Genomic DNA, 223,499 nt, shown 5'->3' with positions numbered 1-223,499 from the left:
TCTGAAGAGGTGGTCCAGCGTCAGTTGCAGCACTTCTTCAAGGCCGATCCGGCCTATGGCGAAGGGATTGCCAAGGCTTTGGGCATAAATCTCGCCTAAGTCGAAGTGATAAGAAGAACCGCCCTCATTTGGGCGGTTTTTCAATGAATATCACTACCGTTTACCCGCTTTTTTGCACTTTTTTGCCCAATTCTCAGTGACCTTCCGGTCATCCTGGTTCAAACTATGACTTTCACACAGGGAGAGGCAGGGCGATGCAAGGTCACCCGGACGTAATCGATTATCTCAACACGTTGCTGACGGGCGAACTGGCGGCACGTGACCAATATTTCATCCACTCGCGGATGTACGAGGACTGGGGCTTGAGCAAGCTCTACGAGCGTATCAACCACGAAATGGAAGAAGAGGCGCAACACGCCGATGCCCTGATGCGTCGTATCCTCATGCTCGAAGGCACCCCGCGCATGCGTCCTGATGACCTGGACGTCGGCACCACCGTGCCGGACATGATCGCCGCCGACCTGCGCCTGGAGTACAAGGTGCGCGCGGCACTGTGCAAAGGCATCGAGCTGTGCGAACTGCACAAGGACTACATCAGCCGCGACATCCTGCGCCTGCAGCTGGCCGATACCGAAGAAGATCACACCTACTGGCTGGAAAAACAGCAGGGCCTGATCAAGTCGATCGGTCTGGAGAACTACCTGCAATCGCAGATGTAATTTTCCGGAGCAAAAAAAGCCCCGCCAGTGCGGGGCTTTTTCATGTGCGAGCGGGCCGAATCAGGCGCGGTCACGTTCCAGCAGCGGCTTGAGGTAGTAGCCGGTATACGACTGCTTCATCTCGGCCACTTGTTCCGGTGTACCGAAGCCGATGATCTGTCCGCCTTTGGAACCGCCCTCGGGGCCGAGGTCGACGATCCAGTCGGCAGTCTTGATCACGTCCAGGTTGTGCTCGATCACCACTACGGTGTTGCCGTGATCGCGCAGGCGGTGCAGCACATCGAGCAACTGCTGGATATCGGCAAAGTGCAGGCCGGTAGTCGGTTCGTCGAGGATGTACAGGGTCTTGCCGGTGTCACGCTTGGACAGCTCGCGTGACAGCTTGACCCGCTGCGCTTCGCCACCGGAGAGGGTTGTCGCCGACTGGCCGAGCTTGATGTAGGACAGGCCGACATCCATCAGTGTCTGCAGCTTGCGCGCCAGCGCCGGTACCGCGTCGAAGAACTCGCGGGCTTCCTCGATGGTCATTTCCAGGACCTCGTGGATGTTCTTGCCCTTGTACTTGATCTCCAGGGTTTCGCGGTTGTAGCGCTTGCTCTTGCACACATCGCACGGCACGTAGATGTCCGGCAAAAAGTGCATCTCGACCTTGATCAGGCCGTCGCCCTGGCACGCTTCGCAGCGCCCACCCTTGACGTTGAACGAGAAACGACCCGGGCCGTAGCCGCGCGAGCGCGACTCCGGCACGCCGGAGAACAGCTCGCGAATTGGCGTGAACAGTCCGGTGTAGGTCGCCGGGTTCGAGCGCGGGGTACGGCCGATCGGGCTCTGGTCGATGTCGACCACCTTGTCCAGGTGCTGCAGGCCATCGCAGCTGTCGTGCGGCGCCGCTTCCAGGGTGCTGGCACCGTTGAGGGCGGTGGCGCTGAGCGGGAACAAGGTGTTGTTGATCAGGGTCGATTTGCCGGAGCCGGACACGCCAGTCACGCACGTCAGCAGGCCGATCGGAATTTCCAGGTCGACGTTCTGCAGGTTGTTGCCGCGCGCGCCCTTGAGCTTGATCGAGAGCTTCTTGTTACGTGGCGTACGCTTGGCCGGTACGGCAATCTTCACTCGGCCAGACAAGTACTTGCCGGTCAGCGAGTCGGGATGGGCCATGACCTCGGCCGGGGTGCCTTCGGCGACGATCTGGCCGCCATGCACGCCGGCGCCCGGGCCAATGTCGACGACGTAGTCGGCCAGGCGAATGGCGTCCTCGTCATGCTCGACCACGATCACCGTGTTGCCGATGTCGCGCAGGTGATTGAGGGTGCCGAGCAAGCGGTCGTTGTCGCGCTGGTGCAGGCCGATGGACGGCTCGTCGAGGATGTACATGACCCCGACCAGGCCGGCGCCGATCTGGCTGGCCAGGCGGATACGCTGGGCTTCACCGCCGGAGAGGGTATCGGCGCTGCGATCGAGGGTCAGGTAGTCGAGACCGACGTTGACCAGAAACTGCAGGCGCTCGCAGATTTCCTTGAGGATCTTGTCGGCAATTTCGCCCCGGCGACCGGTCAGCTTGAGGCCACCGAAGTAACCGCTGGCATCGCCGATCGGCAGGCAAGTGACTGCCGGCAGGGTCTTCTCGCCGACCCACACGTGCCGCGCTTCACGGCGCAGGCGCGTGCCACGGCAATCCGGGCAGGGCTGGGTGCTGAGGAACTTGGCCAGCTCTTCGCGCACGGTCGCCGACTCAGTCTCGCGGTAGCGGCGCTCCAGGTTCGGCACGATGCCTTCGAACGGGTGCGAGCGCTTGACGATGTCGCCGCGGTCGTTGAGGTATTTGAAATCAACGTTCTGCTTGCCGCTGCCGTGGAGGATGACTTTCTGCTGCTCGGCCGGTAGTTCGCCGAAGGGGATCTCGAGGCTGAAGTCATAATGCGCGGCCAGCGAGCCGAGCATCTGGAAGTAATAGACGTTGCGCCGGTCCCAGCCGCGAATCGCACCTTCAGCCAGGGTCAGCTCGCTATTGACCAGGCGCTTGATGTCGAAGAACTGCTTGACCCCCAGGCCGTCGCAGGTCGGGCAGGCGCCGGCCGGGTTGTTGAAGGAGAACAGCTTGGGCTCCAGCTCGCTGATCGCATGGCCGCAGATCGGGCAGGCGAAGCGGGCGGAGAAGATCATTTCTTCGAACGGTTGGTCGTCCATCGAAGCGACCAGGGCGATGCCGTCGGCCAGTTTCAGCGCGGTTTCGAACGACTCGGCCAGGCGCTGCTGCAGGTCATCACGCACCTTGAAGCGGTCGACGACTACTTCGATGGTGTGCTTTTTCTGCTTGTCGAGCTTGGGCAGTTCATCGAGCTCGAACAGCTTGCCGTTGACCCGCGCGCGGACGAAGCCCTGGGCGCGCAGCTCTTCGAATACCGCCAGGTGTTCACCCTTGCGCTCGCGAATCACCGGCGCCAGCAGCATCAGCTTGCTGCCTTCGGGCTGGGCCAGGACCAGGTCGACCATCTGGCTGACGGTCTGCGCTTCCAGCGGGATGTCGTGGTCCGGGCAGCGCGGGGTACCGACGCGGGCGTAGAGCAGGCGCAGGTAGTCGTAGATTTCGGTGATGGTGCCGACGGTCGAACGCGGGTTGTGCGAGGTCGACTTTTGCTCGATGGAGATCGCTGGCGACAGGCCTTCGATGGTATCGACGTCGGGCTTTTCCATCATCGACAGGAACTGCCGGGCGTACGCCGACAGGGATTCGACATAACGGCGCTGGCCTTCGGCGTACAGGGTATCGAAGGCCAGGGACGACTTGCCGGAACCGGACAGGCCGGTGATGACGATCAACTTGTCCCGGGGCAGGGTCAGGTCGATGTTCTTCAGGTTGTGGGTACGTGCCCCACGAATCAGGATCTTGTCCACTGCGGCCTCGCTCGGCGGGCATAAACGGTTGAGTATACGGCTCCATGCCATTACGCGGCAAAGCGTCGCGTATATGCCGTTATGCGATGGGACTGGTAGAATCGCCGCCGGTTCACACGAGGTTTATCCATGCACGATCCCCACAGCGAACGCATGAGTGGCAGCGAGACCCGCGCCGCAGGCGGCCTGGCCCTGGTGTTCGCCTTCCGTATGCTGGGCATGTTCATGGTCCTGCCGGTACTGGCGACCTATGGCATGGACCTGGCCGGTGCCACCCCGGCACTGATCGGCCTGGCCATTGGTGCCTACGGCCTGACCCAGGCTTTCCTGCAGATCCCGTTCGGGGTGATTTCCGATCGCATCGGCCGTCGCCCGGTGATTTACCTGGGCCTGGTGATCTTTGCCCTGGGCAGCGTGCTGGCGGCCCAGGCCGACTCGATCTGGGGGGTGATTGCCGGACGCATCCTGCAAGGCGCCGGGGCGATTTCTGCCGCGGTCATGGCCTTGCTCTCGGACCTGACCCGCGAACAGCACCGCACCAAGGCCATGGCCATGATCGGCATGAGCATCGGCCTGTCGTTTGCCGTGGCCATGGTCGTCGGCCCGCTGGTCACCCGTGCCTTTGGCCTCTCGGGGTTGTTCCTGGCCACCGCGGCCATGGCCGTAGTCGGTATTGCGATCATTGCCTTTGTCGTGCCGCCGTCCCACGGCGCGTTGCAGCATCGTGAGTCCGGGGTCGCCAAGCAGGCGCTAATGCCGACCCTGCGCCACCCGGACCTGCTGCGCCTGGACGTGGGCATCTTCGTCTTGCATGCCATTCTGATGGCCAGTTTCATCGCTTTGCCGCTGGCTTTCGTCGAGCGCGGCGGCCTGCCGAAAGAAGAGCACTGGTGGGTGTACCTGACCGCCTTGCTGATTTCATTCTTTGCAATGATCCCGTTCATCATCTACGGCGAAAAAAAGCGCAAGATGAAACGTGTCCTGCTGGGCGCGGTCAGTGTGTTGATGCTCACCGAGCTATTCTTCTGGCTGTCAGCAGACAACTTGCACGAACTGGTGATCGGCACCGTGATATTCTTCACCGCCTTCAACCTGCTGGAGGCATCCTTGCCTTCACTGGTAAGCAAGGTGTCGCCCGCCGGCGGCAAGGGCACGGCCATGGGGGTATATTCCACCAGCCAGTTCCTTGGTGCCGCGTTGGGAGGAATTCTCGGTGGCTGGTTGTTCCAGCACGGTGGCCTGAGCACGGTGTTCCTTGGCTGCGCAGCGTTGTGTGCCCTGTGGTGGGTCGTGGCGCTGAGCATGCGTGAACCGCCGTACGTGACCAGCCTGCGCATGCCGTTATCGGCCGAGGCGGTACGGGAAGCGGGGCTGACCGAGCGGCTGATGGCCGTCCCGGGTGTGACCGACGCAGTGGTGGTGGCCGATGAAGCCGCCATCTATATCAAACTTGATACACAAATTTTGGATCGCACGACCCTGGAACGCCTGGTAAACCCGGCTTCCTCCGCGTGCGAAGCCTAGGAGAACGTTATGGCCCGTGGGGTTAACAAAGTCATTCTGGTCGGTACCTGCGGCCAGGATCCCGAAGTCCGCTACCTGCCCAACGGTAACGCCGTGACCAACCTGAGCCTGGCTACCAGCGAGCAGTGGACCGACAAGCAGACCGGCCAGAAGGTCGAGCGCACCGAATGGCACCGCGTATCGATGTTCGGCAAAGTTGCCGAAATCGCCGGTGAATACCTGCGCAAAGGCTCGCAAGTCTACATCGAAGGCAAGCTGCAGACCCGCGAGTGGGAAAAGGACGGCATCAAGCGTTACACCACCGAGATCGTCGTCGACATGCAGGGCACCATGCAACTGCTCGGTGGCCGCCCGCAGAACCAGGACGGCGCCCCGCAAGGCGGCAACAACTACAACCAGGCGCCACGCCAACAGGCTCCGCGTCCACAGCAGTCCGCGCCGCAACAGCGCCCGGCGCCTCAGCAGGCCGCACCGCAGCCGGCTCCGGACTTCGACAGCTTCGATGACGATATTCCGTTCTGATTCGCCACGCTGACCGCAATACCCTCAAAACGCCCGGTGCATCGCATCGGGCGTTTTGCTTTTTGTCGACCGACAATCCGTTTTCATCCCGTTCCCGGGAATCTTGACTAGAGTGACAGTTGGCAGCCATCAATCTGCCGCCACCGTGATCGTTTCAAGAGACGCCGGCAACGTCCCGCGCGTCCACCACCTGATCAGGAGTGCACGATGGATCTCAACCGTCGGCAGTTCTTCAAGGTCGCAGCAGTTGGCCTTGGAGGCTCGAGCCTGGCAGCGTTGGGCATGGCCCCGACACCTGCCTTCGCCGAGCAGGTGCGCCACTTCAAGCTGGCGCACACTAAGGAAACGCGCAACACCTGCCCCTATTGCTCGGTCGGCTGTGGCCTGATCCTGTACAGCCAGGGGGACGGCGGCAAGAACGTTGCGCAGAACATCATCCATATCGAAGGCGACGCCGACCATCCGGTGAACCGCGGTACGCTGTGCCCGAAAGGCGCCGGCCTGCTCGACTTTATCCACAGCCCCAGCCGCCTGCAGTACCCGCAAGTGCGCAAGCCCGGCAGCAGCGAGTGGACGCGGGTGTCCTGGGATGAGGCGCTGGACCGTATCGCCGATCTGGTCAAGACCGACCGCGACGCCAACTTCATCGAGAAGAACGCCCAGGGGCAGACGGTCAACCGTTGGCTGACCACGGGTTTTTTGGCGGCATCGGCGGCGTCCAGCGAAGCCGGTTACCTGACCCACAAGGTCATTCGCAGCCTGGGCATGCTGGGGTTCGATAACCAAGCGCGTGTCTGACATGGTCCGACGGTGGCAAGTCTTGCCCCGACGTACGGCCGTGGTGCCATGACCAACCACTGGACCGATATCGCCAACGCGAATCTGATCCTGGTGATGGGCGGCAACGCAGCAGAAGCGCACCCGTGCGGCTTCAAATGGGTGACCGAAGCCAAGGCCCATAACAAGGCCCGGCTGATCGTGGTCGACCCGCGGTTTACCCGTACCGCGTCGGTGGCCGATTACTACGCGCCGATTCGCACCGGTAGCGATATCGCCTTCATGGGGGGCCTGATCAATTACCTGCTGAGTAACGACAAGATCCAGCACGAGTACGTGCGCAACTACACCGACGTGTCGTTTATCGTCAAAGCCGGCTTTGGCTTCGAGGATGGCCTGTTCAGTGGCTATGACTCGGCCAAGCGCAGCTACACCGACAAGTCCGGCTGGGGTTACGAGCTGGGCGAGGACGGCTTTGCCAAGGTCGACCCGACCCTGCAGGACCCGCGCTGCGTCTACCAGCTGATGAAGCTGCACTACAGCCGCTACACCGCGGAACTGGCGAGCATGACCTGCGGCATGCCGCAAGACCGCATGCTGAAGATCTGGGAAGAGATCGCCACCTGCTCGCAACCGGGCAAGACCATGACGATCCTCTATGCCCTGGGCTGGACCCAGCACTCGATCGGTGCGCAGATCATTCGCAGTGCGGCGATGGTGCAACTGCTGCTGGGTAACGTCGGCATGCCCGGTGGCGGTGTCAATGCCCTGCGCGGGCACTCCAACATCCAGGGCCTGACCGACCTCGGCCTGCTGTCCAACTCGCTGCCGGGCTACTTGACCCTGCCGGGCGATGCCGAGCAGGACTACGACGCCTACATCGCCAAGCGGGCGCTCAAACCGTTGCGGCCGGGGCAGCTGTCGTACTGGCAGAACTACGGCAAGTTCCACGTCAGCCTGATGAAGGCCTGGTATGGCGCCAATGCCAGCGCAGAGAACCATTGGGGCTACGACTGGCTGCCGAAGCTGGATATTCCCGGTTACGACGTGCTGAAGATGTTCGACCTGATGGGCCAGGGCAAGGTCAACGGCTACATGTGCCAGGGCTTTAACCCGATTGCCGCGTTGCCGGACAAAAACCGCGTGACTGCGGCCCTGAGCAAGCTCAAGTGGCTGGTGGTGATGGACCCGCTGGCCACCGAGACCTCGGAGTTCTGGCGCAACGTCGGGCCCTATAACGACGTGCAGAGCGAGGCTATCCAGACCGAAGTCATCCGCCTGCCCACCACCTGCTTTGCCGAAGAGGACGGCTCGCTGGTCAACAGCAGCCGCTGGTTGCAATGGCACTGGAAGGGCGCCGACGGCCCGGGGGAAACCCGCACCGACGTGCGCATCATGAGTGAGCTGTTCCTGCGCCTGCGCAAACGCTACCAGACCGAAGGCGGCGCCTTTGCCGAGCCGCTGTTGAACCTCAGCTGGCCCTACAAGGTAGCCGATGAACCGTCGCCCGAAGAACTGGCCAGGGAGCTCAACGGCAACGCCGTCAGCGACCTCACTGATGCCACTGGCGCTACCCTCAAGGCCGGCCAGCAGTTGTCCGGTTTTGCCCAGCTCAAGGATGACGGCAGTACTGCTTCTGGCTGCTGGATCTTCTGCGGCAGCTGGACCGAGCAGGGTAACCAGATGGCCCGGCGCGACAACAGCGACCCATTCGGCATGAAGCAGAACCTCGGCTGGGCCTGGGCCTGGCCGGCCAACCGGCGGATCCTCTACAACCGCGCCTCGGCCGATCCGCAAGGCAAGCCGTGGGACCCGAACAAGCGCCTGGTGTGGTGGAACGGCAAAGCCTGGGGCGGCACCGATACCCCGGACTACAAGGCCGACGTGCCGCCAGAGGCCGGCATGAACCCGTTCATCATGAACCCTGAAGGGGTGGCGCGCTTCTTTGCCGTCGACAAGATGAACGAAGGCCCGTTCCCCGAGCATTACGAGCCTTTCGAAACGCCGATCGGCATCAACCCGCTGCACCCGAACAACAAGCAGGCGACCAGCAACCCGGCCGGGCGCATCTTCGATTCGGTGTGGGACACCCTTGGCCAGGCCAAGGATTTCCCTTACGCGGCGACCAGTTACCGGCTGACCGAGCATTTCCACTTCTGGAGCAAGCACTGCAAGCTCAACGCCATTGCCCAGCCCGAGCAGTTTGTCGAGATCGGCGAAGTGCTGGCGCAAGAGAAGGGCATCGTCGCCGGCGACCGCGTGCGGGTCACCTGCAAGCGCGGGCATATCGAAGCGGTAGCGGTGGTCACCAAGCGCATCCGGCCGTTGCAGGTCAACAACCAGACCGTGCACCAGATCGGCATTCCGCTGCACTGGGGCTTCACCGGCAGTACCCGCCACGGCTACCTGACCAACACCCTGGTGCCGTTCCTCGGTGATGGTAATACGCAGACGCCGGAATCGAAGTCGTTCCTGGTCAACGTGGAGAAAATCTGATGGCTAGCCAAGACATCATCGCCCGTTCGGCCACCACCACGCCGCCCTCGTCGATCCGCCAGCTGGAGGAGGTGGCCAAGCTGATCGACACCACCAAGTGCATCGGTTGCAAGGCCTGCCAGGTGGCCTGTTCGGAGTGGAACGAGCTGCGAGACGAGGTCGGTCACAACCATGGCACCTACGACAACCCCCAGGACCTGAGCGCCGAAACCTGGACGCTGATGCGCTTTACCGAGCACGAAACCGGCGACGGCAACCTGGAGTGGCTGATCCGCAAGGACGGTTGCATGCACTGCGCCGATCCCGGTTGCCTGAAGGCCTGTCCGAGCCCGGGGGCAATCATCAAGCATGCCAACGGCATCGTCGATTTCAACCAGGACCACTGCATTGGCTGCGGCTACTGCATCACCGGCTGCCCGTTCAACATCCCGCGAATCTCGCAGAAGGACCACAAGGCCTACAAGTGCACCCTGTGTTCCGACCGGGTGTCGGTGGGGCTGGAGCCGGCCTGTGTGAAAACCTGTCCGACCGGCGCCATTGTCTTCGGCAGCAAGCAGGACATGAAGGAGCACGCCGCCGAGCGCATCGTCGACCTCAAGTCGCGGGGTTTCGACAACGCCGGCCTGTACGATCCCGATGGTGTCGGCGGTACCCACGTGATGTACGTGCTGCACCATGCCGATACCCCGCGTTTGTACGCGGGCCTGCCGGACCAGCCGATCATCAGCCCGCTGGTAGGCCTGTGGAAAGGCGTGACCAAGCCGCTGGCGCTGCTGGCCATGGGCGCGGCGGTGCTCGCCGGGTTCTTCCACTATGTGCGCGTCGGCCCGCAGCGGGTCGAAGAGGACGAGCACCCGAGCCCTGCGGATACCAGTGTGCAGGTGGTCGACCCGGCGGTGCATGTCTATGACCCGAACCGGCCGGGCGGGCAAGGGGAGGAACGACCATGAACGACAAACCTATCCTGCGCTACAACGCCAACGAACGGACCAATCACTGGCTGGTGGCGATCCTGTTCATCATGGCCGGGTTGTCGGGGCTGGCACTGTTTCACCCGGCACTGTTCTGGCTCAGCCATCTGTTCGGCGGCGGGCCGTGGACACGGATTTTGCATCCGTTCATGGGCGTGTTGATGTTCGTGTTTTTTGTTGGCCTGGTGCTGCGTTTCTGGCGGGCGAACTACTTCATCGCCAACGACCGCCTATGGCTCAAGCGTATCGACCGGGTGATGCGCAACGAAGAGGAGGGCGTACCGCCAATCGGCAAGTACAACCCCGGGCAGAAGCTGCTGTTCTGGACCTTGCTGCTGTGCATGCTGGTGCTGTTGATCAGCGGCGTGGTGATCTGGCGGGCCTACTTCAGCAGTTATTTCGGTATCGGTTCGATTCGCCTGGCGACCCTGGCGCACGCCCTGGCGGCGTTCGTGCTGGTGCTGAGCATCATCGTCCATATTTACGCCGGGATCTGGATCAAGGGTTCGGTCAGCGCCATGCTGCATGGGTGGGTCAGCCGCGCCTGGGCGAAAAAACACCATGAGCTGTGGTATCGGGAAGTGACCGGCGACAAACAGCCGCCACCGCCGATCAATAAAAAAGGATGAGCGCTTGAGTACTCTTCTGGAACCCGGGCAGATCGAAGCGGCGGCCAGCACGCCGCCGTTTCTCTACCTGCCGCCGAAGAACCTGTTCGCCCTGCGTGCGCAGCGCCTGGAGCAACTGGCCGAGGGCAACCCGCTGGCGGATTACCTGCGTCTGCTGGCCGGCCTCTGCCATGTGCAACAGAGCCTGCTCGACCAGCCGCCTGCCGCAGCTCCTAGCGACAGCGAACGCCAGCGCCTGTGTGTCGAGCATGGCTTGCCGCCGCTGGCTGCCGACAGCCTGGTGCGCGACGGACACTGGCTGGCTTATCTACAGGCGTTGTTGCAGCGCTATCCGGCTTCGAGTGGCGCCGTGGCCGATGCCGTGTCTGTGCTGCAATGCGCCGCCGATGAGCAGCGCAAGCTGTGGGCCATCGCCTTGCTCACAGGTTCATACAGCCTGGTGCCGGCGGCGCTGGTGCCGTTCCTGGGCGCTGCACTGCAGGCGGCCTGGAGCCATTGGCTGCTGAGCCTGCAGGGGGGCGAACTGAAAGCGGCGGACAGCCTCTGCCAATGCCCGGCCTGTGGCTCGCCGGCCATGGCCGGGGTCATCCGCCATCGCGGCAAGTACAGCGGCCTACGTTACCTGGTGTGTTCGCTGTGTGCCTGCGAATGGCATGTGGTGCGGGTCAAATGCGTGTACTGCGAACAGAGCAAGGGCCTCAAGTACTTCAGCTTCGAGGATGACCGTTACGCCAGCGCCAAGGCGCCGCTGCAGGCCGAATGCTGCCCGGGCTGCAACACCTACCTCAAGCATATCTACCTGGAAAACGACGCCGATGCCGAAGCACTGTCGGCCGACCTTGCCAGCCTGGCGCTGGACCTGCGCCTGGATCAGGAAGGCTTCCAGCGCCTGGCGCCGAACCTTTTGCTGGCGCCGGGAGGGGAGTGAGATCGGGTCTACACTGAGGTTTTGCCCATGGCCAGCGCCCACTGAAGTTGAGAACCGTCTGCATGCCGTCCAACCTCGCCAAGCTCCCGATCCGCCTGCCCTCCATCGACACTCTGTTGCGTCACCCCGCCAGCCAGCCGCTGACCGAGCGTTACGGTCGCGACGCGCTGCTGGCGACCTTGCGCCAGTTGCTCGACGACCTGCGCGAGGACGCCCGGCTCGGCCAACTGGACGCCGCCGAACTGGCCGCGCCGGTGCTGCTCGGCCGCGCCGGCGAGCGCCTGGTGGTTCGCCACCGCAGCCAGGTGCGGCGGGTCTTCAACCTCACCGGCACGGTGCTGCACACCAACCTGGGCCGGGCCTTGCTGCCCGAGGAAGCTATCGATGCGGTGCAACTGGCGGCCCGCTATCCGCTCAACCTCGAGTTCGACCTGGCCAGCGGCAAGCGCGGCGATCGCGATGACCTGATTGAAGGCTTGATCCGCGAGCTCACCGGCGCCGAAGCCGTCACTGTGGTCAACAACAACGCCGCTGCCGTACTGCTGGCGCTCAATAGCCTCGGTGCGCGCAAAGAGGGGATCATCTCGCGCGGTGAGTTGATCGAGATCGGTGGCGCTTTTCGCATTCCCGACATCATGGCCCGCGCCGGGGTCAAGCTGCATGAGGTGGGCACCACCAATCGCACCCATGCCCGCGATTACGAGGCGGCCATCGGCCCGCGCAGCGGCCTGTTGATGCGCGTGCATTGCAGCAATTACAGCATTCAAGGCTTCACCACCCAGGTGCCGACCGCAGAACTGGCGCGCTTGGCTCATCGCCATGATTTGCCCCTGCTCGAAGACCTCGGCAGCGGCAGCCTGCTCGACTTGAGCCGCTGGGGCCTGCCGGCCGAGCCGACTGTGCGCCAGGCCCTGGCCGATGGCGCCGATCTTGTCACCTTCAGCGGCGACAAGCTGTTGGGCGGGCCACAGGCTGGCATCATTGTCGGGCGCAAGGACTTGATCGCGCGGATCAAAAAGAACCCGCTCAAGCGCGCCTTGCGGGTCGACAAGCTCACCCTCGCAGCGCTTGAGGCGGTGCTGGGCTTGTACCGTAATCCTGATCAACTGGCCGAGCGCCTGCCCAGCCTGCGCCTGCTGACCCGGCCGCAGGCCGAGATCCACCAGCAGGCCGAGCGCTTGCAGCCAGCGTTGGCGCAACAGCTGGGCGAGCAGTGGACGGTCAGCGCAGAGCTTGCACTGGGCATGATCGGCAGTGGCAGCCAGCCGGTGGCGCGCTTGCCCAGTGCGGCCTTGTGTGTGCGCCCGCAGGTGTCCAAGCGCCTGCGCGGTCGCGCCTTGCATGGCCTGGAACGCGCGCTGCGGGCCTTGCCGATTCCAGTGCTCGGGCGCATCGATGACGATGCCCTGTGGCTGGACCTGCGCCAGCTCGATGACGAAACCGCGTGGCTGGCGCAACTGGCGCAGGTGCAGGCGTGATTATCGGTACCGCCGGGCATATCGACCACGGCAAGACCGCTTTGCTCGAGGCCCTGACCGGCCAGGCGGGCGACCAGCGCCGGGAAGAGCGCGAGCGCGGCATGACCATCGACCTCGGTTATCGTTATGCCGCCCTCAGCCCTGGCGCAGCTCTAACCGGCTTTATCGACGTGCCCGGTCACGAGCGGTTTATCCACAACATGCTCGCTGGCGCCCAGGGCATCGACCTGGTGCTGCTGGTCGTGGCCGCCGATGACGGGGTGATGCCGCAGACCCGCGAGCACCTGGCGATCGTCGAGCTGCTGGGCATTCCCCAGGCCTTGGTGGTGATCAGCAAATGCGACCGGGTCGAGCCGCAGCGGCTGCAGGAAGTGCAAGCCCAGGTCAGCGTGCTGCTGGCTGCCGGGCCGTATGCGGGGGCATTGCAGTTTGCAGTTTCCAGCGTCACTGGCGAGGGCATCGAGGCGCTGCGCCAGGCCTTGCTGGCGGCTCAGGCTGAGGTTAGCCAGCGCAGCAGCCAGGGCAGTTTTCGCCTGGCCATTGACCGCGCTTTTGCGGTTGCCGGTGCCGGCATCGTGGTCACCGGCACGGCGCTGGACGGGCGTGTGCAACTGGGTGACAGCTTGCTGCTCGGCAAAGCCGGCAAGCCGGTGCGGGTGCGTGGCCTGCATGCGCAGAACCAGGCCGCCGTCGAGGCCCAAGCTGGGCAGCGGGTGGCCTTGAACATCAGTGCCGAGCGCCTGGCCCTTGAGCAGATTCACCGCGGTGACTGGCTGCTTGCCGAGTGGCTGCATGCGCCGACCCAGCGCGTGGACATCGAGCTGCAACTGCTGGCCAGCGAACTGCGCGCCTTCGAGCACTTCAGCCCGGTGCATGTGCACCTGGGCACCCAGGATGTCACCGCCCGGGTAGCGTTGTTGCAGGGCGAGCATGTGCTACCGGGCAAGCGCATGTTCGCCCAACTGCTCACCAATGCACCGGTACAGGCGGTGCACGGTGATCGCTTGGTGTTGCGTGACCAGCGTGCGCAACGTACCCTCGGTGGCGGCCGGGTGCTCGATCCCTTTGCACCTGCGCGCCAGCGCCGCAGCGAGGCGCGCATTGCCCAGTTGCAGGCCCTGGCTGGCGCCGACAGCCTTGAGCAGGCCTTGCCGGCGCTGCTGGCCAGTGATGACCTGGGCCTCGACCCGCAACGCCTGGAGCGCCAGTTCAATCGCCTGCGCAGCCGCTGGCAACTGCCGGCCAATGTCCGGGTAATCGCCACTCGCCAAGGCCCGCTGCTGTTCACCGATGAGCATTGGCAAACATTGCAAACGGCGTTGCTGGAGGGGCTGGCGCGGTTTCATGAACAGGAGCCGGACCAGCTCGGTCCTGATCGTGATCGCTTGCGCCGTTTTGTTGGCCTGACCCTTGAGCGCCCGGCCTTCATCAGCCTGGTGGATGAACTGCTCGCCAGCGGCAGGTTGGTCAGCAGCGGGCCCTGGCTGCACCTGCCCGAGCACCAGATACGCTTGAGCGATGCTGACTCGCAGCTGTGGAGCCAGGTGCAGCCATTGCTGGTCGAGGGGCTGTTCGACCCGCCCTGGGTACGCGACCTGGCCAGGTCACTACAAGTCGATGAAGCCGAGGTGCGCCTGTTGCTGCGCAAGCTTGGGCGTTTGGGCCAGGTGCACCAGGTGGTGCGCGATCTGTTCTATCCTGAGGCCACGATCCGGCAAATGGCGGCTATGCTCTTGCAGCTGGCCAGCGACGATCCGGTGGTGCAGGTGGCGGCGTTTCGCGATGTGCTGGGGATCGGGCGCAAGCGCAGTGTGCAGATACTCGAGTACTTCGACCGCATCGGCCTGACCCGGCGTGTCGGTGACCGACGCCAGGTTCGCGCCGACAATGCCCTGGCCCAGGCGCCGGGGCAGTAACCCGTTCAAGGAAGGCAATCGCGCCCGGTGGCGCGGCCGGGCTTCAAACCCGGTTGGGGACGGCAGCCGTTCCCGGGCAGGTTCGACTCCCGCTGCCTTCCGCCATTTCTACTGGGCGCGCTCGCCGCACAGGTCCTGGGCGAACCAGTGTTCCGCCGCTTGCACATCGAGCCCGGCACCGAGCAATGCGAACATCTTGCCCAGCGCCGCTTCGCGGGTCATGCCGCCGGCGCTGACCAGGCCGGTATCGCGCAGGCGGCTGCCGGCCGCATAGGTGTCGAAGTGCACCGCGCCTTCCGGACACTGGCTGATGGCCGCAATCAACACCCCGCCTTGGCGGGCGTCGTGCAGCGCATCGAGCAGGTCCTGATCGTCCGATGGCCCGGTGCCGCTGCCGTAGCACTCCAGCAGCAAGCCCTGCACGCCGCTAGAGAGCAGGCCGCGCAGATGGCCGACCTGCAGCCCGGGGAACACCGGCAGCACCATCAGGTTTACCGGTTGGCGTGGCTGGCGGTAATCCAGGCAGGCCGGGAGCGACTCGGCGCGTTGTCCATCGCGCTCACGCGGCAGCGCGGCGAAGGCATCGAAGGCTTCGCTGCGCAGCTTCGACGTGCGCGCGCCGTGCAGCAGCTGGCCGTGGAAATACAGCTGCACGCCATTGTCGATACCGGATGCCATCACCCGCAGGGCGCCGCAAAGGTTGTCCCAGGCGTCGCTGTCGGCGGTGCCGGCCGGCAACATCGAGCCGGTCAGCAGTACCGGTACTGGCAGGCCGAGCAGCAAAAACGACAGCGCCGCTGCGGTGTAGGCCAGGGTGTCGGTGCCGTGCAGCAGCAGGATACCGTCGTGGCCATCGCGCTCCACCGCTTCGACAATCGCCTCGCGCATGGCCAGCCAGTTGCTTTGCTGCATGTTGGCGCTGTCGATCAATGGCCGCAGTTCGCGCAGCCGCCAGCTCAGTAGCGGTGCATCGGCCAGTTGTTCCAGGTGCTCGCGCATACGCGCTTCAAAGCCGCCGGCAGGCGCCAGGCCCTGCGGGGTTTGCAGCATGCCGATGGTGCCGCCGGTGTACAGCACCAGAAGGTTGTTGACGGCGCGCATGTCAGCTCTGCGTCTGTGCGTTGGCGACGTTGACGTCGGTCCGGGTCTCGACCTGCGGATTCACTGGCCAGGCAGCCGGGTCCAGGTCCAGGTCGGAAAACTTCGACGCGTCGAACACTGGCTGGGCGATACCGGCGCGGCGCTGTTCGTCGTAGTCGCGCATCACCCGCAGGCCGACCTTGAACAGCAGGGCCAGGGCTACCAGGTTGACGAACGCCAGGCAGGTCATGGTGATGTCGGCGAAAGCGAACACGGTCGACAGGTTTTGCACCGAACCCCAGAGAATCAGCAGCAGTACCAGGCCGCGGTAGCCCAGCAGCACCAGGCGGTTGCGGGTGAAGAACTGCAGGCTGGTTTCGCCCAGGTAGTAGTTGTAGAGGATGCAGGTGAAGACGAACAGCGACAGCGCGACACTGACGAAAATCCGTCCCCAGTCACCGACTACCGCAGCCAGGGAGTTCTGGGTCAGGGCGATGCCGTCACCTTCAAAGCCTGGGGTGTAGAAGCCCGACAGCAGGATCAGCAGTGCGGTGCAGGTGCAGATCACGAAGGTGTCGAGGAACACGCTGAACGCCTGGACCACACCTTGGGCGGCCGGGTGTTTCACCGCGGCCACGGCGGCGACGTTCGGTGCACTGCCAAGGCCGGCTTCGTTGGCGAACACGCCACGTTTGACGCCCATGACGATAGCGCTGCCGAGCAGGCCGGCAAAGGCCGGATCAAGGCCGAAAGCGCTCTTGACGATGGTTTCGAGCATGGCCGGCACGTGTTCGATCTGGGTGAAGATCACGTACAGGGTCACGCCGATGTAGGCCAGGGTCTTGACCGGGACCAGCAGGTCGGACACCGAGGCGATACGCTTGATACCGCCGATGAACACCAGGCCGAGCAGGGCGGCGAGGGCGATACCGGTGTATTTCGGCTCGAAGCCGAAGGCGTTCTGCAGCGAGTGGGTCACGGTGTAGGACTGCAGGCCATTGAAGGTAAAGCCGTAGGTCACCAGCAGCAGAATCGCGAACACCATCGCCATCCAGCGCAGCTTCAGGCCGTGCTGGATGTAGTAGGCCGGGCCGCCACGGTACAGGCCGTCGCCGTCGCTACGTTTGTAGACCTGGGCCAGGGTGCACTCGAAAAAGCTGCTGGACATGCCCACCAGCGCGGTCACCCACATCCAGAACACCGCGCCCGGGCCGCCGAGGGTCACGGCGATGCCGACACCGGCGATGTTACCGGCACCGACGCGGCCGGCCAGGCTCAGCATCAGCGCCTGGAACGAGCTCAGCTGGCCTGCCTGGCCGCGTAGGGATTCCTTGAAGACGCTGAACATGTGGCCGAAATGGCGGAACTGGACGAAACGGGAGCGCAGGGTGAAGTAGCTGCCGAGTCCGACGATAAGCACGATGAGGAGTTTCCCCGAGAGGAAATCGTTGAGCGCTTCGAGCATGAAATGACCTCGATTCTTATTCTTCGCATGAAAGACGACAGGTCGGCGTCGATGCGCCGTGTCCGTGGGGCGCATGGTTGGTCATGACAAGACTGGTTACAATTTCGCGGGTTGCTCTCAGTTGATGCGACTTGATGCTAAACTGGCGCCTGTCGCATCACCTGGAACAGCTCACATGAGCGAACATCTCGGCGCCAATCTCAAGCTCGCCTGCAGCCACTACCGCTCTATCTCGGAAGTTTGCCGGCAGCTGTCGATCAATCGTGCACAGTTCAACAAGTACCTGAGCGGGCAAAGCCAGCCGACGGCGTACAACCTCAAGCGCATCGGCGATTTCTTCGGTGTCGAGGATTACGAACTGGGTTTGCCGCCGGAGCAGTTCGCGCGCCTGATTGGTGCGCGCAGTACCGCCAACCAGGCGCTCAGCCACAACGATCCGCTGGCCGAGCTGCTGCGGCCGTTGCGCGAACACGCCGGCAACCTGTCGCGCTATTGCGGTTACTACTTCGAATACTCCAACTGCATGTCGGTACCCGGCTCCATCCTGCTGTCGCTGGTGCACCTGCGCGAAGAGCGCGGCAGTTTTCTGTTCGAGCGCCAGGAGCGTCAGGAGCGCTCCAGCAGTACCGATGTGCAGGCCGAAGACTGGGTGCGCTGCCGTTACCTGGGCGCGGCGTTCCAGTTGCAGGACCGCCTGTTTCTGCTCGATTACGAGTCGTTGACGGTCAACGAGATGAGCCAGACCATCCTCATTCCCAGCTTCAAGAGCCGCATCACCCGCCTCAACGGTCTCAAGACCGGGGTTTCCAGTGGTGACCGGCGTACCCCGGCCTGCACCCGGGTGGTGTGGGAGTTCCTCGGCACCGAGATCAACCGCATCAGCGCCTACCGCCAGGTCAAGCTGTACCGCCCGGACGATCCACGGATCGACGACGACGTGCGTGAACGCCTGAGCGCCGGGCCGATCCGCAACGGCCTGTTCGAGATTGAATAACCCGCTTAGCCGAGAATGAACTCGGCCACCACCTGCGCCACCTGATTGGCCACCGCCGGCTTGTCGCGCAGGTGTGCGGCAATGCCGTGATCGCAGTCGGTCAGCAGCAGGCATTCCAGGTGCGGTGCCGGCACGGCGCGCAGCAGGGCCTGGGTGACTTCTTCAGGGATCGGGCTATAGCGCTGGGCGCCGGCCAGCCACAAGGTGCCGGCCGAGGTGCCTTCGGCTTGCCCGTAGGCTTTGGAGTTGAGCCCGTCGAATTCGCCGATCACCAGCAGCACCCGGCCCGCAAACGAGCGCAGAAACTCGTAGCTGTCGCAGTCGAGAAAGCCGTAGGGCTGGCGGATCGCTGCGCTGAAGGCCGGGCCGAACGGCGCCTGGTGGGCGGCGTCCGGGTAAACCGCCGGGCAGATCAGCACCAGTTTGTCGATGGCCGGCGTTTGCGCTGCCAGTTTCAACGCGATGGCGCCGCCCAGGCTGTGGCCGAGCAGGGTCTGGCAGCGCTCGGCGATATGCCGGTGAAAGCGCTGCGCTTCTTCCAGGTTGGTGGTCAGCGACGGCTGCGGCGCGCCGGGCTCGGCGGCCAGGCTGTGGCCGGAGAGGTTGCCGGTCAGCGAGCCGATCCCCTGCTGCTGCAGGCGATACAGCAGCGGGTTGAGGCGAGTGAAGTCCGAGCGCGCGCCACCGATTACGAACATCGGCGCAGCGCGCTCCTGGTCAGGTATAAGCAGCCGCGCCTGTTGCTGGAAACCGTCGAAGGTTTCGCTGATGAAGCGCTCGGTAGCTGGCGCGGGTTCGTCGTACTGCCAGGTGGAACGTTGGGTCGAAATTGCTTCCAGGTGCATGGACACCGCCTATAGAAGCTGATGTTGCAGCCATTCGCCAAGGGGGTTGCCGGCGCTGAGCAGCAGCTTGAGGGCCATGATGCAGCACACGCAGACCAGCAGCGGCTTGATCAGTTTAGGACCGAAATGCACCGCGCAGCGAGCCCCCAGTTGCGCGCCGACGAAGGCCGCGCAAGCCATCGCCAGGGCCAGCGGCCAGACGATCGCGCCGCTCAGGGAAAACACCGACAGCGCCCCGAGGTTGCAGGCGGCGTTGAGCAGTTTGCTGTTGCACACCGCGCGCAGCATCGGCTGGCCGAGCAGAACCACGCACGCCACCATGTAGAACGAGCCAACGCCGGGGCCGAACACCCCGTCGTAGAAGCCGATCACTGGCGCCACCGCCAGGCAGAACAGGCTGATCGAGATCCTCGCCTTGCGCTGCTGCTCGTCCGGCTTGGGGCTGAAGGCAAAGTAGGCGGCCACCAGGATCAGCAGCACCGGTACGCAGGCCTGGAGGAAACTCTTGGGCACCAGGCTCACCGACAGCGCCCCGAGGGCGCCACCGGCAAAAGCCATGGCCGCCATGGGCAGGCCGCGCTTCCAGTCGATCATGCCCTTGCGGGCAAAGGCAAAGGTGGCCGAGACCGTCGCCGAGGCGGCCTGGAACTTGTTGGTGGCGATCGCTGCCAGCGGGTCGATGCCGGCAACGAACAGCACCGGCAGGGTGATCAGCCCGCCGCCGCCGGCGATGGCATCGAAAAATCCGGCCATCAGCGCTACCGACGCCAGGGTCAGCAGCAGGGTGATATCAATTTCCATCATCGGGGGGTTCCCTTGTTCAGCCACGTACCAGCAGCGGGTCATCATTGAGGACTATCGGGCGCGCGAATCGCGAGTAGCCGAACAGGCGCACCAGCAGGCGCCGGTTGTCCTGGAGAATGTCGCGCCCGTGTAGGGCGCGGCAGTTATTGATCAGCAAGGCGCTATCGGGTTGGAGCACGAACGGCAAGGGCTGGGCGTCCCGGACCAGCGCCTGGAAGGCGTCGAAGGCACGGGCTGCGGCGTCGCTGGCGTGATCGTTCAACGAGAAACGATACGAGTTGTAGCGCAGGCTGAAACCGCCGTCGGGATCGAACTGCAGCATCGACGTGGCCTGGCCGGCCTCGCCTTGACCGGCGACAAAGCACTCGCTGCGGGTGAAGTCGAAGGAGGCCGAGGTCAACGCCAGCGCATGCAGGCTGCCCAGTTGCTCGATGATGGCGCGCAGCGGGATGATCCGGGTCGGTTCGCCCGCCGGGTTCCAGCGCGCGGAAAGGATCAGCGCTGACGGCGCAGGTGAGCGGCCCTCGCTGGCGGCAACCGAACAGTTGTAGGGCGCTTCGGTATGCGGGCCCAGGCGCAACCCGGCGTGAGAGCTGAGTTCGACTTCGGTGTGCTGGTGTTCGTCGGGGCGGGGCACGCTGCCGCCGCCTTTGAAGTTGCCGACCAGCCGCATGATCTGGCCTTCGTTGTCGATATCGAAGGCAAAGGCCCGGTAGTTCACCAGCTCCAGCAGCAACTGGTTGCGCGAGGCCAGGTACAGGCAGCGCTCGCTCTGAGCCAGGGTGGCCAGCTCAGGCAGATGCTCGGGCAGCGGATCGCTGCCGAGGCAGGCCATCTGCGAGCACATCAGGGCGGACAACTGGCCATCGGCAAAGCGTTGCAACACGGCCTTCTGGCTGGCGTCGAGGGTAGGGTGCAGGCGTTGTGCCCACTGGCGCGCCTGGTTGGCGACTCCGCGGGCCTGAGGGCCGCCGAGTTCGGCGAGGTGCTGGCTGGCAGCTGCCAGCGTACGGGCCTGGTCTTGGTCGAAACTCAGGTACGCGACTTCCGAATCCTGCATGGGAAACATTCCTTTGTTATTGGTTTTATCTGGCAATCCGTGCCGGCCAGGGTGCAGAAAGTGCTGCTGCGCCCCGGCGAACGAATAAGCTAACTATTCTCCTGGTTAATCCATTCAGGCGAGTCAGCTCATTCCGGGCGCAGTATAGGCAGTTTCCGGATTTGTGTAAGCACAGGAAAAACCTTGCCTTCAGCGCCGCGCCGGGCAGGACGGGCGCCCCTGTGTTGGACTTCCCCTGCCGGAAACCGCAAAATGAAGGCTTTCTTCCAATAATCTGATCGGACCTGCTGACTCTATGCGAATGCGCCTGATGCTGTTGGGTGGTGGAAGTGCCCTCGGGCAAGCGCTGATTCGACTCGGGGCCGAGGAAGATATCGGCTTTCTGGCACCGCGCCCGCCGGACAGCGGCTGGGATCCGGCGAGCCTGACCCAGTTGCTCGACGACACCCGCCCTGATGCGCTGATCAACCTGGCTTACTACTTCGACTGGTTCCAGGCCGAAGCGGTCAGCGAGCAGCGCCTGGCCCAGCAGGAGCGCGCCGTCGAGCGCCTGGCCGAGCTGTGTCAGCACCACAACATCATTCTTGTCCAGCCGTCCAGCTACCGGGTCTTCGATGGCTCGCGGGCGACCGCCTACAGCGAAAAGGACGAGCCAGTGCCGCTGGGCCTGCGTGGCCAGGCCCTGTGGCGCATCGAGCAGAGCGTGCGCGCCACCTGCCCGCAGCATGTGTTGCTGCGCTTTGGCTGGGTGCTCGACGAGAGTATCGATGGCGTCCTCGGCCGCTTCCTGACCCGCGCCGAGCAACCGCAGGAACTGCTGCTGGCCGATGACCGGCGCGGCAACCCGACGCCGGTGGACGACGCTGCGCGGGTAATCCTCTCGGTGCTCAAGCAGCTCGATTGCGCCGCGCCCCTGTGGGGCACCTATCACTACGCCGGGAACGAGGCGACCACGCCGCTGGCGCTGGGGCAGGCTATCCTCACGGAAGCGGCCCAGTTGCATAAGCTGGCGGTACAGGCCCCGACCGCGCAGGCCCACGCCGCGCGCCCGGACGCCAGCGAAGAACCGCAGCATGCGGTGCTGGCCTGCAAGAAAATCCTCCACACCTTCGGCATCAAGCCCCGCGCCTGGCGCGCCGGTTTGCCGCCCTTACTGGATCGCTTCTATCGTCATGGCTGATGCCCCTATTCTGATCACCGGTGGCGCCGGCTTCATCGGTTCCCACCTCAGCGATGCGTTGCTGGAAAAAGGCTATAGCGTGCGTATCCTCGACGACCTGTCGACGGGCAAGCGCAGCAACCTGCAGATCGACAACCCCCGGCTGCAACTGGTCGAAGGTGATGTCGCCGACGCCGAACTGGTCAAGCGCGCCGCGGCCGGTTGCCAGGCGGTGGTGCACCTGGCCGCGGTCGCCTCGGTACAGGCCTCGGTGGACGACCCGGTGAAAACCCACCAGAGCAACTTCATCGGCACCCTCAACGTGTGCGAGGCCATGCGCCTGAACGGCATCAAGCGCGTGCTGTTTGCCTCCAGCGCGGCGGTGTACGGCAACAATGGCGAAGGCCAGTCGATTGTCGAAGACACGCCCAAGGCGCCGTTGACGCCTTACGCGGTGGATAAACTGGCCAGCGAGCAGTATCTGGACTTCTACCGCCGCCAGCATGGCCTGGAGCCGGTGGTGTTCCGCTTTTTCAATATCTTCGGCCCGCGCCAGGATCCTTCCTCGCCGTATTCCGGGGTTATCAGCATCTTCTGCGAGCGCGCCCTGAACGGCACGCCGATCACCCTGTTTGGCGACGGTGAGCAGACCCGCGATTTTCTCTATGTTGGCGATCTGGTCACGGTAATGGTCCAGGCGCTGGAGTTGGCACAGGTCGAGGAGGGCGCGGTGAACATCGGCCTGAACCAGGCCACTTCGCTGAACCAGTTGCTGGCGGCATTGAAGTCGGTGGTTGGCGATTTGCCGGCGATCAGCCATGGGCCGGCGCGCTCGGGCGATATCCGCCATTCGCGGGCGAACAACCAGCGCTTGCTGGCGCGTTTTGATTTCCCTGAGCCGACGCCGCTGGTGGTGGGGCTGGCGCGACTTTTAGGACGCTGAAAAGCAGCGCGGGGCAAGCCCGCTCCTACATCACGTTGTAGGAGCGGGCTTGCCCCGCGATGTGCGTTTGAAGACGCTTAGAACTTGTAACCCACGCCAACCATGTAGACCCATGGATCGACATCGACGTCGACCTTGGTCTTGCCAACGCCCAGGGCGCTCGGGCCGTCGATGGTGGCCTTGGTGTCGATGTCGACGTACCAGACCGCGGCGTTGATCAGGAAGTTGTCGTTGATCATGTAGTCCATGCCCAACTGACCGGCCAGGCCGACCGAATCCTTCAACTTCATGTTGCTGAAGCCTTGAGCCTTGCGGTTGCTGCTCAGGTCTTCGTCAAAGAACATGGTGTAGTTCAGACCGATACCGGCGTAAGGCTGGAACTTCGACGAAGCTTCCATCGGGTAGTACTGCAGCGACAGGGTCGGTGGCAGTTGCTTGATGTCGCCCAGCTTGCCATCCAGGCCAGCGCCCAGGCCCTTGACGCCCACGGTGTGCTGGAACGGAGTGGCGGCCAGCAGCTCGAGGCCGATGTGGTCGGTCAGCATGTAGGCAAACGCCAGGCCCAGCTGGGTGTCGCTGTCCAGAGTAGCCTTGGTGCCGGACATCTTGGTGCCGTCGAGCTTGATGTCGCCGCTGTTCTCGTTGGGAGCGGTAGTGATCGCACCGGCACGCAGGATGAAGTCGCCAGCCTGGTGGGCGTGGGCAACAGGGGCTGCAAGCGCCAGAGCAACGAGCGAGGCGCCAAGCAAGGACTTGTTCATGGAAGCTCCCAAAGGACGTTTAGAATTTAATGAGTCCAATGGTAAGGAGCTGACGGACGGCGACTTTTGACGCAGCTCAATGAAATCGTCAAAGGCTGACAAGCGGCCATTCATTCTAGCTCGTATGCGTAGATTTTCTCGGCTTCCATTTGATATCCGGCATCGGCCAGCTCGCTGCTGGAGGCTTTGACCTGCATCTGGCCTTCAATCCAGTACGGTTGGTAGAGGTCTTCGACCTTGACGCCGATCTCGCTGAAGATGTGAACGATCTGGTTCGACGGCGGTGGCGGTACATGAATGCAGGCGCCGTAGTAAGGCACCAGCAGGAACTCGGTGGTGCGGCCTTCTTCGCTGACCTCCAGCGGCACGATATACCCCGGCAGTTTGACCTGCTGGCCATCCAGGGCCTTGACCACCGGGGCATTGGGTGCGGTTTGCCGCGCAGCGGGTGCCGATTCGGCAGCCAGGGCGTCGCTCAGTTGCGAAAGGTCGTGCAGCGGCGCCAGTTGCGGCTGGATCACCGGCGCCCCGGCCGGGATCAGTTGCTGCCACTCCAGGGTGCGCGGTTCAGCGGCCCACAGGGGCGAGGCAATCAACAGCAGCAACAGCAGCAAGGCGCGGTTCATCGAGTTACTCACAGGTGAATGGACAGGCCGTCGGCCAGCGACTGGCGATAGGCGCGCCAGGCCGGCACGCTGCCCATCAGCAAGGCGGCGCCAAGGATGATGCCCAGCAGGGTCCATTCATGGGCGCTGGGCCAGGCCAGCGGCAGCAACAGGCCGTAATTGGCCTGCACGTAACCCTGGGCCAGGGCGATGCAGGCGTACAACAAAGCCACCCCGGCGATGATGCCGGCCACCGCCAGGGCCAGTGCTTCGAGCACCAGCAGCCCGGCAATGTGCCAGGGACGCGCGCCGACCGAGCGCAGGATGGCCATTTCCCGGCGCCGTTCGTTGAGGCTGGTGAGGATCGCCGTGAGCATGCCAATCAGGCCGGTCAGCACCACGAACAGCGAGACCACGAACAGCGCCTGCTCGGCCGTGCCCATCAGGCTCCAGAGTTCTTGCAGGGCCACGCCCGGGAGGATCGCCAGCAGCGGCTCGTTGCGGTACTCGTTGATCTCCCGTTGCAGGCTGAAGGTGGCCACCTTGTTGTTCAGGCCGAGCATGAAGGCGGTGATGGCGGCGGGCTTGAGGTCCATGTTGCGCGCCTGATCGGCGCTGATACGCCCGGCGCCGCGGGCCGGCATGCCGTTGTGCCAGTCGATGTGGATGGCTTCCATACCGCCCAGGCTGATGTGCAGGGTGCGGTCGACCGGGGTGCCGGTGCGTTGCAGCACGCCGACCACGGTGAACGGTTTGTCATCGTGTTTGACCAGGCTGATGGCCGCCACGCCATGGGCCAGAACCAGCTTGTCGCCCAGCTTGTAGTGCAGGGCATCGGCCACCTCGGCACCAAGCACCACCTCGAACGGGTCGCTGGCGAAAGCGCGGCCCTCGGCCAGTTGCAGGTTCTGCTTGCGGCCGTACTGGTAGTGCTCGAAATAGCGCGCGTCGGTGCCCATCACCCGGTAGCCGCGATGGGAATCGCCCAGGGAGATGGGAATGGCCCATTTCACCCGTTTGTCGCTGGCGTAGTGTTCGAAGCTCTCCCAGCGGATGTTGTTGGTGGCGTTGCCGATGCGAAACACCGAGTACAGCAGCAGGTTCACCGAGCCCGAGCGGGCGCCGACGATCAGGTCGGTGCCGCTGATGGTGCTGGCAAAGCTGGCGCGGGCTTCGGTGCGCACCCGCTCGACCGCCAGCAGCAGGCACACCGACAGGGCGATGGCGAAGGCGGTCAAAAATGCAGTAAAGCGGCGGTTGGCCAGGCTGGCCAGGGCAAGGCGGAGCAGGTACATCAGGCCTCCAGGTCGTTGGCCGGGCGGGCCGCGCGGTTGAGTTCGGCAAGGGACAGCTGGCGGTCAAACAACGGTGCCAGGCTCTGGTCGTGGCTGACGAACAGCAGGCTCGAGCCGGCCGCACGGCATTCGGCGAACAACAGGCGGATGAAGGCTTCGCGGGTGTCGGCGTCGAGGGCTGATGTTGGCTCGTCGGCGATTACCAGCTCCGGCTGGCCGATCAAGGCCCGGGCGGCGGCAACGCGCTGTTGCTGGCCGATCGACAGGCTGCCCGCGCGGCGGGCAAGCAACGCCGGGTCTTTCAGGCCCAGGTGGGCGAGCAGGCTGGCGGCGGCCTGGTCGATGCTGCCATGGCGCTCGGCGGCGCGTTGCGCGCGGCTGCGCGAGAAGCGGCAGGGCAGTTCGACGTTCTCCCGTACCGAGAGAAACGGCAGCAGGTTGAACTGCTGGAAGATGTAGCCGGTGTGATCGACGCGAAAACGGTCGCGGGCGGCCAGCTTCAGTTCGCTCAAGTCCTGGCCGAGCAGGCGGATGCTGCCGCGATCGGGCTTTTGCACTCCGCCCAAAAGGCCCAGCAGGGTGGTCTTGCCGCTGCCGCTGGGGCCTTTGAGAAACAACGATTCGCCGGCTTCCAGGCGCAGGGCGGGAATCTCCAGCAGGGGGGCTTGGCCCGGCCAGGCGAAGCCCAGGTCGGTCAGTTCAATCAGTGCCTGGCTCATAAATGAACGCCCGGGTTACCCCGGGCGTTTCGCTGCAAAAGGGCTATCAGAAGTTGATCGTGGCCTTGGCCGGGGTCGCTTCGACACCTTGCTGGCCGTTGGGCCCGATCAGTTGCAGGGTAATTTTCTGGGTGGCGGGGAAGGCCTTGAACAACGGAGTCAGGTCGAGGCTCTTGAGCTCAGCGGGCTTGTCGCAGGTCAGCCGGTAATGGGCATGGACCTCACTGTGCTCATGGCCTTCGTGCTCGTCGCCGTCATCATCGACTGCCGGCTTGTCGCCGAACAGCGGGCTTTCCAGCTCCTGGTCACTTTCGCTGCAGTTGGCCGCCTTGGCCAGGCCGAACAGCGCCAATGGTTTTTCCAATTGTGAACGCACGGCAGCAACCTTGGCTTTGTCGGCGGCGCTGGTGGCCGGGTGTTCGAAGCCGACCAGGTTCATCGCCGGGCTGTCCAGTTCCAGTTCCAGGGACTTGTCGTCGAGCACCACATTCAAGCGCGCGACGCCGTGTTCATGGGCGCCGAGGCTGCCATGGGCGTGGTCATGATCGTGGTCGTGGCCTTCATGGGCGTGGGCGACGGCCAGGGGCAACAAGGCAAACGGCAAGGCGAGCAACAGACGACGCATGGGCTGACTCCGCGGAGGCACTGGAATGATTTGGTAATGTTATAACAACTTGTTCGGCGTGCGCCAGTGTGCTTGGCGATGAAGCGTTGGCGTGGGAGCATGGGCCCATTGACTGCGCACAAGGACACCCCCATGCGAATTCGCGGACACATCGGCGACTGGCCGGTAGACCTGACCCTGGAACTGGACCCGGCGGAATGGGCGCAACTGGGCGGCCAGCTGGCCGCTGTGACGCCAGCGCCTGCAGCAGCGGCGAGTGCGGTTGCGGCGGTGCGACCGGATGATGCGCTCTGGCAGGCGGCGCGCGAGGTACTGCGCATGGCCGGGCAGCTCAACGGGCCGGAGTTGCTTGAACACTTGGAAGGGCTGGCGGGCAATACCGCGGCGGGCAAGCGACTGCTGGTGCGCCTGCGCCACAGTGCCGAGGTGAAGGTGCAAAGCGGGGCGGATGCGCCGGTTTATCACTGGGTGGGGTAATGAGGGTATCGCGGGCCAAGCTCGCTCCTACAAGATCAGTAGGAGCGGGCTTGGCCCGCGATCAATTCAATACAAGGCAGCAAACAACTTGCGACGGTAGTTGCCAACTAGCGGGTGGTCGTTGCCCAGCAGGTCAAACACCTGCAGCAAGGTCTTGTGTGCCACCCCGCCGTCATAGCCGCGATTGCGCTTGAACAGCTTGAGCAAGCCTTCCAGCGCCGCTTCGTACTGCTGACGCGACAACTGCTGGATACACAGCTGGTACGCGGCCTCGTCATCTTCAGCATTCTGCGCCAGGCGCGCTTTAAGGTCGGCGACTTCCGGCAGGCTGGCGGCCAGGCCGAGAAAGGTCAGCTGCGCCTTGGCACCGGCCAGGGCAGCCTTGTGCTCGTCGCTCTTGACCGCGTCGAGCACGCTCTGGGCTTCACCCAGTTCGCCGCGCTCAGCCAGGCAGCGGGCGTAGAGGATCAGCGCGCCGGCATTGCTGTTGTCTTCGCTGAGCAGCGCCTTGAGGGTGCTTTCGGCTTCGCTGAAACGGCCTTCGGCAAACAGCGCCTGGGCTTGCTCCAGCGGGTCGGCGGCAGCCGGTGGCGGCAGTTGTACATGGGGTTCGAGCAGGGCGCGAATCGCCGACTCGGGTTGGGCACCGGCAAAGCCGTCGACCGGCTGGCCATCCTTGAACAGCACTACGGTGGGCAGGCTGCGGATGCCGAAGCGGGCGACGATGTCCTGCTCGATATCGCAGTTGACCTTGGCCAGCAGCAGTTCGCCCTGGTAGCTCTCGGTGATCTGCGCCAGCAGCGGCATCAGTGCCTTGCACGGCGCGCACCACTCGGCCCAGAAGTCGACCAGTACCGGTTTATGGAAAGAGTTCTGGATCACCAACTGATCGAAGTCGGCGCCAGTGGCATCGAAAATGTACGGGGTAGCAGGGTTCATCGCGACTCTCGAAAATCCGTGAATGGCATCACTATAAAGGCTGGCGGCTGGCGTGGTACAGGCTGACCCGGCGGAATTCGTGGGGCTCGGCCAGGTCCGGCAGGGTCAGGGCATCGAGCACGCCCAGCGACCGGTACAGCGGGTGGCGGAAATCCCGTACCCGCGAATCGGCGACCAGGGCCTGCTGGCCACGGCTGAGAAACTCGTCCAGCAACGGTAGGTTGGCGCGGTCGTAGAGCACGTCGGCGACCAGGATCAGGTCGAAACGGTCGGCCTCCTGGAAAAAATCGCTGGAATAACTCAGTTCCACCTCATTGAGCTCGGCATTCGCCCGGCAGGCCTGCAGCGCCAGCGGGTCAAGGTCGCAAGCCACCACTTCCAGCGCGCCGGCCTTGGCTGCCGCGATACCGGCAATCCCGGAGCCTGCGCCAAAGTCCAGCACGCGCTTGCCTTCGACCCAATGCCGATGCTCATCCAGGTAGCGGGCCATGGCCAGGCCGCTGGCCCAGCAGAAGCTCCAGTACGGCGGCTCGTGAAGGATGCGCCGGGTTTCTTCGGAGCTGAAGGCGCGGTCCATGTTCTGCGCATCGATCAGCCACAACTTGAGCGCGCACTCGGGCAGGTCGCTGACCACCAGTTGCGCATCCCCAAGCAACTCGCTCAAGGCCTGTTGCAGTGGAGCGGGCGCCATCATGGCGCCTTTTCGAAGCGCAGCGGGCCGGTGGCCTGGGTTTGCGCCTGGGCGATGCGCAGGGGCGGCAGGTGCAGGATCAACTGGCCGGACTTGCTCGCGCGACCGCGCAGCTCGACCCGCGCCCCGGCGGGAAAGGCCTCGGGGTTGAAGCGCAGGCGAAACGGCAGGTCCAGGCCATTGCCGCTGAACGTGCTGCTGGCTAGCAAGCCTTGCGGCCGCCCGCGTTCATCGATCACTAGCAGGGCCAGTTCGACTTCGGCGCCGGCCGGAATGTTCTGCAAGGTGCCGCTCAATTCGCGTTGATAGGCCGGCAGCGGCCCGAGCTCCTTGGCCGGTTTGCTGGCTACCGGGGCTTTGGGCGCCGGCACAGGCTGGGGTTTATCGCTGCTGCACGCGCTCAGCACGGCAGCAAAACTGAGCACGACAAGCGCTCTTGATGGCATGGGGAATTCCTTCGCGGCGTATTTCCTCACTGGATGGTAACCCCTTTGGCTTGTCTTGCCAGTGGGATGCGCTACCATGGCCCTCCCTTTTTTTGTTGCCTGCCACCATGCACTGTCCCTTCTGCGGTGCCAACGACACCAAGGTCATCGACTCGCGACTGGTTGCCGAGGGCGAGCAAGTGCGCCGTCGGCGCGAATGCGTAGCCTGCGGTGAGCGCTTCACCACCTTCGAAACCGCCGAACTGGTTCTGCCCCGGCTGATCAAGCAGGACGGCAGCCGCCAGCCTTTCGACGAAGAAAAACTGCGTGCCGGTATGCAGCGTGCTCTGGAAAAACGTCCGGTCAGCGTCGAGCGCCTGGAAGCGGCGCTGGCGCATATCAAGCACAAGCTGCGGGCTACCGGTGAGCGCGAGATCAAGTCGCTGGTGGTCGGCGAGCTGGTGATGGCCGAGCTGCAAAAGCTCGATGAAGTCGCCTATATCCGCTTCGCCTCGGTGTACCGGCGTTTCCAGGACCTCAACGAGTTCCGTGAAGAAATCGACCGCCTGGCCCGTGTGCCGGCTAAAGAGTGAGCATGTCCAGCGAACGCGCGGTGCTTGATGCGCACTACATGGCCCGGGCCGTCGAGTTGGCCCGCAAAGGCTTGTACTCCACTCACCCGAACCCTCGCGTGGGCTGCGTGATCGTCCGTGACGGCCAGGTGGTTGGCGAAGGCTGGCACGTGCGCGCCGGCGAGCCGCATGCCGAGGTGCATGCCTTGCGCCAGGCCGGCGAGCTGGCCCGCGGCGCTTGCGCCTACGTCACCCTTGAGCCGTGCAGCCACCATGGGCGCACGCCGCCGTGTGCCGAGGCGCTGGTCAAGGCCGGTGTGGCGCGGGTGGTCGCGGCCATGCAGGACCCCAATCCGCAAGTCGCCGGCAACGGCCTCAAGCGCCTGGCCGATGCGGGTATCGAGGTTGCCAGCGGTGTGCTGGAGGCCGAGGCCCGAGCCCTGAACCCGGGCTTTCTCAAGCGTATGGAACACGGCCTGCCGTTCGTCCGGGCCAAGCTGGCGATGAGCCTGGACGGCCGCACGGCCATGGCCAGCGGCGAGAGCCAGTGGATTACCGGCCCGGCGGCGCGCTCGGCAGTGCAGCGTTTGCGCGCCCGCTCCAGCGTGGTGCTGACCAGTGCCGAAAGCGTATTGGCCGACAACGCGCGGATGACCGTGCGCGCCGAAGAACTGGGCCTGGACCCGGCAACCACCGCGCTGGCCCTGGCGCGTCCGCCCTTGCGGGTGTTGATCGATGGTCGCTTGCGTGTGCCGCTCGATGCGCCGTTCTTTACCGCCGGCCCGGCCCTGGTGGTCACCGCCGCTGAAGCCGACGCACGTTATGCCCAGGCCGGTCATGAGCTGCTGAGCCTGCCCGGCAGTGCTGGCCGCGTCGACCTGCCGGCGCTGATGCTTGAGCTGGCCGCGCGTGGCGTCAACGAAGTGCTGGTCGAAGCCGGTGCCGGCCTGGTCGGCGCCTTTGCCCGGCAGGGACTGATCGACGAGTACCAGATTTTTGTCGCCGGACGCATCCTTGGCTCCAGTGCCCGGCCGTTGCTCGACTGGCCCCTGGATAAAATGAGCCAGGCGCCCCATTTGCAGATCACCGAAATGCGCGCAGTAGGCGATGACTGGCGAGTCACTGCAGTACCCAAGCCTGCGCCCGGCGTATAATTTGCGGCTAGCGCCATGCGCAGCCCTGTTCTCGAGGAGGACTTCATGTTCACCGGCATCATCGAATCGATTGGCAGCATCCGTTCCCTGACCCCAAAAGGCGGTGACGTGCGGGTGTATGTCGAAACCGGCAAGCTCGACCTGGGCGACGTCAAGCTGGGCGACAGCATCGCCGTCAACGGCGTGTGCCTGACCGCGGTCGAGCTGCCTGGCGATGGCTTCTGGGCCGACGTCAGCCGCGAAACCCTCGACTGCACCGCCTTCAACGAGCTCAAAAGCGGCAGCCGGGTCAACCTCGAAAAAGCCCTGACGCCGACCACCCGCCTGGGCGGTCACCTGGTCAGCGGCCATGTCGACGGCGTCGGCGAAGTGGTCTCGCGCAGCGATAACGCCCGCGCCATCCAGTTCCGCATCCGTGCACCCAAGGAGCTGGCCAAGTACATTGCCCACAAGGGCTCGATCACCGTCGACGGCACCAGCCTGACGGTGAACGTCGTCGATGGCGCCGAGTTCGAGCTGACCATCGTCCCGCACACCCTGGCCGAAACCATCATGGCCGACTACCGTCCAGGTCGTCGGGTGAACCTTGAGGTCGACCTGCTGGCACGTTACCTGGAGCGTCTGCTGCTGGGTGACAAGGCCGCCGAGCCAAGCAAAGGCAGCGGCATCACCGAAAGTTTCCTGGCCGCCAACGGCTACCTGAAATCCTGATTTGAAAGGGGGTGCCGAGTGGCGCTCAACAGCATCGAAGAACTGGTCGAAGACATCCGCCAAGGCAAAATGGTCATCCTCATGGATGACGAAGACCGCGAGAACGAAGGCGACCTGATCATGGCCGCCGAGTGCTGCAAGGCCGAGCACATCAACTTCATGGCCAAGCACGCCCGCGGCCTGATCTGCATGCCGATGTCGCGCGAGCGCTGCGAAACGCTCAAGCTGCCGCTGATGGCGCCACGCAATGGCTCGGGTTTCGGCACCAAGTTCACCGTGTCGATCGAAGCCGCCACCGGCGTCACCACCGGCATTTCCGCCGCCGACCGCGCGCGCACCGTGCAGGCTGCCGCCGCCCGTGATGCCAAGGCCGAAGACATTGTCAGCCCCGGTCACATTTTCCCGCTGATGGCCCAGCCTGGCGGTACCCTGGCCCGTGCCGGCCACACCGAAGCTGCCTGCGACCTGGCGCGCATGGCCGGTTTCGAGCCGAGCGGGGTGATTTGCGAGGTGATGAACGACGACGGCACCATGTCGCGTCGCGCCGAACTCGAGACTTTTGCCGCCGAACACAACATCAAGATCGGCACCATTGCCGACCTGATCCACTACCGGATGATCCACGAACGTACCGTTCAGCGGGTTTCCGAGCAGCCGCTGGACAGCGAGCTGGGCCATTTCAACCTGGTCACCTACCGTGATTCGGTCGAAGGCGATGTGCACATGGCGCTGACCCTGGGTAACATTTGCGCCGAAGAACCGACCCTGGTGCGGGTGCACAACATGGACCCGCTGCGCGACCTGCTGATGGTCAAACAACCGGGCCGCTGGAGCCTGCGCGCGGCCATGAGCGCCGTTGCAGACGCCGGCAGCGGCGTGGTGCTGCTGCTCGGCCACCCGCTCGATGGCGACGTGCTGCTGGCGCACATTCGCGAAAGCGCCGACGCTGGCGTCCAGGCGAAAACCCCGACCACCTACAGCACCGTCGGTGCCGGTTCGCAGATCCTGCGCGACCTGGGCGTGCGCAAAATGCGCCTGATGAGTTCGCCAATGAAGTTCAATGCGATATCCGGATTCGATCTGGAAGTTGTAGAATACGTGCCCTCCGAATAAAGCAGGCGGTTTTTCGCGCTGCCATTCGTGTCCCAAACACCCACAGGCCGCCTGTTTGCGGCCTGGCTCTTTAAGATGAGAACTCCGCAATGACCCTGAAGACCATCGAAGGTACCTTCATTGCCCCCAAAGGTCGCTATGCTTTGGTGGTTGGCCGCTTCAACAGCTTCGTCGTCGAAAGCCTGGTGAGCGGTGCCGTTGATGCCCTGGTTCGCCACGGTGTGAACGAAAGCGACATCACCATCATCCGTGCCCCGGGTGCCTTCGAAATCCCGCTGGTGGCGCAGAAAGTCGCCCAGCAAAGCGAATATGCCGCGATCATCGCCCTGGGCGCCGTGATCCGTGGCGGTACCCCGCACTTCGAATACGTTGCGGGCGAATGCACCAAGGGCCTGGCCCAGGTGTCCATGGAGTTCGGCGTGCCGGTCTCCTTCGGTGTCCTGACCGTCGATTCGATCGAACAGGCCATTGAGCGTTCCGGCACCAAGGCCGGCAACAAGGGCGCCGAAGCTGCCCTGTCCGCTCTGGAAATGGTCAGCCTGCTGGCGCAGTTGGAGGCCAAGTGATTAGCGACGAAAGCGATCGTTTCAACCCGCGCGATCCAAAACCTGCGGATGCTGGCAAGCCATCGAAAAGCGCCAAGCGTCGCGAAGCCCGTCAGCTCGCGACCCAGGCCCTGTACCAATGGCATATGGCCAAGCAGTCGCTGAACGAGATCGAAGCGCAGTTCCGGGTCGATAACGATTTCACCGATGTCGACGGTGCCTACTTCCGCGAAATCCTCCATGGGGTTCCGGCGAAGAAAGTCGAAATCGACGAAGCACTCAAGCCGTGCCTTGACCTGACTATTGAAGAGCTCGATCCGGTTGAACTGGCGGTGCTGCGCCTGTCCACCTGGGAGTTCATGATGCGCGTTGATGTTCCGTACCGCGTTGTGATCAACGAAGGTATCGAACTGGCCAAGGTGTTCGGTTCGACCGACGGCCACAAGTTCGTCAACGGCGTGCTCGACAAGCTGGCACCACGCCTGCGTGAAGCCGAAGTCAAGGCGTTCAAGCGCTGATTCCGGCGCTCTGTGCCAATGGGTGAGTTCGAGCTGATCCGTCATTACTTCGCCGCCGCGTCCTGTGCGCAAGGCGGCGAAGGTGTGGCCCTGGGCATTGGCGATGATTGCGCCTTGCTCAGCGTGCCAGCCGGCGAACAGCTGGCGATCTCTACCGATACGCTGGTGGCCGGGGTGCATTTCCCGGCTGTCTGCGACCCTTTTCTGCTCGGTCAGCGTTCGCTGGCCGTCGCTGCCAGTGACCTGGCTGCCATGGGCGCCACGCCCATCGGCTTTACCCTTGCCCTGACCCTGCCCGAGGTTCGCGCCGACTGGCTGCAGGCTTATGCCCGCGGTTTGAACCAGATGGCCGAAAGCTGCCAGCTGAGCTTGATCGGCGGCGACACCACCCGTGGCCCGCTGAGCCTGACCATGACCGTGTTCGGCCGCGTACCCGGCGGCCAGGCCCTGACCCGCAGCGGTGCCCGCGCCGGCGACCTGCTGTGCGTCGGCGGCGAACTGGGCAATGCCGCCGGCGCCTTGCCGCTGGTGCTGGGCGAGCGCATGGCCGAGGCGGCCCAGGCCGAACCATTGCTGGCCCATTACTGGTCGCCGCAACCGCAACTGGCGCTGGGCCAGGTGCTGCGCGGCAAGGCAACCTCGGCGCTGGATATCTCCGACGGCCTGCTCGCCGATTGCGGACATATCGCCAAGGCGTCGCAGGTGGCATTGCAGGTCGAGCTGGAGCGGCTACCGTTGTCGGCGGCGCTGCTGGCCTTTTTCGGTCGCGCAGGCGCGCAACAGGCGGCATTGGCCGGCGGCGACGATTACGTCCTGGCCTTCACCTTGCCCGAAGCTGAGCTTGCACCGTTGCTGGCGGCCGGCTGGCCGGTCCATGTGGTCGGGCGGGTGAGTGCCGGCAGCGGCGTGCGCCTGCTTGATGGCAGTGGCCAGGACATCACCCCGCACACCCGGGGCTATCAACATTTTAAGGAGACACCGTGACCGATCACCCCAAACAGGTGCCTGCGGAGTTCGTTCCGCCGTCGGTCTGGCGCAATCCCTGGCATTTCCTGGCATTCGGCTTTGGCTCCGGAACCCTGCCCAAGGCGCCGGGAACCTGGGGCTCGCTGGTGGCTCTACCGTTTATCCCGTTGTGGCAGATGCTGCCCGATTGGGGCTACTGGCTGATGCTCGGGTTGACCATGCTGTTCGGCTTCTGGCTGTGCGGCAAGGTCGCGGATGACCTCAAGGTCCACGACCATGAGGGCATCGTCTGGGACGAAATGGTCGGCATGTGGATAACCCTGTGGCTGGTGCCGGAGGGCTGGATGTGGCTGCTGGCGGGCTTTTTGATGTTCCGTTTCTTCGACATCCTCAAGCCCTGGCCGATCCGCTGGATTGATCGTCATGTGCATGGCGGGGTCGGGATCATGCTCGACGATGTTCTGGCCGGGGTGTTTGCCTGGCTGGGCATGCAGGTTCTGGTATGGAGTTTCACCTAAGGAGCGGGGCGATGACGGGATGGCGGCTGTTGCTGGTGTTGCTGGTCCTGGCGGCAGGTGTGGTCAAGGCGGCGGACGCGCCGTCGGCGACACCTGGCCAGGTTCGTCTGGTCAGTGAAGAGTGGCTCGACTACACCAACGCCGACGGCAGCGGCCTGGCCTGGGACGTGCTGCGCAAGGTGTTCGAGCCGGCCGGCGTCAAGGTTCGCACCCAGAGTGCGCCGTACAGCCGCGCGGTAGGCCTGGTCAAACGCGGTGAGGCCGATGCCTGGGTCGGTTCCTATCACGAAGAGAACGCCGACAACCTCTATCCGCGCTGGCATTTCGATATGGACCATATCTATGCCCTGGGCCTGGCCACCAGCCCTGTGCCGACCCAGCAGACCCTCGGCCAGTATCGCCTGGCCTGGGTGCGCGGCTATGACTACAAAAGCTATCTGCCCAATGTCGGTCACTTTCGCGAAATCCAGCGCCGCGAGGGGATCTTGCCGATGCTTGAACATGATCGCGTCGACTACTACATCGATGCCCTGACCGAAGTCGACTATGTGCTCGGCCAGGCCCCCGATCCCAAGCTGTTTCGCCGCAGCCACCTGGCGGAGCTGCCGCTGTACCTGGCCTTTGGCCGCACCGCCGAGGGCAAGGCGTTGCGCGCGCTGTTCGACCAGCGCATGGACAAGCTGGTGGCCAGTGGCGAGTTGCAGGCGATCTTCGAGCACTGGAAGCAGCCCTATCCGTTCGACGGCGAGGGCAAGCGGCCGTAGCTGATATCGAACTTGTCGATCTGTTTGCCCAATAATTCAGCCTAAGCAGCGGCGCCACGCTGCTGATACAATCGGCCCACGTCAATTTTCAAGTTACTGATCAGGAGCACAACGTGCCCGTCGTTTTTGTTGCCGCTTCCAAGCTGCCTACCCCGTTTGCGACCTTCACCATGCATGGTTTTCTCGATGAAGCCACCGGCCGCGAGCACGTCGTGCTCAGCCTGGGTGATGTGGCCGATGGGCAGCCGGTGCTGGGGCGCCTGCATTCCGAATGCCTGACCGGCGACGCCTTGTTCAGCCAGCGCTGCGACTGCGGTTCGCAACTCGAAGCGGCCCTGCAGGCGATCGCCCGCGAAGGCCGCGGCGTGCTGCTGTACCTGCGTCAGGAAGGCCGTGGCATTGGCCTGTTGAACAAGATCCGCGCCTACGAGCTGCAAGATGGCGGCGCCGACACCGTCGAAGCCAACGAACGCCTGGGCTTTGCCGCCGACCAGCGTGACTACGGCATGTGCCAGCCGATGCTCGAGCACCTGGGTGTCAAGTCGCTGCGGCTGATGACCAACAATCCGCGCAAGGTCAAGGCACTGACCGGCATGGGCATTCCGGTTGCCGAGCGGGTGCCGCTGCACACCGGCCACAACCCGCATAACAAACACTACCTGGCGACCAAAGCCGGCAAGCTCGGCCACATGATGGGCAACGAGCACCAGGGCGAGGCCGGTCGGGCGTGACCCGCGCCCAGGTTCGCCGTCGCCTGGAGCTGGCCTGGTGGCAGTACCTGGCGGTGGCGCTGGCGCCGTTGCTGGTGTTTGCCTGGGCCTTCGGTGGCGTGCAGGCGTTGATTCCGATCCTGGCCATGCCGATGTTTATCGCCGGCGTGGCCTCGATGTTTCTCAGCCTGCCGCGCTTTGGCGCCTACAAGCACGGGCTGATCGCCACCCAGAAAGCCCTGAACAGCGACGATGAACCTGCGGCCTGGATCGAGCTGGCACGTATCCGCCGCCTGGGCATGTTGTTCGCCTGCCTGCCGGCCTGGGTCGCCGCGTTGTCGGTATTCGTTGGCCTTGAGGCGGTGCCGCAGATCCTCCTGGCAATCTCCAGCGTGGTCCTGCTCTACCTCTATCGCATTCCTCGCCAGCTCGGCTGATGCGTCGCTACCTGTGGCTGTTGCTGCTGGCCTTCGGTATGCCGCTGGCCGCGGCGCCGCGGGTGGTCAGCCTGGCGCCCTCGATCACTGAAATCATCCTCGAGCTGCAAGCCGGCGACCTGCTGGTGGGCATGGCCGAGTGGCACGAACGGCCGACGCAGTTAAGCACCGTACCGTTGGTGGGCCGTTATGGCCAACTGGACATGGAGCGCCTGCTCAGCGTGCGCCCGGACCTGGTGCTGTACTGGCCGGGCAGCGTGCCGGCGGCCCAGCGCGACCAGCTCGAACGCCTGGGTATCCCGCTATACAGCGTCGATGTGCACGAGCTGGATGACCTGGTGTCGCAGGTGGACGAAATTGGCCTGCGGATCGGGCGCAAGGCGCAGGGCGGGCAGTTATCCACAGCCTTGCGCCAGCGCCTTGCCGCGTTGCGCCAGCAGTACCATCGCGAGCAGGCGCTGACGGTGTTCTACCAGGTCTGGGACAAGCCGCTGTATACGGTTGGTGGTTACCAGATCATCTCCGATGCGCTGAGTGTCTGCGGCGCGCGCAATGTGTTTGCCGACCTCCCCCAGCCGGCGCCGCAGGTTAACCTGGAGACCGTGCTGGCGCGCAACCCGCAGGTGATCCTTGCCCCTGATCAGCTCCAGCTCGAGGCCTGGAAGGCCTGGCCGCACGTCGCTGCCGTGCGTGATGGCCTGTTGCTGCAGGTGCCGGACAAAGGCCTGGAGCGCCCCAGCGGGCAGATGATCGAAGCGACGGCCAAGCTGTGCGAACTGCTGCTGGCTAAAGCGCCGGTGTCCAGGTGACGCCAAGCAGCCAGGTGCGGCCCTCTTCGCGGTAGCCGTAGCTTGCACCCTCGTAGTTGTACAGGGCGCGTGAGTAGGCCTTGTCGAAGAGGTTATCCAGCTTGAAGTCCAGCTTGATCTCGCGGTTTAACGCCCAACTGCCACGCAGTCCGAGCAGGCCGTAGCCGCCGAGCTTGCTGCTGTTGGCTTCATCGTCGTAACTGCTGCTCACTGCTTGCCAGCTGGCGCCCACGCCCCATTTATCGTATTGCCGGTCAAGGTCCAGGCTCAGTGTTCTGCGGGCTCGTCGTGCCAGGGTGTGACCGCTGTCGCGGTCACGGGGGTCGATCAACGCCAGGCCCAGATTGCTTTGCCAGCCAAACCATTGCTGATGCAATGCAGCCTCGAAGCCGCTCACTCGCGCGGAGGCGACGTTTCTTGGGATCGAACCTTCACCGAAAATGATCGCATCGCGCAGCTCTGTACGATAAATCGACGTTTCCAGTCGGCTGTCTTCACTCAGCTGGCTGCGCCATTGTAATTCGTAGCTTTTCGAGCGCTCAGGCTTTAGGTTCGGGTTGCTGTACTGGGGGTAGTACAGGTCATTGAACGTGGGTGCACGAAAGCCTTCGCTGTAGGAGAGCAGCAGGTCATTGTTGGCGTTGACCGGCAAGGTCAGGCTGCCACTCCAGGTATTATTCCCGCCGAATTGCTGGTTCTGATCGCGGCGCAAGCCGATTTCGGTGGCGAACCATTGGCCTTTGAAGCGGTGCTGAACGAAGGCTGCGCGATTCCAGCGGCTATCTTCGTCGAAGTTGGTACTGCCATGTACGCGGTCCTGGTACCAGTCGGCGCCCAGCATCACGCTGTTCTGGTCATCGAAAGCCAGGTCGTTCTGCCAGCTGGCGGAGTCGCGATAGGTATTGAACTCGCTGGCGTCTGCGCTGAGTTTGTCTCGTTTCTTGTCGCGGTTTTCGCTATGGCCGAGTTCCAGGCGCGAGTACCAGCGATCATTGAGCTGGGCGCCTAAATACGTCCCCAGGCTGCTGACGTTGAAATCGGTGTAAGGGGCCTGGCCGAAGCTCTGGAAAGTGTCCATGTCGAAGCGCCCGTACGGGTTGTCGTACTCGCTGCGGCCATGGCTGTCGAGCAGGTTCAGACCGGCCTCGATGTTGTCGTTGAAACTATGGCTCAGGCTCAGGTTGAACGACTTGTTACGGTAGGCGTCGTGGTCGCCATCGCTGGGGTAGGAGGTGTGGGTCCAATTGATACCGGCGCTTTCATCGAGGCTGGCGCCAAGATTGAAGCGGGTATTCTGATCACCGCCTGAAACACCGAGGCTGCGCTGCCAGGTCTGTTCACTGCCGGCGGCCAGGCGCAGGCGTGGTTGCAGGCCCTGTTGTGCACTGCGGCGAGTGAAGATCTGAATGACGCCACCAATGGCGTCGCTGCCATAGACCGCCGAGCGTGAACCGCGCAGTACCTCGACACGTTCGATCTGGTCAATACTGAGAAACTGCAAGCCACTGTCACCGGAGGTGGCATTGGCAATGCGCACACCGTCCACCAGTACCAGGCTTTGTGCTGTCTTGCTGCCACGGATGTAAATGCCTGGAACGCTGCCGCGCCCGCCTGTAGGTGCCACCTGAACCCCCGGCACCCGAGTCAGCAGGTCAGTAACACTGGAAGGCTGCAGGCGGTCGATGTCGTCGCGGGTGAACACCGTATTGGCGGCGCTGGTTTGCGTGCGGTCTTCAACCTGGCGGTTGGCACTGATCAGTGTGTTGGGCAGTTTCAGGGCGCTTTCGCGGTCGATCGGGTCGGCCAGCAGGGTGGTTGGCAGGCATAGCAGGAGGGGAGCAAGGCGCAGGGATTTCATGGGCAGTTCCATTGCAATCGCGGGGCAAGCCCGCTCCCACAAAACCTGTAGGAGCGGGCTTGACCCGCGATGCGGTCTCAAAGACCGAGCAGTTGCATCCGCTGACGCACCGAAGCCTCGATGCCGGCGGCATCCAGGCCGCACTCGGCGAGCATCTGCGCAGGCTTGGCATGCTCGACATACACATCCGGCAGGCCCAGGTGCAGCACTGGCTTGAGCACCGCTTCGCGGGCGAGGAACTCGCTCACTGCCGCACCGGCGCCGCCCATGATGGCGTTTTCTTCGATGGTCACCAGCAGTTCGTGGCTACCGGCAATCTCGCGCACCAGGGCTTCATCCAGCGGTTTGACGAAACGCATGTCGACCACGGTGGCATCGATCTGCTCGGCAACCTTGAGGGCTTCGCTCAGCTGCACGCCGAATACCAGCAAGGCGACCTTGCTGCCCTGGCGGCGGACGATGCCCTTGCCGATTTCCAGTGGCTCAAGGTTGCTCTCGATGGTTGCGTTCGGGCCGCTGCCACGTGGGTAACGCACGGCGGCCGGGCCGTTGTACAGGTGGCCGGTGCTGAGCATCTTGCGCAGTTCGTTCTCGTCGCTCGGGGTCATCACCAGCATGCCGGGGATGCAGCGCAGGAACGACAGGTCGAAGCTGCCCGCGTGGGTCGGGCCGTCTTCGCCGACCAGGCCGGCGCGGTCGATGGCGAACAGCACGTCGAGATTCTGTACCGCGACGTCATGGATCAACTGGTCGTAGGCGCGCTGAAGGAAGGTCGAATAGATCGCCACCACCGGCTTGGCGCCTTCGCAGGCCATGCCCGCAGCCAGGGTGACCGCGTGCTGCTCGGCGATGGCGACATCGAAGTAGCGATCCGGATAGCGCTCGCTGAAGGCCACCAGGTCGGAGCCTTCCTTCATGGCCGGGGTAATGCCGACCAGGCGCTGGTCAGCAGCCGCCATGTCGCACAGCCATTGGCCGAACACTGCGGAGTACTTCGGTCCGGCAGCCTGTTTCGGCGCGGCGGCGGGTTTGTCCACAGGCTCAAGCTTGGTGATCGCGTGGTAGCCGATCGGGTCGACTTCGGCCGGGGCGAAACCCTTGCCCTTTTTGGTGACCACGTGCAGGAACTGCGGGCCCTTGAGGTCACGCATGTTGCGCAGGGTGGTGACCAGGGTCGGCAGGTCGTGGCCATCGATCGGGCCGATGTAGTTCCAGCCCAGCTCTTCGAACAGGGTGCCGGGTACCAGCATGCCCTTGGCGTACTCTTCGGTGCGGCGGGCGATTTCCCAGGCGCCGGGCAGGCGCGAGAGGACCTTCTTGCTGCCCTCGCGCATGCTCGAGTAGGTGCGGCTGGAAAGAATCTTGGCCAGGTAGTTGGACAGGCCGCCGACATTGCGCGAAATCGACATGTCGTTGTCGTTGAGGATCACCAGCATGTCGGCGTCGACTTCCTGGGCGTGGTTCAACGCCTCGAAGGCCATGCCGGCGGTCAGCGCGCCGTCACCGATCACGGCAATCGACTTGCGCGGATCGTTCTGCAGACGGGCGGCGATGGCCATGCCCAGGGCCGCACTGATCGAGGTGCTGGAGTGACCGACGCCAAAGGTGTCGTACTCGCTCTCGGCGCGGCGCGGGAAGGCGGCCAGGCCGTCCTTCTGGCGCAGGGTGTGCATGCGCTGGCGGCGACCGGTGAGGATCTTGTGCGGATAGGCCTGATGACCGACGTCCCACACCAGACGGTCGTCCGGGGTGTCGAAGACGTAGTGCAGGGCGATCGTCAGCTCGATGACGCCCAGGCCGGCACCGAAATGCCCGCCGGTCTGACCAACGGTATAGAGCAATTCCTGGCGCAACTCGTCGGCCAGGTTCTCCAGGTCGGCTTCAGCCAGGCGGCGCAGGCCGGCAGGCGTATCGGCACGGTCAAGCAGCGGCGTGACCGGGCGTTCGCGGGGGATCTCTTGAAACGTCGTGGGCATCAGGCGAATCGTTATAGATATGAAGTGGCGGCAGTTTACCTTATTGCGGTGTTGGCTGCCCATTTGAGCTAATCGCGGGGCAAGCCCGCTCCTACAGTGATCGCTGTGGGAGCGGGCTTGCCCCGCGATACCCGCGCTGCTTAGTTACGGCGCTCAACGATGTACCGCGCAAGTTCGCGCAGCGGCTCGGCTGCCGCGTCAAACGGACGCAGGGCATGCAGGGCCTGGTCGCGCAGTTCCAGGGCATAGGCCTTGGCTGCTTCGAGGCCGAGCAGGGCCGGGTAGGTCGGCTTGTCGCGGGCGATGTCGGCGCCCTGGCGCTTGCCCAGGGTGGCGGTGTCGCTCTCGACGTCGAGGATATCGTCCTGAACCTGGAAGGCCAGGCCGATGGCCTGTGCATAGGTTTGCAGGGCCTTGAGTTGGGTCTGGTCGGCGCGGGCGCTGGCCAGGGCGCCGAGCTTGACGCTGGCTTCGATCAGCGCGCCGGTCTTGTGCCGGTGCATGAACTCCAGCGCCGTCTGGTCGAGCTTGAGGCCCACCGAGCCCAGGTCGATGGCCTGGCCGCCGACCATGCCGGCAGGCCCTGCAGCCAGCGCCAGGGTCTGGACCATGGCCAGGCGGATGCTGTCTTGCTGCGGGCTCAATTGCGGGTCGAGCAGGGCGCTGAAGGCCAGGCTCTGCAAACCGTCGCCAGCGAGGATCGCGCAGGCTTCATCGAAGGCCTTGTGGGTGGTCGGCTGGCCGCGGCGCAGGTCGTCATCGTCCATCGCCGGCAGGTCGTCGTGCACCAGCGAGTAGGCGTGAATCAATTCGACCGCGCAGGCCGCGCCGTTGGCCTGCTCCGGTGCAGCACCGAGGGCCTGGCAGGCGGCATAGGCGAGCAGCGGGCGTACCCGTTTGCCGCCATTCATGACGCTGTAGCGCATGGCCTCATAGAGGCGGCTGAGCTCAACCGAGGGGGCGATGAACAGGTGTTCGAGGGCGGCGTCGACCCGCGCCTGGCAACTGGCCTGGTAGGCGGCGATCATTCCGGCTGTTCCGCATCGAAAGGCTCGGCCGCCAGTTCGCCATCGCGCTCGAGCAGCACTTGGACCTTCTGTTCGGCCTGGGCCAGCGCGCTCTGGCAGTCGCGGGTCAGGCTGATGCCTTGCTCGAAGGCAGTCAGCGAGTCTTCCAGCGACAGCTCGCCGTTCTCCAGGCGCTCGACCAGGACCTGCAGGTCGGCGAGGGATTGCTCGAAATCAATGGAGGCTTTTTTTCGGGCCATGGCGGCTGTCTCGGTGGCAGTATAAACGGCGCGACACTAGCAGAGCGGGGCGGGGGGAGCAAATCGATAGGGTCGATCTTTCGTCGCATTCTGTTGCACAAAGGCCGACGGTGAAGTCTTGATTTTTCTACAGGGCTCGCATTGTGAGGGCTTGTGGCTCTCTGCCATAATCGCGCCCGCTTTGCCCCGCGGCTCTGCGGCGGTAACGCCTCCTATTTCTGTTGTCACGTAATGGACTACGTTGTGAGCTTCCTTTCGATCGAGTTCGGCCTCTGCTTCACACTGTTTTTCATCGTTTACTGGAGCCTGTGCTGGAGCGTTCGCTTGCAGAACGTCCTGCTGCTGGCCGCCAGTTACGGCCTGGTGGCCAGTTTCAGCTTCAACTCCCTGTACATCCTGCTGGGCTACAGCGCCCTGGTGTATCTGCTCGGCCTGGTCGGTGAGCGTTATCCCGGGCGGCGCTTCAGCTATTTGTTGGTGTTGCTGCTGGTGCTGGGCTGTTTCTACCTGTTCAAGTACCAGGAGTTCTTTGTCGGCGGCGTGCAGGGCGCCCTGGCCAGTGCCGGGCTGGACGTGTCGCTGCCGGTGCTGGAAGTGCTGGTGCCGATCGGCCTGTCGTTCTACGCCTTTCACTCGGTCAGCTACCTGGTGTCGATCAACCGCCGCGAGGTGCCCTCGGCTTCGCCGTTCGACCTGGCCCTGTACCTGGCGTTCTTCCCCAGCCTGATCGCCGGCCCGGTCAACCGCGCCAGCCATATGCTGCCGCAAATTCGCACGAGTACTATCCGTGAAGTGCTGGAGCCGCAACGGGCCCTGGGGTTGATTGCCCTGGCGGTGGTCAAGCTGTTCTTCTGCAGTGCCTGGCTGGCCAGTGAGTGGGTTGACCCGGTGTTCGAGACGCCGGGCAGCTATTCGCCCGAGCAGATACTGCTGAGCGTGTATGGCTACAGCTTTCTGATTTATTTCAACTTCAGCGGTTACACCAACCTGGTCACCGGCATTGCCTTGCTGCTGGGCTTTCGCCTGCCCGACAACTTCAATGCGCCTTATGCCGCGCACAACCTCAAGGAGTTCTGGGGCCGCTGGCACATCAGCCTGTCGCTGTTCATTCGCGACTATGTCTACATTCCGCTGGGCGGCAATCGCCAGGGGGTGTGGCGCGGCAACCTGAACATGCTGCTGGCGATGCTGATTTCCGGCCTGTGGCACGGGGCGAGCATCAACTTCATCATCTGGGGGGCGCTGCATGGTATTGGCCTGGCGCTGTACAAGGCTTCGACCTACATCCTGCCGCAGCCGATGCGCTGGCCGGGCGCCGGCCTGGCGGCGCGCCTGCTGACCTTCCACTACGTGGCCTTCGCCTGGATCTTCTTCCGTAGCGCCAGCCTTGATGAAGCCATGGACATGCTCGCCGGTATCGGCGGCTTGAGCCTGGATGGATTGTTCTCCAGTACCGGCCTGCTGTTGCTGGCGAGCGTGTTGTATGTCGCCGTCTACCCGCAGTTGCTGGTGCTGCTGCGCCAGTTCTTTGCTACCACCACGCGCTTGCCCTGGCAGCTGTATCCAATACCGCTGGGGTTGTTCATTTCCTTGGTCATTTTTGCTTCGCAATCGGGCGTACCGGGGTTCATCTATGCAAGCTTCTAATGCCGGTCGTTTGCTGTCGTCGCAACTGGGCGCGGCCAAGGCTTTCTACGCCGTTGTCATCACCACGCTGTTGCTGTTCTGGCTGAACCAGGATTCGATCAGCCTGTATTGCCAGCAGAAGTATCACCAGAGCTGCGAGCTGCCGGTACTTGGCCAGAGCCCGGCCTGGCGCATGGGTGGCAACCTCACCCATGCCCTGGGCGATGCTCGCGACAGCTTTATCGACAGCCTGGAAAAACGCAGCGAGCAGGTGCTGGTGGCCAAGGTTGAGACCAACGACACCGTGGAGCTGCCAGCGCCGATTCCTGTGGTCCCGGTGCACCTGGACAAGCCGCCCGTTCCGGCTCACCCGGTGCCAGTCAAGGTTGCGACAACGTCTGCGCCTGTGCCGGCAACAGTGGCTACGCCAGTGCCGCAACCCGCAGCGCAAGTTGCCCAGGCACCTTTGCAAGCCGGCACCGTGGTGTCCCTGGCGGCGGGTGACGAAGTCTTCCTGGTCGGCGACTCACTGATGCAGGGCGTCGCTCCGCACCTGGCCAACAGCCTGCGCAAGCGTTACCAGATCAAGAGCGTCAACCTCAGCAAGCAGAGCACCGGCCTTGCCTATCCCGGTTTCTTCAACTGGCCGCAGACCGTGGCCAAGACCCTGGAAAGCGAGCCGAACATCCGCCTGATGGTGATCTTCCTCGGCCCCAACGACCCCTGGGACATGCCCCAGGGCAAGGGCAAGCCGTTTTTGCGCTTCAAGTCGCCGGAGTGGGAAGTCACCTATCGCCAGCGTATCGACTCGATCCTCGACCAGGCCCGTGAGCACAATGTGCAGGTGATCTGGGTCGGGCCGCCGAACATGCAAAAGCCCAAGCTGTCTACGGCCATGGCTTACCTGAGCGGGCTGTACGAGCAACAGACCGGCCTGTATCAGCAGCATTACGTTTCGGCCAACCCGGTCCTGGGTTACAACGACGACAGTTTCTCCTATACCTTGCAGAACGCTCAGGGCAAACGGATCAAGACCCGGGTCGATGACGGCATCCATTTCACTACCACCGGACAGAAGCTGATCTCGGAACGGATTCTCTCGTTGATCGCCTTTCCCGGCCTCACTGTAACGGGACACTGATGCCTCGACTGCACAACATTCTGGGGTTGGCCCTGCTGATCTGCGCGTTGCCGGGCTGTAGCCCGGTGGCGGCGGTCAACACCTCGGCCAAGCCTGCCAATACGGCGGCCAAGGCCCCGGCCAGCCGCGTCGACGGCAACCTGGCGGTACTGGCGGGCAAGTTCAAAAACGCCAACCGCGCACCGGTCAACATCATCCAGTTTGGCGATTCGCACACCGCTGCCGACCTGTTCAGCGGCGAGATGCGCCGCCTGCTGCAGGCGCGTTATGGCGATGGCGGTATCGGCCTGATTGCCGCCACGCCGGTGCCCGGCACCCGCTACGACCAGGTGATCCTGAAAACCGCCAAGCGCCAGTGGGAGCTGGTGTCGGCGCGCAACCAGCAGAGCACGCAATTCCCGCTTGGCGGTTACCTGTCGGTGCCGATGGCGGCCAACCCCAGCGTGCGCATCGAAGCCCGCGAGCCTACGGCGCAACGCTATCGGGTGCAGGCGCTGTACCAGGCGCGGGAAAACAGCACCCTGGTGCTGCGCGATGGCCGTGGGCGCAACCAGCGCCTGCTGGCGGCCACCGGCGGGCAGTGGCGCTTCGGCCCGCAAGTCAGCAACCTGGCTCTGCCGCTGGACCTGAGCGTCAGCAACCGCCCCGGCACGCTGCTGGGTGGCTGGTATATCCAGGGCCAGAAGAATGCCGGGGTGATCTACTCGGCGCTGGGCATCAATGGCGCTCGCCTGGAAGTGCAGGACAAATGGCAGGCCGGCTGGCAGGACAACCTCAAGACCCTGCGCCCGGACCTGGTGATTCTCGCCTACGGCACCAACGAAGCCTTCGATGACACCCTCGATCTTGGCCTGTACCAGACGCAACTGCGCAACACCCTCAAGCGCCTGCGCCAGGATCTGCCGCGCGCGGTGATATTGCTGGTCGGCCCGCCGGACTCGATCAAGCAGCGCAAGGCTCGTAGCTGCAGTGCGCGCCAGCCGCAGCAACTGGCCCAGGTGATCCGCATCCAGCGCCAGGCGGCCAAGCAGGCCAATGCGCTGTTCTGGGACTGGCAGGCGTACATGGGCGGGCAGTGCTCGATTGTCGGCTGGCAGGCGTCGGGCCTGGCCCGTGGTGATCTGGTGCACCTGACGGCTGATGGCTACAAGAAAAGCGCGGCCGGCCTGCACGAGTTTTTGCGCAACCAGCTGGGCTTGAAGTAGGGCAGAAAAAAGTAGAGGCGGGGACGACTCAGGGTTGGCTTGCGGCGCCCCATGAAGTCGTCTTCCCGCCCCTTAACAGAGGCAAACCCGGGGGCGTGCAACCGCCCCCGCTCAGCACGATGCGACTGCCTTGAATCAGTCGCGGTTCATTCCTCTGCATTCACCTTAGTAGCTGTGTGCGGGGCTGTAAATTTTCTCGAACAGATTATTTCTCAGGTGCTTTCCGGGGCTGCCTGGCGCGCACTCAAAGGCCCAGGGCGTAGTCCAGGTAGCCTGGGTAGGCCTTGCGCCAGTCGTCCTGGAAGGTGTGGCCTTCAGGGTGTTCGTGGCTCTGCACCTTGTTGTTGCTGGCGAAGGCTTTTTCGGTGGTGGCGGTCAGTTGCAGGTTGCTTTCATGCTCCTGGGCGCCGTGGACCACGACCAGGCGCTTGTCCTTGGCCTTCTGCACGGTGAACGGGATCTTGAAGCCGCCCGGCGACAGCAGCACCGCGCCGCTGTAGTTCTGCGGGTACTGGGCGATCAGGTGGGCGGCGTGTTCAGCACCCTGGGAGAAGCCGATCAGGGCGACTTTCGAGCGGTCGATGCGGGTGTCTTTTTCCAGCTTCTTCAGCGCTGCGGCCACCGCTTGTTCGGTCGGCTCGACCGACTGTTGCTGCCACATGAACTGATGCTCGTCGCGCTTGAGGGTACCGTTCAGGGCCACCAGCACGGCCTTGTCGCCGACCAGGTCGGCGCGCATGTTGGTGCCCTTGACGCCTTCGGTGCCAAAGCCTGCCAGCCACACCACCACCGGCCAGCCGCCAGCCGGGGCCTTGCCTTCAGGGATGCTGAAGGCGGCGAGGCCGGCGTCCTTGGCCTGGGTCGGGTAGTTCTTCTCGGCCGCTTGCAGCAGCTTCTGGTAGGCCGGGTCGTTTTTCATCGGCTCCAGTTCGTCGTCTTCCTTGAGGATCACCGCTTGCCAGAAGCCGCGCTCGCGGGCCTCGTCGAGGTATTGCGCGGCCAGTTCCGGGCTGTCCATGGACGACAGCGCGGCAGCGGCCTGGTACGCGGCGAAGGCGTTCTTCGGGTCGAGGCGGGCGGCGGTCAGGTAGAAGGCCAGGGCGCCGGCATAATTGTCGTGCTCGCTCTTCTCTTTGTCACCGGCATCCATGAACTCGGCCGGGGTGGCGTCGTTGAGGTACAGGTTGGCCATGGCGGCCATGCCTTGCCAGCGGCCTTTGTGCAGGGCCTGGTCGGTGGCCTCGTCGGCGAAAGCAGTGGTTGCGGTGAGGCTGAGGCCGGCCAGCAGGCCGAAGGAGCAGAGGTGCAGGCGGGTCGCTGTCAGCAATGACATAGCCGAGAGTCCTTTTTCGGTAGTGCTCGGCCAGGTGCGGCCGAAGAGGGCGCGGATTCTAGCACCCTGTTCAGCCCTTGAGTTGATTCCAGTCCAGGCCAAAGCGTGCCAGGTATTTGCGCAAACGGTCGGCGTCATTGGGCTTTTCTTTTTCCAGGCGCGAGACATCGAACAACTGGCGCCCGGCCTCGGACAGTGTGCGGGCGTTGCCGCACACCTTGAGTACCGCCTGCAGTTGCAGACGGTCGAACTGGTCAAGGGCCTGGTCGCCGAGCAAGGCGTCGAGTGGGTCGGCACCTTGCTCCAGGCCCCAGGCGTGTTGCAGGCGCTCGATTTCTTCCAGTACCAGCGGCTCGTCGATACGGCCGCTGTCGGCGAGGGTGGCCATGCGCGTGATCGACGCCGACAGCTCGCGAAAGTTACCGGTCCAGCGCGCTTGCGGCGAGTTGGCAAAGGCCAGGTAGCGGCGCTTGGCTTCGAGGTTGAAGCGCACCTGGCGGTTCTGTTCGCGGGCATGGCGCTGCAGTTCGAAATCGATGTTCGGCTCGATGTCTTCGCGGCGCCCTGCCAGGCCTGGCAGGGCGAAGGTCCAGAGGTTGATGCGCGCGTACAGGTCTTCGCGAAACAGCCCTTCGGCGACCCGGCTGCGCAGGTCGCGGTGGGTGCCGGCGATCAGCTGGAAGTCGCTCTCTACCTCACGGTCCGAGCCCAGCGGGAAGAAGCGTTTTTCTTCGATGGCCTTGAGCAGCATGGCTTGTTCATCAGCGCCCAGTTCGCCGATTTCATCAAGGAACAACATGCCGCCATCGGCGGCGCGCAGTAGACCTTCGCGGGCGTTCTGGGCGCCGGTGAAGGCGCCTTTGCTATGGCCAAACAGTGTCGACATGGCGCCGTCGCCGCGCAGGGTGGCGCAGTTCACTTCAACGAAGCGTCCCTCCAGCTGATGGCGGCCGCGCTTGAGCTCATAGATGCGCCGAGCCAGGAACGACTTGCCAGCGCCGGTCGGGCCGACCAGCAGCATCGGTGCCCGTGAGCGCAGCGCCACCCGCTCGATCTGCTCGATGGAGCGGTTGAAGGCGGCGTTGCGGGTAGCGATGCCGGCCTTGAGAAAATTCAGGCTGTCGGCCTGTTCGCGCTGAAAGCGCGATGCGATGTGGTCATAGCGCGACAGGTCGAGGTCAATCAGCGTGCTGGTGCCGGCCGGGTCGGCGATGTCTTCCTTGCCGCGCGCTGGCGAGGTCTGGATCAGCCGCGCCGGCAGGTAGCGCGCCTCGGTCAGCAGGAACCAGCAGATCTGCGCCACGTGGGTACCGGTGGTGATATGCACCAGGTAGTCCTCGTGCTCGGTATCGAAGGGGTAGGCGCTGGCAAAGTCGTGCAGCGCGCCATAGACCTCCTCGAAGTCCCAAGGGTTACGCAGAACCATCGGCTGCAAACGCACCTCGGTGTGCGGCGAGATGCTCTGGATATCTTCGCGAATGCGCTCGGCCAGGCCCAGGTCGCGAGCGCTGGTGCCGTGGATCAGCTCCAGGCGGTCGATGGGGGTTTGTGCCTGCTGGCACAGGCTGATGGTCGGCCGCCAGCGCTGCCAGCGCGCCGCGCCTTTGCCGTTGCGATCCAGGGTGGTGCCGAGAAAGCCGATGGCGACGCTGCGCTTGCTCATTGCTGTTTAGCTCAATAGATAAATGTGTATCCAATAATATATAAAAATCTTGTCTGGTGTGGGCTGAGAAAACTCATGGTTTTTTGTTGGTAAAAATAAAAACCTTATAAATCAATATGATAAGAATTAATTTTGGACTTTATTCAAAACCTGGCACGCCCCTCGCAATCTCTTCCCCGACCGCATCGCCAAGCTGGCCAACGGGACGGGGTTTATGTCCCCGCCGGTGCACGAGCCCACCCCTGGTGTAGGTGTCGTGCATGCCGCCGCCGCAACGTGCAGTCGATAGCGTGGCTCCTCACGGAGACGCTGGTCTCGAGGCCTGACTCGAACCTTACATACCCTCCAAGGTATTCGAATGTTGTACCCGCCGGTGGGGCGTAGCCAGGCAAGGCTGCAAGGTGCGCACGGAGCGCACACGCCCACCGCCGATTTGCCCGGCTTGCCGGCCGGGCCCGGAGCAAGGCAGTTGCCGCACCGCAGGATGCGGTCAGTGGACAGGAAGTCCCGGCAACTGCCTCCTCCGGGCCACGCCCGCAACGCTCGGCGCTTTGGCAACACCGGCACCAAGGACTTAATTGCACAGGATGATCAAGATGAAACTGTTGAAACGCTTTATCGTGAAAAAGAACGAACGCGGCCTGCTGTTCTGCGAAGGCGACTTTGTGTCGATCCTCGAACCTGGCGTGCACAAGCGTTTCGACCTGCACAACCGGCTGACGGTAGAAACCTTCAGCCTCAATACTTCGCTGTTCGAACATCGCCTGGCGGGCTACCTGCGTCAGAGCGAGCCGGCCTTGGTCGAGCAGTATTTCGAGCGCATGGACCTGGCGGAAAACGAAGCCGGCCTGCGTTTTGAGGACGGTGCCCTGGTCGAATTGCTGGCTCCGGGCAGCCGCCAGCTGTACTGGAAGGGCCAGAGCGCGCAGACCCTGCAGCGCATCGACCTGAGCCAGGCCTATCGCCTGGATAGCGCCCTGGTAGCCCAGCTCAACCAGCCTAAACTGCGCGGTCGCAGCCTGGCCGGGCTGGATGCGGTTCTGCTGGCGGCGGTGCCGGCGTTCCATGTCGGTGTGTTGAAGGTCGATGGCGTGGTGGAAGAGTTGCTGGGTGCCGGGCAGTACGGCTTCTGGCGCTTCAACCGTCAGGTGAGTGTCGAGTTGGTCGACATGCGGATCCAGGCCATGGAAATCAGCGGGCAGGAAATTCTCACCCGCGACAAGGTCAGCCTGCGCCTGAATCTTGCGGCCAACTGGCGCTACAGCGATGTGCTCGGTGCGTTCGCGCAGTTGAGCAAACCGCTGGAGCATCTGTACCGCGAGGTGCAGTTCGGCCTGCGGGCGGCGGTGGGTACCCGCACCCTCGATGAGCTGTTGGAAAACAAGCAGTTGATCGACGATTCGGTCAGCCAGTACCTGCAGGAAAAACTCGCTGGCAGCGGCATCGAAGTCAGCGGCCTGGGGGTGCGCGACATCATCCTCCCAGGCGAGATGAAAACCCTGCTGGCGCAGGTGGTGGAGGCAGAGAAAGCGGCGCAAGCCAACGTCATCCGCCGCCGTGAAGAGACCTCGGCGACCCGATCGCTGCTCAACACCGCCAAAGTCATGGAAGACAACCCGACGGCCCTGCGCCTGAAGGAGCTGGAGACCCTGGAGCGGGTGGCCGAGCGCATCGACCGGATTTCGGTGTTCGGCGGCCTGGATCAGGTGTTGAATGGACTGGTCAGCATCAAGGCCGGATGAGTTTTGCCGGGCTCAAGCAGCCCGGCAGCAACAGATAAAAATGGAAGTACCGACATGAACATACTCGAAGTGGCCGGCGGCAAGCCGATCAAGCTCTGGACCGACGGCGTCCCGGTGGACGAGGGCGCCCGTGAGCAACTGCTGAACACCGCGAAGATGCCGTTCATCTTCAAGCACCTGGCGGTGATGCCCGATGTGCACCTGGGCAAGGGCTCGACCATCGGCAGCGTGATCCCGACCCTGGGCGCGATCATCCCGGCGGCGGTTGGCGTCGACATCGGCTGCGGCATGATTGCCGCGCGCACCTCGCTGACCGCCAGCGACCTGCCGGACAACCTGCACGGCCTGCGCTCGGCGATCGAAAAGGCTGTGCCCCATGGCAAGACCTTCGGCCGCCGCGACCAGGGCGCCTGGGACAGCGTGCCGGCCATGGCCGACCGTGCCTGGCACGACCTGGCGGCGCGATTCAAGGCGATCACCGACAAGTACCCGAAGCTTGAGAAAACCAACAACCGCCAGCACCTGGGCACCCTCGGCGGCGGCAATCATTTCATCGAGGTTTGCCTGGATGAAGCCAACCGCGTCTGGTTCATGTTGCACAGCGGTTCACGCGGGGTCGGCAATGCCATCGGCAACCTGTTCATTGAACTGGCCCAGGCCGACATGCGCCAGCACATCGCCAACCTGCCGGACCGCAACCTGGCCTATTTCGAAGAAGGCAGCCGGCACTTTGCCGACTACGTCGAGGCGGTGGAGTGGGCTCAGGATTTCGCCCGGCAGAACCGTGCGCTGATGATGCACGCGGTGATCGCCGCTACACGCAAGGTGCTCGGCAAACCCTTTGAGGCCAACCTCGAAGCGGTCAACTGCCACCACAACTATGTGCAGCGCGAGCATCACTTTGGCCACGACGTGCTGGTCACCCGCAAGGGCGCAGTGTCGGCGCAAAAGGGCGAGCTGGGGATTATTCCCGGCTCCATGGGCGCCAAGAGTTTCATCGTTCGTGGCCTGGGCAACGAAGAGGCGTTCTGCTCCTGCAGCCATGGCGCCGGGCGGGTGATGAGCCGTACCCGGGCCAAGCAGGCGTTCACCGTTGAGGATCAGCGCCGCGCCACTGCCCATGTCGAATGCCGCAAGGACAAGGACGTGATCGACGAGATCCCCATGGCCTACAAGGACATCGACGCGGTGATGCAGGCCCAGCGCGAACTGGTGGAAGTAGTGCACACCCTGCGTCAGGTGGTGTGCGTAAAGGGATAGGAAGGGATACACCATGAACAAGGAAGACCGTCACCCACTGCCGGGCGCCATGCGCGAGTGGGTGCTTGAAGAATTGCGCCGGGTCGAGCTTGAACACGATGTGCGCGTGCTCTACGCCTGCGAATCCGGCAGCCGTGCCTGGGGCTTTGCCTCCACCGACAGCGATTTCGACGTGCGCTTCATCTACGTCCCGCGCCAGGACTGGTACCTGCGTGTCGATGAGCCGCGCGACGTGATCGAACGGCCGCTGACCGACGAGCTGGACATCAGCGGTTGGGAGTTGCGCAAGACCCTGAAGCTGCTGCGCAACTCCAACCCGACCCTGCTCGAATGGCTCGGCTCGCCGCTGGTGTATCGCGCCGAGCCCGGTGCGGTCGAGTCGCTGCGGGCGCTGGCGCTGAACTTCTACAGCGCCCGGGCGGCGCGGCATCACTACTTGTCGATGGCGAAAAAGAACCACCGCGACTTTCTCCAGGGCGAGCAGGTGCGCTTCAAGAAGTACCTTTACGTGCTGCGTTCGCTGTTGGCGGTGCGCTGGATCGACCTGGGCCTGGGCCTGCCGCCGACGGCCTTTGCCGACCTCTTGGCAGGCACCTTGAACGAGCCACAGATGCTTGCCGAGATCGATGAATTGCTGCGCATCAAGCGCCGGGCGGTCGAGGCCGATTACGGGCCGCGACGGGTGGTGCTGCAGCAGTTCATCGACAGTGAGCTGCTGCGTGCAGAAACTTCACCAGCCTTGCCGCGGCTGCGCGGTGATACGCAACAGCTGGATGACTATTTGCGCGATACTGTGCGGCGTTATTCATAGGAGGCGCGCCTTGGCGTGCCTTCCTTGTCGAAAGGACTCGGACCGTTTTCATGCCTGACAGTAAGTACCAACGCCTGCCCCATGCCGGAGACTTCGAGCAAGTCTCTGGCACCGAGATTGTCTACCTGTCGCCCAAACCCTTGCCCACGGGCGTCGAGGCCTACAGCTACCAGCTCCTGCACCGTGATGCCAACGAGGTCTACCTGGACTTCGGCATCGGCCGGGGCAACTTCGAGTTCATGGCCCGCTGCGGCATTGCCGCGGTCATGGGCGTGATCACCAGCTTTGTGATGACGGCGCTGCTCGCGGGCTGGGCACGGCGCAAGTACGAGCCGTTCTGGTCGGGTGTTCTCGACTTTCTCGCCTCGCCGCCGATCTGGGGCTTTATCGGCGCGTTGGCGCTGATGTACGTGTTCATTTTCTGCAAGACCGTGCGCGAGCTCAGAGTCCAGCCGCCGATCCGTTTCAACCGCCAGCGACGCGAAGTGGCGATGGTGCCGAAGAAAGGTGCAGCCCCCCATTATGTGCCGTGGGAAGAGGTTATCGCCTGTGTCTCGGCCGGCAAACTGGTCACCGAATACGCGGTGCTGCCCGAGTTCAAACTGATGATCGGCCTGCGTGACGCCGCCAGCGGTAACGTCCTCTGGCTGACTGTGGCCTGCGGCAGCCTGCGCGCTGCAGTGGCCGAGTGGGAGGCGATTCGCGCCTACATGGAAGAGGGCCCGGCAGCCTTGCCGGCGCCACCGTCAGAAGAATTCGAAGAGGGCACGGTGGCGTTTTTCCACATGGCCCGCCTCGGCTATCGGGAAAATTTCCCGTGGCTGCAGTACGTGTTCGGCTTTCTGTTCGTCCAGGCGTTCGGTGGCTGGACCTTGCCGTGCCATATCTCCAACTGGGTCAACAATCGCCCCAGGGCCCTGTTCCCCAAAGCGGTGCAGGAGTGGTCCCGGCCCTTGCCGGCAGATCAGCATGCGCTCCCCAGTGAGGCGCTGCTCAAAGAAAGTGCCGAGGTACGCGAGGTTTTTTACCGGGGCAAAACCCTGCTGGATTACTTCAAGGTGAAATTTGCCGAGGCGGCCTGACGGTGCGCCGTTACGCAAAGGAGTTGAGCATGAACAAGGACGTGATTCAGAGCGCGGCATGCTGAAGCTGCGCGTGAGAGAACGCTGGCGACGGTTGCAGATAAGCGGCAGCGATCAGGTGGTGATGCTGCTGCTTTCAGTGATGGTCGGCTTGTGCATCGCGGCGGCGTACTGGACGGCCCACCCCAAGTCCGGGTGTATCCGCCTTGGGCGCGGTAATAGCGGGCCGATCAGTTGCGATCCGCAGGTCATTGCCGGTGAAGCGATGAACATCGTGCTGTTCAGCCTGCTGTTCGCGGTACCACTGCTCTACATACTTGGCCGGCTATTGGTGCAACTGTTCAGGCCGTTGAATGCGCCGCCGTGATGGAATGTTCAAGGCCAGCACACTGATCAACACGACCACCGCTGCGACTATCACCATCAGCGAAGGCTGCTCGCCGAGCAGCGAGGCCGCGATCAGCATGGCGCAGGGCGGGATCAGGTACAGCGCCATGGTTGCCCGGCTGACCTGCGTGTGGCTCAGTACAAAGGCCCAGCCCAGGTAGGCCAGGGCGCTGGGAAATACGCCCAGCATCAACACCGCCAGGTCTGCCTGCAGTGGCGCGGCCTTCACGGCGCCGGCCAGGCCCGGCAGATACACCAGCAGCAAGGCGGTGCCGGCCCAGATGGTGTAGCAGACCATGGTCAGGCCGTCGTACCGATGGCCATGAAGTTTCTGCAGGGTGAAGTAGATACTCCACGACAGCGCGGCCAACAGCACCAGCAGGCCGTGGGCGTTCAGTGCGCCTGGCCCGTGATCCCCGGCAACCACCATCGCCGCGCCAAGCATGCCCAGCACCAGGCAGCCCCAGTGCCAGGCGCTGGCCTTCTGACGCAGAACAAAACAGCCGATCAACAGGCTGAACAACGGTGTGGATTGCGCCAGCACACTGGATGCCCCGGCACTGATCCCGCGCTGGCCGAAGTTGATCGCCACATGGTGAGCAAACACTGCGAAAAAACCGAGCAGCATCAACAGCGGCAAGTCCTTGAGCCGGGGCAGGCTGATCCCTCGCCACAGTGCGACAAAGGCCATGAATACCGACGCCACGATAAACCGCGCCAAGGCCAGATGGCCCGGTTCGTAGCCTTGCAGGGCGATATGGATGCCCGTGGGTGAGTAGGCCCAGCACAGCACCACGAACAGGGTCGCCAGGACGATTTTCAGGGATTGGGCGCGTGGCATCGCAAGAGGCTCCGGGGGGGGCTGGGAGCTTCAGTATCAGAAAGGCCTATGCTCACCACAATCGACTTATACTGAGCGTATCGTTCACTTTGGGTGATGTATGGAGCTGATGCAGATTCGCATGTTCAAGACGGTCTACGACACCGGCAGCATCGCCCGTGCGGCCGAGGTGTTGCACTACGTGCCGTCGAACATCACTGCGCGGATCAAGGCGCTTGAACAAGAGCTGGGCGTGGCGCTGTTCTTTCGCCATGGTCGCGGTTTGAAGATCAGCCCGGCAGGCGAAACCTTCCTTGAATACGCCACCCAGATGCTCGCCCTGGTCGAAGCCTCGAAGGCCGCTCTGAGCCCGCAAGCCATGCCCAGCGGGCGCCTGCGTATCGGCGCCATCGAGTCCTCGGCCAGTGGCCGGCTTCCGCGGCTACTGGCCGAATACCATGCGCGCTTCCCGCAGGTATCACTGGAATTGAGCACGAGCACCTGGTCGCAACTGCTCGATGACGTGCTCAACCATCGCCTCGACGGGGCGATTGTCGCAGTGGAGGTCGAGCGGCCGTTGCTCAAGCGCACGCCCATGTACCAGGAAGACCTGGTGCTGATCGCGCCTGAATCGCTGGGGCCGATTCGCAGCGCTGAAGACCTGCAGGGCAAGGCTATCTTCATGTGGCCGGAAGGTTGCCCATACCGCGCGGCTCTGGAGCACTGGTTGCTCGAACAGGGGCAAAGACTGCCGATTGTCGGCATTGCCAGCTATGGCGCCATCGTCAGTTGCGTCAGTGCTGGCGCCGGAGTGTCGCTGGTGCCCAGGGGCATCTTCGAGCAATACCGCAAGGGCGCCGGCTGGAGCGGCCATGAGTTCGCCGAACTCAAGGCCATCAGCAACGCCTTCTACTGGCATGCCCAGGCAGCAAGGCATCCGGCCCGGGATGCCTTCGTGCAGATGCTGCGCGAGGGGTTGGCGCCGGACGCTATTCGATCGGGTACTTGAGCATCGCCGGATGCCCTTCGATCTTCTGCGCCAGACGCTGCACATGCGCATAGTCGCTGGCCGCAACCACCTCGGCGCATACGTACTGGGTGAACGACCAGGCCACCGCCGTGCTGATTTCTGCCTGGCTCAAGGGCAGGGTGGGGCACTTGCTCGGCTGTTCGGCGAGCAAGCCGTCGAGCCGCGCATACGCCGCCTGCAACTGCCCGGTCACCCGCTCCAGCCAGGGCGTGTGCAGCTTCTCTTGCGGGCGCAGGTTGTGCTCGTAGTAGATCTGCACCGACTTCTCACTGGCCGCCAGCGCCAGGCCGATCACCTGCAAATCGCTGGCGCGGGCCAGCGGGTCTTGTGGCAATAACTTTTTGGCGGGTACGGCCAGGGCTTCGAAGTAATCCAGAATCAGCGTCGAATCCATCAGCAGCGTGCCGTCGTCCAGCACCAGGCTCGGCGCCTTGACCACCGGATTGATCGCGGCGAACTCGGCAAAATTGCGAAACACCGACAGCGCCTGGTGTTCGAAGCTGATGCCGTACAGCTCCAGCGACACCGCGACGCGGCGCACGTAGGGGGAATCGAGCATGCCGATGAGTTTCATGACCACTCCAGTGAGAACAGGTTACGACCGAGTAAAAGTAGTCGAGTTTTTCCCGGTGTGGTTCGAAGTGTGGGCTTGGCAGCTCAGGTGTGCGCAGGGGAATGTTTCAGGCATTAAAAAGCCGGCTTGTGGCCGGCTTCCGGGGACGGGCTTGGCTAATTTTTGGTAAGCCGCAACCGCCTTAAAATCGTTGCTCCGGCGCTAGGGCCGGGAGGTGGCGGGCAAGCTGTGGGGTGCCGCGCCAGGGCCGCGGACGGGCTGGGCCGTCGGGCTAAATGTGCGGCGTAGCATACTGGGATTGGCCGGCGATGCCCAGCAAAAAATCACTGGCCGGTGCTCAGCCCGGGCGGCTGTCGCGCAGGTGGCCCCACCAGAATACCCAGCCCAGTACTTCCAGACGCTGGGTTTTCAGTTGTGCCGGGCTGTAGGTTTCGGTGGGGTATTCGTCGCTGTCCTGGCTGTGCAGGCGCAAGGCGCCGTTGGCGCGGCGGCTGAGGCTGTTGATGCGCAGGCGGCCGTTGTGCAGCAAGGCATAGATTTCGCCTTCGACCACCCGGGTCAGGCTGCGGTCGACGGCCAGGGTGGTGCCGCGTGGCAGCAGCGGGCTCATGTTGTGCCCGGGCATGCTCAGGCACAGGGCATCGCCCGGGTCGACGCCGACGGCGTCGAGGGCACGCAGCGGCAGGCGCAGGTAACGGTCTTCGACCGGTTTTAGCTGGCGGGTCTGGATGCTGTAGAACGGCACCTGGATGTCGTTGTAGCTGTGTGCCGCCAGCGCGCTGGCATCGGGGCCTTCGACGCCTGGGCGGGCGGCCTGGCTGTTGAGGCGCGGCAAGGGGTTGGGGTGCTTGGGGCCTTCGCCGTTGCGCAGCCAGCGGCTGCGCACGCACAGCAGTTCGGCGATTTCATCCAGCCGGGCCAGGGGCACGCCGCGCTTGAACCAGTTGTTGACGTGCTGCGGCGTAACCTTGCGCTGCGCGGCAAAGTCGGAAGGGGACAGGTTGCACTCGCTCAGGAGCGCTTTGAGACGATCACCGGATGTATTCATGAGGCCCGAGTTTAGTGGGCTTATCGGCTGCGGGAAATAAACGCAAAGTTCTTCTTTTGCCGGGGAATGTGATCGGTTTACAGGCGTTGGCTTAGGATGCTGTAGGAAATTTTTCAGCCAGACATAAAAAAACCCCGCGTGTGCGGGGCTTTTTGCTCAAGCGCTTGCTTAGCCTTTGTAAGCGGCAACCGACTTGGTGATCGCAGCGCGGGCGGCGTCAGCGCCATCCCAGCCTTCGATCTTGACCCACTTGCCTTTCTCGAGATCTTTGTAGTTCGCGAAGAAGTGCTCGATCTGCTGGATCAGCAGGGCTGGCAGGTCGGTGTATTCTTTGACGTCGACGTACAGTTGCGACAGTTTGTCGTGCGGTACGGCGATGACTTTGGCGTCGCCACCGCCGTCGTCGGTCATGTTCAGGATGCCGACCGGACGGGCGCGGATTACCGAGCCTGGCGCTACCGGGTACGGGGTAACAACCAGCACGTCGAGGGGGTCACCGTCGTCGGCCAGGGTGTTGGGGATGTAGCCGTAGTTGGCCGGGTAGAACATCGGGGTAGCCATGAAACGGTCAACGAACAGGCAGTCGCTGTCCTTGTCGATCTCGTATTTGATCGGCGCGTGGTTGGCTGGAATCTCGATGGCGACGTAGATGTCGTTCGGCAGGTCTTTGCCAGCCGGAATCTTGCTGTAGCTCATTGGGCAGTGCCCCCATGTTTGGCCAAAAATTGGTCGCGATTATAGGCACATTCCAGCGCGCTTGCCACGCCCGGGCGGATGTCCGGCAGGCTCAGTCCTGCGCGTCCTGGTAATGCGGGTGGTGGCGCTGCAACTGCTGCAGGCGGGCCAGCGGGTCCTGGCGGTAGAAGCCGCGCAATTGCTGGTACACCGCGGGGTAGGCGTCGTTGAGCAGGTCCGGGGCGCTGAAGAAGTATTCGCAGGTGACGGCGAAGAATTCTGCCGGGTTTTCCGCGGCATAGGGGTCGATGGCGGTTTCGGCGTCGGGGTTGCGGTCGAGCTGGGCGTTGAGGTCGTCAAAGGCCGCTTGCATGACCTGGGCCCAGTCGCTGACGCGCAGGTCACTGTGCAGCGGCGGCAGGCCGTTGGCATCGCCATTGAGCATGTCGAGCTTGTGCGCCAGTTCGTGGATCACCAGGTTGTAGCCTTCCCAGCCGCCACTGGCCAGCACGCCAGGCCAGGCCAGGATCACCGGGCCCTGCTGCCAGGCTTCGCCGCTGTGCTCGCCGTCCCATTCGTGCTCGATGCCGCTGGCGTCGCGATGGCGCTGGGGGCTTACGAAGTCGTCGGGGTAGAGGATGATTTCGTGAAAACCCTGGTACCAGTTCAGCTCGCCCAGGTGCAGCAGCGGCAGTTGCGCCTGGGCGGCAAGAAACAGCCGCTGCTCGCCGTCCAGCTCTACCCCGGGCAGGGCGGTCAGGTGCTTGTGATCGAGGAACAATACGCAGGCTTCACGCAGCCATTGGTCTTCTTCTTCACTCAGGCCATCGAGCATCGGCAGGCGCTCGCGCACCCGCTGCCAGCGCTGCGGGTCGAGCGGGTGTCGGGCCAGGGTGCGGCGACGGCGCCAGGCGCTCAGCGACCACATAAACCGGGCTTAGTGAACCTTGGCTTCGTTGCGGCCCATGCGGCTGCGCACGATGCCGATGATCATCGGCACCAGCGACAGCAGGATGATGGCGACGATCATCAGCGACAGGTTCTGCTTGATGAACGGCACGTTGCCGAAGAAGTAGCCGAGGGTGACCAGGCCGCCTACCCAGAGCACGGTGCCGGCGACGCTGAAACCGAGGAAACGCGGGTAGTGCATTTTGGCGATGCCGGCGACGAACGGCGCAAAGGTGCGCAGGATCGGCAGGAAGCGCGCCAGGGTCACGGTCTTGCCGCCATGACGCTCATAAAAGTCGTGGGTCTGCTGCAGGTAGTCGCGGCGGAAGATCTTCGAGTTGGGGTTGCGGAACAAGCGTTCGCCTGCTGTTCGGCCAATCACGTAATTGGTGCTGTCGCCCAGGATTGCCGCCGCCATCAGCAGGCCGCCGAGCAGCACCGGGTCCATACCGCCGCCTGCGGCCACGGCGCCGGCGATGAACAGCAGGGAGTCACCCGGCAGGAACGGCATGACCACCAGACCGGTCTCGCAAAAGATCACCAGGAACAGGATCGCGTAGATCCACGGGCCGTAGTTGTTGACCAACAGGTCCAGGTAAGCGTCGAGATGCAGAATAAGGTCCAGCGGGTTGAAATCCATGTACAGCACCTTGTGTTCTTGACCCGGGCGACGGGCTTGCGATGACTGGCAGTGCGAATGCGGACGGTCGCTACCCGGAAGATGGGTAAAGTTTCACACACAATGAAGAGGCGCATTATACGGCCACGAACAGATTGTGCCTGCGCAGTTTGTAGCGGCGGATGTCGAATGAATGTGAACGGCAGGCGTCGCGCCTGCCGTTGCGCCCGGATCAGTCCGAGTTGATAGGCAGGATGTAGCTCTTGAACTCGGTGTCTTCGTGAAAACCGATGGATTCGTAGGTTTTCATCGCCACTTCGTTGTCGCTGCTGGTCGATACCCGCAGGCGCACGGCGTTGGTTTCCTTGGCCAGCTTCTTGGCTTCGCGCATCAGGTGGTCGGCCACCAGCATGCGCCGGGAGTCTTCGGCGACGTAGATGTCGTTGAGGATCCACACGCGCTTGAGCGACAGCGACGAGAAGCTCGGGTAGAGCTGGCAAAAGCCCATCAGTTTGCTGTCGTCATCGTCCGGCAGGGCCAGGTAGATGGTCGACTCGCCACGTTCCAGGCGTTTTTTCAGGAACGAGCGCGAGGAATCCGGGTAGGGCAGCTGGCCGTAGAACTCGCGGTATTTGACGAACAGCGGGGCAAGCAGGTCCAGATGTTCCAGGGTTGCTTTGATGATTCGCATAAGCAGGCCTCAGGGTCCATGGGAGTTTGCGGCGAATCGCCGGCAGCCTTGGCAGATGCTGCCTGAAAGCAATTAGAAAGCGCAATCTACGATCTCAAGGTTTACTCAACAGGAAATTTCCGCTTTTCGGCGTATCGGTGTCTGACTCAAGGGTTTGCACCTGGGCTTCATCCTTCAGATTGACCCCCGACAACTGCCGCCGACAGGCCTCGCGCATCAGGTACAGCAGGCGGTGGGCGGCCATGCCGTAGCTCAGGCCTTCCAGGCGCACGTTGGAGATGCAGTTGCGGTAGGCGTCGGTGAGGCCGACCTTGGGGTTGTAGGTGAAGTACAGCCCGAGGCTGTCCGGCGAGCTCAAGCCCGGGCGTTCGCCGATCAGGATCACGGTCATTTTCGCCCCGAGCAGCTCGCCCACTTCATCGGCCACCGCCACCCGGCCTTGTTCGACCAACACCACCGGAGAGGTCGACCAGCCGTCGGCGGCGCTCTGTTCTTCCAGGCGGGCGAGAAACGGCAGGGTATGGCGATGCACGGCCAGGGCCGAGAGGCCGTCGGCAACGACGATGGCCAAATCGACGCCGCCGGGGTTGGCCTGGGCGTGTTCGCGCAGCCGTTGTGCTGAATCTTCGTGCAGGCGGCGCCCCAGATCGGGGCGTTGCAGGTAGCTGTGACGATCGGCGGCGGCGCTGTGCAGCAGCAGGCTTTCACGTCCGCGCTCGCTCAATTGCTGGCGCAGGCCTGCATGGTCGAAGGCCAGGTGCACGGCGTCGCGGGCCTGGGCGTGGGCGAACTGAAAGTCCAGCTGGGCGCCGGTCGGCAGGCTGGTGCCGGTGCGGCCCAGGGCGATGCGCGCCGGGGTCAGGCGGCGCAGTTCCAGCCAGGGATTGGCGCTGTTGTCGTGTTGGGGAGTATTGGCCATAGTCGACTCGCTTATCCCAGTTGCGCCAGGGCCTGGCGGAAGGCCGGTGGCAGGTTGTCACCGAAACGCACCCGGCCGTCGGCCTGGGTGAAGATGCCCATGCGCGCCAGCCAGCTTTCGAACTCCGGCGCAGGCTTGAGGCCCAGGGTCTGGCGGGCGTAGAGCGCATCATGGAATGAAGTGGTCTGGTAGTTGAGCATGATGTCGTCGGAGCCGGGGATGCCCATGATGAAGTTGATACCGGCCACACCCAGCAGGGTCAGGAGCATGTCCATGTCGTCCTGGTCGGCTTCGGCATGGTTGGTGTAGCAGATGTCGCAGCCCATGGGCACGCCCAGCAACTTGCCGCAGAAGTGGTCTTCAAGCCCGGCGCGAATGATCTGCTTGCCGTTGTACAGGTACTCCGGGCCGATGAAGCCGACCACGGTGTTGACCAGAAACGGCTTGAAGTGACGGGCCACGGCGTAGGCGCGGGTTTCGCAGGTCTGCTGGTCGACGCCATGGTGGGCGTTGGCCGAGAGGGCGCTGCCCTGGCCGGTCTCGAAGTACATCAGGTTCTGCCCGAGGGTGCCGCGGTTGAGGCTCAGACCTGCGTCGTAACCCTCCTTGAGCACATTGAGGTTGATGCCGAAGCTGGCGTTGGCCGCTTCGGTGCCGGCAATCGACTGGAACACCAGGTCCAGCGGCACGCCGCGGTTGATCGCCTCGATCGAGGTGGTCACGTGGGTCAGCACACAGGCCTGGGTGGGGATGTCATAGCGCTGGATGATGGCGTCGAGCATCTCCAGCAGGGCGCAGATCGAGGCAATGCTGTCGGTGGCCGGGTTGATGCCGATCATCGCATCGCCATTGCCGTAGAGCAGGCCGTCGAGAATGCTCGCGGCAATCCCGGCCGGCTCGTCGGTCGGGTGGTTGGGCTGCAGGCGGGTCGACAGGCGCCCGCGCAGGCCCATGGTGCCGCGAAAGCGGGTGACCACGCGGATCTTCTGCGCCACCAGCACCAGGTCCTGCACGCGCATGATTTTCGACACGGCCGCAGCCATTTCCGGGGTCAGCCCCGGGGCCAGGGCACGCATGCTGTCTTCATCGGCGGCTTCGCTGAGTAGCCAGTCACGCAGCCCGCCGACGGTCAGGTGGCTGACGGCGGCAAAGGCATTGGCATCATGGGTGTCGATGATCAGCCGGGTGACTTCATCGTCTTCGTAGGGGATCAGCGCTTCAGTCAGAAAATGCTTGAGCGGGATGTCGGCCAGGGCCATCTGCGCCGCCACCCGTTCGCCGTCGTTGCTGGCGGCGACACCGGCGAGAAAGTCACCCGAACGCGCCGGGCTGGCCTTGGCCATGACTTCCTTGAGGCTGTCGAAACGGTAGGTCTGGTTGCCTGCCGTGTGAACAAAACTTGCCATACAGACTCTCCAGAACGCCGCAGGGCTGGCCTGCGGCGTAGGTGGCGTTGATCAGTGCAGGGCCTCTTCGGCCTTCTGGATCGCGGCGAATTCTTCTTCCGGGGTCCCGGCGACCAGGTGGTGCGGCTGTAGAAAGCAAAGTAGGCAATCAATACCGCATAAATCGCCGCGGCGCCAATCACTACCCGTGGGTCGACCAGAAAGCCGGCCACCACCGCGATGCAGGCCAGCACCAGGGCCACGCCCGAAGTGAAGATGCCGCCCGGGGTGCGATACGGCCGCTCCATTTTCGGCCGGCGGATGCGCAGGGTGATGTGCGCGGCCATCATCAGTACATAAGACAGCGTAGCGCCGAACACCGCGACCAGGATCAGCAGGTCGCCCTGGCCGGTCAGCGACAGGCCAAAGCCGATGATCCCGGGGATCACCAGGGCCAGTACCGGCGCTTTGCTCTTATTGGTTTCCGAGAGCTTGCGTGGCAAGTAGCCGGCACGCGACAAAGCAAAAATCTGCCGCGAATAGGCGTAGATAATCGAGAAAAAGCTGGCGATCAGGCCGGCCAGGCCCACCAGGTTGACGAAACCGCCCATCCAGGTCGAACCGCCGTAGGCTTTCGACAGCGCCTCCACCAACGGGTTACCGGAGGCTTTGAGCGCCTCGGCACCGGCACCACCCGGTCCGACCACCAGGATCAGCAGGGCAAAGGCCAGCAGCACCAGCATGGCGCCGATCAGGCCGCGGGGCAGGTCGCGCTTGGGGTTCTTGGTTTCTTCGGCAGCCAGCGGCACACCTTCGACGGCGAGGAAGAACCAGATCGCGTAAGGGATCGCCGCCCATACCCCGACATAGCCGAACGGCAGGAAGCTGCTGGCGCCGACGGCGTCGGTCTGGGCAATATCGAACAGGTTGTTGACGTCGAAGTGCGGCACCATCGCCACCAGGAACACGCCCAGGGCAATGGCGGCCACGGCGGTGATGATGAACATCAGCTTGAGCGCTTCACCGACCCCAAAAATGTGGATGCCGATGAAGATGATGTAGAAGGCCAGGTAGATCATCCAGCCGCCGATGCCGAACAGCGACTGGCAGTAGGCGCCGATGAACACGGCAATGGCCGCCGGGGCAATCGCGTATTCGATGAGGATCGCCGTGCCGGTGAGAAACCCGCCCCAGGGCCCGAAGGCGCTGCGGGCAAAACCGTAGCCACCACCGGCGGTAGGGATCATCGACGACAGCTCGGCCAGCGAGAAGCACATGCACAGGTACATGGTCGCCATCAGCAAGGTGGCGAGGAACATGCCGCCCCAGCCACCCTGGGCCAGGCCGAAGTTCCAGCCGGCATAGTCGCCGGAAATCACGTAGGCAACGCCCAGGCCCACCAGCAATACCCAGCCGGCGGCGCCCTTTTTCAGTTCACGTTGTTGGAAATAGTCGGAGCCGACCTTTTCGAAGTCGACAGAAGAGCCTGCCGGCACGCTGCCGGTATGATCGCTTGGCATAGGATTCACCTGTTGTTTTTATCAATACCGGCGGGTGCCGGTTTGTCTGGTGATGGTCTTGCAGGAAGCGAGCCAGCGCGGCCCGGGTTCGAAGCCGCGCTGTATCTCGTTTAGAAGAAGCCCAGCGGGTTGATGTCGTAGCTGACCAGCAGGTTTTTGGTTTGCTGGTAGTGATCGAGCATCATCTTGTGGGTTTCACGGCCGACGCCGGACTTTTTGTAGCCACCGAACGCGGCGTGGGCCGGGTACAGGTGGTAGCAGTTGGTCCAGACGCGACCGGCCTTGATGCCGCGGCCCATGCGGTAGGCGCGGTTGATGTCGCGGGTCCAGACTCCGGCGCCGAGGCCGAACTCGGTGTCGTTGGCAATCGCCAGGGCTTCGGCTTCGTCCTTGAAGGTGGTGATGCTCACCACCGGGCCAAAGATTTCTTCCTGGAACACGCGCATCTGGTTGGTGCCCTTGAGCAGGGTCGGCTGGATGTAATAGCCGGTCGACAGGCTGCCTTCGAGTTTTTCCACCTTGCCGCCGGTGAGCAGTTCGGCGCCTTCCTTCTCGGCGATTTCCAGGTACGAGAGGATCTTGTCGAACTGTTGCTCGGAGGCCTGGGCGCCGACCATGGTGTCGGTGTCCAGCGGGTCGCCGCGCTTGATCTGCTTGATCTTCTTCATCACCTCTTGCATGAACGCCGGGTAGATCGACTCCTGCACCAGTGCTCGCGATGGGCAGGTGCACACTTCGCCCTGGTTGAAGAATGCCAGCACCAGGCCTTCGGCGGCTTTCTCGATGAAGCTCTGCTCGGCCTGCATGATGTCTTCGAAGAAGATGTTCGGCGACTTGCCGCCCAGTTCGACGGTCGACGGAATAATGTTTTCGGCGGCGCATTTCATGATGTGCGAACCGACCGGGGTAGAGCCGGTAAAGGCGATCTTGGCGATGCGCTTGCTGGTGGCCAGGGCTTCACCGGCTTCGCGGCCATAGCCTTGCACCACGTTGAGCACGCCAGGCGGCAGCAGGTCGCCGATCACCTCCAGCAGTACGCTGATGCCCAGCGGGGTTTGCTCGGCCGGCTTGAGTACCACGCAGTTGCCGGCGGCCAGGGCCGGGGCGAGTTTCCACGCGGCCATCAGGATCGGGAAGTTCCACGGGATGATCTGGCCGACCACACCCAGTGGTTCATGGATGTGGTAGGCAACGGTGTTGCCGTCGATTTCGGCGGCGCTGCCTTCCTGGGCGCGCAGGCAACCGGCGAAGTAGCGGAAATGGTCGGCAGCCAGCGGGATGTCAGCGTTGAGGGTTTCGCGGATGGCCTTGCCGTTGTCCCAGGTTTCGGTGATGGCCAGCAGTTCGAGGTTCTGTTCGATACGGTCGGCGATTTTCAGCAGGATCAGCGAACGTGCCTGCACCGAGGTTGTGCCCCAGGCATCAGCGGCGGCGTGGGCGGCATCCAGGGCTTTTTCGATGTCTTCGGCAGTCGAGCGGGGGAATTCGGCGATCAGCTGGCCGTTCACCGGCGAGGTGTTTTCGAAGTACTGGCCTTTGACTGGGGCAACGAACTCGCCACCGATGTAGTTCCCGTAACGGCTCTTGAAGGAAACCTTGGCGCCTTCGGTACCGGGATGTGCATAACGCATGATGTTTCTCCTGGCTATTGTGCTTGTTGGGGAGGATGTAAAGCATAGAGCAAGGGTTGGGCCAGTGTGGCCGACCCCAGTTAAATCAAGGGCTTGGCAGGTTTTTACGCAGGTGCAGGAAGGGCGCTGTAGCAGCGCCGGTACAGCCTGGGTGACACTTTGTACCGTTGCTGACACAAAGCGTGACCCGGCGGTCAAGCCAGCATTGCATTGCGCCGACGGGTGGAGGATGCTGGGCTTATCTCGTCTGCGGAGAACAATAAAAAGTGCAGAGCAATCACCTTAGCCGGCATGCCCGGCAAGTCCTCACCGTGACCCAGGGTAAGGCCCTGGCACAGGGCCCCGGCAGCGATCCGTCGATTGCCCGTTCCTGGCTGCGTTGCCTTGAGGACTATCACCTGGATCCGGCCCAGAGCATGGCCCCGACCGTGCTCGAGCACGGCCGCGTGCTGGAAAGCCGCGAGCGCTTGCAGCAGGTACTGCAGATCGCCGGCAACGAGATGAACAGCCTGCACCAGCAGCTGTCCGGTGCCGGCCATGCGGTGCTGCTCACCGATGCCCGCGGGGTCATCCTCAATTGCGTCACCGCGCCTACCGAACGGCGCATCTTCGAGCGCGCCGGGCTGTGGCTGGGTGCCGACTGGAGCGAGGCACGTGAAGGTACCAACGGCATCGGCACCTGCCTGGTCGAGCGCCAGGCGGTAACCATCCACCAGGATGAGCACTTTCGTGGCCGTCATACCGGCCTGACCTGCTCGGCCAGCCCGGTGTTCGACCCGCACGGCGAGTTGCTGGCGGTGCTCGATGTATCGTCTGCCCGCGCTGATGTTTCGCGCCAGAGCCAGTTTCACACCATGGCGCTGGTCAACCTCTCGGCGAAGATGATCGAGAGCAGCTACTTTTTGCGCTATTTCGATAACCAGTTCCTCCTGCGCTTTCATCTGCAGGCCGAATCGGTAGGGATGTTCAGCGAAGGGCTGCTGGCCTTTGATGGCGACGGGCGGATCTGCGCGGTCAACCAGAGCGCCTTGAACCTGCTGGGCACCATCCGTGGCGGTGTGCTCGGCAAGCCTGTGGATATGTTCTTCGATTGTGCGCAGGATGAGTTGTTCAGCCGCGCCACTGCCCAGGCCAACACCAGTTGGCCATTACGCACCCGCGATGGCCGGGTATTGTTCGCCAGTCTGCGCGGCCAGGTGCGTTCGCTGCCGCCGGCAGCGGCGCCGTTTGTTGCCCCGGCGAAAACCTCGCAGCCCGGTGGTATCTGCCTGGTCGATCCGGCCCTGCAGAACGATTTTCGCCGGGCCGTTCGTGTGTTCGAACGCGATGTGCCATTGCTGCTGCGCGGCGAGACCGGCTGCGGCAAGGAGGCCTTCGCCAAAGCCGTGCACCAGGCCAGCCAACGCAGCAGCAAGGCGTTTGTTGCGCTTAACTGTGCGTCGATCCCCGAGAGCCTGATCGAGAGCGAGTTGTTCGGCTATCGCGGCGGCAGTTTTACCGGGGCGCGCAAAGAGGGCATGCGCGGCAAGCTGCAGCAGGCCGACGGTGGCACGCTATTGCTCGACGAGATCGGCGACATGCCGCTGGCCCTGCAGACCCGTTTGCTCCGGGTGCTGGAAGACCGCATGGTGGTGCCCATCGGCGGCGAACCGCAGGCCGTCAACGTGCGCATCATCAGCGCCAGCCACCGCAACTTGCTCGAGCGGGTCGAGGATGGCAGTTTCCGCGAAGACCTTTACTACCGTCTCAACGGCCTGGAAATCGATCTGCCGGCCTTGCGCGAGCGCAGCGACAAGTCGCAGTTGCTCGACTTCATCCTGGCCGAAGAGGCCGGTGAGCAAAGCGTAAGCCTGGACCCTGCGGCGCGCCGGGCGTTGCTCGATTTCGCCTGGCCGGGCAACGTGCGCCAGCTGCGCAACGTCCTGCGTACCTTGGTGGCGCTGAGCGAAGAGGGGCACATCGAGTTTGCCGACCTGCCGGCGGTCGTTCGCCAGCCGCCGGCACTTATCAAAAGCTCCTCACCTGTGGATAACCCCGCGTCGCTGCTGGACAGCGCCGAGCGCAACGCCTTGCTGGCAGTGCTGGAGCAGCAGCGCTGGCACATGACCCATGTCGCCGCGCAGTTGGGGGTTAGCCGTAATACCTTGTATCGAAAACTTCGCAAACACGGCATCGCCCGGGACGCCTGAGCGAAACACAGGATGCGATTTGTCGCGCCCTAGGCTACCCTGCCTCGACGTTTTGCGAGGTCGATCATGCACATTCATATTCTCGGTATTTGCGGCACTTTCATGGGTTCGCTGGCCGTGCTGGCCAAGGAGCTTGGCCATCGGGTCACCGGCTCCGATGCCAACGTCTACCCACCGATGAGCACCCAGCTTGAAGCCCAGGGCATCGAACTGACCCAGGGCTATGACGCCGCCCAACTGGACCCGGCGCCCGACCTGGTGGTGATCGGCAACGCCCTGTCGCGGGGCAACCCGGCAGTCGAGTACGTACTGAACAAGGGCCTGCCCTACGTGTCGGGCCCGCAGTGGCTGGCCGACCACGTGCTGCAAGGCCGCTGGGTGCTGGCGGTTGCCGGAACCCATGGCAAGACCACCACCAGCAGCATGCTTGCCTGGGTGCTGGAGCACGCCGGCATGAGCCCGGGCTTCCTGATCGGCGGCGTGCCGCAGAATTTCTCGGTCTCGGCGCGCCTGGGCGGCACGCCGTTCTTCGTGGTCGAGGCCGACGAATATGACAGCGCCTTCTTCGACAAGCGCTCGAAGTTCGTGCACTACCGTCCCCGTACCGCGATCCTCAATAACCTTGAGTTCGATCATGCGGATATCTTCCCTGACCTGGCCGCCATCGAGCGACAGTTCCACCACTTGGTGCGAACCATTCCAAGCGAAGGCCTGGTGATCCATCCGACCACCGAGCCGGCCCTTGAGCGCGTGATCAAGATGGGCTGCTGGACGCCGGTGCAGACCACCGGTGAAGGCGGGCAGTGGCAGGTCAAACTGCTCAGCGCCGACGGTTCGCGTTTCGAAGTCAGCTTCGAAGGCGCAACCCAGGGCGTGGTCGAGTGGGAGCTGACCGGCCAGCACAACGTCGCCAACGCCCTGGCTACTTTGGCGGCTGCACGTCATGTCGGCGTGGTACCGGCCATGGGTATTGCCGCATTGAGCGCGTTCAAGAGCGTCAAGCGGCGGATGGAAAAGGTCGCTGAAGTACAGGGCGTGACCATCTATGACGACTTCGCTCACCACCCGACCGCTATCGCCACCACCCTCGACGGCTTGCGCAAACGCATCGGCGATGCTCCGCTGATTGCCGTGATCGAGCCGCGCTCCAACTCGATGAAGCTCGGCGCCCACCGCGATGGCCTGCCCGAGAGCGTCAACGATGCCGACCAGGTGATCTGGTACGCACCGCCGAACCTGGGCTGGGACCTGGCCGCCACCGCCGCCGAATGCAAGGTGCCGGCTGTGGTGGCCGACAGCCTTGAAGCGATCATCGAACGGGTCAAGAGCCAGGCCAAGCCCGGCACCCAGGTGGTGATCATGAGCAATGGCGGCTTCGGCGGCCTGCACGGCAAGCTGGCCGAGGCGCTGAAATGAGCGGGCCGGAACGCATCACCCTGGCCATGACCGGGGCTTCGGGGGCGCAGTATGGGCTGCGCCTGCTCGATTGCCTGGTGCGCGAAGACCGCGAGGTGCATTTTCTGATCTCCAAGGCCGCGCAACTGGTGATGGCCACCGAGACTGATGTGTTGCTGCCGGCCAAACCGCAAGCCATGCAAGCCTTCCTCACCGAGTACACCGGCGCTGCCGCCGGGCAGATCCGCGTGTATGGCAAGGAAGACTGGATGTCGCCGGTCGCCTCGGGCTCCGGCGCGCCGGCGGCGATGGTGGTGGTGCCATGCTCGACCGGGACCTTGTCGGCGATTGCCACCGGCGCCTGCAACAATCTGATCGAGCGGGCTGCAGACGTTACCCTGAAGGAGCGTCGGCAGTTGATCCTGGTGCCGCGTGAGGCACCGTTCTCGACCATCCACCTGGAGAACATGCTCAAGCTGTCGAACCTGGGCGCGGTGATCCTGCCGGCGGCGCCGGGCTTTTATCATCAGCCGCAAACCATCGACGACCTGATCGACTTTGTTGTCGCACGGATCCTCAACCTGCTGAACATTCCCCAGGACATGCTGCCGCGTTGGGGCGAGCATCATCTGGGCGCGGATGAATGAAGCGCCTGCTGGGCGTGATGCTGCTGTGCGTGATGGCTAGCGGTTGCGCCAGCGTGCGCACCCTGGATGCGGCCAAACCGGGGGCGCCGGTGGTATATGCCGGTACGCGCCTGGATCTGTATGCGTTGCAGGGCGGTTGTTGCGCCATTGACCGCTTTGGCGCCGAGGCGCCGAAGTATCCCGGGCTGGACCTGCCGGGCAGTGCCTTGCTTGATACCGTGCTGCTACCGCTGTCGGTATTGACCGCGCTGGGGATTGGCTTTCAGGCGACGGGCGGGTTGTAGCGGCTGGCCTGATCGCGGGGCAAGCCCGCTCCCACACACTCTGTGGGAGCGGGCTTGCCCCGCGATTGCTACTTGCCCAACCGGCGCAATTCATCCGACTCGACAATCCGGATCCCGTCCTGCTCTTCCAGCGCCAAACGCCACAGCGCCCTGGCCAGTTGGCAGGCCTCGATGCCCCGGTACTTGCCCGGGATCAGCTTCGACAGCGGCCCGGCCAAGCGTTCCGACATCCGCGGTTCGATGCGGTCACCCAGCAGCAGCGAAGGCCGGGCGATGGTCAGTTGCGGCCAGTCCTGGGCCTTCAATGCGGCCTCCATTTCGCCTTTGACCCGGTTGTAGAAGATCGGCGATCTGCGGTCGGCGCCCAGGGCGCTGACCACCAGCAGGTGCCGCGCGCCCATCTCCCGGGCGCGTTTGCCGAAGGCGACGACCATGTCCAGGTCGACCGCGCGAAAGGCCGGCTCTGACCCTGCCTGCTTGATCGTGGTGCCCAGGCAGCAGAAGGCGATGTCGACGCGACCTGCCAGTTGCGGGAGGAACACCGCCGGGTCACCCACCGGGTTTTCCAGGTGCGGGTGTTCGGCCAGTGGGCGACGGGTGGGGGCCAATACGCGGCTGACGGTGGGCTCGTTGAGCAGCCGATCAAGTAAGTGTTCACCGGTAAGACCGGTGGCTCCGGCAAGCAGGATGTGCTGAGGCGTCAAGTACATGATGTCTCTCCCTTGATACAGTCAGCTTAGTGGTTGCCAGCATTTTTTGCATGCTCGGCCTGTTGCTTGCCCGCATCACTTTGCAAGGCTTTGCGCGCTTGTTGCTGGCGCAGGCGCTGCCAGTGATCGAGTACGCCCTTGGGTGCCCAGATCTGCGGCTCGGAGGCATCGAAGCCTTCAATGGCCTCGCGCTCGGAGACGCTGGCGCTGGCCCGCTCGAAGGCCTGCTGCAGGTCGTCGGTCTGGTTCAGGGCCTGGGCGAACAGGGCGTCGCCAAAGTAGGTGAAGTCGGCTTCTTCGGAGCAGCCGAACGACACCCGGTCGGCGCGCGAGGCGGTCATGATCAGAGTCCGCTCGTCTTTGAGCGGGGCGATATAGCCGCCTGAATAACAGGCCGAGATGACAATGATCTTGTCGCGGTCTTTCAAGGGCGCCAGGGTCGTGGCCAGGGCATCGGCGGGCAGGTCTGCCAGTTGCAGGCGCGGCTGGTCGAGTACCAGTTCGTGCTCGTGGCTGCCGTGGCTGGTCAGGTAGATGAACACCAGGTCTTCCGGGCCGCTGCGTTCGGCCAGGGTGCGCACGGCGCGGGCAAGGTTCTCGCGGGTGGCCATGGGCCGGTCGCTGAGGTGGTCGCGGTGGTTGACCAGGCTGATCTGGCCGACCGCGCCAAAGCGGCTCTTGAGCATGTTGCTGACGTAATCGGCCTCGCGCAGGAACACGCTCTGTTTGCCATCGCCCCCCAGGGCCAGGCTGTAGAGTTCGATGTCCGGGGTCGAGGCCGGCACCTTGGCCAGCGCTTGGTCGAGCAGGCCGCCCTGGTTGAGCAGCGCCAGTTCCAGCGGGTCGGGCAGCAGTTTGCCGTGCTCGTCGCGCACGCGCTGGCCATTGAGCCACTGGCCGCTTTCATTGCGCCCGTCGAGCAGGGTCAGGCGGCCGTTGCCCTGGTAGGTGTCGTTCTCGAAGCCGCCGACATAGACACTGCCGTCCGGCAACTGTAGGCGCCCGTTACCGGAAAACCGCCAGTCGCGAAAATAACCCTTGTAGTGGCTGCCGTCGCTGCCGATCAGCTCGCCCTTGCCGCTGAGCGAGCCGTCCTTGAACTGGCCGATCCACACGTCACCATCAGTGTTTTCGTAACGGCCGCGGCCTTCCAGGCGGTTGTCATGGAAGGCACCGATGTACTGGTCGCCTTCGGCGCTGTTGAAGGTACCGCTGCCTTCGAGCTGGCCGTTGACGAAACGGCCGCTGAACTGGTTGCCGCTGGCGTCGCTGCGGATGCCTTCGCCATTGGGTTTGCCGCGGGCGAACAGGCCCTGGTACTGGCTGCCGTCAGCCAGTTCGAGATGGCCGGCGCCGTGGTACTGGTCGTCCTTGAACTGGCCACGGTAAAGCAGGCCGGGTTCCTTGAGGGTGCCTTCGCCGTCGCGGCGGCCGAGCTTGAACCCACCGGTGTAGCTGCTGCCCGGTGTTTTCAGGGTGCCCAGGCCGTGGAACAGGCCCTGCTGGAACCCGCCGCGGTAGACCTCGCCATTGCTACCATGCCATTCACCCTGGCCATGCCACTGGCCATTGAGGAAGTTGCCCTTGTACCAACTGCCGTTGGGGTAGTCGATGCGCCCGGCACCTTGCAGCAGGCCGTCGACCACCTCGCCCCGATAGCGGCCGCCATCGGGCAGGCGCGCATCGGGCGGCGACAGGGGTTCGCCGTCACCGCAAGCGGCCAGTAGCAGGGTCAGGGCAAGGGGAACGAGTGGGCGCATGGCGGGGTCCGGACAAGTGAGGCCCCGAGTATGCCGTAGAACGCGGGGGGTGAAACAGTCGCCAGGACGGTTTCACCCAGTGCCTGGCTCAGATGAAGCAGAGCGACAGCGGTTCGGCGATATAGGCAGGTTTTTCCTGGCCTTCGATTTCCAGGGTGGCGGTGACCTTGAGCAGCCACTGTCCGGGTTTCTTCTCGGTCACCTCGGCCAGATCGACCTTGAGCCGCACCTTGCTGTCGACTTTCACCGGCTGGATGAAACGCACGCTGTCCAGGCCATAGTTGACGGCCATTTTCAGGCCTTCAGGCACAACCAGAATGCCTTCCATCAACTTGGGGATCAGCGACAGGGTGAGAAAGCCGTGAGCGATGGTACTGCCAAATGGCGTTTTTGCCGCCTTGTCCGGGTCGACATGGATGAACTGAAAGTCGCCTGTCGCCTCGGCAAACAGGTTGATGCGCTGTTGATCGATGGTCAGCCATTCGGAACGTCCCAGTTCCTTTCCAACGTACTGCGAAAGCTCTGCAACAGGTACATAGGGCATTGTGACTCTCCAGATTGTCTTTGGTTTTGTTATGACTTCGGCAGATTCGAAAGTCTAAGATCAGCACGCCTGCAGGAAGTGGTCAAGTCGGCGAAGATCGGCTTATAGCCCGGTCGTTAGCGTGCTTATAATGGCCGCCAGGCCTCAAGGAGATGCTTATGCTGTTGCGTGGTTTGACCTGGCTGGTGCTGTTCCAGTTGCTCGGAACGGCGATCAATCACCTGGTGGTGCCGATCCTCCCCGGGCCGATCATCGGCCTGCTGTTGCTGCTGGTGTACCTGATGCTGCGTGGCGAGGTGGGCGCGCCCCTGAGCGAGGCGGCCAACAGCCTGCTGCGCTACTTGCCACTGCTGCTGGTGCCGCCGGCGGTGGGGGTAATGGTCTATGCCGCGGATATCGCCGCCGACTTCTGGGCCATCGTCGGCGCCCTGGTGCTGTCGGCGCTGCTCACCCTGGTGTTCGTCGGCGTGCTGATGCACAAGCTGATGGCCCGCCAGGGCAGCCATGAGGAGCAGCCATGAGCCTGGACTGGAGCGGCGCCGTCAACGCCGTCATTCACCATCCGCTGTTTGGCATCGGCATCACCCTGGGCGCCTACCAGCTGGTGCTGGCGGCCTACGAGAAAACCCGCTGGATCTTCCTGCAGCCGGTGCTGGTGTCGATGCTGGTAGTCATTGGCGTACTGCTGGGCTGTGGCCTGACTTACAGCGAATATCGCAAAAGCACCGAGATCATGAACATCCTCCTGGGCCCGGCGACCGTGGCCCTGGCGGTGCCGCTCTATCTCAACCTGCGGCGCATTCGCCAGCTGTTCTGGCCGACCTTTACTACGCTGGTAATCGGAGGGGTGTTCGCCACCGGCGCCTGCCTGTTGCTGGGCTGGTGGTTTGGCGCCGAGCACATGATCCTGATGACCATGGCGCCAAAATCGGTGACCTCGCCGATTGCCATGCTGGTGGCCGAGCAGATTGGCGGCGTGGCCGCGCTGGCGGCGGTGTTCGTGTTGATCACCGGGGTGATCGGGGCGATTTTCGGCCCGGCGCTGCTGTCGCGTTGTGGTGTGCACAGCCCTGAAGCGCGCGGCATGGCTTTAGGCGTGACTGCGCATGCGGTTGGTACTTCGGTAGCGCTGCAGGAAAGTGAAGAATGCGGGGCCTTCGCGGCCCTGGCGATGAGCCTGATGGGGGTTGCCACGGCGGTATTCCTGCCACTGGCGGTTAGCCTGGTTGCTTGAGGAGTTGCAATGACGTTACCCCTGTTTCCGCTCAATACCGTGCTGTTCCCGGGCTGCTTTCTCGATCTGCAGATATTCGAGGCGCGTTACCTGGACATGATTGGTCGCATCATGAAGCAGGGCGGCGGTTTTGGCGTGGTGTGCATCCTTGAGGGCGAGCAGGTTGGCGCTGCGCCCAGCGGTTTCTCGCAGGTTGGCTGCGAGGCGCTGATTCGCGATTTTCAGCAGCAGGACAACGGCCTGCTGGGGATTCGGGTCGAAGGCACCCGGCGCTTTCGTGTCGGGCCGTTCGAGGTGCAGAAGGACCAGTTGCTGGTCGCTGATGTGTCGTGGCTGCCGGAGCTTGCCGACGAGCCGCTGGAAGATGACCATCACGACTTGCTGGCGCTGCTGCAAGCCCTGGGCGAGCACCCGATGGTCGAGGCGCTGGGCATGCCGGTGACGGTCCAGGGCCAGCAGGCCCTGGCCAACCAGCTCGCCTACCTGCTGCCGTTCGTTGAAGAAGATAAACTCGACCTGCTGGCCATCGACTCACCGCACAAGCGCCTGGAGGCTATCCAGGCGCTGCTTGACCGGCTGCAAGGCGAGCTGTTCGCCTGATGCCTCAGTACTGGTAGCGCAGCAAGGCGTGCGGCAGCGAGTGCAGGGCGAAGAACGCCAGCAGGGCGACGCAGGCCGGCAGGATCAGCCACCAGACCCGTAGCGGCAGGGCGGTGAGCGGTTGCCGGTATTGGGTCAGGGTCAGGCTGGTAGCGCACACGCAGCAGGCGAGCATGGCGCCGGCGAGGATGTCGGTCGGCCAGTGCGCCCCCAGGTACACCCGTGACAGCGCGATCGCCAGTGCCGGAATGCAACCCAGCATGATCCAGGTCAGGCGCATGCGCGGCGGCTGCCCGCGCCCGGCCAGCACCGCCAGTACCAGGAAGAACGCAAACGACGCCGAGCTGTGGCCGCTGGGCATGCTGTAGGTGGTCAGCGGATCAGTGAGTACCTCCGGGCGCGCCCGGGCAAACAGCCACTTGAGGCTGCCATTGGCCAGGGCCGTGCCGATCAGGGTGCTGCCGGCGAAAATCGCCGGGCGCCACTGGCGGGCCAGCAATAACAGGCCGGTGAGCAGGCCGCCGAGGAAGAACTGGGTTCGGAAATCGCCGAGGCGGGTGATCAGCACCACCGTGCCGTCGATGGCGCGGCTGCGGTTCTCCTGGATCAGGGTCATCAGGCCCTGGTCGAACTGGGTCAGGTATGGCCAGCCGAGAAACAGCCCGGTCAGGGCCAGCAAGCTCATCCCGGCAATCAGCCGGGTGCCGCGGCGCATGCTGCGCAGGCTGCTGTTGATGCTCAGGCCGACCAGCACCGCCAGGCCGCCCATCACTACCCCAGCCTGTGGCCAGAAGCCTTCCGGCAACGGCAGGCGCATGGCCGCGCCGGTTGCCCAGCCCGGCAGCAGGTAAGCCACTGCCCAACCGGCCCCGGCCAGCAGGCTGACGGCGATAAAACGCGGCAGCGGCATGTCGAACATGCCGGCGACCATGGGCAGCATCGGCCGCAGCGGGCCGATGAAGCGCCCGACTAGCAGGCTGGCGATACCATAGCGCTGAAAGTAGGTTTCGGCGCTGCCGATCCATTCCGGATGGTGGCGCAGCAGCGGCAAGCGGCGGATGTTCTGGTGAAAGCGCCGGCCTAAGGTGTAGGAGATCGCGTCGCCGAGCAAACCACCGGCAAAGCCCAGCAACAGGGTTTCGCCCAGGCTCAAGGCACCGCTGCCGGCCAGTACCGCGACGGCGAACAGCAAAACGGTGCCGGGGACGATAATCCCGGCAATCGCCAGGCATTCCACGCAGGCCACCAGAAAAATCGCTAATCCCAGCCACTGCGGGTTGGCGCTGAGCCAGGTGGTCAGGCTGTCGAGCCATGGGCCCATCGTGTCAGTTTCCTTGTGTCAGTAAAAAGTAGTCCCGGCCTTCGACTTGGCCCCGGCGCAGCGGGTTCCGTGTGCAATGGCGGGCAAAGTCGGCGTCGACGAAACGGTAGGGCAGATGTTCATCGCGGCCGTGGGGAATCCCCAAGCGGGTGGTCTGGATAATTTGTTTCACTTTGATACCGCAGTCCTCGACAAACAGCTGCTCGGCATCAAAGCGTTTGCCGTCCCAGTGCGGCACTTTCAGGCCCAGGGCCTTGCACAGCAGGGTCTGGCCGGCGCACAGGCGTTCGGGCGGGCGCGCCTGGCCGCTGGCGTCAGGGTTGTTCAGTTGCATCTGTGCCAGGCTGTTGTCATCCGACAAGGCATCGACGAAGGGGTAGGCCGATTTGATCAACACCGCATTGCCCGGCCCGTGGGCGCTGAAGTTCAGCGAGTCGCCGCCGCGGGCGTAATACATGTAGATGTGCCCGCCGTCGAGAAACAGCGCCCGGCGTTTTTCGGTGTAGCCGAGCGAAGCGTGGCTGCCCTTGTCGCTGAGGTAGTAGGCCTCGGTCTCGATAATCCGTGCCGCCAGCCAGTACGGACCGTGGCGGTGGCGGATGACCTTGCCCAGCAGGGCCCTGGCCAATTCGCCAGCGTCGCGGTCGAAGAAGCTGTCGGGCAGGGCCTTGGGCGGGCAGGGGGCGGAGTCTGGCATGCGGGCAGGTTCGCGGGTGGACAGGTGGGCGATGATAGCAATTTCTGTCTTAACCAACCCTGAATGGCCATTATGAAGCGAGGGGCCGGCACTCTTTTCGACCATCCGCCTGTCACCGCTGGGCGTGGGGCCACACGACAGTTATAATCATCCGATTTTCCCCTTCGCCAAGACCACTGAGCCCATGACTGAGTCCGTTCTTGACTACATGACCCGCCTGGGTCGCGCTGCCCGCGCGGCGTCGCGCGTGATCGGCCGTGCCAGCACTGCGCAAAAGAACCGCGCCCTGCAAGCCGCCGCCAACGCCCTGGACGCTGCCCGCGCCGAGCTGACCGCCGCCAACGAGCTGGACCTCGCTGCTGGCCGCGCCAATGGCCTGGAAGCGGCCATGCTCGAGCGCCTGGCGCTGACCCCGGCACGCATCGACGGCATGATCGTCGGCCTGCGCCAGGTGGCCAGCCTGCCGGACCCGGTCGGCGCGATCCGCGACATGAGCTACCGGCCATCGGGTATCCAGGTCGGCAAGATGCGGGTGCCGCTGGGGGTAATCGGCATCATCTACGAGTCGCGTCCGAACGTGACGATCGACGCTGCCAGCCTGTGCCTGAAGTCGGGCAACGCCACCATCCTGCGCGGCGGCTCCGAAGCCATCCATTCCAACCGTGCCATTGCCGCCTGCATCCAGCGCGGCCTGGCCGAGGCCGGCTTGCCGGCGGCGGTGGTGCAAGTGGTCGAAACCACCGATCGCGAAGCGGTCGGCGCGCTGATCAGCATGCCGGAGTTCGTCGACGTCATCGTGCCGCGTGGCGGCAAGGGCCTGATCGAGCGCATCAGCCGCGACGCGCGGGTGCCGGTGATCAAGCACCTCGATGGTATCTGCCACGTCTATGTGGCTGAGCACGCCGAGCTGGACAAAGCCCGGCGCATCGCCTTCAACGCCAAGACCTACCGCTACGGCATCTGCGGGGCGATGGAAACCCTGCTGGTCGATCAGTCGGTCGCGGCCGAGTTCCTGCCGGAAATGGCCCGCCAATTTCGGGAAAAAGGCGTCGAACTGCGCGGTTGTGAGCGCACGCTGAAAATCATCGAGGCGCTGCCAGCGACCGAAGCGGACTGGAACACCGAATACCTCGCGGCGATTCTGTCGATCCGCGTAGTGGACGGTCTGGACCAGGCCATCGAACACATCAATCGCTATGGCTCGCACCATACCGATTCCATCGTTACCGAACACCAGGCGCAGGCTCGCCAGTTCGTGGCCGAGGTCGATTCGTCCTCGGTAATGATTAACACCCCGACCTGCTTTGCCGACGGTTTCGAGTACGGCCTGGGCGCGGAGATCGGGATTTCCACCGACAAGCTGCACGCCCGAGGCCCGGTTGGCCTGGAAGGCCTGACCTGCGAAAAATACGTGGTGATCGGCGACGGTCAGCTGCGCGGACAGGAGTCGCTCTGACTTGGCCGAGCGCAAACCGCTCGCCCCAGTCTCGACGATGTCGCCCGCCCGGCGCATCGGCGTGCTCGGCGGGACTTTCGACCCGGTGCACATCGGACACCTGCGCAGTGCGCTGGAGGTCGCCGAAGTGCTGGCGCTCGACGAGCTGCGGCTGATGCCCAACGCCCGCCCGCCGCACCGTGATACGCCGCAAGTGTCGGCCCAGGACCGGCTGGCGATGGTCCAGTGCGCGGTTCAGGGCGTGCCTACGCTGTCGGTCGATGCCCGCGAACTGGCCCGTGACAAGCCGTCGTACACCATCGAAACGCTGGAACTGATGCGTGCCGAAATGGCCGCCTCAGAGCAGCTGTTTCTGCTGCTGGGCTGGGACGCGTTCTGCGGCCTGCCCAGTTGGCACCGTTGGGAAGAATTGCTGCAACACTGTCACATCCTGGTGCTGCAACGCCCGGATGCCGACGTCGAGCCGCCGGATGCCTTGCGCAACCTGCTGGCCGCACGTTCGGTCAGTGATCCGCAGGCCCTTGAAGGGCCTGCCGGGAATATTGCATTCGTCTGGCAGACGCCGCTTGCGGTGTCAGCCACGCAGATCCGACAGCTGCTGGCCAGCGGCAAGTCGGTGCGGTTTCTGGTGCCGGACGCAGTACTGGCCTACATCGATGCGCACAACCTTTACCGTGCGCCGAACTGAGGGTGCTGAGAAGCGCCTCAAACTATAGAGTTGAATGAGTTTTATATGACCAAGCAAAAACACAACGTCAGCGCCGAAGAGCTGGTCGAACTGACCAAGTCCGCCCTGGAAGACGTCAAGGCCCAGGACATCCAGATTATCGACGTAAAAGAAAAGCACAGCCTGACCGACTACATGATCATCGCCACCGGTACCTCCAACCGCCAGATCAGCGCGATGCTGGAAAAGGTCCGTGAGCAGGTCAAGGCCAAGGGCGTGCAGCCACTGGGCGAAGAAGGCAAGGGCGACAGCGACTGGGTACTGCTGGACCTGAATGATGTCATCGTCCACATGATGACTGCCGCTGCCCGTCAGTTCTACGACCTTGAGCGTCTGTGGATGGGTGCCGAGCAGAGCCGTGCCGCCGATGGCAAGCACCACAGCCCGGAAAACACCCACGACTTTGCAGATAAGCTGAAAGATCGGGAATAAGGAAGGCTCGTGCGTCTGCGTCTGATCGCGGTCGGCTCGCGCATGCCCAAGTGGGTCGAGGACGGTTGGCATGAATATGCCAAGCGCCTGCCCGCGGAGCTGTCGCTGGAGCTGGTGGAAATACCGCTCAATACCCGGGGCAAGAATGCCGACGTCGCCCGCCTGATCCGTCAGGAGGGTGAGGCCATGCTTGCCAAGGTCCAGCCAGGGGAACGGATTGTCACCCTGGAGGTCCATGGCAAGCCCTGGAGTACCGAGCAACTGGCGGTCGAACTGGACCGCTGGCGGCTGGATTCGCGTACCGTCAACTTCATGGTCGGCGGCCCCGAAGGGCTGGCGCCGGAAGTCTGTGCGCGGGCCGAGCAGCGCTGGTCGCTGTCGCCGCTGACACTGCCCCACCCGTTGGTAAGGATACTGATCGGCGAACAGCTGTACCGCGCCTGGACCGTATTGTCCGGGCACCCCTACCACAAATAAGCCTTAAGCCTTTTCAATGTCGCAGCCGATTCGCCTCAAGGATCACGAGAAAGACGCCCGTCTGGTGCGTAGCCGCGTCGTGGTCGGTGCAGTGGCGATCGTCCTGCTGATTTGCGTGTTGATCGCCCGCCTGTATTACCTGCAGGTGATCCAGTACGACTATCACTCGACCCTGTCGGAAAATAACCGGGTGCATGTGCAGCCGATTCCGCCGACTCGCGGGCTGATCTTCGACCGCAACGGGGTGATCGTCGCCGATAACCGGCCAAGCTTCAGCCTGACCATGACCCGTGAGCGCTCCGGCGACTGGCAGCAGGTACTCGATGTGATCGTCGAGGTGCTCGAGCTGACCCCGGACGACCGCACCCTGTTTGAAAAGCGCATGCGCCAGGGCCGCCGGCCGTTCGAGCCGGTGCCGATCCTGTTCGAACTGACCGAAGAGCAGATCGCCCGGGTTGCGGTGAACCAGTTCCGCCTGCCCGGCGTCGAGGTGGTCGCCCAACTGGTGCGCCATTACCCGCAGGGGGCGCACTTTGCTCACTCGGTCGGTTATGTCGGGCGGATCAACGAGAAAGAGCTGAAGACCCTCGACCCGGTCAACTACAGCGGCACCCACCATATCGGCAAGACCGGCATCGAGCGCTTCTACGAGCCGGAACTGCACGGCCAGGTGGGTTACGAAGAGGTCGAGACCAACGCCCGTGGCCGGGTATTGCGGGTGCTCAAGCGCACCGACCCGATCCCCGGCAAAGACATCGTCCTGAGCCTCGACATCAAGCTGCAGGAAGCTGCCGAGGCCGCGCTGGGCGGGCGCCGCGGCGCCATTGTCGCACTCGACCCAAATACCGGCGAAGTACTGGCGATGGTCAGCCAGCCAAGCTTTGACCCCAACCCGTTCGTCACCGGCATCAGCTTCAAGGCCTATGCCGAGCTGCGCGATTCGATCGACCGACCGCTGTTCAACCGCGTGCTGCGTGGCCTGTACCCGCCGGGTTCGACCATCAAGCCGGCAGTGGCCATCGCCGGACTCGACAGTGGTGTGGTCACCGCCAGCAGCCGGGTGTTCGACCCGGGCTTCTACCAGTTGCCCAACTATGACCACAAATACCGCAACTGGAACCGCAGCGGCGACGGCTGGGTCGACCTCGACCTGGCGATCATGCGCTCCAACGACACCTACTTCTACGACCTGGCGCACAAGATGGGCATCGACCGTCTGTCCAGCTACATGAACAAGTTCGGCCTCGGGCAGAAAGTCTCCCTCGACATGTTCGAGGAGTCCGCCGGCCTGATGCCGACTCGCGAATGGAAGCGCGCCACCCGCCGCCAGGCCTGGTTCCCGGGCGAGACGCTGATCCTCGGTATCGGCCAGGGCTACATGCAGACCACGCCGCTGCAGATGGCCCAGGCCATCGCCCTGATCGCCAGCAAGGGCAAGTGGAACCGTCCGCACCTGGCCAAGACCATCGAAGGCCAGCCGCCGGTGGACGAGAACCCGATGGAAGACATCGTCTTGCGTGACAAGTCCGACTGGGCCAGGGTCACCCATGGCATGGAGCAGGTGATGCACAACGCCCGCGGTACCGCCCGCGCCGCCGCCGCCGGTGCCCAGTACCGGATTGCCGGCAAGAGTGGTACCGCCCAGGTGGTAGCGATCAAGCAGGGCGAGAAGTACGACCGCAACAAGGTTCAGGAACGCCACCGCGACCACGCCCTGTTCGTCGGCTTCGCCCCGGCAGAGAACCCGAAGATCGTGGTTTCGGTGATGATCGAAAACGGCGAAGCGGGTGGCCGCGTCGCGGCGCCGGTGATGCGTCAGGTAATGGACGCCTGGTTGCTCGACGAGCATGGCCGGCTCAAATCCGAGTTCGCTCCCGCCACCGTCGTTCAGGAATCGGCCCAGTGAAGAACAATTTCGATCGCATGCTTTCCAGCGAGGACGTAATGCGTCGTCGCGCAAGCTTCCTGCAGCGCATCCATGTCGACGGCCCGTTGCTGATCCTGCTGCTGACCCTGGCTGCCGGCAGCCTGTTCGTGCTCTATTCGGCCAGCGGCAAGAACTGGGACCTGCTGCTCAAGCAAGCCAGTTCGTTCGGCATCGGCCTGGTGTCGATGTTCGTCATTGCCCAGCTCGAACCACGTTTCATGGCGCGCTGGGTGCCCCTTGCCTATGTGGTCGGGGTGATCCTGCTGGTGGTGGTCGACGTTATGGGCCACAACGCCATGGGCGCCACGCGCTGGATCAACATTCCCGGGGTGATCCGCTTCCAGCCCTCGGAGTTCATGAAGATCATCATGCCGGCGACCATCGCCTGGTACCTGGCCAAGCGCTCGCTGCCGCCGCATTTGAAGCACGTGGTGATCAGCCTGATCCTGATCGGCCTGCCGTTCATCCTCATCGTGCGCCAGCCAGACCTGGGTACCGCCTTGCTGATCCTCGCCTCCGGCGCCTTCGTGCTGTTCATGGGCGGCCTGCGCTGGCGCTGGATCCTCAGCGTGGTGGCGGCGGCAGTGCCGGTGGCGGTGGCGATGTGGTTCTTCGTCATGCACGACTACCAGAAACAGCGGGTACTGACCTTTCTCGACCCGGAAAGCGATCCGCTGGGCACCGGCTGGAACATCATCCAGTCGAAAGCGGCGATCGGCTCGGGCGGGGTGTTCGGCAAGGGCTGGCTGCTGGGCACCCAGTCGCACCTGGACTTTCTCCCGGAAAGCCACACCGACTTCATCATCGCCGTGCTTGGCGAGGAGTTCGGCCTGGTCGGCATCTGCGCGCTGCTTTTGATCTACCTGCTGCTGATCGGCCGCGGCCTGGTGATTACCGCCCAGGCCCAGACGCTCTACGGCAAGTTGCTGGCCGGCAGCCTGACCATGACCTTCTTTGTTTATGTGTTCGTCAATATCGGTATGGTCAGCGGCTTGTTGCCCGTGGTGGGGGTGCCGCTGCCCTTCATTAGTTATGGCGGAACTTCGTTGGTGACGCTGCTGTCAGCGTTTGGGGTTTTAATGTCGATCCATACGCATCGCAAATGGATTGCGCAGGTTTGAATAAGGTGAAGAATTACATGCAAGCAATGCGTGGCTGGGCGGCTCGTTGTGCGCCCTGGGTCGGCTTTGTAGGTTTGCTCGGCGGAGCGCAAGGCGCTGCTGCCGGCGACTACGACGGCTCGCCCCAGGTAGCCGAGTTCGTCGGCGAAATGACCCGCGACTACGGTTTTGCCGGTGAGCAACTAATGGGGGTGTTTCGCGAGGTTCAGCGCAAGCAGTCGATCCTTGACGCGATCTCGCGCCCGGCTGAACGGGTAAAACCCTGGAAAGACTACCGGCCGATGTTCCTCACCGACGCCCGCGTCGCCCGCGGCGTCGACTTCTGGCGCCAGCATGAGGCCACCCTGGCCCGCGCCGAACAGGAATACGGCGTGCCGGCCCAGGTGATCGTCTCGATCATCGGCGTCGAAACCTTCTTTGGCCGCAACACCGGCAATTACCGGGTGATTGATGCGCTGTCGACCCTGGGCTTCGATTATCCGCCGCGTGCCGAATTCTTCCGCAAGGAGCTGCGCGAGTACCTGTTGCTGGCCCGTGAAGAGCAGGTTGACCCACTGACCCTCAAGGGCTCCTACGCCGGGGCCATGGGCTTGCCGCAGTTCATGCCGAGCAGCTTTCGCGCCTACGCCGTGGATTTTGACGGCGACGGCCACATCAATATCTGGAACAACCCGGACGATGCCATCGGCAGCGTTGCCAGCTACTTCAAGCGTCATGGCTGGGTAGCCGGCGAACAGGTGGTCAGCCGCGCCACGGTGCGTGGCGAACGCGTCGACGAAGGCCTGAGCCCGGGCATCGACGCGGTCAAGACGGTCGGGGAGTTGCGGGCACTGGGCTGGTCGAGTCATGATGCGCTGCGCGATGATCTGCCGGTCACCGCCTTCCGGCTCGAAGGTGACAACGGCCCGGAATACTGGCTGGGCCTGAAAAACTTCTACGCGATCACTCGCTATAACCGCAGCGTGATGTATGCCATGGCAGTGCATCAGCTCTCGGACCTGCTGGTTCAAGCACGGGGCGCCAAGTAATGCGCGTAATGTTCTCCGCTACATCGCTGAAACTGCTGGGTTGCGCGGCCCTGGGCCTGGTGCTGGTGAGCTGTTCGAGCAGCCGCCCGAGCACCTCCACCCAGGGTAATGCCAATGTCGTGCGGGCCAAGCCCGGCCTGGACATCAACCGGGCCCACAAGGACGGCGCGCCATGGTGGGACGTCGACGTCTCGAAGATCCCCGACGCGACCCCGACCGTGCACACCGGCAACTACAAGGCCAACCCCTACACCGTGCTGGGCAAGACCTACTTCCCGATCCCCGACTCGCGCAACTACCGCGCCGAGGGCACGGCATCCTGGTACGGCACCAAGTTCCACGGCCAGAACACCGCCAACGGCGAGGTCTATGACCTCTACGGTATGAGCGCGGCGCACAAGACCCTGCCGCTGCCGGCCTACGTCAAGGTTACCAACCTCGACAACCAGCGCAGCGTGATCCTGCGGGTCAACGACCGCGGGCCGTTCTATTCCGACCGCATCATCGACCTGTCGTACGCGGCGGCGAAGAAGCTCGGCTATGCCGAGACCGGCACCGCGCGGGTGCGCGTTGAAGGCATCGACCCGAAACAATGGTGGGCCCAGCGCGGCCAGCCGGCGCCGATGGTCCTCGACCAGCCGCAAGTGGCCCAGACCCAGGCGCTGCCGGCCAGCACCGGCACGGTCGAGCAATGGACGCCACCGCCGCAGCAGCACGCCGCTGCGGTCGTACCCCTGCAAGTCGCCAGCAACAACACGATGGCCAGCAATGGTCTTTACTTGCAGGTCGGCGCTTTTGCCAACCCCGATGCCGCCGAACTGCTGCGCTCCAAGCTCAGCAGCATGGTCAGCGCACCGGTGTTCATCAGTTCGATCGTGCGCAACCAGCAGACCCTGCACCGGGTCCGCCTGGGGCCGATCAACAGCCAGGGTGAAGCCCAGCAGATGCAGGACAGCGTGCGCCTGGCCAATCTGGGGCAGCCCAAAGTCGTCACGGCAGACTGATCGGGGGGACTGATCGGTTTGTCATGCAGCCGGGCGCAGCCGCCATGTACAATGGCGGTTTTGCCCGTCAGGCCATGCGCCTGTAAACGTTTTGCCCATGAGGGCATGAGCCCATTAGCCATTTCGAGAGACGGATGAACATAACCAGCTTTGCCAAACGCCTTTGCCTGCTTGTACCGCTGATGATTGCCCCCGCCGCCTTCGCGGCAGAGCAAATGATGCCGTCGCCGCCGCAACTGGCTGCCAAGTCCTACGTGCTCATGGAAGCCTCCAGCGGCAACATCCTGGTCGAGAACAATGGTGACCAGCGTCTGCCTCCGGCGAGCCTGACCAAGCTGATGACCGCCTACATCGCGACCCTGGATATCCGCCGCGGGCAGATCGGCGAAAACGACCCGGTCACCGTCAGCGAAAACGCCTGGCGCACCGGCGGTTCGCGGATGTTCATCAAGGTCGGCACCCAGGTCAGCGTCAGCGACCTGCTGCACGGCATCATCATCCAGTCGGGTAACGACGCCAGCGTCGCCCTCGCCGAGCACATCGCCGGCAGCGAAGACGCCTTCGCCGACATGATGAACAAGACCGCCGGCGACCTGGGCATGAGCAACAGCCACTTCATGAACCCGACCGGCCTGCCGAACCCCGAGCACTACTCGTCGGCCCACGACATGGCAGTGCTGGCGCGCGCGATCATCCACGAAGACCCGGCTCACTATGCGATCTACTCGCAGAAAGAGTTCTTCTGGAACAACATCAAGCAGCCTAACCGCAACCTGCTGCTGTGGCGCGACAAGACCGTCGACGGCCTGAAAACCGGCCACACCGACGAAGCCGGCTACTGCATGGTGTCTTCGGCAGTACGTGACGGCATGCGCCTGATCGCCGTGGTCTTCGGTACCAACAGCGAGCAATCGCGTGCGGCCGAAACCCAGAAGCTGCTGACCTACGGCTTCCGCTTCTTCGAAACCCAGACCTTCTACCAGAAGGGTACCGAGCTTGCCCAGGCACCGGTCTGGAAGGGCGCAACCAATCAGGTCAAAGCCGGTCTCGCCGAAGACCTGACCATGACTTTGCCTAAAGGCCAATTGAAAAAGCTGGCCGCAAGCATGACCATGAACCCGCAATTGATCGCTCCGATCAACAAAGGTGACGTGATCGGTAAAGTGGAAGTCAAACTGGATGACAAAGTTGTCCACAGTGCCGACCTGATCGCGCTGGATGGCGTTGAGGAAGGTGGTTTCTTCCGTCGTGTGTGGGATAGCATTCGGCTATTCTTCTACGGGTTGTTCAACTGATATCGTGACCTGCCACGCCCCCGCCACTCATGCGGGGGCGTTGTTGTTGCCACGGCTTACGAGGCCGTTACTGCTATGACCGAAGCTGACAAGTCGCACAAAATCGAATTCCCCTGCGCCGATTACCCGATCAAGGTCATCGGCGACACCGTGGTCAATTTCAAGGACACGGTGATCGAGATCCTCAAGAAGTACGCCACGGTCGACATGAGTACCCTGGCTGAACGTCAGAGCAAGGAAGGCAAGTACACCACGGTGCAACTGCACATCATCGCCACGGGTGAAGACCAGCTGCACGATATCAACAGCGCCCTGCGCGCGACCGGAATCGTGAAAATGGTGCTCTGATGCCCGCGTGCCTCGGCTTTCGCGACCTCGGCCTGCTGCCTTACGAGCCGGTGCTGGAGGCCATGCGTCGGTTTACCGACCAGCGTGGCCCGGGCACCGCGGATGAGGTATGGCTGGTTGAACACCCGGCGGTGTTCACCCAGGGCCAGGCCGGCAAGGCCGAGCATCTGCTGGTACCGGGTGACATCCCGGTGGTGCAGACCGATCGCGGCGGCCAGGTGACCTATCACGGCCCGGGTCAGCTGGTGGCGTACTTGCTGCTGGATGTACGCCGCCTGGGTTTTGGCGTGCGCGATCTGGTCAGCCGCATCGAGCGCTGCCTGATCGAGTTGCTGGCCAGTTACAACGTCGAGGCGGCGGCCAAGGCCGATGCCCCAGGCGTTTATGTCGACGGGGCGAAGATCGCCTCGCTCGGCCTGCGGATTCGCAATGGCTGTTCGTTCCACGGCCTTGCCTTGAACGTGGACATGGACCTGGCGCCATTCCGCCGGATTAACCCCTGCGGGTATGCGGGGCTGGCCATGACCCAGCTGCGCGACCAGGCAGGCTCGATCGAACTCTCTGAGGTAAGGGCAAGGCTGCGCGGGCAGCTGGTCAAGCACCTCGACTATGCTGAGCAGACGACCCTTACGGGCGGAATCTTCTGAATATGACTACTGTTGTGCAAGAACCAGTGCAAAGCGTGACGCCAGCGCCTCGGCCGAAGGTCGAGGCGGGTGTCAAACTGCGTGGCGCGGAAAAAGTCGCGCGTATCCCGGTAAAGATCATCCCCACTGACGAGCTGCCAAAGAAGCCTGACTGGATTCGCGTGCGTATCCCGGTTTCGCCGGAAGTCGACCGCATCAAGCAACTGCTGCGCAAGCACAAGCTGCACAGCGTCTGCGAAGAAGCCTCCTGCCCGAACCTGGGCGAGTGCTTCTCGGGCGGCACCGCGACCTTCATGATCATGGGTGACATCTGCACCCGTCGCTGCCCGTTCTGCGACGTCGGCCATGGCCGGCCGAAGCCCTTGGACGTCGACGAGCCGAAGAACCTCGCCGTGGCCATTGCCGACCTGCGCCTGAAGTACGTGGTGATCACCTCGGTGGACCGCGACGACCTGCGCGACGGTGGTGCCCAGCATTTTGCCGACTGTATCCGTGAGATCCGCGCGCTGTCGCCGGGTGTGCAGCTCGAGACCCTGGTGCCGGACTACCGCGGGCGCATGGATGTAGCCCTGGCGATTACCGCCGAAACCCCGCCGGATGTGTTCAACCACAACCTCGAAACCGTACCGCGCCTGTACAAGGCCGCGCGTCCGGGTTCGGACTACCAGTGGTCGCTGACCTTGCTGCAGAAGTTCAAGGAACTGGTGCCGCACGTACCGACCAAGTCCGGGCTGATGCTGGGCCTTGGCGAAACCGATGAAGAAGTGATCGAAGTGATGCATCGCATGCGCGAGCACAACATCGACATGCTGACCCTCGGCCAGTACCTGCAGCCGTCGCGCAGCCACTTGCCGGTGCAGCGTTTCGTGCACCCGGACACCTTTGCCTGGTTCGCCGAAGAAGGTTACAAGATGGGCTTCAAGAACGTTGCTTCCGGTCCGCTGGTGCGTTCTTCGTACCATGCCGACCAGCAGGCGCATGAGGCCAAGATCAAGCTCTGATCGACAGCCTGGTTGTCTCGATGCCGATGTCTGCTGCAAAGCGACATCGGCATTTTTGTTTGCCGACCTGTCCACACAAGGAGTCGTCTGGATGAACCTTCCCTTCACCCATCAGGCCGATGTGCTGTCTCACGCCCAGCCGTTGCCCATGGCCTTGCCCGCTGGCGGGCTGATCGCAATCATCGCCCCGGCAGGTCCCGCCCAGGTCGATACGCTCAAGGTCAACCAGTGGTTCGAGGCGCGCGGCTATCGCTGCCGGATCTACCCGGGAGTAACCGCCGCCGAGGGTTATCTGGCCGGTAGCGATGCGCAGCGCCTGCAGGACCTGCACAGTGCATTTGCCGCTAAGGATGTCGATGCCATCATCTGCCTGCGCGGTGGCTACGGCAGCATGCGCCTGCTGGAAAACATCGATTTCGACTTGCTGCGCCGGCATCCCAAGCCGTTGGTCGGCTACAGCGACATTACCGCGCTGCACACGGCGATTGCCCGTCATGCCGGGTTTGTGACTTTCCATGGTGCCATGCTCAAGTCGGAGCTGCTGGGCAACAAGCAGGAGCCGACACTCTCTTCGTTGTTCGAGCAGCTGCGCGGCCAGCTGGGCGCCGGTGACCGTCTTGAGCACCCTCAGGCCTGGCCATTGACCACCATCCTGCCAGGCACTGCCAGCGGGCCTTTACTGGGGGGTAATCTGTCGTTGTTGTGCGCGACCCTGGGCACCCCGGCAGAAATCCACTGTGATGGCGGTATTCTGTTTATCGAAGACGTCAACGAGCCGCTGTACCGGGTCGACCGCCTGCTGACGCAATTGCGTCTGGCGGGCAAGCTCGAAGGGATTCGTGGCGTGCTGGTCGGGGATTTCGCCGGGATTGCACTAGAGGCGCTGGCGCCCTTGCTGCGCCAGTTCTTTGCACCGCTGCAGGTGCCGGTGCTGGCCGGCTGGCGCAGTGGTCATTGCGACCCGAACCTGACGTTGCCGATGGGGGCCAGGGTGTGCCTGGATGCCGATGGCAAGTGTTTGCGACTGGAGCAGGATTTGTTTGAGCGCCATCGCGGGGCAGGCCAGAGTGACCTGCCCCGCGAGGTGCTTCAGCGCTGACGCAAGCTATCGAGCAGCTTGTGCGTCGGATAGCCATCAGCCGGCCAGCCCAGCGCCTGCTGGGCGCTGCGGATGGCCTTGCGGGTGTTGGCGCCGATGATGCCGTCGGCGGCGCCGGCGTCGTAGTTGCGGGCACTGAGCAGGGTCTGCAGCTCGACACGCTCGCTGCGGCTCAGTGGCAGGTCATCCTTGGGCCATGAGCCGGCAATGTAGCCCGAGCCATCGAAGCGCTGGCCGAGCAGGCCGACGGCCATGGCGTAGGACGACGAGTTGTTGTACTTGAGGATCGCGCGGAAGTTGTCCAGTACCAGGAATGCCGGGCCGCGATAACCGGCCGGCAACAGCAGGGCGGCGGACAGCTGCTCGCTGCCGGCTGGCAAACGTACGCCGGCGGGCAGTTTCAGGCCCATCTGCAGCCATTCCGATACCGGCTTGCGCTGGCTGCCATCGGCCAGCCAGTAGTCGAAGCCAGGCGCCAGCTGCACCTCAAAACCCCAGGGTTCGCCGCGTTTCCAGCCGGAGCTCTGCAGGTAATGCGCAGTCGAGGCCAGGGCGTCAGCCGAGCTGTTCCAGATATCCCGGCGGCCGTCGCCGTCAAAATCCACGGCATGGGTGTTGTAGGTGGTGGGGATGAACTGGGTCTGGCCCATGGCCCCGGCCCACGAGCCCTTCATGGCGTCGGGCTGGATATCACCGTTTTGCAGGATTTGCAGCGCCGCGATCAACTGCGCCTGGGCGAATGCCGGGCGGCGGCCTTCATAGGCCAGGGTGGCGAGAGAGCGGATAACCGATTTGTTGCCCTGGAACTGGCCAAAGTTGCTCTCCATTCCCCACACCGACACCAGCACATTGCGGTCGACGCCGTAGCGTTGTTCGATCTGGCTCAGCAACTCGGCATGTTTTTCCAGCAGGCCTTTGCCGTTGCGTACCCGCAGTGGCGACAGCGCACCATCGAGGTACTCCCATACCGGCCGGGTAAACTCAGGCTGGCTGCGGTCGGCCTTGATCACGTCCATGTCGGGTGTGACACCGAGGAATGCGCGGTCGAAGGTGCTGGCATTGATACCCGCTTGCAGGGCTTGCTGGCGGAATCCCGCCTGCCATTGGGCGAAGCTTTGCAGCGGCTGGATCTCGCTGAGCGTGTCGACGGCAGGGGTGGGCAGGGTGACGACTGGAGCCGGTTGGGCAGGGGCCAGCGGCAGCGCATCGGCGGCGGTGGGTTTCTCCGCGCAGGCGACAAGCAGGATGAGGCTGGAGGCGGCAATCAGCTGGCGAGGTTGCCAGCGACGGGAAAGACAAAGGGGCATGCACAGGTCCAGGTATTTCAGGTCAGGTGCCGACCATACCATGCCTGCCGGATTCTTGCCTTTATGCGGCCAAAAAGTAAGAAGCCTCCCAATCTCTCGATTGGAAGGCTTCGCGGCGGTAGCTGCCTTTGCCTTTGCCGGCGCGTTCCTGGCGGCTGCGGAACAAGGGCTGGGCGACGATGGATTTGGCCTTGTTGGGCCCGGGCTTTGCGGGTTTTTTGCTCATGACAGGGAGTCCTGCAGGGTGGGTGTGGGGCGCAATATAGGTGTGAAGTTATCGCGGGGCAAGCCCGCTCCCACACAAATCGGTAGGAGCGGGCTTGCCCCGCGATACATTTCACTCCGCCGGCAAAGCCAGGCGCTGCCCCGCCATCAACAACGACAGGCGCGCCAGGCTGGTCCACGGCGAACCCTGGGCCTGGCCCTTGATCTGCGCATCGATGCGCTGGGCATCCTGCAGCAACTGGCTCCAGCGCTGCGCCGAATGGCGTTGCAGGGCTTTGCTCATCAGCGGCTTGCGCTTGTCCCAGACCGGCGGCCGGGCCTGGCTGAAGGCCTTGTCCAGCGGCACGCCCTGGCTGAACTGCTGGGCAAGCCCGGCCAGCAGGCGCAGTTCCCGGGCCAGGGCCCAGAGAATCACCGGTGGCTCGACCCCTTCGCCGCGCAAGCCCTCAAGCATGCGCAAAGCATGGGCTGCCTCGCCATTGAGGATCGCATCGACCAGGCCGAACACATCGAAACGGGCACTGTCGGCTACTGCCGCCTGGACCGTTTCAACCGTGATCTGATTGCCTTCGGCCAGCAGCTTGAGCTTCTCGATCTCCTGGGCTGCTGCCAGCAGGTTGCCTTCAACCCGGGCGGCGATCAGGTCAACCGCGTCGCGCTGGGCGCTCAGCCCGGCCTGGGACAGGCGCTGGCTGATCCATTGCGGCAACTGGTGGCTGTCTACCGGCCAGATCTGCACGAACTGGACGTGCTGGCCTTCGATCAAGGCCTTGCCCCACTTGGTCTTCTGCGCACTGCCATCGAGCTTGGGCAGGCTGATCAGCAGCAGGTTGTCTTCGGCAGGCTTGGCGCAGTACTCGATCAGTGCTGCCGCGCCCTTGTCGCCAGGCTTGCCGGAGGGCAGGCGCAGCTCGAGCAGGCGGCGCTGGGCGAACAGCGACAGGCTGGCCCCGGCCTGGAGCAGGGTGCCCCAGTCGAAGTTGGCGTCGGCGCTGAACACCTGGCGTTCATCGAAGCCTTGCTGGCGCGCCGCGGCACGCACGGCGTCGGCCGCTTCCTGGCACAGCAGCGGGTCATCGCCGCTGATCACGTAAACCGGCGCGAGGCTGCCTTGCAGGTGTTTGTTGAGCTGGGCGGGAGTGAGTTTCATGATGGCAGACGGGGCACCGAAGTGCCCCGTTCAGTCTCAGTTGCGCGGCAGTTGCAGCGGCGACTGCTGAGGCGTTTCGTCCTGGGCACGGCGGGCAGCTTCCAGGGCGTCGGCTTCGGCTTGCGCGCGTTCGTCAGCCTTTTGTTGCAGGCCTTCAAGCTGGCTCGGGGTCAGCAGTTGCAGGCGTACGAGCATGTTCTGCACCAGGTCGCGGCGCATTTCCTTGCGGGTCTGGTTGGCTTCCTGGTCGGAACCGGTGATGTTGTTGCCGTCATGCACGTAGATCTTGCGCACTTCGAGCTTGTCGTTGAGCAGGTTGGTGTCGTTGTGACCTTCGATGCTGTAGCTCAGCACGGTGGTCAGTTCGTACTCGGCCGAGCGCCCGGAACCGGCGTAGGTTGCCGCACGCTGGGACTCTTGTTCGTTGGTCAGCACCAGCTTGTAAGGCGCGCCGGCGTGGACATTGACGCCGTTGCTTTGCAATGCCTGGCGCAACTGCAGCACGGTATCGCCGTAGGCGTTACGCGCGCTCAGGTCCAGTTCCTTGATCGCCAGTTCCGTGTTGCCGGTACCGCGCAGCTGGAAACCGCAGGCGCTGAGCATAACGGCCAGGCCCATTACCAGCAGATTGCGTTTGATCATGTTGTAGCTCCCTTGTGGGCCGATTCTGTGCGCCGGCCCGCGCTGTGGCGGGCCGGCTTTTCCTGTCAGTTGGCGACGATGTTGACCAGCTTGCCCGGTACCACGATGACCTTGCGGATGCTCAGGCCTTCGGTGAAGCGCAGCACGTTCTCGTTGCTGCGCGCGGCGGCTTCGACTTCTTCACGGCTGGCCGCGGCCGGCATTTCGATCTGGCCACGCAGCTTGCCGTTGACCTGGATGACCAGGACGATGCTGTCCTGGACCAGGGCGCTCTCGTCCAGTACCGGCCAGGCCGCATCGATCACTGCGTCCTGGTGGCCCAGGCGCTGCCACAGCTCGTGGCTGATGTGCGGGGTAATCGGCGCCAGCAGCAAGGTTACAGCTTCCAGGCCTTCCTGCAGCAGGGCGCGGTCCTGTTCGCTGGCTTGCGGGGCTTTCTCCAGTACGTTCATCACGGTCATCACCTGGGCGATGGCGGTGTTGAACTTGTGGTGCTGGCCGACATCGGTGCTGGCCTGCTTGATGGCTGCGTGGATGGCGCGGCGGATCACTTTTTGCCCGTCATCGAGGCTGGCGACATCCAGCTTGCCCGGCAGGCCCTGGGCCACGTGGGCCTGAGCCAGGCGCCAGACGCGGCGCAGGAAGCGGTTGGCACCTTCGACACCGGAGTCGGACCATTCCAGGCTCATGTCCGGCGGCGAGGCGAACATCATGAACAGGCGGCAGGTGTCGGCGCCGTAGGCTTCGATCATCGCCTGCGGGTCAACGCCGTTGTTCTTGGACTTGGACATCTTCTCGGTGCCGCCGATCTCGACCGGCAGGCCGTCGGTTTTCAGCGTGGCGCCGATGATCTTGGCCTTGGCGTCGCGCTCGATCTCGACGTCGGCCGGGTTGAACCAGTCCTTGCCGCCGTTGCTGGCAACGCGGTAGTAGGTTTCGGCAACGACCATGCCCTGGGTCAGCAGGTTCTTGAACGGCTCGTTGGAGGTGACCAGGCCTTCGTCGCGCATCAGCTTGTGGAAGAAGCGCGCGTACAGCAGGTGCAGGATCGCGTGTTCGATACCGCCGATGTACTGGTCGACCGGCAGCCAGTGGTTGGCCGCTTTCGGGTCGACCATGCCGCCTTCGTAGTTAGGCGAGGCGTAGCGGGCGAAATACCACGACGACTCGACGAAGGTGTCCATGGTGTCGGTTTCACGCTTGGCTGCGGTGCCGCATTTCGGGCAGCTGCACTCGTAGAACTCGGGCATGCGCGCCAGCGGCGAGCCGGCGCCATCGGGCACGACGTTTTCTGGCAGGATGACCGGCAGTTGCTCTTCCGGTACCGGCACATCGCCACAGGACGGGCAGTGGATAATCGGGATCGGGCAGCCCCAGTAGCGCTGGCGGCTGATGCCCCAGTCGCGCAGGCGGAACTGGGTGCGGGATTTGCCCAGCTCTTTCTTGATCAGCGCCACTTCGATGGCGTCGAACGCGCCGGCGAAGTCCAGGCCGTCGAATTCGCCGGAATTGATCAGCTGGCCGTGCTCGCCATAGGCGGCCAGCCACTCGTTGCCGACTTCATCGCCGGCACTGGTGCGCACCACGGCCTTCACTGGCAGGTTGTACTTGTGGGCGAACTCGAAATCGCGCTCGTCGTGTGCCGGTACCGCCATTACTGCGCCATCGCCGTAGTGCATCAGCACGTAGTTGGCGACCCACACCGGCAACTTCTCGCCGGTCAGCGGGTGCTCGACGAACAGCGAGGTGGCCAGGCCCTTTTTCTCCTGGGTGGCGATGTCGGCTTCAGCGACGCTGCCGCTCTTGCATTCATCGATGAAGGCTTGCAGCTCGGGGTTGCCCTGGGCGGCCTGGGTGGCCAGCGGGTGCTCGGCGGCAACGGCCACGTAGGTGGCGCCCATCAGGGTGTCCGGACGGGTGGTGAAGACTTTCAGCACCCCGGCGTGGCCGATGCTGGCCTGGTCGTAGGGGAACTGCACTTCCATGCCGCGGGACTTGCCGATCCAGTTGCGCTGCATGGTCTTGACCTGCTCAGGCCAGCCCGGCAGCTCGTCGAGGCTTTCCAGCAGCTCGTCGGCGTAGTCGGTGATCTTGAAGTAGTACATCGGGATTTCGCGCTTCTCGATCAGCGCGCCCGAACGCCAGCCGCGACCGTCGATGACCTGCTCGTTGGCGAGCACGGTCTGGTCGGCCGGGTCCCAGTTCACGGTACCGTTCTTGCGGTAGATCACGCCTTTTTCGAACAGGCGGGTGAACAGCCACTGTTCCCAGCGGTAGTAGTCCGGCTTGCAAGTGGTGACTTCACGCGACCAGTCGAATGCCAGGCCCAGGCTCTTGAGCTGGGTCTTCATGTAGTCGATGTTTTCGTAGGTCCACTTGGCCGGGGCGACGTTGTTCTTCATCGCGGCGTTTTCCGCCGGCATGCCGAAGGCGTCCCAGCCCATTGGCTGCAGGACGTTCTTGCCGAGCATGCGCTGGTAACGGGCGATCACGTCACCGATGGTGTAGTTGCGCACGTGGCCCATATGTAGCTTGCCGCTTGGGTACGGGAACATCGATAGGCAGTAGTACGTGTCCTTGCCTGGCTGTTCACTGACTTCAAAAGACTTTCGCTCATCCCAGTAAGACTGGGCGGCGGCTTCGATTTCGCGGGGCTGATAGAGTTCGTGCATGGCTACTTTGCGCTGAGAAATGGGAGACCTTATCCAGGCAGCGATCAAACCGCTGCATCGGCAATCCGGTGTCAAGTATGGTGAACGCCCTAGCATACATGACCCCTGTCCACCGAGGGAAACCCTGATTGCACCGCCTTTGGCGCGGCGGGCCGTTGGTCGCGGCGTCCGGCTGCTTTTGCGAGTAACGCTAAGCTCATGTGTGGGGGGAGATATATTTATCTTCAATGAGGTGAACGGATGGGAGAGTCGCAGCAACAAGTAACCAAACCGGAGCTTTACGAACGGCTGATCGATCGTCTGGGCCTGGCCCTCGAGGTCGCCAGAACCTCCGTTCGATTACGCGATGAAGTGCCTGCTGAATTGGAGTTGCGTGGTTTGAGCCGCGCTGAATTCGAAGTGATCAAGGCCTATCTGGAATCCCTTCCGGAGGGCGGGCATGGACGCGTCGGCGCATTGCCACACGTGGAGACGCCACCTGCGGCCAGAGTTGTCTGGCTCAAGGACAAGCGCTCCGCTACCACAGCGAAGTCCAGGACGCTGCATTTCAAGTAGCTGTTCGGGTTTTTCCGGCGCAAGGCGGAGTGCGCCACTGCAGCAAAAACTTCCCGGAGCGGCACCTGACTATTGTTGCCAGGTGCCGTTCCTCTTAGGCTGCGCACCTCCAAGGAGGTGTCCTGTGCCCATTCGCTATCTCATCAAACAAATGATCATGCCGCCTGGCATCCTGTTTCTTTTGCTGATTGCTGCCTGGTGGCTACGCAATTCCTGGCCGCGGCTGTCGACCCTGTGCTTTGTCCTGGGCCTGGGCGGCTTGTGGCTGATGAGCCTGCCGATCGTGGTGGAGCAGGCTGCCCGGCAACTGGAAAGCGAGCCGGCCCTGGCCAGCAGCCAGTGGGCGGGGCTTGCGCAACAGGCCGATGCCATCGTCATCCTCGGGGCCGGGCGCGAGCGCGGCGACCCTGCCTGGGATTCGCAGGACCAGCCCACGGGCGTGGCCATGGAGCGCATGCGTTACGCCGCGCAACTGGCCAAGGCCTCGGGGTTGCCAGTATTGACCAGCGGCGGATTGCATTACGGTACGCCGCCCAGCGAAGCGCAGCTGATGGCCGATTCCTTGCAGCGAGACCTCGGGGTCAGCGTGCGCTGGAAGGAAGAGCGCAGCCGTACCACCTGGGAAAACGCGCAGATGAGTGCCGAGTTGTTGCAGCCTCTGGGGATCAAGCGCGTAGTGGTGGTGACCCAGGCCTGGCACATGCAGCGTTCACGCTGGAGCTTCGAGCAGGCGGGGTTTGTCGTGGTGCCGGCACCGGTGGGCTTTCTGGGTCGTGACCATGCCCGCCCCTTCGGTGGCTGGCTGCCGGAAGGCAAGTCGTTGTGGCAGAGCGGCCAACTGCTCAATGAGGCAGTCGGCCTGCTCGGCTACAAGCTGTTCTACTAGACGGTCTTGGCGATCCGGCTGGCCAGCAGGGCCCAGCCCAGCAGCAGCGCGCAGAGAATCACCAATGGCCAGGAGCGCCACTGCAGGTACGGGGTGAGTTGCTGCATCGGCACCACTTCGCCATAGAGGATGCCACGCTCGAACTGCGGGATCTGTGCGGTGATGCGCCCGAACGGGTCGATCAGGCCGGTGACACCGTTGTTGGTGGCGCGGATCATCCAGCGGCCGGCTTCCAGGGCGCGCATCTGCGCCATTTGCAGATGCTGCAGGGGGCCGATCGAGGTGCCGAACCAGGTGTCGTTGCTGATGGTCAGGAGGATATCGCTGCGGGCCGCCAGGCTTGCGGCAAACTCCGGATAAACCACTTCGTAGCAGATGTACGGCGCGATTTGATAGCCCTTGGCCTGCAACAGTGGCTGATCGGCCGGGCCACGGGCGAAGTCCGACATTGGCAGGTCAAAGAAGGCGATCAGGCCACGGAGCATGTCCTGCAGCGGCACGTACTCGCCAAATGGCACCAGTTTTTGCTTGAGGTAGGTGCCATCGCCTTCGCCGGTGACAGTGATGCCGTTGTAATAGCGGCGTTGCTCGTGCACCACTTCACGTACCGGAACCCCGGTGATCAAGGCGGTATTACGCTCGGCGGCGAAGTTGCCCATCATGTCCAGGTAGCCCTGGGCCTGGTCCTTGAGGATCGGCACCGCGGTTTCCGGCCACACCAGCAGGTCGACCGGCTTGGAACTGAAGCTCATGTCGCGGTACAGGGCCAGTTGAGCGTTGACGTGTTCGGGGTTCCACTTCATTTCCTGCTCGACGTTGCCTTGCAGCGCAGCAACGGTCAGCGGCTTGCCCGCCGGGCTGGTCCAGGCATGGTTTTTCAGCGCCAGGCCGATGGCCCAGGGCGCCAGCAGCAAGACCACGGCCACTGCCAGAAACGACGTGCGCGCGCGCAGGCGTGGCAGGTTGCACAGCAGCGCCGCGCACAGCGCCAGGCAGAACGAGATCAGCCACATGCCGCCCAGCGGCGCCAGGCCCGACAGCGGGCCGTCGAGCTGGCTGTAACCGGAGTACAGCCAGGGGAAACCGGTAAGGAACCAGCCGCGGAACGCCTCCTGGCCGACCCATAAGGCGGCGAAGCACAGAGCATCGGCCAACGGCGCCTCGTTGCGCCGTAGCCAGCGCGCCCAGAGCCAGGCGGGCAGGGCGAAGAACCAGGCAATGGCGGCAAAGAACGCCAGCAACAGCCCGGTGGCCAGCAGCGGCGTGGCGCCGCCGTAGGTATTGATGCTGACGTAGATCCAACTGGTGCCGGCAGCGTACAGGCCAAAGCCGAAGCACCAGCCGCGGCCCAGGGCCTGGCGCGGGCTGAGCTCGCGCAGGCCGAGGTAGAACAGGCCGGCCGCAAGCAATGCCAGCGGCCAGATGTCGAACGGCGCCAGGGCCAGGGTGGTGATTGCACCGGCCGCCACGGCCAGCAGGTTACCGGGCCAGCCGGGGCGGGTGATCCAGCGCATGGTTGTCCTTAACGGGTGATAGGGGTCAGACGCAGCAGGTGAATCCGGCGGCTGTCAGCGTTGAGAATACGGAAACGGTACGGGCCGATCTCGGTGGTCTCGTTACGCTTGGGCAGGTGGCCGAAGGCGCTCATCACCAGGCCGCCGACGGTGTCGAACTCGTCGTCGGAGAACTGGCTGTCGAAGAACTCGTTGAAGTTCTCGATCGGCGTCAGCGCTTTGATCAGGAAGTCGCCGCTGGGCAGTGGCTTGATGTAGCTGTCTTCCTCGACGTCATGCTCGTCTTCGATGTCGCCGACGATTTGCTCGAGGACGTCTTCGATGGTCACCAGGCCCGCCACGCCGCCGTACTCGTCGATGACGATGGCCATGTGGTTGTGGTTGGCGCGAAACTCGCGCAGCAGCACGTTCAGGCGCTTGGACTCGGGCACGAAGGTGGCCGGGCGCAGCAGGTCCTTGATGTTGAAGCTGTCGCCGTTCTCCTTGAGGATCAACGGCAGCAGGTCTTTGGCCAGCAGCACGCCGAGCACGTCATCGTGGCTTTCGCCGACCACCGGGTAGCGCGAGTGGGCGGCGTCGATCACCGCCGGCAGGAACTCACGCGGCGACTGGGTCGCCTTGATGCTCATCATCTGCGAGCGCGGCACCATGATGTCGCGCACCTGCAGGTCGGCGACCTGGATGGCGCCCTCGACAATGGTCAGCGCCTCGCTGTCGAGCAGCTTGTTCTGATGGGCTTCGCGCAGCAGCTCAAGCAGCTCCTGACGGTTTTTCGGCTCGTGGGCAAAAGCCTGGGTCAGTTTGCCCAGCCAGGACTTTTGCCCGTTGCTCGATCGATCTTCGCTCATGGCGGTTACTCGTGATCCTTTGCAGATATCAGTGTTGAATTGTCGTCGTGTTCGTCGTCGGCGTACGGGTCCGGATGACCCAGTTCAGCAAGCAACGTTCGTTCCAGTGCTTCCATTTCCTCGGCCTCATCGTCGTCGATGTGGTCGTAGCCCAGCAGGTGCAGGCAGCCATGGATGACCAGGTGCGCCCAGTGGGCCTCGAGCGCCTTGCCCTGTTCGACAGCCTCGCGTTCGACCACGGCGATGCAGATCACCAGGTCGCCGAGCAGCGGAATGTCGAGCAACTCGTCAGGCACATCGGCCGGGAACGACAGCACGTTGGTGGCGTAGTCTTTGTGCCGCCAGGTGTGATTCAGTTCGCGGCCTTCGGCTTCATCGACCAGACGGATGGTCATTTCCGAGTCGGCCGTGCGCTGGCGCAGGGCCAGCTCGCACCATTGGCGGAATTGATCTTCGGTCGGGTGGTTCGCATCGCTTGCCAGCTGCAGATCGAGCTCAAGCATCGCGGTGTTTGCCTTCGGTCGGGTTCTGCTGCTGGCTGTCGAAGCGCTCGTAGGCCTCGACAATGCGCTGCACCAACGGGTGGCGGACCACGTCCTTGGGCTGGAAGTGCGTAAAGCTGATGCCCGGCACGCCCTTGAGCACCTCGATGACATGGGCCAGGCCCGACTTGGTGCCACGCGGCAGGTCGACCTGGGTGATGTCACCGGTGATCACCGCGGTGGAACCGAACCCAATGCGGGTGAGGAACATCTTCATCTGCTCGACCGTGGTGTTCTGGCTTTCGTCGAGGATGATGAAGCTGTTGTTCAGGGTGCGCCCGCGCATGTAGGCCAGCGGCGCGATCTCGATCACCTGGCGTTCGATCAGCTTGGCCACGTGTTCAAAGCCGAGCATCTCGTACAGCGCGTCATACAGCGGGCGCAGGTACGGGTCGATCTTCTGTGCCAGGTCGCCGGGCAGGAAGCCGAGTTTTTCACCCGCTTCGACCGCCGGACGCACCAGCAGGATGCGTCGCACCTGTTCACGCTCCAGGGCATCAACCGCGCAGGCCACGGCCAGGTAGGTCTTGCCGGTACCGGCCGGGCCGATGCCGAAGTTGATGTCGTTGCCGAGGATTTCCTTCACGTAGCGCTGCTGGTTCAGCCCGCGCGGACGAATCATGCCCTTGCGCGTGCGCAAGGAAACACTGACTTCGTTGACGGCCGGGTTCTCCAGCTCTTCGACGGCCGATTCCTGCAGGTACAGGTGGACCATTTCCGGCGACAGCTCGGTGGCCTTGGCCTCGCGATAGAGGCGGCGCAGCAGTTGCTCGGCAGAGGAGGTGTGCTTGGGTTCGCCGATCAGTTCGAACTGATTGCCGCGGTTGCGGATTTCGATGGCCAGGCGCTGTTCGATCAGGCGCAAATGCTCGTCGAACTGCCCGCACAGGTTGGCGAAGCGATGGGCCTCGAAAGGCTCGAGGATGAAACGATGTGGTTCGATAGGTGCGTTCAAGGTCGTTTTTCAGCCGCCCAACGGCAAAGGATATGGTCTCAAGGATAACCCTAGCCGCTGCAGGGCGAAAGCGCTGAAACGATCAAGGGTCGCCGGGCCTGTAACCAGGCCCGGCAGGACAGCTCAGTGGGCCAGCGAGCCGAACAGCGAGTGTGGGCGCGCGTCGTCGATATGGATATCGACGAACTGGCCGATCAGCTTGGGATTGTCGCAGCGAAAGTTGACGATACGATTATTCTCGGTACGCCCCTGCAACTGGCCAGGATCGCGGCGCGAGTAGTCGGTGACCAGAATGCGCTGGACCGTACCGACCATTTGTCGGCTGATCTCGAAGCCCTGGGTGTCGAGGCGGTGCTGCAGGGCCTTGAGGCGCTCTTTTTTCAGTTCTTCCGGGGTTTCGTCCGGCAAGTCCGAGGCCGGGGTGCCCGGGCGCTGGCTGTAGACGAACGAGTAGGAAAAATCGAAACCGACGTCGGCCACCAGCTTCATGGTCTGCTCGAAGTCTTTCTCGGTTTCGCCGGGGAAGCCGACAATGAAGTCCGAGCTGATGCAGATGCCCGGTACCGCCGCCTTGAGCTTGCGCAGCTTGGACTTGTACTCGAGGACGGTGTGGTTGCGCTTCATCGCCGCCAGCACCCGGTCGGAGCCCGATTGCACCGGCAGGTGCAGGTGCTTGACCAGCTCCGGCACCTCGGCGTGGGCCTGGATCAGGCTGTCGGAAAATTCCAGCGGGTGCGAGGTGGTGTAGCGGATGCGCTCGATGCCATCGACGGCGGCGACCACGCGGATCAGCTCGGCAAGGTCGGCAAGGCGGCCGTCGTGGGTCTGGCCGCGGTAGCCGTTGACGTTCTGCCCCAACAGGGTGACTTCACGCACGCCGTTCTCGGCCAGGTGGATGACCTCGGCCAGCACGTCGTCGAACGGCCGGCTGACTTCCTCGCCGCGGGTGTAGGGCACCACGCAGAAGGTGCAGTACTTGCTGCAGCCTTCCATCACTGAGACATAGGCGGTGGGGCCGTCGATGCGTGGCTCGGGCAGGTGGTCGAATTTTTCGATCTCCGGGAACGACACATCGACCTGCGGCAGGCGCGTGGTGCGTGCGGCGTCGATCATCTCCGGCAGGCGGTGCAGGGTCTGCGGGCCGAAGACCACGTCGACATAGGGCGCGCGCTTGCGGATCGACTCGCCTTCCTGGCTGGCCACGCAGCCGCCGACGGCGATGACCATGTCCGGTTTGAGGTCCTTGAGTTCACGCCAGCGGCCCAGCTGGGAGTACACCCGGTCCTGGGCACGCTCGCGGATCGAGCAGGTGTTGAGCAGGATGACGTCGGCGTCTTCGGCGCGGGCCGTGACTTCAAGGGCTTGATGTTCACCCAGCAGATCGACCATGCGCGAGCTGTCGTACTCGTTCATCTGGCAACCGTGGGTTTCGATGTAAAGCTTCTTGGCCATGGGAGATCATCTGGTAATTCGAAGAACCGCACATTATAAGGGGCCGGCGCCGTGGATCCTAGCGTTGTCGGCCCGGTGCCTATGTTATAGTTTGCGACTTCTTTACCACCCTTGATTGTCCCCGCCCAAAATGACCAAACGCGAAGCTCCGATCTACAAAGTGATCTTTCTCAACCAGGGCCAGGTGTACGAGATGTACGCCAAACAGATCTACCAAAGCGATCTGTGGGGCTTCCTTGAGGTCGAGGAGTTTGTCTTTGGCGAGCGCACCCAGGTGGTGGTCGACCCGAGCGAAGAAAAGCTCAAGGCCCAGTTCGAAGGCGTGGTGCGCAGCTTTGTGCCGATGCATTCGATCGTGCGTATCGACGAGGTGGAGCGTCTGGGCACGCCGAAGATCAGCGAAGCACGCGGTACTGGCAATGTAATGCCATTCCCGATGCCAATGCCGGAAAAGTAAGCGGGGATCAGGGCAGCGGCGAGAAGGGCGTGCGGCCTTCGGCGGTCTGCAGCTCCAGCAGGTACTTGCGGAAAATCTGCCCCAGCACCTGGGTGGCGACTTCCAGTTCATCGCGGGGCATCTTCGCAGACACCTCGTCGGCCATGTCCAGGGCATCTTCGGCGCCGTTGACCGCCGCCATCTTCAGCACGATGTAGGCCTGCACATTGTTGGCCGCCACACCTTCACCCTTGTAGAACATGCTGCCCAGGCGGTATTGCGCCTCGGCGTGGCCTTGCAGCGAGGCTTGCTCGAAGTAGCTCAGGGCCTGGTTGAGGTCGCGCGGGGTGTTGGTGCCCTCGTAGTAGAACTCACCCAACTCGTACTGGGCCTGGGCATCCCCGGACTTTGCCGCGTCCTGGCAGGCGGCGAGGGCTTGCGGCAGGTCTTCGGGCTGGGAATCGAGGGTGCAGCGGCCCGTTGCCGGAATCAGCAACGAGTTACCGCCTGCCGTGGCCAGCAGGGGCTGAAGAAGCAACAGGCAGCCCAGGGCGAGGGCGCGGCCGGTGCGGTTCATGGGGATCGACATACCTCTGCAAAGCTGCGGCCAAAGTGTCTGGTGGCACATTATGGGATAAGCAGCGCCTACCTTACAAAGTCTTTACTCGATTTTCTGCTTTGCAAGGCCCCATCGCGGGGCAATCGTGCGCCTGCAGGCGCACGATTGCCCCGCGATGGTCCACTGAATTACAGCTTGGCAAACGCCTTCTCAGCCGCATCCAGGGTGATCTGCAGCTCGGTGTCACCGTGGGCGATCGAGGTAAAGCCGGCTTCGAAGGCGCTTGGCGCCAGGTACACGCCACCTTCGAGCATCAGGTGGAAGAAGCGCTTGAAGCGCTCGGCATCGCTGGCCATGACGTCATCGAAAGTAACGATATCGTCGGCGCCACTGAAGTACAGGCCGAACATGCCACCGGCCTGGGTGGTGACGAACGGGATGCCAGCAGCATCGGCGCGCTGTTGCAGGCCATCGAGCAGGCGGCTGGTGAAGGCGCTCAGCTCGTCATGAAAGCCCGGGCGACTGATCAGCTTGAGGGTGGTCAGGCCGGCGGCCATGGCCAGCGGGTTGCCCGACAGGGTGCCGGCCTGGTAGACCGGGCCCAGCGGCGCGATCTGTTCCATGATCTTGCGCTTGCCGCCGAAGCAGCCCACCGGCATGCCGCCGCCGACGATCTTGCCGAAGGTCGACAGGTCCGGGGTAACGCCGTAGTGCGCCTGGGCGCCACCCAGGGCGACGCGAAAACCGGTCATCACTTCGTCGAAAATCAGCACCACGCCGTGCTTGTCGCACAGGGTGCGCAGGCCTTCGAGGAAGCCCGGCGCCGGCGGTACGCAGTTCATGTTGCCGGCTACCGGCTCGACGATGATGCAGGCAACCTCCTGGCCGACTTCGGCGAGCATCTTCTCGACCGCGTCGATGTCGTTGAACGGCAGGGTCAGGGTGTGTTTGGCAAAGGCTGCTGGCACGCCGGCCGAGCTTGGCACGCCCTGGGTCAACAGGCCGGAGCCGGCTTTGACCAGCAGGCTGTCGGAGTGGCCGTGGTAGCAGCCTTCGAACTTGATGATGCTGTCGCGGCCGGTGTAACCACGGGCCAGACGGATGGCGCTCATGGTCGCCTCGGTGCCGGAGCTGACCATGCGGACCATTTCCATCGAGGGCACGATCGAGCAGACCAGGTCAGCCATTTCGGTTTCCATGGCGGTTGGCGCGCCATAAGACAAACCGTGTTCCAGCTGCTTGCGCACCGAGTCGAGCACGTCCGGGTGGCTGTGGCCAAGGATCATCGGGCCCCAGGAACCAACGTAGTCGACGTAGCGTTTGTCATCTTCATCGGTGACATAGGCGCCAGCGGCATGCTTGAAGAACAGTGGCGTGCCGCCAACGCTCTTGAACGCCCGCACCGGCGAGTTGACGCCACCGGGGATGTGTTTCTGGGCGTTGGCAAACAGGGTTTCGGAACGAGACATGATGGGCTCTCTCAATCAGGCAGATGCGAACAGGGCGTTGAAGGCGCGTGCACGGCGGGGTGACTTCCTGCGTGCTGTCGGCGCCGAACAGGCCGTGAATCACCGCCAGCAGGTCGGCGCCGTGGGCGACCAGCGGGGCGGCGTTGTCGAGGGTGATGCCGCCGATCACGCAGATCGGCAGCTTGATGCGGGTGCGCGCTTGTTCCAGCAAGGCGATGTCGGCGGCGGGCACGCCCGGCTTGGTCACCGAGTTGAAGAAGCGGCCAAAGGCGACGTAGCTGGCGCCTTCGCGGGCGGCCTGTTCGGCCAGCTCAAGCTGGGCATGGCAGGTCGAGCCGATGATCGCTTCGCGGCCGAGCAGGGTGCGCGCTGGCGTCAGCGGGCCATCGGTCTGGCCCAGGTGCACACCGACACCCAGGCGCGCGGCCAGCTCGGCATCGTCGTTGATGATCAGTTGGGTCTTGTAGCGTGCGCAAAGCTCGGCCAGGGCTTCGGCTTCGCGCAGCCGACGGGACTCGTCCTGGCTTTTGTCACGGTACTGCAGCAAGGTCACGCCGCCTTCAAGCGCCGCTTCGACATAGGGCAGGAACTTGCCGGCCAGCAACTGGCTGTCAGTGATGGCATACAGGCCGCGTAACTTCATGGTGTAGACCTCAAGCGAAGATCAGGAACAGAAATCCAGGGGCAGGCGGCGCGGCACGTACTGGCCTTTGCCCAGTTGCTCGGCGTCGCGCAGGGTCCGCCAGGTGTAGTCCAGGGCCGAACGCACCGCGCTTTGCAGTTGCTCGCCAAGGGCCAGGCGGCCGGCCAGGGCGCTGGCCAGGGTGCAGCCGGAACCGTGGTAGCTGCCGGGCAGGCGCTGGCAGGTCCAGGTATGACGCTGGCCGTCGCGGCTGTACAGGCGGTTGTGGATTTCGTGTTCGTCACCGTGACCGCCGGTGATCAGCAGGTGTCTGACAAACGGCAGGAGTTTTTCGGCGCATTCATCGGCGCTGCCGTCGGGCAGCTCGGCCAGGATGCGCGCTTCGGGAAGGTTGGGGGTAGCAATGGTTGCCAGCGGCAGCAGGCGTTCGCGCATGGCGTAGCCGACTTCATCCTTGCCCAGGCGGCCACCGCCGCCAGCGCGCAGGACCGGGTCGCAGACCAGCGGCAGGTGCGGGTGGGCACTGAGCAGTTCGACCACGGTATCGACCATTTCGGTCGAGCCGAGCATGCCCAGCTTGACCGCCGCTACGGTCGAATCGGCAAGCACGGCATTGGCCTGGGCCAGTACCCACTCGCGGTCGAGGACACGGAAGTCAGTGACATTGACGGTATCCTGAACGGTCAGGGCGGTCACGGCCGGAGCGGCATGACAGCCTTGCGCAATCAGGGCTTCGATATCTGCCTGCAAGCCGGCACCGCCACTGGGGTCGTGGCCGGAGAGACAGAGGACAACGGGGCGGGAGCTGTAGGTATTCATGGTGCGCGAGCTTATCACCAAACGCTTTTGCTGGGTCCGCCCCGGCGCCGGGGATTTTTCAACGGGCGTTTGAACTGTACTTGTGAAATCGCTGAAAGTGGCGTTCTAGAGCCTTCGGCGTAAAGTTTTCAGTGGCATCTGGCAGGCTCGGAAAGCTATGCTAGAGTGCTCGAATAAACCGATAACGGTTACTGCCGGATTGCATCGCCTCAAACGGACAGGAGGCTACGCGACGCGACCGGGACAGGCCATGCTGGGGCTGTATGCGCTATTTGCTGATTGTTGTGCTGGGCTGGTTGCCGTTACTGGCCCCGGCGGTCGATTTCGACGACTCCACCCGCAGCTTGCCGCTGGGGCAAGTGATGCAAGTGTTCGAAGACCGCGATGGCAATGCCAGCATTGCGCAGGTCAGTGCGCCCTCGTTCGCCGAGCATTTTCGCCCGCACCGGGCCGAGGTCCTCAACGCCGGTTACTCCACCTCGGTGTTCTGGCTGAAAGTCCAGCTGCGCTACACCGCCTTGCCCTCGGCTGCGCCCCGCGCTTGGTTGCTGGAACTGGCCTACCCGCCGCTCGATCACCTGGAACTCTACCTGGCCGACGCCAGCGGCACCTTCCACCTGGCCCAGCGCACCGGCGACGCCTTGCCCTATGCCAGCCGGCAGATCAAACAGAACAACTACCTGTTCGAATTACCGTTCACCCCCGGCCAGACCACCACCGCTTATTTGCGCCTGCACAGCGAAGGTTCGGTGCAAGCGCCGCTGACCCTGTGGTCGGCCCAGGCTTACCTCGAAGCACAGCCCACCCGCTTGTACGTGTTGGGCCTGATCTACGGCGTATTGCTGGGGATGCTGGTGTACAACCTGTTCATCTACCTGAGCGTACGCGACACCAGTTACCTGTATTACATCCTCTACATCGCCTCGTTCGGCCTGTACCAGGTGTCGGTCAACGGCGCTGGCGTGGCGTATTTCTGGCCGGACAATCCCTGGTGGGCGAACGCCGCCACGCCGATGTTCATCGGCGCGGCAGGTTTGTTCGGTTGCCAGTTTGCCCGCAGTTTCCTGCAATTGAGCAATCACAGCCGTGTCTTCGATGCAGTGCTCAAGGTGCTGATGGGCTGCGGCGCGCTGGTCATGCTGTTGTCGCTGACCAGCAGCTACGGTGTTGCCCTGCGCCTGGCCACCGCCTTGGCCCTGCTGTTTACCGTGTGCATTTTCGCCGCCGGGATTTTCGCCTGGCGCCGTGGTTTGCGCGTGGCCCGCTACTTCATCATCGCCTGGTCGGCATTCTTGCTCGGCGGCCTGGTCAACACCCTGATGGTGCTGGGTTACCTGCCGAACGTGTTCCTGACCATGTATGCCAGCCAGATCGGTTCGGCGCTGGAGGTCGGCCTGTTGTCCCTGGCCCTGGCCGACCGCATCAACAGCATGCGCGACGAGCAGGCCCGGACCCTGCGCGAAACCGGCCGTACCCTGGAACAGCTGAACATCGAGCTGGCCAACAGCAACCGTCTCAAGGACCAGTTCCTGGCTACCGTCACCCACGAACTGCGCACGCCGATGAACGGTGTGATCGGTTCGCTGGAACTGATGCAGACCATGTCGCTGGACGGCGAGCTGGCCCAGTACCAGCACACCGCAAGCTCCGCGGCCCAGGACATGATGGGCATGGTCGATGACATCCTCATCCTCACCGAACTGCAGGCCGGCCGCCTCAGCGCGCAAAATGCACCGTTCAGCCTGCGCTCGCTGCTGCAGGAAGTGCGTGCCGAATACGCCGCGCCGGCCATGGCCAAGGGCTTGTACCTGAGCCTGGATATCCCGGCGGAGCTGCCTGACGTACTGATCGGCGATCGACACAAGCTGGCCATGTGCCTGGGTTACCTGATGGACAACGGCATCAAATTCACCCACCAGGGTGGAGTCATGTTGCAGGCCCGCGGCACACGGCTGGGGCCGGACCTGTTGGGCCTGAGCATCAGTGTCAGCGACAGCGGCATCGGTTTTGACTGCCTGGACGAAGCCACGCTGTACCAGCGCTTCTTCCAGGTCGACGGTTCGATGACCCGTGAATACGGCGGCTTGGGCATTGGCCTGGCGATTTGCCGGCAGTTGGTCGAGTTGATCGGTGCACGCCTGCAGCACGAATCCAACCCGGGCCTGGGCAGCCGTTTCGAGCTGAACCTGAGCGTGCCCTTGAGCCCGCCCCAGGCGCAGTTGGGCATGCCTCGGCCAGGGTTAAACCACGGCTAGTTAGGCGTTTTTGTCACTTTGACAGGGGGGCAGGGCGTGATTCACTGAAAATTCAGTCACGCCAGGATCCAGGAGGCCCCTCGATGAACCTGCACCAGTACGCTGAAACCCATGAGGTCACCAACCAGCCACCGTCCCTGGACGGGGCCAACCTGTACCGCATCGACCTGCCACTGCAGGAATGGTCGCGGCGCTACGGGGCGGGTTGGGCGCAGGAGCGCATCGACGCGTACGGTGCCCTGGCCGGCGGGCCGCTGATGGCCGCAGGCTTTCTGGCCAACCAGAACAAGCCGCAGTTCAGCAGCCATGACCGTTATGGCCATCGCATCGACCTGGTGGAGTTCCATCCGGCCTATCATGAACTGATGCGCACGGCCATCGAGCATGGCCTGCCGTCCTTGCCGTGGACCGACCCGCGTGAAGGCGCGCATGTCGCCCGCGCCTCGATGACCTACCTGCACAGCCAGGCCGAAGCCGGCAGTGGTTGCCCGCTAACCATGACCTTTGCCGCGGTGCCGGCGCTCAAGCTGCAACCTGAGCTGGCCGAGTACTGGCTGCCGAAAGTGCTGGCCACCAAATACGACCCGCGCAACCTCGGCGATCGCCACAAGGCCGGCGTGACCCTGGGCATGGCCATGACCGAGAAGCAGGGCGGCACCGATGTGCGTGCCAACACCACCCGCGCCTATCCGGTGGGAGCACCCGGCCCGGGACAGGCCTATGAGCTGGTCGGGCATAAATGGTTCTGTTCGGCGCCGATGTGTGATGCCTTCCTGACCCTGGCGCAGACTGACAAGGGCTTGAGCTGCTTCCTGCTGCCGCGCCACCGCCCGGATGACAGCCGCAACCAGTTCTATATCCAGCGCCTGAAGAACAAGCTCGGCAACTGCTCCAACGCCTCCAGCGAGGTCGAGTTCCGTGGTGCCCTGGCCTGGATGATCGGCGAAGAAGGCCGCGGCGTGCCGACCATCATCGAGATGGTGGCCATGACCCGCTTCGACTGCATGGTCGGCTCCAGCGCCCTGATGCGTCAGGCCCTGACCCAGGCTGCCCATCATTGTGCCCATCGCCAGGTCGGCGGGCGCTTGCTGGCCGAGCAGCCATTGATGCAGAACGTGTTGGCCGATCTGGCCCTGGAAAGCGAAGCGGCGCTGGCCCTGAGCCTGCGCATGGGCCGTGCCCTCGACCAGCCGGATGATCCGCACCAGGCGCGTTTTGCCCGCTTGATTACCGCCGTGGGCAAGTACTGGATCTGCAAGCGTGCGCCGGCAATGATCAACGAAGCGGCCGAATGCATGGGCGGCGCCGGTTATGTCGAAGACAGCATCCTGCCGCGGCTGTACCGCGAAGCGCCGGTCAACTCGACCTGGGAAGGTTCGGGCAATGTCCAGTGTCTGGACGTGTTGCGCGCACTGTCCAAGGAGCCAGGTGTGCTCGACACGTTGTTCGCCGAGCTCGGTGATGGCCACGGCGACCCGCGCCTGGCCGCACATATCGGTAACCTCAAGGCGGCCTTTGCCGACACCGCGGACATCCAGTACCGCGCCCGCCAGCTCACCGAAGACATCGCCGTCGGCCTGCAGGCCAAGCTGCTGCTCGAAGCCGGTAACGCCGCGGTCAGCGATGCCTTTATTGCCAGCCGCCTGGGCGGCAATGGCCGGGTGTATGGCGTACTGCCCCGTGGTGTCGACGTCGCCGCGCTGGTGCAACGCTCGACCCCGAACTGGCCGCTCTAACGTGCGTGCCTTTGCCGCCGGATATAGGCAAGATGGGCGTATGCATGTCAGACAGGAAGTACATTGTGAGCCGTACTGATGAAGCCTTCGTTGTCGTAGCAACCGCCGAGCAGGCCGTCGATCGCCTCGCCGCCCTGCACGAACAAGCCACCGCGGCCCTGAGCCAGGCGCTCAAGCGCTACCTCAAGGACCGTACCGAGCCGGATGCCGAGGAGCGCGCACTGTTCCGCTACCCCGAGCTGCGCCTGACCTACCAGTACCATGGCGAAGTGCCGGCGATCACCCGCGCCTATGCCAAGGTCCAGTTGCCGGGCACCTACAGCGTGACCGTGACCCAGCCGGCGGCGTTCCGGGGTTACCTGCTGGAGCAATTGAAGCCGCTGATGCGCGACTTCACCGTCACGGTTGAAGTGGGCGTCAGCCAGCAGAACATTCCTTACCCCTATGTGGTCGAGCAGGGCGATGAGCTGGCCGGTACGGGCATTACGGCTGCGGCGCTGGCGCGGGTGTTCCCCAGCACCGATCTTTCTGCCGCCACCGACGGCATCGCTGACGGCCTGTACGACTGGGCCAACGTCGACCCGTTGCCGCTGGCGCTGTTCGACGCCGCGCGGGTGGATTTTTCCCTGCGCCGCCTGGTGCATTACACCGGCAGCGACTGGCGCCATGTGCAGCCGTGGATCCTGCTGACCAACTACCACCGCTATGTCGACCAGTTCATCAGCCACGGCCTTGAGCGGTTGCGTGACGACCCGCGTTTCGTACGCATGGTCCTGCCCGGCAACGTGATCATCGAAAAGGCCATGGACAACGGTGAAGCCCAGGCCCTGGTTGCCGGAGTGGTGTGGCACCGCTACCAGATGCCGGCCTACCACCTGATCGCCGCTGATGGCGACGGCATCACCCTGGTCAACATCGGCGTCGGCCCGTCCAACGCCAAGAACATCACCGACCACCTGGCGGTACTGCGCCCGCATTGCTGGCTGATGATCGGCCACTGTGGCGGCCTGCGCCAATCGCAGACCATCGGCGACTACGTGCTGGCCCACGCCTACATGCGCCGCGACGGGATTCTCGACCGGGTAGTACCGCCGAACATTCCGATTCCGGCCCTGGCCGAAGTGCAACTGGCCCTGCAGGAAGCGGCGGCGCAGGTGACCGGCGAGCGTGGCGACGAGCTGAAAAAGCGCCTGCGCACCGGCACCGTGCTGACCTACGACGACCGTAACTGGGAGTTGCGCTGGGCGCAGGAACGGCCGTTGATCAACCTGTCGCGGGCGGTGGCGGTGGACATGGAAAGCGGCACCATCGCCGCCCAGGGCTATCGTCTGCGGGTACCCTACGGCACTTTGCTGTGCGTCTCCGACAAACCGCTGCACAGCGAAATTAAACTGCCGGGAGCGGCCAATGCCTTCTACAACCGGGCGGTCAGCCAGCACCTGAAGATCGGCATCGCTGCCCTCGACCTGCTGCGTACCGAGCTCAACTCGCTGCACTCGCGTAAACTGCGCAGTTTTGACGAGCCGCCGTTCCGCTGAGGCCCCATGTCGTTACCCCCACGCTCCAAGCCGCGGCGCCCCGCAGCCAAACCCGCCGGCCCGCGTCGCCACGCCAAGGCGCCGCCGGCCGAGCCGCGGTTGATCCTGTTCAACAAGCCCTTTGACGTGCTGACCCAGTTCAGCGACGGCGAAGGGCGCGCGACCCTCAAGGACTTCATCGCCATCCCCGGCATCTACCCGGCTGGGCGCCTGGACCGTGACAGCGAGGGCCTGCTGCTGTTGACCAACGACGGCCAGTTGCAGGCGCGGATCGCCGACCCCAGGCACAAGCTGGCGAAAACCTATTGGGTACAGGTAGAAGGGGAGCCGAGCGAGGAGCAACTGCAGCGTTTGCGCGATGGCGTCGAGCTCAACGACGGCCCGACCTTGCCGGCCCAGGCCCGTCAGCTCGACGAGCCCGAACTGTGGCCACGCAACCCGCCGGTACGCTTTCGCAAAAGCGTACCGACAAGCTGGCTGGAGCTGGTCATCAAGGAAGGGCGCAACCGTCAGGTGCGGCGCATGACCGCTGCCGTCGGCTTGCCGACCCTGCGCCTGGTGCGCGTGCGGATCGGCGACTGGAGCCTGGATGGCCTCGATCAGGGCCAGTGGCGGGAAGTCCCGGCCAGGCTTTAGACGCCTTCGATGAAGCCGATCACCACGCTTTTGATGATGAAGGCGAGGATGCCCAGGCCCAGCACGAAAAACAGGATGAAGGTGCCGAACTTGCCGGCCTTGGATTTTTTCGCCAGGTCCCAGACGATAAAACCCATGAAACCAATCAGGATGGTGACCAGGATGGTCATCATCCATTCTTCGAACAACGCAGGATCCATCGATACTCTCCGGCAGGTTGAGGCGCGCGATTATACGCCGCCGTTGCCAGCCTGACTAACGCAGGTGCGTGAGCGGCAGTTCGGTGCTGGCCAGTACCTGGTTGAGAACAAAGCTGGAGCGCACGCTGGTCACGCCTTCGATACGGGTCAGGTGGCCGAGCAGCAACTGCTGGTAATGGTCCATGTCGGGCACCACGACTTTCAGTTGGTAGTCGGCATCCATTCCGGTCACCAGGCTGCATTCGAGCACCTGCGGCAGGCTGCGGATCGCCGCCTCGAAGGTCTCGAAACGCTCGGGAGTGTGCCGGTCCATGCCGATCAGCACATAGGCGGTCAGGCTCAGGCCGAGCTTCTTGCGGTCGAGCAGGGCGACCTGGCGGGCAATATAACCGTCGTCTTCCAGTTGCTTGACCCGACGCGAGCAGGGCGAAGGTGACAGGCCGATGCGTTCGGCCAGTTCCTGGTTGGAGATACGCGCATCGCGCTGCAATTCGGCAAGAATGCTCAGGTCATAACGGTCGAGCTTGCTCATGGGATTGGCCTTTTCTGTTTCGATTGCGTCGAATTATCAATCTGTAGGCAAAAATTGCGCAAGTGATATTTAAATGAGCAATCTTCGCAATCCTCTGCCGCTGCCATCGCCGTATTCTTATTACCAGAATCACTGCCCGGACATCAGTCCAGTGCGGCGGGCCGAATCAGGCCAGCTGCGGCCAGCAACCCCACCAGGTTGTGCTCGGCCCCCGGGCTACACACTGTCCACAAGACGGCGTGAGGTGAGCCGGTGTCACAAGCGCCGAGCACGGACAAAATTCTCAAAGGGAGACCCCAGGGTCTCCCTTTTTTATTACTCAAATTTCATCTGGCGGCCGATAACCCCTGGCAGACGGCCTGATAGAGTAATCACAGGCCCCTTGTTATCGGTCCGAGAGGAAAGTATGAAGTCGCGTGTCTGGGGTATGGCGGGTGTGGGTGTGCTGTGCATGAGTGTCAATCTGCCGCTGCTGGCTGAGGGGCAGGGAGCTTCACCCCTGCAGTCGCGGCCCGATGAAGTGCGCCAGACCCAGGAGCCACGCACCGGCTATTACCAGGATATCCCGCGGCGCAACGACAACCGCTATTACCACGCCGGTGGCGGCGGGCATGGGAATGGCCACGGCAATGGCTGGGGGCCGGGGCCGCAATACCGCCCGGGGCAAACCATCGAACACTTCCCCGAGCAGTACTGGAAAGTACCCTATCGCGGGCATGACTACTTCTATTCCGGCGGTTACTGGTATCGCCCGCAAGGCCCGCGCTATGTAGTGGTGACTCCGCCCTATGGCGTGCGGGTCAACTACCTGCCCGACTATGCCCAGCAAGTGTGGATAGGCAGTGCGCTGTTCTTTCTGGCGGCAGGGACGTATTACCAGTACCTGGAAGACAGCCGCGAGTATGTGGTGGTCAACCCGCCGGCGGCCAGTACGCCGGCCCGAAGCGGCCCAGGTTATGACGTGATTGCTTATCCCGCGCAGGGCCAGAGCCCGCAGCAGCTTGATCGCGACCGCTACGAATGCCATCGCTGGGCGGTGCAGCAGACCGGTTTTGACCCGGCTGCGGCCAGCTACGCGCCGTCGGCGCAGGTGGCCGATAACTATCGGCGGGCGCAGGGTGCTTGTTTGAGCGGGCGAGGTTATAGCGTCAATTGACCCAGGGCTGCTGCGCAGCCCCTCGCTGGCAAAGAGCAGCCTCGCCAACTGCCTCACATCACCGGATCTGCATGCACCAGCACTTCAGCCTTGGGGTACTTGCTGTTGATCGCCGCCGCTGCCTGGTCACACAAGGCATGGGCCTGGGTCAGCGGCAGGTCCCCGGGCAACTCCAGGTGCAATTGCACGAACCAGTGGCTACCCGACACCCGCGTACGCAAGTCGTGGGCGCCGCGCACCCCCGGCACACTGCAGGCCAGCGCCAGCATCTGCTCGCTGATGTCGCCGGGCAGCTCCTGATCCATCAGGATCGAGCTGCTCTCGCGGGCAATCTGCAGGGCGCTCCAGAGGATGTACAGGGCAATGCCCAGGCCGAAGATTGCATCCAGCTGTGGCCAACCAAAGCGCGCCAGCACCAGGGCAACGAGGATGCTGCCGTTGAGCAGCAGGTCGGAGCGATAGTGCAGTGAATCGGCGCGCACCGCGGTCGAGCCGGTGATGCGGATCACCTTGCCCTGCAGCATCAGCAAGGCAATGGTCAGCACCAGCGACAACAGCATCACCGCAATGCCGATGCCGGTGTCACCCAGAGGCTGCGGATTCTGCAGCCGCTCAACCGCCTGCACGCCGATCAGCACCGCGCTGACGCCGATGAACAGCGCCTGGGCCATGCCGGCCATGGCCTCGGCCTTGCCGTGGCCGTAACGGTGGTCGTCATCGGCCGGGCGCAGGGCGTAGTGCACCGCCAGCAGGTTGAGGAACGAGGCCACGCCATCGAGGGCCGAGTCGGTCAACCCGGCCAGCAGGCTGACCGAACCACTGAGCCACCAGGCCAGCGCCTTGGTCAGGATCAGGATACTGGCCACCGCTAGCGATGCGCGGGTGGCCAGGCGCAGCAGGCGTTGGTGTTCAGCCGAGGGAGTCATGCCTAAAGTGGCTTCCTGTCAGAGTTCAAGCAGCGGGCTTGAGGCCGTACATGGCCAGTTGCTCGACACTACCCTTGTGCTGGATCAGGCGCGGGTCGTTGAGCGGCAGGCGCTGGCCCAGTTCGCTTTCGAGAATAGCCTGCAGCTTGCTGTTGTCGACCTTGCCGTCGGCGCTGATGGCTTCATTGAGTTTTTCAGGCGCGACCTGGGCGGTGGTGCCGCCGGGCAGGTAGATGGCGCCGGTGGCGAAGTCGATGCCGAAAGCGATCAGGCCCGGGATCACATAGAAAAGAATGCCGATGGCGTCGAGGGCAGCAACCACCGGGTCGATCTTGCCTTCGATCTGGCCGCGCCGGTCGGGGAAGAACAGGGTGCCGCAGGCGGTCAGTTGGCTCAGCAGGGTGGCGATCACGACGCCGCCAATGACATGGGAGGGAATACGCATGGAAGTCTCCGGAATGAAGGCGACAAAGATACAGGCAAAGAGCCTGTATCTACAGCTAAGACCATGATAAGGCAGGCTCGGTTCGCCGTTATACTCGGCGGATTGTTTGAGGGCCACCATGAAATCATTACCGATCGATGCCGCACTGCCAGCCTTGCGCGCCGCCTTGAGCCAGCGCCACGAAGCGGTGCTCGAAGCGCCCCCTGGCGCCGGCAAGACCACCCGCGTACCGCTGGCGCTGCTCGATGAGCCGTGGCTGGCCGGGCAGCGCATCCTCATGCTCGAACCTCGGCGCCTGGCGGCGCGGGCGGCGGCCGAACGGCTGGCCAGCGAGCTGGGTGAGCAGGTCGGGCAAACGGTCGGTTACCGCATTCGCCTGGACAGCAAGGTCGGGCCGAACACGCGCATCGAGGTGGTCACCGAAGGGATTCTCACCCGCCGCCTGCAGGCCGATCCGGCGCTGGACGGAGTGGGCCTGCTGATCTTCGACGAATTCCACGAGCGCAGCCTCGATGCTGACCTGGCCCTGGCCCTGAGCCTCAATGGTCGCGAACTGTTGCGTGACGACCCGCCGCTGAAAATCCTGCTGATGTCGGCGACCCTTGAGGGCGAGCGCCTGTCGAGCCTGCTCGACGATGCTCCGGTGGTCAGTAGCGAAGGGCGCATGTACCCGGTGGATATTCGCTGGAGCCGGCCGTTCCAGGCGGGCGAGTTCATCGAGCCGCGGGTGGTCGAGACGGTGCTGCAGGCCATCAGCGACGAGTCGGGCAGCGTGCTGGTGTTCCTGCCGGGGCAGGCGGAGATTCGCCGCGTGCATCAGTCACTGCAGGAGGCCCTGGGCGAGCGCCGCGATATCCTCCTGTGCCCGCTGCATGGCGAGCTCGATCTCAATGCCCAGCGCGCCGCCATCGACACGCCAGCCGCCGGCCTGCGCAAAGTGGTGCTGGCGACCAACATCGCCGAGACCAGCCTGACCATCGACGGTGTGCGCGTGGTGGTCGATGCGGGCCTGGCGCGGGTGCCGCGCTTTGATCCTGGCAGCGGCATGACCCGCCTGGACACCCAGCGCATCTCCCGCGCCAGCGCCACCCAGCGTGCTGGCCGCGCTGGGCGCCTGGAGCCCGGCGTGTGTTATCGCTTGTGGTCCGAAGCCCAGCACGAGCAACTGGCGGCCTATGGCGCGGCCGAAATTCTCCAGGCTGACCTGGCTGGATTGGCCCTGCAACTGTCGCGCTGGGGCGTTACCCCCGAACAACTGCGCTGGCTCGACCAACCGCCTGCGGCCGCCTATGGCCAGGCGCTGGAGCTGTTGCAGCGCCTGGGCGCATTCAAGGCCGACAGCCCGGACAGCCTCAGCGCCCACGGCCAGGCCATGGCCGAACTGCCGGCGCATCCGCGCATCGCCCACCTGCTGTTGCGCGGCCAGGACCTGGGCCTGGCCGACATGGCCTGCGATGTCGCCGCCTTGCTCGGTGAGCGCGACATTCTGCGCGGCGGCGGTGCCGACCTGCATAGCCGCCTGGCCCTGCTCAGCGGCGAAACCCGCGCGGCCAAAGGCGCGCAGGGCGGTGTGCAGCGCGCCCGGCAACTGGCCCGCCAGTACCGCGGTTACCTGCGTGGCAACGCCACTGCAGCCGTCGCCGACCCCGAGCATTCGCGCTGGCTCGGCGCCCTGCTGGCACTGGCTTATCCCGACCGCGTTGCGCAGCAGCGGCGTGCCGGCGGTGCGGAATATCGCCTGGCCAACGGTCGCGCTGCGTTGTTTGGCGAAGCCGATGCCTTGATGAAACATTCGTGGCTGGTGATCGCCGATCTGGGCAGCCGTCAGGGCCAGCGCGAGGAGCGCATTTACCTGGCCGCCGATTTCGACCCGGCACTGTTCGACGGGGTGCTGGCCGAACAGGTGCGCAGCCTGGATATCCTTGACTGGGACGAACGCGAGAACGTTTTGCGTGCCGAGCGTCAGCGCAAGGTCGGCGAGCTGGTGCTCAGCCGCGAGCCTTTGACCGGCCTGGATGAAGACGCCCGCGCCCGGGCCTTGCTGGAACTGGTGCGGCGCAAGGGTCTGGAGTTGCTGTCGTGGACGCCCGAGCTGCGCCAGTGGCAGGCACGGGTGGCGCTGTTGCGCCAGCTCGACCTGGCAAGCCGTGGTGAAAGCGAGTGGCCGGACCTGGGGGATGCCGCGCTGCTGGCGAACCTGTCCGAGTGGTTGCAACCCTACCTGGGCAAGGTCACCCGCCTGAGCCATTTTGCCCAGCTCGACCTCGCGTCGATCTTGCGCAACCTGCTGCCCTGGCCGCTGCCCCAGCGCCTGGATGAGCAGGCGCCGGTGCACCTGAGTGTGCCCTCGGGTTCGAACATTCGCCTGGACTACAGCGAAACCCCGCCGATTCTCGCCGTGCGTCTGCAGGAACTGTTCGGCCTGGCCGAAACTCCGCGCATCGCCCAGGGCCGTCAGCAAGTCCTGCTGCATTTGCTGTCGCCCGCGCGCAGGCCGGTACAGGTGACTCAGGACCTGGCCAACTTCTGGCGCAGTACCTATGCCGAAGTGAAGAAAGACCTCAAAGGGCGCTACCCCAAGCACTACTGGCCGGATGACCCGTTGGTGGCCGAAGCCACGGCGCGGGCCAAGCCGCGCAAGTAGTCACGGCTGCGCAGGCAACAGCAGGCGCGCCGTCACTGGCAGGTGATCGGAAATCTCCAGGGTGTCCTGCTGAATTACCCGTGCCCCCAGACGCTGCAGTTTGGGGCTGTGGAACAGGTAGTCGAGGGTGCGGTCCGGGCCTTGCAGGTTGCGGTCGTTGGGGTAGTGGGTCAGCCAGGCCGCGCGGTCGGCGCCGCTGGCTTCGGCGTTGCTGGGGATCATCGGGTATTTGTCCCAGAGCAGATGCAGGTCGCTGTCGGCGCCGTACTGGCCGCGCAGTTCGGCCGGCAGGCGGCGGTACTGGCCGAGCGGCAGCAGGTTGAAGTCGCCGCCGATCAACCACGGCGTGCCTTGGCTTTCCAGCTTGTCGAGCAGGCGCGTCACCTGTTGCACCTGCTGGCGCTGGATATCGCTGCCGGCTTCGAAGGTCGCCAGGCGGGTGTTGAGCACCGCCAGCTGACCGCCATCGCGCAGCGGCAGGTAGCTGGCAACAATCGCCTGCTGCGGTTGCAGCAAGCGCTGCCAGGCATTGCTGGCGTCGACCGGCAATTGCAGGCGCTCGGCCTGCTTGATCGGGTAGCGGCTCAGGGTCGCCAGGCTGCGGCCGACACTGCCGAAGATGTGCCAGTCGGGGACGAAATCGGCTTTCCAGTCGTAGGCCTGCACCGCGCAGGGGTAAATATCCACCAGCCGTTCGCGCAGCAGTGCCAGTTGGTCTTGGTAGCCGCTGGCCTTGGCGTTGTTGTCCAGTTCCTGGAGCAGGACGATGTCCGGCTGCTCGGCGCGGATTACCCGCGCCACTTCATCAAGGTTGAAGGCGAGGTCTTCAGGGGTAGGGCGGGTATCGTCGCCGCGGCCCTGGTCGTACCAGAATACGTAGCGCTTGCCGGCCAGGTACTGCACGTTCCAGGTCATCACCTTGAGCACCTGGCCGGGTACCAGCGCCGCCGTGCTGGCCCGGCAACTGACCGCCAGGCTCTCGCGCGGTTCAGGTTGCGAGCTCAGCTGGCTGGCCAGCAGCCACAGCAGGGCGATCACAACAAGCAGGGTCAGCAGGGCGTTGCGCAGTAGTCGGGTCATCGGCTAACCAGTCAGGACAGCGGTGGCTCTGTCGCCGGTTCGCTGACCAGCATGTACAGGCGGAACATCACTACGGTGCTGAACAGCTGCAAAAAGCCGTTGCCGCTATCCAGAGCCAGTTGCGCCAGCGGCGACGGCTCGGGCACCAGCATCATGCTCAGGCCGTCGATCAGCCACAGCACTGCCATTACGCCGAGGACGCAACTGAAGATGCGCCAGAAGTTGCCGGTGGTCATCTGGAAACTGGTACGCATGGCTTCGATCGGTGGTTGGCCGCGCAATACCAGGGCGTATTCGGCAAACACCAGGTGGATCATCACCCAGATGCCGGGAATGATGAACAGCGCGGCGCCGGCCATGATCAGCAACGAGCTGAGCATCACCATCAGCGCAAACGACGGCCACAGGCGCAAGGCCATGGCCAGCAGGTTGCGCTTGAGCGGGGCGTAGCCGTTGCTGCGGCTGTCGAGGTAGAGGATCAGCGCGGCGCTGTACAGCGGGTAGAACAGCAGGCTGACCAGCATGCCGTAGCCTGGCGAGGCGTCCTTGCCCAGTTGCTGGTACAGCAACTGGGCGCACAGGGCTTCGAGCACCACCAGCGGCAGGCACAACTGGGCAATGCTCAGCAGGTGACGGCGGAAGAAATACAGGGAGTCGCGCAGAACACTAAGCGGATTCATCGGTCGATATCGCATTGAATAAAAGCAGGGCGTCACTTTAGCCCAGGCGCTGGCCAACCTGAAGAAAGTTTAATCCCGGCTTGTGTTGAATCTGGCGCCTCGGCACCCCATTTTACCGGTACCCGTTTTTCCGCTTTTGCAGTGAGGTTGCCCATGAACAGTGAAGAACAAACCCTGATCGACGGCCTGTTCGGTCGGCTCAAGCAGGCCGAAGATCCGGCCGTGCCGCGTGATGCCCAGGCCCAGGCGCGCATTGGCGAGCACCTGCAGCAGCAACCGGCGGCGCCTTACTACATGGCCCAGGCGATCCTGGTGCAGGAAGCGGCGCTCAAGCGCCTGGATGAACAGAACAAGCAACTGCAGGCCGAGCTCAAACAGGCCAAGGCCCAGGTAGCCGCTACCGCACCGAGCAGCAGTGGCGGCTTCCTGTCGAGCATCTTCGGCAGCGGCACCCGCGACCCGCAGCCGGTGCAAAACCAGGCGGCGGCCAGCGCTCCTGCCAGTGGTGGCGGCTGGCGCGAACCTTCGCGTCCCTCGTTCAACCCGCCTGCCCAGCAGCAGGGCTTCAACGCAGCTCCCGCCCAGGCCCCGGCCCGCGGCGGTGCCAGCAGCTTCCTTGGTGGCGCGCTGCAAACTGCTGCAGGCGTGGCCGGCGGGGTGATGCTGGCCCAGGGCATCAGCAGCCTGTTCAACCATCACTCGCAGCCTGAAGAGGTGGTCGAAGTGATCAAGGAAGAACCAGCACCCGCCAGCGATAGCGGCGGCTGGGGCAGCAACGACGAGCAGCGCCTGACCGCCGACAACGGCGGCTATGGCAACGACCAGGGCGGCTTCATCGACACCGACTACGGCAGCGATGATGGCGGCTTCTTCGGCGGCGACGACGACAGCTTCGTCTGACCGCGCTTACCCGCATGGCCCGCGGGCTGGCATACTGGGCGCCGAAACGGCCCCGGTGTGCGGCGGCCGGCAACAGCGCCGTGGCGCCATGAGGAAAAGCGGTGAAGAAGATCGCGGTATTCGCCGATGTGCAAAACCTCTACTACACCGTGCGCCAGGCCTACGGTTGCCACTTCAACTACGCGGCGCTGTGGGCCGATATCAGCCAGCACGGGCAGATCGTCGAGGCGGTGGCTTACGCCATCGACCGCGGCGACAGCAAGCAGCAGCAGTTTCAACAGATCCTGCGCAACCTCGGTTTCACGGTCAAACTCAAACCCTACATCCAGCGCAGCGACGGCTCGGCCAAGGGCGACTGGGACGTGGGCATCACCCTCGATGTGATCGATGCCGCCGCGCGGGTCGATGAGGTGGTGCTGGCCTCCGGCGACGGCGATTTCGACCTGCTGCTGGAACGGGTCATCAGCCGTCACGGCATTCAGGCCGTTGCCTATGGCGTGCCGGGGCTGACCGCCAATTCACTGATTCGCGCTGCTAGCCGATATGTGCCCATCGAGGGCAGCCTGCTGCTCAAGCATTAAGATTTTTGAGGTTGTCGTTTTGGAACGTATCGCTGTCATCGACTTTGAAACCACTGGCATTTCACCCGGCGCCGGTTGCCGCGCCACCGAAGTGGCGGTGGTCATGCTGGAACGCGGGCGCATCGTCGAGCGCTACCAAAGCCTGATGAATGCCGGGGTACCGGTACCGGCGTTTGTCGCCGGCCTGACCGGTATCACCACCGCCATGCTGCGCAGCGCGCCGCCAATTGCCCGGGTGATGAACGAAGTAGCCGAGTTCGTTGGCGATACGCCGATGCTCGCCCACAACGCCTCGTTCGACCAGAAGTTCTGGGACTACGAGCTGGCGCAGATCGGCCGTAGCCGTAGTCAGCGTTTCGCCTGCTCGATGTTGCTGGCGCGGCGCCTGATGCCCTCGGCGCCAAACCACAAGCTCGGCACCCTGACCCGCTGGGCCGGCCTGCCTGACACCGGCACCGCGCACCGGGCCATGGCCGATGCCGAAATGGCCGCCAACCTCGCCCAGCACCTGGCCGGACAATTGCGCCAGCAGGGCGTCAACGGCGTTTCCCACCAATTGTTCTGCAGCCTGCAGAAAGTCCCCGCGGCGAAGATCGGCGAGGCGCTTAAAACCTATCGCTAGGCCTTCTTGCCGTTGTGTTCCAGGTGGCCCAGCGGCAAGCGCCGTTCCACGGCGCTGGAGAGAATGATCGAGGTCTTGCTGAAGCCGAACCGGGCGACCCGGTTGATCAGCTCTTCGAGTTCCGGCATCGAACCCACTGCCGCCTGCATGATCACGCAGGGGTCGCCGGTCACCCGGTGGCACTCGGTCAGTTGCGGAATCTGCGTGAGTTCTTCGTAGGTTTGCTGGTTGCCATGGCTGGCCAGGCGCAGTTCGATCACGCACTGGATCGGCAGGCCGATCTTCTCCAGGTCGACCTTGGCCTGGTAGCCGGTAATCACCCCGCTGGCCTCAAGCTTGGCCACCCGCTCGGCCACCGCCGGAGCGGAGAGATTGACCTTGCGCGCGAGCTCGGCGAAGGAGGCGCGGCCGTTGTCCAGCAGGGCGCTGAGGAGCATGCGATCGTATTTGTCCATGGGTTTCCAGGGGCGGGTTGTTGATTCCAAGGCGCAAGGCCAAAAGATCCGTTGTTTCAAAAGTGTACGGTTCGTTTAAACAGGTTTTGTAACTTATGTTTACTGCGCTGCCTTTCTAAACTAACTGCCCGACACCCATAATTCGAGCCCCCCATGCCTGCCTCCCGTCGCTTCCCGTTAGTCTTGATCGGTGCCTTTCTCGCCTTGTACCTGGTCTGGGGCTCGACTTACCTGGTGATTCGCATCGGCGTCGAATCCTGGCCGCCGTTGCTGATGGCCGGGGTGCGTTTCGTCATTGCCGGCTCCTTGCTCTACGGCTTTTTGCGCTGGCGCGGCGTGCCGGCGCCGACCTGGCCGCAATGGCGGGCGGCGAGTGTCATCGGCGTATTGCTGCTCAGTTGCGGCAACGGCGGCGTAACCCTGGCTGAACATGCCGGTGTAGCTTCAGGCGTGGCAGCGCTGGCGGTGGCTACAGTGCCGCTGTTCACCTTGATGTTCGGCCTGCTCTGGGGCCATCGCAACACCCGTCTGGAATGGGCCGGGATTGTCCTCGGCCTGGTCGGCATCGCCTTGCTCAACCTCGGCTCCAACCTGCAGGCCAGCCCGGTCGGCGCTGCGCTGATCCTGTTTGCCGCCGCCTCCTGGGCCTTCGGTTCGGTCTGGAGCAAAAGCCTGCCGCTGCCCGCCGGGCCGATGGCCAGCGCCGCAGAAATGCTTGTCGGTGGCGTGGTCTTGCTGCTCGGCAGCGCCCTGAGTGGCGAACGCATGACCCAGATGCCTACCGCCGCTGGCTGGGGGGCGCTGGCCTATCTGGTGTTCTTCGGCTCGATCCTGGCCTTCAGCGCCTACATGTACCTGCTCAAGCATGTGCGCCCGGCCGCGGCCACCAGTTATGCCTATGTCAACCCGGCGGTGGCGGTGTTGCTGGGGATTGTTTTTGCCGGCGAGCAAATTGGTTTCGAGGAATGCGTGGCAATGGCGGTTATCATTGGCGCCGTTGTGCTGATCGGTGTGCCGCAGTGGCGCCGGCCGGCAGTGGAAAAAGCCAAAACTGTTGGCGAAGTGGAAGGTGAACTGTGTAAATGAAAGGACGTTTTGCCAGGAAGGCAGTGAAGATTTTTGCTTGTGTGGCCTTGCTCGTAATGGGCGTGGTGATGCTGTATGACGGTAAGCAAACCTTCATGACCCTGTATTTCCAGGAACCCATCTCTCTGGAAAACAGTTTCGAAATCGAGGCCGCCTATTTGCAGGCCGTGCGCCAAGCCATGGCCCCCTGGCCGATCCCGGCGGGCAAGCTCGAACTGCGTCTTGAGCCCGGCAACCGGCAAGCGTTGCAGGTGCGTTTTGCCAAGGATGCCCTGGACGCCGGGCAGCGTCAGCAACTGCGGGCGCTGTTCGAGTCATTCGAGCCCGCTCGGGAAGAGGTCCGGCCCACAGGCCGGCTGCTGGTCGACATGCGTCAGGCGCGTCAGGTGGGCCTGGGTGTTTACGATTTTGGCCCGGCGCCCGCTGAAGTCGTCGCGCTTGGCGAGATGTCGCTGGCGCTGCACTTCAGCTTTCCTTCGCAAATCGATGTGCAACTGCGGCGCAACGAGCAGGCGACTGCGCAAAAGCCGCAAGCCGATATGATCTGCGAGGCTAGCGCCAGGCTGAATGGCGCCTTGCCCTTCGAAGTCACCGACTTCAATGTCAGTGGCGCCGATCTGCGCGGCGAGATGAAACTGCGCATGCCCAGCGGTTTACAACTGCGGGCGCCGGCGCAATTGTCGTTCGATGAGCAGCGATTGCTTGAGCGCCTGGAAATGGGCGATATGCGGGTGCGTATCCAGCGCCCGGAGACTATCGACCGGTTGGTGTTCGAGTTCGGCAAAATTGGCACTGTCAGGGATCAGCCTTACCTGTTTTTCATCCGCAGCGATCCCGAAGCATTCGCGGCATGTCGTGCGATTGCCTACCAGAGCGGCAGGCCGTTTTCGTTCTACCTGGGTGAAGGGCTCGATCGCCTGCTCAAGGTACGCTTTGCACCGCAAGGCTGATAGCGATGGCGGCACGCGCCGGGCCTGAACAAGGTAAACTGCCGCCATTGCTGAATTCCCCTGACGGTATTGCCATGACTTTCGCCAAACTCGGCCTGATCGAACCCTTGCTGCGCGCGCTCGAGCGCCTGGACTACAACACCCCGACACCGGTCCAGGCCCAGGCCATTCCTGCCGTACTGGCCGGCCGCGACCTGATGGCCGCCGCCCAGACCGGCACCGGCAAGACCGCAGGTTTTGCCCTGCCGCTGCTGCAACGCCTGACCCTGGAAGGGGCCAAGGTCGCCAGCAACTCGGTGCGCGCCCTGGTGCTGGTGCCGACCCGTGAACTGGCCGAACAGGTTCACGCCAACATTCGTGAGTACGCCGAGCACCTGCCGCTGAGCACCTATGCGGTGTACGGCGGGGTCAGCATCAACCCGCAGATGATGAAGCTGCGCAAGGGCATCGACCTGCTGGTGGCCACCCCGGGCCGGCTGCTCGACCTGTTCCGCCAGAACGCAGTCAAGTTCAACCAGTTGCAGGCGCTGGTGCTCGATGAAGCCGACCGCATGCTCGACCTGGGTTTTGCCGAAGAGCTGCGCGCGGTGTACGCCGCCCTGCCGGCACGCCGGCAAACCCTGCTGTTCTCAGCGACGTTCTCTGACGAGATCCGCCAACTGGCCGCGCAGACCCTCAATGACCCGCTGAGCATCGAAGTCAGCCCGCGCAATGTCACCGCCAGTACGGTCAAACAGTGGATCGTGCCGGTGGACAAGAAGCGCAAGCCGGAGCTGTTCAGCCACCTGATGCGCAAGCAGCGCTGGAAGCAGGTGCTGGTGTTCGCCAAGACCCGCAATGGCGTTGACCAGTTGGTCGAGCGCCTGCGTGGCCAGGGCGTCAATGCCGACGGCATTCATGGCGACAAGCCCCAGGCAACCCGCCAGCGTGCCCTGGACAGCTTCAAGGCCCGCGAGATCCAGATCCTGGTCGCCACCGATGTGGCGGCGCGCGGGCTGGATATCGACGACCTGCCGCTGGTGGTCAACTTCGACCTGCCGATCGTCGCCGAGGACTACATTCACCGCATCGGTCGTACCGGGCGCAAAGGCAATAGCGGTGAGGCGATTTCGCTGGTGTGCGCCGACGAAGTGCAGCTGCTGTCGGCGATTGAAACCCTGACCCGCAAGACCTTGCCACGCCACGAAGAGCCGGATTTCATTCCGGACCACAAGGTGCCGATGACCGATGCCAGCGGCCAGGTGCTGAAGAAGCCGAAAAAGCCGAAGAAGCCCAAGGAAAGCAGCAGCAAGCGCAGCCTCGGGCGCTGGATGGACAGCGCTGAAGCGCCAGCGGCAGCGCCGCAGGCCAAGCCGGTACGCAAGGTGCCGGCCTTCAATACCGGGCCGCGCAAGCGCAAGCCTTGACCCGCGATTATTCAGCCGTTAAGCCACTCCAGCAGACCCAACCCGGCCTTGCGCCCACTGGCAAAACAGGCAGTCAACAGATAGCCGCCGGTTGGCGCTTCCCAGTCGAGCATTTCACCGGCACAGAACACGCCGGGCAGTTGCTTGAGCATCAAGCGCTGATCCAGTGCTTCAAAGGTCACCCCGCCCGCGCTGCTGATCGCTTCGTCCAGCGGGCGAGGGCGCACCAGGGTGATCGGCAAGGCCTTGATCGCCTGCGCCAGCAAGGCCGGGTCAGCAAAGGTCGGTTGATCGGTCTGCTCTCGCAACAACGCCGCCTTGACCCCGTCCAGCCCCAGTTGACTGTGCAGGTGCTTGGCCATTGAGCGCGAACCTCGCGGCTTGGCCAGGGCCTGCTGGATTTTATCCACAGGCCGGTTGGGCAGCAGGTCGACCAGCACCCTGGCGCTGCCATCGCGGTTGATCGCTTCGCGGATCTGCGCCGACCAGGCGTACACCAGGCTGCCCTCCAGGCCTTGGGCAGTGAGCACGCATTCGCCCAGGCGCGGCGCCTGGCCGGCAAGGCTCAGGGCGATGTTCTTCAGCGGCGCGCCGGCAAACTTGTCCTTGAGCAGCGCGCTCCAGCCTTCGACCTCGAAGCCGCTGTTGGCCGCCTGCAATGGCGCGATCTGCACGCCTTGCGCTTGCAGCCAGGGCAGCCAGGCCGCATCGGAGCCCAGGCGTGCCCAGCTGCCGCCGCCCAGCGCCAGCACGGTGGCGGTCGGCTTTAGTGTCAGCTCGCCCTGTGGATAAGCGATTCGCAAACTGCCATCGGCATTCCAGCCCAACCAGCGATGGCGGGTGTGGATAACGACCCCGGCATCGCGCAGGCGCTTGAGCCAGGCGCGCAAAAGTGGCGCGGCTTTCATGTCGCGGGGGAACACCCGGCCGGAACTGCCGACGAAGGTTTCGATGCCCAGGTCGTGAATCCACTGGCGCAGCACATCGGCATCGAAGCCTTCGAGCAGGCGGGCAACGTCTTGCGTGCGCTCGGCATAACGGGCGATGAATGCCGGGTAAGGCTCGGAGTGGGTGATGTTCATGCCACCGACCCCGGCCAGGAGAAACTTGCGCCCCACCGAGGGCATGGCGTCGTACAGCTCGACGGCGACCCCGGCCTGGCTCAGCACTTCGGCGGCCATCAACCCGGCCGGCCCGCCTCCGATAATGGCAACGTGTGGGCGGTCGGTGGTGCAAGTGTCGGTCATGGTCGGCTGCAAGCTGGAAAAAAGAGCCGGCATTCTACCTTAGCGCGGCGCCCGGAATCACTGATCAAAAAACGTACAGCGGCCTCAAGGCCCTGTGGTTAAAGGCCTTGAGGGGCTTTCCCGCAGGTTATCCACAGGCGGTTCCACAGTCATTGTGAGTAACCCAGCACACGGCTGGCGCTGTGGTGCAGTATGCCGTGGCGGCGGGCGAGGGCCTCGCGGTCCTTGCTGTAGCCACCGCCAATCACCCCAACCACCGGAATGTCCCGGCCCAGGCAGTGGCGCAGCACGCTTTGGTCACGGGCGGCGACGCCTTCATCGGTCAGTTGCAGATAACCCAGGGCGTCGTCCTTGTGCACATCGACCCCGGCGTCGTACAGCACCAGGTCCGGGCGGTACAGCGGCAACAGGTAGTTGAGCGCGTCATCGACCACCTTCAGGTACGCCTGGTCGCCCATGCCGCGCGGTAGAGGGATGTCCCAGTCGCTTTCGGCCTTGCGCGCGGGGAAGTTCTGCTCGCAATGCAGCGATACGGTGATCGCGTCCGGGGTGTCATGGAGGATGCGCGCGGTACCGTCGCCCTGGTGCACGTCGCAATCGAAGATCAGCACCTTGTGCACCCGCCCGGCGGCGAGCAGGTAATGGCTGATCACCGCCAGGTCATTGAAGATGCAAAAGCCGGCCGGGTGATCGTAATGGGCGTGATGGGTGCCACCGGCCAGGTGACAGGCGATGCCATGCTCCAGCGCCTGCTCGGCTGCCAGCAGCGAGCCGCCGACCGCGCGCACGGTACGCCGCGCCAGGGCTTCGCTCCAGGGCAAGCCAAGGCGGCGCTGGTCTTCGCGCGACAGCTCGCCGTTCATGTAGCGCTCGATATAGGTGCGGTCATGGGCCAGGGCGAGGATGTCGTTGGGGCAAACCTCGGGGCGTAGCAACGCCGCGTCGGTAGTCAGGCCGCTGGCGACCAGGTGGTCGCGCAACAGGCGGAACTTATCCATCGGAAAGCGGTGCTCGGCGGGAAACTCCGGGCTGTAGTCGTCGTGGTAGATCAGCGGCAGCGGCATGGCAGGGTCTTGAGCGAGACAGAAGCTGATCTTGCCAGTTACCAAGGCCGTTACGCCAGCTTCTACAATGAGTAGCAATCCCTTGCACAGGCGTACTTATGGTGTTGGCTTCATGGACTTTCTGGGCGGTGTTATCCGCCGTGTTCGCCGCGTTGACCGCGATCTTCGCCAAGGTCGGCATCAGCGGCATCAACTCCGACTTCGCCACCTTGCTGCGTACGGTGGTGGTGCTGATCAGCCTGGCGCTGATTCTGTATGCCACCGGCCAGTACCAGTCGCTGAGTTCGATCCCGGCCCGCAGCTATCTGTTTCTGGTGTTGTCGGGGCTGGCCACCGGCGCCTCATGGATCTGTTACTTCCGAGCCCTGCAGTTGGGCCAGGCGTCACAGGTGGCGCCTGTGGATAAACTCAGCGTGGTGCTGGTGGCGGTACTTGGCGTAACCCTGTTGGGCGAGCGGCTTGACTTGCGCCAGTGGGCCGGCATCAGCCTGGTCACTCTGGGCGTAGTGATGCTGGCGTGGCGTTGATCAACGCCGGCGTGCGTGCTCTGGTCGCCACCCGCGCGGGAGCCTGTAATGCCAGCCGGCCGTAAAATAACAGTGCTGTCAGCCAGGTCGTCAGCCAGACGAAAATCCCTGCCCAGAAGGTGTGCGACATATAGTGCCAGCCCTGCAGCACGCGCGTGGTGCCAAACACCAGCCCCAGCAACAACACCGCCACCTGCAGTTTGCGCGCATGCGCCCAGCGATGGCGTCGGGCAACGAAGTACAGCGCCAGCAAGGTAAAGCCGCTGGAGGCGTGGCCACCCGGCCAGCAACGCCCGGCACCGGCCTTGTCCAGCCAGCTGAAGTTCTCGAACCATTCCTGGCGCAGCTCGCTGCCGCCGTACAGGGTGGTCTCCACCGGGCAGTACACGCTGGTGTGGCTTTTCAGGTAATGGATGACCGTGGTGCTCAGGGCAAAGGCCACCACCACGAACAGCAAGTCGCGACGGTAGCGGGTGGTCAAGCGCAGCACCGCAGCGATACGCCAGGTGTTCAACATGCGGCTGGCAGTGGACTGTGGATAAGCGGCAAAGCGTGGCCAGATAAACGACAACAGCGAGCCGATGACTGCCAGCTCGCCGGTCCAGTTCGGCAAGATGCGCGGCCACTTGTGGGTCACTTTCTCGAACCATTGGTTGTGCAGCAGCGGGAACTGGCCGCTGGCCGGGTCGAGCAGCAGGTTGCTGATCAGCCGGTCGAGGCTGGTGAGGTCGAACAGCAAAAAAACCACGGCAGCCAGCAGCAGCGGCAAACCCAGGTTGATCAGATAGAAGTCGCGGCGAGAGGGGCCCGGCATGCTTTACATTCCTGCGCTGGCGACAAGTTTGCGCCATTCATTGGCGTTCATCTGCCCGAGAATCCGCGCCTTGCCGTTGCTGCCCATGGACACGAACAAGGCACTGGCATAGGCGCTGGAGCGTTCACCACCGGGCACATTCAACTGCCGCTCAAGATGATCGATGCAACCACTGTGGGTGACCAGCACCAGGTTATGGTCGGCGCGCTTGTGCTTGAAGGCGGCATCGGCAAAACCCTTGTCGCATTGCTTGAGCCAGTCCTCGCTGGCGATCGCCTTGCCGAACATGAAGTGCGCAGTTTGCTGGGTGCGCACCTCCGGGCTGCTCAGCACCTGAGCGTTGTTCAGGCCCAGGCGCAGGATGCCGTTACCGACGTCGCTGGCCGCCTGGCTACCCTCAAGGGTAATGCCGCTGGGGTCGCCCAGGCAGCGGTTGTGCGAACGGTCGCAACGTTCGGCATGGCGGATCAGGACGATGACCGCGCCCTTGGCCCATTCGCTGTAAACACCACTGTTGTGCATCTGATTGTCGCTGCCCAGGTCCACGATCGGTGTCCTCGATGTCCACCACAGTGCAAGGATGACCAGGGCGAGCAGGAGGCCCAGCCCGGTCAGCGGTTGGCGCCAGGGAGCGCCGCGTCGTCGCTGGGTGGCAGTGCTGGCGGTAAGCGCAGGCGTCAGGTGGGAAGATGACATAGGACCACTTCAGGCAGGTTCAAGAGTGAACGCACTGTAGAAAAGGTCAGGTTCAGAACCAGTGAAAGGGATGTGAAAAATAGCTTGGAGCCGAGGTTGTTACCTACGCTATAAACAGCAGGCTGTGGATAAGGAGCCGAGCATGACCCCGATATTGCAACTGGAAAGCGCACGGTTGCTGTTGCGCCAATGGCAGGATGACGACCTCAGGGAGTTCGCCGCGATGTGCGCCGACCCGCAGGTCATGCGTTACTTTCCTGCACCCTTGACCCGGGTCGAGAGCGCTGCGCTGATCGGCCGGATTCGCGGCCACTTCAATGAATACGGCTTTGGCCTGTGGGCCCTGGAGCGCAAGGACACCGGCGCCTTTATCGGCATGACCGGCCTGCTCAACGTGAGTTTTGCCGCCGATTTTACCCCGGCGGTGGAGATCGGCTGGCGCCTGGCCCGGCGCCACTGGGGGCTGGGTTTTGCCAGTGAAGCGGCCTGGACCAGCCTGCGCTGCGCCTTCGCTCAACTGGGCCTGGAGCAGGTGGTGTCGTTCACCACCGAGAGCAACCTGCCATCGCAAAAAGTCATGCAGGCCATCGGCATGCAGCAGGACCTGGCCGGCAGCTTCGAACACCCCAGGCTAGAGCCTGGCGACCCTTTGCGAGCGCACGTGTTGTACCGCATCGACCGCGCCCAGTGGCAGGCCACCCTGCGCGGCTGAATTGCACAACATACGGGCCGGCAATGACAAACCCTGTATTATTTGCCGCAGTTGCGCATTGCCTTGGAGAATCTTGAATGAGCCACGTGTTGGACGATCTGGTTGACCTGTTGAGCCTGGAATCGATCGAGGAAAACCTGTTCCGCGGGCGAAGCCAGGACCTGGGCTTTCGTCAGTTGTACGGTGGGCAGGTACTGGGCCAGTCGCTGTCGGCGGCCAGCCAGACGGTCGAGGAGGCGCGCCACGTGCACTCGCTGCACGGCTACTTCCTGCGCCCGGGCGACGCCAGCATGCCGGTGGTCTATTCGGTCGACCGCGTACGCGATGGTGGCAGTTTCAGCACCCGGCGGGTGACGGCGATCCAGAAGGGCAAGACCATCTTCACCTGCAGCGCCTCGTTCCAGTACGACGAGGAAGGCTTCGAGCACCAGAGCCAGATGCCCAAGGTGGTCGGCCCGGAAAACCTGCCGTCGGAAGTCGAGCTGGCCAAGCGCATGGCCGATCGCCTGCCTGAAGCCATTCGCGACAAGATGCTCTGCGCCAAGCCGATCGAAATGCGTCCGGTAACTGCCGAGGATCCGTTCAACCCCAAGCCCGGCGAGCCGGTCAAGTACGTCTGGTTCCGTGCTGACGGCAACCTGCCGGACGTGCCGGCGCTGCACAAGTACATGCTCGCTTATGCCTCGGATTTTGGCCTGTTGACCACCTCGCTGCTGCCCCATGGCAAATCGGTGTGGCACAAGGACATGCAGATCGCCAGCCTCGACCACGCGCTGTGGTTCCACGGCAACCTGCGCGCCGACCAGTGGCTGCTGTACGCCATGGACAGCCCGTGGGCCGGCAATGCCCGTGGTTTTGCCCGCGGCAACATCTACAACCAGGCCGGGCAACTGGTGGCCTCGTCGTGCCAGGAAGGCCTGATTCGTCATCGCCAGGACTGGCAATGAGCCTGCAGCAGATTCGCCACTGGGTGTTCGACATGGACGGCACCCTGACCGTTGCCGTGCATGATTTTGCCGCGATCAAGGTGGCGCTGGAAATTCCCCAGACCCACGACATCCTCACCCACCTGGCGGCCCTGCCGGCCGATGAAGCCGCAGCCAAGCACGCCTGGTTGCTGGAGCATGAACGTGAGCTGGCGATTGGTTCACGCCCGGCTACCGGTGCCGTGGAGCTGGTCCGCGAGCTGGCGGCGCGCGGTTGCCAGCTGGGTATCCTTACCCGCAATGCCCGGGAGCTTGCGCATATCACCCTTGAGGCAATCGGCCTGGCCGACTGCTTTGCCGTCGAGCACGTGGTCGGGCGTGATGAAGCGCCGCCCAAGCCGCATCCTGGCGGCTTGCTGAAGCTGGCCGACGCCTGGGCGGTGGCACCGAGTGAGATGGTCATGGTCGGCGACTACCGCTTTGACCTGGACTGCGGCCGGGCAGCGGGGGCGCGGACGATTCTGGTGAACCTGCCGGATAACCCCTGGCCGGAGCTGGCCGACTGGCATGCAGCGGATTGCCGGGCGTTGCAGGTGATGCTCGACAATTGAGTTGAATTCATCGCGGGTCCAGCCCGCTCCTACATTCGGTGTGCAGGAGCGGGCTTGCCCCGCGATGGGGCCTCAGAACTCCCAGCGCGTCGTCAGCATCACATTGCGCGGATCACCGTAGTAGGTGGTGTCGAAGTTGCCCAGCCCGGTCAGGTAGCGCTTGTCGAAGACGTTGTTGGCATTGACCGTGAAGCTCAGTTGCTCGTTGTATTGATAACGGGTCATCAGATCGACCAGGGTATAGCCGCCTTGCTTGATGAAGCTGTAATCCTCGATCGAGCGGTTGTAGATCTTGCCGTAGAACGCGCTCTGCCAGTTGATTCCACCCCCCACTGTCACCTTGTCCAGCACCCCCGGCAGGCGGTAGGTGGTGAACAGCCGCACCAGGTGTTCAGGTTTGCTGGTGCTCATCGGGAAGCCATAGATACGCTGCTCGTCGGCATCGCGTGAACGCGCGTAGGTATAGCCGGCCGAGAGGTTCCAGCCTTCCTGCAGCTCACCAGCCACTTCCAGCTCGATGCCCTGGGTGGTGGCGCCACTGGTCGCCTTGTAGATGCCCTCATTGGTCGCAGGGTTGGTGCCGATCGACTCGGCGACGTTGTCCTGCTCGATGCGAAACAGCGCCAGGCTGGCGTTGAGCTTGCCGTCGAAGTAGGCCGCTTTCAGGCCGGTTTCGTAGCTGTCGCCTTCGACCGGGTCGAGGGTGGCACCGTTGCTGTCTTTGTTGCTCTGTGGCTGGTAGATCGAGGTGTAGCTGGCGTACACCGAGTAGGTGTCGTTCAGGTCATAGACCACTCCGGCGTAGGGCGTGACCACGCCGTGTTGCTTGTAGCTGGCCTGGCTGTCGGCAAAGTTCGGGTTCAGGCCGTCGTAGTCGTAATTGTCGCTGTACTTGAAGGTGCTGACCCGGGTGCCGAGGATGACTGAAAAGTCATCGGTCGGGTGCAGGCGGGTGGCGATGTAGGCGCCGTTCTGGCTCTTCTTCTGTTCGTACTTGCCGTTTTTCGGGAAGTCCGGCACGCCGATGTGGCCGTCCCAGTCAAAGATGCTGCCGGGCACCGTGCCAAATTCGCCGGTGTCCCAGGTGGCGCCGGTCTGGCGCGAATGGTTGGTGTCAAGGCCGACGACCAGGTCGTGCTGGCGGCCGAACAGGGTGAACGGGCCGGAGATATTCAGGTCGGCACTGTTCTGCACCCGGTGGCCTTCCCAGCGGCCCCAGAAAAAGTACATGCCGTCACCATTGCGATCCGGCGCGCCACCGCTGGCTGAGGCCAGGCGGGTGTCGTGATCGCTCTGCAACTGGTTGACGCTGAGCTTGAGCGACCAGTCGTTGGCCAGCGCCTGTTCCAGCGAGGCGAAATAGGTGCGGTTCTGGAAGTCGCGGCGGCTCCAGTCGGCGCCCGGGTTGAACGAGCGGGAGAAGTCAGTGCGACCGCCGTCGGTGTAGTACACCGGGTTGCCGGTCCAGGAGCTGCCGCGCGGGGTGGTGGTCTGCTGGTCGATACCGACGGTCAGCAGGGTATCCGGGGTGATGTCGGCCTCGAGGATGCCGTAGTACACCTCTTTGTTCTGCTGGTAATGGTCCTGGTAGCCCTTCTTGTCCTGCTGGGCGCTGACGAAACGTCCACGCACGCTACCGCTGCTGTTGATCGGGCCGGAGACATCGACTTCGCCGCGGTAGTTGTCCCAGCTGCCGGCACTGCCGGTGAGCGAGCCCTGGAACTGCGCGGTCGGTTTCTTGCGGATCAGGTTGACTGTGGCCGACGGGTCGCCGGAGCCGGTCATCAGGCCGGTGGCGCCCTTGAGCACCTCCACACGGTCATAGATCGACATGTCGACATGCGCGGTACCTTCGCCGTACACCCCGTCATACACGGTGTTGACGCCGTCGTACTGGTAGTTGGTGATCACCAGGCCGCGGCTGGTGAACTCGGTGCGGTCGCTGTCATAGGTTTGCGCCGAGACGCCGGGGGTATTGCGCAGCACATCGGAAATACTCTGGGCGCCCTGATCGTCCATCTGCTGGCGGGTAACCACGGTGATGGTTTGTGGCGTCTCGCGGATCGACAACGGCAGCTTGGTCGCAGTGCGGGTCGCTGCGGTAGTGTAGGAATGCGTACCCTCGGTGGTTTCACCCAGGCCTTGAGCATTGATGCTGGTGGCGCCCAGTTCCATCGCCGCGCCAGTATTGGCGGGCACCAGCACGTGGCCGCCGTTGGACTGACGCTGGGCCTGCAGGCCGGTGCCGCTGAGCAGGCGCGCCAGGCCTTCCTCGACCGAGTAGGTGCCGTGCAGGCCGGCCGACTGCTGGCCTTGAGTCTGGCGGGCATCGAACGACAGGGTGATGTTGGCGCGGGTGGCGAACAGGCTCAGGGTAGTGCCCAGCGGGCCCGGGGCGATCTGGAACTGGGTGCTGGCGCTTTGCGCCATGGCCTGGGCCGGCAGCAGCGCGAGCAGCGGCAGCGGTGCCAGGGTCAGGCCGAACAGCGCCAGGTGGACAGCGCGAACCAGCGGGCGAGGGGCGCGCGGACAAGTCGGGGTCATGCAGGATTTCCTTCGATTGGCTGGGCAGAGGGGCGGTCGAAATTTGCCGCTTTAACTGCGTAGCCGAATGAGAATGAAAATCGGCAACCCTTTGTACGAAATTTCTTCAGACAGCTTCAATGCTGACCCAGTAGCGAGTCATGTAACGCACCCTGACCGGCAACGACACGCCGAGGTTTTCCAGAATCGTGTCGGTGTCGTCGATGCGAAACGCACCTGACAGGCGCAGGTCAGCGATGCCCTCGGCGCAGCGCAGCACGCCGGGGCGGTAGCGGCGCAGTTCGCTGATGAAATCGGCCAGGCGCCATTCGATCACGGTCAGCATGCCCTGGGTCCAGGCGCCGGTGCCAGGCAGGGCGGTGCTGGCGGCAGCAATCTGCTTGCGGTTGAAGCTGACGCTTTGCCCGGCCTCCAGGCGCAGCATCAGCAGCGGCTGGTCGAGCGGGCGCACCTGCACCGCATGTTCGAGCACGCTGACCCGGCTCAGGCCATTGTCGCTACGCACGTTGAAGCGCGTGCCGAGGGCGCGCACCCGGCCTTCGGCGGTTTCGACCATGAACGGGCGCGCCGCGCTGTCAGGGGCGGTTTGCACCATGATCTCACCACTGTACAGGCGCAGCAGGCGTTGCTGGCTGTCGTAGCGGATATCCACGGCACTGTCGGTGTTCAGTTCAAGCTGGCTGCCATCGTCCAGGCGCACCTGGCGGCGCTGGCCCTTGCCGGTGCGCAGCTCGGCCATCCACGCCTGGCCCGGGGTACTTTGTTGTACCGCCCAGCCGGTTGCGCCAACGGCCACGAGCAGCGCCAGGGTCTTGAGCACGGCGCGGCGCCGGGCGCGCACGCCGGCAAGCGTCGGCAGGGCGACATCAGCGGGCAGCCGGCCCAGTTGGCGCTGCAGCTTTTCGACCCGCGCCCAGGCCTGGGCATGGGCCTGGTTCTTGCCCAACCAGTCTTGCCAGGCCTGCAACTGCGCAGCGCTGGGCGGCGCGGCGTTGAGCTGCACGTACCAGGTGGCGGCAGCTTCGAGGGTGCGATAGTCCAGCGGCTGGGCCATGTCAGTCGTCCGTGAGCAGCAGGCAGTGGGTCATGGCGCGGATCAGGTGTTTTTTCACCGTGGTCACCGATATCCCCAGGCGTTCGGCGGTAGCCACATAGCTCAGGCCTTCGAGTTGCACGGCCAGGAAGATAGAGCGCGTGCGCTCGCCCAGGCCATCGAGCATCTGGTCCACCGCCAGCAGGGTTTCGAGGATCAGCAAGCGGCTTTCCGGTGATTCGGCGACCCGCTCCGGGCGCAGCGCCAGTTCGTCCAGATAGGCCTGTTCAAGCGCCTTGCGGCGAAACTTGTCGATCATCAGCGCATGGGCGATGGCGCCCAGGTAGCTGCGCGGCTCGCGAATGGTGTCTGCATTGCGTGCATTCAATACCCGGATAAAGGTGTCCTGGGCAAGGTCGGCGGCATCGGCGGCATTGCCCAGGCGGGTACGCAGCCAGTTTTTCAACCAACCGTTATGTTCGCTGTAGAGCGCGTGCAGGGCAGCATGATCGGGAGCGGGCATGGCGGGGCAATATCGAGTAATTGATAATTAGTCGCATTATTGTGGTTTGCTGGCGCACTATGCAAGCGCTCGTGCTTGACCTGGGGCAGGGTCGGGCGAAGACTGGTCAGCTATTTGCCGAATCGACTCAGGAGGTTTCCATGACCAGCAGGGCCATTATCGTCCAGACCGGCGGTGGTTACGACAAGGTGCAGGTAGGCACCCGCGAGGCAGCCGCCCCGCAAGCCGGCGAAATCAGCGTGCGCCTGCATGCCAACTCGCTCAACTATCACGACTTCGCCGTGGTCAGCGGCATGTGGGGGCCGACTGCGCCGCGTATTCCCATGGCCGATGGCGCTGGCGTGGTGACCGCAGTGGGCACTGGCGTCAACGAGTTCGCTGTCGGTGATTCGGTGGTCAGTACGTTCTTCCCGGACTGGCTGGACGGCCAACCGTTGGTCGAAGGTTTCGCCAGCGTTCCGGGCGACGGCATCGATGGTTACGCCCGCGAACAGGTCACCGCTCGCGCGACGTCCTTTACTCATGCACCCAAGGGCTACAGCCACGCGCAAGCGGCGACCCTGACTACCGCCGGCCTGACTGCCTGGCGTGCGCTGATGGCCGACGACTCGCTCAAGCCGGGCGATACCGTGCTGGTGCAAGGCACCGGTGGCGTGTCGATTTTCGCCCTGCAGTTCGCCAAGCTGGCGGGCGCCACGGTGATCGCCACGTCCTCCAGCGACGACAAGCTCGAACGCCTCAAGGCCCTGGGCGCCGACCACCTGATCAACTACCGCAAAACCCCGGCCTGGGGCGAGAAAGTACGCCAGCTCACCGCCAACCGCGGTGTCGATCACGTGATCGAGGTCGGTGGTCCGGCGACCCTGGAGCAGTCGATGATCGCCGCGCGTATCGGCGGGCATGTGTCGCTGATCGGCATTCTTACCGGCGTGGCGGGCAACCTGCCGCTGGTCCAGGCGCTGGTGCGGCAGATCCGCCTGCAGGGTGTGCTGGTTGGCAGCCGCGCCCAGCAGCAGGCGATGGTCCGCGCCATCGATGCCAATGGCCTGCGCCCGGTGATCGACAAGACCTTCGAGCTGGAACAGATCGTCGAGGCCTTCCGTTACCAGGAAAGCAACCAGCACTTCGGCAAGATCTGCCTGAGCATCTGAGCCAGCGCCTCAGATCTGCCCCAGCAACCAGCCGCGAAATGCCGCCAATGACGGCAGCGACTGGTTGCGCGGCGGGTAGATCAGGTAATAGCTGCGCTGGCTGGCAAACGGCGCGCCGACGCTGACCAGCTCCCCGCTGGCCAGCTCGTCGGCCACCAGGATGCGCGGCACCAGGCCGATACCGATGCCGGCGCGCACCGCCTGGATCAGGTGCGAGGTCAGCTCGAAGCTTGGCCCCAGGCGCATGCTGCGGTGCGCCAGGCCATGATGGGAAAACCACTCGCCCCAGGCGTTGGGGTTGTTGGCCACGTTGAGCAGCAATTGCTCAGGCAGGCGCGGCGGCGACCAGTCGGCCTGGCTGGCGGCAGTCTCCGGCGACAGAATCACCAGCAACTCTTCGGCATGCAGGCGATGACAGACCAGCCCGGGCACATCGGCATTGCCGACGATAATGGCGGCGTCGATGCCGCTGGTTTCGAAATCGATGGCTTCGATGCGCGAATTGATGTGCACCAGCATGCCCGGGTGCAATTTGTAGAATTCATGCAGGCGCGGCAGTAGCCACTTGGAACCGAAGGTCGGCAGGGTGGCCAGGCGCAGGCTGCCTTCGCCGGACTGATAGGCCATGGCCTGCAAGGTGGCGCTGCGAATGCGCCCAAGGGCTTCGCTCATCTCCCGTTGATACAGCCGGCCGACATCGGTCAGGCGCACCTGGCGGCCTTCGCGGCGGAACAGGGTCAGGCCCAGTTGCTGCTCCAGCGCCTGCACCTGGCGGCTCACCGCGCTTTGGGTCAGCGACAGCTCGGTGGCGGCGCGGGTATAGCTTTCATGCCGGGCGGCGGCTTCGAACGCCAGCAGCAATGACATGGACGGTGTGAGATGGCGGTAATTCATTCGTAAAAGTCATCGATAGCGGCAGAAATATCCAGTTGTCCGCAGCGTCGCGCTCCGGGATCATTGGCATATCAGTGTCTTGAGGCTGACCTAATTATGCTCAGCCAGCAAGTGTTCCGATATTCCCGTGATTAGCCAAATTAAAGAGGCCATCCTTTGATGATCGCCCAGTTGCCGACCAGCGCCCCCGCTGGCGACTATGCCGATTTTCTCGCCGCCCTGCGCGCCAGCGGTTTCCGTGGCCAGTTCAGCGCCGACTATGCCACCCGCACGGTGCTCGCCACCGACAACTCGATCTACCAGCGCCTGCCGCAAGCGGCGGTGTTTCCGCTGGATGCCGAGGATGTTGCCCGCGTCGCTACGCTGATGGCCGAACCGCGCTTTCGCCAGATCAAGCTCACCCCGCGCGGCGGTGGCACCGGCACCAACGGCCAGTCGCTGACCGACGGCATCGTCGTCGACCTGTCGCGGCACATGAACAACATTCTCGAGATCAACGTCGAGGAGCGTTGGGTGCGGGTACAGGCCGGGGTGGTCAAGGACCAGCTCAACGCAGCGCTCAAGCCCCACGGGCTGTTCTTCGCCCCGGAGCTGTCGACCTCCAACCGCGCCACCGTCGGCGGCATGATCAACACCGATGCCAGCGGCCAGGGCAGTTGCACCTACGGCAAGACCCGCGACCACGTGCTCGAACTGCACAGTGTGCTGCTCGGCGGCGAGCGCCTGCACAGCCTGCCGATTGATGATCAGGCGCTGGAGCAGGCTTGTGCACAAGAAGGCCGCAGCGGTGAGGTGTACCGCATGGCCCGGCAGATTCAGGAAACCCAGGCCGAACTGATCGAGACCATCTTCCCCAAGCTCAACCGCTGCCTGACCGGCTACGACCTCGCGCACCTGCGCGACGAGCAGGGCCGCTTCAACCTCAACAGCGTGCTGTGCGGTGCCGAAGGCTCGTTGGGTTACCTGGTCGAGGCCAAGCTCAATGTGCTGCCGATTCCCAAGTACGCCGTGCTGGTCAACGTACGCTACAGCAGCTTCATGGATGCCCTGCGCGATGCCAATGCGCTGATGGCGCACAAGCCACTGTCGATCGAGACGGTGGACTCCAAGGTGCTGATGCTGGCGATGAAGGACATCGTCTGGCACAGCGTCGCCGAGTACTTCCCCGCCGAAGCCGAGCGCCCGACCCTCGGTATCAACCTGGTGGAGTTCTGCGGTGATGATCCGGCAGAAGTGAACGCGCGGGTGCAAGCCTTCGTCGCCCACCTGCAGGCCGATACCGGCGTCGAGCGCCTGGGCCACACCCTGGCTGAAGGCGCCGAAGCGGTGACCCGCGTCTACACCATGCGCAAGCGCTCGGTGGGCCTGCTTGGCAACGTTGAAGGCGAAGTGCGCCCGCAGCCGTTCGTGGAAGACACCGCCGTACCGCCCGAGCAACTGGCCGACTACATTGCCGATTTCCGTGCCTTGCTCGACAGCTACGGCCTGGCCTACGGCATGTTCGGCCACGTCGATGCCGGCGTGCTCCACGTGCGCCCGGCGCTGGACATGAAAGATCCGGCCCAGGCGGCGCTGGTCAAGCCGATTTCCGATGCCGTGGCGGCGCTGACCCATCGCTACGGCGGCCTGCTCTGGGGCGAACACGGCAAGGGCCTGCGTTCGGAATACGTGCCGGATTTCTTCGGCGCCCTGTACCCGGCGCTGCAATCGCTCAAGGGCGCCTTCGACCCCTACAATCAGCTCAACCCCGGCAAGATCTGCACCCCGCCGGACAGCGAACAGGGTCTGATAAAGGTCAACGAAGCACCGATGCGCGGCGACTTTGACCGGCAGATTGATGAGCGGGTGTGGCAGAGCTTTGGCAGCGCCGTGCACTGCAACGGCAACGGCGCCTGCTACAACTTCGACCCCAACGACGCCATGTGCCCATCGTGGAAAGCCACCCGCGAACGCCAGCATTCGCCCAAGGGCCGTGCCTCGCTGATCCGCGAATGGTTGCGCCTGCAGGGTGCGGCCAGTATCGATGTGCTGGCGGCGGCAAAGAACAAGACCTCCTGGCTCAAGGAGCTGCCCAAGCGCCTGCGCAACAACCAGGCCCGCTCCCGTGGCGAGGCTGACTTTTCCCACGAAGTCTACGAAGCCATGGCCGGCTGCCTGGCGTGCAAATCCTGCGCGGGGCAGTGTCCGATCAAGGTCAACGTGCCGGAGTTTCGTTCACGCTTTCTGGAGCTGTACCACGGCCGCTATCAGCGTCCGCTGCGTGACTACCTGATCGGTTCGCTGGAGTTCAGCATTCCTTACATGGCTTATGCGCCAGGCTTGTACAACGCGGTGATGGGTTCGAAGTGGGTCAGCCGCCTGCTTGAGCGCCATGTCGGCATGCTCGACAGCCCGCTGATCAGCCGCTACAACCTGCAGAACACCTTGACCCGCTGCAACGTGCGCGCGGCCAGCGTACCCGTGCTGCGCGAGCTGACCCCTGCCCAGCGCGAGCGCAGCATCGTTCTGGTTCAGGATGCCTTCACCCGCTACTTCGAAACACCGTTGCTGGCGTCGTTCATCGAACTGGCCCATCGGCTGGGTCACAAGGTGTTCCTCGCGCCCTACAGCGCCAACGGCAAACCCTTGCATGTCCAGGGCTTCCTCGCAGCCTTTGGCAAAGCGGCGATTCGCAACGCCACCCAGCTCAAGGCCCTGGCCGATTGCGGCGTGCCGCTGGTCGGCCTCGATCCGGCCATGACCCTGGTGTATCGCCAGGAATACCAGAAGGTCGAAGGCCTGAGCGATTGCCCGAAGGTGCTGCTGCCGCAGGAATGGTTGATCGACGTGCTGCCTGAACAGGCTGCGGGCGCCAGCGAAACCTTCCGCCTGCTGGCCCACTGCACCGAAAAAACCAACGTGCCGGCCAGCACCCGTCAGTGGGAACAGGTATTCGCCCGCCTGGGGCTGAAACTGGTTACCGAAGCCACTGGCTGCTGTGGCATGTCGGGTACCTATGGCCACGAAGCGCGCAACCAGGACACCTCGCGGACCATCTTCGAGCAATCCTGGGCCGGCAAGCTGGATAAACCGGGGGAAGCATTGGCCACCGGTTATTCCTGCCGCAGCCAGGTCAAGCGCATGGCTGAGCGCCAGTTGCGTCATCCGCTGGAGGTGCTGCTGCAGTTCGCCAAGGGCTGATGGCCGCTCAGGGTTCGAGGGTATCGACGCTGACGGTGATGTAGAAGAACTCGATCTGTGCCCACTGCGAGCGCTGGTTGGCCAGCGTCTCTTCGGAGGCCATGAGGACTTGGTAAGTGATGCCGCTGTGTGGGTCGCGGTGGAAGTGGCGCAGCGAGTCCCACATGCAGCAGAAAAACTGCAGGCGGCCCATGCCATAGGTTTGCTGCAGGTGGGCCTCGGCCACCGCTGCTTCGGTGCCCCTGACCTTGTAGGTCGCGATCAAGGGCGCCGTCTGTCCTTCGATGTCCTGATGGCAGCCCTGGTACTGGATGCCCTTGGGGTACGCGCCCAATGTGCCGAGGAAGTCCTCGCACTTAGGTGCGGCCTGCAGCGACCCGCACAGCAGGAGCAGGGTCAGGATAATCAATGGGCGCAATGGCTTCGTCCTTGAAGTACGCCGGATCAGGCAAAGCTGATGTTGGTGCGCTGCTTGCCGTAAACAACCCGGGCGGCGGACATCAGTTGATGCGGGATTTCGACGAACGGGATATCCGAGTTGGTGATGGCGATGTCCACAAGTTGCAGCATCATCGAGTTCTTTTTGACCAGGATGACATCCGACCAGTCAGTGTTGGTCACGGCCACAGGCACGAAGTCGGAACGCTTGAGGAAGCTGCTGAGGGCTTCCAGTACACCCAGGTTCTGCTTGGTGCCTTGCAGGCTATGGCAGCAATCGTTGAGAAGCATGAAGCCATCATCGGCCAGCAGGTCCTGGTAGTACATCATGTCGCGCAGGATGTACTCGTATTGATGGTTGGCATCAATGTAGATCAGGTCGAATTTCTCGATACCGGTTCTTGGCTGGATCTCAGGAATGGCGTCGATCGTCTCGGCGCGAATGAGGGTGACGTTGGGCTTGTCGGCGAATTTGCCCTGGCATTCTTCATACAGGTTGTCCCAGGTGGCCATGTCATAAAGCGAGCCGCCATAGTAGTAATCATAGCTATCTACAGGGTCAACCCAAGGTGGCAGCTGGTCGAACGGGCTGTAGGCTTCGGTGGCCGAGGGGCTCCAGCTGTCGATCAAGACCATCTGTTCAGGGCTGAGGGCGTTATAGAGGTTCAGCGCATTTTGCCCGCGCAAGACGCCAAGCTCGGCGATGACCGGCTTTTTATTGCAGGCGTCAAACACTGCCTTGAGAACGTGGTAGAAGGTCTCGCGGTGGGTCATACAGACTTTCATGCCTGCTCCTGTTCTGTGGTGGTTGCGGCCCCCCGGAGTCGACAAGGATACGAGACGGGGCGGTCCTTCCAGGTGTTTATCGACCGCTGCGCCAATAGGATGAGCACGGTTTTGTCCGCAGCGTGTCGATGGCCGACAGGCGGGTTCAGTCAGGGTTCTGCGGGCAACAAAAAAGGCATCGGCGCAAGCGCCAGATGCCTTTTTCGTTTTGCGTATTTGGTGGAACCGGGGGGATTTGAACCCCCGTCCGCCAGTGATCCGCTGTCGGTACTACATGCTTAGCCGTGTCTATTGAGTTAATCCGCAGCCGCCCGACGGGCAGGGTGCTTTGGACGAGTTGTGTAAGTTTTAGCCGCTTCGTCCACAACGTACTGCACGGCGATCCTGTTCTGTATGACAATCACTTCGGGTTTACAGGCATCCCCTAGTGATTGCTGGAGCCGAAGCTACCAGGAGAGCGGGCTCGGCTGCTTACGCAGCGAGAGCGTAACCCTCGTAGTTTTCGTCATTGGCAACTATAGAAAGTTGCAACAGTGGATTTACGAGTTCTGTTACCAACTCGGCATGCACCTAGAGTTTCACTACCGGCGTCGAATCCTAATCGGCCCCATGTGTTGCGCTCTAGCTGTAAGCGTTTTTCAACGCTCGAGGTCCAGTATACGCCATCGGTCGGGCGACGTCGACTGCTGGTCTGACATCGCCCGGCAGACGGGTTATTGGCCGTTGCTGCCTTTCTCGGTTTTCTCCAGGCGCTCCAGAGTCTTGCTGGTAATAGCAATGCAGTCTTTCGTGTTACCCGCTGCCTGGGCAGCCTTGGCGTCCTTGACATGCTCGGCCACGGCGTTGTCCATACCTTCGGAGGTAGCTCCGGCGGTAGCCGTGGCATCTTCAATCTTCTGCAGGTTTAGGGCGCACAGGTCTTCTTCCGCAAACACAGGGGAGGCAAGCAGTGCGGCGGCAATGAACAGTCCGGAAATCGCAGTACGCTTCATGTGAATCTCCTTGGCTGGGAAGGCCTCGGGAAAGGGGGGCCTAATTTGATGGACTGCTCCGCTCTCACAAAGGTTCAGATAGCCCGCGCCCGTGTTACCCGGTCCACCAGGTACACCAGCCCGTGATAATCGATCCCGCCATGGTTCGACAGGCCGATCTCGCAGGTGCGGCTGGTAGAGATGCCTTCGCTGCAGTACTGCACCGCATCCTTGAGGCTGCGCAGCGAATGGGCATTGAGCTGCGGGGTGGTAAAGCCCTTGTCACCGGCAAAACCGCAGCAATGGATGCCTTCGGGAATCACCACCTGTTTGCTGCAACGCCGCGCCAGGTCGATCAGCGCCTGGCTTTCACCCAGGTGCTGGGTGCTGCAGGTCACGTGTACGGCGATCGGCTCGTCCTGGGGGGTGAACTCCAGCTTGTCGACCAGGTGGGTGCGGATGAAGCGCACCGGGTCATACAGGTCCAGGCGCGTTTCGGCGAGATCCTGGACCAGGCGCAAGGTGCACGGGCTGGTATCGCAGTAGATCGGGTCAAGGCCGCCGCGGCTGGCGTGCAGCAGGGCGTTGATCAGCTCCTGGCGCTTGTGCTCGGCCTGCTCGGCATAGCCCTTGGAAGCAAACGGCTGGCCACAGCACAGGTTGTCCTGGTTGTCCGGGAATACCACTTGATAGCCGGCCTTTTCCAGCAGGGCGCGGGTCTTGTCCAGCAACGAGGTTTGCTCGCGATCCGCCGCCGCCGGACCCATCACCCTTGAAACACAGGCGGCCAGATAGACGACTCGGGGCCGCGCATCGTTGCTGGCCGGGCTGAGCTGCACCGCTTTTAGCGGTTGTGGCATGGCCGGCGTCCACTGTGGTACTCGGCCGTGGCTGAGCTTACTGAGGCTGGCGCTCAGGCGACTCAGGCGCGGCGCGCCAAGCAGGCGACGGGCGCCGTTGGCGGCTTGCAAGGTAAGGCGCGCGCCACTGAGGGCGGTATGGAAATTGTCAGCCAGCCAATCGGCAGTCTTCACGTGTTCGGCAGCCTGGCCGCGCAGCTTTTTCACCAGCTCACCGGTATTGATACCCACCGGGCAGCGTTGGGCGCACAGGCCGGTGGCGGCGCAGGTGTCGATGCCCTGGTACTGGTAGTTGCGTTCCAGCTCGCGGGTATCGCTGCCAGCGCGTTTTTTCGCCTGGATATCGCGCCACATGACGATGCGCTGGCGCGGGCTCAGGGTCAGCCCCTTGGACGGGCAGACCGGCTCGCAGAAGCCGCATTCGATGCACTTGTCGACGATCTCGTCAGCCGCCGGTAGCGGCTTGAGGTTTTTCAGATGGATTTGCGGGTCTTCGCTGAGCACCACGTCCGGGTTGAGAATGCCATTGGGGTCGAGCAGGCGCTTGAGCTGCCACATCAACTGGTAGGCATCGCTGCCCCATTCCAGCTCAACAAAGGGTGCCATGTTGCGCCCGGTGCCGTGTTCGGCCTTGAGCGAGCCGCCGAATTCGACCGCCACCAGTTGCGCCACGTCGTCCATGAAGGCCTGGTAACGCGCGACCTCTTCGGCGCTGTTGAAGCCCTGGGTGAAGACGAAGTGCAGGTTGCCTTCCAGGGCATGGCCGAACAGGATCGCCTCGTCATAGTGATGTTTGTCGAACAGCGCAATCAGGCGATTGACGCCGATGGCCAGTTGCTCGACCGGGAAGGTCACGTCTTCGATGATCACCGTGGTGCCGGTCTTGCGCACCGCGCCAACGGCCGGGAAGGTGTCCTTGCGGATGGCCCAGAGCTTGGCGTTCTCCTTGGCGTCTTCGGTAAAGTTGACCTGCTTTTCCACCGGGAAGCTGGCCAGCGAGGCCATGATTTGCGCCAGTTGCTCGTGCAGCAGCGCCTGGGTTGCTGCGCGGGATTCGATCAAAAGTGCGCAGGCGCCATCGGACAGTTGCTGGACGAAGGCCGGCATCCCGGGCTTGTCCTGCACCGAGCGCAGGCTGCGTCGGTCGAGCAGTTCCACCGCCGATACCGGTTGGCTCTTGAGTACGGTAACGGCGTTGCAGCAGGTTTCTACATCCGGGAAGACGATCAGTGCCGAGGCTTTGTTCGGGTGATCGATCACCGTGTCGTAGGTCACGGCACTGATAAAGCCCAGGGTGCCCTCGGAGCCGACCAGCAGGTGGCTGAGGATATCCAGCGGCTGGTCATAGTCGATCAGGGCATTGAGCGACAGGCCGGTGGTGTTCTTCAGGCGGTACTTGTGGCGAATTCTGGCGGCTAGCTCAGTGTTGGCGCGGGTGTCCCGGGCCAGGCGCGCGAGCTTATCGAGCAGGTCGGCGTGGCTCTGTTCGAAGGCGGCGACGCTGGCCGGGTCTTCGCTGTCCAGGCGCGTGCCGTCGGCCAGCACCAGGCGCATGCCGGCCAGGGTGTGATAGGTGTTCTGCGCGGTGCCGCAGCACATGCCGCTGGCATTGTTGGCGACGATACCGCCAATCTTGCAGGCGTTGATCGAGGCAGGGTCCGGGCCGATCTTGCGCCCGAACGGGGCCAGCCAGGCATTGGCCTGGGCGCCGATCACGCCCGGTTGCAGACGGATCTGCTGGCCCTGGTGGCGAATCTCGCGGCCGTTCCAGTTATCGCCGAGGACGATCAGCACCGAATCGCTGATGGCCTGGCCGGACAGGCTGGTGCCGGCGGCGCGGAAGGTGACCGGCACGCGCTCGCGCTGGGCCAGCTTGAGCAGGGCGACCACTTCATCTTCGGATTCGACCCGTATCACCAGTTTGGGAATCAGCCGGTAGAAGCTGGCATCGGTGCCGAAAGCCAGGGTCGACAGCGGATCGTCGAAACGGCGCTCGGCGGGTATCAGGCGTGCTACCGAGTCGAGAAACGCGGCGGGCAGACTCATGCAATCTCCTCGCGGGGCCGTGGCGTCTGGTGCGCCGCGTGCCCCGGTCAATCAGGCGGTGATTCGAAGGCGCGGCTATCAGGCACCCAGTTCGCGGACCAGCGAGTCGCGGGTGATTTCGCTGATCGATTTGGCGCCTGTCAGCACCATGGCCACGCGCATTTCTTTTTCGAACAGCTCCAGCAGGTTCTTCACCCCGGCTTCACCGGCGGTGGCCAGGGCGTAGAGGAATGCACGGCCGATCAACACGGTGTCGGCGCCCAGGGCAATCATGCGCACCACGTCCAGGCCGCTGCGGATGCCGGAGTCGGCGAGAATCTTCAGATCGCCTTTGACCGCGTCGGCAATCGCCGGCAGGGCGCGGGCACTCGACAGCACGCCATCGAGCTGGCGGCCGCCGTGGTTGGAGACGACGATGCCGTCGGCGCCGAACTTCACGGCGTCCTTGGCATCTTGCGGGTCGAGGATGCCCTTGATCACCATCGGGCCTTCCCAGAATTCGCGGATCCACTCAAGGTCTTTCCAGGAAATCGACGGGTCGAAATTGGCGCCCAGCCAGCCGATGTAATCGGCCAGCCCCGTGGGGCTGCCGCGGTAGGCGGAGATGTTGCCCAGGTCATGGGGTTTGCCCAGCAGGCCGACATCCACGGCCCACTGCGGGTGGGTCATGGCCTGCCAGACGCGGCGCAGCGGCGCGTTCGGGCCGCTCATGCCGGAGTGCGCATCGCGGTAGCGGGCGCCGGGCACCGGCATGTCCACGGTGAACACCAGGGTGGTAACGCCAGCGGCCTTGGCGCGCTCCAGGGCGTTGCGCATGAAGCCGCGATCCTTGAGCACATAGAGCTGGAACCACATCGGCCGGTCAATGGCCGGCGCCACTTCTTCGATCGGGCACACCGACACCGTCGACAGGGTGAACGGAATGCCTTTGGCCGCTGCCGCCCGCGCCGCCTGGACTTCGCCGCGGCGTGCGTACATGCCGGTCAGGCCGACCGGCGCCAGGGCCACCGGCATGCTCAGGGTTTCGTTGAACAGTTGGGTCTCGAGGCTCAGCTCGGACATGTTCTTCAATACGCGCTGGCGCAGGGCGATGCCGGCCAGGTCTTCGACGTTGTGGCGCAGCGTGTGCTCGGCGTAGGCACCGCCGTCGGCGTAGTGGAACAGGAATGGCGGCAGCTTGCGTTGGGCTGCTGCGCGGTAATCGGTAGCGGCAGAAATGATCATGGGGTCTCGCAGCGTTGGGTGAAGGGGAGCTGCCGGGCGCACCACAACGCGCCCGGCCCCTGACACTTTAGTGAACCAGCATGCCGGTCAGCCAATAAGCCTGGATCAAGGTGATCAGGCCAACGATAGTGGCGAAGAACAAGCTGTGCTTGAGGGTGAAGCGGAACAGGTCCGACTCTTTGCCGACCAGGCCGGTAGCGGCGCAGGCCACGGCGATCGACTGCGGCGAAATCATTTTGCCGGTCACGCCGCCGCTGGTGTTGGCGGCCACCAGCAGGGTGTCGTTGACCCCGATCTGGTGCGCGGTGGTGGCCTGCAGCGAGCTGAACAGGGCGTTCGACGAAGTATCGGAACCGGTCAGAAACACGCCCAGCCAGCCGAGGAACGGCGAGAAGAACGGGAACGCCGCGCCAGTGCCGGCCAGTACCAGGGCCATGGTCGACGACATGCCCGAGTAGTTGGTGACGAAGGCAAAGGCCAGGACCATGCCGATCGACAGGATCGGCCAGCGCAGTTCGAAGAAGGTCTCTTTCAAAGTGGTCAGACCAGTTTTGAAATTGATCTTCAGCACCAGCATCGAGATCAGCGCCGAGAAGAAAATCGCGGTACCGGTGGCAGAAATCGGGTCGAGCTTGAACACCGCCGGGATCGCCGTCGGGGTGGCGACGATCGGTGCGGTCTTGATCACCAGTTGGTCAAGGTGCGGGATGGCGAAGTTGAATACCCAGCTGTACATCGAGCCACCGGCGGCGAAAGCGGCCTTGAACGGCTTGAGGGTCCAGATGGTGACCAGCACGGTGAGGATCAGGAACGGCGACCAGGCTTTGAAGATCTCGCCGAAGCTGTACGGCGAAGGCTGGCTGCCACCGCTCTGTACCACAGCGGCGCCAACACTACCGGGGGTGGCGGCGAACGAACGCTTGGGCTGCCAGACCTTGAGGAACAGGGTCAGGGAAATCAGGCTGGCCAGGGCCGAGGTGATGTCCGGCAGTTCCGGGCCAATGAAGTTCGAGGTGAAGTACTGGGTCACGGCAAAGCTCAGGCCGGCCACCAGGGCGGCTGGCCAGGTCTCTTTGACGCCGCGCAGGCCGTCCATCATGAACACCAGCCAGAACGGTACGAATAGCGACAGCAAGGGCAGCTGGCGGCCGGTCATGGCGCCGATCTTGAACGCATCGATACCGGTGACCTGGCCGGCCACGATGATCGGGATGCCCAGGGCGCCGAAGGCCACAGGCGCGGTGTTGGCGATCAGGCACAGGCCGGCGGCGTACAGCGGGTTGAAGCCCAGGCCCACGAGCAGGGCGGCGGTGATCGCCACCGGGGCGCCGAAGCCTGCCGCACCTTCAAGGAAGGCGCCGAAGCAGAAACCGATCAACAGCACCTGCAGGCGCTGGTCGTCGGTAATCGACAGCACCGAGCTGCGGATCACTTCGAACTGGCCGCTCTTGACCGTCAGCTTGTACAGGAACACTGCGGCGACAATGATCCAGGCAATCGGCCACAGGCCATAGGCAAAGCCGTATCCGGCGGCGGCAAGGGCCATGTCGGCAGGCATCTGGAAAGCAAAGATCGCCACCAGGATCGACAGGCCCAGCGTGATGCTGCCAGCCACGTGACCCTTGAGGCGGAACACCGCCAGCGCGAGGAAAAAGAACACGATCGGGATGACTGCCGCGAGCGCGGACAGGCCAAGACTACCAAGCGGACTGTAAAGCTGTTGCCAGGTTTGCATATGGGGTGGCCCCTAATTGTTGTTGGTCAGGCACTGGCATTGGATAATTGGTAAGACCAATTTACAATGTCGAGGCGCTAGGTTAAAAGCCTCGAAGTGGCTGTGTCAATTTGTCCCAGGAAACTTTTCTTGGGATGGTTGAAGGGGAGCGGGCCTGAACGGCAGGGAAATTTGCCAACTGATTAGTGTCGGCGGGTCGCGGATGCGCCAGAATAGACAGCCCCGAACGCACTCGGGATTGTGGAGAGCATGTGATGGTTTTTGATCAGGTCCGCCAACGCCGTTTGTCCGACGATATCGTCGAACGGCTGGAAGGGATGATTCTCGAAGGCACCTTGACGGCCGGTCAGCGCCTGCCTGCCGAGCGGGCGCTGGCCGAGCAGTTCGGCGTGTCACGACCGTCGTTGCGCGAAGCGATCCAGAAGCTGGTGGCCAAGGGCTTGTTGGTCAGCCGCCAGGGCGGTGGTAACTATGTGGCCGAATCGCTCGGCTCGACCTTCAGTGACCCGCTGCTGCAGTTGCTCGAAAGCAACCCTGAAGCGCAGCGCGACTTGCTGGAATTCCGGCATACCCTGGAGGCATCCTGCGCCTATTATGCGGCGATCCGCGCCACCGAGCCGGATCGCCTGCGGCTCAAGGCGGCCTTCGACACTTTGCAGGATTGCTACGCCCGCGCTGATGAAGTCGACCGGGCCGAAGAGGGCGCGGCCGATGCGCGTTTTCATCTGGCAATCGCCGAAGCCAGTCATAACGCGGTGTTGTTGCACACCATTCGTGGCCTGTTCGACCTGCTCAAGCGCAACGTGGTGACCAACATCGGCGGCATGTACAAACAGCGCAGCGAAACCCGCGACATGCTCATCAGCCAGCACCGCGAGCTGTACCTGGCGATTGTCGAAGGGCGTGCCGAAGATGCACGCGAAGTCTCCAGCCGGCACATCACCTATGTGCAGGAAGTGCTCGATGAAGTGCGCCAGGAGGTTCAGCGGGTGGCGCGGGCGGAGCGGCGCAGCGGGCGCTAGCAATCGTGGGGCAAACTCGCCCCTGTAGGAGCGGGCTTGCCCCGCGATGAGGGCGCTTCAGGCTGTAATCAGTCTTCCTTGCCCTTGTTGCGTACCGCGCGCTGCAACTCGCGGTCGGAATCGCGCTCGCGCTGGGTATCGCGCTTGTCGTATTCCTTCTTGCCCTTGCCCAGTGCGATTTCGCACTTGATCAAGTGCTTGCTCCAATAGATCGACAAGGCCACGCAGGTGTAGCCCTTCTGCTGAACGGCCGCATGCAGGCGTTCCAGCTCTCGACGGTTGAGCAGCAGTTTGCGGGTACGTGTCGGGTCGGCGATGACGTGAGTACTGGCGGCTGTCAGCGGCGTGATGTGGCTGCCCATCAGCCAGGCCTCGCCATCCTTGAGCACCACGTAACTGTCGGTCAGGTGCGCCTTGCCGGCACGCAGACTTTTTACTTCCCAACCGGACAGGACCAATCCGGCCTCGAACTTGTGCTCGATGAAGTAATCGTGACGCGCCTTTTTATTCTGCGCGATAGTCCCTGTCGGATGTTTCTTTTGTTTAGCCATAGGGGCGGCATTATAGGCAGTCGCCGCGCTGTCGGCTATGGGTAGCGGTGCGCTTGAGCCATTGCCGTGAATCCCGGACAATGCGCGCACTTGATGCGCTCAATGGCGCCCATCGGCATTCGGGTTGCGTTTGCCGCTCAGCTTTGGAATCGACCCCTGGATGACTACCCATATTCAACGTTCGGCCCTGCTGCCATATCCCGCCCAGGCCCTGTACGACCTGGTCAATGATGTCGCGCGCTACCCGGAGTTCCTGCCCTGGTGTTCGTCCAGCACCGTGATCGAAGAAAGCGACACGCACATGCGCGCACGCCTTGAGGTAGCCAAGGGCGGGATGAGCCAGCAGTTTGTAACCAGCAATGTGCTGGTGCCGGGCCAGTCCATCGAAATGAACCTTGAAGAAGGGCCATTTTCCCAGCTGCATGGTGTCTGGGTGTTCAAGCCGTTGGGCGAGAAAGCCTGCAAGATCAGCCTCGACCTGTCGTTCGATTACGCCGGGCCATTGGTGCGTGCCACCTTGGGGCCGTTGTTCAACCAGGCCGCCAACACTCTTGTCGATGCTTTCTGCCAGCGTGCCAAGCAGCTCCATGTCTGAAGCCTTGCTGACCGTCGAGGTGGTGTATGCCGTGGCTGAGCGGCAGGTGCTGCTCAGTGTTGAGGTGCCGGCGGGTGCGACTATCAATGAAGCAGTAAAACTGTCGGGGATCGCCGCGCATTTTCCCGAGGCCGATATTCAGGCCTGCCCGGTCGGGGTCTTTGGCCGGGTGATCGCCAATCCTGAAGCGCACAAGGTTGAGGCGGGTGATCGCATCGAGCTTTATCGGCCTTTGCTGGCGGACCCGAAAGAGGTGCGCAAGCAGCGCGCGGCCAAGGTTGCAAGGGTCTTCAAGAAAGCCAAGCGCTGAATTTCAGGCAATAAAAAGCCCGGACGGGTCCGGGCTTTTTTGTACGCGCTGCAGGCTTACTGCGGCGAGGTATCCAGTGGCTCGGGCACCGGCACCGGGATAACCTCAATGGTATCGACGTCTTTCTGGATGGTGTCTTCCAGCGAGCCTGGCTTGGCAGGTTTTTCCTGCGCAGCGGGTTCGGTGCTGCCGGTCGGGCTGACAGTCGTATCGCCGCTGCCACCGAGGATTTCCTGGTCGCGGCTGACACCTGGCATGAAGTCGCCGGACAGGCTGCTGAGCTGATCGTTCTCGTTGAAGAAGATGCTCATGCGCTCCTGTTGGCGCTCACCGCCGCCAGGCTGCAGGCTGTACAGGTAATCCCAGCGATTGGTATGGAACGTATCCTGGATCAGCGGGTTGCCCATGATAAACCGTACTTGCCGACGGGTCATTCCGGGGCGCAATTGGTCTATCATGTCTTGCGTGACGACATTGCCCTGCTGGATGTCGATTTTGTAAACCCCGGGGAACGAGCAACCGGCGAGTGCGAGCAGTCCCACGAAGGTGAGGCTGGTTAGCAAGAGCTTGGTGTTTTGCATCGGTGGGCGACTTCCACTATCTTGGCTGGACAACGTAAACCCCGATCATACCCGTATTCAGAGAAGCTGCGAAGCAGCATCGGCGAGAAAGCTGACCATGGTTGAAAATAGCGAACTGCGCAAAGCCGGTCTCAAGGTGACACTGCCTCGAGTGAAAATTCTACAGATGCTCGACTCTACCGAGCAGCGTCACATGAGTGCTGAGGATGTCTACAAAGCGCTGATGGAGGCAGGCGAGGACGTCGGTCTGGCCACGGTTTACCGTGTTCTGACCCAGTTCGAAGCCGCAGGCCTGGTCGTGCGCCACAACTTCGATGGCGGCCACGCCGTGTTCGAGCTGGCTGACGGTGGTCACCACGATCACATGGTCAACGTCGATTCCGGCGAAGTCATCGAGTTCTTCGACAGTGAAATCGAGAAGCGCCAGAAGCAAATCGTGGAAGAGCACGGTTTCGAGCTGGTGGACCACAATCTGGTCCTGTACGTACGCAAGAAAAAGTAAGCAATTATTACATTGCTGCATATGTACTGAAGGCGACCCTGGGGTCGCCTTCGTGCTTTCTGGCTGGCAGCTTTTTATAGCTGCGCGTTTCAGGCCTTGCTGGTGACCACCATCTTGCGGGCGTGGGCCAGGGATTCTTTGGTCAGGTCGATGCCGCCGAGCATGCGTGCAACCTCTTCAACGCGCTCGCGCTTGCCCAGGTTGGCCACTGCGGTGTGGGTGGCATCGCTGTCGCGCACCTTGTGCACGAACAGGTGGTGATGGCCCTGGGCTGCTACTTGAGGCAAGTGAGTGACGGTCAGCACCTGGCCGCGTTCACCCAGGCGGCGCAGCAGCTGGCCGACGATCTCTGCCGTTGGCCCGCCGATGCCGACGTCGACTTCGTCGAACACCAGGGTCGGGATGCGCGAGGTCTGTGCAGTAATCACCTGGATCGCCAGACTGATCCGCGACAGCTCGCCACCGGAAGCCACCTTGGCCAGGGCCTTGAGCGGCTGCCCGGGGTTGGCGCTGACCAGCAGCTCGACCTGCTCCAGGCCCTGGGGTTGCAGTTCGTCGCTGCTGTTGGGTCGCAGCTCGATGCTGAAACGCCCGCCTGGCATGCCCAGGCGCTGGATTTCCTGCTCCACTGCACTGGCCAGCTGGCTGGCGGCTTGCTGGCGCAGGGCGCTCAGTTCGCCGGCCTTGTCCTGGTAGTGGCGGGCATAGGCGGCCAGTTCTTCACCCAGGCGCTCGATCGATTCGTCGTTGGCGTTGAGGTTCTCCAGCTCCTCCATCAGGCGCTGCTGCAAGCCAGCCAGCTCGGTGGGGTGCACCCGGTGTTTGCGGGCGAGGGTATAGATGGTGTCGAGGCGCTCTTCGAGCTGTTGCAGGCGCGCCGGGTCGGCGTCGAAGTTGTCGAGGAAGCGGTTCAGCTCGCCCACCGCTTCTTCTACCTGGATCTGCGCACTGGCGATCATGCTGGCTGCCTCGCCCAGGGCCTTGGGCGCGTTGTGCACGGCGGTCAGGCGGTTGAGGCTGGCGGTCAGGGCATTGAGCACGTTGCCCGAGTCGTTCTCGCTGCAGTGGTCGATGACCTGGCGGCAGATGCCGAACAGTGCTTCGGCGTTGGTCAGGTTCTTGTGTTCCTGCTCCAGCAGTTCCAGCTCGTTCTCGCCCAGGCCAAGGTTGTCGAGTTCTTCGAGCTGATAGCTGAGCAGCTGGTGCTGCGCGCGCTGCTCATCGCCGGAATTGGACAGCCGCTCCAGCTCCTGGCGGGTCTGGCGCCAGCGCTGGGCGGCAAGCTGGACCTGGCGGGCGAGGTCGGTGGCGCCGGCGTATTCATCGAGCAGGCGCCGATGCGTGTCGGTTTTCAGCAGTGACTGGTGTTCGTGCTGGCTGTGGATATCGATCAGCAGCTCGCCCAGGGCCTTGAGGTCGCCGAGCGGGCAGGGCGTGCCGTTGATATAGCCACGGCTACGGCCTTCGGCGGTGATCACCCGGCGCAGGATGCACGGGCCGTCGCTGTCGAGGTCGCGTTCGGCGAGCCAGCTGCGCGCCTCGGGGATGTCGACCAGGTCGAAGGTGGCAAGGATGTCGGCCTTGTCGGCCCCTGGGCGCACCACGCCACTGTCGGCGCGATCGCCCAGGGTCAGGCCCAGGGCGTCGAGCATGATCGATTTGCCGGCCCCGGTTTCACCGGTGATGACGCTCATCCCGCGAGCGAGCTCGAGGTCCAGGTGTTCGACGATGGCGTAGTTGTGTACGGACAGGTGCACCAGCATTGGGGCGGCTCCCAGGCGTTAGGTCTGGTTATTTATACAGTGTTTTTAAATCCACTGACAATGCTGATGTTTAGTTCAATTTGGTAATCGCGGCGCGGTTCTGATTGCGCTGGGTTATGAGCGAATGTGTACAAGCTGTGTTGCCGGCCCTTGAACCTGGGTTTTGCGACCCCATATAGCCGGCAGACGCGCGAGTAATGCTCGCAGACCTTATTCGAGAGGAGAGATTTTATGGCTGACGAACAGCTGGATGAACAGAATCTGAACGCCGAAGCGACTGGCGACCAAGAGCTGAGCGCCCGCGTGCAGGTGCTCGAAGAGCAGCTGGCGGCGGCCCAGGATCAATCCCTGCGCACCGCCGCCGACCTGCAGAACGTGCGCCGCCGCGCCGAGCAGGACGTAGAAAAGGCGCACAAGTTCGCCCTGGAAAAATTCGCCGGTGACCTGCTGCCGGTCATCGACAGCCTCGAGCGCGGCCTGGAACTGTCCAGCCCCGACGACGAGAGCATTCGCCCGATGCGCGAAGGTATCGAGCTGACCCTGAAGATGTTCCACGACACCCTCAAGCGCTACAACCTCGAGGCCATCGACCCGCACGGCGAACCGTTCAATGCCGAGCACCATCAGGCGATGGCCATGCAGGAAAGCGCCGAGGTCGAGCCCAACAGCGTGCTCAAGGTGTTCCAGAAGGGCTACCAGCTCAACGGTCGCCTGCTGCGCCCGGCCATGGTCGTGGTCAGCAAGGCCCCGGCAGCGGTTTCGCCGTCGATTGACGAGCAGGCTTGAAATCGTTTTCGGCGCCCCCATCTAGGTGTCAAGCATTCAAGTATTACCGCAGTTAGCCACCACTGCTGCGGCAACCAAATTCAAGTTTCGGGAGAGTTAACATGGGTAAAATCATCGGTATCGACCTGGGGACCACCAACTCCTGTGTCTCCATTCTGGAAAACGGCAACGTCAAGGTCATCGAGAACGCCGAAGGCGCTCGTACCACGCCGTCGATCATCGCCTACGCCAACGACGGCGAAATCCTGGTTGGCCAGTCGGCCAAGCGCCAGGCGGTCACCAACCCGCACAACACCCTGTACGCGGTAAAACGTCTGATCGGTCGTCGCTTCGAAGAAGAAGTGGTGCAGAAAGACATCCAGATGGTTCCGTACAAAATTGTCAAAGCTGACAACAACGACGCCTGGGTTGAAGTGAACGGCCAGAAAATGGCGCCGCCACAAATCTCGGCTGAAATCCTGAAAAAAATGAAGAAGACCGCCGAAGACTACCTCGGCGAGCCAGTGACCGAAGCGGTGATCACTGTTCCGGCCTACTTCAACGACAGCCAGCGCCAGGCCACCAAAGACGCCGGCCGTATCGCCGGTCTGGACGTCAAGCGGATCATCAACGAGCCGACCGCGGCTGCGCTGGCCTATGGCATGGACAAGGCCAAGGGCGATCACACCGTGATCGTTTATGACCTGGGTGGCGGTACCTTCGACGTTTCGGTAATCGAAATCGCCGAAGTCGATGGCGAGCACCAGTTTGAAGTTCTGGCCACCAACGGTGACACTTTCCTCGGTGGTGAAGACTTCGACATCCGCCTGATCGACTACCTCGTCGACGAGTTCAAGAAAGAAAGCGGCATGAACCTCAAGGGTGACCCGCTGGCTATGCAGCGCCTGAAAGAAGCCGCTGAAAAGGCCAAGATCGAGCTGTCTTCGAGCCAGATGACCGACGTCAACCTGCCGTACATCACTGCAGACGCCACCGGTCCTAAGCACCTGAACGTGAAGATCTCCCGCGCCAAGCTGGAATCGCTGGTAGAAGACCTGGTTCAGCGCACCATCGAGCCATGCCGCATCGCCATGAAAGACGCCGGTATCGACGTCAGCAAGATCGACGACGTGATCCTGGTCGGCGGTCAGACCCGTATGCCGCTGGTGCAAAAAGCGGTTACCGACTTCTTCGGCAAAGAAGCGCGTAAAGACGTCAACCCGGACGAAGCGGTTGCCATGGGTGCTGCCATCCAGGGTGCGGTACTGGCCGGTGACGTCAAGGACGTACTGCTGCTGGACGTCAGCCCGCTGACCCTGGGTATCGAAACCATGGGCGGCGTGATGACCGCGCTGATCGAGAAGAACACCACTATTCCGACCAAGAAGTCGCAAGTGTTCTCGACTGCCGATGACAACCAGGGCGCCGTGACCATTCACGTGCTGCAAGGTGAGCGTAAGCAGGCTGCTCAGAACAAGTCCCTGGGCAAGTTCGACCTGGCCGACATTCCACCTGCTCCACGTGGTGTGCCACAAATCGAAGTGACCTTCGACATCGACGCCAACGGCATCCTGCACGTCGGCGCCAAAGACAAGGCCACTGGCAAGACCCAGTCGATCGTGATCAAGGCCAACTCCGGCCTGTCTGATGAAGAAATTCAGCAGATGATCCGCGACGCCGAAGCGAACTCGGAAGAAGACCGCAAGTTCGAAGAGCTGGCCGCTGCCCGTAACCAGGGTGATGCGCTGGTTCACTCGACTCGCAAGATGGTCGTTGACGCTGGTGACAAGGTCACTGCTGACGAGAAAACCGCGATCGAAGCGGCCGTGGTTGCCCTGGAAGCCGCCATCAAGGGCGACGACAAGGCTGCCATCGACGCTAAAGTCGAAGAGCTGTCGAAGGTCTCGGCTCCGGTTGCCCAGAAGATGTACGCCGAGCAGTCGGCTGAACAGCCTCAGGGTGGCGCCCAGCAAGCTGAGCCGGAAGCCAAGCACGACGACGTCGTCGATGCCGAGTTTGAAGAAGTCAAAGACAACAAGTAATTGCTACAGGTTGTCGGCCAGTTGACTGTTTATTGATGGTTGGCTGGTAGGATGTCGCCGCGCGGGGGCTTGCTCCCGCGTTGGCGTGTCTGCAATACCCGAATTTTTACAGCATCTGTCAGCCGCCCGTGGGGCAGGTGAGGCGGGTGCTGGCGGCACAGCGCGGAATGCGCAGAGGTTTGCCGAACGTCCTCAAGAGTGCAAAGACTTATGGCAAAGCGTGACTATTACGAAGTTCTGGGAGTTGAGCGCGGCTCCAGTGAAGCGGACCTGAAGAAGGCCTATCGCCGCCTGGCGATGAAGCATCACCCGGACCGTAATCCTGATGACAAGGACTCGGAAGAGAAATTCAAGGAAGCCAACGAGGCTTACGAAGTGCTCTCCGATGCCAGCAAGCGTGCGGCCTATGACCAGTATGGTCATGCCGGCGTGGATCCGAGCATGGGTGGCGGCGGTGCCGGTTTCGGCGGCGCGAACTTCTCGGATATCTTCGGCGATGTGTTCAGCGATTTCTTCGGCGGTGGCCGTGGTGGTTCGCGCGGTGGCGCCCAGCGTGGCAGCGACCTGCGCTACACCCTGGAACTGAACCTGGAAGAAGCCGTGCGCGGCACCACGGTCAATATCCGTGTGCCGACGCTGGTCAACTGCAAGCCGTGCGACGGTTCCGGGGCCAAGAAAGGCTCGTCGCCGTCGACCTGCCCGACCTGCGGCGGTATCGGCCAGGTGCGCATGCAGCAGGGCTTCTTCTCGGTCCAGCAGACCTGCCCGCGCTGCCACGGCCAGGGCAAGATCATCACCGATCCGTGCGATTCGTGCCACGGCGAAGGGCGCATCGAAGAGTACAAAACGCTGTCGGTCAAGGTCCCGGCTGGCGTTGATACCGGCGATCGTATTCGTCTGTCTGGTGAAGGTGAAGCCGGTTCGCACGGCGGCCCGACTGGCGACCTGTACGTTGTCATCAACGTGCGTGAGCACCCGATTTTCCAGCGCGACGGCAAGCACCTGTATTGTGAAGTGCCGATCAGCTACACCGACGCTGCCCTGGGTGGCGAGCTGGAAGTGCCGACCCTCGATGGCCGGGTCAAGCTGAAGATCCCGGAAGGCACCCAGACCGGCAAGCAGTTCCGTCTGCGCGGCAAAGGTGTGGCACCGGTTCGCGGTGGTGGTGCCGGTGACCTGATGTGCCGGGTCGCGGTGGAAACCCCGGTCAACCTCAGCCGTCGCCAGCGTGAGCTGCTCGAAGAGCTGCGTGATTCGCTGGAGGGCGACAGTTCCCACTCGCCGAAAGCCAATGGCTGGTTCGAAGGCGTGAAACGCTTCTTCGGCGATCTGTAAGAAGGAATAGGGCATGCGACGTATAGCGGTAATGGGCGCTGCAGGGCGCATGGGCAAGACCCTGATCGAAGCGGTGCAGCAAACCCCGGGTGCCGGGCTGACCGCAGCGATCGATCGCCCGGACAGTTCGCTGGTCGGCGCTGATGCCGGTGAACTGGCGGCTCTGGGCCGAATCGGTGTGTTGCTGTCGGACGACCTGGCCAAGGTTGCCGACGAGTTCGACGTGCTGATCGACTTCACTCACCCCTCGGTGACCCTGAAGAACCTGGCGTTCTGCCGCAAGGCAGGCAAGGCGATGATCATCGGCACCACCGGTTTCTCGGTCGAAGAAAAGCAACTGCTGGCCGAGGCGGGCAAGGACATTCCTATCGTCTTCGCCGCCAACTTCAGCGTTGGCGTCAACCTCAGCCTCAAGTTGCTGGACATGGCGGCGCGGGTGCTGGGCGATGATGTCGATATCGAGATCATCGAGGCGCACCACCGGCACAAGGTCGATGCGCCGTCGGGTACCGCGCTGCGCATGGGTGAAGTGGTTGCCAATGCCCTGGGCCGTGACCTGCAGGAAGTGGCGGTGTATGGCCGTGAAGGCCAGACCGGCGCCCGTGATCGCAAGACCATCGGTTTTGCCACTGTGCGCGCTGGCGATGTGGTCGGTGATCACACCGTGCTGTTCGCTGCCGAAGGTGAGCGCCTGGAGATCACCCACAAGGCCTCCAGTCGCATGACCTTCGCCAAGGGTGCGGTACGTGCCGCGCTGTGGCTGGACGGGCGCGAGCCTGGCTTGTACGACATGCAGGACGTGCTCGACCTGCGTTGACCTGCGCTGTATCCCCTGTGGGAGCGGGCTTGACCCGCGATTGCGGTTTGTCTGTCACGCCGCAATCGCGGGTCAAGCCCGCTCCCACAAGACCCTCCCAGTGCGCCCTGTCGCATTCCTGCGCCTTTCAGGCACATCAGTGGTAGACCAAAAAAGCGTTTTTCTGTAAGCTACAGCTTTAGTGTGTCCACTAAAAGCGCGCAGATAATTCGACGAAGAAAGCGGGGTGACGTGTCTATACGTCATTCCGCTTTTTTGCAACCTGCGATCGCCCCTTCAGGCTTGATTTACGGGAGGTCTTCTTGACTAAGCCAGCCATACTCGCCCTTGCCGATGGCAGCATTTTTCGCGGTGAAGCCATTGGAGCCGACGGACAAACCGTTGGTGAGGTGGTGTTTAACACCGCAATGACCGGCTATCAGGAAATCCTGACTGACCCTTCCTATGCGCAGCAAATCGTTACCCTGACTTACCCGCACATCGGCAACACCGGCACCACGCCGGAAGACGCCGAGTCCGACCGCGTCTGGTCGGCGGGCCTGGTGATTCGCGACCTGCCTCTGATCGCGAGCAACTGGCGGAACAAGCAATCCCTGCCTGACTACCTCAAGGCCAACAACGTAGTGGCGATCGCAGGTATCGACACCCGTCGCCTGACCCGCATCCTGCGTGAGAAGGGCGCGCAGAACGGCTGCATCCTCGCCGGCGACAACATCAGCGAAGAGGCTGCAATCGCCGCCGCTCGCGGTTTTCCGGGCCTGAAGGGCATGGACCTGGCGAAAGTCGTCAGCACCAAGAGCAGCTACGAATGGCGCTCCAGCGTCTGGGAGCTGAAGACCGACAGCCACGCCACAATCGAGGCGTCCGAGCTGCCTTACCACGTGGTTGCCTACGACTTCGGCGTCAAGCTGAACATCCTGCGCATGCTGGTTGCCCGCGGTTGCCGCCTGACCGTAGTGCCGGCGCAAACCCCGGCCAGCGAAGTTCTGGCACTCAACCCTGATGGCGTGTTCCTGTCCAACGGCCCTGGCGATCCGGAGCCTTGCGACTACGCGATCCAGGCGATCAAGGACATCCTCGAAACCGAGATCCCGGTATTCGGCATCTGCCTGGGCCACCAGTTGCTGGCCCTGGCCTCCGGTGCCAAGACCGTGAAAATGGGTCATGGTCACCACGGCGCCAACCACCCGGTCCAGGACCTGGACACCGGCGTGGTCATGATCACCAGCCAGAACCACGGCTTTGCGGTTGACGAAGCGACCCTGCCGGGCAACGTGCGCGCCATCCACAAGTCGCTGTTCGACGGTACCCTGCAGGGTATCGAGCGCACCGACAAGAGCGCGTTCAGCTTCCAGGGCCACCCTGAAGCCAGCCCGGGCCCGACCGACGTCGCGCCACTGTTCGACCGTTTCATCGATGCCATGGCCAAGCGCCGCTGAGCATCTGGCGAGAAGGCCCTGGACCGGTGCAAGCCGCGTTCAGGTGCCGCCCCCAAGATTGTTCAATGCGGCTTGCCGACTGACCTGCGGAATTGAGTGACAACCCATGCCAAAACGTACAGACATCAAAAGCATCCTGATTCTCGGCGCTGGCCCGATCGTGATCGGCCAGGCCTGCGAATTCGACTACTCCGGCGCCCAGGCCTGTAAAGCCCTGCGCGAAGAGGGCTACCGCGTCATCCTGGTGAACTCCAACCCGGCCACCATCATGACCGACCCGGCCATGGCCGACGCCACCTACATCGAGCCGATCAAGTGGCAGACCGTTGCCAAGATCATCGAGAAGGAGCGTCCTGACGCGCTGCTGCCGACCATGGGTGGCCAGACTGCCCTGAACTGCGCCCTGGACCTGGAGCGCGAAGGCGTTCTGGAAAAGTTCGGCGTAGAGATGATCGGCGCCAACGCCGACACCATCGACAAGGCTGAAGACCGTTCGCGCTTCGACACCGCTATGAAGGCCATTGGCCTTGAGTGCCCGCGCTCCGGCATCGCCCACAGCATGGAAGAGGCCAACGCGGTGCTCGAGAAGCTCGGCTTCCCGTGCATCATCCGTCCGTCCTTCACCATGGGTGGCACCGGTGGCGGCATCGCCTACAACCGTGAAGAATTCGAAGAAATCTGCGCCCGTGGTCTGGACCTGTCGCCAACCAAAGAGCTGCTGATCGACGAATCGCTGATCGGCTGGAAAGAGTACGAGATGGAAGTGGTCCGCGACAAAAAGGACAACTGCATCATCGTCTGCTCGATCGAGAACTTCGACCCGATGGGCGTGCACACCGGTGACTCGATCACCGTGGCGCCAGCACAGACCCTGACCGACAAGGAATACCAGATCATGCGCAACGCCTCGCTGGCGGTGCTGCGTGAAATCGGTGTCGAGACCGGCGGTTCCAACGTGCAGTTCGGTATCTGCCCGGACACCGGCCGCATGGTCGTGATCGAGATGAACCCGCGGGTTTCCCGTTCCTCGGCGCTGGCCTCGAAAGCCACCGGCTTCCCGATCGCCAAGATCGCCGCCAAGCTGGCCGTCGGTTACACCCTCGACGAGCTGCAGAACGACATCACCGGCGGCCGTACCCCGGCGTCCTTCGAGCCGTCGATCGACTACGTCGTCACCAAGCTGCCGCGTTTCGCCTTCGAGAAATTCCCGAAAGCCGACGCCCGCCTGACCACCCAGATGAAGTCCGTGGGTGAAGTCATGGCCATCGGCCGGACCTTCCAGGAATCGCTGCAGAAAGCCCTGCGCGGCCTGGAAGTTGGCGTTTGCGGCCTGGACCCGAAAGTCGACCTGGCCAGCCCTGACGCTGCCAGCATCCTCAAGCGCGAGCTGACCGTGCCGGGCGCCGAGCGCATCTGGTACGTCGCCGACGCCATGCGTTCGGGCATGACCTGCGACGAAATCTTCGCCCTGACCGGTATCGATCACTGGTTCCTGGTGCAGATGGAAGACCTGATCAAGGAAGAAGAGAAGGTCAAGACCCTGGCCCTGTCGGCGATCGACAAGGACCTGATGCTGCGTCTGAAGCGCAAGGGCTTCTCTGACCAGCGTCTGGCCAAGCTGCTGGGTATCACCGACAAGAACCTGCGTCGTCACCGCCACAAGCTGGAAGTGTTCCCGGTCTACAAGCGCGTCGACACCTGCGCCGCCGAGTTCGCCACCGACACCGCCTACCTGTACTCGACCTATGAGGAAGAGTGCGAGGCCAAGCCGTCGACCCGTGACAAGATCATGATCCTCGGTGGCGGTCCTAACCGTATCGGCCAGGGTATCGAGTTCGACTACTGCTGCGTGCACGCAGCACTGGCCCTGCGTGAAGACGGTTACGAGACCATCATGGTCAACTGCAACCCGGAAACCGTCTCCACCGACTACGACACTTCCGACCGCCTGTACTTCGAGCCGCTGACCCTGGAAGACGTGCTGGAAGTGGTTCGCGTCGAGAAGCCCAAAGGCGTGATCGTCCACTACGGCGGCCAGACCCCGCTGAAACTGGCTCGCGCCCTGGAAGAAGCCGGCGTGCCGATCATCGGTACCAGCCCGGACGCCATCGACCGCGCCGAAGACCGCGAGCGTTTCCAACAGATGGTTCAGCGCCTGAACCTGCTGCAGCCGCCAAACGCCACCGTGCGCAGCGAAGACGAAGCGATTCGCGCTGCCGGCGTGATCGGTTACCCGCTGGTGGTTCGCCCGTCCTACGTACTGGGCGGCCGCGCCATGGAGATCGTCTACGAGCTGGACGAGCTCAAGCGCTACCTGCGTGAAGCGGTGCAAGTGTCCAACGACAGCCCGGTGCTGCTCGACCACTTCCTCAACTGCGCTATCGAGATGGACGTGGATGCGGTCTGCGACGGCACCGATGTGGTGATCGGCGCGATCATGCAGCACATCGAACAAGCCGGTGTTCACTCTGGTGACTCGGCGTGCTCGCTGCCACCGTACTCGCTGCCGGCCCATGTGCAGGACGAAGTCCGCGAACAGGTCAAGAAAATGGCCCTGGAGCTGGGCGTTGTCGGCCTGATGAACGTGCAGCTGGCCCTGCAGGGCGACAAGATCTACGTGATCGAAGTCAACCCGCGCGCCTCGCGTACCGTACCGTTCGTCTCCAAGTGCATCGGCACCTCGCTGGCGATGATTGCCGCGCGCGTCATGGCTGGTAAATCGCTGAAGGAAATCGGCTTCACCAAGGAAATCATTCCTAACTTCTACAGCGTCAAGGAAGCGGTGTTCCCGTTTGCCAAGTTCCCGGGTGTTGACCCGATCCTTGGCCCTGAGATGAAATCCACCGGTGAAGTCATGGGTGTCGGCGACAGCTTCGGTGAAGCCTTCGCCAAGGCCCAGATGGGTGCCAGCGAAGTGCTGCCGACTGGCGGTACCGCGTTCATCAGCGTGCGTGACGACGACAAGCCACAAGTGGCCGGCGTTGCCCGCGACCTGATCGCCCTGGGCTTCGAAGTGGTTGCCACCGTCGGTACCGCCAAGGTCATCGAAGCGGCTGGCCTGAAAGTGCGTCGCGTGAACAAGGTGACCGAAGGTCGTCCGCACGTGGTCGACATGATCAAGAACGACGAAGTGTCGCTGATCATCAACACCACCGAAGGTCGTCAGTCGATCGCCGACTCCTACTCGATTCGTCGCAATGCGTTGCAGCACAAGATCTACTGCACCACCACCATTGCGGCCGGTGAAGCCATCTGCGAAGCGCTGAAATTTGGTCCGGAAAAGACCGTTCGCCGCTTGCAGGATCTGCATGCAGGACTCAAAGCATGAGCATTACCAAGTACCCGATGACCGTCCAGGGCGCTCGCGCCCTGGAGGAAGAGCACCTGTTCCTGAGCAAGACCGAGCGTCCGCGCCTGAGCCAGGCCATTGGTGAGGCCCGTGAGCTGGGCGACCTCAAGGAAAACGCCGAGTACCACGCTGCCCGTGAAGAGCAGGGTATGGTCGAGGCGCGTATCCGCGATATCGAAGGCCGTCTGCAGAACTCGGTGGTGATCGACGTCACCACCATTGCCCATACCGGCAAAGTGATTTTCGGCACCACCGTAGTGTTGGCCAACACCGAAACCGACGAAGAGGTGACCTACCAGATCGTTGGCGAGGACGAGGCGGACGTCAAGAACGGCAAGCTCTCGGTCGGTGCGCCGATCGCCCGCGCCATCATCGGCAAGGAAGAGGGCGATGCCGTGGTGATCAAGACGCCAAGCGGTACGGTCGAGTACGAGATTGTCGAAGTCAAACACATCTGACCGACGCCGCGGCTTTGCCGCGGCCGCGGTGATCTGGCAACTGACCCAGGTGTTCTGGGTTGGCGGCCTGTGGATGTTGCATTTCGGTTTGCTGCCGGCTTTGGGCAAGATTGGCCTGGCGCCGCTGCTGATCGAGGATATCGGCAGCCTGATGGCATCGTTGCTGGTCGCGTTTGCGGCGTTTTGCGCAGGCGTGCAGGCATTGGTGCTGATGCAGGCTCAGGGCCTGGCCAGTCTGTGGCGGGATATGCGGGGGCAATTGCTGTCGATGGCGATGCTGGCGTGCGTGGTGTATTTCGCCTTGCGCGTGGGCATGCCGGAGGAGTTGCGCTGGCAGCTGTTCTGCTACCTGGTGCTGGGCCTGACCGGCCTGCTGCTGGTCATGCAACCCGTGCCGGGCAGGGCGCGCAAGGCGCGCCACTGACCGCGGCGAACATCACTTGTAACGGTGGATGTTCGACAGCTGTTTGTTCGGCTGTGGATTGCGGCGATAGATCAGCGCCTTCTTGCCGATGGTCTGTACCAGTTCGGCGCGGCCGGCCTTGCACAGCGCGGCGATTGCGGCGGCACGTTCTTCGCGGTCTTCGGAGCGAATTTCGACCTTGATCAGCTCGTGATCGGCCAGGGCGCGTTCGAGTTCGGCGATAACCCCTTCAGTCAGCCCATTGCCTGCCACAATCAGAACTGGTTTCAGATCGTGGCCAATGGATTTGTACTGTTTCTTCTGCTCGTTATTGAGCGGCATAATCTGACCCTTTGTCTGATTCTGTAAAAATGGCGGCCATTTTACCCGAGGGCCCGTGGATCCGCCCAGTTAATCACGACCCTTATCATCGAGGTGCCCAATGGCGCGTTCCAAGACAAGCCTTGGCTGGCTGAAAGAACACTTCAACGATCCTTACGTTAAAAAAGCGCAAAAGGATGGTTATCGCTCGCGTGCGAGCTATAAATTGCTGGAAATCCAGGAAAAGTACCGGATTATTCGCCCCGGCATGAGTGTCGTCGACCTCGGCGCGGCGCCCGGTGGCTGGTCGCAGGTGACCAGTCGTCTGATCGGCGGTCAGGGCCGTTTGATCGCCTCCGATATCCTCGAAATGGACAGCATTCCCGACGTTACCTTCATCCAGGGCGACTTTACCCAGGACGAAGTGCTGGCGCAGATTCTCGAAGCAGTGGGTAATTCACACGTAGACCTTGTGATTTCCGATATGGCCCCCAATATGAGTGGTACGCCTGCCGTGGATATTCCCAAGGCCATGTTTCTCTGTGAGCTGGCCCTTGATCTGGCGACCCGGGTACTCAAGCCGGGTGGTGATTTTTTGATCAAGATTTTCCAGGGCGAAGGGTTTGACGTATACCTCAAGGACGCTCGTCAGAAATTCGACAAGGTCCAGATGCTCAAGCCTGATTCTTCGCGGGACCGCTCCCGCGAGCAGTACTTGCTGGCGCGGGGGTATCGCGGCGAGTAGGGGCGTCAGGCCGGCGGCTTCCAGGGTATCCGATAGTTTTTTCCAATCGGCTCTCCTGCCTGACCTGGATGTACTTCGTGTAGTCTAGGTTTCACAAAGGGTTACAGACGGCGCCTGCAGATGTGTAGGTTATGTAGTAAGTTAAGCCGGTGAATATCATGCGAGGCACGGCTGCGCCGTCAGCCGGCTTCAGAGGGTAGCTAATTGAACGATATGGCAAAGAACTTGATCCTGTGGTTGATCATCGCGGCTGTCCTGGTGACGGTGATGAACAACTTCTCCAGCCCGAATGAGCCGCAGACCCTCAACTATTCCGACTTCATTCAGCAGGTCAAGGATGGCAAGGTCGAGCGCGTTGCGGTCGACGGCTACGTCATTACCGGTAAACGCACCGATGGCGACAGCTTCAAGACCATCCGTCCGGCCATTCAGGACAACGGCCTGATCGGTGATCTGGTCGACAACCACGTCGTGGTTGAAGGCAAGCAGCCAGAGCAACAGAGCATCTGGACCCAACTGCTGGTCGCCAGCTTCCCGATCCTGGTCATCATTGCCGTATTCATGTTCTTCATGCGCCAGATGCAGGGCGGCGCCGGTGGCAAGGGCGGGCCGATGAGCTTCGGCAAGAGCAAGGCGCGCCTGCTCTCCGAAGACCAGGTAAAAACTACCCTGGCCGACGTTGCCGGTTGCGACGAAGCTAAAGAAGAAGTCGGCGAGCTGGTTGAGTTCCTGCGCGATCCGGGCAAATTCCAGCGCCTGGGCGGTCGTATTCCGCGCGGCGTGCTGATGGTCGGCCCGCCAGGTACCGGTAAAACCCTGCTGGCCAAGGCCATTGCCGGTGAAGCCAAGGTGCCGTTCTTCACCATCTCCGGTTCCGACTTCGTCGAGATGTTTGTTGGTGTCGGTGCCAGCCGTGTTCGCGACATGTTCGAGCAGGCCAAGAAGCATGCACCGTGCATCATCTTCATCGACGAAATCGACGCCGTCGGTCGCCATCGTGGCGCCGGCATGGGTGGCGGTCACGACGAGCGCGAGCAGACCCTCAACCAGTTGCTGGTAGAGATGGACGGCTTCGAAATGAACGACGGCATCATCGTCATCGCCGCGACCAACCGTCCGGACGTACTCGACCCGGCGCTGCTGCGTCCAGGCCGTTTCGACCGCCAGGTTGTCGTTGGCCTGCCGGATATCCGCGGTCGTGAGCAGATCCTCAAGGTGCACATGCGCAAGGTGCCGATTGGCGACAACGTCAATCCAGCCGTTATTGCCCGTGGTACCCCGGGCTTCTCCGGTGCCGACCTTGCCAACCTGGTCAACGAAGCCTCGTTGTTCGCTGCCCGTGGCGGCAAGCGCGTGGTCGAGATGAAAGAGTTCGAGCTGGCCAAAGACAAGATCATGATGGGCGCCGAGCGCAAGACCATGGTCATGTCCGAGAAAGAGAAGCAGAACACCGCGTATCACGAAGCTGGCCATGCCATTGTCGGTCGCGTCGTGCCCGAGCACGATCCGGTCTACAAAGTGTCGATCATCCCTCGCGGCCGGGCACTGGGTGTAACCATGTTCCTGCCTGAGGAAGACCGTTACAGCCTGTCCAAGCGCGCGCTGATCAGCCAGATCTGCTCGCTGTACGGCGGCCGTATCGCCGAAGAGATGACCCTGGGCTTCGATGGTGTCACCACCGGTGCCTCCAACGACATCATGCGGGCCAGCCAGATTGCTCGCAACATGGTCACCAAGTGGGGGCTATCGGAAAAACTGGGTCCTTTGATGTATGCCGAAGAAGAGGGCGAGGTGTTCCTCGGTCGCAGTGCCGGTTCCCAGCACGCCAGCGTCTCCGGTGAAACCGCCAAGCTGATCGACTCCGAAGTGCGCAGCATCATTGACCAGTGCTATGCCACGGCCAAGCAGATCCTCACCGAGAACCGCGACAAGCTCGACGCCATGGCCGACGCGCTGATGAAGTACGAGACCATCGATGCCGATCAGATCGACGACATCATGGCCGGTCGCGAGCCACGCGAGCCGCGTGACTGGGAGGGTGGATCAGGCACTCCAGATGCCTCGGCTCCACGCCCAGAGTCGCCGATCGGCGGTCCAGCGGCGCAAGTCTAAGGGCATATATGACCTCACAGCAGTACCCGACCCGGTTGCCTTGCGGCAACCGGGTTCTTGATTTGTCCCGTACCCATGTCATGGGTATCCTCAATATCACCCCCGATTCCTTCTCCGATGGCGGTCGCTTCACCCAGCGTGATGCGGCCTTGCGCCACGCCGAGGCGATGGTGGATGCCGGCGCAACCCTGGTCGATGTCGGTGGCGAGTCCACTCGCCCAGGCGCTCGCGCGGTGTCGGCACTGGAAGAGCTGGAGCGTGTCGCGCCTATCGTCGAAGCGATCAATCGCGAACTCGATGTGATCATCTCGGTCGATACCTCGACGCCAGCCGTAATCCGCGAGTCGGCCAGGCTTGGTGCCGGGTTGATCAACGATGTGCGCTCGCTCAGTCGTGATGGCGCCCTGGATGCTGCGGCAGCCACTGGTTTGCCGGTGTGCCTGATGCACATGCGCGGTGAGCCCGGCGACATGCAGGACGATCCTCAATACCAGGATGTCACCGCCGAGGTGGCGAGCTATCTTGAAGAGCGAATGGCTGCGTGTGCGGCCGTGGGCATCGAGGCCGAACGGATCATCCTTGATCCGGGTTTCGGCTTTGCCAAGACCCTCGGGCACAACCTCAGCCTGTTCAAGCACATGCAGGCGCTCTATCGATTGGGGCGTCCGTTGCTGGTGGGCGTTTCACGCAAGAGCATGATCGGCCTGGCCCTGGGCCGTCCGGTCGGTGAGCGGCTCTATGGCAGCCTGGCCCTGGCTGCGCTGGCGATGACCCAGGGCGCGAGCATACTGCGCGTTCACGATGTCGCCGAAACCGCCGATGTAGTGCGGATGATTGCTGCGGTGCAAGCCGCCGAATAAGAGTGATGGAGCATCTATGAGCAGAAAATATTTTGGTACCGACGGTATTCGTGGCCGTGTCGGCGAATACCCCATCACCCCTGACTTCATGCTCAAGCTCGGCTGGGCGGCTGGCATGGCCTTTCGCAAGCAGGGTGCCTGCCGGGTGTTGGTGGGTAAAGACACGCGCATTTCCGGCTACATGTTCGAGTCGGCTCTGGAAGCAGGCCTTTCCGCCGCCGGCGCCGATGTGATGCTGCTGGGGCCGATGCCGACCCCGGCCATCGCCTACCTGACCCGTACCTTCCATGCCGAAGCGGGCATCGTCATCAGTGCCTCGCACAACCCCCATGACGACAACGGCATCAAGTTCTTCTCCGGCCAAGGCACCAAGCTGCCGGATGAAGTCGAGCTGATGATCGAAGAGTTGCTCGACCAGCCGATGACCGTGGTCGAATCGAGCAAGCTGGGCAAGGTTTCGCGCATCAACGATGCGGCCGGTCGCTATATCGAGTTCTGCAAGAGCAGCGTGCCGAGCAGCACCGATTTCGCCGGCCTCAAGCTGGTGGTCGACTGCGCCCACGGCGCTACCTACAAGGTTGCGCCCAGCGTGTTCCGCGAGCTGGGTGCCGATGTCACCGTGCTATCGGCGCAGCCTGACGGCCTGAACATCAACGAGAACTGCGGCTCGACCCATATCGAGTCGCTGCAGGCGGCGGTGCTGGTTGGTCATGCCGATCTGGGTATTGCCTTCGATGGTGACGGCGATCGGGTGCTGATGGTGGACCACACGGGCACCATCGTCGATGGTGACGAACTGCTGTTCATCATCGCCCCGTGACCTGCACGAGCGCGGCAAGCTGCAGGGCGGGGTGGTGGGTACCCTGATGAGTAATCTGGGCCTGGAGCTGGCCCTGAAGGACCTGGACATTCCGTTCGTGCGCGCCAAGGTCGGTGACCGCTACGTGATGGCCGAGCTGCTGGAGCGCGATTGGGTGATCGGTGGCGAGAACTCCGGGCACGTGGTGTGCTGCAACCACACCACCACCGGTGATGCGATCATCGCCGCGCTGCAGGTGCTGATGGCCCTCAAACGCCGTGAGGAAACCCTCGCCCAGGCTCGCCAGGCCCTGCGCAAATGCCCGCAGGTACTGATCAATGTGCGCTTCGGCGCGAGCAAGGTCGACCCGCTTGAGCATCCGGCCGTTCAGGAAGCCAGTGCCAAGGTTACCGAGGCCCTGGCCGGTCGTGGCCGTGTGCTGCTGCGCAAGTCCGGGACAGAGCCTCTGGTGCGGGTAATGGTCGAAGGCGAGGACGAAAGTCAGGTGCGCGGCCACGCCGAAGCCCTGGCAAAACTGGTAAGTGAAGTTTGCGTTTGAAATAGGCTTGCCAGAGGTGATCGGGTTGGGTAACATCTGCGCCCTCTTTGACCGACGAGGTACAGCATGCGTCGCCCTATGGTAGCTGGTAACTGGAAGATGCACGGTACCCGCGCCAGCGTCGCTGAGCTGATCAAGGGCTTGAGTAATCTCGCCCTGCCGAGCGGTGTCGAGGTCGCGGTGTTTCCCCCCGCCCTGTACATCAATCAGGTAATTGATGGCGTACAAGGCAAGGCGATCGCCGTCGGCGCTCAGAATTCTGCGGTACAGCCTGAGCAAGGCGCACTGACCGGTGAGATTGCACCGAGTCAACTGGCCGAGGCAGGTTGCGAGCTGGTACTGATTGGGCACTCCGAACGCCGCCAGATCATTGGCGAGAACGACGAAGTCCTCAATCGCAAGTTCGCTGCGGCACAGGCTTGCGGTTTGAAGCCGGTGCTCTGTGTAGGGGAAACCCTCGAAGAGCGCGAAGCGGGTAAAACGCTTGAGATTGTCGGGCGTCAGCTGGACAGCGTCATCGAAGCGTTCGGTGTCGAAGTCTTCGCCAGTGCGGTGATTGCCTATGAGCCTGTATGGGCCATCGGTACAGGGCTGACGGCCTCGCCACAGCAGGCTCAGGATGTGCATAAAGCCATTCGCGAGCAGCTGGCGGCAAAGAACCCGGAAGTCGCAGCGAATGTGCGGCTTCTATACGGCGGCAGCGTGAAGGCGGCCAATGCGGCTGAACTGTTCGGCATGCCGGATATCGATGGGGGCCTGATTGGTGGGGCTTCCCTGAACGCAGACGAATTCGGTGCAATTTGTCGCGCCGCAGGAAACTGAAAAATGCTGGAAACAGTGATCGTTGTTTTGCATCTGTTGGGCGCGCTGGGTTTGGTAGTGCTGGTGTTGCTGCAACAGGGTAAAGGTGCGGAAGCGGGTGCATCTTTCGGCGCAGGTGCTTCAAATACTGTGTTCGGAAGCCAAGGTTCTGCTACCTTTCTGAGTAAGTTTACTGCTATACTAGCTGCCTCTTTCTTCTTAACTGCTCTTGGGTTAGGATACTTTGCTAAGGAGAAAGCTCACGAGCTGACTCAAGTAGGGTTGCCAGATCCAGCGGTCTTGGAAGTGAAGCAGCAAAAGCCGGCAACAGATGATGTACCGGTGCTCCAGGAGCAGAAGAGCGAAGCCACTAACACTGGCGATGTTCCTCCCGCTCAAGAGCAGAAGTAACGGGTTTCAAAGTAGTATTGCCGAGGTGGTGGAATTGGTAGACACGCAACCTTGAGGTGGTTGTGCCCATAGGGTGTAGGGGTTCGAGTCCCCTTCTCGGTACCAATTGAAACAAGACAGCCCGCTACAGCGGGCTTTCTTGTAGGTGGAGGTTAGATTGACCCTGTCGGGGTTCGGTCGTATACTTTCGCCCCAGCTTTGTCGCGGGGTGGAGCAGTCTGGTAGCTCGTCGGGCTCATAACCCGAAGGTCGTTGGTTCAAATCCAGCCCCCGCAACCAGTTTCAGCGGAGCCCCTTTTGCAGGGGCTTTTTCTTGGCTGAACAGTCATAACGCCGGTATTCAACGGCGTATCAGGGATGGGCGCTTTGCCCATTTTTTATTTGCATAGCATGCACGAGGGGGTTCAGGTGTCGAGCAAGCTAGAACAGTTGCAGGCCTTGTTGGCCCCGGTGGTCGAGGCTCTTGGCTATCAATGCTGGGGGATCGAATTCATCTCTCAAGGCAAACATTCGGTACTGCGTATCTATATCGATAAAGAGGATGGAATCCTGGTTGATGACTGCGCGATTGTCAGTCGTCAAATCAGCGGTGTTCTCGATGTCGAAGATCCGATCAGTTCCGAGTACACCCTTGAAGTGTCCTCTCCTGGCATGGAACGCCCACTGTTCACCTTGGAACAGTTCGCTTCGCATGCCGGTGAACAAGTGAAGATCAAGCTGCGTACGCCCTTTGAAGGTCGTCGTAACTTTCAGGGCCTTCTCCGTGGCGTGGAGGAGCAGGATGTTGTGGTCCAGGTGGATAACAACGAATTCCTGTTGCCGATCGACTCGATCGACAAGGCCAACATTATTCCCAGTTTTGACTGAGACGTGCCGGATCCCGCGGACCGCGCGGATCCAATGGCTTGCGAAAGGCGAGGCGTACGATGAGCAAAGAAGTACTGCTGGTTGTTGAGTCGGTATCCAACGAAAAGGGCGTACCGGCCGGCGTAATTTTTGAAGCGCTGGAAGTGGCCCTGGCCACTGCAACCAAAAAACGTTTTGACGACGAAGTCGACCTGCGTGTGGAAATCAACCGCCACACCGGTAGCTACGAAACCTTCCGTCGCTGGACTGTCGTCGAAGAAAAGGATCTGGACGATCCGGCGATCGAAGTGTGGCCAGCGAAGATTCAGGACACCCATCCTGAAGCCAAGGTCGGTGACGTGATCGAAGAGAAGATCGAGTCGATCGAGTTCGGCCGCATTGCCGCCCAGACCGCCAAGCAAGTCATCGTCCAGAAGGTCCGTGAAGCCGAGCGCGCTCAAGTGGTAGATGCCTACCGCGAGCGTCTGGGCGAGATCATCTCCGGCACCGTCAAGAAGGTCACCCGTGACAACGTCATCGTTGACCTGGGCAACAACGCCGAAGCGTTGCTGGCCCGTGAAGACATCATCTCCCGCGAGACTTTCCGTGTCGGTGTGCGCCTGCGTGCACTGCTCAAGGAAATCCGCACCGAGAACCGCGGCCCGCAGTTGATCCTGTCGCGTACCGCGCCACAGATGCTGATCGAACTGTTCCGCATCGAAGTGCCGGAAATCGCCGAGGGCCTGATCGAAGTCATGGCCGCGTCCCGTGATCCGGGTTCGCGCGCCAAGATCGCCGTGCGCTCCAAGGACAAACGCATCGACCCGCAAGGTGCCTGTATCGGCATGCGCGGTTCGCGTGTCCAGGCGGTGTCCGGTGAACTGGGTGGCGAGCGTGTGGACATCGTCCTCTGGGACGACAACCCTGCACAGTTCGTCATCAACGCCATGTCGCCGGCTGAAGTCGCGGCGATCATCGTCGATGAAGACGCCCACGCCATGGACATCGCCGTGGGTGCCGACAACCTGGCCCAGGCGATTGGCCGTGGTGGCCAGAACGTGCGCCTGGCCAGTCAGTTGACCGGCTGGACCCTGAACGTGATGACCGAATCGGACATCCAGGCCAAGCAGCAAGCTGAAACCGGTGACATCCTGCGCAACTTCATCGACGAGCTGGAAGTCGACGAAGAGCTGGCACAGGTGCTGGTCGATGAAGGCTTCACCAGCCTGGAAGAGATTGCCTACGTACCGCTGGAAGAAATGCTCAACATCGACGGCTTTGACGAAGACATCGTCAACGAGCTTCGTGCTCGCGCCAAGGATCGCCTGTTGACCAAAGCCATCGCTACTGAGGAAAAGCTGGCAGACGCCCATCCGGCCGAAGACCTGCTCTCGCTTGAGGGTATGGACAAGGATTTGGCGATGGAACTGGCGGTGCGCGGCGTAGTTACCCGCGAAGACCTGGCCGAGCAGTCGATTGATGACCTGCTCGACATCGACGGCATCGACCAAGAGCGTGCCGGCAAGTTGATCATGGCCGCCCGAGCCCACTGGTTCGAGTAATTAGGCGCGGCCTGAGGAGAGAAGTGCATGACGCAAGTCACGGTGAAAGAATTGGCCCAAGAGGTCGCTGCACCGGTAGAGCGCCTGCTGCAGCAGATGCGTGAGGCAGGTCTGCCGCACACCGACGCCGGTCAGGTAGTGACCGACAATGAGAAGCAGGCATTGCTGGCTCATTTGAAGAGCAGCCACAAGGCAAAAGTGGAAGAGCCGCGCAAGATCACCTTGCAGCGCAAAACCACCAGCACCCTGCGTGTCGCCGGTAGCAAGAGCATCAGCGTAGAAGTACGCAAGAAGAAAGTATTCGTTCAGCGCAGCCCGGAAGAAATCCAGGCCGAGCAGAAGCGCGAGCTGGAAGAGCGCCGTGCAGCGGAAAACGCTGCCCGCGAAAAGGCCGATGCCGAAGCACGTCAGCGTGCCGAGGAAGAGTCCCGTCGCCAGCCAGCCGCTGCCAACGCCGCACCGGCTGCTGCCGCTGCGCCGGCTCCAGCGCCTGTAATCGAAGCCGCAGCCGCCGATGCTCCGGCACCGGTTGCCGAGCGCAAGAAAGACGACGTGCGTCGCAGCGACAAGTCGCGTGACGACGAGCGCCGTGGCGGCGAGCGCCGTAACGAAGCGCCGCGTGTTTCGGTCAAGGTCAAGGAAAAGGAAAAGGCGCCTACCCCGCGTGCCGCTCCGCGTACCACCGACGAAGAAAGCGATGGCTTCCGTCGTGGTGGCCGTGGCAAGGGCAAGCCGAAGAAGCGCAACGCCCACGGTTTCCAGAACCCGACCGGTCCGGTTATCCGCGACGTGCAGATCGGCGAGACCATCACGGTTTCCGACCTGGCCAACCAGATGTCCGTCAAGGGCGCTGAAGTGGTCAAGTTCATGTTCAAACTGGGCACTCCGGTGACCATCAACCAGGTGCTCGACCAGGAGACAGCTCAGCTGATCGCCGAAGAGCTGGGCCACAAGGTCACCCTGGTCAGCGACACCGCCCTGGAAGATTCCCTGGCCGAGTCGTTGAAGTTCGAAGGCGAGACCTTCTCCCGTGCACCAGTCGTGACCGTAATGGGCCACGTTGACCACGGTAAGACCTCGCTGCTCGACTACATCCGTCGTGCCAAGGTTGCTGCTGGCGAAGCCGGTGGTATTACCCAGCACATCGGTGCGTACCACGTGGAAACCGACCGCGGCATGGTCACCTTCCTCGACACCCCTGGCCACGCCGCGTTTACCGCCATGCGTGCCCGTGGTGCCAAGGCGACCGACATCGTGATCCTGGTGGTTGCGGCGGACGACGGCGTGATGCCGCAAACCCGCGAAGCGGTCCAGCACGCCAAGGCTGCCGGTGTTCCGCTGGTGGTTGCGGTGAACAAGATCGACAAGCCAGGTGCCGACCTCGATCGTATCCGTAACGAACTGGCCGTCGAAGGCGTCACTTCCGAGGACTGGGGTGGAGATACTCCGTTCGTCAAGGTGTCGGCGAAGATGGGTACCGGTGTCGACGAACTGCTCGAAGCGGTCCTGCTGCAAGCCGAGATCCTCGAACTCAAGGCCACTCCATCGGCTCCAGGTCGTGGTGTGGTAGTTGAATCGCGTCTGGACAAGGGCCGTGGCCCGGTGGCTACCGTACTGGTTCAGGACGGTACCCTGCGTCAGGGCGACATGGTCCTGTGCGGTTCGAACTACGGTCGCGTACGGGCCATGCTCGACGAGAACGGCAAGCCTGTTAAGGAAGCCGGCCCGTCGATCCCGGTCGAGATCCTCGGCCTGGATGGCACTCCGGACGCCGGTGACGAGCTGTCGGTAGTGGCTGACGAGAAGAAAGCCCGTGAAGTTGCCCTGTTCCGTCAAGGCAAGTTCCGCGAGGTCAAGCTGGCTCGCGCTCACGCTGGCAAACTCGAGAACATCTTCGAGAACATGGGCCAGGAAGAGAAGAAGACCCTCAACATCGTGCTCAAGTCCGATGTTCGTGGTTCTCTCGAGGCCCTGCAGGGCTCCCTGAGCGGCCTGGGCAACGACGAAGTACAGGTTCGCGTGATTGGCGGCGGTGTCGGTGGTATCACCGAGAGCGATGCCAACCTGGCCCTGGCGTCCAATGCAGTACTGTTCGGCTTCAACGTGCGTGCCGATGCCGGCGCGCGCAAGATCGTCGAGCAGGAAGGTCTGGATATGCGTTACTACAACGTGATCTACGACATCATTGAAGACGTCAAGAAAGCCCTGACCGGCATGCTCGGCAGCGATGTTCGCGAGAACATCCTGGGTATCGCCGAAGTGCGTGACGTGTTCCGTTCGCCGAAGTTCGGCGCCATCGCCGGCTGCATGGTTGTCGAGGGTGTGGTCTACCGCAACCGTCCGATCCGCGTACTGCGCGAGGACGTGGTGATCTTCGAAGGCGAGCTGGAATCGCTGCGTCGCTTCAAGGACGATGCGTCCGAAGTACGTGCCGGCATGGAATGCGGTATCGGCGTCAAGAGCTACAACGACGTCAAGGTCGGCGACAAGATCGAAGTCTTCGAGAAAGTCCAAGTGGCTCGTACGCTCTAAGCCGCGAGCATGGGAACCGCCAATCGCCCGCCCCAGGGCGCCGCTTGGCGGCTCTGAACGCAACGCCCGGTCCGGCTCTAGCCTGGCCGGGCGTTTGCCGCTTTAGTTACAGGTAGCAAAAATGGCAAAAGAATATAGCCGTACCCAACGCATCGGCGATCAGATCCAGCGCGAGCTGGCCCAGTTGATCCGTCGTGAAGTCAAGGACCCGCGCGTCGGCGTGGTCACCATTACCGCTGTGGATGTCAGCCGCGATGTCGGCCATGCCAAGGTGTTCATCACCTCCATGGGCCAGGAAGGCGCGGAAGACATCAAGCAGACCCTCAAGGTGCTCAACGGCGCGGCCAGTTTCCTGCGCGTGCACCTGGGCAAGGAAATGCAACTGCGCAGCGTGCCGCAACTGCATTTCCACTATGACGAAAGCATCAGTCGCGGTGCCCACCTGTCGGCCCTGATCGAGCGCGCCGTCGCCGAAGACAAGCTGCACCAGGCTGCCGACACGCCCCTGGACACCAAGGAGTAAGCGGTGGCTCAGGTCAAGCGTATCCGTCGTAACGTCAGCGGCATCATCCTGCTCGACAAGCCGTTGGGGTTCACCTCCAACGCTGCCCTGCAGAAGGTCCGCTGGCTGCTCAATGCCGAAAAGGCCGGGCACACCGGCAGCCTCGATCCACTGGCCAGCGGCGTGCTGCCGCTGTGCTTCGGTGAGGCGACCAAGTTCTCGCAATACCTGCTCGATTCCGACAAGGGCTACGAGACGGTCATGCAACTGGGTCAGACCACCACCACGGGCGACGCCGAAGGTGAAGTGCTGAAAACCCGTGACGTGACCGTTGGTCGCGCCGATATCGAAGCGGTTTTGCCACAATTTCGTGGTCAAATCAGCCAGATACCGCCGATGTACTCGGCCCTCAAGCGTGACGGCCAGCCGCTGTACAAGCTTGCCCGTGCAGGTGAAGTAGTGGAGCGCGAGGCGCGTTCTGTTACTATTAACCGCTTGGAATTGCTCGAGTGCGAAGGCACCCGTGTCCGGTTGTCGGTCGGCTGCAGCAAAGGCACCTACATCCGCACCCTGGTCGAGGACATCGGCGAGGTGCTCGGTTGCGGAGCCTATGTCGCTGAACTGCGTCGTACGCACGCCGGTCCTTTCGAGCTGGCCCAGACCGTGACCCTCGAAGAACTCGAAGCGGTCCACGCCGAAGGTGGCAACGAAGCGGTCGATCGTTTCCTGATGCCATCGGACAGCGGTCTGCTGGACTGGCCACTGTTGCAGTTCTCCGAGCACAGTGCGTTCTACTGGCTCAATGGTCAGCCGGTCAGAGCCCCCGACGCGCCGAAGTTCGGCATGGTCCGGGTACAGGATCACAACGGTCGCTTCATCGGCATCGGTGAAGTGAGCGAAGACGGGCGCATCGCGCCGCGTCGCTTGATTCGGTCAGAATGATCGAAACCTTCAGTGTCAGGCCCAGGCCTGGCACTGGTGGTAAAGAGGATGGCTGTTAATAGGCACGGTCACGCCTCACTTTATGAATACAGGGAGCAGTCCCTGGCCTATTGGAAGCCGTTTGTTCGGTTTCCCTTGATTTGGAGAAGCCAGATGGCACTCAGCGTTGAAGAAAAAGCAAAGATCGTTGGCGAATACCAGCAAGCCGCCGGTGACACCGGTAGCCCGGAAGTACAGGTTGCTCTGCTGACCGCCAACATCAACAAGCTGCAAGGCCACTTCAAGGCCAACGGCAAAGACCACCACTCCCGTCGTGGTCTGATCCGCATGGTTAACCAGCGTCGCAAGCTGCTGGACTACCTGAAAGGCAAGGACACCACCCGTTACAGCGCCCTGATCGGTCGTCTGGGTCTGCGTCGCTAATAGCGGCCTGGCCAGTGGTGTGCACGGCGTGCTGCAGTCACCGCACGGAGCCTTTGGCCCCCGTGTCGGTGAGCACGCCTTGCCTATCTATGAGGTTGGCTGTCTGTCTCGCCTGAGCGGTTTACCGCGAGGGCAGGGCAGGCTCCCAACCTCTAGTTTTATCTGGACTGCCAACAGGGCCGATTCCCTGTTCTGCCCAAGAATTCGCAAGAACCCGTTCCCCCAGAGCCACTGAAAAAGGTAGGAAACCGTGAACCCGGTAATCAAGAAATTCCAGTTCGGTCAATCGACCGTTACCCTCGAGACGGGCCGTATTGCTCGTCAAGCGTCCGGCGCCGTATTGGTCACCGTCGACAACGATGTCACCGTACTGGTGACCGTGGTCGGTGCCAAACAGGCCGATCCAGGCAAAGGCTTCTTCCCCCTGTCCGTTCACTATCAGGAAAAGACCTACGCCGCCGGCAAGATCCCTGGTGGTTTCTTCAAGCGTGAAGGCCGTCCTTCCGAGAAAGAGACCCTGACCTCGCGTCTGATCGACCGTCCGATCCGTCCGCTGTTCCCGGAAGGCTTCATGAACGAAGTGCAGGTTGTCTGCACCGTCGTTTCCACCAGCAAGAAGACCGATCCGGACATCGCTGCGATGATCGGTACCTCGGCTGCCCTGGCCATCTCCGGCATTCCGTTCGAAGGCCCGATCGGCGCCGCCCGCGTTGCTTTCCACGAAAGCACCGGCTACCTGCTGAACCCGACCTACGAGCAACTGGCTGCCTCGAGCCTGGACATGGTCGTTGCCGGTACCTCCGACGCCGTACTGATGGTTGAATCGGAAGCCAAAGAGCTGACCGAAGACCAGATGCTGGGCGCCGTACTGTTCGCCCACGATGAATTCCAGGCTGTGATCCAGGCTGTCAAAGAGCTGGCCGCCGAAGCTGCCAAGCCGACCTGGGACTGGACTGCCAAGGCCGAGAACACCCCTCTGCTGAGCGCCATCCGTGGCGAATTCGGTGCTGCGGTTTCCGACGCCTACACCATCACCGTCAAGGCTGACCGTTACGCTCGCCTGGGCGAACTGCGCGAGCAAGTGATCGCCCAGTTCTCCGGTGAAGAAGGCCAACCTTCGGCTTCCGAAGTCAAAGAAATCTTCGGCGAAATCGAATACCGCACCGTTCGCGAAAACATCGTCAACGGCAAGCCACGTATCGACGGCCGCGACACCAAGACCGTACGTCCGCTGAACATCGAAGTCGGCGTACTGCCAAAGACCCACGGTTCGGCGCTGTTCACCCGTGGCGAAACCCAGGCCCTGGTCGTTGCGACCCTGGGTACTGCCCGTGACGCCCAGCTTTTGGATACCCTCGAAGGCGAGAAGAAAGACCCCTTCATGCTGCACTACAACTTCCCGCCGTTCTCGGTCGGCGAGTGTGGTCGCATGGGCGGTGCTGGCCGTCGCGAAATCGGTCACGGCCGTCTGGCCCGCCGTTCGGTCCAGGCCATGCTGCCTGCTGCCGACGTGTTCCCGTACACCATCCGCGTTGTTTCGGAAATCACCGAATCCAACGGTTCCAGCTCGATGGCTTCGGTCTGTGGTGCATCCCTGGCACTGATGGACGCTGGTGTGCCGATGAAGGCGCCGGTTGCCGGTATCGCCATGGGCCTGGTTAAAGAAGGCGAGAAATTCGCCATTCTGACCGACATCCTCGGTGACGAAGACCACCTGGGCGACATGGACTTCAAGGTAGCCGGTACCGCCAAAGGTGTTACCGCGCTGCAGATGGACATCAAGATCAACGGCATCACCGAAGAGATCATGGAAATCGCCCTGGGCCAGGCCCTGGAAGCGCGCCTGAACATCCTCGGCCAGATGAACCAGATCATTGGTCAGTCCCGTAGCGAACTGTCGGAAAACGCTCCGACCATGATCGCCATGAAGATCGACACCGACAAGATCCGTGACGTCATCGGTAAAGGCGGCGCGACCATCCGTGCCATCTGCGAAGAAACCAAGGCTTCGATCGACATCGAAGACGACGGTTCGATCAAGATCTTCGGTGAGACCAAAGACGCCGCTGAAGCTGCTCGCCAGCGCGTTCTGAGCATCACTGCCGAGGCCGAGATCGGCAAGATCTACGTCGGTAAGGTTGAGCGCATCGTCGACTTCGGTGCCTTCGTCAACATCTTGCCTGGCAAGGACGGTCTGGTTCACATCTCGATGCTGAGCGATGCTCGCGTCGAGAAAGTGACCGACATCCTCAAAGAAGGCCAGGAAGTTGAAGTACTGGTACTGGACGTGGACAACCGCGGCCGTATCAAGCTGTCGATCAAGGACGTTGCCGCTGCCAAGGCATCGGGCGTCTAAGATCGCCGCTTAAGAAAAAGGACCCTTCGGGGTCCTTTTTTTATGCCTGCAGAAATTGTCTTGCGGACTTGCATCTTGCATGCAGGATTTTGCCACTGCTTGCAAAATGCACGATCCAGTTTTTTGCTTGATTAGATAAGTTACTGTTTTATAAGGAGAAAATTATTCACAAAAGCTGGCACAGGCCCTGCAATAGTATTCATACCCCTGCTGCCAGGACTTACGGCGCAGACTTTTCGAAAAACAGGAGTGTCTCGTATGAAGAAGTTCGCTATTGCTGCCGCTACTGCCACCGCCCTGACCCTGACCCTGGCTAACGCGGCGTTTGCCCAACAGCCTTCCCAGGCTCCGCTGACCGTTGCTGCTGGTGAAGTTACCAAAGCAAAAGAAGCGACCTCCGACACCTGGATCACCACCAAGGTCAAAGCTGACCTGATGACCGAGAAAGGCATTCCGGGTACCGACATCAAGGTCGAAACCAACAAAGGCGTGGTCTCCCTGTCTTCCGAGGTTGCCGTGACCGATTCGCAGAAAGACATGGCGGTCGCTATCGCCAAAAAAATCAAAGGCGTTCAAGCCGTCTCGGCTGATGGCCTGAAAAGCAACTAAGGCGTTTGTCCCGACTCGCTGACCCTTACAGGTTCATGCGAAAGACCAAAAGGACTTGGTCACTCAAAGCCCCGGCACTGGTTGCCGGGGCTTCTTTTTTGGGGGAAAGGAGGGGAAGAAGAGGTGGTTATTCCGCGTCCAGATGCAGCGGCGAGATCACTCGGCCATCCGCCTCGGCCTGGCCCAGGCTGGCATCGACGAAGTACACCCGGTCATCCGCCAGCTGGCCTTTATCTACCAGGTAGTCCTTGATACTGCTGGCCCGGGCCTGACCCAACTGACGCAGCAGCAGGGCGCTTTCGCCCCAGGACTTGAGCACGGCATCGCGCAACTGGGTGGTGCGCTGTTCGCGATCGAGTTGTTCCCACTCCGCTGGAGGCTGTTTCTTCATGCGGGTACGGTAGATGCCTTCAAGCATCGCCGGCTTGTCGCCATCCGGCACCTTCAGCTCGGAGGCCTGGGCTGGCACCTTGTCGCCGCGGCGCTGGAGGATCTTGTAGTAGGTACTCTGGTACTCACGCTCCAGGCGCTGCTGGGCAATCAACGGTCCGTCGCTGCTCTGGGCGCTGGTGCCTTCGATCTCCAGGCGCAAGGCAGGGCGCTCTTTGAGCGCTGTCGCCAGCTTGTCCAGGGCGCTTTGCGCATCCGGGCCCAGGTCGCTGGAGCCAGCGGCAAAGGCGACGTTGCCCAGGTCCTGGGAATCGCCGCCGCTGACCAGCCCGCCGATGAACTTGAAGGGCGCCTGGGCCGCGCGCAGCACCAGGTTGCGCAGGGTCTGCCAGACAATCGGCATGACGCTGAACTGCGGGTCATTGAGGTCGCCAGTCACCGGTAGCTCGATGGAGATCTTGCCGTCGGTGTCCTTGAGCAAGGCCACTGCCAGGCGAATCGGCAGGTCCACCGCATCCGGGCTGTCGACCTTCTCACCCAGCTGCAGTTGCTCGACCACTACCTTGTTCTCGGCCTTGAGCTTGCCTTGGGTGATCACGTAGTGCAGGTCGATGTTCAGCCGGCCCTTACGAATGCGAAAACCGGCGAACTTGCCCGAGTAAGGCGTCAGGGTGGTCAGCTCGACGCGTTTGAAGCTGGTGGCGATGTCCAGGGCGGCCATCGGGTCGAAGGGGTTCAGCGAGCCTTTGATGGTCACCGGTGCATAGCGATCGACCTTGCCCTTGATATCGACCTTGGCAGGTTTCGGCTGACGGTTGTCGATGGTGCCGATCTGGCCGTTGAGCTGCTGGATGGCGGTGGCGAAGTTCGGGGTCAGGCTGAAGTCGGCAAAGTTGGCCGAACCGTCATTGATATCGATTTCACCGATACGGATGCCCAGTGGTTTTTCCGCAGGCGCCTTGGCTTTGGCCGGCGCCTTGGACTGCGCGGTAGCCGGTTGCGGGATCAGCAGGTCATCGACGTTGGTGGTGCGGTCTTCGTTGATCATGAAGCGCGCGTAGGGCTGCTTGAGGGTCACTTTGCCGATGCTCAGGGCGTCACCGTGGCGGTACGACAGACCGTCGAGGTTCAGTTGCTGCCATTTGACGAAGTCGCGATCCTTGATGGTGTCCAGGGTGTGCAGCTGGTTGACCTGGGCCTTGCCGTCAATGCTGAAGGCCAGCGGCTCGGTGCTCTTGAGGTCGACGTTGAGGTCGCTGCCGAGCATGCCGCTGCGCAGTTCCAGGCGGATGTACGGGCTGATGTAGGCCTGGGCGACACGCAGGTCGATGTCCTGGGTGTTGACCTTGAGCTTGGCGCTCACCGGCGCCAGGTTGACCTCACCGGCCGCCTGCAGCTTGCCTTGCTTGCCGACACCGGTGTCGAGCTTGAGGGTGAAGGGCGACTGGTTGAGGCTGTCGAAATTCTGCAGGTCGAGGTTCAGCGGGCCAACCTCGAGGGCGACCGGTTGTTTCTGCGAGCGGTCGGCCAGGTGTACCTGGTAATTGCGCAGTTGCACGTCCTTGAGCAGCACTTGCCATGGCTTGCTCGGTGCCTCGGCGGCGGCCTTTTCCTTGGCATCCGGCTCGGCGGCGGCAGGTTCGGCTTTCTCTTTGGCCGTGGCTTTGGCCGGCTGGCTGGCGAACAGCTTCTGCCAGTCGAGCTGGCCATCGGACTCTACTGCCGCCCAGGTTTCGAGCTTTTCGCTGCGGATCTTGCCAACGGTGACCCGCTGCTTGGCCAGGTCAATCGAGGTTTCGCTGACATCCAGGCGCGCCAGGCGTGCCAGCGGGCGGCCATCCGGTGCCTTGATGGCAAAGGGTGCGATGCTCACCGAGGTGTTGTCCAGCAGCAGCTCGGTTTCCTTGGACAGGTTCAGCTTGTAGTGGGTATCGAGGCTGACCACGCCTTCTTCCAGCACCAGCGGCACGGCATCGCGCACATAAGGCCAGAAAGCTTTCATCTTGCCGTCGGTGACCTTCAGGGTGCCTTCGGAGGCGATCGGTACCAGGCTGAAGTTGCCGGCCCAGTCGATGCGCCCGCCCGCCGGACCATTGGCCACCAGGGTCATTTCGGTACTGTCTTCGGGCAGGGTGCTGAGGTTCTTCAGTTCCAGGTTCATCGAGTCGTAGAGAAACTCGATCGGCTCGCTCGGGCGCAGGTCCTGGAAATGCAGGTAGCCTTCGCTGAGCTTGATACTGCCGATGCGCAGCGGGAACGGATCGCCGGCGGGTTCTTGCGGCTTGGGCTCGCTCGGCGGCAGCTTGAACAGTTGCGTCAGGTTGAGGCTGCCGTCCTTGGCGAACAGCAGCTCGGTACGCGCCTTGTCCAGCTCGACACTGTCCAGGTGCAGGGCACCGCTCCACAGGCTGTTGATTTGCAGGTTGGCGTACAGGCGTTCGAAGCCGACCTGCTCTTTGCCCGGCTCGCCGATCTGCAGGCCCCAGAGGGTCAGTTCGAGGCTGAACGGGTTGAGCTCGATCCGCTGCAGGTGCGCCGGCACCGTGGCGTAACTGGCCAGTTGCTGGTTGGCGATACGCAGGGCAACCCCTGGGAGAATCAGAAAGCCTAGCAGGCTGTACAAGGCCACTGCGGCCAGCATGGCGCCGAGGGCGCGTTTCAATCCTTTGGGCATGTGTGGCGTCGTCTGTCTCGAACGGGAGTGCTTGGAGTATGGCACGTAAAAACGGTTCCGAAGCTACTCCGAAAATTAACGAAATTTTGTTTCAGAGCTGAAGAATCAAGGTCTTCAGTGGCGGCTGGCCATCCTGCGACGGAAAGTCGCCGGCAGGTTTGAGCACTTGCCAGTCGCGTACCGGGCGCCCGGCTTTCTCGGCGCAGCGCAGCACTTGCTCGCGCCAGTCGTCGAGACTGACCTTGGCCAGGTTGTTACAGCAAATCAGTACACCGTCGTCGGCGGTGCTCAACAGGGCCGGCTTGAGCAGGCTCTGGTAGTCGCGCAGCAGGTCGACGGTGCCGAAGGCGCTCTTGGCCCAGGCCGGCGGGTCGAGGAACACCAGGTCGAACTGGCGCTGCTCCAGGCGCGGATACGGCGGCAGCTTGTGGCCGCGACGCTGGCTGACCGGCAAGCCGGCGAACTGGCGGATCGCCGGAAAGTAATCGGACTGGATAAAGCTCATCGGCAACAGTTGCGGGTTGAGTGCGCCGTTCTCCTTGCCGACCGCCAGGTTGCCTTCGGCGAAGTCCAGGTTGCACACCTCGCGCGCGCCGCCCGCTGCGGCGCTGAGGCCGACGCCGCAGGTATAGGCAAAGAGGTTGAGCACGCTTTTGCCGGCACTGTGCTGCTTGACCCAGCCACGGGCATTGCGCAGGTCGAGGAACAGTAGCGGATCCTGCCCGGCATGGCGGCCACGTATCCGGTAGTTCAGGCCCCATTCGTGACCGACATGATCGGCCAGCGCGGCCTCGCTCGCCTGATACACCGGGTCGCGACGATCGATGCGGCTGTTGCCCTGGGAGCGGTCGTTGTAGACCAACAGCAGTTCCAGGCCCAGGTGCGCTTGCACCGCCGCGTGCAGCTCCAGCAAGGCGCCGGTCTCAAGGCTTTGGTGGAAGCTTTGCACCAGCAACTGCGGGCCATAGCGGTCGATGGTCAGGCCGCTGGCGCCTTCCTGGCTGCCATGGAACAGGCGATAGCAGTCGGTGCCCTGGGCATGCAGTTCGGCGAGAAGGCCCTGGCGGGCGTCGAGGGCGGCGCGCAGCGCCTGATTCAAGAGGGACATGCACGTGGCCTTGGTTTGCGGACGTGCAGTTTATCAGTTCAGGCCAGGGGAGGGGCCGTTGCAGCCCCTCCCGCAGTGATCAGCGCTCGATCGCCAGGGCCACGCCCTGACCACCGCCGATGCACAGGGTCGCCAGGCCTTTGCTGACGTCACGCTTGATCATTTCGTGCAGCAAAGTTACCAGCACCCGGCAACCCGAGGCGCCAATCGGGTGCCCCAGGGCAATCGCGCCGCCATTGACGTTGACCTTGCTGGCGTCCCAGCCCAGCTCCTTGCCCACCGACAGGGCCTGGGCGGCAAAGGCTTCGTTGGCCTCGATCAGATCGAGGTCGCTCAACTGCCAGCCGGCCTTGTCCAGGCAGCGGCGGGTGGCGCTGACCGGGCCGATGCCCATGATCGCCGGATCAACCCCGGCGTTGGCGTAGGCCTTGATCCGCGCCAGGATCGGCAGGCCCAGCTGTTGCGCCTTGGCCGCACTCATCAGCAGTACCGCTGCCGCACCGTCGTTGAGCGACGAGGCGTTACCGGCTGTTACCGTGCCGTCTTTCTTGAACGCCGGCTTGAGCTTGCCCAGCGACTCGGCGGTAGTGCCGGCGCGGGGTTGCTCGTCGGTGGCGAAGGCTACCGGCTCGCCCTTGCGCTGCGGAATCAGGATCGGGGTGATTTCGTCGACGAAGCGCCGGGCTTCGATGGCTGCGGCGGCTTTCTGCTGCGAGGCGGCGGCGAAGGCGTCCTGTTCTTCCCGGCTGATGCCGTATTTTTCCACCAGGTTCTCGGCGGTGATGCCCATGTGGTAGTCGTTGAACGCATCCCACAGGCCGTCGCTGATCATGCTGTCGATCAGTGTGCTGTGGCCCATGCGTAGGCCGGTACGGGCACCCGGCATGACGTAGTTGGCCAGGCTCATGTTTTCCTGGCCGCCGGCGATGATCACCTCGGCATCGCCGCAGCGAATTGCCTGGGTCGCCAGGTGCAGGGCCTTGAGGCCCGAGCCGCAGACCTTGTTCAGGGTCATGGCCGGTACCGCGTGGGGCAGGCCGGCCTTGATCGCGGCCTGACGCGCCGGGTTCTGCCCGGCACCGGCGGTCAGTACCTGGCCGAGGATGACTTCATCGACCAGTTCGGCATCGATGCCGGTCTGGGTCAGCAACTGGCGGATCACCGCAGCGCCGAGGTCGACGGCAGGAATGTTGGCCAGCGCCCCCTGGTAGCTCCCGACAGCAGTACGGGTGGCGGCAACGATTACGACATCTTGCATGGCGCGGGTCCTCACTCTTATTGGATTTGGCGTCAGAACGGTTCAGGCCCCAGGGCCTGGATAGACCGGCATGGTGGCATAGATGAGCGGGCGAGGGCTATTGGCGTACCGCTCAGGCGATTCCCATACGTCGCCGGGCGCGATGGGCCGAGCCGTCGCGCATGGCCCAGCGCAGCACCGGAGCAGTGCTGTGGATGCCCAGGCGAATCAATCGGCGTTGCAGCGGGTTCTGGCCCAGCTCGAGCATCGCGCTGGCCCATTCCGGCAGCAGGTCGATACCGGCGCGCAGCATCAAGGCGCCGACCGGTTGCGCCAGGCGGCTGGGCGCCGGCGCGTCGAGCAGCACCTGCACCACTTCATGGCTGCGCGCGTCGCACAGCAGTTGCGGGCGCATGGCCTGCAGGTAGTCGGCAATTTGCTGGCGTGAGCGCGGCACGTTGCGCGCGCCCAGGCGCTCGGCGATCAGGGCGATCTCGGCGTAGTAGGCGTCCTGTTCGGTGACCGGCATCTGCGGGTTGCGGTAGCGCATGTGGGCGGCAAGAAAGCTGCTGACCTCGGCCACATGCACCCAGGTCAGCAGGTCCGGATCGCTGGCGGCATAGGGCCGGCCATCGGCAGCGCTGCCGACCACCTGCAGGTGAATGGTGCGCACTTTTTCGATCAGCCAGTTGGCATCCCGGCTCGAACCAAAGGTGGTGCCGGAGATGAACTGGCTGGTGCGGCGCAAGCGGCCGAGCAGGTCCTGGCGAAAGTTGGAATGATCCCATACGCCAGCCAGCGCCAGCGGGTGCAGCAACTGCAGGAGCAGGGCACTGATGCCGCCGATCAGCATGCTCGGGAAGTCGCCGTGCACACGCCAGCTGAGGCTGTCCGGGCCGAACAGGCCGGGGTCGCCCTTGGGGTTTTCCAGGTCGAGCTGACCCAGGGACAAGCCGGTCAGGCTCATTACCTGGGTTTCGATACGGCGGCGAATCGCTTCCATGGTTACCTTGTGTTCAAGGCAGCCGATCAGCGCTGCCGTTTAAGTGTTCAGGCGTTTGTCGATCAGGCCCTGGACCACGCTCGGGTCGGCCAGGGTCGAGGTATCGCCGAGGCTGTCGAGCTCGTTGCAGGCGATCTTGCGCAGGATGCGCCGCATGATCTTGCCCGAACGGGTCTTGGGCAGTGCCGGCGCCCACTGGATCAGCTCGGGTTTGGCGAAGCTGCCAATCTCTTTGCTGACCAGGGCCAGCAGCTGCTGCTTGAGGCTGTCGTCCGGGGTCACACCGTTCATGGGCGTGACAAAGGCATAGATGCCTTGGCCCTTGAGATCGTGAGGGTACCCGACAACGGCCGCTTCGGCGATGCTGTCGTGCAGTACCAGAGCGCTTTCCACCTCGGCGGTGCCGATCCGGTGCCCGGAGACGTTGATCACGTCATCGATGCGCCCGGTTATCCACAGGTCGCCGTCTGCGTCGCGGCGCGCACCGTCGCCGGTGAAGTAATAGCCCGGCAGCGGCTTGAAGTAGGTATCGATCATCCGCTGCGGATCGCCGTACACGCCGCGGATCTGCCCAGGCCAGCTGGCCTTGATCGCCAGCATGCCGCTGCCGGGGCCTTCGATCAGCTTGCCTTTTTCGTCCAGCAACACCGGTTGCACGCCGAACAGCGGCTGGGTGGCGCACCCGGGCTTGATTCGCCGGGTGCCCACCAGCGGGCTGATCATGATGCCGCCGGTTTCGGTCTGCCACCAGGTGTCGACGATCGGGCAGCGCTTTTCGCCTACGGCCTCGAAGTACCATTCCCAGGCTTCCGGGTTGATTGGCTCTCCGACGCTGCCGAGCAGGCGCAGGCTCTTGCGCGAGGTGCCCGCCAACGGGCCCTGGCCTTCGCGCATCAGCGCGCGCAGGGCGGTGGGCGCGGTGTAGAAGATATTGACCTGGTGCTTGTCGACCACCTGCCAGAAGCGCGAGGCATCGGGGTAGTTGGGCACGCCTTCGAACATCAGGGTAATTGCACCGTTGGCCAGCGGCCCGTAGACGATATAGCTGTGGCCGGTCACCCAGCCGACATCGGCGGTGCACCAGAACACCTCGCCCTCGCGGTAATCGAACACGGTCTTGAAGGTCAGCGCTGCCTGCAGCAGGTAGCCGGCGGTGGTGTGCAGTACGCCCTTGGGTTTGCCGGTGCTGCCGGAGGTATAGAGGATGAACAGCGGGTCTTCGGCGTCCATCGGCTCGGGTGGGCAGTTATCGCTGACCTGCTTGATCGCTTCGTGGTACCAGAGATCGCGGCCTTCGCTCCAGTCGATCTTGCCGCCAGTACGCTTGATCACCACCACCGTACTGACATCCGGGCAACTGAGCAGGGCCTTGTCGACGTTGTGCTTCAGCGCCACGCTCTTGCCGCCGCGCACGCCTTCATCGGCGGTGATCAGCGTGCGACAGTCGGCGTCGAGAATCCGGTCACGCAGGGCATCCGGCGAAAAGCCACCGAACACCACCGAGTGAATGGCGCCAATGCGGCTGCAGGCGAGCATGGCGTAGGCCGCCTCCGGGACCATGGGCATGTAGATGCACACCCGGTCGCCTTTTTTCACCCCGCGCTGCTTGAGTACGTTGGCCAGGCGGCAGACCTGCTGGTGCAGTTCGCGGTAGGTGATGACGCTGGAGTCGGCAGGGTTGTCGCCTTCGCGAATGATCGCCGGTCGATCGCCCCGGGTGGCCAGGTGACGATCGATGCAGTTGTAGCTGACATTGAGTTGCGCGCCCTTGAACCAGGCGGCCTGGCCGGTCTTCATGTCGCTCTGCTGGACCTGGCTCCAGGGCTTGATCCAGTCCAGGGCCTTGGCCTGTTCGCACCAGAAGGTATCCGGGTCGTCGATGGACTGGCGGTACAGGCGCTGGTAGTCGGCCTGGCTCAGTTGCGCCGCTCTGCTGACGGCATCGGCTTGGGGAAAGTCGCTGATATCGAACATGGCGGGGTCCTGTTCTGACGGATTGTTTTTGTCAGGACAGTGTAGCCGCTGCCCCCGGCCGTGTTCGTTCGGCCAGGGGCAGCGCGGGCGGTCAACCGCGGTGACGGCTGCGGAAGAAGTTGATCAGGCCCTGGGTCGAGGCGTCTTCGGCAGGCTCTTCAATGCCGCCGGTCAGGCGCTGGTAGACGCCCTTGCCGAGCTCCTTGCCCAGCTCCACGCCCCACTGGTCGAAGGCGTTGATACCCCAGATGACGCTTTGCACGAATACCTTGTGCTCGTACATCGCCACCAGTGCGCCAAGACGCCGTGGGCTGATGCGCTCGACCACCAGGGTATTGCTCGGGCGGTTGCCCGGAATCACCTTGTGCGGTGCCAGCTTCTGGATCTCGGCTTCGGCCATGCCTTTGTCACGCAGCTCGGCTTCGGCTTCGCTGCGGGTCTTGCCCAGCATCAGTGCCTGGCTCTGCGACAGGCAGTTGGCGTACAGCCACTGGTGATGGTCGGCGACCGGGTTGAAGCTGACCACCGGGACGATGAAGTCGGCCGGAATCAGCTGGGTGCCCTGGTGCAGCAACTGGTGGTAGGCATGCTGGCCGTTGCAACCCACGCCGCCCCAGATGACCGGGCCGGTGTCGTGGTTGACCGGCGTGCCGTCCTGGCGGACGCTCTTGCCGTTGGATTCCATGTCCAGCTGTTGCAGGTGCTTGGTGATGTTACGCAGGTAGTGGTCGTACGGCAGGATCGCGTGGCTTTGCGCGCCCCAGAAGTTGCCGTACCACACGCCGAGCAAGGCCAGCAGCACCGGCATGTTCTGTTCGAACGGCGCGTTCTGGAAGTGCTGGTCCATGGTGTAGGCACCGGACAGCAGTTCCTTGAAGTTGGCGGTACCGATGGCCAGCGCAATCGGCAAGCCGATGGCTGACCACAGCGAGTAACGCCCGCCGACCCAGTCCCACATCGGGAAAATGTTTTCTTCACGGATGCCGAAGGCCACGGCGGCGGCCTTGTTGCTGGAAACAGCGATGAAGTGCTTGTACAGCTCGGCTTCCGAGCCACCCTGGGCCAGGTACCAGGCGCGGGCGGCCTGGGCGTTCTTCAGTGTTTCGAGGGTGTTGAACGACTTGGACGAAACGATGAACAGCGTGGTTTCGGCGCGCAGCTTGGCCGACAGCTCGTGGAACTCGCTGCCGTCGATGTTTGCCAGGTAATGGCAGCGCACGCCGCGCTGGGCGTAAGGCAGCAGGGCTTCGGAGACCAGCTCGGGGCCGAGGAACGAGCCACCGATGCCGATGTTGACCACGTCGGTGATCGGCTTCTCGCTGTAGCCGCGCCACAGGCCATCATGGATGCGGCCAACCAGCTCGGTCACCTGGTTGAGGACCTTGTGCACCTCGGGCATCACGTTGACGCCGTTGACGCTCAGCTTGTCGCCCACCGGGCGGCGCAGGGCGGTATGTAGCGCCGGGCGGCCTTCGGAGGCGTTAAGGATCTCGCCGGCGAACAGGCCCTTGATGGCCTCTTGCAGACCGACCTCGTTGGCCAGGCCCACCAGCAGCTCGCGGGTCTGGGCGTTGATCAGGTTTTTCGAGTAGTCGAGGAACAGCCCGCAGGTGCTCAGGGAGAATTCTTCGAAGCGCTTTGGCTCGGCAGTGAATGCGTCGCGCATGCTGAAGTCCTGCATGGCTTCGCGGTGTTGCTGGAGCGCCTGCCAGGCGGGCAGGGCGGTAACATCATGAGGGGTGCGGTAATACGCCATCGCTGCAGGTTTCCTTATTGCGTGAACTGCCTTGGACACTGAAAACAGCGCCCCGTTTGCAGGCTGATGCCAATTATAGGCATGCAGCCTGCGTTACAGGGAGAGGCAGCTCAGCGGGCGACCGGGTTACTTGTCGTCAAGGTTCAGGTGCAGGTTGTCGATCAGGCGGGTAGCTCCGAGGAAGGCGGCTACCAGGATCACCAGATCGCGGTCTTCAGGCGTCGCCGGGCGCAGGCTCAGGGCCTGGCGGACTTCCAGGTAGTCCGGGCGAAAGCCTGCTGCAGCCAGTTGCTGCTGGCCGTTGGCGATAAGCGCCGGGTAGTCGCGTTCGCCTTGCTCGATGGCGGCGGCCATCTGGCTCAGCAGGCGATACAGCGCTGGCGCCGTGGCGCGCTGCTCGTCGCTCAGGTAGCCGTTGCGCGACGACAGCGCCAGGCCGTCTTCGGCGCGCACGGTCGGCTCGCCGATGATCTGGATCGGCATGTTCAGGTCGCGCACCAGCGCGCGGATTACCGCCAGTTGCTGGAAGTCTTTCTGGCCAAATACCGCCAGGTCCGGCTGGACCATGTTGAACAGCTTGCTGACCACCGTCGCCACGCCTTCGAAATGGCCCGGACGGCTGGCACCACAGAGCCCGTCGGACAGCTGCGGGACGCTGACCCGGGTCTGCCCGGCCATGCCGTCGGGGTATATTTCTTCGACAGTGGGGGCGAACAGCAGGTGGCAGCCGGCCTGGAGCAGTTTCTCCTGGTCGGCGGCGAGGGTCCGCGGGTACTTGTCGAGGTCTTCGCTGGGGCCGAACTGCAGCGGGTTGACGAAGATGCTGGCGACGACGAAGTCGACCCGTTGCGCGGCCTTGGTCACCAGCGCGGCATGGCCGCTGTGCAGGTTGCCCATGGTCGGCACGAAGCCGATGCGTTTGCCCTCACTGCGCGCCCGCGCCACGGCGGCGCGCAGTTCGAGGACGGTCTTGACTGTATTCATGCACTGAACCCGTGTTCGCTGGCGGGGAAGCTGACTTCCTTGACGGCGGTTACATAAGCCTTGAGCGCACCTTGAATGTCGCTCTGGCCGGCCATGAAGTTCTTCACGAACTTCGGTACCCGGCCGGTCAGCGACAGGCCGAGCATGTCGTGCAGCACCAGGACCTGGCCGTCGGTGGCGCTACCGGCACCAATACCGATGACCGGAATGCTCACCGCCTGGGTGATTTCGGCGGCAAGTTCGGTCGGCACGCACTCGAGCAGCAACATGGCCGCGCCGGCTTGCTCCAGGGCGATGGCGTCGGCACGCATCTGCCGGGCCTGGTTTTCCTGGCGGCCCTGGACCTTGTAGCCACCGAGGATGTTCACGGTTTGCGGGGTCAGGCCCATGTGTGCGCACACCGGCACGCCACGTTCGGCCAGCAGGCGGATGGTCTCCGCCAGCCAGGCGGCGCCTTCGACCTTGACCATGTGCGCGCCGGCTTGCATCAGCGCGCCGCTGTTGGCGAACGCCTGCTCGGTGGTGGCGCAGGCCATGAACGGCAGGTCGGCAAGAATCAGCGCACCTTCGTTGCCGCGTTTGACGCAGGCAGTGTGATAGGCCATCTCGGCATTGGTTACTGGCAAGGTGCTGTCATGGCCCTGGAGGACCATGCCCAGGGAGTCACCCACCAGCAATACTTCCACGCCGGCACGGCTGGCGGCCTGGGCAAAGGTCGCGTCGTAGCAGGTCAGCATGGTTATTTTCTCACCCTTGGCCTTGAGGCTCTGCAGGGTGGTCAGGGTTACTTCTGGCATGAAAAGGAATCCTCGTTCAGGCGCTGTGAAAAACGACTGCGTACAACGCGTGTATTCATCTTCTGGAACAGCACATCATCGATCGTGGTGTTTGAATTACGACCTGTTCCAGGCCTATATACGCCTTTTTGCGACGCTCGGGGCGCCACGGGACGCCTATAGTCGTGAGCGAGGGGGCTGAAGTCAATTACCCTGTTACCGCATTGTTACTAATGCGCTGTTACGGGCGTTACCGGCTGGGGGAGCGCCCGGCTACAGGCGCTCGAGGCCGACGAACGGGCAATCTGCCAGTAATTGGGACAGGGGCCTTTGATCGGCCAGGCAGAAGTCTTCGGGTACCAGCTCGGCCAGCGGGTAGAGGACGAACGGTCGCGCCTGCATGTGGTAATGCGGCACTTTCAGGCGTGGCACATCGATGACCTGGTCGCCGTACAGCAGGATATCCAGGTCGAGGGTGCGCGGGCCCCAGCGCTCTTTGCGCTCGCGGCCCTGATCGGCCTCGATGGCCTGCAGCGCATCGAGCAGCTCAAGCGGCGCGAGGGCGGTATCCAGCGCTGCCACGGCGTTGGTGTAGCGCGGCTGCCCGGGCGATAGCGATTCGCTGCTGTAGAAAGCCGAAACCCCGGCCAGGGCGCTTTCATGCAACTGCCCCAGCGCCTCGACGGCGCTGCGCAATTGCTGCTCGGGATCGGCCAGGTTGCTGCCCAGGCCAATGAAGGCGCGGACCATCGGTTACTCGCCTGCAGCGCCGTCGGCGCGCTTACGCTTGCTCGGGCTGCGCTTGCGTTTGCGCGGGCCGGCACCGGCGCCTTCGTCACGGCTGCCGAGCTCACGAATCATGTCGCGGCGCTCGCTGTCGTTGCAGTCCTGGTAGTCAGTCCACCATTGGCCGAGGCCATCGGTTTCTTCGCCCGCGCTTTCACGCAGCAGCAGGAAGTCGTAACCGGCGCGGAAACGCGGGTTGTCGAGCAACAGGTCGGCACGCTTGCCGCTGCGCCGTGGCAGGCGCTCCTGCATGTCCCAGATCTCGCGGATCGGCATGGTGAAGCGCTTGGGGATCGCAATGCGCTGGCATTGTTCGGCGATCAGCTCGTGGGCGGCTTCGTTCATCGCCGGGATCGGCGGCATGCCACGGCTCTGCAGGCGCAGGGCGCGACCCGGCAGGGCTGGCCAGAGCATCGCGGCGAACAGGAAGGCCGGAGTCACCGGCTTGCCCTGCTTGACACGCAGGTCGGTGTTGATCAAAGCCTGGCTGATCAGGGTGTGGGTGTAGGTCGGGTGTTCTTCGAGCGCTTCGGCACTGGCCGGGAACAGCGGGTTGAACAACTCCAGGTCGACGAGCATTTCAAAGGTGTCGGCAGCCTGCCCGGAGAGGAACAGCTTGAGCGATTCTTCGAACAGGCGCGCCGCCGGGATCTCGCGCAGCATCGGTGCCAGTTGGCGAATCGGCTGCACGGTGTGCTTCTCGATACCGAAGTTGAGCTTGGCGGCGAAACGCACAGCACGCAGCATGCGCACCGGGTCTTCCTGGTAGCGCTGGGTCGGGTCGCCGATCAGGCGAATCAGGCGGTTGCGGATGTCGTGTACGCCGTTGGCGTAGTCGAGGATGCGCTCGCTGACCGGATCGTAATACAGGGCGTTGATGGTGAAGTCGCGGCGTTGGGCGTCTTCTTCCAGGGTGCCGTAGACGTTGTCGCGCAAAATTCGCCCACTCTCGTTACGCGACGAGGTATGGCTGTTCTCTTCTTCGCTTTCCGGGTGGTTGGCGCGGAAGGTGGCGACTTCGATGATTTCACGGCCGAAATGGATGTGAACCAGCTTGAAACGGCGACCGATGATACGGGCGTTACGAAATTCGCCGCGGACCTGTTCAGGGGTGGCGCTGGTGGCGACGTCGAAGTCCTTGGGGGTGATGCCCAGGAGCTGGTCGCGTACGCAGCCACCGACCAGGTAGGCCTGGTAGCCAGCGTTTTGCAGGCGCTCGACGATGTTCACCGCGTGGCGGCTGAACTGGCCACGTTGCAGCGAATGTTGACCACTATTGATCACTTCGGGCGTGGTGCGGATATGGTGCTGGCCACGCACGGTAGGACGGAATGACTGGAACAGCTTCTTCAGCATGGGATGCACTGTTTGAAGGAATGTTCGGCCAAAAACGAAGAATGGCCGCATGATGGGCGGGGATTCTAGCATTTACTCGGTGGATGGTGTAGGCGGTCGCGTCGGACGACGCGCGGGCAGGCTGGGGCGGCAGAAACTACAAGGGGAGCCGAAGCTCCCCAAGAAGTAGTTGCGTGCTCTTATTGTTTTTTTGCCGGGCTTCTTGTTTTTGTTGAGTGCCCTGCCCACAAAAAAAGCTTGTGGGCGGTCTCCCTAACCGGGATCAAGAGCAAACGGATTGCTTTGGTCGCTGAGGTTGCAATGATCATGCGATCCAACCAGTTCAGGCCCTGCTTGAGTGCAGTTTTTATTGTTCTCTGCCTGGTTGTGGGGCAAGCCCCAAATACAACTCCTCTCCAAAAGAATCAGTTAGCTGCGCCTCCGCCGTCTTGTTCTTATTGTGCGTGAGCCGATTCGTCTTATTTTTATTGTCTTTTGCAGTGCTTGTTATTGTTCTTGTACCAAACATATAGCAGGTGCCGTGCCAACTTTTGCAAAGCCCAGTAAAACAAGGGCTTGGAGCGGTTTTGCGGGGTTCGCGGGGCGAAAAAAAACCGGGGCTTCGTTACCGTAAGCCCCGGTTTTTGTTACGACTTCGTGCTGCGGTAACAGTTTGTCGCAAGGTGACAGTGTTACCGCCGCCCACCGTCGAAAACTGCTGAAACGCCTCAGCCTTCGCTGGTGGCCCCGCTCTTGCGCCGCGGGATACCCAGGCGCTGACGACGTTCCCACAGGCACTTGCGACTGACTCCGAGTTTGCGTGCAAGCTCGGTCTCGGTCATGTGGTCCTGGTGCTCGAGGACGAAATGCTGGAAGTAGTCCTCCAGCGACAGGTCTTCAGTCGGCTCGTGGCTGGTGTTGCTGGCATTGCTGCCGGTACCCGGCAGGCCGGCAAACGGATCGTCGTCTTCGAGATCGCTCAGTTCGATGTCGATGCCCAGCAGGTCGGCGGAAATTTCCGGGCTCTCGCAGAGGATTACCGCACGCTCCACGGCGTTTTCCAGCTCGCGCACGTTACCTGGCCAGGAGTAATGCCGGATCGCCTGCTCGGCGTCGTGGCCAAAGCGCAGGTCGTTACGCCCCACGCGCGCACTCTGGCGAGCGAGGAAGGCATTGGCGATCTCGTTGACGTCGGCGCCCCGCTCGCGCAGGGCCGGCAACTTGAGGGCGATGACGTGCAGGCGGTAGTAAAGGTCTTCGCGGAACTGGCCGACCTTGGCCAGGTTCTTAAGGTCGCGGTGGGTCGCGGCAATCAGGCGCACATCGACCTTTTGCGATTGCACCGAGCCGACCCGGCGAATCTCGCCTTCCTGCAGCACGCGCAACAGGCGGGCCTGGGCTTCGAGCGGTAGTTCGCCGATTTCGTCGAGGAACAGCGTACCGCCATCGGCGGCTTCGACCAGGCCGGCACGACCGGCGCTGGCACCGGTAAAGGCGCCTTTCTCGTGGCCGAACAGTTCCGATTCGATCAGGGTCTCGGGAATCGCCGCGCAGTTCACCGAGATCATCGGCGCCTTGGCGCGCCGCGAGAGGTTGTGCAGGGCGCGGGCCACCAGCTCTTTACCGGTACCCGACTCGCCCTGGATCAATACATTGGAATCGGTTGGCGCAACCTTGCGGATCTTGCCGTACAGGTCCTGCATCGGCGGGCAGGAACCGATGATGCCGATCTCGCCGTTGGCTGCAGTGCTGGCCGCCTTGTCGCCGGGCACCGCCTTGCCGTTGCCGCGCTCGGCCGGGGCGGCCGGCGCGTTCTGCCGGTCACGCAGGATGCGCGCCACGGCCTGGAGCATTTCGTCGTGATCGAACGGCTTGGCGATGTAGTCCACCGCGCCCATTTTCATCGAGTCGACGGCAGAGCGCAGGCTGGCGTAGCTGGTCATGATCAGCACCGGCGTGCCCTGGCCGAGCTTGATCAGTTCGGTGCCCGGTGCGCCGGGCAGGCGCAGGTCGCTGACAATCAAGTCGAAGGTCGCAATGCTGAAGCGTTCCTGGGCTTCCTGCACCGAGCCGGCCTCGCTGACCTGGTACTGGTTGCGCTCGAGCAATCGGCGCAACGCCGAGCGGATGATGGTTTCGTCTTCGACGATCAGAATATGCGGCATTGATTCAATTCTCTCGACGGTCTCAGTTCACAGCGGACGTCGCTACGACATGGCGCGGCAGGGTCACTCGGATCCGGGTGCCGCGTTGGCTCTGGCTATCGGCCGGGCTGTCGATGGTGATTTGTCCATAATGCTCTTCCACGATGGAATAGACCAGAGCAAGCCCCAGTCCGGTGCCTTCGCCCGGGTCCTTGGTGGTGAAGAAGGGTTCGAACAGACGATCCATGATGTTTTTCGGGATGCCGCTGCCTTCGTCCTCGACGATCAGGTCGACGGTATGCTCGCTGGCTTCGCTCTTGACCCGCACGGCACTGCCGGGCGGGGAGGCGTCGCGGGCGTTGGACAGCAGGTTGATCAGCACCTGGGCCAGGCGTTGCGGGTCGCCCTCGACCCAGTGGTCCGGGTCGCACAGGTTGAAGAACTGTACTTCGAAATTGCGCCGGTTCAAGGCCAGCAGACCGATGGCGTCCTGGGCCACTTCGGCCAGGCACACCGGCTCGTCGCTGTGCTGGTGGCTGCCGGCATGGGCAAAGCTCATCAGCGACTGGACGATGCGCGAGATGCGCTTGGTCTGCTCCAGGATCTGGCTACTCAGTTCGGTGATCTCGCCGTCTTCTTCGCGCTCTTCGCGCAGGTTCTGTGCAAGGCAGGCGATACCGGTGACCGGGTTGCCGATCTCGTGGGCCACCCCGGCAGCCAGGCGGCCAATGCTGGCCAGGCGCTCGGAGTGCACCAGCTTGTCTTCCAGAGCCTGGGTTTCGGTGAGGTCTTCAACCAGCAGCACCAGGCCGCTGTTACCCGGTGCCAGTGGCTCGTCGATGGCCGCCTTGTGCAGGTTCAGCCAGCGGGTCTGGCCATCGAGGCCCAGGCGTTGTTTGTGCAGGTGTTCATCCGGCACGTTGATGAAGCCCAAAAGCAGGCCGCGCCAGGGGTCGGCAATGGTGGTCAGGCGCGAGCCGACCACGCGCTTGGCGGGGATGCCGGTGAGCTCTTCCATGGCCTTGTTCCACATCAGGATCTCCTGGTCCTTGGCCAGCGAGCAGACGCCCATCGGCAACTCCTGCAGGGTCTGGCGGTGGTAACGGCGCAGGGCATCGAGCTCGGCGGCAAGGCCGGTCAGGCGCGAGTGGTAGTCTTCCAGGCGGCTTTCGATGAAGTGGATGTCTTCGGTCACGTAGTTTTCGTTACCGGACTTGTAGGGCAGGAAGGTCTCGACCATGTCCTGGGCCACACTCGGGCCCATCAGCCCCGACAGGTTGGCCTCGATGCGGTCGCGCAGGCGGCGCAGGGCATACGGGCGGCGCTCGTCGAAAGGCAGGTAGAGGTCGCGCAGGGCCTGTTCCACTTCCTTCTGCGCAGCCTTGGCACCTAGCGGCTTGGCCAGTTGCGTGGCGAATTCCTGCGGCGAGGCCGCGTGCAGCTCACGGCGCTGCGGGCGGCGCACGTTATCCACCGCGCAGGCCTCGGCGGCGCTGACTTCTTCACTGCTGGCGTTGGTGAACAGCGAGATCAGGGTAAACAGCAGCACGTTGGCGGCCAGCGAGGCGATCGCAGCCATGTGCCAACTGGTGTCGTCGAGCACATAGATCATGTTCAGCAGCGGGATGTAGAAGCCTTGCAGGTTGCCCACCAGCGGCAACAGCATGGTCACCATCCACACCAGGATCCCCGCCAGCAGGCCGGCAATGAAGCCGCGGCGGTTGGCGGTCGGCCAGTACAGCACCGAGAGCACGCCCGGCAGGAACTGCAAGGTGGCGACGAAGGCGACGATGCCGAGGTTGGCCAGGTCCTGCTGGCTGCCCAGGGTCAGGTAGAAGCCGAAACCGGCGGCGATGATGGCGACGATCAGCGCCCGCCGGGTCCATTTCAGCCAGCGGTAGATGTTGCCCTCGGCCGGTGGCTGGTACAGCGGCAGCACCAGGTGGTTGAGGGCCATGCCCGAAAGCGCCAGGGTGGTGACGATGATCAGCCCGCTGGAGGCCGAGAGCCCACCGATATAGGCCAATAGCGCCAGTGCCTGGTTGTTGGCGGCGATGCCCAGGCCCAGGGTGAAGTATTCCGGGCTGGTGCTGGCGCCCATTTTCAGGCCGGCCCAGAGAATCAATGGCACCGCCAGGCTCATCAGCAGCAGGAACAGCGGCAGGCCCCAACTGGCGCTGACCAGCGAGCGCGGGTTGAGGTTTTCGGTAAAGGCCATGTGGTACATGTGCGGCATGACGATGGCCGAGGCGAAGAACACCAGCAGCAGCGTGCGCCATGGGCCTTCCTGCAAGGGGGTGTGCAGGGCGGCGAGGGCGGTCTGGTTCTGCAGCAGCCAGACTTCCAGCTCATGCGGGCCGCCAAACACGCCGTACAGCGCATACAGGCCAATGCCGCCGAGGGCCAGCAGCTTGATCACCGATTCGAAGGCAATGGCGAACACCAGGCCCTCGTGTTTCTCCCGGGTAGCGATGTGCCGCGAACCGAAGAAAATGGTGAACAGGGTGATCAATGCGCAAAAGGCAAAGGCGACCCGCGCCTTGACCGGTTCGCCGGTCAGAATGCTGATCGAGTCGGCCACCGCCTGGATCTGCAGGGCCAGCAGCGGCAGCACGCCGATCAACATGAAGATGGTGGTCAGCGCCCCGGCCCAGGTACTGCGAAAGCGGAAGGCGATCAGGTCGGCCAGCGACGACAATTGGTAAGTGCGGGTGATCTTCAGGATCGGGTACAGCAGCACCGGTGCCAGCAGAAAGGCCCCGGACACCCCCAGGTAACAGGCGAGAAAGCCGTAGCCGTATTGGTAGGCCAGGCCCACCGAGCCATAAAAGGCCCAGGCACTGGCATAGACGCCCAGCGACAGGGTGTAGGTCAGCGGGTGGCGGATGATCGAGCGCGGGATCATCCCGCGTTCGCTGACCCAGGCCACGCCGAACAGCACCAGCAGGTAGGCGGCGCTGATCAGGATCATCTGGGTCAGGCTAAAGCTCATCGGCATCACGTTGGCTCTGCAGGATAAAGGTCACGACGATCAGGATCAGCCAGAGCAGGTAAGGGCGATACCAGGCTCCGGTTGGCTCGATCCACCAGTCCATGATGGCCGGGGAGAACAGGTAGATCCCCACGACCAGAAGCAGGACCAAACGATAGATATACATGCTGGCCTCAAAGGTTAGGGCGCTGCGGCTTGGACTTATTATTGGCGCAAATGGCTGCGGCGATGGTAACGGGCTTGTGGGTTTTTGCCAAAGAATTGAATTTACTGGGCTTTCTGTGGGGCCGGGCCCCCCAGGGATCAGTGCAGATCGGCCTCGGGCACGCTCAGGCACCGGGGCAGGGCGTCGGGGTTCCAGTGCAATGCGGCATGCGCCAGCACTTCGCCCGGGGTACCGTACTCCATGCCTGCTTCGGTCTTTTGCCCCAGTGCGCGCAGGGCGCGCAGCAGCAGGGGCGTGGCCTGGTCGGCGGCCAGTGGTGGCGAGCGGTAGGACTTGCCCAGCTTGTGCCCGTCAGGCTGCACGATCAGCGGCACGTGCAGGTAACGCGGCTGCGACAGGCCCAGCAGTTCCTGCAGGTACAGCTGGCGCGGGGTGTTATCCAGCAGGTCGGCGCCGCGCACGATATCGGTCACACCCTGCCAGGCATCATCAAGCACCACCGCCAGTTGATAAGCGTACAGGCCATCGCGACGGCGAATGACAAAGTCACCCACCTCACGGCCCAGGTGCTGTTCGAAACGGCCCTGCACGCGGTCATCGAAATGGTAGGCCAGCTCCGGCACCCGCACGCGGATGGCGGCGCCTTCGCAGGCATGCGCGGCATTGCGGCACAGGCCCGGGTAAACGCCGTTGTAGCCTTCGAGTTGCTTGCGCGAGCAGGTGCAGGCGTAGGCCAGGCCCTGGCGGAACAGGCGCTCGAGCACTTCGGCATAGGCCGCGTGGCGCTGGCTTTGGTAGACCACCTCGCCGTCCCATTCCAGGCCGTAGCTTTCCAGGGTTTGCAGAATGGCGGCCTGGGCGCCGGGAGCTTCGCGGGGCGGGTCGATGTCTTCCATGCGCACCAGCCAGGTGCCGCCGACTGCCCGGGCATCCAGCCACGAGGCCAGGGCCGCGACCAGCGAACCAAAGTGCAGAAATCCACTGGGCGTGGGGGCGAAGCGTCCGATGTAGCGGGAGTCGTTCATGGCGAGCAGGTATGAAAATGAAACGGGGCGCCTGATGCGCCCCGTTCGGATGGGAGAAGGATCAGCCTTTGCCGACCGTTTTTTCTTTCTTCTCCGCGATTTCCTTGCAGTCAAAGCACAGGTCCGCGGTAGGGCGGGCTTCCAGTCGGCGAAGACCGATTTCAACGCCGCAGGCGTCGCACCAGCCGTATTCTTCGTCCTGGATCTTCTGCAGGGTTTTGTCGATTTTCTTGATCAGCTTGCGCTCGCGATCGCGGTTGCGCAGTTCAAGGGCAAATTCTTCTTCCTGGCTGGCGCGGTCGGCGGGGTCCGGGAAATTGGCCGCCTCGTCCTTCATGTGGTCCACAGTCCGGTCCACACTGGTCATCAGCTCCTGCTTCCAGGCACCCAGGAGTTTGACGAAGTGCTTGCGCATGGGATCGCCCATGTACTCTTCACCCTTGGTTACCTGATAGGGCTCGACACCGTACATGGTCTGAGTTTTTTGCTTTTCTAGGGTGGACATGAATAGACCGCCTCTCACTTTTCTAATCCATTGCGCAGGCTGCTCCATCTCCGGCGCCCGCCGGCCCTGCGACTGCGAGCCGCCGAACTTACCAGATCGAATCGGGGTGCGCTACTCCCGGTTGTCAAGGCCAGGGCAACGCTACCTGGCCTTGATGATCTTTGCAGTGGACCGCAGCTTTTGCCACACGTTCGACCCCGCGCGTGGGTAGAATCATTATTCTAGACCCTTTTGAGAGAAGGCTAATGGCCCAGCCCTACAGTGCGCGCAGCCGCGCCATCGAACCTTTCCACGTGATGGCCCTGCTGGCCCGCGCCAACGAGCTGCAAACGAGCGGCTGCGACGTGATCCACCTGGAAATCGGCGAACCGGATTTCACCACCGCCGCGCCGATCATCGAGGCCGGCCAGGCCGCACTGGCCCAGGGGCATACCCGTTATACCGCTGCCCGCGGGCTGCCGGCGCTGCGCGAAGCGATTGCCGGGTTCTACCAGCAGCGCTACGGGCTGAGCATCGACCCGCAGCGCATCCTCATCACCCCGGGCGGTTCCGGCGCCTTGCTGCTGGCCGCCAGCCTGTTGGTCGACCCGGGCAAGCACTGGCTGCTGGCCGACCCGGGCTACCCGTGCAACCGGCATTTTTTGCGCCTGGTCGAAGGCGCCGCACAACTGGTGCCGGTCGGCCCCGAGGCCAATTACCAACTCACCGCCGACCTGGTCGAGCGCTACTGGGACCAGGACACCGTCGGCGCCCTGGTGGCGTCACCTGCCAACCCCACCGGCACGGTGCTCGATCGCGATGAGCTGGCAAGCCTCTCGGCTGCCACCCGCGCGCGTAACGGCCATTTGGTGGTGGACGAGATCTACCACGGCCTGACCTACGGCATGGATGCACCGAGCGTGCTGGAAGTCGACGACGAAGCCTTCGTCCTGAATAGTTTTTCCAAGTATTTCGGCATGACCGGCTGGCGCCTGGGCTGGCTGGTGGCGCCACCGGCTGCGGTGGCTGACCTCGAAAAGCTGGCGCAGAACCTCTACATCAGTGCCCCGAGCATGGCCCAGCATGCCGCCCTGGCGTGTTTCCAGCCTGGCACCCTGGCGATTCTCGAAGAACGTCGGGCCGAGTTCGCCCGCCGCCGCGATTTCCTCTTGCCGGCCTTGCGTGAGCTGGGCTTCAAGATAGCCGTAGAGCCACAGGGTGCCTTTTATCTGTACGCCGACATCAGCGCCTTTGGCGGCGATGCCTTTGCCTTCTGCCGGCACTTCCTCGAAACCGAGCACGTGGCCTTCACCCCGGGCCTGGACTTCGGTCGCCACCAGGCCGGGCACCATGTGCGCTTTGCCTACACCCAGAGCTTGCCGCGCCTGCAGGAGGCGGTCGAGCGGATTGCCCGCGGACTACGGAGCTGGCAAGGCTGATGCGCTTTTCTCCACCCCTTGAAACCGCACGTTTGCTGCGCCGCTACAAGCGCTTCCTGGCTGACATCGAACTGGCCAGCGGCGAGCAAATGACCATCCATTGCCCCAATACCGGCTCGATGTTCAATTGCATGGTCGAGGGCGGCCAGGTCTGGTTCAGCCGCTCCAACGACCCTAAGCGCAAGCTGCCCGGCACCTGGGAAATCAGTGAAACCCCGCAGGGGCGCCTGGCCTGTGTCAACACCGGGCGCGCCAACGCGCTGGTGGAAGAAGCCTTGCGTGCTGGCGTCATCAGCGAACTGGCCGGGTTTACCGGGCTCAAGCGCGAAGTGGCTTACGGCGAGGAGAGCAGCCGGGTGGATTTTCGCCTGGAGTTTGCCGAAGGGCCGGCCTATGTCGAGGTCAAGAGCGTCACCCTGGGCTTTGACGACTCGGCAGTCGCCGCCTTCCCTGACGCCGTCACCCAGCGCGGTGCCAAGCACCTGCGCGAGCTGGCGACCCTGGCCCGCCAGGGTGTGCGCGCGGTGCAGCTATATTGTGTGAACCTCAGCGGGGTCGAAGCCGTACGCCCTGCCGACGAGATCGACAGCGCCTATGCCGATGCCCTGCGCGCAGCGGTGGCCGATGGCGTCGAAGTGCTTGCCTACGGCACGCGGATCGATGGCGAACAGGTTTATATCGATCGGCCTTTGCCGGTGTTGCTCAGTCGATAAGCCAGATGCCCTGGCTGTCTTCGCGACAGTTCAGGGCCGTCAATTGCTCGCCCTCGCAAGGGCCGGCCACGCATTCGCCGGACTCGATCAGAAACAGCGCGCCGTGGCGCCCGCAGGCAATCAGGCTGGCGCTGCTGTCGAGAAAGGCGTCAGGTTCCCAATTCAGGGGGATGCCACGATGAGGGCATTGATTGCGGTACAGGTAGACTGTGCCCGCACGCCGGACCGCGAAAATCCCCAGGTCATTGACACTGAAGCCTCGGCTCTGGCCTTCGCCCAGGTGCTCGGAATGACAAAGAAAATGCATGGTGAGGGTTACTCGAAGTCACAGTGACGGCTTGACGTGCAAATGCAAATAATTATCAAATTGCCTGCATCAGCCGTATCGGACGCTTTATACCGTGCGTCCCCGGCATTATCCACCCGGATTGCCGCTCCTCCTCATTCAAGGAAGCCTGTTATGCGCCCACGTGCCCGCCTGATCGCCCCTGTGTGCCGGTCTTGTGTTCAACACCCTGGCCCAGGCCGACACCTTGCCGCAGCGCTGGGTCAGCGCCGGTGGGGCACTGAGCGAGTGGGTGGCGGCGCTGGGCGGTGAGCAGAAGCTGGTCGGGGTCGATACCACCAGTCAGCATCCGCAATCGCTCAAGGCCTTGCCGAGTATCGGTTATCAGCGCCAGCTGTCCGCCGAAGGGGTGCTGAGCCTGCGTCCGGATGTGCTGGTGGGCACCGAAGAAATGGGCCCGCCGCCGGTGCTCGCGCAAATCCGCGGCGCCGGGGTCAAGGTCGAACTGCTGTCGAGCAAGGCCGCCCTGGGTGCGGTGGAAAGCAACCTGCAGCAACTGGGGCGCTTGCTCGGCAATGAGCAACAAGCCCGGCAACTGTTCGCCGACTACCGCCAGCAACTCGATGAGCTGCAGGGCAAGATCAAGCAACTGCAAACCACCCAGGCCGCTCCCGGAGTGATTCTGCTGGTCGGTCATGCCGGCTCCAAACCGATGATCGCCGGCAAAGGCACTGCTGGCGACTGGCTGCTCAAACAGGCCGGTGCGCGCAACCTGGCAGATAACGAAGGCTACAAGAACTTCTCTGTCGAGGCCTTGGCAGCCCTTGACCCGGATGTGCTGGTGTTCGCCGACCGCAGCCTCAGCGGTGAGCAGGCCTTGCAGGCGCTGCTCAAGGAAAACCCGGCCCTGAATGCTTCGCGCGCCGCCCGTAACAAACGCCTGATCGAACTGGACCCGACTTTGCTGGTGGGGGGGCTCGGCCCGCGTCTGCCGGTTACCTTGCAGAACCTTTCCCACGCCTTTTACCCGACCGCGCAATGAACCGGCTGGTCAAGCCGCGCACGCTGTTCGTCACCCTGACGCTGCTGTGCCTGTTGGCGATCTGGTTGTCGCTGGCGCTGGGGCCGGTCAGCCTGCCGTTGTTCGATACCCTGCGCGCCGGAGCCCGGTTGATCGGGCTGCCGGTGGCCGGCGACGGGCTGGAGCAGGCCGAGCTGATCCTCGGCCAGATCCGCTTGCCACGGACCCTGCTGGGGTTGGCCGTGGGTGCCGTGCTGGCGCTGTCCGGGGTGGCGATGCAGGGGCTGTTTCGCAACCCGCTGGCCGACCCCGGCCTGGTCGGGGTGTCTGCGGGTGCCGCGCTCGGTGCGGCAGTGGCGATTGTCGGCGGCTCGTGGATGGGCGGTATTCCCGAGGCCTTCGGCCCTTATCTGTTATCGCTGTGTGCATTTCTTGGTGGCCTGGGGGTGACGGCGCTGGTGTATCGCCTGGGCCGGCGCGATGGCCAGACCAATGTGGCGACCATGCTCCTTGCCGGCATCGCCTTGACCGCCCTGGCCGGCGCGGCGGTAGGGCTGTTCACTTACCTGGCCGATGACGCCACCTTGCGCACCCTGACGTTCTGGAACCTGGGCAGCCTCAATGGCGCCAGTTACCAGCGCCTGTGGCCGCTGGTGCTGGTGACCGTGGGGGTCTCGCTGTGGCTGCCACGCCGGGCCCAGGCCTTGAATGCCTTGTTGCTGGGCGAGTCCGAAGCCCGCCACCTGGGCATCGAGGTCGAGAAGCTCAAGCGCGAACTGGTGTTCTGCACGGCGCTGGGGGTGGGCGCGGCAGTGGCGGCGGCGGGGCTGATCGGCTTTATCGGCCTGGTGGTGCCGCACCTGGTGCGTTTGCTGGCCGGGCCGGACCACCGCGTATTGCTGCCGGCATCTTTGTTGGCCGGGGCCTCGCTGTTGCTGTTCGCCGACCTGATCGCGCGCTTGGCGCTGGCACCTGCGGAGCTGCCGATCGGTATCGTTACCGCGTTCATCGGTGCGCCGTTCTTCCTCTATCTGCTGTTGCGGGGGCGTGCCTGATGCTGCGTGTCGAAAACCTGTCGCTGCGCCGTGGCGAAAACCAGGTCCTCAGCGATATCAGCCTGGCCCTGCAGCCCGGCCAGGTACTGGGCGTGCTGGGCCCCAACGGTGCCGGTAAAAGCAGCCTGCTCGGGGTGATGTGCGGTGAGTTGAATCCCAGCCACGGACGGGTGAGCCTGGATGACCGCGGGCTGTGCGACTGGCCCGGGCAGCAGCGGGCCCAGCGCCTGGCGGTGCTGCCGCAGGTGTCCAGTCTGGGCTTTGCCTTCAAGGTCGAAGAAGTGGTCGGCATGGGTCGCTTGCCGCATAAAACCGGTCTTGAGCGCGACCAGCAGATCATCGACGCGGCCCTACAGGCGGCCGATGCCGGCCACCTGCTCGGGCGCAGCTATCTGGCGCTCTCTGGTGGCGAGCGTCAGCGCGTGCACCTGGCGCGGGTACTGGCGCAGCTGTGGCCAGGCGAAGACGGGCGCATCCTGCTGCTCGACGAGCCGACCTCGATGCTCGACCCGCTGCACCAGCACACCACCTTGCAAGCGGTGCGCGAATTCGCCGATCGCGGCGCCGCGGTGATGGTCATCCTTCATGACCTGAACCTGGCGGCACGCTACTGTGATCGTATCCTCTTGCTCGAACAGGGCCGCAGCCATGCCCTGGATACCCCGCAGCAGGTATTGCGCCCCGATTCGCTCAAGGCGGTGTTCGGCATCGATGTGCTGGTCCAGCCTCACCCCGAGCGGGGGCACCCGCTGATCATCGCCCGTTAGGAGTACCGCCCATGCGTTGTCCCCGCTTGCCCGCATTGTTGCTGTTGCTGGTCTGGGGGCTCGCCGGCTGCCAGTCCCGGGCCGAAGTACCGCCATTGCCCGCCTGGCAAAGCCCCGAAGGCCGCGAGCATGCCGAGCTTGGGCAGATTCGTGAGCTGAGCAGCGGGCGCCTGTTGACGCCCGCGCAACTGCTGGAGCGGCTGGCGCAGGCGCCGCGGCTGCTGGTAGGCGAGAAACACGACAACCCCGACCACCATGCCCTGCAGTTGTGGCTGCTGCGCGCCCTGCAGGGGCAACGGCCGCAGGGCAGCCTGCTGCTGGAGATGCTGCAGCCGGTGCAGCAAGCCAAGGTCGATGCGCTGAAGCAGCAGGCCTTGCCGGCCGATCTGCCGCTGGCGCTTGGCTGGCAGCAAGGCTGGGATTGGGCCCTGTACGGACCGATCGTCCGCGAGGCCCTGGGCCAGCCTAACCCGTTGCTGGCCGCCAACCTCGACACCGAGGAGGTGCGCAGCCTCTATCGCCAGCCGCCACCATTGAAAGGTGAGCGCTCGACCGCCGCCAAGGTCCGGGCCGTGCTGCTGGAGCAAGTCCGGGAGTCCCATTGCGGCCTGCTGCCCGAAAGCCAGTTGCCGGCGATGCTGGCGGTTCAGCAACAGCGCGACCGGCGTATGGCCGAGCGCCTGCTGGCCGCGCCACAGCCAGCGTTGCTGTTAGCCGGTGGCTATCACGTGCGCAAGGACATCGGCGTGCCCTTGCATTTGGCCGACCTGGGCGCCGAAGCCGGCACGCAGGTGTTGATGCTCGCCGAAGTGGGGCAGGGGGTTGATGCGCAGATGGCTGATTATGTCTGGTACACCCCGGCCTTACCGGAGCAGGACTACTGCGCGCAGATGCGTAAGGGCGAGTAAAAAGCCCAGGCAAAAAAAGACCCGGCAAAGTGCCGGGTCAATAACCGTGATTAGCCTGATGAGGAGATAATCTGAGAGTCCGAACCAGGGGCTTTCAGGTTACCCAACCAGTCTCGCGACCAGTTGTGATAATCATAACGATTCTCATTTCGTAGTCAAGCGTCGTGATTCAAAATTCCCGATTATTTTTCTGTACGGCAATTTTGCCGTCGAGTTGCTGGTTCAGGGCTTCCTTGCGTTCAGCCGGAATATCGTTCCAGTGCACATCAAGCAAGGCGCCTTCAATCGCGTACAGCAGCACCTTCGAGGCCCGGAAACCCCGGGTACGGACGGCCTTGTAGGCGTTGACCGCACCCAGCCGGCGTAGATCCGAAGCACTGTGGATGCCGACCGCATGCAGCCACTGCGCAGAAGTCTTGCCAAGGTTTTTCAGATGCTGGAGTTCATCGTTCATCAAGCCTCCTTGCGACGGCTGAACGGGTCTTGATTTAGTAATCGCGGCAGGTCAATGAGCAGTGTAGCGGCACTTGGGAAATACGCGGCGTTTTGCCATCCATGTGCCGACGGGTAGCCGAAAGCCCCCGCCAGGCCACGGCCGGCGGGGGTTTCGAAGGTTGCTGTCAGCGTGTGCGGTAGCGCAGGCGGGTGCCGAAGTTGACCGACATGAGAATCTCGTCGGCGCTCAGTTCGCTGGGAAAGTAGGTGCCGGAAATCTGCGCATGGGCCAGGCTTGCGCCTTCCAGGCCGTTGTGACGCAGGTCCAGGCCGCGCAGGTCGGAGGCGCGAAAGTAAGCATCGGTGAAGTCGATGCCGGTGGTGTCCAGCTCGCGCAGGTCGAGCCCGCGAAAATCGCCGCCACGAAAGTCGACGGTGCCATCCTTGGGTTTCTCGCGATTGAAACTGGCGATCTGTTCGTCATGCACCAGCGCATACAGCGCGCTGTCCAGTTGCCGTGGCTGATTCATGAGGCGCCTCCTTGTTTGCACTTGTGGTGACACTATAGTGCCATCATCAAGGGGGCGCCCGGAATCAGGCGTGAACTGTCGACTGCTTCACGTCCTGGGTGGTATCAGAGCCCGGGCAGGCGCTGGCGGATCTGCTTGACCAACAGGTCGAGGCTGCCACTTTCGTTGGTTTCCACGCGCTTGCTTTGCAGCAGCTCTTCGGCGCTGAGCGGATCACGGCTGGCCTGTTGCGCCTTGACCACGTCCAGGGTGGCATCCGACGGATCGTTCTGATCGGCCTGACGCTGGGCCAGCCAGCTAGCGATCACCGCATCCGGGGCGTTGCAGTCGAGGATCAGGAACGGCACGCCGGTTTCGCTGGCAACGCCGGCGGCGGCCTGGCGCTGCTCGTGCTTGAGGTAGGTGGCGTCGATAACTACCGGGAAGCCAGCACGCAGGATGGTTTCGGCCAGCTGGTGCAGACGCTGGTAGGTGGCCTGGCTGGCGTCTTCGCTATAGATGCCGGCTTGCAACTGACCGGCATTGGCGCTGGCTTGCTCACCGAACATGCGCTTGCGCTCGACGTCCGAACGCAGGCGAATGGCGCCCAGGGCGTCGACCAGGCGCATGGCCACGTGGCTCTTGCCGACTGCAGACACACCATGGGTGATGGCCAGAAAGCGCGAAGGGATGGCGCTGTAGCTTTCCGCCAGGTTGGCATAGTTGCGGTAGGTGCGCAGGGTAGTGGCGCGCTGCACCGCATCGGCGTTGGCCGGCATGCTGAACAGGGCGACCTTGGCCCGCACCAGGGCACGGTAGGCCTTGTAGAAGTTCAGCAGTTCCAGGCCGGCGTAGTCACCGGTGAGTTCCAGGTACTGGCTGACGAAGCGGCGCGACAGCGATTTCAGCCCGCGGTCTTCGAGGTCCATGGCCAGGAACGCGGCATCGGCGTAGACGTCGGTCAGGCGGAACGGCTCGTTGAATTCAATGCAGTCGAAAATCACCACCTTGCCATCGATCAGGGTGGCGTTGCCCAGATGGATGTCACCGTGGCATTCGCGAATGAAACCTTCGGCCTTGCGCTGCTCGAGCAGGCCATGCAGGCGCTTGAAGCTGTCCTGGGCCCAGGCTTGCAGGGCATCGAGCTGCTGCAGGTCGGCCTTGTCGGAAAGGAACGGGCGAATCTGCTCGAAGTTCTGCTCGACCGGGGCCATGACGCTGTCCGGCGTGCCCAGCGGATGCTCGACGGCAACTTTTGGCGCAGCCAGGTGGAAGCGGGCGATCTGCTCGGCCATCTGATCGATGTGCGCGGCGGTCAGTTCGCTGTTGGCCTGCAGGGTGCTGAGCATCTGGCTCTGGGGGAACTGGCGCATTTTCAGCGCGTATTCGATCGGCTCGCCTTCGCCGCCCAGTTGGGGCGCTTCGGCGCTGCCGGTGATCGGCAGTACTTCCAGGTACAGGTCGTCGGTCAGGCGCTGGTTCAGGCGCAGCTCTTCGGCGCAGAAGTGGGCACGCTGGGACAGCTCGGTAAAATCGAGGAAACCGAAGTTCATCGGCTTCTTGATCTTGTAGGCATAGTCACCGGTGAGCAGCACCCAGGAGATATGCGTCTCGATGACCTGAAATGCCTTCACCGGGTGAGGGAACAGGGCGGGATTCTGCAGGGCTGTGATCAAGGCTTGGCTCACGGGCGATCCTTCTGGGTCGGAGATTCGAATCGGCCATTATGGCCGCAAGCGGGGCTGGTGCAAACCGCCGGAGGGCGCCTGTCGATGATTGATAAAGTGCGTATAATCCGCCGCCATGACTCGATCCCGATCCCCCCGTACCGCTAAAAAACGCCCGTCTGGCCGCTCGCGTGCCTGGCTGGGCTGGGCCTTCAAGCTCAGCTTGGTCGGCCTTGTGCTGGTGGCGGGCTATGCCATTTACCTCGATGCCGTGGTCCAGGAGAAATTCTCCGGCAAGCGCTGGACCATCCCGGCCAAGGTGTATGCCCGGCCGCTGGAGCTGTTCGTCGGCCAGAAGCTGAGCAAGGCCGACTTCCTCATCGAGCTCGATGCCCTCGGCTATCGCCGTGAAAGCGTCGCCAATGGCCCGGGTGCGGCGGCGGTCAACGGCAATACCGTCGATCTCAATACCCGTGGCTTTCAGTTCTATGAAGGCATGGAAAGCGCACAAGCGGTGCGCGTGCGCTTCTCTGGCGACTATGTTGCCGGGCTCAGTGGCGCCAACGGCTCGAAACTCGACGTGGTGCGCCTTGAGCCGCTGCTGATCGGCGGCCTGTACCCGAAAAACCTCGAAGACCGGATCCTGATCAAGATCGACCAGGTGCCGCCGTACCTGCTGGAAACCCTGGTGGCCGTGGAAGATCGCGACTTCTATCACCACTTCGGCGTGTCGCCCAAGTCGATTGCCCGGGCAGTGTGGGTCAACACCTCGTCCGGCGCCATGCGCCAGGGCGGCAGTACCCTGACCCAGCAGTTGGTGAAGAACTTCTACCTGACCAACGAACGCAGCCTCAGCCGCAAGCTCAATGAAGCGATGATGGCCCTGTTGCTTGAGCTGCATTACGACAAGCGCGAAATCCTCGAGGCCTACCTCAACGAAGTGTTCGTCGGCCAGGACGGCCAGCGTGCGGTGCACGGCTTCGGCCTTGCCAGCCAGTTCTTCTTCAGCCAGCCGCTGTCGGAGCTCAAGCTGCACCAGATCGCCTTGCTGGTCGGCATGGTCAAGGGCCCTTCCTATTACAACCCGCGGCGCTACCCGGAGCGGGCGACGGTGCGGCGTAACCTGGTGCTCGACCTGCTGGCCGAACAGGGCGTGGCCACCCCGGAAGCGGTGGAAGCAGCGAAGAAAATGCCACTGGGTGTGACCAAGCGCGGCAGCCTGGCCGACAGCTCCTACCCGGGCTTCCTCGACCTGGTCAAACGCCAGCTGCGCCAGGACTATCGTGACGAAGACTTGACCGAAGAAGGCCTGCGCATCTTCACCAGCTTCGATCCGATCCTGCAGATGAAATCCGAAGCGGCCATGGCCGAGACCTTCAAGCGTCTGGCCGGGCGCAAGGGCGCCGATGAAGTCGAAGCGGCGATGGTTGTAACCAACCCGGAGACCGGCGAAGTCCAGGCCCTGATCGGTAGCCGCCAGGCAGGTTTTGCTGGTTTCAACCGCGCGATCGACGCGGTACGGCCGATCGGCTCGCTGGTCAAGCCGGCGGTGTACCTGACCGCCCTGGAAAAACCGAGCAAATACACCCTGACCACGTGGGTGCAGGACGAGCCGTTCTCGGTCAAAGGCGCCGATGGCCAGGTATGGAAGCCGCAGAACTACGACCGTCGTTCCCACGGCACCATTTATCTGTATCAGGGCCTGGCCAACTCCTACAACCTGTCGACCGCCAAGCTCGGCCTGGAACTGGGCGTGCCGAACGTACTGAAAACCATCGGCCGGCTGGGCGTCAACGTCGACTGGCCGGCGTTCCCGTCGATGATGCTCGGCGCCGGCGGCATGTCGCCGATGCAAGTCGCAACCATGTACCAGACCCTGGCCAATGGCGGCTTCAACACGCCGATGCGCGGTATTCGCAGCGTGCTGACTGCCGAAGGCGAGCCGCTCAAGCGCTATCCGTTCCAGATCCAGCAAACCTTCGATCCGGGCGCCATTTATCTGGTGCAGAACGCCATGCAGCGGGTCATGCGCGAAGGTACCGGGCGTTCGGTCTACAGTGTGCTGCCAAGCTCGTTGAACCTGGCGGGCAAGACCGGTACCAGTAACGATTCCCGTGACAGCTGGTTCGCAGGCTTCAGCCAGGATTTGCTGGCAGTGGTGTGGCTGGGGCGTGACGACAACGGTAAAACGCCATTTACCGGAGCCACCGGTGCGCTGCAGGTCTGGACCAGTTTCATGCGCAAGGCCGACCCGCTGCCACTGGACATGCCGCTGCCCGACAACGTGGTGCAGGCCTGGATCGATCCGCATAGCGGCCAGGGCTCGGACGCCAGTTGCCCGGGCGCCGTGCAGATGCCGTATATTCGCGGAAGTGAACCGCCGGCCGGGGCCGCCTGTGGCGGTGAGCCGGATCCTGCCGAGTCCGTCATGGACTGGGTCAAGGGTTGGATGAATTAAGCATTAGCCTAGAGAGGGTGTGCAGTGAACAAGTGGTGGTTTCCAGCCTTGACGGCGCTGGCTTTGCTCAATGGCTGCGCCAGCAATCCGCGCGGCTCCATTCCCGTGGTCGACTCCAGTACCCGGGTCTCCAACAGCGAGCGGGTTACGGCCAACCGTGGCGCGCCGGCGCAGGTCAATAACGGTACGCGCCAGGCGCAAGCCGTGCCGCAGGACTCCGGGGTGATGGTCATGGTCCCGCAGGGTTCCGGCGCCGCGCCGATCCAGACCTTCCCGGCGGCCACCGGCGCCGCGCCGATCAGCACCGGCCCCATTACTCCGGGCCCGAGCAGTACGACGCCGTTCGACAGTAGCTCGACCAACGCCGGCAGCTACACCATGCCGAGCACCAGCGCGCCGAGTGCGCCGAGCGGCATTCCGCGCTCCAGCGCTGCCAGCGGTGGCCTGTCGGCTGACGAACAGCTCGACGGCCCGGTGCTGGCGCTGCTGACCACCGCCCAGCAACAGCAGAGCGGCGGCGACTACAACGGCGCTTCGTCGAGCCTGGAGCGTGCCCAGCGCATTGCCCCACGTGAGCCGCAGGTGCTTTACCGTCTGGCCCAGGTACGCCTGGCCCAGGGCGATGCTGCGCAGTCCGAGCAACTGGCGCGCCGCGCGCTGACCTACGCCAACGGTCGCCCCGACCTGCAGGCCGGGCTGTGGAACATCATTGCCCAGTCGCGCGAGAAGCAGGGTGACTCGGCCGGTGCAGCGCTGGCCCGGCAGAAAGCCCAGGTCAACCTGTAATGGATCAACGCATCCTCGATATCGCCGATCACCTGCTGTTGATCGAGCGCGAGCTGCACGTCCAGGGCTGGTGGAGCGAGCAGCCGCCAAGCCCCGAGGCGCTGGCAAGCACAGTGCCCTTTGCGGTCGACAGCATGAACTTCGATCAGTGGCTGCAGTGGATTTTCCTGCCAAGAATGAAAGTGATTCTCGAGAACGGACTGGCGCTGCCAAATGCCTCCGGGATCCTGGTCATGGCTGAAACGGTATACGTCGACCGCCCGGAGCAAAGCCGCGAGCTACGCAGGCTGCTAGCAGAGTTTGACCGTTTGATCAGTCCTTCTGCCTGAATTTCCCTCTTTTCACCCTTGGAGCCACAGATTGTGGCTCTTTTTGTTTGTATTGTTAGTATTTCTGCTGCTGTCACTGGTATTAGTGGTGGCTGTAGATAGTCCTTGGGCGAAATTGGCAATAATTTTTCTTGACTTGCGCGCGCCGAAAAAGAAGAATCCAGATTCCGCTGTAGAGGGACTGCCAGAAGCAGACCCGCTAAGCAGATCATGAGGCGCACACCCGCGCCGACCTGTTACACCCCGCAACGCGTTACCTCGCGCTGGGTGGGAAAACCCCGCAACACTTTGGGGCGCTCCCAATACTTGCTCAGTCAGTGCTGACGTAGTCGGCGATTTCGTCGCTCATGCTCTGCTTGGCAGTAAACCTATTAAGACCCGTCCACCGTGGACGGTATTCTGGCGTTTTAGAGGTGAACAACGTGGAGCTTTTATCTGGCGCTGAGATGGTCGTCCGCTTTTTGCGTGACGAAGGCGTTAAGCACATCTACGGGTACCCTGGTGGTGCTCTCCTTCATGTTTACGATGCCCTGTTCAAAGAACCGGAAGTAAGCCACATCCTGGTTCGTCACGAGCAGGCCGCAACCCATATGGCGGACGGTTACGCCCGTGCCACCGGCAAGGCCGGCGTGGTACTGGTGACCTCGGGCCCTGGCGCGACCAATGCCATCACCGGTATTGCCACCGCGTACATGGACTCCATTCCGATGGTCATCCTCTCCGGTCAGGTGCCAAGCACCATGGTCGGTACCGATGCCTTCCAGGAAACCGACATGATCGGTATTTCCCGGCCGATCGTGAAGCACAGCTTCATGATCAAACACGCTTCGGAAATTCCTGAAATCCTGAAAAAAGCTTTCTATCTGGCGCAATCCGGTCGCCCGGGCCCGGTCGTGGTCGATATCCCCAAAGACATGACCAACCCTGCGGAAAAGTTCGAATACGTCTACCCCAAAAAGGTCAAGATGCGTTCCTACAGCCCGGCTGTTCGTGGCCACTCGGGGCAGATCCGCAAGGCTGCCGAGATGTTGCTGGCTGCCAAGCGTCCAGTGGTCTATGCCGGTGGCGGCGTGATCCTCGGCGGCGGCTCTGCAGCCCTGACCGAAGTTGCGCAGATGCTCAACCTGCCGGTCACCAATACCTTGATGGGCCTGGGCGGCTATCCGGGTACCGATCGCCAGTTCCTCGGCATGCTCGGCATGCACGGCAGCTACACCGCCAACCTGGCCATGCACCACGCTGACGTGATTTTCGCTGTCGGTGCGCGCTTTGACGACCGCGTGGTCAACGGCCCGGCCAAGTTCTGCCCGAACGCCAAGGTTATCCACATCGACATCGACCCGGCGTCGATCTCCAAGACCATCAAGGCCGACGTGCCGATTGTTGGCCCGGTCGAGAGCGTGCTGAGCGAAATGGTCGCGACCTTGCGCGAAATCGGCGAGCAGCCAGACAAAGCCGCCATGGACGCCTGGTGGAAGCAGATCGAAGAATGGCGTGGCGATCGCGACATGTTCCCTTACGACAAGGGCGACGGCAGCGTGATCAAGCCGCAGACCGTGATCGAGACCCTCTGCGAAGTGACCAAGGGCGATGCCTTTGTTACCTCCGACGTGGGTCAGCACCAGATGTTCGCGGCGCAGTACTACCGCTTCAACAAACCCAATCGCTGGATCAACTCCGGCGGCCTGGGCACCATGGGCTTCGGTTTCCCGGCGGCCATGGGCGTGAAGTTGAACTTCCCGGACCAGGACGTTGCCTGCGTTACCGGCGAGGGCAGCATCCAGATGAACATCCAGGAGCTGTCGACCTGCCTGCAGTACGACCTGCCGGTGAAGATCGTCAACCTGAACAACGGCGTCTTGGGCATGGTCCGCCAATGGCAGGACATGGCCTACAACAGCCGTCACTCGCACTCCTACATGGAATCGCTGCCTGACTTCGTCAAGCTGGCCGAGGCCTATGGTCACGTGGGTATCCGCATCACCAGCCTGAAAGACCTCAAGCCCAAGCTCGAGGAAGCGTTCGCCATGAAAGACCGCCTGGTGTTCATCGATATCCAGGTCGACAACAGCGAGCACGTCTACCCGATGCAGATCAAAGACGGCTCCATGCGCGACATGTGGCTGAGCAAGACGGAGCGTACCTAATCATGCGGCACATTATTTCCCTGCTGTTGGAAAACGAACCCGGTGCCTTGTCTCGCGTGGTCGGTCTGTTCTCGCAGCGTAACTACAACATCGAAAGCCTGACGGTGGCGCCAACCGAAGACCCGACCCTGTCGCGTCTGACGTTGACCACGGTCGGTCATGATGAGGTGATCGAGCAGATCACCAAAAACCTGAACAAGCTGGTTGAAGTCGTCAAGCTGGTCGACCTCTCGGAAAGCGCGCACATCGAACGTGAACTGATGCTGGTCAAGATCAAGGCCACGGGCGCCCAGCGCGCGGAGATCAAACGCACCACCGATATCTATCGTGGGCAGATCGTCGACGTCAGCAGCAGCGTCTATACCGTTCAGCTGACTGGCGCCAGCGACAAGCTTGACAGCTTCATTCAGGCCATCGGTACCGCGTCCATTCTCGAAACAGTGCGCAGCGGCGTTACCGGCATTGCCCGTGGCGACAAAGTGCTCAGCATCTAACTCAAAAAATTAGCGATGGCCCTATGGGCCGAGATAACAGGGGTATTTTCATGAAAGTTTATTACGACAAAGACTGTGACCTTTCCATCATCCAGGGCAAGAAAGTTGCCATCATCGGTTACGGCTCCCAGGGCCACGCTCAGGCGTGCAACCTGAAAGACTCCGGTGTGGACGTCACTGTCGGTCTGCGTAAAGGTTCGAACACCGTTGCCAAAGCCGAAGCTCACGGCCTGAAAGTTGCCGATGTAGCGACCGCTGTTGCCGGTGCCGACCTGGTCATGATCCTGACCCCGGACGAGTTCCAGTCCCAGCTGTACAAGAACGAAGTCGAGCCGAACATCAAGAAAGGCGCCACCCTGGCCTTCTCCCACGGTTTCGCCATCCACTACAACCAGGTCGTTCCACGCGCTGACCTGGACGTGATCATGATCGCGCCAAAAGCGCCAGGTCACACCGTACGTTCCGAGTTTGTCAAAGGCGGCGGCATCCCTGACCTGATCGCGATCTACCAGGACGCTTCCGGCAATGCCAAAAACGTTGCCCTGTCGTACGCCGCGGGCGTCGGTGGCGGCCGTACCGGCATCATCGAAACCACCTTCAAGGACGAGACTGAAACCGACCTGTTCGGTGAACAAGCCGTTCTCTGCGGCGGTACCGTCGAGCTGGTCAAAGCCGGTTTCGAAACCCTGGTTGAAGCGGGCTACGCGCCAGAAATGGCCTACTTCGAGTGCCTGCACGAACTGAAGCTGATCGTTGACCTCATGTACGAAGGCGGTATCGCCAACATGAACTACTCGATCTCCAACAACGCCGAGTACGGCGAGTACGTGACCGGCCCAGAAGTCATCAACGCCGAATCCCGCCAGGCCATGCGCAACGCTCTGAAGCGCATCCAGGACGGCGAATACGCCAAGATGTTCATCAGCGAAGGCGCCACCGGCTACCCTTCGATGACCGCCAAGCGTCGTAACAACGCTGCCCACGGCATCGAAGTCATCGGCGAGCAACTGCGCTCGATGATGCCTTGGATCGCAGCGAACAAAATCGTCGACAAGGCCAAGAACTGATCTTGTCCTGATGCGATGAAAACGCGGCTTCGGCCGCGTTTTTTCGTTTAGGCGGTCAGCTTCTGGTATAAAGCTTCATCGTTTGTCGGCGAACCCTCGTCGCAGACGTCTGTCGAAACTTTCCACACCGTTGCAAGGTAATGTCCATGAGCGAACGTCCCGAAGAGCCGAACAAGGCCTCTGACGCCGAAAGCCTGCTACCGATCGATGAGCATGTTGAAGAAGGGCATGACGCCGAAGGACGCAAGGTTCGGCATCGCGGCATCTATCTGCTGCCCAACCTGTTCACCACTGCGAACCTGTTCGCCGGTTTCTATTCGATCATCAACTCCATGAGTGCCCAGGCGGCCCTCAGTGCGGGTGATCCACGCGAGGCGAGCAAGTATTTCGCCTTCGCCGCCATCGCCATTTTTGTCGCCATGGTCCTTGATGGCCTGGACGGCCGCGTGGCACGCATGACCAACACCCAGAGCGCCTTCGGTGCCGAGTACGACTCGCTGTCGGACATGGTTGCCTTCGGTGTCGCCCCGGCATTGCTGGCCTTCGGCTGGGCCTTGGGTGACATGGGCAAGGTCGGCTGGATGGTTGCCTTCATCTATGTCGCTGGCGCCGCGCTGCGTCTGGCGCGCTTCAACACCCAGGTCGGCAAGGCCGACAAGCGTTACTTCATCGGCCTGGCCAGCCCGGCGGCAGCCGGCGTGGTGGCTGGTACCGTCTGGGCTTTCAGCGACTACGGCATCCAGGGCTCGAAGCTGTCGTTCCTGGTGGCGCTGCTGGTGGCGGCGGCCGGTATGCTGATGGTCAGCAACATCAAGTACAACAGCTTCAAGGAGCTGGACCTCAAGGGGCGCGTGCCGTTCGTAGCGATCCTCGCCGTGGTGCTGGTGTTCGCGGTAGTCTTCAGTGACCCGCCGCGCATCCTGCTGCTGGTGTTCCTCGGCTATGCGGCCTCCGGTCCTGTGCAATACCTGTTGCGCATGCGTCGGCGGAAAAACATCGAGTGATGTAATTTCGCTAGGGCTCCGTAGTCTACTGGTGCATCAGTCCTCCAGTTCTACGGAGCCATCATGCTCATCAAGCTGCCCAAAGCCTCCGATTGCAAAGAATCGGACGTCACCCCCGAATCTCTCTATGTCTCTCGCCGCGCCATGCTTGGTGGGTCGCTGGCTGCCCTGGCGGCAACCGCGCTGCCACGCTGGGCCAGTGCTGCCGATCCATCGCGCTATGCCGATGTCGAGGCGGGCAGGGCGCCAGGCTGGTTCAACGACAAGCTCGCCGCTACCCAGTGGCAAGCCGTAACCGCGCCGGGGGAGGCGACCACGCCATTCAAGGACGCCACCCACTACAACAATTTCTATGAGTTCGGTACCGACAAGGGTGATCCGGCGGCCAATGCCGGCAGCCTGAAAACCGAACCCTGGACCGTGGTGGTGGATGGCGAGGTCGGCAAGCCCGGGCGTTATGCCCTCGAAGACTTCATGAAGCCCTACCAGCTGGAGGAGCGCATCTATCGTCTGCGCTGCGTGGAGGCCTGGTCGATGGTCATCCCCTGGTTGGGCTTTCCGATTTCGGCACTGCTCAAGCAGGTCGAGCCAACCTCCAAGGCCCGCTACATTCGCTTCGAAACGTTGCAGGACCCGAAGACCATGCCTGGTCAGCGCTCAAGCTTTGCCCTGATCGACTGGCCTTATATAGAAGGCTTGCGCCTGGATGAGGCGATGAACCCGCTGGCCATTCTCGCCGTCGGCATGTACGGGCGCGAACTGCCCAACCAGAACGGCGCGCCGTTGCGTTTGGTGGTGCCATGGAAGTATGGGTTCAAGAGCATCAAGTCGATCGTGCGCATCAGCCTGGTCGAAGAACAGCCGCGTACCACCTGGCAGGCGATTGCCCCGGATGAATATGGCTTCTATGCCAACGTCAACCCCGAGGTCGATCACCCGCGCTGGACCCAGGCACGTGAGCGGCGCCTGCCCAGCGGCCTGTTCAGCCCCAATGTGCGGCCCACGCAGATGTTCAATGGCTATGCCGAAGAAGTGGCAGGGCTTTACAGCGGCCTCGACCTGCGGAAGAAC

207 protein-coding genes, 3 tRNA genes, 1 other RNA gene and 3 pseudogenes (2 of these 214 cut by a window edge) are annotated in these 223,499 nt (G+C 63.1%); 119 read left to right on the top strand and 95 right to left on the bottom strand.

What is annotated here, in order from left to right:
- Nucleotides 1–99 carry the 3' portion of a catalase gene (locus ACZ9A3_RS20870; RefSeq protein ID WP_258715916.1) on the top strand. Its footprint begins 1,350 nt before the window's first position, so 99 of the gene's 1,449 nt are visible here — the last part of the coding sequence; its start codon lies beyond the left edge, outside the window; its stop codon occupies nt 97–99.
- Nucleotides 100–254: 155 nt separating this feature from the next.
- Nucleotides 255–719: a bacterioferritin gene (gene bfr / locus ACZ9A3_RS20865; protein WP_045200027.1), complete on the top strand. Its 465-nt coding sequence runs from the start codon at nt 255–257 to the stop codon at nt 717–719.
- A gap of 60 nt (nt 720–779) precedes the next feature.
- Here bfr and uvrA read toward each other — a convergent pair whose 3' ends face one another.
- The gene (gene uvrA / locus ACZ9A3_RS20860; protein ID WP_045200024.1) at nt 780–3,614 is read right to left on the bottom strand and encodes an excinuclease ABC subunit UvrA; all 2,835 of its coding nucleotides are present in this window, start codon (nt 3,612–3,614) and stop codon (nt 780–782) included.
- 129 nt (nt 3,615–3,743) lie between these two features.
- On the opposite strand from uvrA, the gene ACZ9A3_RS20855 reads away from it, so the two are divergent.
- The 9 genes from ACZ9A3_RS20855 (at nt 3,744) to ACZ9A3_RS20815 (ending at nt 14,960) form a co-directional block, all read left to right on the top strand.
- Nucleotides 3,744–5,138: an MFS transporter gene (locus tag ACZ9A3_RS20855; protein WP_045200021.1), complete on the top strand. Its 1,395-nt coding sequence runs from the start codon at nt 3,744–3,746 to the stop codon at nt 5,136–5,138.
- Between the two features lie 9 nt (nt 5,139–5,147).
- Nucleotides 5,148–5,660, top strand: coding sequence for a single-stranded DNA-binding protein (locus tag ACZ9A3_RS20850; protein ID WP_045200019.1), 513 nt, complete (start codon nt 5,148–5,150; stop codon nt 5,658–5,660).
- Nucleotides 5,661–5,867: 207 nt separating this feature from the next.
- Entirely contained in the window at nt 5,868–8,933 is a 3,066-nt protein-coding gene (gene fdnG / locus ACZ9A3_RS20845) for a formate dehydrogenase-N subunit alpha (RefSeq protein ID WP_476253085.1), read from the top strand.
- Nucleotides 8,933–9,883, top strand: coding sequence for a formate dehydrogenase subunit beta (fdxH, locus tag ACZ9A3_RS20840; protein ID WP_045200013.1), 951 nt, complete (start codon nt 8,933–8,935; stop codon nt 9,881–9,883). The genes fdnG and fdxH overlap by 1 nt, the downstream gene beginning before the upstream one ends.
- A complete protein-coding gene (locus ACZ9A3_RS20835) occupies nt 9,880–10,533 on the top strand; it encodes a formate dehydrogenase subunit gamma (RefSeq protein WP_045200010.1) in 654 nt (217 codons plus the stop codon). Before fdxH ends, ACZ9A3_RS20835 begins: the two co-directional genes overlap by 4 nt.
- 4 nt (nt 10,534–10,537) lie before the next feature.
- A complete protein-coding gene (fdhE, locus tag ACZ9A3_RS20830; protein ID WP_476253084.1) occupies nt 10,538–11,461 on the top strand; it encodes a formate dehydrogenase accessory protein FdhE in 924 nt (307 codons plus the stop codon).
- A gap of 62 nt (nt 11,462–11,523) precedes the next feature.
- Complete coding sequence (gene selA / locus ACZ9A3_RS20825) at nt 11,524–12,939, top strand: L-seryl-tRNA(Sec) selenium transferase (protein WP_476253083.1); 1,416 nt, start codon at nt 11,524–11,526, stop codon at nt 12,937–12,939.
- Complete coding sequence (gene selB / locus ACZ9A3_RS20820) at nt 12,936–14,855, top strand: selenocysteine-specific translation elongation factor (RefSeq protein WP_476253082.1); 1,920 nt, start codon at nt 12,936–12,938, stop codon at nt 14,853–14,855. The genes selA and selB overlap by 4 nt, the downstream gene beginning before the upstream one ends.
- A gap of 9 nt (nt 14,856–14,864) precedes the next feature.
- Nucleotides 14,865–14,960: transfer RNA gene (locus ACZ9A3_RS20815), tRNA-Sec, on the top strand.
- A gap of 3 nt (nt 14,961–14,963) precedes the next feature.
- On the opposite strand, the gene ACZ9A3_RS20810 is transcribed toward ACZ9A3_RS20815, so the two are convergent.
- Together ACZ9A3_RS20810 and ACZ9A3_RS20805 are read right to left on the bottom strand one after the other, a co-directional pair.
- Entirely contained in the window at nt 14,964–15,956 is a 993-nt protein-coding gene (locus tag ACZ9A3_RS20810; protein ID WP_258595073.1) for an asparaginase, read from the bottom strand.
- A 1-nt stretch (nt 15,957) separates the two neighbouring features.
- Nucleotides 15,958–17,400, bottom strand: a complete 1,443-nt coding sequence (locus ACZ9A3_RS20805) for an alanine/glycine:cation symporter family protein (RefSeq protein ID WP_045200000.1) — start codon at nt 17,398–17,400, stop codon at nt 15,958–15,960.
- Between the two features lie 175 nt (nt 17,401–17,575).
- Here ACZ9A3_RS20805 and ACZ9A3_RS20800 point away from each other — a divergent pair, with 175 nt between their 5' ends.
- On the top strand, nt 17,576–18,394 hold the full coding sequence (locus ACZ9A3_RS20800) for a helix-turn-helix domain-containing protein (RefSeq protein ID WP_045199998.1): 819 nt from the start codon (nt 17,576–17,578) through the stop codon (nt 18,392–18,394).
- Between the two features lie 5 nt (nt 18,395–18,399).
- Here ACZ9A3_RS20800 and ACZ9A3_RS20795 read toward each other — a convergent pair whose 3' ends face one another.
- The 3 genes from ACZ9A3_RS20795 to ACZ9A3_RS20785 are packed head-to-tail and all read right to left on the bottom strand — an operon-like array spanning nt 18,400 to nt 21,103.
- Nucleotides 18,400–19,239 (bottom strand): alpha/beta hydrolase, encoded by an 840-nt coding sequence (locus ACZ9A3_RS20795; RefSeq protein ID WP_093379020.1) that lies wholly within the window; start codon nt 19,237–19,239, stop codon nt 18,400–18,402.
- Nucleotides 19,240–19,248: 9 nt separating this feature from the next.
- The gene (locus ACZ9A3_RS20790) at nt 19,249–20,043 is read right to left on the bottom strand and encodes a TSUP family transporter (protein WP_476253081.1); all 795 of its coding nucleotides are present in this window, start codon (nt 20,041–20,043) and stop codon (nt 19,249–19,251) included.
- 16 nt (nt 20,044–20,059) lie between these two features.
- Complete coding sequence (locus ACZ9A3_RS20785; RefSeq protein ID WP_258595069.1) at nt 20,060–21,103, bottom strand: TauD/TfdA family dioxygenase; 1,044 nt, start codon at nt 21,101–21,103, stop codon at nt 20,060–20,062.
- A gap of 295 nt (nt 21,104–21,398) precedes the next feature.
- Here ACZ9A3_RS20785 and ACZ9A3_RS20780 point away from each other — a divergent pair, with 295 nt between their 5' ends.
- Nucleotides 21,399–22,283, top strand: coding sequence for a sugar nucleotide-binding protein (locus ACZ9A3_RS20780; protein WP_045199991.1), 885 nt, complete (start codon nt 21,399–21,401; stop codon nt 22,281–22,283).
- Complete coding sequence (locus tag ACZ9A3_RS20775; RefSeq protein WP_045199989.1) at nt 22,276–23,205, top strand: NAD-dependent epimerase/dehydratase family protein; 930 nt, start codon at nt 22,276–22,278, stop codon at nt 23,203–23,205. The genes ACZ9A3_RS20780 and ACZ9A3_RS20775 overlap by 8 nt, the downstream gene beginning before the upstream one ends.
- A 77-nt stretch (nt 23,206–23,282) precedes the next feature.
- On the opposite strand, the gene ACZ9A3_RS20770 is transcribed toward ACZ9A3_RS20775, so the two are convergent.
- From ACZ9A3_RS20770 to ACZ9A3_RS20750, 5 genes are all read right to left on the bottom strand, one after another.
- Nucleotides 23,283–23,966: an OmpW/AlkL family protein gene (locus tag ACZ9A3_RS20770; RefSeq protein ID WP_038998518.1), complete on the bottom strand. Its 684-nt coding sequence runs from the start codon at nt 23,964–23,966 to the stop codon at nt 23,283–23,285.
- Nucleotides 23,967–24,076: 110 nt separating this feature from the next.
- Nucleotides 24,077–24,592, bottom strand: a complete 516-nt coding sequence (locus ACZ9A3_RS20765) for a DUF3299 domain-containing protein (RefSeq protein WP_093379026.1) — start codon at nt 24,590–24,592, stop codon at nt 24,077–24,079.
- Nucleotides 24,593–24,600: 8 nt separating this feature from the next.
- Nucleotides 24,601–25,866, bottom strand: coding sequence for an ABC transporter permease (locus ACZ9A3_RS20760; protein ID WP_045199986.1), 1,266 nt, complete (start codon nt 25,864–25,866; stop codon nt 24,601–24,603).
- Nucleotides 25,866–26,585, bottom strand: a complete 720-nt coding sequence (locus tag ACZ9A3_RS20755; RefSeq protein ID WP_123565079.1) for an ABC transporter ATP-binding protein — start codon at nt 26,583–26,585, stop codon at nt 25,866–25,868. Before ACZ9A3_RS20755 ends, ACZ9A3_RS20760 begins: the two co-directional genes overlap by 1 nt.
- Nucleotides 26,586–26,631: 46 nt before the next feature.
- Complete coding sequence (locus tag ACZ9A3_RS20750; RefSeq protein ID WP_045199983.1) at nt 26,632–27,210, bottom strand: DUF2796 domain-containing protein; 579 nt, start codon at nt 27,208–27,210, stop codon at nt 26,632–26,634.
- Nucleotides 27,211–27,342: 132 nt separating this feature from the next.
- Between ACZ9A3_RS20750 and ACZ9A3_RS20745 the strand changes: the two genes are divergently transcribed.
- Nucleotides 27,343–27,687, top strand: coding sequence for a hypothetical protein (locus ACZ9A3_RS20745; protein WP_476253080.1), 345 nt, complete (start codon nt 27,343–27,345; stop codon nt 27,685–27,687).
- Between the two features lie 66 nt (nt 27,688–27,753).
- On the opposite strand, the gene trxA is transcribed toward ACZ9A3_RS20745, so the two are convergent.
- The 3 genes from trxA to ACZ9A3_RS20730 are packed head-to-tail and all read right to left on the bottom strand — an operon-like array spanning nt 27,754 to nt 29,763.
- Nucleotides 27,754–28,626: a thioredoxin gene (gene trxA / locus ACZ9A3_RS20740; protein ID WP_476253079.1), complete on the bottom strand. Its 873-nt coding sequence runs from the start codon at nt 28,624–28,626 to the stop codon at nt 27,754–27,756.
- A 31-nt stretch (nt 28,627–28,657) separates the two neighbouring features.
- The gene (locus tag ACZ9A3_RS20735; protein WP_045199977.1) at nt 28,658–29,317 is read right to left on the bottom strand and encodes a class I SAM-dependent methyltransferase; all 660 of its coding nucleotides are present in this window, start codon (nt 29,315–29,317) and stop codon (nt 28,658–28,660) included.
- Nucleotides 29,317–29,763 (bottom strand): YbaY family lipoprotein, encoded by a 447-nt coding sequence (locus ACZ9A3_RS20730; RefSeq protein ID WP_093379042.1) that lies wholly within the window; start codon nt 29,761–29,763, stop codon nt 29,317–29,319. The genes ACZ9A3_RS20735 and ACZ9A3_RS20730 overlap by 1 nt, the downstream gene beginning before the upstream one ends.
- A 107-nt stretch (nt 29,764–29,870) precedes the next feature.
- Here ACZ9A3_RS20730 and nrdR point away from each other — a divergent pair, with 107 nt between their 5' ends.
- From nrdR to ACZ9A3_RS20670, 12 genes are all read left to right on the top strand, one after another.
- Nucleotides 29,871–30,335 carry a transcriptional regulator NrdR gene (gene nrdR, locus ACZ9A3_RS20725; protein ID WP_010222838.1) on the top strand — a complete coding sequence of 155 codons (465 nt, stop codon included), beginning with the start codon at nt 29,871–29,873 and terminating at the stop codon, nt 30,333–30,335.
- A 2-nt stretch (nt 30,336–30,337) separates the two neighbouring features.
- On the top strand, nt 30,338–31,468 hold the full coding sequence (ribD, locus tag ACZ9A3_RS20720) for a bifunctional diaminohydroxyphosphoribosylaminopyrimidine deaminase/5-amino-6-(5-phosphoribosylamino)uracil reductase RibD (protein ID WP_476253078.1): 1,131 nt from the start codon (nt 30,338–30,340) through the stop codon (nt 31,466–31,468).
- 45 nt (nt 31,469–31,513) lie between these two features.
- Nucleotides 31,514–32,179, top strand: coding sequence for a riboflavin synthase (locus ACZ9A3_RS20715; RefSeq protein WP_010222840.1), 666 nt, complete (start codon nt 31,514–31,516; stop codon nt 32,177–32,179).
- A gap of 18 nt (nt 32,180–32,197) precedes the next feature.
- Nucleotides 32,198–33,292 carry a bifunctional 3,4-dihydroxy-2-butanone-4-phosphate synthase/GTP cyclohydrolase II gene (gene ribBA, locus ACZ9A3_RS20710; RefSeq protein WP_093379049.1) on the top strand — a complete coding sequence of 365 codons (1,095 nt, stop codon included), beginning with the start codon at nt 32,198–32,200 and terminating at the stop codon, nt 33,290–33,292.
- Nucleotides 33,293–33,381: 89 nt separating this feature from the next.
- Entirely contained in the window at nt 33,382–33,858 is a 477-nt protein-coding gene (gene ribH, locus ACZ9A3_RS20705) for a 6,7-dimethyl-8-ribityllumazine synthase (protein ID WP_010222842.1), read from the top strand.
- Nucleotides 33,855–34,355: a transcription antitermination factor NusB gene (nusB, locus tag ACZ9A3_RS20700; RefSeq protein ID WP_093379052.1), complete on the top strand. Its 501-nt coding sequence runs from the start codon at nt 33,855–33,857 to the stop codon at nt 34,353–34,355. The genes ribH and nusB overlap by 4 nt, the downstream gene beginning before the upstream one ends.
- An 18-nt stretch (nt 34,356–34,373) precedes the next feature.
- Complete coding sequence (thiL, locus tag ACZ9A3_RS20695) at nt 34,374–35,339, top strand: thiamine-phosphate kinase (protein WP_093379055.1); 966 nt, start codon at nt 34,374–34,376, stop codon at nt 35,337–35,339.
- A complete protein-coding gene (locus tag ACZ9A3_RS20690) occupies nt 35,336–35,839 on the top strand; it encodes a phosphatidylglycerophosphatase A family protein (RefSeq protein WP_045199966.1) in 504 nt (167 codons plus the stop codon). Before thiL ends, ACZ9A3_RS20690 begins: the two co-directional genes overlap by 4 nt.
- Nucleotides 35,840–35,850: 11 nt before the next feature.
- Complete coding sequence (locus ACZ9A3_RS20685; protein ID WP_476253077.1) at nt 35,851–36,603, top strand: substrate-binding periplasmic protein; 753 nt, start codon at nt 35,851–35,853, stop codon at nt 36,601–36,603.
- A gap of 113 nt (nt 36,604–36,716) precedes the next feature.
- Nucleotides 36,717–37,334, top strand: a complete 618-nt coding sequence (gene ribA / locus ACZ9A3_RS20680) for a GTP cyclohydrolase II (RefSeq protein WP_010222848.1) — start codon at nt 36,717–36,719, stop codon at nt 37,332–37,334.
- Nucleotides 37,331–37,750 (top strand): hypothetical protein, encoded by a 420-nt coding sequence (locus ACZ9A3_RS20675; RefSeq protein ID WP_045199962.1) that lies wholly within the window; start codon nt 37,331–37,333, stop codon nt 37,748–37,750. Before ribA ends, ACZ9A3_RS20675 begins: the two co-directional genes overlap by 4 nt.
- On the top strand, nt 37,750–38,559 hold the full coding sequence (locus ACZ9A3_RS20670) for a cobalamin-binding protein (RefSeq protein WP_476253076.1): 810 nt from the start codon (nt 37,750–37,752) through the stop codon (nt 38,557–38,559). The genes ACZ9A3_RS20675 and ACZ9A3_RS20670 overlap by 1 nt, the downstream gene beginning before the upstream one ends.
- Here ACZ9A3_RS20670 and ACZ9A3_RS20665 read toward each other — a convergent pair.
- The 4 genes from ACZ9A3_RS20665 to ACZ9A3_RS20650 form a co-directional block, all read right to left on the bottom strand.
- A complete protein-coding gene (locus tag ACZ9A3_RS20665) occupies nt 38,537–40,417 on the bottom strand; it encodes a TonB-dependent receptor domain-containing protein (protein WP_476253075.1) in 1,881 nt (626 codons plus the stop codon). The genes ACZ9A3_RS20670 and ACZ9A3_RS20665 overlap by 23 nt on opposite strands.
- A gap of 77 nt (nt 40,418–40,494) precedes the next feature.
- A complete protein-coding gene (gene dxs / locus ACZ9A3_RS20660; RefSeq protein WP_093379064.1) occupies nt 40,495–42,393 on the bottom strand; it encodes a 1-deoxy-D-xylulose-5-phosphate synthase in 1,899 nt (632 codons plus the stop codon).
- 140 nt (nt 42,394–42,533) lie between these two features.
- On the bottom strand, nt 42,534–43,421 hold the full coding sequence (gene ispA / locus ACZ9A3_RS20655) for a (2E,6E)-farnesyl diphosphate synthase (protein WP_093379067.1): 888 nt from the start codon (nt 43,419–43,421) through the stop codon (nt 42,534–42,536).
- On the bottom strand, nt 43,418–43,660 hold the full coding sequence (locus ACZ9A3_RS20650) for an exodeoxyribonuclease VII small subunit (protein ID WP_045199952.1): 243 nt from the start codon (nt 43,658–43,660) through the stop codon (nt 43,418–43,420). The genes ispA and ACZ9A3_RS20650 overlap by 4 nt, the downstream gene beginning before the upstream one ends.
- Before the next feature lie 243 nt (nt 43,661–43,903).
- Here ACZ9A3_RS20650 and ACZ9A3_RS20645 point away from each other — a divergent pair, with 243 nt between their 5' ends.
- Genes ACZ9A3_RS20645 through ACZ9A3_RS20635 form a run of 3 tightly spaced genes read left to right on the top strand, consistent with a single transcriptional unit; the run spans nt 43,904 to nt 47,632 of the window.
- A complete protein-coding gene (locus ACZ9A3_RS20645) occupies nt 43,904–45,307 on the top strand; it encodes an MBOAT family O-acyltransferase (protein WP_476253074.1) in 1,404 nt (467 codons plus the stop codon).
- Nucleotides 45,294–46,427, top strand: a complete 1,134-nt coding sequence (locus tag ACZ9A3_RS20640) for an SGNH/GDSL hydrolase family protein (RefSeq protein WP_476253073.1) — start codon at nt 45,294–45,296, stop codon at nt 46,425–46,427. The genes ACZ9A3_RS20645 and ACZ9A3_RS20640 overlap by 14 nt, the downstream gene beginning before the upstream one ends.
- On the top strand, nt 46,427–47,632 hold the full coding sequence (locus ACZ9A3_RS20635; RefSeq protein ID WP_093379073.1) for an SGNH/GDSL hydrolase family protein: 1,206 nt from the start codon (nt 46,427–46,429) through the stop codon (nt 47,630–47,632). Before ACZ9A3_RS20640 ends, ACZ9A3_RS20635 begins: the two co-directional genes overlap by 1 nt.
- Nucleotides 47,633–47,876: 244 nt before the next feature.
- Here ACZ9A3_RS20635 and ACZ9A3_RS20630 read toward each other — a convergent pair whose 3' ends face one another.
- Nucleotides 47,877–48,965, bottom strand: coding sequence for an alpha/beta hydrolase (locus ACZ9A3_RS20630; protein WP_045199943.1), 1,089 nt, complete (start codon nt 48,963–48,965; stop codon nt 47,877–47,879).
- A gap of 70 nt (nt 48,966–49,035) precedes the next feature.
- A complete protein-coding gene (rtcR, locus tag ACZ9A3_RS20625; protein WP_258595046.1) occupies nt 49,036–50,628 on the bottom strand; it encodes an RNA repair transcriptional activator RtcR in 1,593 nt (530 codons plus the stop codon).
- Between the two features lie 596 nt (nt 50,629–51,224).
- On the opposite strand from rtcR, the gene ACZ9A3_RS20620 reads away from it, so the two are divergent.
- The 5 genes from ACZ9A3_RS20620 to ACZ9A3_RS20600 are packed head-to-tail and all read left to right on the top strand — an operon-like array spanning nt 51,225 to nt 55,890.
- Complete coding sequence (locus tag ACZ9A3_RS20620; protein WP_045200064.1) at nt 51,225–52,370, top strand: slipin family protein; 1,146 nt, start codon at nt 51,225–51,227, stop codon at nt 52,368–52,370.
- 54 nt (nt 52,371–52,424) lie between these two features.
- Nucleotides 52,425–53,630, top strand: a complete 1,206-nt coding sequence (locus ACZ9A3_RS20615; RefSeq protein WP_093379082.1) for an RtcB family protein — start codon at nt 52,425–52,427, stop codon at nt 53,628–53,630.
- A 13-nt stretch (nt 53,631–53,643) separates the two neighbouring features.
- Nucleotides 53,644–54,441, top strand: coding sequence for a nucleotidyltransferase domain-containing protein (locus ACZ9A3_RS20610; protein ID WP_476253072.1), 798 nt, complete (start codon nt 53,644–53,646; stop codon nt 54,439–54,441).
- Nucleotides 54,442–54,491: 50 nt separating this feature from the next.
- Nucleotides 54,492–55,523, top strand: coding sequence for a hypothetical protein (locus tag ACZ9A3_RS20605; protein ID WP_093379088.1), 1,032 nt, complete (start codon nt 54,492–54,494; stop codon nt 55,521–55,523).
- A gap of 58 nt (nt 55,524–55,581) precedes the next feature.
- Nucleotides 55,582–55,890, top strand: a complete 309-nt coding sequence (locus ACZ9A3_RS20600; RefSeq protein WP_476253071.1) for a hypothetical protein — start codon at nt 55,582–55,584, stop codon at nt 55,888–55,890.
- Here the strand turns inward: ACZ9A3_RS20600 and ACZ9A3_RS20595 are convergent.
- Nucleotides 55,849–56,751, bottom strand: a complete 903-nt coding sequence (locus ACZ9A3_RS20595) for a DMT family transporter (RefSeq protein WP_195885123.1) — start codon at nt 56,749–56,751, stop codon at nt 55,849–55,851. The two genes, ACZ9A3_RS20600 and ACZ9A3_RS20595, sit on opposite strands and share 42 nt — an antisense overlap.
- A 100-nt stretch (nt 56,752–56,851) precedes the next feature.
- Here ACZ9A3_RS20595 and ACZ9A3_RS20590 point away from each other — a divergent pair, with 100 nt between their 5' ends.
- A complete protein-coding gene (locus ACZ9A3_RS20590; RefSeq protein ID WP_476253070.1) occupies nt 56,852–57,739 on the top strand; it encodes a LysR family transcriptional regulator in 888 nt (295 codons plus the stop codon).
- Here the strand turns inward: ACZ9A3_RS20590 and ACZ9A3_RS20585 are convergent.
- The 10 genes and pseudogenes from ACZ9A3_RS20585 to exaC form a co-directional block, all read right to left on the bottom strand.
- Nucleotides 57,720–58,334 (bottom strand): glutathione S-transferase family protein, encoded by a 615-nt coding sequence (locus tag ACZ9A3_RS20585; protein WP_476253069.1) that lies wholly within the window; start codon nt 58,332–58,334, stop codon nt 57,720–57,722. The two genes, ACZ9A3_RS20590 and ACZ9A3_RS20585, sit on opposite strands and share 20 nt — an antisense overlap.
- 337 nt (nt 58,335–58,671) lie before the next feature.
- Nucleotides 58,672–59,382: a LexA family transcriptional regulator gene (locus tag ACZ9A3_RS20580; protein WP_093379139.1), complete on the bottom strand. Its 711-nt coding sequence runs from the start codon at nt 59,380–59,382 to the stop codon at nt 58,672–58,674.
- 168 nt (nt 59,383–59,550) lie between these two features.
- A complete protein-coding gene (ppa, locus tag ACZ9A3_RS20575; RefSeq protein ID WP_007933577.1) occupies nt 59,551–60,078 on the bottom strand; it encodes an inorganic diphosphatase in 528 nt (175 codons plus the stop codon).
- Between the two features lie 91 nt (nt 60,079–60,169).
- Nucleotides 60,170–60,985, bottom strand: coding sequence for a M90 family metallopeptidase (locus ACZ9A3_RS20570; RefSeq protein ID WP_093379141.1), 816 nt, complete (start codon nt 60,983–60,985; stop codon nt 60,170–60,172).
- Between the two features lie 9 nt (nt 60,986–60,994).
- On the bottom strand, nt 60,995–61,645 hold the full coding sequence (locus ACZ9A3_RS20565) for a DedA family protein (RefSeq protein ID WP_038998563.1): 651 nt from the start codon (nt 61,643–61,645) through the stop codon (nt 60,995–60,997).
- A gap of 211 nt (nt 61,646–61,856) precedes the next feature.
- On the bottom strand, nt 61,857–62,315 hold the full coding sequence (locus ACZ9A3_RS20560; RefSeq protein ID WP_093379143.1) for a GNAT family N-acetyltransferase: 459 nt from the start codon (nt 62,313–62,315) through the stop codon (nt 61,857–61,859).
- 94 nt (nt 62,316–62,409) lie between these two features.
- Complete coding sequence (eutC, locus tag ACZ9A3_RS20555; protein WP_093379147.1) at nt 62,410–63,234, bottom strand: ethanolamine ammonia-lyase subunit EutC; 825 nt, start codon at nt 63,232–63,234, stop codon at nt 62,410–62,412.
- 11 nt (nt 63,235–63,245) lie between these two features.
- Nucleotides 63,246–64,640, bottom strand: coding sequence for an ethanolamine ammonia-lyase subunit EutB (locus ACZ9A3_RS20550; RefSeq protein WP_476253068.1), 1,395 nt, complete (start codon nt 64,638–64,640; stop codon nt 63,246–63,248).
- A gap of 51 nt (nt 64,641–64,691) precedes the next feature.
- A pseudogene (gene eat / locus ACZ9A3_RS20545) lies at nt 64,692–66,139 on the bottom strand (ethanolamine permease).
- Nucleotides 66,140–66,249: 110 nt separating this feature from the next.
- Nucleotides 66,250–67,770 (bottom strand): acetaldehyde dehydrogenase ExaC, encoded by a 1,521-nt coding sequence (gene exaC, locus ACZ9A3_RS20540; protein ID WP_123565105.1) that lies wholly within the window; start codon nt 67,768–67,770, stop codon nt 66,250–66,252.
- Between the two features lie 266 nt (nt 67,771–68,036).
- Between exaC and ACZ9A3_RS20535 the strand changes: the two genes are divergently transcribed.
- The 4 genes from ACZ9A3_RS20535 (at nt 68,037) to ACZ9A3_RS20520 (ending at nt 72,285) form a co-directional block, all read left to right on the top strand.
- Nucleotides 68,037–69,959 carry a sigma-54-dependent Fis family transcriptional regulator gene (locus tag ACZ9A3_RS20535; protein WP_476253067.1) on the top strand — a complete coding sequence of 641 codons (1,923 nt, stop codon included), beginning with the start codon at nt 68,037–68,039 and terminating at the stop codon, nt 69,957–69,959.
- Nucleotides 69,960–70,025: 66 nt separating this feature from the next.
- The gene (gene mpl / locus ACZ9A3_RS20530) at nt 70,026–71,375 is read left to right on the top strand and encodes a UDP-N-acetylmuramate:L-alanyl-gamma-D-glutamyl-meso-diaminopimelate ligase (protein ID WP_195885117.1); all 1,350 of its coding nucleotides are present in this window, start codon (nt 70,026–70,028) and stop codon (nt 71,373–71,375) included.
- Complete coding sequence (gene ubiX, locus ACZ9A3_RS20525) at nt 71,372–72,001, top strand: flavin prenyltransferase UbiX (RefSeq protein ID WP_476253066.1); 630 nt, start codon at nt 71,372–71,374, stop codon at nt 71,999–72,001. The genes mpl and ubiX overlap by 4 nt, the downstream gene beginning before the upstream one ends.
- Nucleotides 71,998–72,285, top strand: coding sequence for a YceK/YidQ family lipoprotein (locus ACZ9A3_RS20520; RefSeq protein ID WP_093379169.1), 288 nt, complete (start codon nt 71,998–72,000; stop codon nt 72,283–72,285). The genes ubiX and ACZ9A3_RS20520 overlap by 4 nt, the downstream gene beginning before the upstream one ends.
- Nucleotides 72,286–72,353: 68 nt before the next feature.
- On the opposite strand, the gene ACZ9A3_RS20515 is transcribed toward ACZ9A3_RS20520, so the two are convergent.
- The 3 genes from ACZ9A3_RS20515 to ACZ9A3_RS20505 all read right to left on the bottom strand — a co-directional run bounded on the left by ACZ9A3_RS20515 (nt 72,354) and on the right by ACZ9A3_RS20505 (nt 75,299).
- The gene (locus ACZ9A3_RS20515; RefSeq protein WP_045199893.1) at nt 72,354–72,995 is read right to left on the bottom strand and encodes an oxidoreductase; all 642 of its coding nucleotides are present in this window, start codon (nt 72,993–72,995) and stop codon (nt 72,354–72,356) included.
- A 26-nt stretch (nt 72,996–73,021) separates the two neighbouring features.
- Nucleotides 73,022–74,755, bottom strand: a complete 1,734-nt coding sequence (locus ACZ9A3_RS20510) for a C13 family peptidase (RefSeq protein ID WP_093379172.1) — start codon at nt 74,753–74,755, stop codon at nt 73,022–73,024.
- Between the two features lie 88 nt (nt 74,756–74,843).
- On the bottom strand, nt 74,844–75,299 hold the full coding sequence (locus tag ACZ9A3_RS20505; RefSeq protein WP_045199890.1) for a MaoC family dehydratase: 456 nt from the start codon (nt 75,297–75,299) through the stop codon (nt 74,844–74,846).
- Nucleotides 75,300–75,457: 158 nt separating this feature from the next.
- On the opposite strand from ACZ9A3_RS20505, the gene ACZ9A3_RS20500 reads away from it, so the two are divergent.
- The 3 genes from ACZ9A3_RS20500 to ACZ9A3_RS20490 are packed head-to-tail and all read left to right on the top strand — an operon-like array spanning nt 75,458 to nt 77,133.
- On the top strand, nt 75,458–75,820 hold the full coding sequence (locus ACZ9A3_RS20500) for a CidA/LrgA family protein (protein ID WP_045199889.1): 363 nt from the start codon (nt 75,458–75,460) through the stop codon (nt 75,818–75,820).
- Complete coding sequence (locus ACZ9A3_RS20495; protein WP_045199887.1) at nt 75,817–76,533, top strand: LrgB family protein; 717 nt, start codon at nt 75,817–75,819, stop codon at nt 76,531–76,533. The genes ACZ9A3_RS20500 and ACZ9A3_RS20495 overlap by 4 nt, the downstream gene beginning before the upstream one ends.
- A 9-nt stretch (nt 76,534–76,542) precedes the next feature.
- Nucleotides 76,543–77,133, top strand: a complete 591-nt coding sequence (locus ACZ9A3_RS20490) for an LON peptidase substrate-binding domain-containing protein (protein WP_093379175.1) — start codon at nt 76,543–76,545, stop codon at nt 77,131–77,133.
- Between the two features lie 4 nt (nt 77,134–77,137).
- On the opposite strand, the gene ACZ9A3_RS20485 is transcribed toward ACZ9A3_RS20490, so the two are convergent.
- Both ACZ9A3_RS20485 and ACZ9A3_RS20480 read right to left on the bottom strand, forming a co-directional pair.
- Nucleotides 77,138–78,454, bottom strand: a complete 1,317-nt coding sequence (locus ACZ9A3_RS20485) for a bifunctional DedA family/phosphatase PAP2 family protein (RefSeq protein WP_045199883.1) — start codon at nt 78,452–78,454, stop codon at nt 77,138–77,140.
- Nucleotides 78,455–78,458: 4 nt separating this feature from the next.
- Nucleotides 78,459–79,151, bottom strand: coding sequence for a DNA-3-methyladenine glycosylase (locus tag ACZ9A3_RS20480; protein WP_195885116.1), 693 nt, complete (start codon nt 79,149–79,151; stop codon nt 78,459–78,461).
- Between the two features lie 184 nt (nt 79,152–79,335).
- Between ACZ9A3_RS20480 and ACZ9A3_RS20475 the strand changes: the two genes are divergently transcribed.
- The 13 genes from ACZ9A3_RS20475 to ACZ9A3_RS20415 all read left to right on the top strand — a co-directional run bounded on the left by ACZ9A3_RS20475 (nt 79,336) and on the right by ACZ9A3_RS20415 (nt 91,713).
- Nucleotides 79,336–80,607 carry a glutamate-5-semialdehyde dehydrogenase gene (locus tag ACZ9A3_RS20475; RefSeq protein ID WP_476253065.1) on the top strand — a complete coding sequence of 424 codons (1,272 nt, stop codon included), beginning with the start codon at nt 79,336–79,338 and terminating at the stop codon, nt 80,605–80,607.
- Nucleotides 80,608–80,644: 37 nt separating this feature from the next.
- A complete protein-coding gene (nadD, locus tag ACZ9A3_RS20470; RefSeq protein ID WP_050990013.1) occupies nt 80,645–81,295 on the top strand; it encodes a nicotinate-nucleotide adenylyltransferase in 651 nt (216 codons plus the stop codon).
- A gap of 45 nt (nt 81,296–81,340) precedes the next feature.
- On the top strand, nt 81,341–81,766 hold the full coding sequence (rsfS, locus tag ACZ9A3_RS20465; protein ID WP_476253064.1) for a ribosome silencing factor: 426 nt from the start codon (nt 81,341–81,343) through the stop codon (nt 81,764–81,766).
- A 9-nt stretch (nt 81,767–81,775) separates the two neighbouring features.
- Nucleotides 81,776–82,243 carry a 23S rRNA (pseudouridine(1915)-N(3))-methyltransferase RlmH gene (rlmH, locus tag ACZ9A3_RS20460; RefSeq protein WP_045199875.1) on the top strand — a complete coding sequence of 156 codons (468 nt, stop codon included), beginning with the start codon at nt 81,776–81,778 and terminating at the stop codon, nt 82,241–82,243.
- Nucleotides 82,244–82,259: 16 nt separating this feature from the next.
- The gene (mrdA, locus tag ACZ9A3_RS20455; protein ID WP_045199872.1) at nt 82,260–84,149 is read left to right on the top strand and encodes a penicillin-binding protein 2; all 1,890 of its coding nucleotides are present in this window, start codon (nt 82,260–82,262) and stop codon (nt 84,147–84,149) included.
- Nucleotides 84,150–84,187: 38 nt separating this feature from the next.
- Nucleotides 84,188–85,291, top strand: coding sequence for a rod shape-determining protein RodA (gene rodA, locus ACZ9A3_RS20450; protein WP_045200058.1), 1,104 nt, complete (start codon nt 84,188–84,190; stop codon nt 85,289–85,291).
- Between the two features lie 17 nt (nt 85,292–85,308).
- Nucleotides 85,309–86,319: a lytic murein transglycosylase B gene (gene mltB, locus ACZ9A3_RS20445; protein WP_045200056.1), complete on the top strand. Its 1,011-nt coding sequence runs from the start codon at nt 85,309–85,311 to the stop codon at nt 86,317–86,319.
- Entirely contained in the window at nt 86,319–87,323 is a 1,005-nt protein-coding gene (locus ACZ9A3_RS20440; protein ID WP_045199870.1) for a septal ring lytic transglycosylase RlpA family protein, read from the top strand. Before mltB ends, ACZ9A3_RS20440 begins: the two co-directional genes overlap by 1 nt.
- Before the next feature lie 134 nt (nt 87,324–87,457).
- On the top strand, nt 87,458–88,618 hold the full coding sequence (locus ACZ9A3_RS20435; RefSeq protein ID WP_045199868.1) for a D-alanyl-D-alanine carboxypeptidase family protein: 1,161 nt from the start codon (nt 87,458–87,460) through the stop codon (nt 88,616–88,618).
- Between the two features lie 75 nt (nt 88,619–88,693).
- Nucleotides 88,694–88,966, top strand: a complete 273-nt coding sequence (locus ACZ9A3_RS20430) for a DUF493 domain-containing protein (protein WP_045199865.1) — start codon at nt 88,694–88,696, stop codon at nt 88,964–88,966.
- Nucleotides 88,966–89,613, top strand: a complete 648-nt coding sequence (lipB, locus tag ACZ9A3_RS20425; protein WP_045199863.1) for a lipoyl(octanoyl) transferase LipB — start codon at nt 88,966–88,968, stop codon at nt 89,611–89,613. The genes ACZ9A3_RS20430 and lipB overlap by 1 nt, the downstream gene beginning before the upstream one ends.
- A gap of 2 nt (nt 89,614–89,615) precedes the next feature.
- Nucleotides 89,616–90,614 carry a lipoyl synthase gene (gene lipA / locus ACZ9A3_RS20420; protein WP_010222903.1) on the top strand — a complete coding sequence of 333 codons (999 nt, stop codon included), beginning with the start codon at nt 89,616–89,618 and terminating at the stop codon, nt 90,612–90,614.
- A gap of 91 nt (nt 90,615–90,705) precedes the next feature.
- A complete protein-coding gene (locus ACZ9A3_RS20415; protein ID WP_476253063.1) occupies nt 90,706–91,713 on the top strand; it encodes a S66 peptidase family protein in 1,008 nt (335 codons plus the stop codon).
- Here the strand turns inward: ACZ9A3_RS20415 and ACZ9A3_RS20410 are convergent.
- From ACZ9A3_RS20410 to leuS, 5 genes are all read right to left on the bottom strand, one after another.
- Nucleotides 91,704–93,020 carry a lytic murein transglycosylase gene (locus ACZ9A3_RS20410; protein WP_045200053.1) on the bottom strand — a complete coding sequence of 439 codons (1,317 nt, stop codon included), beginning with the start codon at nt 93,018–93,020 and terminating at the stop codon, nt 91,704–91,706. The genes ACZ9A3_RS20415 and ACZ9A3_RS20410 overlap by 10 nt on opposite strands.
- A 61-nt stretch (nt 93,021–93,081) precedes the next feature.
- On the bottom strand, nt 93,082–93,246 hold the full coding sequence (gene arfA / locus ACZ9A3_RS20405; protein WP_045199858.1) for an alternative ribosome rescue factor ArfA: 165 nt from the start codon (nt 93,244–93,246) through the stop codon (nt 93,082–93,084).
- Between the two features lie 111 nt (nt 93,247–93,357).
- Entirely contained in the window at nt 93,358–94,395 is a 1,038-nt protein-coding gene (gene holA / locus ACZ9A3_RS20400; RefSeq protein ID WP_258595013.1) for a DNA polymerase III subunit delta, read from the bottom strand.
- Between the two features lie 36 nt (nt 94,396–94,431).
- On the bottom strand, nt 94,432–95,037 hold the full coding sequence (locus tag ACZ9A3_RS20395; RefSeq protein ID WP_045199854.1) for an LPS-assembly lipoprotein LptE: 606 nt from the start codon (nt 95,035–95,037) through the stop codon (nt 94,432–94,434).
- Between the two features lie 65 nt (nt 95,038–95,102).
- Nucleotides 95,103–97,709, bottom strand: a complete 2,607-nt coding sequence (gene leuS / locus ACZ9A3_RS20390; protein WP_123565119.1) for a leucine--tRNA ligase — start codon at nt 97,707–97,709, stop codon at nt 95,103–95,105.
- A gap of 240 nt (nt 97,710–97,949) precedes the next feature.
- Between leuS and ACZ9A3_RS20385 the strand changes: the two genes are divergently transcribed.
- Both ACZ9A3_RS20385 and ACZ9A3_RS20380 read left to right on the top strand, forming a co-directional pair.
- On the top strand, nt 97,950–98,264 hold the full coding sequence (locus ACZ9A3_RS20385) for a hypothetical protein (RefSeq protein ID WP_045199850.1): 315 nt from the start codon (nt 97,950–97,952) through the stop codon (nt 98,262–98,264).
- A 124-nt stretch (nt 98,265–98,388) separates the two neighbouring features.
- A complete protein-coding gene (locus ACZ9A3_RS20380) occupies nt 98,389–99,150 on the top strand; it encodes a YdcF family protein (protein WP_045199847.1) in 762 nt (253 codons plus the stop codon).
- Here the strand turns inward: ACZ9A3_RS20380 and lnt are convergent.
- The 5 genes from lnt to miaB all read right to left on the bottom strand — a co-directional run bounded on the left by lnt (nt 99,147) and on the right by miaB (nt 104,461).
- Complete coding sequence (gene lnt / locus ACZ9A3_RS20375; RefSeq protein WP_045199845.1) at nt 99,147–100,664, bottom strand: apolipoprotein N-acyltransferase; 1,518 nt, start codon at nt 100,662–100,664, stop codon at nt 99,147–99,149. The genes ACZ9A3_RS20380 and lnt overlap by 4 nt on opposite strands.
- Nucleotides 100,665–100,672: 8 nt before the next feature.
- Nucleotides 100,673–101,512, bottom strand: a complete 840-nt coding sequence (locus tag ACZ9A3_RS20370; RefSeq protein ID WP_010222913.1) for an HlyC/CorC family transporter — start codon at nt 101,510–101,512, stop codon at nt 100,673–100,675.
- A gap of 5 nt (nt 101,513–101,517) precedes the next feature.
- Entirely contained in the window at nt 101,518–102,015 is a 498-nt protein-coding gene (ybeY, locus tag ACZ9A3_RS20365) for an rRNA maturation RNase YbeY (RefSeq protein WP_045199843.1), read from the bottom strand.
- On the bottom strand, nt 102,008–103,009 hold the full coding sequence (locus tag ACZ9A3_RS20360; protein ID WP_045199842.1) for a PhoH family protein: 1,002 nt from the start codon (nt 103,007–103,009) through the stop codon (nt 102,008–102,010). The genes ybeY and ACZ9A3_RS20360 overlap by 8 nt, the downstream gene beginning before the upstream one ends.
- Before the next feature lie 123 nt (nt 103,010–103,132).
- A complete protein-coding gene (miaB, locus tag ACZ9A3_RS20355; protein ID WP_045199840.1) occupies nt 103,133–104,461 on the bottom strand; it encodes a tRNA (N6-isopentenyl adenosine(37)-C2)-methylthiotransferase MiaB in 1,329 nt (442 codons plus the stop codon).
- Between the two features lie 130 nt (nt 104,462–104,591).
- Here miaB and ACZ9A3_RS20350 point away from each other — a divergent pair, with 130 nt between their 5' ends.
- The gene (locus ACZ9A3_RS20350; protein ID WP_010222917.1) at nt 104,592–104,918 is read left to right on the top strand and encodes a DUF1820 family protein; all 327 of its coding nucleotides are present in this window, start codon (nt 104,592–104,594) and stop codon (nt 104,916–104,918) included.
- A 7-nt stretch (nt 104,919–104,925) separates the two neighbouring features.
- Here the strand turns inward: ACZ9A3_RS20350 and ACZ9A3_RS20345 are convergent, their stop codons facing one another.
- From ACZ9A3_RS20345 to ACZ9A3_RS20330, 4 genes and pseudogenes are all read right to left on the bottom strand, one after another.
- Nucleotides 104,926–105,474 carry a tetratricopeptide repeat protein gene (locus ACZ9A3_RS20345; protein WP_045199838.1) on the bottom strand — a complete coding sequence of 183 codons (549 nt, stop codon included), beginning with the start codon at nt 105,472–105,474 and terminating at the stop codon, nt 104,926–104,928.
- Between the two features lie 170 nt (nt 105,475–105,644).
- A complete protein-coding gene (gene hemL / locus ACZ9A3_RS20340; protein WP_045199836.1) occupies nt 105,645–106,925 on the bottom strand; it encodes a glutamate-1-semialdehyde 2,1-aminomutase in 1,281 nt (426 codons plus the stop codon).
- Between the two features lie 15 nt (nt 106,926–106,940).
- Nucleotides 106,941–107,568: pseudogene (thiE, locus tag ACZ9A3_RS20335) on the bottom strand (thiamine phosphate synthase).
- Between the two features lie 21 nt (nt 107,569–107,589).
- Nucleotides 107,590–108,387, bottom strand: coding sequence for a hydroxymethylpyrimidine/phosphomethylpyrimidine kinase (locus tag ACZ9A3_RS20330; protein ID WP_045199832.1), 798 nt, complete (start codon nt 108,385–108,387; stop codon nt 107,590–107,592).
- 263 nt (nt 108,388–108,650) lie between these two features.
- Between ACZ9A3_RS20330 and ACZ9A3_RS20325 the strand changes: the two genes are divergently transcribed.
- The 4 genes from ACZ9A3_RS20325 to ACZ9A3_RS20310 all read left to right on the top strand — a co-directional run bounded on the left by ACZ9A3_RS20325 (nt 108,651) and on the right by ACZ9A3_RS20310 (nt 114,552).
- Nucleotides 108,651–110,642: a sensor histidine kinase gene (locus tag ACZ9A3_RS20325; protein WP_476253062.1), complete on the top strand. Its 1,992-nt coding sequence runs from the start codon at nt 108,651–108,653 to the stop codon at nt 110,640–110,642.
- Between the two features lie 83 nt (nt 110,643–110,725).
- Nucleotides 110,726–112,378 carry an acyl-CoA dehydrogenase family protein gene (locus ACZ9A3_RS20320; protein ID WP_476253061.1) on the top strand — a complete coding sequence of 551 codons (1,653 nt, stop codon included), beginning with the start codon at nt 110,726–110,728 and terminating at the stop codon, nt 112,376–112,378.
- 32 nt (nt 112,379–112,410) lie between these two features.
- A complete protein-coding gene (gene amn, locus ACZ9A3_RS20315) occupies nt 112,411–113,916 on the top strand; it encodes an AMP nucleosidase (RefSeq protein WP_476253060.1) in 1,506 nt (501 codons plus the stop codon).
- Between the two features lie 6 nt (nt 113,917–113,922).
- Nucleotides 113,923–114,552, top strand: coding sequence for a pseudouridine synthase (locus ACZ9A3_RS20310; RefSeq protein ID WP_045199823.1), 630 nt, complete (start codon nt 113,923–113,925; stop codon nt 114,550–114,552).
- Here the strand turns inward: ACZ9A3_RS20310 and ACZ9A3_RS20305 are convergent.
- Together ACZ9A3_RS20305 and ACZ9A3_RS20300 are read right to left on the bottom strand one after the other, a co-directional pair.
- A complete protein-coding gene (locus tag ACZ9A3_RS20305; RefSeq protein ID WP_010222926.1) occupies nt 114,549–114,752 on the bottom strand; it encodes a DUF2788 domain-containing protein in 204 nt (67 codons plus the stop codon). The genes ACZ9A3_RS20310 and ACZ9A3_RS20305 overlap by 4 nt on opposite strands.
- A gap of 55 nt (nt 114,753–114,807) precedes the next feature.
- A complete protein-coding gene (locus ACZ9A3_RS20300) occupies nt 114,808–115,284 on the bottom strand; it encodes an Lrp/AsnC family transcriptional regulator (RefSeq protein ID WP_010222927.1) in 477 nt (158 codons plus the stop codon).
- Between the two features lie 406 nt (nt 115,285–115,690).
- On the opposite strand from ACZ9A3_RS20300, the gene ACZ9A3_RS20295 reads away from it, so the two are divergent.
- Nucleotides 115,691–116,440 (top strand): DUF6515 family protein, encoded by a 750-nt coding sequence (locus ACZ9A3_RS20295; protein WP_476253059.1) that lies wholly within the window; start codon nt 115,691–115,693, stop codon nt 116,438–116,440.
- Nucleotides 116,441–116,493: 53 nt separating this feature from the next.
- Here the strand turns inward: ACZ9A3_RS20295 and ACZ9A3_RS20290 are convergent, their stop codons facing one another.
- Together ACZ9A3_RS20290 and ACZ9A3_RS20285 are read right to left on the bottom strand one after the other, a co-directional pair.
- Nucleotides 116,494–117,366 (bottom strand): cation diffusion facilitator family transporter, encoded by an 873-nt coding sequence (locus tag ACZ9A3_RS20290; RefSeq protein ID WP_045199818.1) that lies wholly within the window; start codon nt 117,364–117,366, stop codon nt 116,494–116,496.
- 25 nt (nt 117,367–117,391) lie between these two features.
- Entirely contained in the window at nt 117,392–117,811 is a 420-nt protein-coding gene (locus ACZ9A3_RS20285; RefSeq protein WP_476253058.1) for a polyribonucleotide nucleotidyltransferase, read from the bottom strand.
- 118 nt (nt 117,812–117,929) lie between these two features.
- On the opposite strand from ACZ9A3_RS20285, the gene hrpB reads away from it, so the two are divergent.
- Nucleotides 117,930–120,455 carry an ATP-dependent helicase HrpB gene (gene hrpB / locus ACZ9A3_RS20280; protein WP_258594997.1) on the top strand — a complete coding sequence of 842 codons (2,526 nt, stop codon included), beginning with the start codon at nt 117,930–117,932 and terminating at the stop codon, nt 120,453–120,455.
- On the opposite strand, the gene ACZ9A3_RS20275 is transcribed toward hrpB, so the two are convergent.
- Both ACZ9A3_RS20275 and ACZ9A3_RS20270 read right to left on the bottom strand, forming a co-directional pair.
- Nucleotides 120,456–121,535, bottom strand: a complete 1,080-nt coding sequence (locus ACZ9A3_RS20275) for an endonuclease/exonuclease/phosphatase family protein (RefSeq protein ID WP_476253057.1) — start codon at nt 121,533–121,535, stop codon at nt 120,456–120,458.
- Between the two features lie 11 nt (nt 121,536–121,546).
- On the bottom strand, nt 121,547–122,215 hold the full coding sequence (locus tag ACZ9A3_RS20270; protein WP_045199812.1) for a DUF7847 domain-containing protein: 669 nt from the start codon (nt 122,213–122,215) through the stop codon (nt 121,547–121,549).
- Nucleotides 122,216–122,368: 153 nt separating this feature from the next.
- Here ACZ9A3_RS20270 and ACZ9A3_RS20265 point away from each other — a divergent pair, with 153 nt between their 5' ends.
- From ACZ9A3_RS20265 to ACZ9A3_RS20255, 3 genes are all read left to right on the top strand, one after another.
- The gene (locus ACZ9A3_RS20265; protein ID WP_213603186.1) at nt 122,369–123,115 is read left to right on the top strand and encodes a DUF2076 domain-containing protein; all 747 of its coding nucleotides are present in this window, start codon (nt 122,369–122,371) and stop codon (nt 123,113–123,115) included.
- A 101-nt stretch (nt 123,116–123,216) separates the two neighbouring features.
- Complete coding sequence (locus ACZ9A3_RS20260; protein ID WP_036996945.1) at nt 123,217–123,696, top strand: LabA-like NYN domain-containing protein; 480 nt, start codon at nt 123,217–123,219, stop codon at nt 123,694–123,696.
- A 19-nt stretch (nt 123,697–123,715) separates the two neighbouring features.
- Entirely contained in the window at nt 123,716–124,318 is a 603-nt protein-coding gene (locus ACZ9A3_RS20255) for a 3'-5' exonuclease (protein WP_045199808.1), read from the top strand.
- On the opposite strand, the gene ACZ9A3_RS20250 is transcribed toward ACZ9A3_RS20255, so the two are convergent.
- The gene (locus tag ACZ9A3_RS20250; protein WP_045199806.1) at nt 124,315–124,773 is read right to left on the bottom strand and encodes an Lrp/AsnC family transcriptional regulator; all 459 of its coding nucleotides are present in this window, start codon (nt 124,771–124,773) and stop codon (nt 124,315–124,317) included. The genes ACZ9A3_RS20255 and ACZ9A3_RS20250 overlap by 4 nt on opposite strands.
- A 153-nt stretch (nt 124,774–124,926) precedes the next feature.
- Between ACZ9A3_RS20250 and yedA the strand changes: the two genes are divergently transcribed.
- The 3 genes from yedA (at nt 124,927) to ACZ9A3_RS20235 (ending at nt 128,215) form a co-directional block, all read left to right on the top strand.
- Entirely contained in the window at nt 124,927–125,859 is a 933-nt protein-coding gene (yedA, locus tag ACZ9A3_RS20245) for a drug/metabolite exporter YedA (protein ID WP_045199804.1), read from the top strand.
- Between the two features lie 41 nt (nt 125,860–125,900).
- Entirely contained in the window at nt 125,901–126,809 is a 909-nt protein-coding gene (locus ACZ9A3_RS20240; RefSeq protein ID WP_143013258.1) for a hypothetical protein, read from the top strand.
- 74 nt (nt 126,810–126,883) lie between these two features.
- A complete protein-coding gene (locus ACZ9A3_RS20235) occupies nt 126,884–128,215 on the top strand; it encodes an RNA helicase RhlE1 (protein WP_045200051.1) in 1,332 nt (443 codons plus the stop codon).
- A gap of 11 nt (nt 128,216–128,226) precedes the next feature.
- On the opposite strand, the gene ACZ9A3_RS20230 is transcribed toward ACZ9A3_RS20235, so the two are convergent.
- Together ACZ9A3_RS20230 and ACZ9A3_RS20225 are read right to left on the bottom strand one after the other, a co-directional pair.
- Complete coding sequence (locus ACZ9A3_RS20230; RefSeq protein WP_176794209.1) at nt 128,227–129,462, bottom strand: TIGR03862 family flavoprotein; 1,236 nt, start codon at nt 129,460–129,462, stop codon at nt 128,227–128,229.
- 149 nt (nt 129,463–129,611) lie between these two features.
- Nucleotides 129,612–130,526 carry a histone deacetylase family protein gene (locus tag ACZ9A3_RS20225; RefSeq protein ID WP_093379240.1) on the bottom strand — a complete coding sequence of 305 codons (915 nt, stop codon included), beginning with the start codon at nt 130,524–130,526 and terminating at the stop codon, nt 129,612–129,614.
- A 98-nt stretch (nt 130,527–130,624) separates the two neighbouring features.
- On the opposite strand from ACZ9A3_RS20225, the gene ACZ9A3_RS20220 reads away from it, so the two are divergent.
- On the top strand, nt 130,625–131,053 hold the full coding sequence (locus tag ACZ9A3_RS20220; protein WP_123565145.1) for an EamA family transporter: 429 nt from the start codon (nt 130,625–130,627) through the stop codon (nt 131,051–131,053).
- Here the strand turns inward: ACZ9A3_RS20220 and ACZ9A3_RS20215 are convergent.
- Nucleotides 131,019–131,867 carry a phosphatase PAP2 family protein gene (locus ACZ9A3_RS20215; protein ID WP_476253056.1) on the bottom strand — a complete coding sequence of 283 codons (849 nt, stop codon included), beginning with the start codon at nt 131,865–131,867 and terminating at the stop codon, nt 131,019–131,021. The genes ACZ9A3_RS20220 and ACZ9A3_RS20215 overlap by 35 nt on opposite strands.
- 3 nt (nt 131,868–131,870) lie before the next feature.
- Complete coding sequence (gene pmrG, locus ACZ9A3_RS20210) at nt 131,871–132,563, bottom strand: lipopolysaccharide core heptose(II)-phosphate phosphatase PmrG (RefSeq protein WP_476253055.1); 693 nt, start codon at nt 132,561–132,563, stop codon at nt 131,871–131,873.
- Nucleotides 132,564–132,705: 142 nt separating this feature from the next.
- On the opposite strand from pmrG, the gene ACZ9A3_RS20205 reads away from it, so the two are divergent.
- The 3 genes from ACZ9A3_RS20205 to ACZ9A3_RS20195 all read left to right on the top strand — a co-directional run bounded on the left by ACZ9A3_RS20205 (nt 132,706) and on the right by ACZ9A3_RS20195 (nt 134,812).
- The gene (locus tag ACZ9A3_RS20205; RefSeq protein ID WP_093379253.1) at nt 132,706–133,275 is read left to right on the top strand and encodes a GNAT family N-acetyltransferase; all 570 of its coding nucleotides are present in this window, start codon (nt 132,706–132,708) and stop codon (nt 133,273–133,275) included.
- Between the two features lie 77 nt (nt 133,276–133,352).
- Nucleotides 133,353–134,222, top strand: a complete 870-nt coding sequence (gene tesB, locus ACZ9A3_RS20200) for an acyl-CoA thioesterase II (protein ID WP_045199789.1) — start codon at nt 133,353–133,355, stop codon at nt 134,220–134,222.
- Nucleotides 134,219–134,812 (top strand): HAD family hydrolase, encoded by a 594-nt coding sequence (locus tag ACZ9A3_RS20195; RefSeq protein WP_093379258.1) that lies wholly within the window; start codon nt 134,219–134,221, stop codon nt 134,810–134,812. The genes tesB and ACZ9A3_RS20195 overlap by 4 nt, the downstream gene beginning before the upstream one ends.
- A 72-nt stretch (nt 134,813–134,884) precedes the next feature.
- Here the strand turns inward: ACZ9A3_RS20195 and ACZ9A3_RS20190 are convergent, their stop codons facing one another.
- From ACZ9A3_RS20190 to ACZ9A3_RS20180, 3 genes are all read right to left on the bottom strand, one after another.
- Nucleotides 134,885–137,356, bottom strand: coding sequence for a TonB-dependent siderophore receptor (locus tag ACZ9A3_RS20190; protein WP_476253054.1), 2,472 nt, complete (start codon nt 137,354–137,356; stop codon nt 134,885–134,887).
- A gap of 106 nt (nt 137,357–137,462) precedes the next feature.
- Entirely contained in the window at nt 137,463–138,410 is a 948-nt protein-coding gene (locus ACZ9A3_RS20185; RefSeq protein WP_476253053.1) for a FecR domain-containing protein, read from the bottom strand.
- A gap of 1 nt (nt 138,411) precedes the next feature.
- Nucleotides 138,412–138,912, bottom strand: coding sequence for a sigma-70 family RNA polymerase sigma factor (locus tag ACZ9A3_RS20180; RefSeq protein ID WP_045199783.1), 501 nt, complete (start codon nt 138,910–138,912; stop codon nt 138,412–138,414).
- 140 nt (nt 138,913–139,052) lie between these two features.
- On the opposite strand from ACZ9A3_RS20180, the gene ACZ9A3_RS20175 reads away from it, so the two are divergent.
- Entirely contained in the window at nt 139,053–140,063 is a 1,011-nt protein-coding gene (locus tag ACZ9A3_RS20175; RefSeq protein WP_045199781.1) for a zinc-dependent alcohol dehydrogenase family protein, read from the top strand.
- A gap of 9 nt (nt 140,064–140,072) precedes the next feature.
- Here the strand turns inward: ACZ9A3_RS20175 and ACZ9A3_RS20170 are convergent, their stop codons facing one another.
- Nucleotides 140,073–140,957 (bottom strand): LysR substrate-binding domain-containing protein, encoded by an 885-nt coding sequence (locus tag ACZ9A3_RS20170; RefSeq protein ID WP_476253052.1) that lies wholly within the window; start codon nt 140,955–140,957, stop codon nt 140,073–140,075.
- 159 nt (nt 140,958–141,116) lie between these two features.
- Here ACZ9A3_RS20170 and ydiJ point away from each other — a divergent pair, with 159 nt between their 5' ends.
- Entirely contained in the window at nt 141,117–144,137 is a 3,021-nt protein-coding gene (gene ydiJ / locus ACZ9A3_RS20165) for a D-2-hydroxyglutarate dehydrogenase YdiJ (protein ID WP_476253051.1), read from the top strand.
- Between the two features lie 7 nt (nt 144,138–144,144).
- Here ydiJ and ACZ9A3_RS20160 read toward each other — a convergent pair whose 3' ends face one another.
- From ACZ9A3_RS20160 to ACZ9A3_RS20130, 7 genes are all read right to left on the bottom strand, one after another.
- On the bottom strand, nt 144,145–144,555 hold the full coding sequence (locus ACZ9A3_RS20160; protein ID WP_176794210.1) for a DUF4952 domain-containing protein: 411 nt from the start codon (nt 144,553–144,555) through the stop codon (nt 144,145–144,147).
- 26 nt (nt 144,556–144,581) lie between these two features.
- Complete coding sequence (locus ACZ9A3_RS20155) at nt 144,582–145,361, bottom strand: class I SAM-dependent methyltransferase (RefSeq protein WP_045199772.1); 780 nt, start codon at nt 145,359–145,361, stop codon at nt 144,582–144,584.
- A gap of 217 nt (nt 145,362–145,578) precedes the next feature.
- Nucleotides 145,579–145,970: a transfer-messenger RNA gene (gene ssrA / locus ACZ9A3_RS20150) on the bottom strand.
- Between the two features lie 104 nt (nt 145,971–146,074).
- Entirely contained in the window at nt 146,075–146,353 is a 279-nt protein-coding gene (locus ACZ9A3_RS20145) for a hypothetical protein (RefSeq protein WP_045199770.1), read from the bottom strand.
- A 74-nt stretch (nt 146,354–146,427) separates the two neighbouring features.
- Nucleotides 146,428–149,238 (bottom strand): FAD-binding and (Fe-S)-binding domain-containing protein, encoded by a 2,811-nt coding sequence (locus tag ACZ9A3_RS20140; protein WP_093379281.1) that lies wholly within the window; start codon nt 149,236–149,238, stop codon nt 146,428–146,430.
- A gap of 78 nt (nt 149,239–149,316) precedes the next feature.
- The gene (lldD, locus tag ACZ9A3_RS20135; RefSeq protein WP_045199765.1) at nt 149,317–150,462 is read right to left on the bottom strand and encodes an FMN-dependent L-lactate dehydrogenase LldD; all 1,146 of its coding nucleotides are present in this window, start codon (nt 150,460–150,462) and stop codon (nt 149,317–149,319) included.
- A 67-nt stretch (nt 150,463–150,529) separates the two neighbouring features.
- Complete coding sequence (locus ACZ9A3_RS20130) at nt 150,530–152,197, bottom strand: lactate permease LctP family transporter (protein ID WP_476253050.1); 1,668 nt, start codon at nt 152,195–152,197, stop codon at nt 150,530–150,532.
- Nucleotides 152,198–152,451: 254 nt separating this feature from the next.
- On the opposite strand from ACZ9A3_RS20130, the gene ACZ9A3_RS20125 reads away from it, so the two are divergent.
- Nucleotides 152,452–153,219 carry a GntR family transcriptional regulator gene (locus ACZ9A3_RS20125; RefSeq protein ID WP_045199761.1) on the top strand — a complete coding sequence of 256 codons (768 nt, stop codon included), beginning with the start codon at nt 152,452–152,454 and terminating at the stop codon, nt 153,217–153,219.
- A 68-nt stretch (nt 153,220–153,287) separates the two neighbouring features.
- Here ACZ9A3_RS20125 and smpB read toward each other — a convergent pair whose 3' ends face one another.
- Nucleotides 153,288–153,770 carry an SsrA-binding protein SmpB gene (gene smpB / locus ACZ9A3_RS20120; RefSeq protein WP_028944546.1) on the bottom strand — a complete coding sequence of 161 codons (483 nt, stop codon included), beginning with the start codon at nt 153,768–153,770 and terminating at the stop codon, nt 153,288–153,290.
- Nucleotides 153,771–153,930: 160 nt separating this feature from the next.
- Here smpB and ACZ9A3_RS20115 point away from each other — a divergent pair, with 160 nt between their 5' ends.
- Both ACZ9A3_RS20115 and ACZ9A3_RS20110 read left to right on the top strand, forming a co-directional pair.
- Nucleotides 153,931–154,365: a type II toxin-antitoxin system RatA family toxin gene (locus tag ACZ9A3_RS20115; protein WP_045199756.1), complete on the top strand. Its 435-nt coding sequence runs from the start codon at nt 153,931–153,933 to the stop codon at nt 154,363–154,365.
- The gene (locus tag ACZ9A3_RS20110) at nt 154,358–154,675 is read left to right on the top strand and encodes an RnfH family protein (RefSeq protein WP_045199754.1); all 318 of its coding nucleotides are present in this window, start codon (nt 154,358–154,360) and stop codon (nt 154,673–154,675) included. Before ACZ9A3_RS20115 ends, ACZ9A3_RS20110 begins: the two co-directional genes overlap by 8 nt.
- 56 nt (nt 154,676–154,731) lie before the next feature.
- Here ACZ9A3_RS20110 and ACZ9A3_RS20105 read toward each other — a convergent pair whose 3' ends face one another.
- Nucleotides 154,732–155,256: an outer membrane protein assembly factor BamE gene (locus ACZ9A3_RS20105; protein WP_045199752.1), complete on the bottom strand. Its 525-nt coding sequence runs from the start codon at nt 155,254–155,256 to the stop codon at nt 154,732–154,734.
- Between the two features lie 97 nt (nt 155,257–155,353).
- Here ACZ9A3_RS20105 and fur point away from each other — a divergent pair, with 97 nt between their 5' ends.
- Nucleotides 155,354–155,758 (top strand): ferric iron uptake transcriptional regulator, encoded by a 405-nt coding sequence (fur, locus tag ACZ9A3_RS20100; RefSeq protein WP_045199750.1) that lies wholly within the window; start codon nt 155,354–155,356, stop codon nt 155,756–155,758.
- Nucleotides 155,759–155,847: 89 nt separating this feature from the next.
- Here fur and recN read toward each other — a convergent pair whose 3' ends face one another.
- Nucleotides 155,848–157,521 carry a DNA repair protein RecN gene (gene recN / locus ACZ9A3_RS20095; protein WP_195885067.1) on the bottom strand — a complete coding sequence of 558 codons (1,674 nt, stop codon included), beginning with the start codon at nt 157,519–157,521 and terminating at the stop codon, nt 155,848–155,850.
- 231 nt (nt 157,522–157,752) lie between these two features.
- Between recN and grpE the strand changes: the two genes are divergently transcribed.
- The 8 genes from grpE (at nt 157,753) to ACZ9A3_RS20055 (ending at nt 168,150) form a co-directional block, all read left to right on the top strand.
- Nucleotides 157,753–158,307, top strand: coding sequence for a nucleotide exchange factor GrpE (gene grpE / locus ACZ9A3_RS20090; protein ID WP_045199745.1), 555 nt, complete (start codon nt 157,753–157,755; stop codon nt 158,305–158,307).
- 101 nt (nt 158,308–158,408) lie between these two features.
- Entirely contained in the window at nt 158,409–160,328 is a 1,920-nt protein-coding gene (gene dnaK, locus ACZ9A3_RS20085) for a molecular chaperone DnaK (protein WP_038998651.1), read from the top strand.
- Nucleotides 160,329–160,538: 210 nt separating this feature from the next.
- Complete coding sequence (dnaJ, locus tag ACZ9A3_RS20080) at nt 160,539–161,663, top strand: molecular chaperone DnaJ (RefSeq protein ID WP_045199742.1); 1,125 nt, start codon at nt 160,539–160,541, stop codon at nt 161,661–161,663.
- Nucleotides 161,664–161,676: 13 nt separating this feature from the next.
- Complete coding sequence (gene dapB / locus ACZ9A3_RS20075) at nt 161,677–162,480, top strand: 4-hydroxy-tetrahydrodipicolinate reductase (protein WP_038998653.1); 804 nt, start codon at nt 161,677–161,679, stop codon at nt 162,478–162,480.
- 302 nt (nt 162,481–162,782) lie between these two features.
- Nucleotides 162,783–163,919 carry a glutamine-hydrolyzing carbamoyl-phosphate synthase small subunit gene (gene carA / locus ACZ9A3_RS20070; protein ID WP_045199740.1) on the top strand — a complete coding sequence of 379 codons (1,137 nt, stop codon included), beginning with the start codon at nt 162,783–162,785 and terminating at the stop codon, nt 163,917–163,919.
- Between the two features lie 106 nt (nt 163,920–164,025).
- Nucleotides 164,026–167,247: a carbamoyl-phosphate synthase large subunit gene (gene carB / locus ACZ9A3_RS20065; protein ID WP_045199739.1), complete on the top strand. Its 3,222-nt coding sequence runs from the start codon at nt 164,026–164,028 to the stop codon at nt 167,245–167,247.
- Nucleotides 167,248–167,249: 2 nt separating this feature from the next.
- A complete protein-coding gene (gene greA / locus ACZ9A3_RS20060) occupies nt 167,250–167,726 on the top strand; it encodes a transcription elongation factor GreA (RefSeq protein ID WP_476253347.1) in 477 nt (158 codons plus the stop codon).
- A gap of 28 nt (nt 167,727–167,754) precedes the next feature.
- Complete coding sequence (locus tag ACZ9A3_RS20055) at nt 167,755–168,150, top strand: hypothetical protein (protein ID WP_045199737.1); 396 nt, start codon at nt 167,755–167,757, stop codon at nt 168,148–168,150.
- A 12-nt stretch (nt 168,151–168,162) separates the two neighbouring features.
- Here ACZ9A3_RS20055 and yhbY read toward each other — a convergent pair whose 3' ends face one another.
- A complete protein-coding gene (gene yhbY / locus ACZ9A3_RS20050) occupies nt 168,163–168,471 on the bottom strand; it encodes a ribosome assembly RNA-binding protein YhbY (protein WP_038606752.1) in 309 nt (102 codons plus the stop codon).
- Between the two features lie 100 nt (nt 168,472–168,571).
- Between yhbY and rlmE the strand changes: the two genes are divergently transcribed.
- The 16 genes and pseudogenes from rlmE to ACZ9A3_RS19970 all read left to right on the top strand — a co-directional run bounded on the left by rlmE (nt 168,572) and on the right by ACZ9A3_RS19970 (nt 184,509).
- Complete coding sequence (rlmE, locus tag ACZ9A3_RS20045) at nt 168,572–169,195, top strand: 23S rRNA (uridine(2552)-2'-O)-methyltransferase RlmE (RefSeq protein ID WP_010222974.1); 624 nt, start codon at nt 168,572–168,574, stop codon at nt 169,193–169,195.
- A gap of 213 nt (nt 169,196–169,408) precedes the next feature.
- The gene (ftsH, locus tag ACZ9A3_RS20040; RefSeq protein ID WP_038998658.1) at nt 169,409–171,307 is read left to right on the top strand and encodes an ATP-dependent zinc metalloprotease FtsH; all 1,899 of its coding nucleotides are present in this window, start codon (nt 169,409–169,411) and stop codon (nt 171,305–171,307) included.
- Between the two features lie 8 nt (nt 171,308–171,315).
- Nucleotides 171,316–172,167 (top strand): dihydropteroate synthase, encoded by an 852-nt coding sequence (gene folP / locus ACZ9A3_RS20035; RefSeq protein WP_093379300.1) that lies wholly within the window; start codon nt 171,316–171,318, stop codon nt 172,165–172,167.
- Between the two features lie 16 nt (nt 172,168–172,183).
- Nucleotides 172,184–173,525 (top strand): annotated as a pseudogene (gene glmM, locus ACZ9A3_RS20030) (phosphoglucosamine mutase).
- A 66-nt stretch (nt 173,526–173,591) separates the two neighbouring features.
- On the top strand, nt 173,592–174,347 hold the full coding sequence (tpiA, locus tag ACZ9A3_RS20025; protein ID WP_045199723.1) for a triose-phosphate isomerase: 756 nt from the start codon (nt 173,592–173,594) through the stop codon (nt 174,345–174,347).
- A 3-nt stretch (nt 174,348–174,350) separates the two neighbouring features.
- Nucleotides 174,351–174,737 carry a preprotein translocase subunit SecG gene (gene secG, locus ACZ9A3_RS20020; protein WP_038998663.1) on the top strand — a complete coding sequence of 129 codons (387 nt, stop codon included), beginning with the start codon at nt 174,351–174,353 and terminating at the stop codon, nt 174,735–174,737.
- Nucleotides 174,738–174,756: 19 nt separating this feature from the next.
- Nucleotides 174,757–174,842 (top strand) — tRNA-Leu (locus ACZ9A3_RS20015).
- Between the two features lie 97 nt (nt 174,843–174,939).
- A tRNA-Met gene (locus ACZ9A3_RS20010) sits at nt 174,940–175,016 on the top strand.
- A 129-nt stretch (nt 175,017–175,145) separates the two neighbouring features.
- The gene (gene rimP, locus ACZ9A3_RS20005) at nt 175,146–175,604 is read left to right on the top strand and encodes a ribosome maturation factor RimP (protein ID WP_045200046.1); all 459 of its coding nucleotides are present in this window, start codon (nt 175,146–175,148) and stop codon (nt 175,602–175,604) included.
- Nucleotides 175,605–175,663: 59 nt separating this feature from the next.
- Nucleotides 175,664–177,145 (top strand): transcription termination factor NusA, encoded by a 1,482-nt coding sequence (gene nusA, locus ACZ9A3_RS20000; RefSeq protein ID WP_010222981.1) that lies wholly within the window; start codon nt 175,664–175,666, stop codon nt 177,143–177,145.
- Nucleotides 177,146–177,172: 27 nt separating this feature from the next.
- Nucleotides 177,173–179,677: a translation initiation factor IF-2 gene (gene infB / locus ACZ9A3_RS19995; protein ID WP_045199720.1), complete on the top strand. Its 2,505-nt coding sequence runs from the start codon at nt 177,173–177,175 to the stop codon at nt 179,675–179,677.
- A 121-nt stretch (nt 179,678–179,798) separates the two neighbouring features.
- The gene (rbfA, locus tag ACZ9A3_RS19990; RefSeq protein WP_045199718.1) at nt 179,799–180,200 is read left to right on the top strand and encodes a 30S ribosome-binding factor RbfA; all 402 of its coding nucleotides are present in this window, start codon (nt 179,799–179,801) and stop codon (nt 180,198–180,200) included.
- Nucleotides 180,201–180,203: 3 nt separating this feature from the next.
- A complete protein-coding gene (gene truB / locus ACZ9A3_RS19985) occupies nt 180,204–181,121 on the top strand; it encodes a tRNA pseudouridine(55) synthase TruB (RefSeq protein ID WP_010222984.1) in 918 nt (305 codons plus the stop codon).
- 153 nt (nt 181,122–181,274) lie between these two features.
- Entirely contained in the window at nt 181,275–181,544 is a 270-nt protein-coding gene (rpsO, locus tag ACZ9A3_RS19980; RefSeq protein WP_010222985.1) for a 30S ribosomal protein S15, read from the top strand.
- Between the two features lie 250 nt (nt 181,545–181,794).
- Complete coding sequence (gene pnp, locus ACZ9A3_RS19975) at nt 181,795–183,900, top strand: polyribonucleotide nucleotidyltransferase (protein ID WP_093379310.1); 2,106 nt, start codon at nt 181,795–181,797, stop codon at nt 183,898–183,900.
- Nucleotides 183,901–184,158: 258 nt separating this feature from the next.
- On the top strand, nt 184,159–184,509 hold the full coding sequence (locus tag ACZ9A3_RS19970; protein WP_045199715.1) for a BON domain-containing protein: 351 nt from the start codon (nt 184,159–184,161) through the stop codon (nt 184,507–184,509).
- A 127-nt stretch (nt 184,510–184,636) separates the two neighbouring features.
- On the opposite strand, the gene ACZ9A3_RS19965 is transcribed toward ACZ9A3_RS19970, so the two are convergent.
- The 15 genes from ACZ9A3_RS19965 to dksA form a co-directional block, all read right to left on the bottom strand.
- On the bottom strand, nt 184,637–187,618 hold the full coding sequence (locus tag ACZ9A3_RS19965; RefSeq protein WP_476253049.1) for a DUF748 domain-containing protein: 2,982 nt from the start codon (nt 187,616–187,618) through the stop codon (nt 184,637–184,639).
- A gap of 46 nt (nt 187,619–187,664) precedes the next feature.
- The gene (locus tag ACZ9A3_RS19960; protein ID WP_476253048.1) at nt 187,665–188,681 is read right to left on the bottom strand and encodes a class I SAM-dependent rRNA methyltransferase; all 1,017 of its coding nucleotides are present in this window, start codon (nt 188,679–188,681) and stop codon (nt 187,665–187,667) included.
- Nucleotides 188,682–188,760: 79 nt separating this feature from the next.
- The gene (locus tag ACZ9A3_RS19955; RefSeq protein ID WP_093379319.1) at nt 188,761–189,939 is read right to left on the bottom strand and encodes an acetyl-CoA C-acetyltransferase; all 1,179 of its coding nucleotides are present in this window, start codon (nt 189,937–189,939) and stop codon (nt 188,761–188,763) included.
- Between the two features lie 112 nt (nt 189,940–190,051).
- Complete coding sequence (locus ACZ9A3_RS19950; protein ID WP_045199709.1) at nt 190,052–190,921, bottom strand: oxygenase MpaB family protein; 870 nt, start codon at nt 190,919–190,921, stop codon at nt 190,052–190,054.
- A gap of 39 nt (nt 190,922–190,960) precedes the next feature.
- A complete protein-coding gene (gene acs, locus ACZ9A3_RS19945; protein WP_093379323.1) occupies nt 190,961–192,895 on the bottom strand; it encodes an acetate--CoA ligase in 1,935 nt (644 codons plus the stop codon).
- A gap of 91 nt (nt 192,896–192,986) precedes the next feature.
- Nucleotides 192,987–194,651, bottom strand: a complete 1,665-nt coding sequence (pgi, locus tag ACZ9A3_RS19940) for a glucose-6-phosphate isomerase (RefSeq protein WP_045199707.1) — start codon at nt 194,649–194,651, stop codon at nt 192,987–192,989.
- A gap of 126 nt (nt 194,652–194,777) precedes the next feature.
- Nucleotides 194,778–195,635 carry a pantoate--beta-alanine ligase gene (gene panC, locus ACZ9A3_RS19935; RefSeq protein WP_093379332.1) on the bottom strand — a complete coding sequence of 286 codons (858 nt, stop codon included), beginning with the start codon at nt 195,633–195,635 and terminating at the stop codon, nt 194,778–194,780.
- On the bottom strand, nt 195,632–196,432 hold the full coding sequence (panB, locus tag ACZ9A3_RS19930; RefSeq protein ID WP_045199705.1) for a 3-methyl-2-oxobutanoate hydroxymethyltransferase: 801 nt from the start codon (nt 196,430–196,432) through the stop codon (nt 195,632–195,634). The genes panC and panB overlap by 4 nt, the downstream gene beginning before the upstream one ends.
- 252 nt (nt 196,433–196,684) lie before the next feature.
- Entirely contained in the window at nt 196,685–197,161 is a 477-nt protein-coding gene (folK, locus tag ACZ9A3_RS19925) for a 2-amino-4-hydroxy-6-hydroxymethyldihydropteridine diphosphokinase (protein ID WP_093379337.1), read from the bottom strand.
- A gap of 3 nt (nt 197,162–197,164) precedes the next feature.
- Nucleotides 197,165–198,553, bottom strand: a complete 1,389-nt coding sequence (locus ACZ9A3_RS19920; RefSeq protein ID WP_045199703.1) for a polynucleotide adenylyltransferase PcnB — start codon at nt 198,551–198,553, stop codon at nt 197,165–197,167.
- Between the two features lie 707 nt (nt 198,554–199,260).
- The gene (locus tag ACZ9A3_RS19915) at nt 199,261–200,697 is read right to left on the bottom strand and encodes a sigma-54-dependent transcriptional regulator (RefSeq protein ID WP_258608100.1); all 1,437 of its coding nucleotides are present in this window, start codon (nt 200,695–200,697) and stop codon (nt 199,261–199,263) included.
- A 22-nt stretch (nt 200,698–200,719) separates the two neighbouring features.
- A complete protein-coding gene (locus ACZ9A3_RS19910) occupies nt 200,720–203,674 on the bottom strand; it encodes a sensor histidine kinase (RefSeq protein ID WP_176794212.1) in 2,955 nt (984 codons plus the stop codon).
- Nucleotides 203,658–203,834 (bottom strand): hypothetical protein, encoded by a 177-nt coding sequence (locus tag ACZ9A3_RS19905; protein WP_003250005.1) that lies wholly within the window; start codon nt 203,832–203,834, stop codon nt 203,658–203,660. Before ACZ9A3_RS19905 ends, ACZ9A3_RS19910 begins: the two co-directional genes overlap by 17 nt.
- Nucleotides 203,835–203,971: 137 nt before the next feature.
- Entirely contained in the window at nt 203,972–204,859 is an 888-nt protein-coding gene (gluQRS, locus tag ACZ9A3_RS19900) for a tRNA glutamyl-Q(34) synthetase GluQRS (protein ID WP_093379345.1), read from the bottom strand.
- 61 nt (nt 204,860–204,920) lie between these two features.
- On the bottom strand, nt 204,921–205,364 hold the full coding sequence (gene dksA, locus ACZ9A3_RS19895) for an RNA polymerase-binding protein DksA (protein ID WP_045199697.1): 444 nt from the start codon (nt 205,362–205,364) through the stop codon (nt 204,921–204,923).
- Between the two features lie 245 nt (nt 205,365–205,609).
- Between dksA and ACZ9A3_RS19890 the strand changes: the two genes are divergently transcribed.
- Together ACZ9A3_RS19890 and sfsA are read left to right on the top strand one after the other, a co-directional pair.
- On the top strand, nt 205,610–206,782 hold the full coding sequence (locus ACZ9A3_RS19890; protein WP_476253047.1) for a pyridoxal phosphate-dependent aminotransferase: 1,173 nt from the start codon (nt 205,610–205,612) through the stop codon (nt 206,780–206,782).
- On the top strand, nt 206,782–207,495 hold the full coding sequence (gene sfsA, locus ACZ9A3_RS19885; protein WP_045199693.1) for a DNA/RNA nuclease SfsA: 714 nt from the start codon (nt 206,782–206,784) through the stop codon (nt 207,493–207,495). Before ACZ9A3_RS19890 ends, sfsA begins: the two co-directional genes overlap by 1 nt.
- Here sfsA and ACZ9A3_RS19880 read toward each other — a convergent pair.
- Nucleotides 207,485–207,802 carry a Rieske (2Fe-2S) protein gene (locus tag ACZ9A3_RS19880; protein WP_401292641.1) on the bottom strand — a complete coding sequence of 106 codons (318 nt, stop codon included), beginning with the start codon at nt 207,800–207,802 and terminating at the stop codon, nt 207,485–207,487. The genes sfsA and ACZ9A3_RS19880 overlap by 11 nt on opposite strands.
- A 181-nt stretch (nt 207,803–207,983) precedes the next feature.
- Here ACZ9A3_RS19880 and ACZ9A3_RS19875 point away from each other — a divergent pair, with 181 nt between their 5' ends.
- Genes ACZ9A3_RS19875 through ACZ9A3_RS19860 form a run of 4 tightly spaced genes read left to right on the top strand, consistent with a single transcriptional unit; the run spans nt 207,984 to nt 211,532 of the window.
- A complete protein-coding gene (locus tag ACZ9A3_RS19875; protein WP_476253346.1) occupies nt 207,984–208,823 on the top strand; it encodes a heme/hemin ABC transporter substrate-binding protein in 840 nt (279 codons plus the stop codon).
- 50 nt (nt 208,824–208,873) lie between these two features.
- Nucleotides 208,874–209,857, top strand: coding sequence for a FecCD family ABC transporter permease (locus ACZ9A3_RS19870; protein WP_176794317.1), 984 nt, complete (start codon nt 208,874–208,876; stop codon nt 209,855–209,857).
- Nucleotides 209,857–210,624 (top strand): heme ABC transporter ATP-binding protein, encoded by a 768-nt coding sequence (locus tag ACZ9A3_RS19865; RefSeq protein WP_093379355.1) that lies wholly within the window; start codon nt 209,857–209,859, stop codon nt 210,622–210,624. The genes ACZ9A3_RS19870 and ACZ9A3_RS19865 overlap by 1 nt, the downstream gene beginning before the upstream one ends.
- A gap of 11 nt (nt 210,625–210,635) precedes the next feature.
- The gene (locus ACZ9A3_RS19860; RefSeq protein WP_476253046.1) at nt 210,636–211,532 is read left to right on the top strand and encodes a ChaN family lipoprotein; all 897 of its coding nucleotides are present in this window, start codon (nt 210,636–210,638) and stop codon (nt 211,530–211,532) included.
- Nucleotides 211,533–211,701: 169 nt separating this feature from the next.
- Here the strand turns inward: ACZ9A3_RS19860 and ACZ9A3_RS19855 are convergent, their stop codons facing one another.
- The 3 genes from ACZ9A3_RS19855 to ACZ9A3_RS19845 form a co-directional block, all read right to left on the bottom strand.
- A complete protein-coding gene (locus ACZ9A3_RS19855) occupies nt 211,702–211,986 on the bottom strand; it encodes a TfoX/Sxy family protein (protein ID WP_045199681.1) in 285 nt (94 codons plus the stop codon).
- Between the two features lie 166 nt (nt 211,987–212,152).
- Complete coding sequence (locus tag ACZ9A3_RS19850) at nt 212,153–212,497, bottom strand: pentapeptide repeat-containing protein (RefSeq protein WP_045199678.1); 345 nt, start codon at nt 212,495–212,497, stop codon at nt 212,153–212,155.
- 104 nt (nt 212,498–212,601) lie between these two features.
- A complete protein-coding gene (locus ACZ9A3_RS19845) occupies nt 212,602–214,164 on the bottom strand; it encodes a bifunctional aminoglycoside phosphotransferase/ATP-binding protein (RefSeq protein WP_045199676.1) in 1,563 nt (520 codons plus the stop codon).
- A gap of 115 nt (nt 214,165–214,279) precedes the next feature.
- On the opposite strand from ACZ9A3_RS19845, the gene mrcB reads away from it, so the two are divergent.
- The 8 genes from mrcB to msrP form a co-directional block, all read left to right on the top strand.
- Nucleotides 214,280–216,601 (top strand): penicillin-binding protein 1B, encoded by a 2,322-nt coding sequence (gene mrcB, locus ACZ9A3_RS19840; protein ID WP_476253045.1) that lies wholly within the window; start codon nt 214,280–214,282, stop codon nt 216,599–216,601.
- 24 nt (nt 216,602–216,625) lie between these two features.
- Nucleotides 216,626–217,387 carry a tetratricopeptide repeat protein gene (locus tag ACZ9A3_RS19835; RefSeq protein ID WP_123565188.1) on the top strand — a complete coding sequence of 254 codons (762 nt, stop codon included), beginning with the start codon at nt 216,626–216,628 and terminating at the stop codon, nt 217,385–217,387.
- The gene (locus ACZ9A3_RS19830) at nt 217,387–217,716 is read left to right on the top strand and encodes a YqcC family protein (protein ID WP_476253044.1); all 330 of its coding nucleotides are present in this window, start codon (nt 217,387–217,389) and stop codon (nt 217,714–217,716) included. The genes ACZ9A3_RS19835 and ACZ9A3_RS19830 overlap by 1 nt, the downstream gene beginning before the upstream one ends.
- Before the next feature lie 422 nt (nt 217,717–218,138).
- Nucleotides 218,139–219,863, top strand: a complete 1,725-nt coding sequence (locus ACZ9A3_RS19825) for an acetolactate synthase 3 large subunit (protein ID WP_195885054.1) — start codon at nt 218,139–218,141, stop codon at nt 219,861–219,863.
- A gap of 2 nt (nt 219,864–219,865) precedes the next feature.
- The gene (gene ilvN, locus ACZ9A3_RS19820; RefSeq protein ID WP_010223016.1) at nt 219,866–220,357 is read left to right on the top strand and encodes an acetolactate synthase small subunit; all 492 of its coding nucleotides are present in this window, start codon (nt 219,866–219,868) and stop codon (nt 220,355–220,357) included.
- Nucleotides 220,358–220,407: 50 nt separating this feature from the next.
- Nucleotides 220,408–221,424 (top strand): ketol-acid reductoisomerase, encoded by a 1,017-nt coding sequence (ilvC, locus tag ACZ9A3_RS19815; protein WP_045199667.1) that lies wholly within the window; start codon nt 220,408–220,410, stop codon nt 221,422–221,424.
- Nucleotides 221,425–221,570: 146 nt separating this feature from the next.
- Nucleotides 221,571–222,428: a CDP-diacylglycerol--serine O-phosphatidyltransferase gene (pssA, locus tag ACZ9A3_RS19810; RefSeq protein ID WP_010223018.1), complete on the top strand. Its 858-nt coding sequence runs from the start codon at nt 221,571–221,573 to the stop codon at nt 222,426–222,428.
- Between the two features lie 63 nt (nt 222,429–222,491).
- A protein-coding gene (msrP, locus tag ACZ9A3_RS19805; protein WP_195885053.1) for a protein-methionine-sulfoxide reductase catalytic subunit MsrP crosses the window boundary here: on the top strand, nt 222,492–223,499 show its 5' portion. Its footprint extends 6 nt past the window's final position; only the first 1,008 of its 1,014 coding nucleotides appear in the window; it begins with the start codon at nt 222,492–222,494; the stop codon falls past the right edge of the window.

Source organism: Pseudomonas sp. TE4620, from assembly GCF_056279045.1.
This window is presented reverse-complemented; position numbering and strand designations above follow the sequence as displayed.

What these genes read in the sequence shown, in the direction of transcription:
- ybeY (WP_045199843.1), bottom strand. Translation starts at nt 102,015, where the DNA reads ATGCTTGAGCTCGATCTGCAGCTGGCAAGCGATGCGAACCACCCGACC.
- ACZ9A3_RS20640 (WP_476253073.1), top strand. Translation starts at nt 45,294, where the DNA reads ATGCAAGCTTCTAATGCCGGTCGTTTGCTGTCGTCGCAACTGGGCGCG.
- ACZ9A3_RS19950 (WP_045199709.1), bottom strand. Translation starts at nt 190,921, where the DNA reads ATGGAAGCGATTCGCCGCCGTATCGAAACCCAGGTAATGAGCCTGACC.
- ACZ9A3_RS20125 (WP_045199761.1), top strand. Translation starts at nt 152,452, where the DNA reads ATGGTTTTTGATCAGGTCCGCCAACGCCGTTTGTCCGACGATATCGTC.
- mrdA (WP_045199872.1), top strand. Translation starts at nt 82,260, where the DNA reads ATGTCGCAGCCGATTCGCCTCAAGGATCACGAGAAAGACGCCCGTCTG.
- ACZ9A3_RS20115 (WP_045199756.1), top strand. Translation starts at nt 153,931, where the DNA reads ATGACTACCCATATTCAACGTTCGGCCCTGCTGCCATATCCCGCCCAG.
- ACZ9A3_RS20500 (WP_045199889.1), top strand. Translation starts at nt 75,458, where the DNA reads ATGCTGTTGCGTGGTTTGACCTGGCTGGTGCTGTTCCAGTTGCTCGGA.
- trxA (WP_476253079.1), bottom strand. Translation starts at nt 28,626, where the DNA reads ATGAACCCTGCTACCCCGTACATTTTCGATGCCACTGGCGCCGACTTC.
- ACZ9A3_RS20560 (WP_093379143.1), bottom strand. Translation starts at nt 62,315, where the DNA reads ATGCGAATCATCAAAGCAACCCTGGAACATCTGGACCTGCTTGCCCCG.
- ACZ9A3_RS20275 (WP_476253057.1), bottom strand. Translation starts at nt 121,535, where the DNA reads ATGACCCGACTACTGCGCAACGCCCTGCTGACCCTGCTTGTTGTGATC.
- ACZ9A3_RS19915 (WP_258608100.1), bottom strand. Translation starts at nt 200,697, where the DNA reads ATGCCGCATATTCTGATCGTCGAAGACGAAACCATCATCCGCTCGGCG.
- lipB (WP_045199863.1), top strand. Translation starts at nt 88,966, where the DNA reads ATGCCCGCGTGCCTCGGCTTTCGCGACCTCGGCCTGCTGCCTTACGAG.
- ACZ9A3_RS20510 (WP_093379172.1), bottom strand. Translation starts at nt 74,755, where the DNA reads ATGCGCCCACTCGTTCCCCTTGCCCTGACCCTGCTACTGGCCGCTTGC.
- secG (WP_038998663.1), top strand. Translation starts at nt 174,351, where the DNA reads ATGCTGGAAACAGTGATCGTTGTTTTGCATCTGTTGGGCGCGCTGGGT.
- ACZ9A3_RS20650 (WP_045199952.1), bottom strand. Translation starts at nt 43,660, where the DNA reads ATGGCCCGAAAAAAAGCCTCCATTGATTTCGAGCAATCCCTCGCCGAC.
- ACZ9A3_RS20320 (WP_476253061.1), top strand. Translation starts at nt 110,726, where the DNA reads ATGAACCTGCACCAGTACGCTGAAACCCATGAGGTCACCAACCAGCCA.
- ACZ9A3_RS20855 (WP_045200021.1), top strand. Translation starts at nt 3,744, where the DNA reads ATGCACGATCCCCACAGCGAACGCATGAGTGGCAGCGAGACCCGCGCC.
- ACZ9A3_RS20215 (WP_476253056.1), bottom strand. Translation starts at nt 131,867, where the DNA reads ATGCCGGGCCCCTCTCGCCGCGACTTCTATCTGATCAACCTGGGTTTG.
- ACZ9A3_RS20290 (WP_045199818.1), bottom strand. Translation starts at nt 117,366, where the DNA reads ATGACTCCCTCGGCTGAACACCAACGCCTGCTGCGCCTGGCCACCCGC.
- ACZ9A3_RS20775 (WP_045199989.1), top strand. Translation starts at nt 22,276, where the DNA reads ATGGCTGATGCCCCTATTCTGATCACCGGTGGCGCCGGCTTCATCGGT.
- ACZ9A3_RS20105 (WP_045199752.1), bottom strand. Translation starts at nt 155,256, where the DNA reads ATGCAAAACACCAAGCTCTTGCTAACCAGCCTCACCTTCGTGGGACTG.
- ACZ9A3_RS20805 (WP_045200000.1), bottom strand. Translation starts at nt 17,400, where the DNA reads ATGCTCGAAGCGCTCAACGATTTCCTCTCGGGGAAACTCCTCATCGTG.
- ACZ9A3_RS20175 (WP_045199781.1), top strand. Translation starts at nt 139,053, where the DNA reads ATGACCAGCAGGGCCATTATCGTCCAGACCGGCGGTGGTTACGACAAG.
- ACZ9A3_RS20325 (WP_476253062.1), top strand. Translation starts at nt 108,651, where the DNA reads ATGCGCTATTTGCTGATTGTTGTGCTGGGCTGGTTGCCGTTACTGGCC.
- nadD (WP_050990013.1), top strand. Translation starts at nt 80,645, where the DNA reads ATGTCGCCCGCCCGGCGCATCGGCGTGCTCGGCGGGACTTTCGACCCG.
- selA (WP_476253083.1), top strand. Translation starts at nt 11,524, where the DNA reads ATGCCGTCCAACCTCGCCAAGCTCCCGATCCGCCTGCCCTCCATCGAC.
- thiL (WP_093379055.1), top strand. Translation starts at nt 34,374, where the DNA reads ATGGGTGAGTTCGAGCTGATCCGTCATTACTTCGCCGCCGCGTCCTGT.
- ACZ9A3_RS20480 (WP_195885116.1), bottom strand. Translation starts at nt 79,151, where the DNA reads ATGCCAGACTCCGCCCCCTGCCCGCCCAAGGCCCTGCCCGACAGCTTC.
- ACZ9A3_RS20300 (WP_010222927.1), bottom strand. Translation starts at nt 115,284, where the DNA reads ATGAGCAAGCTCGACCGTTATGACCTGAGCATTCTTGCCGAATTGCAG.
- pmrG (WP_476253055.1), bottom strand. Translation starts at nt 132,563, where the DNA reads ATGTCATCTTCCCACCTGACGCCTGCGCTTACCGCCAGCACTGCCACC.
- ACZ9A3_RS20550 (WP_476253068.1), bottom strand. Translation starts at nt 64,640, where the DNA reads ATGGCAAGTTTTGTTCACACGGCAGGCAACCAGACCTACCGTTTCGAC.
- ACZ9A3_RS20415 (WP_476253063.1), top strand. Translation starts at nt 90,706, where the DNA reads ATGAACCTTCCCTTCACCCATCAGGCCGATGTGCTGTCTCACGCCCAG.
- panC (WP_093379332.1), bottom strand. Translation starts at nt 195,635, where the DNA reads ATGAATACAGTCAAGACCGTCCTCGAACTGCGCGCCGCCGTGGCGCGG.
- ppa (WP_007933577.1), bottom strand. Translation starts at nt 60,078, where the DNA reads ATGAGCTACAGCAAGATTCCGGCTGGCAAAGACCTGCCGAACGACATC.
- ACZ9A3_RS20170 (WP_476253052.1), bottom strand. Translation starts at nt 140,957, where the DNA reads ATGAATTACCGCCATCTCACACCGTCCATGTCATTGCTGCTGGCGTTC.
- rtcR (WP_258595046.1), bottom strand. Translation starts at nt 50,628, where the DNA reads ATGAGCAAGCGCAGCGTCGCCATCGGCTTTCTCGGCACCACCCTGGAT.
- ACZ9A3_RS20205 (WP_093379253.1), top strand. Translation starts at nt 132,706, where the DNA reads ATGACCCCGATATTGCAACTGGAAAGCGCACGGTTGCTGTTGCGCCAA.
- yedA (WP_045199804.1), top strand. Translation starts at nt 124,927, where the DNA reads ATGCCTGCCTCCCGTCGCTTCCCGTTAGTCTTGATCGGTGCCTTTCTC.
- ACZ9A3_RS20285 (WP_476253058.1), bottom strand. Translation starts at nt 117,811, where the DNA reads ATGCGTATTCCCTCCCATGTCATTGGCGGCGTCGTGATCGCCACCCTG.
- rlmE (WP_010222974.1), top strand. Translation starts at nt 168,572, where the DNA reads ATGGCGCGTTCCAAGACAAGCCTTGGCTGGCTGAAAGAACACTTCAAC.
- mrcB (WP_476253045.1), top strand. Translation starts at nt 214,280, where the DNA reads ATGACTCGATCCCGATCCCCCCGTACCGCTAAAAAACGCCCGTCTGGC.
- ACZ9A3_RS20585 (WP_476253069.1), bottom strand. Translation starts at nt 58,334, where the DNA reads ATGAAACTCATCGGCATGCTCGATTCCCCCTACGTGCGCCGCGTCGCG.
- ACZ9A3_RS20140 (WP_093379281.1), bottom strand. Translation starts at nt 149,238, where the DNA reads ATGAGTCTGCCCGCCGCGTTTCTCGACTCGGTAGCACGCCTGATACCC.
- ACZ9A3_RS20180 (WP_045199783.1), bottom strand. Translation starts at nt 138,912, where the DNA reads ATGCCCGCTCCCGATCATGCTGCCCTGCACGCGCTCTACAGCGAACAT.
- infB (WP_045199720.1), top strand. Translation starts at nt 177,173, where the DNA reads ATGACGCAAGTCACGGTGAAAGAATTGGCCCAAGAGGTCGCTGCACCG.
- ACZ9A3_RS20715 (WP_010222840.1), top strand. Translation starts at nt 31,514, where the DNA reads ATGTTCACCGGCATCATCGAATCGATTGGCAGCATCCGTTCCCTGACC.
- ACZ9A3_RS20440 (WP_045199870.1), top strand. Translation starts at nt 86,319, where the DNA reads ATGCGCGTAATGTTCTCCGCTACATCGCTGAAACTGCTGGGTTGCGCG.
- ACZ9A3_RS19890 (WP_476253047.1), top strand. Translation starts at nt 205,610, where the DNA reads ATGGCCCAGCCCTACAGTGCGCGCAGCCGCGCCATCGAACCTTTCCAC.
- ACZ9A3_RS19910 (WP_176794212.1), bottom strand. Translation starts at nt 203,674, where the DNA reads ATGCCGATGAGCTTTAGCCTGACCCAGATGATCCTGATCAGCGCCGCC.
- ACZ9A3_RS20195 (WP_093379258.1), top strand. Translation starts at nt 134,219, where the DNA reads ATGAGCCTGCAGCAGATTCGCCACTGGGTGTTCGACATGGACGGCACC.
- gluQRS (WP_093379345.1), bottom strand. Translation starts at nt 204,859, where the DNA reads ATGAACGACTCCCGCTACATCGGACGCTTCGCCCCCACGCCCAGTGGA.
- lldD (WP_045199765.1), bottom strand. Translation starts at nt 150,462, where the DNA reads ATGATCATTTCTGCCGCTACCGATTACCGCGCAGCAGCCCAACGCAAG.
- folP (WP_093379300.1), top strand. Translation starts at nt 171,316, where the DNA reads ATGACCTCACAGCAGTACCCGACCCGGTTGCCTTGCGGCAACCGGGTT.
- ACZ9A3_RS19850 (WP_045199678.1), bottom strand. Translation starts at nt 212,497, where the DNA reads ATGAATCAGCCACGGCAACTGGACAGCGCGCTGTATGCGCTGGTGCAT.
- dnaK (WP_038998651.1), top strand. Translation starts at nt 158,409, where the DNA reads ATGGGTAAAATCATCGGTATCGACCTGGGGACCACCAACTCCTGTGTC.
- ACZ9A3_RS20590 (WP_476253070.1), top strand. Translation starts at nt 56,852, where the DNA reads ATGGAGCTGATGCAGATTCGCATGTTCAAGACGGTCTACGACACCGGC.
- ACZ9A3_RS20130 (WP_476253050.1), bottom strand. Translation starts at nt 152,197, where the DNA reads ATGCAAACCTGGCAACAGCTTTACAGTCCGCTTGGTAGTCTTGGCCTG.
- nusA (WP_010222981.1), top strand. Translation starts at nt 175,664, where the DNA reads ATGAGCAAAGAAGTACTGCTGGTTGTTGAGTCGGTATCCAACGAAAAG.
- acs (WP_093379323.1), bottom strand. Translation starts at nt 192,895, where the DNA reads ATGTTCGATATCAGCGACTTTCCCCAAGCCGATGCCGTCAGCAGAGCG.
- ACZ9A3_RS20785 (WP_258595069.1), bottom strand. Translation starts at nt 21,103, where the DNA reads ATGCAGGATTCGGAAGTCGCGTACCTGAGTTTCGACCAAGACCAGGCC.
- ACZ9A3_RS19955 (WP_093379319.1), bottom strand. Translation starts at nt 189,939, where the DNA reads ATGCAAGATGTCGTAATCGTTGCCGCCACCCGTACTGCTGTCGGGAGC.
- sfsA (WP_045199693.1), top strand. Translation starts at nt 206,782, where the DNA reads ATGCGCTTTTCTCCACCCCTTGAAACCGCACGTTTGCTGCGCCGCTAC.
- ACZ9A3_RS20235 (WP_045200051.1), top strand. Translation starts at nt 126,884, where the DNA reads ATGACTTTCGCCAAACTCGGCCTGATCGAACCCTTGCTGCGCGCGCTC.
- ACZ9A3_RS20370 (WP_010222913.1), bottom strand. Translation starts at nt 101,512, where the DNA reads ATGAGCGAAGATCGATCGAGCAACGGGCAAAAGTCCTGGCTGGGCAAA.
- eutC (WP_093379147.1), bottom strand. Translation starts at nt 63,234, where the DNA reads ATGGCCAATACTCCCCAACACGACAACAGCGCCAATCCCTGGCTGGAA.
- ACZ9A3_RS20730 (WP_093379042.1), bottom strand. Translation starts at nt 29,763, where the DNA reads ATGCCATCAAGAGCGCTTGTCGTGCTCAGTTTTGCTGCCGTGCTGAGC.
- panB (WP_045199705.1), bottom strand. Translation starts at nt 196,432, where the DNA reads ATGCCAGAAGTAACCCTGACCACCCTGCAGAGCCTCAAGGCCAAGGGT.
- ACZ9A3_RS20265 (WP_213603186.1), top strand. Translation starts at nt 122,369, where the DNA reads ATGAACAGTGAAGAACAAACCCTGATCGACGGCCTGTTCGGTCGGCTC.
- ACZ9A3_RS19860 (WP_476253046.1), top strand. Translation starts at nt 210,636, where the DNA reads ATGCGTTGTCCCCGCTTGCCCGCATTGTTGCTGTTGCTGGTCTGGGGG.
- ACZ9A3_RS20350 (WP_010222917.1), top strand. Translation starts at nt 104,592, where the DNA reads ATGACCAAACGCGAAGCTCCGATCTACAAAGTGATCTTTCTCAACCAG.
- ACZ9A3_RS19960 (WP_476253048.1), bottom strand. Translation starts at nt 188,681, where the DNA reads ATGTCCCTCTTGAATCAGGCGCTGCGCGCCGCCCTCGACGCCCGCCAG.
- ACZ9A3_RS20190 (WP_476253054.1), bottom strand. Translation starts at nt 137,356, where the DNA reads ATGACCCCGACTTGTCCGCGCGCCCCTCGCCCGCTGGTTCGCGCTGTC.
- ACZ9A3_RS20395 (WP_045199854.1), bottom strand. Translation starts at nt 95,037, where the DNA reads ATGATCAAACGCAATCTGCTGGTAATGGGCCTGGCCGTTATGCTCAGC.
- ACZ9A3_RS20760 (WP_045199986.1), bottom strand. Translation starts at nt 25,866, where the DNA reads ATGTACCTGCTCCGCCTTGCCCTGGCCAGCCTGGCCAACCGCCGCTTT.
- hrpB (WP_258594997.1), top strand. Translation starts at nt 117,930, where the DNA reads ATGAAATCATTACCGATCGATGCCGCACTGCCAGCCTTGCGCGCCGCC.
- ACZ9A3_RS20755 (WP_123565079.1), bottom strand. Translation starts at nt 26,585, where the DNA reads ATGAGCCAGGCACTGATTGAACTGACCGACCTGGGCTTCGCCTGGCCG.
- ACZ9A3_RS20225 (WP_093379240.1), bottom strand. Translation starts at nt 130,526, where the DNA reads ATGCCGCTGCCGCTGATCTACCACGACGACTACAGCCCGGAGTTTCCC.
- ACZ9A3_RS20475 (WP_476253065.1), top strand. Translation starts at nt 79,336, where the DNA reads ATGACTGAGTCCGTTCTTGACTACATGACCCGCCTGGGTCGCGCTGCC.
- ACZ9A3_RS20430 (WP_045199865.1), top strand. Translation starts at nt 88,694, where the DNA reads ATGACCGAAGCTGACAAGTCGCACAAAATCGAATTCCCCTGCGCCGAT.
- ACZ9A3_RS20220 (WP_123565145.1), top strand. Translation starts at nt 130,625, where the DNA reads ATGGTGTTGGCTTCATGGACTTTCTGGGCGGTGTTATCCGCCGTGTTC.
- holA (WP_258595013.1), bottom strand. Translation starts at nt 94,395, where the DNA reads ATGAAACTCACTCCCGCCCAGCTCAACAAACACCTGCAAGGCAGCCTC.
- ACZ9A3_RS20795 (WP_093379020.1), bottom strand. Translation starts at nt 19,239, where the DNA reads ATGCACCTGGAAGCAATTTCGACCCAACGTTCCACCTGGCAGTACGAC.
- recN (WP_195885067.1), bottom strand. Translation starts at nt 157,521, where the DNA reads ATGCTGGTGCACCTGTCCGTACACAACTACGCCATCGTCGAACACCTG.
- rsfS (WP_476253064.1), top strand. Translation starts at nt 81,341, where the DNA reads ATGACCAAGCAAAAACACAACGTCAGCGCCGAAGAGCTGGTCGAACTG.
- ACZ9A3_RS20610 (WP_476253072.1), top strand. Translation starts at nt 53,644, where the DNA reads ATGAACAAGGAAGACCGTCACCCACTGCCGGGCGCCATGCGCGAGTGG.
- ACZ9A3_RS20770 (WP_038998518.1), bottom strand. Translation starts at nt 23,966, where the DNA reads ATGAACAAGTCCTTGCTTGGCGCCTCGCTCGTTGCTCTGGCGCTTGCA.
- ACZ9A3_RS20800 (WP_045199998.1), top strand. Translation starts at nt 17,576, where the DNA reads ATGAGCGAACATCTCGGCGCCAATCTCAAGCTCGCCTGCAGCCACTAC.
- ACZ9A3_RS20565 (WP_038998563.1), bottom strand. Translation starts at nt 61,645, where the DNA reads ATGGATTTCAACCCGCTGGACCTTATTCTGCATCTCGACGCTTACCTG.
- ACZ9A3_RS20765 (WP_093379026.1), bottom strand. Translation starts at nt 24,592, where the DNA reads ATGAACCGCGCCTTGCTGCTGTTGCTGCTGTTGATTGCCTCGCCCCTG.
- fdxH (WP_045200013.1), top strand. Translation starts at nt 8,933, where the DNA reads ATGGCTAGCCAAGACATCATCGCCCGTTCGGCCACCACCACGCCGCCC.
- ACZ9A3_RS20745 (WP_476253080.1), top strand. Translation starts at nt 27,343, where the DNA reads ATGCGAATTCGCGGACACATCGGCGACTGGCCGGTAGACCTGACCCTG.
- ACZ9A3_RS20750 (WP_045199983.1), bottom strand. Translation starts at nt 27,210, where the DNA reads ATGCGTCGTCTGTTGCTCGCCTTGCCGTTTGCCTTGTTGCCCCTGGCC.
- ubiX (WP_476253066.1), top strand. Translation starts at nt 71,372, where the DNA reads ATGAGCGGGCCGGAACGCATCACCCTGGCCATGACCGGGGCTTCGGGG.
- ACZ9A3_RS20515 (WP_045199893.1), bottom strand. Translation starts at nt 72,995, where the DNA reads ATGTACTTGACGCCTCAGCACATCCTGCTTGCCGGAGCCACCGGTCTT.
- ACZ9A3_RS20600 (WP_476253071.1), top strand. Translation starts at nt 55,582, where the DNA reads ATGCTGAAGCTGCGCGTGAGAGAACGCTGGCGACGGTTGCAGATAAGC.
- ACZ9A3_RS20665 (WP_476253075.1), bottom strand. Translation starts at nt 40,417, where the DNA reads ATGAAATCCCTGCGCCTTGCTCCCCTCCTGCTATGCCTGCCAACCACC.
- grpE (WP_045199745.1), top strand. Translation starts at nt 157,753, where the DNA reads ATGGCTGACGAACAGCTGGATGAACAGAATCTGAACGCCGAAGCGACT.
- ACZ9A3_RS19830 (WP_476253044.1), top strand. Translation starts at nt 217,387, where the DNA reads ATGGATCAACGCATCCTCGATATCGCCGATCACCTGCTGTTGATCGAG.
- ACZ9A3_RS20670 (WP_476253076.1), top strand. Translation starts at nt 37,750, where the DNA reads ATGCGTCGCTACCTGTGGCTGTTGCTGCTGGCCTTCGGTATGCCGCTG.
- ACZ9A3_RS20295 (WP_476253059.1), top strand. Translation starts at nt 115,691, where the DNA reads ATGAAGTCGCGTGTCTGGGGTATGGCGGGTGTGGGTGTGCTGTGCATG.
- ACZ9A3_RS19920 (WP_045199703.1), bottom strand. Translation starts at nt 198,553, where the DNA reads ATGCTGAAGAAGCTGTTCCAGTCATTCCGTCCTACCGTGCGTGGCCAG.
- dapB (WP_038998653.1), top strand. Translation starts at nt 161,677, where the DNA reads ATGCGACGTATAGCGGTAATGGGCGCTGCAGGGCGCATGGGCAAGACC.
- ACZ9A3_RS20835 (WP_045200010.1), top strand. Translation starts at nt 9,880, where the DNA reads ATGAACGACAAACCTATCCTGCGCTACAACGCCAACGAACGGACCAAT.
- ACZ9A3_RS20230 (WP_176794209.1), bottom strand. Translation starts at nt 129,462, where the DNA reads ATGACCGACACTTGCACCACCGACCGCCCACACGTTGCCATTATCGGA.
- ACZ9A3_RS20305 (WP_010222926.1), bottom strand. Translation starts at nt 114,752, where the DNA reads ATGGATCCTGCGTTGTTCGAAGAATGGATGATGACCATCCTGGTCACC.
- mpl (WP_195885117.1), top strand. Translation starts at nt 70,026, where the DNA reads ATGCACATTCATATTCTCGGTATTTGCGGCACTTTCATGGGTTCGCTG.
- ACZ9A3_RS20110 (WP_045199754.1), top strand. Translation starts at nt 154,358, where the DNA reads ATGTCTGAAGCCTTGCTGACCGTCGAGGTGGTGTATGCCGTGGCTGAG.
- pgi (WP_045199707.1), bottom strand. Translation starts at nt 194,651, where the DNA reads ATGGCGTATTACCGCACCCCTCATGATGTTACCGCCCTGCCCGCCTGG.
- fur (WP_045199750.1), top strand. Translation starts at nt 155,354, where the DNA reads ATGGTTGAAAATAGCGAACTGCGCAAAGCCGGTCTCAAGGTGACACTG.
- rpsO (WP_010222985.1), top strand. Translation starts at nt 181,275, where the DNA reads ATGGCACTCAGCGTTGAAGAAAAAGCAAAGATCGTTGGCGAATACCAG.
- leuS (WP_123565119.1), bottom strand. Translation starts at nt 97,709, where the DNA reads ATGCACGAACTCTATCAGCCCCGCGAAATCGAAGCCGCCGCCCAGTCT.
- ACZ9A3_RS20615 (WP_093379082.1), top strand. Translation starts at nt 52,425, where the DNA reads ATGAACATACTCGAAGTGGCCGGCGGCAAGCCGATCAAGCTCTGGACC.
- exaC (WP_123565105.1), bottom strand. Translation starts at nt 67,770, where the DNA reads ATGCGTTATGCACATCCCGGTACCGAAGGCGCCAAGGTTTCCTTCAAG.
- ACZ9A3_RS20850 (WP_045200019.1), top strand. Translation starts at nt 5,148, where the DNA reads ATGGCCCGTGGGGTTAACAAAGTCATTCTGGTCGGTACCTGCGGCCAG.
- dnaJ (WP_045199742.1), top strand. Translation starts at nt 160,539, where the DNA reads ATGGCAAAGCGTGACTATTACGAAGTTCTGGGAGTTGAGCGCGGCTCC.
- ACZ9A3_RS20435 (WP_045199868.1), top strand. Translation starts at nt 87,458, where the DNA reads ATGAACATAACCAGCTTTGCCAAACGCCTTTGCCTGCTTGTACCGCTG.
- ACZ9A3_RS20520 (WP_093379169.1), top strand. Translation starts at nt 71,998, where the DNA reads ATGAAGCGCCTGCTGGGCGTGATGCTGCTGTGCGTGATGGCTAGCGGT.
- ACZ9A3_RS20810 (WP_258595073.1), bottom strand. Translation starts at nt 15,956, where the DNA reads ATGCGCGCCGTCAACAACCTTCTGGTGCTGTACACCGGCGGCACCATC.
- lipA (WP_010222903.1), top strand. Translation starts at nt 89,616, where the DNA reads ATGACTACTGTTGTGCAAGAACCAGTGCAAAGCGTGACGCCAGCGCCT.
- ACZ9A3_RS20580 (WP_093379139.1), bottom strand. Translation starts at nt 59,382, where the DNA reads ATGAATACATCCGGTGATCGTCTCAAAGCGCTCCTGAGCGAGTGCAAC.
- ACZ9A3_RS19970 (WP_045199715.1), top strand. Translation starts at nt 184,159, where the DNA reads ATGAAGAAGTTCGCTATTGCTGCCGCTACTGCCACCGCCCTGACCCTG.
- smpB (WP_028944546.1), bottom strand. Translation starts at nt 153,770, where the DNA reads ATGGCTAAACAAAAGAAACATCCGACAGGGACTATCGCGCAGAATAAA.
- rbfA (WP_045199718.1), top strand. Translation starts at nt 179,799, where the DNA reads ATGGCAAAAGAATATAGCCGTACCCAACGCATCGGCGATCAGATCCAG.
- ACZ9A3_RS19905 (WP_003250005.1), bottom strand. Translation starts at nt 203,834, where the DNA reads ATGTATATCTATCGTTTGGTCCTGCTTCTGGTCGTGGGGATCTACCTG.
- tesB (WP_045199789.1), top strand. Translation starts at nt 133,353, where the DNA reads ATGAGCCACGTGTTGGACGATCTGGTTGACCTGTTGAGCCTGGAATCG.
- folK (WP_093379337.1), bottom strand. Translation starts at nt 197,161, where the DNA reads ATGGTCCGCGCCTTCATTGGCCTGGGCAGCAACCTGGCCGATCCCGAG.
- ilvC (WP_045199667.1), top strand. Translation starts at nt 220,408, where the DNA reads ATGAAAGTTTATTACGACAAAGACTGTGACCTTTCCATCATCCAGGGC.
- yhbY (WP_038606752.1), bottom strand. Translation starts at nt 168,471, where the DNA reads ATGCCGCTCAATAACGAGCAGAAGAAACAGTACAAATCCATTGGCCAC.
- ACZ9A3_RS20270 (WP_045199812.1), bottom strand. Translation starts at nt 122,215, where the DNA reads ATGAATCCGCTTAGTGTTCTGCGCGACTCCCTGTATTTCTTCCGCCGT.
- ilvN (WP_010223016.1), top strand. Translation starts at nt 219,866, where the DNA reads ATGCGGCACATTATTTCCCTGCTGTTGGAAAACGAACCCGGTGCCTTG.
- ACZ9A3_RS20790 (WP_476253081.1), bottom strand. Translation starts at nt 20,043, where the DNA reads ATGATGGAAATTGATATCACCCTGCTGCTGACCCTGGCGTCGGTAGCG.
- ACZ9A3_RS20485 (WP_045199883.1), bottom strand. Translation starts at nt 78,454, where the DNA reads ATGGGCCCATGGCTCGACAGCCTGACCACCTGGCTCAGCGCCAACCCG.
- hemL (WP_045199836.1), bottom strand. Translation starts at nt 106,925, where the DNA reads ATGTCTCGTTCCGAAACCCTGTTTGCCAACGCCCAGAAACACATCCCC.
- ACZ9A3_RS20495 (WP_045199887.1), top strand. Translation starts at nt 75,817, where the DNA reads ATGAGCCTGGACTGGAGCGGCGCCGTCAACGCCGTCATTCACCATCCG.
- carB (WP_045199739.1), top strand. Translation starts at nt 164,026, where the DNA reads ATGCCAAAACGTACAGACATCAAAAGCATCCTGATTCTCGGCGCTGGC.
- ACZ9A3_RS20490 (WP_093379175.1), top strand. Translation starts at nt 76,543, where the DNA reads ATGACGTTACCCCTGTTTCCGCTCAATACCGTGCTGTTCCCGGGCTGC.
- ACZ9A3_RS20620 (WP_045200064.1), top strand. Translation starts at nt 51,225, where the DNA reads ATGAAACTGTTGAAACGCTTTATCGTGAAAAAGAACGAACGCGGCCTG.
- ACZ9A3_RS20410 (WP_045200053.1), bottom strand. Translation starts at nt 93,020, where the DNA reads ATGCCCCTTTGTCTTTCCCGTCGCTGGCAACCTCGCCAGCTGATTGCC.
- ACZ9A3_RS20780 (WP_045199991.1), top strand. Translation starts at nt 21,399, where the DNA reads ATGCGAATGCGCCTGATGCTGTTGGGTGGTGGAAGTGCCCTCGGGCAA.
- ACZ9A3_RS19855 (WP_045199681.1), bottom strand. Translation starts at nt 211,986, where the DNA reads ATGAACGATGAACTCCAGCATCTGAAAAACCTTGGCAAGACTTCTGCG.
- ACZ9A3_RS20595 (WP_195885123.1), bottom strand. Translation starts at nt 56,751, where the DNA reads ATGCCACGCGCCCAATCCCTGAAAATCGTCCTGGCGACCCTGTTCGTG.
- ACZ9A3_RS20685 (WP_476253077.1), top strand. Translation starts at nt 35,851, where the DNA reads ATGACGGGATGGCGGCTGTTGCTGGTGTTGCTGGTCCTGGCGGCAGGT.
- ydiJ (WP_476253051.1), top strand. Translation starts at nt 141,117, where the DNA reads ATGATCGCCCAGTTGCCGACCAGCGCCCCCGCTGGCGACTATGCCGAT.
- bfr (WP_045200027.1), top strand. Translation starts at nt 255, where the DNA reads ATGCAAGGTCACCCGGACGTAATCGATTATCTCAACACGTTGCTGACG.
- dxs (WP_093379064.1), bottom strand. Translation starts at nt 42,393, where the DNA reads ATGCCCACGACGTTTCAAGAGATCCCCCGCGAACGCCCGGTCACGCCG.
- ACZ9A3_RS20145 (WP_045199770.1), bottom strand. Translation starts at nt 146,353, where the DNA reads ATGAAGCGTACTGCGATTTCCGGACTGTTCATTGCCGCCGCACTGCTT.
- ispA (WP_093379067.1), bottom strand. Translation starts at nt 43,421, where the DNA reads ATGATCGCCGCCTACCAGGCCAGTTGCCAGGCGCGGGTCGACGCCGCC.
- rodA (WP_045200058.1), top strand. Translation starts at nt 84,188, where the DNA reads ATGCGTCGTCGCGCAAGCTTCCTGCAGCGCATCCATGTCGACGGCCCG.
- ACZ9A3_RS19865 (WP_093379355.1), top strand. Translation starts at nt 209,857, where the DNA reads ATGCTGCGTGTCGAAAACCTGTCGCTGCGCCGTGGCGAAAACCAGGTC.
- ACZ9A3_RS20735 (WP_045199977.1), bottom strand. Translation starts at nt 29,317, where the DNA reads ATGGCGCCCGCTCCACTGCAACAGGCCTTGAGCGAGTTGCTTGGGGAT.
- ACZ9A3_RS20635 (WP_093379073.1), top strand. Translation starts at nt 46,427, where the DNA reads ATGCCTCGACTGCACAACATTCTGGGGTTGGCCCTGCTGATCTGCGCG.
- nrdR (WP_010222838.1), top strand. Translation starts at nt 29,871, where the DNA reads ATGCACTGTCCCTTCTGCGGTGCCAACGACACCAAGGTCATCGACTCG.
- mltB (WP_045200056.1), top strand. Translation starts at nt 85,309, where the DNA reads ATGCAAGCAATGCGTGGCTGGGCGGCTCGTTGTGCGCCCTGGGTCGGC.
- ACZ9A3_RS20505 (WP_045199890.1), bottom strand. Translation starts at nt 75,299, where the DNA reads ATGCCCTATGTACCTGTTGCAGAGCTTTCGCAGTACGTTGGAAAGGAA.
- arfA (WP_045199858.1), bottom strand. Translation starts at nt 93,246, where the DNA reads ATGAGCAAAAAACCCGCAAAGCCCGGGCCCAACAAGGCCAAATCCATC.
- miaB (WP_045199840.1), bottom strand. Translation starts at nt 104,461, where the DNA reads ATGGCCAAGAAGCTTTACATCGAAACCCACGGTTGCCAGATGAACGAG.
- dksA (WP_045199697.1), bottom strand. Translation starts at nt 205,364, where the DNA reads ATGTCCACCCTAGAAAAGCAAAAAACTCAGACCATGTACGGTGTCGAG.
- pssA (WP_010223018.1), top strand. Translation starts at nt 221,571, where the DNA reads ATGAGCGAACGTCCCGAAGAGCCGAACAAGGCCTCTGACGCCGAAAGC.
- ACZ9A3_RS20185 (WP_476253053.1), bottom strand. Translation starts at nt 138,410, where the DNA reads ATGGCCCAGCCGCTGGACTATCGCACCCTCGAAGCTGCCGCCACCTGG.
- lnt (WP_045199845.1), bottom strand. Translation starts at nt 100,664, where the DNA reads ATGCGCTGGATCACCCGCCCCGGCTGGCCCGGTAACCTGCTGGCCGTG.
- ACZ9A3_RS19880 (WP_401292641.1), bottom strand. Translation starts at nt 207,802, where the DNA reads ATGCATTTTCTTTGTCATTCCGAGCACCTGGGCGAAGGCCAGAGCCGA.
- ACZ9A3_RS20605 (WP_093379088.1), top strand. Translation starts at nt 54,492, where the DNA reads ATGCCTGACAGTAAGTACCAACGCCTGCCCCATGCCGGAGACTTCGAG.
- ribD (WP_476253078.1), top strand. Translation starts at nt 30,338, where the DNA reads ATGTCCAGCGAACGCGCGGTGCTTGATGCGCACTACATGGCCCGGGCC.
- ACZ9A3_RS20330 (WP_045199832.1), bottom strand. Translation starts at nt 108,387, where the DNA reads ATGAATACCTACAGCTCCCGCCCCGTTGTCCTCTGTCTCTCCGGCCAC.
- ACZ9A3_RS20250 (WP_045199806.1), bottom strand. Translation starts at nt 124,773, where the DNA reads ATGGACAAATACGATCGCATGCTCCTCAGCGCCCTGCTGGACAACGGC.
- tpiA (WP_045199723.1), top strand. Translation starts at nt 173,592, where the DNA reads ATGCGTCGCCCTATGGTAGCTGGTAACTGGAAGATGCACGGTACCCGC.
- ACZ9A3_RS20155 (WP_045199772.1), bottom strand. Translation starts at nt 145,361, where the DNA reads ATGAAAGTCTGTATGACCCACCGCGAGACCTTCTACCACGTTCTCAAG.
- ACZ9A3_RS20310 (WP_045199823.1), top strand. Translation starts at nt 113,923, where the DNA reads ATGTCGTTACCCCCACGCTCCAAGCCGCGGCGCCCCGCAGCCAAACCC.
- ACZ9A3_RS20345 (WP_045199838.1), bottom strand. Translation starts at nt 105,474, where the DNA reads ATGAACCGCACCGGCCGCGCCCTCGCCCTGGGCTGCCTGTTGCTTCTT.
- amn (WP_476253060.1), top strand. Translation starts at nt 112,411, where the DNA reads ATGGGCGTATGCATGTCAGACAGGAAGTACATTGTGAGCCGTACTGAT.
- ftsH (WP_038998658.1), top strand. Translation starts at nt 169,409, where the DNA reads ATGGCAAAGAACTTGATCCTGTGGTTGATCATCGCGGCTGTCCTGGTG.
- ribH (WP_010222842.1), top strand. Translation starts at nt 33,382, where the DNA reads ATGACCCTGAAGACCATCGAAGGTACCTTCATTGCCCCCAAAGGTCGC.
- ACZ9A3_RS20630 (WP_045199943.1), bottom strand. Translation starts at nt 48,965, where the DNA reads ATGTCATTGCTGACAGCGACCCGCCTGCACCTCTGCTCCTTCGGCCTG.
- ACZ9A3_RS20385 (WP_045199850.1), top strand. Translation starts at nt 97,950, where the DNA reads ATGGGAGAGTCGCAGCAACAAGTAACCAAACCGGAGCTTTACGAACGG.
- ACZ9A3_RS20570 (WP_093379141.1), bottom strand. Translation starts at nt 60,985, where the DNA reads ATGTGGTCGCTGAGCGCCTGGCGCCGTCGCCGCACCCTGGCCCGACAC.